Source organism: Stenotrophomonas sp. 01N47, assembly GCF_056399165.1.
Genome location: NZ_JBFTQU010000009.1, coordinates 169,651 through 331,504, shown reverse-complemented (window position 1 = coordinate 331,504; position 161,854 = coordinate 169,651). Strand labels below are relative to the sequence as shown.

Here is a 161,854-nt window from a genome sequence, read left to right as displayed (position 1 = left end):
GCGCGGGGGTGTCCGCGGCATGGATGCCGCGGCCAAGCCCCCAGGGATGGGTTTACGGCGTCCCCCGCGCACCCACCCCGCCCGGCCAAGCGCAGCTGTTACTTGCACGACCACACCAGCCACGAGGGGCTCCGCCGTTGGCCGTATCCCGCCGATAGGCGCGATAATGAAAGGATGGAAACCGTCCGCATTGCCACCCGCAAGAGCCCGCTCGCCCTCTGGCAGAGCGAACACGTCGCCGACCGTCTGCGCCAGGCACATCCCGATCTGCACGTGGAACTGGTGCCGATGAGCACCCGCGGCGATGAAGTGCTTGACCGCTCGCTGGCGGCCATCGGTGGCAAGGGCCTGTTCCTCAAGGAACTGGAACTGGCCATGCTGCGTGGCGAGGCCGACTGCGCGGTGCACTCGTTGAAGGATGTGCCGATGGAACTGGATGCGCCGTTCGCGCTGCCGGCAATGCTGACCCGCCACGATCCGGCCGATGGTTTCGTCTCCAACCTTTATGCCTCGCTGGATGCACTGCCGATCGGTGCGCGCGTCGGTACCTCGTCATTGCGCCGCCAGGCCCAGCTGCGTGCACTGCGCCCGGACCTGGAACTGCTGGACCTGCGCGGCAACGTCAACACCCGTCTGGCCAAGCTCGACAACGGCGGCTACGACGCCATCGTGCTGGCCGTGGCCGGGCTGGAACGGCTGGGCCTGGGCAATCGCATCGTCGCCCGCCTGCAGCCGCCGCAGTGGCTGCCGGCGCCGGCGCAGGGCGCGGTGGCGGTGGAGTGCGATGGCGGCAATGCCGCGCTGATGGCGCTGTTTGCAGGCCTGGATGACGCCGCCACGCGCGCCTGCGTGGAAGCGGAGCGGGCCATGAACCGCGCGTTGCATGGCAGCTGCCATGTGCCGGTGGCGGCGATCGCGCAGTGGCAGGGCCAGGACCTGCACCTGCAGGGGCTGGTCGGCAGCGCCAGTGACGGCCGCGCGGTGCGTGCCGACGCCGTGGGCCCGGCCAGCGACCCGGAAGCGCTGGGCCAGCGCGTGGCGAAGATGCTGCTGGATGCGGGTGCTGGCGAGCTGTTGAACGTCTGAGCCACCGCAGGTAGTGCCGGCCGCTGGCCGGCAACCTCATGATCCCGATGGAATGCAGTTGCCGGCCAGCGGCCGGCACTACCAAAAGCAGAACGGGCGCCAGGCGCCCGTTTCGCTTATTTGAACTTGTAGACCACGTTCATCGTGGTCAGCGTATCGGTCTTGCGCTTGTCCTCGGCGACGTCGCTGTTGTAACGCGCCTGCCAGCCGGCCTTCAGCGCCAGGTGCTCGTTCATGCTCACCGAGACACCGAAATCGTTCTGGCCGAAGGTGTTGTACGAACCCGATTCGACCAGCAGCGTGTTGATCAGGTCGGTGTTGTCGGTCAGCGAGTACTTCAGGTCGAACAGGCCGCGACCGATCAGGCCGGTGCGGGTGCGATCGTCCTCGGTGCTGTGGGTGCGGCGCACACCGGGGCCGATCTGCGCATCGAACGAGAAACGCTCGGTGTTCCACAGCCGGGTGCCGTAACCCAGACCGAACGAGCTCTGCCGGTCGTAGGTGGCGAAATCATCACGCTCGGTACGTACCGTGGCCGTCAGCTGGCGATGTTCGCCCAGCTGCAGCGCGCTGCCTGCACTGCCGGTGTAGCGGTTGGCGGTGGTGTTGTTGCGGCGCGTGGTGGTGCCGTCGTCGCTGGTTTCGGTCACCTTGGAGCTGGAGCGCAGGCCGAACAGGTCCATGCTGTGCACCCAGTCGCCATCGGTGTAGCGCAGGCGCAGTCGGCCGTTGAAGCTCTCGGTGCTGCTGTTGCCACGTGCCGACGCGAAGCCGAGTTCGCCACCACTGCCGCTCCACGGCGAGGACATCGCCGCCAGTTCGGAGGCATCCTGCGCATACGCCAGCGGGGCGCAGAGCAGCAAGGGGACCAGCAGGGACACGCGCAGGGACATCGAGGCTTCTCCGAAGCGGTTGGCAGCCGGTGATGATACTGGAAGCGTGATGACCGTCCGAATCGCCCGTCCCGACTGCTTCAGCAGGCGTTGTCGGGCCAAGCCCATTCAGGGCAGGTCGACCTGCAGGGCAGGATCGTTGAAGCGCGAGTACCGCAGCCGCAGCTGGAAGGGCTTGCCGTTGTTGTGGCCGCTGCGCACGATCTGCCGCGGCAGGCCCTGCGGATCCACCCAGTACTCCAGCCGCTCACCGGCCGTGGCGCCACGCAGGCGGTAGTGGCGGGTGCTGACGCCATCCAGCGTCTGCTCGCCCAGGTCTTCGGCCTGCAGGGCCTGTGCGGGGATATCGGCGGGCAGCGGGCTGCGCCATTGCTCCAGCAGCCCCGGCGGGGTCGGCACCTGGCGGATCGCATCGTCGGCCTGCAGGAACATGGTGTCGCCGATGATCACCTGCGGCCCGGCAGGGGTCTGCACCCGGAAGCGGTCCGGGGCGACGAAGTCCATCGCGGTACGCACCGGTTGCTGCGCGCCCAGCACCTCCAGCTCGGCATGGAAGCTGCGCAGGGCGGCAAATCGCTGGCTGGCAGACAGCACCGCCTGCGCCGGATCGGCAGCGGGGACGGGCGTCGCAGCGTCGGTGGGCGCCGGTGCGCGGTCGCAGGCGGCCAGCAGCAGGCAGGCCAGCAGGGGCAGGACAGACAACCGGCGCATCGGGCGCTCCACGGGGCAGGGGGCGCCCACGATAGCCCAATCGTCCGCCACAACGCCCGAGACTCGGACATAATCGGGGGCATGGACCGATACGAACGCATCACCGCCCTGCATCGTCTGCTCAAGTCCGCACGCTATCCGGTGACGGTGGCGACCCTGCAGGACAAGCTCGGTTGCTCCCGGGCCACCGTCTACCGCGACCTGGCGTTCCTGCGCGATGCGCTGATGGCGCCGATCGAGGGCGATGGCGAGGCCGGCTTCCGCTACCTGGCCGACGAGAGCGACCGCTTCGAGCTGCCCGGCCTGTGGCTGAGCTCGGAGGAGCTGCACGCCCTGCTGGCCTCGCAGCACCTGCTGGCCCGTACCGGCGGCGGGGTGCTGTCTTCGGTGCTGGCGCCGCTGCAGCAGCGCATTGAAAGCCTGCTGGCCGCCCAAGCCGGTGTTTCCAGCTGGCCGGTGGATCGGGTGCGGGTGATTCCGCACCGTGGCCGCAAGTTCGATGAAGCCAGCTTCCGTTCGGTGGCCTCGGCGGTGCTGGAGCGCAAGCAGCTGGGCTTTGAGTACCGCGCCCGCTCGACCGACGAAGCGACCAAGCGCACCGTATCGCCGCAACGGCTGACCCATTACCGCGACAACTGGTACCTGGACGGCTGGGACCATGATCGCGAGGCCCTGCGCAGCTTCGCGGTGGACCGCATCTACAAGGCACGGGTGATCGACAGCACCGCCCGCGATGTCGCCGACAGCGAGCTGGACGAGCAGCTGGGTGCCAGCTACGGCATCTTCTCCGGTGCGCCCAAGGGCTGGGCAACCATCCTGTTCAGTGCCAAGGCCGCGCGCTGGGTGGCCGACGAGCACTGGCACTCCAAGCAGCAGGGACGCTTCCTCGCTGATGGCCGCTACGAACTGAAAGTGCCCTACAGCGTGTCGCGCGAACTGTTGATGGACGTGTTGCATTACGGGTCCGATGCCGAGATCGTCGAGCCGATGATGCTGCGCGAGCAGGCCAAGGCACTGCTGGAACTGGCCCTGACCAACTACGAAAAATCCTGACACCTCCCCCGAGATCGATTGCGCCCATGAAGAAGACCCTGTTGCTGCCCCTGTTCGCCGCTGCGCTGGCCCTGACTGCCTGCGGCAAGTCCGGTGAGCCTTCGCAGAAGCTGGTGGTGGCCGCCACCGCCGTGCCGCACGCCGAGATCCTGGAAGTGGTCAAGCCGATCCTCAAGCAGGAGGGCGTGGAGCTGGACGTGCGCGTGTTCAACGACTACGTGCAGCCCAACGACCAGCTGGTGCAGAAGCAGGTGGATGCCAACTACTTCCAGACCGAGCCGTACCTGGACGCCTACAACCGCGATCGCAAGACCGACCTGACCAAGGTGGTGGGCGTGCACATCGAGCCGTTCGGCGCCTACTCGCGCAAGATCAAGTCGCTGGCCGAACTGCGTGAAGGGGCCGATGTGGTGATCCCCAACGACCCCAGCAACAACAGCCGCGCACTCATCCTGCTGCACAAGGCCGGCGTGATCGAGCTGAAGGATCCGACCAACGCACTGGCCACCCAGCGCGACATCGTCTCCAACCCGAAGAACCTGAAGTTCCGCGAGCTGGATTCGGCCATGCTGCCGCGCGTGCTCGACCAGGTCGATCTGGCCCTGATCAACACCAACTATGCGCTGGATGCCGGCCTCAACCCGACCAAGGACGCGCTGGCGATCGAGAGCAAGGACTCGCCGTACGTGAATTTCCTGGTCGCCCGCCCGGACAACAAGGACGACGCCCGCGTGCAGAAGCTCGCCAAGGCGCTGACCAGCCCGCAGGTGAAGACCTTCATCGAGACCAAGTACAAGGGCGCGGTGCTGCCGGCGTTCTGACTCTGGGGTAGTGCCGGCCGCTGGCCGGCAACCCAGAAGGTGTACCCGAAGATCACGGTGTTGCCGGCCAGCGGCCGGCACTACCGTCAGTCGACGTGGAAGGCGAGGGTGGCGGCCACGGCCTGCTGCCACCCTGCGTAAAGCTTCTCGCGTCGGGCCACCGCCATCTGCGGTTCGAAGCGGCGATCCAGCCCCCACTGTGCTGCGATCTGTTCGCGGCTTTCCCAGAAGCCGACCGCCAGCCCCGCCAGGTAGGCCGCACCCAGCGCGGTGGTCTCGGTCACCCGCGGTCGCAGCAGGGGGACGCCGAGGATGTCGGCCTGGAAGCTGGCAAGGAAGTCGTTGCCGATCGCGCCGCCATCGGCGCGCAGTTCACTGAGCGAGATGCCCGCATCGGACTGCATCGCATCCAGAACGTCGCGGGTCTGGTAGGCCATCGCCTCCAGCGCTGCGCGCACGAAGTGGGCCTTGCCGGTGCCACGGGTCAGGCCGAACATCGCACCGCGCACGTCGCTGCGCCAGTACGGTGCACCCAGGCCGACGAAAGCCGGCACCAGATATACCCCCGCGCTGTCCGGCACCTGTGCGGCCAAGGCTTGGCTGTCAGCGGCGCGATCGATCATGCGCAGCCCATCGCGCAGCCACTGCACCACCGAGCCGGCGATGAAGATCGACCCCTCCAGCGCGTACTCCACCTTTCCCTCCAGGCCCCAGGCAATGGTGGTCAGCAGGCCATTGCGCGAGCGCACGGCCTGCGTGCCGGTGTGCATCAGCATGAAGCAGCCAGTGCCATAGGTGTTCTTGACCATGCCTGGCTGGAAGCAGGCCTGGCCGAACAGCGCGGCCTGCTGGTCGCCGGCGATGCCGGCAATCGGGATCGGATGGTCGAAGAAGAACTGCGGGCGCGTGTGCGCGTATACCGAACTGGAATCGCGCACTTGCGGCAACATCGCACGCGGAATGTCCAGCAGGGCCAGCAGGTCCTCGTCCCATTCCAGGGTGTGGATGTTGAACAGCAGCGTGCGCGCGGCGTTGCTGTAGTCGGTCACGTGCGCCTGGCCGCCGCTGAGATTCCACACCAGCCAGCTGTCGATGGTGCCGAACAGCAGCTCGCCACGTTCGGCCCGCTGCTGCGCGCCTTCCACGTGATCGAGGATCCAGCGGATCTTGGTGGCCGAGAAATAGGCGTCGATCAGCAGGCCGGTGCGCTCGCGGATCAGCGCTTCGTGGCCGCCGGATTTCAGCCGCTCGCAGATCGCCTGGCTCTGCCGCGACTGCCAGACGATGGCGTTGTGGATCGGTTGTCCGCTGGCGCGGTCCCAGACCACGGTGGTTTCGCGCTGGTTGGTGATGCCCAGTGCGGCGATGTGGCGGGGATCGATCTGTTCACGGCTGAGCAGTTCGGTGATCGTGGCGTAGACGCTGGTCAGGATCTCGCGCGGGTCATGCTCGACCCAGCCCGGCTGTGGAAACACCTGGGTGAACTCGCGCTGTGCGCTGCCGACGATGTCGCCGGCGCGATCAAACAGGATCGCGCGCGAACTGGTGGTTCCCTGGTCGATGGCCAGCACGTAGCGGGGCGTCATGCAGCGTCTCCGGTGGCGATATTGGAATCGTAATTCATCGGCGGCGCTGGGCCGCGCGCGGCATTACCGGCGATGTGAATCCATCCAGGCCTGCAGCCGTACTGCCTGCGCCGCGTCCATCTGCAGCCCCAGCTTGCTCCGCCGCCACAGTACATCCTCGGCGCTACGGGCCCACTCGTGGTCGCACAGGAACGCCACCTCGCGTGCGTGCAGGCCCGCGCCAAAGTCTTCGCCCAGATCGAACAGGCTGCGTGCGCCGTGCAGCAGATCGATGCTGCGACTGCCATAGGCGCTGGCCCAGCGCCGCAGCGTGGCCTCCGGCAGCCAGGGGGCCTGGCGCCGAAGCTGTTCACATGCCTGCCCGGCATCGCCCCAGTCGCTGCCGGGCAGTGGCTCGCCTGCCGCCGTCCAGGCGGGGCCGGCGTGCGGCAGATAGGGGCGCAGCAGGTCCACTGCCTCCTCGGCCAGTACCCGGTACGTGGTCAGCTTGCCGCCCAGCACGTGCAGCGCAGGCGCACCTTCGGCGTCCAGTTGCAGGCGATAGTCACGGCTCAGTTTGGCCGCGCGCGGGTCCGGGTCGGCCAGCAGCGGGCGCACGCCGGCGAACTGCCAGACCACCTCGGCAGGTGCGACCGGATCGCGCAGGTAGCCGTTGGCAGCGCTGCACAGGTAGTCCACTTCCGCGGGCAGCACACTGCAGCGTGCGGGGTCGCCGCGATAGTCGGTGTCAGTGGTGCCGATGAGCAGATGGTCGTGGAAGGGCAGCAGGAACACCACACGGCCATCGGGCTGCTGCAGCAGGCAAGCGCGGTCGTTCGGCCAGACGCGGCGCAGCACGATGTGGCTGCCCTGGACCAAGCGCAGCGCAGGTCCGCCGCTGCGGGCGTGCATGCGCTCCAGCAGGCCGCCGGCCCAGGGGCCTGCGGCGTTGACCATCGCCTGTGCCTGGACGGTCTGCTGATGGCCTGCGACGTCTTCCAGTACGGCGTGCCAGCGTCCGTGCCCGCGTTGCAGGTCCACGCAGCGCGTGCCGGTCAGGATGCGTGCACCCCGCTGCGCAGCGTCGAGCGCGTTGAGGATGACCAGCCGCGCGTCATCCACCTGTGCGTCGGCGTAGCTGAAGGCGTGCTGCAGCTGTGGCGACAGCAGCACGCCGAGTGGATCGGCGTGCAGGTCCACGGCGCGCGACGCAGGGAAGGCGGGACTGCGCCGGCCCAGATGGTCATACAGCCAGAGCCCGAGCCGCAGCATCCAACGAGGACGCAGGTGCGGCTGCCACGGAAGCACGAAGCACAGTGGCCGCACCAGGAACGGCGCCTGCCGACGCACCACCTCTCGTTCGCCCAGTGCCTTGCGCACCAGACCGAACTCGCCCTGTTCCAGGTAGCGCAGGCCGCCATGGATCAGCTTGCTGCTGGCGCTGGAGGTGTGTGCTGCCAGGTCGTGCTGTTCGCACAGCAGCACCTTCAGGCCGCGGCCGCTGGCATCACGGGCGATACCGGCGCCGTTGATGCCACCGCCGATCACCAGCAGGTCGACCTCGTGCATCGCGCCTCCGCGTCCCGTCTGTGTAGATCCGACTGGAAGTCGACTCTACAGAACCCGGGTGACGGAAACGACGACGGGCCCGAAGGGCCCGTCGCGGTACAACGATGACGCAGAAGCGCTTAGAAGCGGGCGCCGATGCCGAAGCCGACGGTCCACGGATCCATCTTCGCTTCGCCGATCTTCTCGCCGCCGACCTTCACGTCCGGACGCGAGCGCATGTAGCGGGCGTCGGCACGGGCGAACCAGGTCGAGTTGATGTTCATGTCCACACCGACGGTGCCGATCACGCCCTTGGCGTCCTTCAGGCGGATGTCGGAGTCGCTGCCGTCGGCCAGGGTTTCATTGCTGAAGGCCGACTGGAAGTAGCCCACGCCCACGAACGGACGGAACACGTTGTCAGCCTGGCCGAAGTGGTACTGGCCGCTCAGCGCGACCGGCTGCTGCTCGACGCTGCCGAGGCGGGCATTGCCCGGGCCCTTCACCTTGTGGTCGAACTTGTCTGCAGCGCCCCACAGCTCAACGGCCCAGTTGTCGTTGATGTAGTAGCTGAAGCTGACGGTCGGTGCCGGGCCGCCATCGACCTTCTTGATGCCGTCGATCGGGTCATTCTTCGGCTGCAGCAGCGAGACGCCGCCAACCACGGCAAAATGCTTGCCCGAGGCGGTATCGGTGGTGCTGCTGTCCTGCGCGAAGGCAGCCGGTGCGAACGCGGCGGAGGTCAGCAGGGCGAGGCTCAGGATACGGATGGAGCGCATGGGGGAATCTCCTAATGTTTCTTGTTTTGGGCCCCCGGTTGCGGGGCGAGCACACCGTAGTCGCCCCAACATGAATCGAATCCGACGCGCGTTAAAAATTAGTTCGCACTGTTCAGCGAACAGCGCGAAATCCTTGTTTTCCTGTGGTTTCTGCCCTTCCGGAATATTCATGCAGTTGGAGAAGATGTGAGCGTCGCAACGTTGTGCATCGGCCTGCCTGCGCAGGTAAACACGGATTGCCGGGTGTTGCTGCTGGGTTCAATGCCCGGTATCGCTTCGTTGCAGGCACAGCATTACTACGCGCACCCGCGCAATCGTTTCTGGCCATTGCTCGGCGATCTGTGCGGCTTCGACCCGACAATGCCGTACGCGCAGCGACTGCAGGCGCTTGCAGCCAATGGTGTCGGCCTCTGGGATGTGATCGGCCGCTGCGAACGACGCGGAAGCCTGGATGCGGACATCGTGCGTGGCACGGAAGTGGCCAATGCACTTCCCGCACTGATCGCCGCATTGCCTGACCTGCAGCTGATCGGCTGCAACGGTGGCGCGGCGATGCAGGCCTTCCAGCGCTGGGTGCAACCGCAGCTGGCCACGTCGGCCAAGGTGCTGGCGCTGCCGTCCACCAGTCCGGCCAACGCAGCGTGGTCCTTGCCGCGCCTGCGCCAGGCCTGGCAGCCGGTGGCCGTCGCACTGGCGACATCAAGCGGACATCGGCAGGACAATACGCTACCGACTGGAAGCGCTGGCGGGCCATGAGCAACAGCGTGTCCCGGCTGCGTGCGTACTGAAAACACCTGTAACGGTTGGCGCTGGCTCCCGCTGGCCGCACAATAGACGTTTCCCTACACCAGATTGCCGGAGTTCTCCCCATGGCCGAAATCAAGGAAGCACGTGTCCCCGATATCGGTGACTACAGCGATATCCCGGTAATCGAGGTGCTTGTTGCCGTCGGCGATACGGTGAAGAAGGACCAGGGCCTGGTCACGCTGGAAAGCGATAAAGCGACCATGGAGGTGCCGTCCTCGGTGGCCGGCGTGGTCAAGGAAATCAAGGTCAAGCTGGGCGACAGCCTGTCCGAAGGCAAGGTCGTGGCACTGATCGAAGTGGCCGACGGCGAGGCTGCCCAGCCGGCCGCTGCTGCTGCACCCGCACCGGCCAAGGCCGCTGCTCCGGCCGCTGCCACCCAGGCCGCTCCCGCTCCGGCCGCTGCTGCTGCCGCCCCCGCTGCCAGTGGCGGCGCGGTGGAAGCCCTGGTGCCGGATATCGGCGATTACAGCGGCATTCCGGTCATCGAAGTGCTGGTCGCCGTGGGCGATACGGTGAAGAAGGACCAGGGCCTGGTCACGCTGGAAAGCGACAAGGCCACCATGGAAGTGCCGTCGTCGGTCGCCGGCGTCGTCAAGGAGATCAAGGTCAAGGTCGGCGACAACCTGTCGCAGGGTAACGTGGTCGCCATCATCGAAGCCGAAGGCACTGCCGCCCCGGCCCCGGGCAAGGCTGCCGCCGCTGCTGCCCCGGCCGCCGCCGAGACCGCCACCAAGGTCGAGCCGGTCGCCGTGCCGGCCCAGCCGGACAAGCTGGCCGCCCGCGAGATCGCCAGCGCCCCCTCGGCCGGCGCGCCGACCAGCCCGCCGGTACAGTTCAACGCCGATGGCGTGCTGCCGGCCAAGGTGCCCTACGCATCGCCGGTGGTGCGCGTGTTCGCCCGTGAGCTCGGTGTCGACCTGCTGCAGGTCAGTGGCAGCGAGAAGGGCGGCCGCATCACCAAGGCCGACGTGCAGAAGTTCGTCAAGGCCGCGCTCAGCGGCGGCGCTCCGGCAGCTGCCGGTGGCACCGTGGCCGCCGGCGGTGGCCTCAACCTGCTGCCGTGGCCGAAGGTTGATTTCAGCAAGTTCGGCGACGTTGAAGTGCAGCCGCTGTCGCGCATCAAGAAGATCTCCGGTGCGAATCTGGCCCGCAACTGGGCGATGATCCCGCACGTCACCCAGTTCGAGCAGGCCGACATCACCGACCTGGAAGGCCTGCGCGTGGCGCTGAACAAGGAGAACGAGAAGGCCGGCATCAAGCTGACCATGCTCGCCTTCCTGATCAAGGCCAGCGCTGCGGCGCTGAAGAAGTTCCCGGAGTTCAACGCCTCGCTCGATGCCAGCGGCGAGAACCTGACCCTGAAGAAGTACTTCAACATCGGTTTCGCTGCCGATACCCCGAACGGCCTGGTCGTTCCGGTCATCCGCGATGTCGACAAGAAGGGCGTGGTGCAGATCGCGCAGGAAACCGGCGAACTGGCCAAGAAGGCGCGCGACGGCAAGCTGGGCCCGGCCGACATGAGCGGCGGCTGCTTCTCGATCAGCTCGCTGGGCGGCATCGGCGGCACCGCGTTCACCCCGATCGTCAATGCACCGGAAGTGGCCATCCTCGGCGTCTCCAAGTCGTCTATCCAGCCGGTCTGGAATGGCAAGGAGTTCGCACCGAAGCTGATGCTGCCGCTGTCGCTGAGCTACGACCACCGCGTCATCGATGGCGCCCTGGCCGCACGCTTCACCACGTACCTCTCGCAGGTGCTGGCCGACATGCGCCGCGTGCTGCTGTAAGGCACCGCTTCGCCCCCACCGTGCGGCCGCTGCCCCTGGCGCGGCCGCCTGTCGAAACGCAGTGACAGCCCGCCGGCCACGCCGGTCGGGCACGAGGAAAACCCACCATGGCCACGATTGAAATCAAGGTTCCCGACATCGGCGATTACAGCGATGTGCCGGTAATCGAAGTGCTGGTCGCCGTTGGCGATACGGTGAAGAAAGACCAGGGTCTGGTGACCCTGGAGTCGGACAAGGCCACCCTGGAAGTGCCGTCCTCGGCAGCCGGCGTGGTCAAGGAAATCAAGGTCAAGCTGGGCGACACCCTGTCCGAGGGTGCCGTTGTCGTGCTGCTGGAGTCCGAAGGCGCTGCTGAAGCGCCGGCCAAGGCCGCGGCGCCGGCCCCGGCGGCCGCCGCCCCGGCCAGCAAGCCGCCGGTGACGCCGTCGCACCGCGCCCCCGCCGAGCCTGCAGCACCGAAGCCGGCGCTGTCCAGCGGCAAGCAGGCCGACATCGAATGCGAAATGGTCGTGCTGGGCTCGGGCCCGGGCGGCTACACCGCCGCCTTCCGCGCCGCCGACGTCGGCCTGGATACGGTGCTGGTCGAGCGCTACGCCAGCCTCGGCGGCGTCTGCCTCAACGTGGGCTGCATTCCGTCCAAGGCCCTGCTGCACGCCGCAGCGGTGATCGACGAAGTGGCCCATGCCGGTGATTTCGGCGTTGAGTTCGGCAAGCCGACCATCACCCTGGACAAGCTGCGCCAGTACAAGGAAAAGGTCGTCAACCAGCTGACCAAGGGCCTGGCTGGCATGGCCAAGCAGCGCAAGGTCCGCAGCGTGCAGGGCGTTGGCAAGTTTGTCTCGGCCAACGAACTGGAAATCACCGCGGCTGACGGCAGCACCCAGCTGCTGCGCTTCCAGAAGTGCATCATCGCTGCCGGTTCGCAGGCGGTGAAGCTGCCGAACTTCCCGTGGGACGACAAGCGGGTGATGGATTCCACCGACGCGCTGGAGCTGGCCGAAGTACCGGGCTCGCTGCTGGTCGTCGGCGGCGGCATCATCGGCCTGGAAATGGCCACCGTTTATGGTGCGCTGGGCAGCAAGGTCACCGTGGTCGAGTTCATGGACCAGCTGATGCCGGGCGCCGACAAGGACCTGGTCAAGCCGTTGGCCGACCGCCTGAAGAAGCAGGGCATCGAAGTGCACCTGAAGACCAAGGCCTCCGGCGTCACCGCCGATGCCAAGGGCATCACCGTGACCTTCGAAGCCGCCGAGGAAGGCCAGGCACCTGCGCTGGCGCAGGGCACCTTCGACCGCGTGCTGGTGGCCGTGGGTCGCTCGCCGAACGGCAAGAAAATCGATGCCGAGAAGGCCGGCGTGCAGGTCACCGACCGTGGCTTCATTCCGGTCGACCGGCAGATGCGCACCAACGTGCCGCACATCTTTGCCATCGGCGACATCGTCGGCAACCCGATGCTGGCCCACAAGGCCACGCACGAGGGCAAGCTGGCGGCCGAAGTGGCTGCCGGGCACAAGAAGGAGTGGGTGGCACGGGTGATTCCGTCGGTGGCCTACACCAACCCGGAAATCGCCTGGGTTGGCGTCACCGAGACCGAAGCCAAGGCCAAGGGCCTGAAGGTTGGCGTGGCCAAGTTCCCGTGGGCCGCCAGCGGCCGCGCGATCGGCATCGGTCGCACCGAGGGCTTCACCAAGCTGATCTTCGACGAGGACAGCCACCGCATCATCGGTGGTGCCATCGTCGGTGTGCATGCCGGTGATCTGCTGGCCGAGATCGGCCTGGCGATCGAGATGGGTGCCGAGGCCGAGGACATCGGCCACACCATCCATGCGCACCCGACGCTGAGCGAATCGGTGGCGATGGCCTCGGAAATTTACGACGGCACGATCACCGATCTGTACATGCCGAAGAAGAAATAAGGCGCCCGCGCCTTTGCGAACGAAAAACCCCGGCATCGCCGGGGTTTTTTTGTTTATGCGCTCCGGATTCTTGCGAGCTGTAGGGCCGCTGCGCGGGCGGCAGGCATTTCGACAAATGTCCCCCGTCGCCCGCCTTCGGCGGTCGCCTCCTCCTTTACTTTGTCGAAACGCCTGCCGCCCGCGCAGCGGCTCGGCTTGCGGAAGGTAGAGCCGCAGCCACTGCAACGGCCGCGTGGATGCCCGGCACGCGGAGGGAGAGGGGGCTGGGTGCGAAGTAAAGGAGGAGGCGACGGCCGCAGGCCGGCGCCGGGGGACATTCGCACGCAGCCCCCTCTCCCTGCAGCGCTCGACCAACCCGCTTCTGCTCGACGACGCAAAGAAAAAACGCGGCCCCCGATGTTCCGGAGGCCGCGCCAGGAGAGAACGTGCTGTGGAAGGGGAGCAGGGCTTAGAAGGTGACGCTGATACCCGCCACCGGGCCCTTGAATTCCTGCTTCAGGCCGATGGTGCCGTCGCTGCCCTTCTTGTCCGCATCCAGCTTGAACCAGTCGTAGCCGGCGAACACGCCGAAGTTCTGGGTGAAGCGGTAATCGACGATCGCGTTGGCGCGGCTGAGGTCACCCTTGTAGTCGTCGAAGCTGCCCCAGCGCGTGTTGAGGTACTGGCCCTGCAGGGTGATCATCCACTTTTCGGACGGGGTGAAGCTCAGGCGTGCACCGACCACCGGCGCCACACCGTCGGTCTTCTCGTCCAGGAACTGGCCTTCATACACCGTGCCCAGGTCGGCGTAGCCCTTGGTGCTGACCTTGGCGTATTCGGCACCCAGCTGCAGGCCGAGGTCGAACTTCTCGGTGTCCACCACCGAGTAGTCATACACCAGGCTGGCCACCTGGTACTTCAGCTCCGCCTTGACGAAGCTGTCGGCCGGCACGTTGACGTTGCCGAAGGAAATGTCCTGGCCAAGCGTCTCGCGGCGGTCCTTGTCGTACTTGAAGTAGTTGAACAGCAGGCGCTGGCGGTTGCTGATGCGGAACATGCCGTCGATGCGCGGCTCCCATTCCTTGCCACCCAGCTTGAAGTCCTCGGAGAAGCCGATGTCCTGGCCGGCGACATTGGTGTTGCCGCGCAGGGTGTTGTCCGAGTCGATGTTCATCGCACCCAGGCGCAGGGCGAAGCGGTCATCGCCTTCGGCGGCATGGGCGGAGGAGGCGAACGACGCGCCGGCGGCGAGAAGCGAGAGGGCGAGCAGGGTGGGGACGGAGCGCATCGAAAGAGTCCTTGCAGTGGTTCATCGGAATGAAGGCCACTTTGCCGGACGTCGCTGTCCACCATTCGTGAAGGTATGGTCCACGCGATGTGGACGGTTCAGCGCTGTCAGCGCCTTGCGAAAAGATGGCCCCGGAGCGGCGCTTCGGGGCCATCATGGGGACCTGCAGGCGAAGCGTCGACGAGGTAGCTGCAGGCAGGTCGGAAGATGGGACCACTGCCGTCGGCAGAAAGTTCCGCCGCCTGCGACCAAAGTTCAATGCGTTGCATCGCAACATCGCGCAGATGGCATTGTCCCCGTGGTGGGCTGCAAAACCGCAGCCCTTACCGCAACTTGCGCTGTTCCGATATGAACAGGCACCGGTTGTCTCGCAAATTGTCCCATTGCTATAATTTGGCGGCTCGATGAGGCCCCCCTGCTGTAGTCGCCTCAGCCATCCACTTGTAACCACGCGGGACGTCCTGTGCTGAACTCCGTAGAAACGGGTCGGCGACTGATGCTGCGCGCCGCGGTCTACCCGCTGGCCGCGGTGGCTGTCCTGGCTCTGGCCTTCCTGCTGGTGGGGCCGAAGTATGCCCTTGGTGCCCTGGCATCCGGTGTGGCGGTTTCGGCCGGTGGTTGGGTGGCGGCACGGATGGCGCTGGGTGGTGGTGCGCTGGGGGCCGGTTCGGCCATGGCACGCCTGATCGTTGCGATCGTGGCCAAGTGGGCGCTCGTTTTTGGTGTCCTGATGGTGGGGTTCCTGGTCTTCAAGCTGCCTGCACTGGCGCTGTTGGCTGGTATCGCCGTCGGGCTGATGTTCCAGGTCCTGGCCATGGCCAGGCGCTAATCGAATTCATTTAACTTAAGGTTCCGGACACATGGCAGGCGAGGCGCTTACACCCACCTCCTACATCCAGCATCACCTGCACAATCTGACTGCAGGTCATGGCACCCCGTGGGCGATCCACGTGGACACGCTGGTAACCTCGCTGCTGATGGGCCTGGTGATGGTCGTCGCCTTCTGGATGGCGACCCGCAAGGCCACCTCCGGCGTGCCGGGCAAGTGGCAGGCATTCGTCGAGATCTGCCTGGAGTTCGTTGACCGCCAGGCCAAGGACACCTATCACGGCACCAGCAAGCTGGTGACCCCGATCGCGATCACGATCTTCTTCTGGATCCTCCTGATGAACCTCATCAAGATGATCCCGGCCGACTTCATCGCCAAGCCGCTCGAACTGATGGGCGTGCCGTACTGGAAGCCGGTCCCCACCGCCGACGTCAATGCCACCCTGGGCATGTCGATCAGCGTGTTCTTCCTGATGCTGTTCTTCGCGTTGCGCGCCAAGGGTATTGGTGGTTTCACCAAGGAATTCCTGACCGCACCGTTCGGCAAGTGGATGATGCCGTTCAACCTGATCCTGAACATCGTCGAGTGGCTGAGCAAGCCGATTTCGCTGGCGATGCGACTGTTCGGCAACATGTTCGGCGGTGAAATCGTGTTCCTGCTGATCTGGGTGCTGGGCGGTGCAGGTATCGCCGGCATGTTTGCAGGCGCGTTCGCCGGCTTCGGCTGGATGCTGTTCCACCTTCTGGTGATTCCGCTGCAGGCCTTCATCTTCATGATGCTGTCCATCGTGTACCTGAGCCTGTCGGAAGACGCTCACTGAGTTTCGCTTCACCCTTCATCCGTTTGTTTCTAAACCCTTAGCAATCAAGTTCCTGGAGAAAACCATGTACTTCGCCGTCCTGACCAATCTCGCCCAAGTTCAGAGCTCCACCGTCCTCGCCGTCGGCATCATGATCGGCCTGGCCGCGCTGGGCGCCGGTCTGGGTCTGGCCATCATGGCCGGTAAGTTCCTGGAGTCGGCCGCGCGCCAGCCGGAACTGATCCCGGTCCTGCAGGTCCGCATGTTCATCACCGCCGGCCTGATCGACGCCGCCTTCATCATCTCGGTCGCCGTGGGCCTGCTGTTCGCCTTCGCCAACCCGCTGGTCGGCGAGTTCGTCTCGCGCCTGCCGGCAATCGCTGGCTGATCCAGCGAAAGCGAAACGACCGGGCGCCGCAGGCGCCTGGTCGCGGATGAAGGTTCGGAGGCGCCGCCCGTGTGGCGGCGCATCCATCCCGTCACAACCGACTGAGCGAACCCCATGGATATCGGTTTTACCCTCATCGCCCAGGCCCTGGCCTTTGCCGCCCTGATCTGGCTCATCGCGACCAAGATCTGGCCGCCGCTGATGAACGCGATCGAAGAGCGCCAGCAGAAGATCGCTGAAGGCCTCGCTGCTGCCGACCGCAGCCAGAAAGATCTGGCCCAGGCGCAGGACAAGGTCAATGAAGCGCTGAAGGAAGCCCGCACCAAGGCCAACGAGATCATCGACCAGGCCCACGCGCGTGCCAACCAGATCGTCGACGCGGCCCGCAACGAAGCTGTTGCCGAAGCCACCCGTCAGAAGGACCTGGCCCAGGCCGAAATCGACGCCGCCGCCAACCGTGCCCGTGAAGATCTGCGCAAGCAGGTGTCCGCGCTGGCCGTGACCGGTGCCGAAAAGCTGCTCAAGCGCGAAATCGACGCCAACGCCCACAAGGCGCTGCTCGACGAGCTGGCCTCGGAGATTTAAGGATGAGCCAGGCCCTCACGCTTGCCCGCCCGTACGCCCGCGCCGCCTTCGCGACCGCGCGTGACGAAGGCGCGTTCGCGCCGTGGTCGGACGCTTTGGCGTTCTCCGCCCACGTCGCCGCCGATCCGCGCGTGGCGGCCCTGCTCGCCAACCCGGAGCTGGGTCGCGATGACGCCGTCGCCCTGCTGGCGCCGGAGTCCCGCGGCGAGACCTACTCGCGCTTCCTGGCTGTGCTTGCCGAATCGCATCGTCTGCCGCTGCTGCCGGAAATCGCTGGCATGTTCGACGCGCTGCGCGCCGAGGCCGAGCACGTGGTCAAGGCCACGGTGACCTCCGCGGCCGAGCTGTCGGTTGCCGAGCTGGACGCGATCAAGGCCGCGCTGCGCAAGCGCTTCAACCGCGAGGTCGAAGTGGCCACCGCGGTCGACGCCTCGCTGATCGGCGGCGCTGTGATCGACGCCGGCGACGTGGTCATCGATGGTTCGCTGAAGGGCAAGCTGGCCCGTCTGCAGACCGCGCTCGCTAACTGAATTCATTTAACGTCCGGCCCCGCTGCCGGCACTAGGACTTGACGATGGCAACCACGCTCAACCCCTCCGAAATCAGCGAACTGATCAAGAACCGCATCGAGAAGGTCAAGCTGGCCGCGGAATCGCGCAACGAAGGCACCGTGACCAGCGTGTCCGACGGCATCGTGCGCATCTTCGGTCTGGCCGACGTGATGCAGGGCGAAATGATCGAACTGCCGAACAACACCTTTGCCCTGGCCCTGAACCTGGAGCGCGACTCGGTCGGCGCCGTGGTCCTGGGTGGCTACGAGAACGTGCGCGAAGGTGACGTCGCCAAGACCACCGGCCGCATCCTGGAAGTGCCGGTCGGTCCGGAACTGCTGGGCCGCGTCGTCAACGCGCTCGGCGAGCCGATCGACGGCAAGGGCCCGCTGGCCACCCAGCTGACCGCTCCGGTGGAGCGCGTTGCTCCGGGCGTGATCTGGCGCAAGTCGGTCGACCAGCCGGTGCAGACCGGTTACAAGTCGGTCGACTCGATGATCCCGATCGGCCGCGGCCAGCGCGAGCTGGTCATCGGTGACCGCCAGACCGGCAAGACCGCGCTGGCCATCGATGCGGTGATCAACCAGAAGGGCACCGGCATCAAGTGCGTGTACGTAGCGATCGGCCAGAAGGCTTCGACCGTTGCCAACATCGTGCGCAAGCTTGAAGAGAACGGCGCCCTGGCGCACACCATCGTGGTGGCTGCCACCGCATCCGAATCGGCCGCGATGCAGTACATCAGCGCCTACTCGGGCTGCACCATGGGCGAGTACTTCATGGACCGCGGCGAAGACGCGCTGATCGTGTACGACGATCTGTCCAAGCAGGCCGTGGCCTACCGCCAGATCTCGCTGCTGCTGAAGCGCCCGCCGGGCCGTGAAGCCTACCCGGGTGACGTGTTCTACCTGCACTCCCGTCTGCTCGAACGCGCTGCCCGCGTGTCCGAGGAATACGTCGAGAAGTTCACCGAAGGCAAGGTCACCGGCAAGACCGGTTCGCTGACCGCGCTGCCGATCATCGAAACCCAGGCCGGCGACGTCTCCGCGTTCGTTCCGACCAACGTGATCTCGATCACCGACGGCCAGATCTTCCTGGAAACCGATCTGTTCAACGCCGGCATCCGCCCGGCCGTGAACGCCGGTATCTCGGTGTCGCGCGTCGGTGGTTCGGCGCAGACCAAGATCATCAAGAAGCTGTCCGGCGGCATCCGTATCTCGCTGGCCCAGTACCGCGAGCTGGCTGCGTTCGCGCAGTTCGCCTCGGACCTGGACGAAGCCACCCGCAAGCAGCTTGAGCGTGGCCAGCGCGTCACCGAGCTGATGAAGCAGAAGCAGTACGCGCCGATGTCGATCGCCAACCAGGCGTTGTCGATCTACGCCGTCAACGAGGGTTACCTCGACGACGTGCCGGTCAGCAAGCTGCTGGCGTTCGAAGAAGGCCTGCACGCGCACTTCGCCAACACCCAGGGCGAGCTGATCGGCAAGGTCAACGCCACCGGCGGTTGGGACAACGACATCGAAGGTGCCTTCAAGAAGGGCATCGTCGAGTTCAAGACCACCGGCAGCTGGTAATCGAGGTCCTGTAGAGCGGAGCGATGCTCCGCTGGACCAGACGATCAAACGGTTGAACAACGCGGGGCCGAGGCCCCGCGCCACGGGAATAAAAGATGGCAAGCGGACGCGAAATCAAAACCAAGATCAAGAGCGTGCAGAACACCCGCAAGGTGACGCGCGCCCTGGAAATGGTCTCGGCCTCCAAGATCCGCAAGGCGCAGGATCGGATGAAGACCTCGCGTCCGTACGCGCAGGCGATGAAGCAGGTGATCGGCCACCTGGCGCAGGCCAGCACCGACTACCAGCATCCGTTCCTGGTCGAGCGTGAGCAGGTCAAGCGGGTCGGGTTCATCGTGATCTCTTCCGATCGCGGTCTGGCCGGCGGCCTCAACAACAACCTGTTCCGCAAGATGCTTGGCGAAGCCAAGGCCTGGCAGGACAAGGGCGCCGAAGTGGACCTGGTGACCATCGGCCAGAAGGCGTCGACCTTCTTCCGCCGGGTCAAGGTGAACATGGTCGGCACGGTGACCCACATCGGCGACACGCCGAAGCTGGAATCGCTGATCGGTGTGATCAAGGTCATGCTCGACGCCTTCACCGAAGGCAAGGTCGACCGCGTGTACCTGGTCTACAACCGCTTCGTCAACACCATGGTGCAGAAGGCCAGCTTCGATCAGCTGCTGCCGCTGCCGGCCGCCGAGAAGCAGGTTGCGCACCACGACTGGGACTACCTGTACGAACCCGATGCCGCGACCGTGCTCGAGCACGTGATGACGCGTTACATCGAGTCGCTGGTGTACCAGGCGCTGCTGGAAAACGTCGCTTCCGAGCATGCCGCGCGCATGGTGGCGATGAAGTCGGCCAGTGACAACGCCAACAAGCTGATCGGAACCCTGCAGCTGGTCTACAACAAGGCCCGCCAGGCAGCGATCACCCAGGAAATCTCCGAAATCGTCGGCGGCGCGGCAGCAGTCTGACCGCGTTCGTTAAAAGCACACATTTAGAGGATGCAGCAATGAGTCAGGGCAAGATCGTTCAGATCATCGGCGCCGTCGTCGACGTCGAATTCCCCCGCGAGTCGGTGCCGAAGGTGTACCACGCGCTGAAGGTGGACAACACCGAAATCACCCTGGAAGTGCAGCAGCAGCTCGGTGACGGCGTGGTCCGCTGCATCGCGCTGGGCTCCACCGATGGCCTGAAGCGCAACCTGGTGGCCACCAACACCGAGCGCGGCATTTCCGTGCCGGTCGGCGCTGGCACCCTGGGCCGCATCATGGACGTGCTCGGCCGCCCGATCGACGAAGCCGGTCCGGTCGCCTCCAGCGACACCTGGGAAATCCACCGCGCTGCTCCGTCGTATGAAGACCAGTCCCCGGCCACCGAGCTGCTGGAAACCGGCATCAAGGTCATCGACCTGATGTGCCCGTTCGCCAAGGGCGGCAAGGTCGGCCTGTTCGGCGGCGCCGGCGTCGGCAAGACCGTCAACATGATGGAGCTGATCAACAACATCGCCAAGGCGCACAGCGGTCTGTCCGTGTTCGCCGGCGTGGGTGAGCGTACCCGTGAGGGCAACGACTTCTACCACGAGATGAAGGACTCCAACGTCCTGGACAAGGTCGCGATGGTGTACGGCCAGATGAACGAGCCGCCGGGCAACCGTCTGCGCGTCGCCCTGACCGGCCTGACCATGGCCGAGTACTTCCGCGACGAGAAGGACGAGAACGGCAAGGGCAAGGACGTGCTGCTGTTCGTCGACAACATCTACCGCTACACCCTGGCCGGCACCGAAGTGTCGGCACTGCTGGGTCGTATGCCGTCGGCAGTGGGTTACCAGCCGACCCTGGCCGAGGAAATGGGCGTCCTGCAGGAGCGCATCACTTCGACCAAGAATGGTTCGATCACCTCCATCCAGGCCGTCTACGTGCCGGCCGATGACTTGACCGATCCGTCGCCGGCGACCACCTTCGCCCACCTTGACTCGACCGTGACCCTGTCGCGTTCGATCGCTTCGCTGGGTATCTACCCGGCGGTCGACCCGCTGGACTCCACCAGCCGCCAGATGGACCCGCTGGTCATCGGCCACGAGCATTACGACACCGCCCAGCGCGTCCAGCAGACCCTGCAGAAGTACAAGGAACTGAAGGACATCATCGCCATCCTGGGCATGGACGAACTGTCCGAAGAAGACAAGCAGGCCGTGTCGCGCGCCCGCAAGATCGAGCGCTTCTTCAGCCAGCCGTTCCACGTGGCCGAAGTGTTCACCGGCTCGCCGGGCAAGTACGTGTCGCTGAAGGACACCATCCGTGGCTTCAAGGCCATCGTCGATGGCGAGTACGACCACCTGCCGGAGCAGGCGTTCTACATGGTCGGCAGCATCGAAGAAGCGGTCGAGAAGGCCAAGAAGATGGCCGAGAAGGCCTGATGCGGCGGGGACGGGCACACGCCCGTCCCGACCGTGACACGGGGTGGGCCTGCGCCCACCGCTGCGGAATCCCTGCGGTGGGTTCGACCCGCCCCCTAGCGAAGAGAGTTACATGAGCACCATCCGTTGCGACATCGTCAGCGCCGAGCAGGAAATCTTCCGTGGCGAAGCGACCCTGGTCGTGGCCACCGGTGAGCTGGGCGAACTGGGCATCGCGCCCAAGCACGCACCGCTGATCACCCGCCTGAAGCCGGGCAAGGTGGTAGTGACCACGCCGAGCGGCGAGCAGCTGGATTTCGCCATTTCCGGCGGCATCCTGGAAGTGCAGCCGCAGGTGGTGACCGTGCTGGCCGACACCGCGATCCGCGCACAGGACATCGACGAAGCCTCGGTCCGCAAGGCCAAGGAAGAAGCCGAACGCATCCTGGCCAACCGCGGCGAAGCGATGGAAGTGGCCGAAGCCCAGCAGAAGCTGGCAGAGGCCGTTGTCCAGCTGCAGGCGCTTGAGCGCCTGCGCAAGACCCTCAAGCACTGAACCGTGCCGAGGTGACATCTGTGCCTGCAAGGCACGGGTGAATGCAGGAACGCCGGCTGCCATGCCGGCGTTTTTGTTTGTTTTCCACGGAGGCAGGGAATGCAGCAGTCATCGACAGCGACGCAGGACATGGGGGGCTGGCAGTGCCGCTGGCGCACACCGGAAGGCATGTTCCTGATTGCCTGGGTCGTGCTCTGCCTGCCGTGGCTGCTGGGCATCAAGACCATTCCGTTCGACGCCGTGCAGCAGTTCTTCCCGGCGGTCAGCTTCAGCGCTGAGCAACTGCGTCATCTGCAGGCGCCGTGGTGGAATCCGTATCTGTACGGGGGCTACCCGCAGCTGGCCGACCCGCAGATGATGACGTTGCAGCCGAGCATGCTGCTGCCGATGCTGTTGGCACCGACGTCGCTGCACCTGTTCAACGTGGTCGTGCTGCTGCACGTGCTGGCAGGTGGCTTCGGTGCCTTGCGGCTGGGCCGCGTGCAGGGAATGCCGCCACCGGCGCGGCTGCTGTTCGCGCTGGTGCTGATGTTCGGTGGGGTGGCCGCATCGCGGCTCCAGCACACGCCGATGATCGTCAGTTACAGCCTGCTGCCGTGGCTGTGGCTGGGCATGGAGCAGGTCCGCCGCCAGGGTCGGCTGCGTGACGTACTGCTGGCCGGCATCGCTGGAGGCTTGTGCGCGCTGCAGCTGACCCAGGTTACCTACTTCATCATCCTCGCCTGTGCGATCCATGCGGTGGGCGCGGTTCTGCTGGAGAAGGGCCCGCGCGTGCGGCTGCTGCTGCGATTTGGTCTTGTCGGCGTGCTTGCCGGCGCGATCAGCGCGCCACAGTGGTTGTCCACGCTGGCTTGGCTGGGCGAGACAAATCGGGATGGTTTCTCGTTGGAGGCTGCGTTGCCGGGGGCCATGCACTGGCAGACCCTGGCCACGCTGCTGTCAGGCAACGTGTTCTCGCAGGGGCGTGGCGACAGTTGGGCCTTTGGTGACATCAGCGCCGATTACCTTTATCTCGGCGCGGTGCCGCTGGCGCTCTGGCTGGGATGGGGCGGCGAAGTGCTGCGGCGCAAACCCGCTGCGGCGCGCATCGCGCTGGCCGTGGTGATTCTGACGATCCTGATCGCGCTGGGTGGGGCAACGCCACTGTTCCCGTGGTTGTTCACCTGGCTGCCAGGCCTGGATCTGTTCCGGCGTCCTGCTGATGCCTTGTTCCTCACCCTCCCAGCAGCAGCTTGGCTGGGTGCCAACGCCTTGCAGGCTGCATTGCAGCCAGGCCCGTTGCGGCCGCCGTGGATGTCCGTAGGTGCCGTCGTGCTGCTTGCCGTCTCCAGTGCCTGGATGGCGATCGACCGCGGTCATCTGGCGGCCTTTGCCTGGCTCGGCATCAGCGCAGCCGTGGGAATCGCCGCGGTGCTGCTGCTGCGTCGTCACCGGGCACCCGAGCGCTGGCTGTTTGTGCTGGTGCTGTTCGACCTGCTGCTGTTCAACGTGGGGACCAGCTTCAACGCAGGCAGTGGCACCAAGTCGGTGCTGACCGCCGACCGCGCCGGGCCGGCGCAGCGGGCCTACGCGCTGCTCGCAGCAGAGCGGCAACCCGGATTGCCCGAGCGCGCCGTGGTCTTCGGCATCGGTGGGCTCACCAACGGCGCCGCGGTCCATGCGATCGCGCTGGCAAACGGCTACAACCCGATGTTGGCCAGCGACTACCTGCAGATGACCGGCATGCCGGGTGAACCGGTGGATACGTTCCAACAGAAGCTGCCGACGGCCTGGGCAACGGACACAACAGCGCCTGTGTACGATCTGCTGGGCGTGCGCTGGCTGCTGGCCCAGGATCCGTTCCCGGGTTCAAGCGCGCAGGGTGACCAGGTCGAGCTCGCGCGACGCGACAGCGTGCTGCCGCGCGTGCTCAATCCTCGGAACGTCCGACGCCACGATGCGCGTCTCCCGCCTGCGGATGAATTCAACCAGACCGATTTCAGCCGGCAGCTCTGGCTGCCAGCCATGGCCCGCGCCGCATGCCCGGAGCATGATGCCGGTGAGGCCAACATCCAGGTGCAGCACTACCAGCCTGGCCGTATCGAGCTCACGGTGGAAGCCGACCGCCCCGCGTGGGTCGTGGTCAACGAGGTGACTGCCCGTGGCTGGCAGGCCCGCTTGCCCGATGGCACCGTACTGCCGCTGCTGCGTGGCAATGGCCTGTTCCATGCGCTGTGCGTGCCGGCAGGCCGCCATCAGGTGCAGTTGCGTTACAGCCCGCTGCAGTTGTGGCGCGAGGGATTGAGCGTGCGCCTGGCCGGCGACAGTGGCCTTCACTGAACGCAGGTCAGCGGTACACCACGTGCCGCAGCAGCATGAACGACACCAGCGCCAGACCACCTTCCACCAGCGGCTTGGCAAGCCACGCGTACTGCAGTCCCAATGCATGGTCGGCCGCAGTCACCAGCAGGGTGCTGGCCGCGGTCAGCAGCATCCAAAGCAGGAGGAAGCGCGCGAAGCGCTTCCAGCCCAGGCGCTGTTGGCCGGCGGCAGCAAAGGTATAGCGGCCGTTGAGCCAGAAGCCGAGCAGCATGCCGGCCAGACGGCCGACGACGTTGGCAGGGGCGACGGGCACCCCGAGTGCGGTGCTGCCCACGAACACCAGCCAGTCCAGCAGCAGCTGCACCAGCCCGATGACGATGTATGAGCTGCCCTGGCGGACGAGGGTCATGGCCGTGCCTTCCCGGTGCCGCCCGGCAACAGCGGGCCCATCCAGTACAGCAGATCGAGCAATCGTTCCTTCAGGCAGCGCACGGTTCACGTCAGGCAGGGAATGAGCTCGGCTATCCTATCAGCCAGTCCTCAGATCGCCGCCGCTGCGCGGCCCCCCTCCATGACCCAACCCCTGCACGTCATCATCCTCGCCGCTGGCGCCGGCAAGCGCATGAAATCGGTGCTGCCCAAGGTACTGCAGCCGATTGCCGGGCAGCCGATGCTGGCGCATGTGATCGCCACGGCGCGCGAACTGCAGCCGGCTGCCATCCACGTGGTGTACGGCCACGGCGGGGACCAGGTGCAGCACTACTTCGCTGACCAGCCGGACCTGTTGTGGGCGGAACAAGCGCAGCAGCTGGGTACCGGCCACGCCGTTGCCCAGGCCATGCCGGAGGTGCCCGACGCCGCACAGGTGCTGGTGTTGTACGGCGATGTGCCGTTGATCCGTGCGCAGACCCTGCGCGACCTGTTGGCCCAGCCGGGCCGGCTGGCCGTGCTGGTGGCCGATGTCGAGGATCCCACTGGCTATGGTCGCGTGCTGCGCGATGCCGAAGGCAAGGTCGGGGCGATCGTTGAGCAGAAGGACGCCGACGATGAACAGCGTCGGGTGCGCATCATCAACACCGGCATCATCACTGCCGAATCGACGGCGCTGCGCCGCTGGCTGTCGCAGCTGTCCAACAGCAACGCGCAGGGCGAGTACTACCTGACCGATGTATTCGCCTTTGCCGCCCGCGAGTTCACTCCGGCGGAGATGGCCCTGGTGGCCGATGCGCAGGACGCCGAAGGCGCGAATGATCCATGGCAGCTCTCGCAGCTGGAACGGGCCTGGCAGCGGCGCGCGGTCCGCGCGCTGTGCATCCAGGGCGCGCGCGTGCGCGATCCGGCGCGGGTCGATATCCGTGGTGAGGTGGTCGTCGGCAGCGATGTGATGATCGATGTCGATGTGATTCTTGAAGGCAAGGTGGTGCTCGGCGATGGCGTGACCATCGGCCCGTTCACCCGGCTGAAGGACGTCACACTCGGCGCGGGCACCGAAGTGCGTGCGCACTGCGATGTGGAAGGCGTAATCAGCGAGGGTGCGGCCCAGATCGGCCCGTTCGCGCGACTGCGCCCGGGCACCGTGCTGGCCGATGGCGTGCACGTGGGCAACTTCGTGGAAACCAAGAAGGTCACCCTGGGGGTGGGCAGCAAAGCCAACCATCTGACCTACCTGGGTGATGCGGTGATCGGCAGCAAGGTCAACATCGGTGCGGGCACCATCACCTGCAACTACGACGGCGTGAACAAGTCGACCACCACCATCGGCGACAACGCTTTCATCGGCTCCAACAGTTCGCTGGTGGCGCCGGTGCTGATCGGTGAAGGGGCGACGATTGCTGCAGGTTCGGTCATCACCCGCACTGCGCCGGACGGCAAGCTGACCGTGGCCCGTGCGCGTCAGGAAACGATCGATGGCTGGCAGCGACCCATCAAGAAAAGCTGAGCCGAGACCACCGCGCGCCGACGAACTCGACGCGTTGCCCCGCATCGAACAGCGCGCGGGTGAACTGCTGCGCGGGCACGAGGCGCACCCGGTGTTCGCCGGCCATGGGCTGGACCTCCCCACGTTGCAGGCTGGGCTGCAGCGTGGCCAGTTGTGGATCATCGAAGGCGCCGATGGCGGCATCGCCGGCTACCTGCTGGGCGGTGCGCTCGACGGCGATTTCCATGTGCTGCAGATGGATGTTGATCCCGGCCACGCGCGGCGTGGTTACGGCCGAGCGTTGCTGCAGCACGCACTCGCCGAGGCCAAGGCGCTTGGCTATCCGGCGGCGGTGCTGACCACGTTGTCCGATGTACCGTGGAATGCGGCTTTCTATACCAGCGAAGGATTCAACGTCCTGCCGGAGTCAGAGTGGGGCGCCGGCATGCAAGCGGTGATGGCCGAGGAAGCCGCCCTGGGATTCCCGATGCACCTGCGGGTGGCGATGCGACGAGTGCTTTAGAAGAAGGAAGAACAAACCTACCCCACCGGCAACAGGATCGACACGCACAGCCCGCCCACGGTGCGGTTCTGCAGTGACACGCGTCCACCGTGCGCCTCGACGATCTCGCGGGTGAGGGCCAACCCCAGCCCGGTGCCATTGCGCTTGGTCGAATAGAACGGCATCAGCGCATTCTGCAGCACCTGCTCGTTCATGCCCTTGCCACGGTCCAGCACATCCAGCCGCAGCCACTGCGGCAGCCGGGTCAGCTGCACCTGCACGTCGTCGTTGGGCGGATCGGCTTCGGCGCAGGCCTCGTGTGCATTCTTCAGCAGGTTGAGTAGGGCCTGGCCGAATTGGGCGATGTCGATCCGGCTGCTCAGTTCTTCGTCGGGTTCACGCTCCATCGTGAACGGAATCTGCTGGCACAGGCTGGACAGGAATGGCGCCCAGTGCACGGTCTGCAGCTGCGGTTGCGGCAGCTTGGCGAAACGCGCGTAGCCGCGGATGAAGCCTTCCAGGTGGCGTGCGCGGTCTTCGATGGTGGTGAAGATCTCCGGCAGCCGGTCGAAGCGTTCGCGCTTGACCAGCTCGCCACCGGAGTGCGCCAGTGAGGCGATCGGCGCCAGCGAGTTGTTGAGTTCGTGGCTGATCACCCGGATCACCTTCTTCCAGGTCTGTACTTCCTGCCGGCGCAGTTCGGCAGTGAGCTGGCGTACCAACAGCAGGTCATGCGGGCGGCCGTTGAGCTGGAACGCGCGCCGCGACAGGTGATAGACCTGTTCGTCATCCTCGTCGCCTTCCACGCCGTCTTCGCTTTCCGACTTCACCGCAAACAGGCTGTCGCCGCCGCGGCCGATGGCATCACGCAGTTCCACCGGCAGCTGCTCGAGCACGTCTTCCATGCGCTGGCCTTCCAGCTTCCAGCCGCTGTGCAGCAGCTTGCGCGCGGCCAGGTTGGAGAACACCACGCGGGAAATGCCATCGCCACCGGCGGCGATCAGCAGCATCGCTACCGGGGTGTTCTGCACCATGGTGTCCAGCAGCAGTTCGCGCTGGACCAGGCCCTGGCGCTGTGCACGCAGCACTTCGCCCAGCTCGCGGTGCGCCTGCACCAGGTCACCCAGTTCGTCATTGCCGGGCCAGTAGATGCCGAAGTTGTACTCACCGTCGCGGTAGCTGCTGGTGGTCCCGGACAGCGCCCGCATCAACGAGCGCACCGGTGCGGTGGCGCGGCGCAGCGTCCACCACATCAATGACAGCAGGATGATCGTGGAGACCGTGGTCACCACCCAGCCGTGGTCCATCCAGTAGGCCAGCAGCCACGGCAGCGCGGCAGCCAGCGCCAGCACCGGCAGCAGGCGCAGGAACAGGCGGAAGGTGAAGGAGCGTCGCTTCATTCGCGCGGAATGCCATGACGGTCCATGCGCCGGTACAGCGCCTGCCGGCTCAGTCCAAGCTCGGCGGCGGCCTGGGCGATGACCCCATGGTTGCGCGCCAGCACTTCTTCGATGCGTGCGCGGTCGGGATCATTGCCGGCGCTTGGCGCAGGGCGTGGCGCAGCCGGCGCACGCGGCAGGTTGAGATCGCCCACCTCGATGCGGTTGCCGGTAGCCAGCAGTTCGGCACGCTGGATCACGTTGCGCAGCTCGCGCACGTTGCCCGGCCACAGGTGCCGCTGCAGCGCAGTGGCAGCCGTGCTGGACAGCGGCTTGCCGATGCTGAGGAAATGCTCGGCCAACGGCACGATGTCGCCGGGACGGTCGGCCAACGGCGGCAGCGTCAGTTCCACCGTGTTGAGCCGGTAGTAGAGGTCTTCGCGGAACGTACCTTCGCGGATCATCGCCGGCAGATCGGCATTGGTTGCACTGACCACGCGCACCTTGACCTGGCGTTCGCGGTTGGAGCCCAGGCGCTCGAAACGTCCTGTCTCCAGCACGCGCAGCAGCTTCATCTGCCCGCCCAGCGACAGGTTGCCGATCTCATCCAGGAACAGCGTGCCGCCGTCGGCCGCCTCGAACTTGCCTTCGCGCGCCTTGTTGGCGCCGGTGTAGGCACCGGCCTCGGCACCGAACAGTTCGGCCTCGATCAGTTCGGAGGGCAGGGCGCCGCAGTTGACCGCCACGAACGGACCCTTGGCCACCAGCGAGTTGGCCTGGATGATCTGCGCGATCTTCTCCTTGCCCGCGCCGTTGGGGCCGGTGATCAGCACCGGCAGCTCCGAGCGCGCGACCTGGCAGGCCAGGGCGATCACCCGCTCGCTGGCGGGGTCGGCGAACACTGCGCCACACAACGCGTACTTGTCTTCCAGCGCATGCCGCTGGCGTTGTTCGCGCTGGCGTCGCTGGTCCAGTTCGCGCCGCGCTTCGGACAACTCCAGCAGGTTGTTGACCGTGGTCAGCAGCTTGCGGTCATCCCAGGGCTTGGCCAGGTAGTCGGCGGCACCGGCCTTGACCAGTTCCACCGCGCTGCTCAGGTGGGTCCAGGCCGTCAGCAGGATTACCGGCAGATCGGGGTGGCGTTCGCGGATCTGCGCGAACAGAGCCTCGCCTTCCTCACCGGAAGTGGTGTCCTCGCTGAAATTCATGTCCTGGATCACCAGGTCCACCGGCTGCGATTCCAGCAGCGCCAGCCCTTCGGCCGGGCTCTGCGCCTGCAGGGTGTCGATGTCGTGCAGGGAAAACAGCACATCCAGCGCAGTACCCACGCTGGCGTTGTCGTCGATGATCAGGATCGCAGGCATTCGGCGGCTTCTGGAAGGGCAGGGAAGCGCCGGAAAGCGTCGGCGCCGCGCACGGAAAAGGGTGGATGACGCCGGAGCTTTCGGCGCCACCCACCAAGCATAGCCAAACCCGTGGCAGGGCAGGGGCCGCCGGGTCTCAGCGTCGTGGCGGGGGCGGGGGCGGCGGCGGCGGAGCCGGAGCCGGAGGGGGTGGTGGTGGCGCCAGCGCGGGGCGCCACTGCGATACCTCCACCGGCACGGTCAGCATCCGGCCATCGCGGCGCAGCAGCAGGTAGACGGTGGGCGTCGATGCCGCCCGTACTGCGTCGGCGAGCTGTTCGATCTGCCGCACCGGCGAGTCGTCCACGCGCAGGATGCGGTCGCCATGGCGCACGCCAAAGCGCGCCTCCGGGCTGGCCGCATCAACCCTCACCACGCCCTCGGTCGAGCGCAGCGCCAGACGCGCATCGTCCTGGCGCCATTCCAGCGTCTGCGAGCTGCCGCTGCCGGCGAGTACCGGCAGCGGCAGGGCCAACAACAGCACCAGCAGGCTGGCACGCATCTCACGCCCCTCGGGTGGCGACGGCCGGTGGCACCGCAGCGGCGCGGCGGGCCGGGCCGAACACGGCGATCTGGCCCAGCATCCACAGCAGCACCGCGCCCAGCGGCAGGTACAGCAGCGGCATGCGCGGCAGCTCGTACATGTTCATCAGCGCCAGGTTGATGGCATAGGCCGCCAGCATGCCCAGCACGATGCCCAGCGTGGCCAGCAGGAAGTTCTCGGTCTGGAAGTAGCGCAGGATCTGCCCACGGGTGGCCCCCAATGCGCGGCGGATGCCGATCTGCTTGCTGCGCTGCTGCACCCAGAAGCTGGCCAGGCCGACGATGCCCAAGGCGGTGACCACCAGCAGCGCCACGCAGACCGTCACCAGCAGGCCGACCATCGAGCGGTCGTTCTTGAAGTAGTCGGCACGCTGTTCCTGGTAGGTCAGCTTCTCGCGCACCAGGCGGTTGGGGTCGTTGTGCTCCAGCGCGGCCAGCGCACCCTTCAACACTTCATCGCGGCGCTCCGGCGAAGTCCGCAGCATGTACGGGCCGCGGGTGAAGTCGGTACGCACCGGCAGCATCATGGACAAGGTGCTGTTATCGTTGTAGTCGGTGGGGGTGGCCAGATGGGCGACCACACCAACCACATGCAGGCCCTGGTTGCCCATGTAGAACGTCTTGCCCAGCGCGCTCTGGTCCGGATACATCTTGGCGGCGACCTGCTGGTTGATGATCACCGGCGCGGCGCGGTCAGGCTTGGGATTCTTCTGGGCTTCCTCATAGTCGATGTATTCACTGGGCAGGAAGTCGCGGCCGGCGACCAGCTGCAGGCCCAGTGTCGGCAACGCGTTCTCGCTGAACATGTACAACGACACGAACGCGGTCGGGCGTTCCTGGTCGCGTTCGCGCGAGATGCTGGTGTTGCTCGAGTTGCGGCGGAACGGCAGCTGGTTGACCTTGGTCACGTTGGTCACGCCGGGGATCGCGCGCAGCGACGCCAGGTCTTCGTTGGTACGGGCCATGGCGTTGGTCTGCTTGCCGATGCCGTTGACCCGGACCATGACCAGTTCGTTCTCGACCAGGCCGCTGGGCTGGCTGATCTTTTCCACGCGCTGGGTGACCAGGAACAGGGCATTGCAGACGATGGCGCAGGTCAAGGCGATTTCCAGCACGATCAATGCGGCTGCGGTCTTGTGCCGGCGCAGGGTGCTGAGGATGGGGCGGATGTCCATGGGAAGTCCTCGTTCTCGTGCTTACTGCGACTTGAGCTGGATGGCCGGGGTGACCTGCATTGCGCGCCAGGCGGGCAGGAAGCCGGCAGCAATGCTGGCGAGCAGGGTCAGACCGAGGGAGAGCAGCAGCATGCTGCCGTCCAGATGGGCCAGCTTGGCGTAATCCACTGGTTGCTGGCGCACCGCGTACAGGCCCAGCAGCGCCAGGCCGATGCCGAGCACGCCACCGACCACGCCTACCGCACCCGCTTCGACCAGACACTGCAGGAAGATCTGCCCGCGGCTGGCGCCCAGTGCGCGACGCACACCGATTTCACCGCTGCGGCGCAGGAACTTGGCCAGCAGCAGGCCGACGGTGTTGACCAGGCAGACACCGAGGAAACCCAGCGCCAGCCACATCTGCAGGCGCACGTCGCTGGGCACTGCGTTGTTGAAGGTCAGCCACTCCATCACGGTGCGCAGGCGCACGTTGGCCGGGCGCTCGAAACGGCCGGCAGCCCGCTGCTGGTCCGAGTAGTTCACCAGGTAGCGGCGGTAGTCCTCGGCCTTGGACGGGTCAAGCTCCACCCAGTACTGGATCCAGGTACACGGCGCGTTGATCGAATTGCTGTCGTCGCCGGGAGCGCCGTCGCGGAAGCAGTTCATGTTGCCGTTGCTGCCGAATTTCAGGTCCATCGCGGTGGACAGCGGCATCATCAGATCCTCTTCGCGGCCGTAGTTGCCCACGGTCAGGTCGAAGAAGTGGGGTTCCGGATTCCAGGTATCCATCACGCCGATCACGCGCAGCGAATGGCCATCGACACGGACCTGGCGACCGACACTGTCGGCCCCCTGGAACAGCTTGTCGTTGATCACCTTGGACAGCACCACCACGCGGGCACGACCGTCATCGTCGCTTGCCGTCCAGGCGCGGCCATACAGCATCGGCACGTTGAACATCGGGAAGAAATCGGCCGAGGTCCAGCGCGTATCGATGTTGAACGGCTTCAACGTGCTGCCTTCCGGCTCGACGGTCACATCGCCGGCGCTCATCATCGCCTGGCGCTCGCCACGCTTCTCGCGCAGCAGCGTTTCGGCATCGAAACGGGTCATCTGGGTCTCCGGCTCTTCGCCGGTCAGGTAACCCGAGCGCGGGCGCGGATCGACCTGCACGTAGAACAGGCGGTCGCTCTTGTCCGGGATAGGGTCGCCGGACAGCACGTGGAACACGGTCAGGGTGGTCATCGAAGCACCGATGCCCAGCGCGATGGCGACCACCATCAGCGCGGTCAGTACCTTGTTGCGGCGGAAGCTGCGCACCGCCAGTCGGGCGTAGTAGGCGAACATGGTCGTGCCCTCACTCGTTGACGGCGACGATGCGACGCGGGGTGGCCAGCACCGGCTCGCGCACCAGGTCGGTGACCTGGCCGTCGACGATGTGCACGTTGCGCTGCGCGCGTGCGGCCAGTTCCGGGTCGTGGGTGACCATCACGATGGTGGTGCCGGCGGCGTTGATCTCCTCCAGCAGTTCCATCACCCCGCGCGCCATCTGCGTGTCCAGGTTGCCGGTCGGTTCGTCGGCCAGCAGCAGGCGCGGGCTGCCAGCCAGGGCACGGGCGATCGCCGCGCGCTGCTGCTGGCCGCCGGAGAGTTCGTTCGGGTAGTGCTTCATGCGCGAACCCAGGCCAACCTGGCTCAGCGCCTTCTCGATGCGCTCGCGGCGCTCGCCGGCGCTCATCTTGCGGTAGCGCAGCGGCACGTCCACGTTGTCGAACAGGTTGAGGTCCGGAATCAGGTTGAAGCCCTGGAAGATGAAGCCGATCTTCTGGTTGCGCAGGCGGCTGCGGGCATCATCGCCGAGCTTGCTGACGTCCTGGCCATCAAGCATATAGGTGCCGCTGGTGAAGGTTTCCAGCAGGCCGGCGATGTTGAGGAAGGTGGTCTTGCCGGAGCCGGATGGACCGGTGACGGCGACGAACTCGCCTTCCTTGACCTGCAGTTCCAGTGAACGCAGTGCGTGGGTTTCCACCTGTTCGGTACGGAAGACCTTGGCGACCGAACGCATTTCGAGCATGTACATAGGGTGTCCTCTCTCCAGGATGAATAAGTTGTCAGTTGACGGAGACGCGTTCGGCGTCCTTGAACAGGTCGCTGCCCGAGACCACGATGCGGTCCCCCGGCTGCACACCCGACTTGATTTCCACTTCGCCCAGGCTGCTGACGCCCAGTTCGATCGGACGACGCACCGCAGTGCGGCCATCCATTACGTAAGCCACGCCGTTGCCCTGTTCCACGAACGGGCCGCGCTCGACCTTCATGACGTTCCTGCGGGTATCCAGCAGCACCCGCACCGACATCCGCTGGCTCTGGCGCAGGCCTTCCGGCTGGGCTGCGGCAAAGCGGACGCGTGCGTTGACTTCACCATTGACCACTTCCGGCGACACCGCACTGATCTCGCCCGGGAACGGCTGGCCATTGCCACCGGTCAGCTGCGCCGGCATGCCGATCGCCAGATCGCGTGCGAAGCTTTCCGGTACCTTGATCTCGACTTCGAACTTGGAGAGGTCGACCACGCCGAGCACCGGCGCGTTGGCGGCAAGGTTGGTGGCCTGGGTGGCCTGCACCTGGCCGACCTGGCCGTCGAACGGTGCGCGCAGGGTCAGTGCGTCGACCTGGCGCTGCACTTCGGCCACCACGGCCTTCTGGCGGTCGGCCAGCAGGCGCTTGTTGCGTGCGTCCAGATCCGCGCCCTGGCTCTGCAGGCGTGCATCGGTGGTGGCATTGGCCAGGCTGATGTCGGCCTTCTTCAGGGTATCCTGGGCTTTGGCCAGATCGATCTGCGGCACCGCACCGCCATCGAAGCCGCGCTGGTAGCGCTGCAGGTCGCGGTCGGCGGCCTGGCGCTCGATGCTGGCCTGATCGGTTTCCTTGCGTGACTTGGCCCGGGCCAGGGTGGCATCCAGGTTGGCGCGGCTGGCCTCTGCTTCCAGACCGGCCAGAGTGGCCTCCTCTTGGGCGAGCTTGCTGCGCAGCTCGGGGCTGTCGATGATCGCCAGCTCCTGGCCCTTCTTGACCACGTCGCCGGCCACGACCTTCAGGTCGACCGTGCCGGCGGAGATCGCATACAGCACTGGGCTGTTGGCGGCGATCACGCGGCCGTCCGCGGCGATGTCGCGCACCAGGTCGCCCCGCTGCACTTCAGCCACGCGTACTCGGCTGCTGTCGAACGAGCGGCTGGCGTTGGACCACGCATGCACGGCCCAGCCGATGCCGGCCAGCAGGGCGATGCCGGCCAGGGCCGGCCAGTGGTAGCGGTGCCATGCGGCCTTGGGGGCACTGGCCGAAGCGGAGGAAACGATCTGGTCCTGGGCGGAGGTGTCGCGGATCATCGGGTTCGTGCCTGTCGGTGGTGCCAGAGTGGTGCTATGGACAAAGCACACAGCGTGCCAACTTTATTTCCTTTTCCATCAATGATTTGCAGATGTGCCACTGCTGTCCGGGTGTCCGCGGACACCTTTCCGGACACTTTCATTAAGCGGACAGGAGGGGGGGCTGGCGGACACGCAGGCTAGAATGCGCCGACCGTCTTCAAGGAAATGCGTGACATGTGTGGAATCGTAGGTGCGATCGCCCAACGGGATGTGGTGCCGGTCCTGATCGAAGGACTGAAGCGACTGGAATACCGTGGTTACGATTCCTCCGGTATCGCCGTGATCGACCATGCCGAGCGCGCTGACGTGCGCCGCGTGCGCCGCACCGGACGTGTCTCTGAGATGGCCACCGCTGCCGAGGCCGAAGGCTTCACGGCCAGCCTGGGCATCGGCCACACGCGTTGGGCCACCCATGGCGGTGTCACCGAGGCGAACGCGCATCCGCACATCAGCCATGGCGTGGCGCTGGTGCACAACGGCATCATCGAGAACCATGAAGAACAGCGCGAGAAGCTGCGCGCGCTGGGCTATACCTTCGAGTCGCAGACCGACACCGAAGTGATCGCCCACCTGATTCATCACCATCTGAAGAATGGCGATGACCTGCTGGTCGCGTTGCAGCACACGGTCAAGGAACTGACCGGTGCCTATGCGCTGGCTGTGATCAGCCGTGCCGAGCCGGAACGTTTCGTCTGCGCCCGCATGGGCTGCCCGCTGCTGGTCGGTCTGGGCGAGGGCGAGAACTTCGTGGCGTCCGACGTATCGGCCGTGCTGTCGGCCACGCGCAAGGTGATCTTCCTGGAAGAGGGCGACACCGCCGAGATCCGCCGTGATGGTGTGAGCATCTTCGACGGTAACGATCAGCCGATCGAGCGCGATGTGCATCTCTCCGATGTCTCGCTGGCCTCGCTGGAGCTGGGCCCGTACCGGCACTTCATGCAGAAGGAAATCCACGAGCAGCCGCGTGCACTGGGCGACACCATCGAAGCGGCGATCGACGCTGGTGGCTTCCCGGCCGAGCTGTTCGGCAGGAATGCCGAAGCGGTGCTGTCGGGCATCGAGGGTGTGCAGATTCTGGCCTGTGGTACCAGTTACTACTCGGGCCTGACCGCGCGCTACTGGATCGAGGCCATCGCCGGCCTGCCGTGCAGCGTGGAGATCGCCAGCGAATACCGTTATCGCGCCGCCTATGCCAATCCCAAGCACCTGATCGTGACCATCTCCCAGTCCGGCGAAACGCTGGATACGATGGAAGCGTTGAAGTACGCCAAGTCGCTGGGACACACGCACACGCTGTCGATCTGCAACGTGCCGGAAAGCGCGATTCCGCGCGCCAGCGAACTGGTCTGCTACACCCGTGCCGGCGCCGAGATCGGCGTGGCCTCGACCAAGGCGTTCACCACCCAGCTGGCCGCGCTGTTCCAGCTGACCGTGGTGCTGGGCAAGCTGCATGGCCGCGTTGATGCCGCGCAGGAAGCGGAGTACCTGGAGCAGCTGCGTTTCCTGCCGGGCAGCGTGCAGCATGCGTTGAACATGGAACCGCAGATCGCCGCATGGGCCGAGCGCTTCGCACGCAAGAGCAGTGCGCTGTTCCTGGGCCGTGGCCTGCACTATCCGATCGCCCTGGAAGGCGCGCTCAAGCTGAAGGAAATCTCGTATATCCACGCCGAGGCCTACCCAGCCGGTGAGCTCAAGCACGGGCCGCTGGCGCTGGTGGACGAGGACATGCCGGTGGTGGTGATCGCTCCCAACGACAGCCTGCTGGAGAAGGTCAAATCCAACATGCAGGAAGTGCGTGCGCGTGGCGGTGAGCTGTTCGTGTTCGCCGACCAGGACAGCAACTTCAACGAGTCCGAAGGCGTGCACGTGATCCGCACCCCGCGCCATGCTGGCGTGCTCAGCCCGGTGGTGCACACCATCCCGGTGCAGCTGCTGGCGTACCACACCGCGCTGGCGCGTGGGACCGACGTGGACAAGCCGCGCAACCTGGCCAAGAGCGTTACGGTGGAGTAAGGGCGGACGTGGCTGGTTGAGAGCTGGTCAGATGGAATAATTAGTCCAACTGCGGAATAGTTGGTCCAACTGATGGCGGCCCGCAGATGCAAAGGACATAATAGTTAGTCCAACTCGGAAGTGGGGGCGAGGGCGGAAGCTCTCGCCCTCCCCGTCTATGGAGTTGCCATGCTGTTCGTGGGCAGCCTCCGCTGCAAGCTGGGGCCCTAGATGTGAGTCTGCTGACTCAATTGGGGGGGTAGTAGCCGAGACCATGAGTATGCCGTCTGCGATTAGTGATCCTCGGCAACATCAACGGACTACCAGCAGTTCCTGAGAGATCATCGCATTCTCAGCAGCACGAGCGCCACCGTGGTGCCAACTCGGCTGTGGAGAGCTTCTCTTCGACAAGCTCAAACGCGAGCGGGCCTCCGCGGCGCTATATGACTCTGGCAGAGACCAAGGGCGAAGTATTTGAGAGTGATTCCCCCCCCGATTTGCCAGCGAGGGCTTGATGCCAAGGATCAGCCCTTAGATGCCTAACCCAATCCCTCGTGAGGTAGAGCCCATCCTGAGCCTCAAGCTGTGCGGTAATCCCCCCGCAGGTTAGCCGCAGCCAGAAGTGGAATTTTCTCGTAACCTAACCCGAGGAGATCCCATGAAGAAATCACGATTCACCGACAGCCAGATCATCGCCGTACTCAAGCAGGCCGAGGCCGGCACGCCTGTCCCAAACCTTTGCCGACAGCATGGCATCAGCTCAGCGACGTTCTACAAGTGGCGCAGGGGTTCACCCCCGTTTTCACGGACACTTACAAGAAGGCCGATTCAGGCCATGAGGAGTGTTCATGTCGAAGCGAAGGAAGTTCAGCGCCGAGTTCAAGCGTGGTGCGGTTGAGCAGGCAAGCCAGTCGGGTGTGAGCTGTGCCCAAGTAGCCCGGGAGCTGGGAATCCGGGATACGTTGCTGACACGCTGGAAGCGTGAAGCGCAGGATCAGGGGCGAGTCGTCTTTGCTGGTGCCGGGACGCCCCGGGACGAGGACCTTGCGCAGTTGAAGCGCGAACTAGCCCGAGTGAAGAAGGAGCGGGATTTTTTGCGAGAAGCGGCGACGTTCTTTGCCAAGGGATCATCCTGAGGTATCAGGTGATCGAACGTTGTCGCGACGAGTTTCCGGTTCGACTGATGTGCCGCTGTCTGAAGGTGGCGGCCAGCGGCTATTACGATTGGAGCAAGCGCCTGCCCAGTGCTGGTCAGCTCGAAAATCAGCGTTTGCTCGACCAGATCCGCGCGTTGCATGAGGACAGTCGGGGCACACTTGGCGCAGGCGGATGCAGGAAGATCTGGCCGATGCCGGCCATAGCCTGAGTCTGAACCGAGTGGCGCGCCTGATGGCAGCTGACGGCTTGCAGGGCTGGCCACGACCGAAGCGCCGAGGCCAGCAAGGCAAGCCTGCGTTGACCCCGCCAGGCGTGCGTAACCGGCTGGAGCGGGACTTCGGCGCATTGGAGCCAGAGACCAAGTGGGTCACGGATATCACTGAGATCAAAACCCAGCAGAGCAAGCTGTATCTGTGCATTGTTCTGGATCTGTTTGACCAGCGAGTGGTGGGCTGGTCGATGCACCATCGCCAGGACCGTCAGATGGTGATTCGTGCGGTGCAGATGGCGGTCTGGCAGCGTCAAGAAAGTTATGAGGTGATCTTGCATTCGGATCGCGGCACCCAGTTCCGCAGCGGCGACTATCAGCGTTATCTAGCGGCCAACAGCCTGGTCTGCTCGATGAGCGCGGTGGGGCACTGCGGGGACAATGCTGCGTGCGAAGGCTTCTTTGGCCTGCTCAAACGCGAGCGGATCTATCGAACGAGCTACCCCACACTGGATGCAGCACGAGCGGATGTGCTTGACTACATCGAGCGACGCCACAATCCAAGGATGCGGCGAAGGGTCGCTAGGCAGGATCAGAAGGTTGCAGCTCTTTTAGAACCGTCCGTGATTTCGGGGTAGAACCCGTCAGACCTGCTGCCGCTATCAGGCCAAGGCCTGCCAAGAAAATGCGATCACCGCCGACCGGTTGCTCAGGCTGACCAGCGCCTACCGCGATTGGGGCTTTGGGCTGTGCTTCCTGCACCTGCGCAACGTGAAGGGCTTAAGCTTGGAACCACAAGCGCGTGTATCGGATCTATCGCGATTTGGAGCTGAATCTGCGCATCAAGCCGCGCAAGCGCATCGTCCGGGAAGTGCCGGAGCCTTTGGCGGTGCCTGAGGCGGTCAACCAGACCTGGTCGATGGATTTCATGCACGACCAGCTGGCCGATGGACGCAGCTTCCGGATGCTCAACGTACTGGATGACTTCAACCGCTAGGGACTGGCGATGGAGGTCGACATCTCCTTGCCTGCGGCGCGCGTCAACCGCAGCTTGGAACAGGTCATCCAATGGCGCGGAAAGCCCCGCGCTATACGCCGCGACAACGGGCCCGAGTACATCAGCGGAGCGCTGCAAGCGTGGGCCGAGCGGCAAGACATTGCGCTGCTCTACATCCAGCCAGGCAATCCTCAGCAGAACGCCTACATTGAGCGCTACAGCCGGACCGTGCGTTACGCTTGGCTTGCCAGCAATCTGTTCAATGACATCGAACAGGTCCAGGACATCGCCACTCGTTGGCTATGGACTTACAACTACGAGCGCCAAACATGGCGCTCGGCGGCATCACGCCAATGCAGGCTCTCAACAGACGAACGTCTGGTCAACCTGCACTGGCAGCGCAGCTCCACTTTTGGCGGCCGCTAAAAGCGGGGGATTACCGCGGCACCGATCTCGCGCGAGTCAGTGGGGGCCGAGCCAAAGAGACGTTCAATGCCACGATGGCTCCTTCTTCACGAATGAAATTAAGCGGAAGCACCAGATGTTATCCAACCCAGCTGCGATACGGCTGAGTGCGCTTGTCATGGTTTAATAATTCTTTCGAATGTTGACGGCCGTCTCCGTCGCCACATTCTCGTAGGCGATATAGTCACGCGTTGTGCCAGCTATGGCTGCACCCCTTTTATGCCCCGTTTGTTTCGCACGCGCAAGCTCGTAGATCCCTGTCGTTACTAAGAAAATTCTTGTTTTTCGTATTCATACTTGCATTTCGTAGATTGCATCTACATGGTTGGAGGGGCCATCAAAAAGTGGAATCGATGGAATTTCGCAATTCACTCGAATTCAAGGTCCGCAAGCATGCGATATGATCGTCAGATCCCCTCCTATGTAAAAGTTTTCGCCGTCTTTGTTGGCTTAATAGGGGTCAGCCCTGTAGAGGCCTGGCCTTCAGATGATGTATTTTCACCACGAAAGCGCCACGTTGAAATGACGGCCCAACAGCTGGCTCGATATTCGAGCCATGGCGTGATTAAGTTCGAACTCAATACAACGCTACCCAAGCGTCCGCTCACAGCTGTATCGGTCAGCATTGGCTATTTCGACACGGACTCGCGGTCACAATGGGGATGGCTGGATACCCAGGAAATTTCCCAAACGGGCAATGTCGTTTCTATTCGAGTTCCAAGGCTGGAAAGGTCGATTCCGCAGTCTGTCCAGGTTTCAATGAGGCATGGGAACGAGTACTTTGGTTCGGCGCGCGTGATTGTGTCTACGGCCTCCAATCCTTATAACGGAGAGCTGTCACTAAACGACGAGGTGATCGATATTTATGGTAAGGATGGCGTCTCGATTCGCGCGACGCCGCAGCTGTCCGACGGCGGGGAGTGGCGATTCAGTGGCGTATTTCTGGAAGACGGGGGCGGTAAGGCGAGGACGTTCTGACGATAGGGCTCCTAAGGTCCTGAACTGCGTTCAACACTACCAGCCTTCAGCGCTCCTAGCTCTCTCCCTGGCGAAACAAAATAGATATGAATGCTTTTCTAAGATTTTGCGAATCCTCAGCGCGACGGTCACTGGTGATCTCGCGCGCATCCTTGGTCCCAATTCGGCTTGGCGGAACATCCGCTCCCACAGTCAATCATCAATCGTGGGTCGCGGAAGCTGTTCTAAGCGCTCAATTTTTGACACTCCGTTCGCTCCTCCTTGCACTGCCGCTAGTTTCATCTCCAGCGTTCGCTATCAGTGAGGAATTTAGAGCCGAAGAATACATGCAGGACGCTGCCGCGAAACGCAGGTCGCAGCTCGATCAGTTGCATGCGCTCGTGGGCATGCGCGACAGTCAAGCCGCCCTTTGGAAAGAGGTCGAGCAACGCCTGGGAGATATAAGGAACCGAAGGGCAGAGCTCTACTTGGCTGCCAGGCTGTATCCGCCAACCCGCCAACTCGAAGAGTTAGAGTTGCGCGTCGCCGTCGGCGCAGCAGCAGCTCGCGATCAGCGCCTCATCCTGGACGCACTGCGCTGGCTCTATCCTCAACTTGACGCCTCGCAGCAGGAGCGAATAAATCGTATTTACACGGGGACCGAGAAGTGACAAGCATGATAGGGAGAGCTGTCCTACTTCTTATGTTGGTAACGCTCTCAGCCGCATCAGCATTGGCGGCGTCGCCACGTGTTCCAGCTTTGCTTGTTGATAACCCTATCGTGGCAGAGCAGGCCAACTGGCTGGAACAACGCGACGAACTAAAGCGCTTGCTCAGGTTGCAACCATCGCAACTCGCGAGCTGGGCGGCCTTTGAAGTGGAAACAGCACGGCCAATGCTGCGAACAATCACGATCTTGACCAGCGATCCTCCGCCCGAGTCCGATTCGCTCGGTTTTATGGATTACCTGGTTCGAGGCCAAGAGGCGCTGTACGAGGACATTGGGGATTGGCTTCAATCCCTGCGCACTCTGGATGAAATCTTAGATGTGGAGCAGAGGACTCGTTTGGATGAGTTCTTGCTAGAAGCCGATTCGCCGTTTGGGTGATGTGCAGCGGTTTTCGGATGCATCTGGATGTGCGGAAGATTTGGCAGACCCAGAATGTGCGGGCTGTCGGCATCATTCAGAGCAGGGGTTCGCCGAGCGCCTGTGCGCTGCCAGAATTTACCCGCATTTGACGCTAACAGACGGTCGACGCAGAACCCCGTGTTAATCAGAGAATAAGGAGCTTATGCAGGTTGTCGCCATAGACCAAGCCGGCGCCTGACAACACTGCAACACCTCATTTGAAGTGGGGAGAGTTGCCTCTCCAAGGCGTGTTTATTCCGTCAGGATCCGGAACGTGCGTAAGGCGCAACTCCGCCGCAATGCCGGTGCTGCTCCATGACTCAAATGTGACGTAGCTTTAGGAAAGTCAACGATGAAATCGATTGCCCATAACAGATCTCATGTGAATTGTCGATTCAGTACGCTGCGTCGGCCGTTCAAGCTCGTGATCGCATCAATAGCCAGCTGGTTGTACGTTGTTGGCGCGACTCAAGCTGCACCACCCCGGGATGCTGGGCAACAAATGGTGCTAGAGCTGGAGATTGCCGATGCCTTCCATGTCTACATGGAGGGCAATCAGGCCAAGGCCTGGAATGATGTTCTTAAAGGCGCTCAGGCTGTCGCCTATTACTTGCCAGACGAGCGCATTGAGGGCGAGACCCTGCGGACTCGCCGAAGGCTGCACCTCTTCGAGTGCATGGATGGCACCGCGTGTTTGCCATCGCCGCACATTGAGAAGCAAGTTGCGGCGATCGATCGACGGGTAATTGCACCTGCTAGGGTCGGTCCGCAGGCGCCAGGAGGGCCGCTGACGCTTCGATTTGAGCTGCCAGTATCGCCCGCCAAGAACTATTACTTCAGTTCTGTCGAAGTGCAGGTGCCTGCCGGAGAGCTATGGCGACGCGAACCGTTTGCATCGTGGGGAAAGAGCTTGCCGAAAAGGGGGCGCGAATTATATGCGAAGCAACGCAACGAGCCGTTGCGCATTAGCATGCAGGACGCAGGACAGGGATCCTATGATTACGCCTTGGCTGATCTCAAAGGCTTCACGCCGGGCCAGTTGCGGGAGAGCTCGTCTGAGGTGATCGGATCATTGCGAGCGCGCTTGCTCCTGCCGGATGGCTCCGAGCGCATACAGGCGTTCGCGGTCGGACGCCAGTTCAGTGACTGGACGAAGGAGAATCCAGGCGCACTCGAATCGGGCAAGATTCCGGAGGGCGTAAAGGCCATGCAGATGCCGCTGCGCCTCCAGTCCAGCTATGTATCCACCCGCTATAGCGTCATCGCAATGCCTGAGATTGCATCACGTTGGCATGGCCTGCATCACCACAATTTTCCGGCTGGAGTGAGAGTCTCGTTGGCAAAGAGTGGCCCCCTTTCCCAACTCGACATAGTGGCGGAAGCCGGTAATCATCGTAAGATCGACGGGCGCGCAGCTGTGAAGATTGAAAGATGGTTTTTCTATAACGACAAGTTGACCAGCTATCATGGCCAGATTCACTATGGCAACAATGCCGATGATAAGCCTGCGACGCAGTGGTATATCAGCTGGCATGATGGGCGACGATTGGATGCTTCCGCAGAACAGGTGTCTGCAGGAATTCAAGGCAGGTCTGTACCACATTGCCAAAATCAGGGGTGTCACGACAATCTTGCTGAGGCGCGCGGACAGCTCGCCAGGAGCGATGAATATCTGCAACGTGAGGCTAGCCTTTACCTCAATCTCGCCGAACGCTCTCGCTCAAAATAGTTGAATATATTCTGTTCTTTTGCATGAATGTGCCATGCCTTATGACTCAAAGAGTAGGTTGGAGCTTCTCTCTCCGAGTGCCGGGTTGTAGTCATTCGTGTCGCGTTCGAAGACTTGCGACCTTCCGTCCTGTACTGGCCGTTCTCTGGGCCATGGTGGAGTGGGTGAGGTTAAGAGATGAATTTACCAATCCGCGTACTGTCGATCATTCACTCATATTTCGTTGCGGAATGGACGCAGGTGCACAGGGTAGTCGGCATTATCGTAGGAAGTAGCGTGGGAAGTGAAGGAACAATGAAGTCTCTATATCGGAAGTGCAGTGGCGTGTTCATCTTAGTATTAGTATTTGCGACGCTCCACGCAGGCCTGGCCGTAGCATCGCCTTGGGGATGGCACGGAGATGGCGTGGTAAAAGTGACGGGAGGCCGTCCGGCAATCTGTATACCGGACGACGCGGAGAAGGATTTCTCTGTCGAGTCGGTATGGCTGATTCAAGAGCACAGCGGGCTGACCACACGACTTGCGTGGGACCTTAGGGCATTGCCAGGAGCCAAGCGTTTTGTCATGAAGCCCGGGCAGTGCCTGTCGTATGGCGCAAGTCTCGCTGGTTACACGCAGGTGGTTCCTCCGCGGCCACTGATCGAAGCCGGGCGCTACACATTCCGGCTCAACGGTGATGCTGTGAAGCGTACGGATGCGGTGGCCTACTGGGGAAGCTTTTGTCTGAAAGCAAGTGGCGGCGTTTGTTGAACGATCGCCAGCCTATACAGAGCGTGGGGGTATACGGGTCATGCCCTGATATGCAGTGGCCCGTATGATAGCGTCTCGACCACGTGAGATCTGGTGGTGCTAGTTGCGTTGCCCGCAACGGTGCGGAGGAGCCTGCAGCCCATGCTCCACGTCATCGGGTCCGCAGCTCTTAGGCGATTCAAGCTCGCAGGCTGTCAAGACCGGCGGAGTCGTTCAGTTTGTTTGGTCTTCGGTGTCGAATTGGTTGGCGTTTCGTAAGCAGACTGGATAATTAAATTAGGGGGCTACGAGGTGCCATTTGGTCGAAAAATTGGTAGGTTTCGGGCGATGCTTTCCAGGTGCCTGCACTTCTATTCTGAGCATGCCTTTGCGTGGGATGGGGCTATTGGCCAGAGTTTTCTCCGTTCTCTTCTCTGTCGAGTTTCATTTCCAAAGTTTGAATGACATCCAGGTATGAAAGATTCCCATGCGCGCATTTGCCGACTATTACTTGCAATCTCAGCGACACTACTACCTTTCTCCCAAGCGATTGCAGCACCTGCCAGGTCTCCGGCCTCTACCGTACCGGGCAGCAGTTACCAAGGAGGCGCGTCTCGCTGCCCACCGTGGATGCCCTCGGAGGCGGATGCGCGCAGCACCATCGCCGACTACTTCTGCGAGCTGGTCGACCAAGGTCGCGTCGAGCCGCAGGTAAAGCAGCTGATCCGTGCCGAATCCTCGCAATTGATCTGCGCCCCACTGGGCGAGCCCAACTTCGTTTGCGGCGGGGAAATGCGCTTCATCGGCACGCGCAACGACATCGACGCTGTCGCATTTAGCCCAACCATGCGCCGCGAAGAAGACGGTCGCTTCGCGATCTACGAGGGTGAAGGCGCGGAAGGTGAGGAAGTCTGGCGAGTTCCCGCCTCAAGGATCACTTCGAAAGCATGCACGTCGCGCTGAGCCCCTCTCCACGGTTGAGCTCGTTCCCAACCTTTGTCCATAACAGTTGAGCTGCATGAGACTATTTGGACTGTTTGGTTTGAGATGGCTCAAATTCGAGCTTGAATAGCGGGTGTTTGGCTCGGGCATACGGTGCTGTGCGCAGGTTCCGCTCATCGATGGTGGCGCGGTAGTGACGAACGCGCGGGGCATCAGAGCGGGTGGGTCAAAGCTCTTGTTGTCGCGTTGCAGGCCAAGGGGATGAGAACGCTCGGGAAGAGGCGCATCGTCAATAGCAAGGCAGCTACGGGGGGATTACGATAAAAAATAGCCCGCCGAATGGCGGGCTTCCCTCCGCAGACGAGTGCGCGCTTACCAGCTTAGCGTCATGCCGATCTGTGCGTTGGTATCGGAGTAGCCTTGGCTGCCGCTCTGGTGGCCGATCTGGCCCCAACCTCGCCAGCGGCCTGACAGGTTCACCTGTACACCTGCTTTGGCCTCGTAGATGTTCCGCGGAAGATCACGCTGCAAACGCTCGCCATTCAGTGCGAGCGCCGACGCGTTGCCGCCGGACCACCAGTTCATCGTCACGAACGGCTGCACCTGGTCCTGGCGCGCGTCCAGCGAGCGCGTGTACATGCGTGCACCCACGCGCGTGGTCGTGCCGCCGGCACGCGCGCTTTCCACCAACGTGCCGTTGGCCTCGGTCACGCGTTCGGCATCGTAGCGGCTGTGCAATAGCTGCAGCTGCGGCTCAAGATAGATCGCGCGAAGCTTGCCCTGATGGAGTGGCAGCACATAGCCGACCTCGGCCGAGCCGGTCCAACTGTGTGAACGGTAGTGCTCCTTCTGCAGCCCATCGCCCCGTACACTGTTGCGGAAGCGGCCGTACTGTAGCCAGCTATCCACATAGAAGCCGGCGCGCATAGCTGCATCCTGCAACCAAGTGCCGTACACGCCTAGAGTGGTGCCCGTGAGTTCACCGCGTGCACTGTAGCTGGTCATCCCTGAGGTGCTATCGCTGCGTGCACGCCCATGGCCGCCCATCACGCCGAGCTGCAGGCTGCCGCCGTGGTTGGACTCGAACGTTCGGCCAACGCCCAGCATCAGGCTGTCGAAATTGTTGTCGACGTTGATCTGGCTGCCGGTATTGCGGCTGTTCAGTTGGCTGCTGCGCAGGTAAACCCATGCGGCGGCGCCCGCGGCATCTGGTTCGTGCGGCAGGGTGCCCGGATCACCGGCACGGTCGTGCAGGCTGTGCTGGAACATGCGCAGTGCAGCGGCTTGGTTCGCCAGATAGGCAGCGGGTTCGGGACGTTCGATCCTCGACGGTACAACTGGCGGGGTGACGGGAGGCGTAACAGGTGGAGTGACAGGCGGCGTAACAGGTGGAGTGACAGGTGGAGTGACAGGTGGCGTAACAGGTGGAGTGACAGGTGGCGTAACAGGCGGAATGACCTCAGATCGCAAGTACCAGTCTCCATCCTCTGGCGTCGTGACCCCACCCTTGAACAGTCGATAGTCATAAGCGCCTGCGACCGCACGCCCCTGCAAGGTGAACTGGGCATCGGACTGACCAATGATGTTGATCAAACGGATGCCCTCGGTGGTTGCAGCGCCCATGCCGCCCGCATTGAGCACGCTGATGCTGGCCGTTCCGCTGCTATTGCCCTGAATCACCACCTGGTCGCCCAGCGACGCATCACCGCCCAGCTTGCGGTTCAAAATCCAGGAGGCATTGTTGCCGACGTAGTCTCCGCTGACGGTCAGTGTCTTGAAGTCGTCCTGGTTCGGTGCAACGAAGGCGATGGTGCCGGCATGATCCAGCATGCGCAACGCCGAATCGCCGCGAACGTTCCAGCGGCTGCTGGTATCGATGGATAGGCTGGAAACGCGGTTCGGTGCCAACGTGCTCAGTGCGCCGGTGAGTGTCGAACCGTTGGTCAGCTCGAGAGCGACCTTGGCCGTTGCACTGCCTACGAATACATCGCCCGTCAGTTGAGACCTATTGGCGGCCAGTCTCACATCGCCGGCGGAGTACAACGAGGGGGGGCTGCCATCGAGCGGGGCAATTATCACATCACGGACCGAGAGCAGCTCCCCTTTGTTCTCGTCTTCGCCAAGACGGGCGAGAACCGTACTGTCGATGAGCTGAATCGTGTGACTGCCCGCATTGATTGACATCGTGGTGCCGTCTGAGGTCTCTAAGGTACTTTTGATGAACTCAGCCGTACTTACCCGTGAAGAATTTTCATTGATGGAGGCCTGATAAGCCCCCGACCCTCGTCCCTCGGAGCGGATGCTTGCATCCACCATGGACAGCGCGCCGAAGTCATTCTGGGAAATGCCGTAGGAGCCATCCCCCACGGTATGGATGGCGCCCTTGACGAAGTCCAGACGTGAGGAACGCCCCACAAGCACGCCGCCCGAGTTACTGCCATTGGTATTGATGGCAAGACCTTCGGCGCTGATGCGGGCTATCCCGAGATTTTCGTGCCCGGCTAAAGTAAGTCCATATCCTCCGTTTCCAACTGTGATCGAGCCGTCTTTCATTTCGGCGCCACCACCAAACACCTGGATGCCGTTCCCGGCAAAGGTCCCGTCAGTACGGATGTTCACCCCGTTCAACTCGGCGAAGGTATCGGAATATCCAAGCTTGATGCCAGACCTGCCATCATGAGAGACGACAGTCGTACCAGTCGCCGTCAGACGGGCTGCGCCAGCTAATTCGATGACGTCGCCGCCAAAGCTCTCCATCGTACCTCCATTAATGATGGCCGAGGAGATTAGTCCGTCGTTGGCGCTTCCAAGCAATCTCATTGCACCACCTCTGGTGCTGACCGAGGTCTGACCAAGCTCCAAGCTCCCACCTACGAAACCCAGGATGATGCCGTTACTCATGGTGACTTCAGACATTGTGACTTTTGATCCGGCGCCCTCAGATGAAACACCAAAAAATGAGCCGTTGCTCAAGTTAAGGGCGAGCGCTTCCAGCGAAACATGCCCCCCACGATATGCATGAATATTGCTAACAACCCCGCCAACAAGCTCTGTTCCATTTACCTGTATAGAGCTGCCGCTGCCACCAGCCTGTAGTAGCGATCCCTTGCTCTCAAGGCGACCTCCGTCCATGCGAACAGTACCCCCGTCAATTGCATCTACGGTGCTTCTGCCAGATGCGTTGGCGTTGGCGATAATGTTTACGTTGGTTGCACTAATGGCGCTGTTCGGTCCATTGGCCTCCAGTGCGGAAAAGACAGTCCCATTCGCCGGGTTAATATTGATGGTGCTATTGCGGATGTCAGCAAATCCACCTTGCATGGCGGAAACGCCATACCCCTCTTCGCCTACGGTCAACGTAATTCCATTAGCGTCGACCAACGAATTCTGTCCCGAGGCGGTGATCGCAACGGCATTGGACACGGTTACCGTATCGCCAGGTTCGAGCGCTATGGTCCCACCTGCTGCTGCAATCACTGGAGTGGTATAGTCAACAGCGCCTGCATTGAGATGAAATGTGATGGCGGAACTTAATGCAAGTAGGCGTGGCCATGCCTTTACAATAACCCGAATATTGAATGAAGGAAATAATTCTAATTTCCCCGAATTATTTTCTGTGAGCTTAATTAGTTCTTGCGAACATTTCATTTGATAGGCCTTTGCTGATTAACCGTCGATCCTGATGCGGACTTGATTCTTGCGCGCCGACGGCGTTACGGCGCGTGAAAGTCTGGCGAACTGGCAACGTGAAGTGGAAGCAATGAGCTGGACGCCCTGAGGCAGTCCAACTTTCCCGGATCTGGGCTATGTCCCCAGCTGAAGGACATCTGCGGCTAGGACTGGCGCATCAACCGCGGTAGCTATCAATGCAACAGGCGGCTGTGGCGCAGGCGATGGCGGCCGGCGCGACGTGCGCGAGTTGGATTGGCCCGCGATGGCTGACGATTCGGGCAATCCTGCGGGCAGGAGGGTAGAGGGTGCTGCTGCCGGTAGCAGATCGGAGGCGATTGGCTCGGGCCCATTCAGGTGGCACTCCATTCTCTGAATGCTGATCGTATGCTGCAGCGTGAAGGATCGCATGGGCTGCGATAAATGGGGTGCGAAGGCGGTAAGGGCTACGCTTCTGAAAGGGCTGCGCTTCTGAGCGAGGCTGGCCTTCTTGTCGGCTCCGCTCGACCATTACCCTGCTTCTGCTTAAGGAAGGACGCAGGGAGCTCTTCAACTTCCGTTCTGACGAAATCTCATGCTAGCTCCCGGTCGGGGTGGGGGGGTATCAGACGATTCCGGAAGAAGTGACGGTAGGGTGCTATCCCCTCTGGGCGTTCTAGTGACATTGCAGCGCGGCGCATGGAGGCGACAGCTGCTGGCAGGTGCGTACGGTAGCAGCCGGAGAGCAAAGAATTTCCTCTGGAGAACGGAGTGCTCGGCAGGTGCGCCGCTATCTATAAGCCTGACGGTGTCGGATCAACGAATGCGCTTCCGTCGGTCAGTTCCGATTGCCTCTTCTGTGCACCGGTGGATCCAGTGGTACTTCGAGTGCGTGCTGTCGGTTCAGCGGAGACAAGGTCCGTAGGCGGCCAGTGCCGCAGTGCACGACGAAGAGCGCGGCGTTAAATGCTTTGTGCGTCCGATCTTCATACATCCGGCCAAGGATAGGGCTAGCCATCGATCAAATTTCAGAGAGCTTCCATGCTGCAACGAGTGTTAATCATCGATGACCAGCGACTGCAGCGTGAGCATATGCGCAGCTTGTTCCAGCAGGCTGGGTTCGCGGCCGTGGATACTGCTGAGAGCGGGGCGCAAGCCTTGGCAATGCTCGACCGCGAAGACTACAGCCTGGTCTTGAGCGACCTATTGATGCCCGGTCTGGACGGTGTGCAGTTCATACAGCAACTCTCGCTTCGCCCATCTCCTCCGTTACTGGCGGTAGTCAGTTCATCGTCCTCTCGGCTTCTCGCAGGCGCCGGACTGGTCGCCGATTCGCTAGGCGTGCTGGTCATCGATCAAATAGCCAAGCCGGCAACCCAGAAGTCGATTCTTGAGTTGATTGCCAAGCTGCGAGCCAGTGTCAGGACGCGACCCGCGCCGAGCTCTATCGAATCGTCATTTGAGCCGCAGGAATTGAGAGGCGCCGTTGCTTCGCGGCAAGTCCAGGCATGGTTCCAGCCAAAGATGCGGATATCCGACGGTGCGGTCGTGGCTGCAGAAGCCCTGGTTCGCTGGGTCCGGTCTGACGGAACTGTCATGCTTCCAGGCCAGTTCCTGCCGGCGTTGACTCAGCTGGGGCTGGAGGAGGAGTTGTTGACATCCATGCTTCAACAGACGATCGAAGCTCAGTCGCTCTGGAGGACAAACGGATATCGTGTGGAGGTTTCGGTGAATCTGCCGACCCACCTTCTCGACGACCAGTCGCTGCCCGACCGCCTGTATGCACATGTTATGCACTACGGGGGGCGCCCTGGTGCCATCAGCTTCGAGCTCACCGAGGGCACAACGACGTTGGCGATCAGCGACTTCTATGCTGGAGCCTGTCGACTGAGGATGAAGGGATTCGGCTTGGCGCAGGACGATTCCGGGCAGGGCTATAGCTCGTTGTTCAAGATTGCGTCCACGCCTTTTACCGAAATAAAAGTTGACCGTTCACTCATCAGTCGCTGTGCGGCCGAAGACGGCGCACGCGCAGCCGTGGAGAGCATTATATTCCTCGGGCGCAAGCTCGGGCTGAACGTGGTGGCGGAAGGCGTAGAGACGCAAGAGCAACTCGCGATCCTGAAAGGACTGAGGTGCAATTCCGTTCAGGGCTTCCTGATTTCGCACGCGCTTACGGAGGAGCTCTTCTGCTGCTTCCTAAAAAAGCAGAACGTGGTTGTGCGCTGATAATGTCGACAGTGATTGGTGAAACGACCTCAATCGGTGAGTTGGTAAGAGCCTCGTTGCGCATGCGAGCGATGTTCCTGCTTAGCCTCAGCACAATGGTAATTATGGTTGCGTTCTTCCTGTGGGCACTGCACAGCCTCATTCGGCAAGCAGAGGTTGACATAAGGTCGCAGTTTCAGAAGTCCGCCACCGACTTGATCGAGTTGGAGAGCTTTCTCGACGATCTTGTCGAGGCAGTGCGATCCAGTGATGCCCGGATCTACAGTGCCGACCGCAGGGCTATCAGGAAAGTTGGCAGCGGTTCGGGACTGGCCTATTACGAAGGCTGGAACGAAATCGGCGAGCTCCACTTTGGCATCCGGACCGCCGCAGGGCCGGCGGCGGCCGGGCAAATAGAGGCGGTAGAGCCGCTAGCAAGGCTAGTGGCTCGCCGGTACGCCTATGCACGGGGGGGGCGCACGATTCCTGGAGCGAGGGGATTTCTCATCGACCTCGCTGGAACCACCGATATCGTCCTGCCTTGCCCGGCATCGGCGAGCAGTGCCGCGTTCGATTCTGGTTGCGGCCGCTACCTGAATGGTATCCGGCAGCGGTTGATGGTCGGGAAAGACACCAAGAGCCCTTCCGGTGTGCATCTGACCAGAATCGATCTGCCGGGAAATTTGCTTCCGGAAGGCGCGGTCCTGCTGCACCGAGAGATCACGGTGGATGAGGCCTTCTGGGCTAGGGGATCGTCGCCACATCGGCTGGTCGCTGGAGCATATCTGGAGATATCGCCTGAGCATGGCAATACGCTCAATGCCGAGCGCGCGGTGTTGCGGTCGCTCACCAAGGGGGCCTCTGAACCCGTCGGCGGAGACGCAGTCGATTGGCTGGCCGGTGGGAATTCCGCCTTGGAGAGTTCATACGTATTTCGCCCCGATGGTCTTTACGTCAATGTATCCAACGAGCGCGGGTGGCGCGGCGTCTACTGCATCCCGTGGACGGAGTTCTTCAGCACGACAAGCTGGCAGATGATACTGCTCTTTCTCCTGATTGTGATCTGTTTCATCGGTAGTGTCGTGCTCTACGGGCGGCACCGATCGAGAGTCGTTCTTCCTGCGCAGGCGGCTCACGAATTGATTGCGGAGAGCGAGTACTTCGGGCGTGTTCTGATCGACATCTCTCAGGTCGCCGTTGCCGGCCTGAGCCTCGACGATGGCAATGTTGTCATTCGCAATCAACTGGCCGATCAATGGCTGGGAGACACGGCGAGCATGCAGCGCCTTTTGCAGGCGTATGCCGATGGAATGGAGGAGGGCGATGCTGGATTCCTAGACGACTGCGAACCGATGGTGATTGGAAGAAGGCATCTGAGCGTGCGCTGTGGGCGTACTCGCTACCAGGGGCGGGATGTGGTGCTGGCAGCCTTCAGCGATGTAACTGAGACTCATCAGGTGAAGGCGGCCATGGCCGCGGCAAAGCAGGCGGCAGATGATTCCAACGCCGGAAAGACTGTGTTTCTGGCCACGATGAGCCACGAGATACGCACGCCCCTTTATGGAATATTGGGAACTATCGAGCTGCTCGGCCTAACCCAGCTGACTGCGCAGCAGCGTGGCTACCTCGATACGGTACAAACATCATCAGCGGGACTGCTCAACATCATCAGCGACATTCTCGACGTTTCCAAGATCGAGTCGCGGCAGTTGTCATTGAAGGAGGCCGAGTTCGATCCGGTCCAGCTGACCGAAGAGGTTGTGCGCACCTACGCAGCCAATGCCGATGCGAAGGGTCTGCATCTCTATTCGGTCATAGATGTTGGAATTCCCCGCCAGGCTCTCGGCGATGAACTGCGGATCAAGCAAGTGCTCAATAATCTCCTGAGCAACGCGATCAAGTTCTCCGATGCAGGCTGGGTACGGGTCCTGCTGGCGTATGAACAAGGAAGCGATGGCGAACCTATGCTCAACTGGAAGGTCACCGATACCGGAGTTGGTGTTTCCGATGCTCATGCCCGTATTCTTTTCCAGCCGTTCTATCAGGTCCAAGGCGTTCACAACACAACGCCAGGTACCGGCTTAGGGCTGTACATCTGTCGCAGCCTCTGCCAACTGATGCAGGGCCAGATAGACGTGGAAAGCTCTCCGGGGCGGGGTAGCACCTTCAGCGTACTGCTGCCGATGGTTCCAGTTGCGCCGTCCGAAGCGGCCGCTATGCCGAGTTTGCAAGGGGATCAAGCAGTGTGGGTACGTGCACCCATAGGTGAATCGGCGCAGAACGTCGGTGGTTGGCTGAAGTTGGCCGGTGCAAAGGTACGCATTGTCAAAGGCTTTATCCCTGCCAGCGAGGAGGGTGCTGTGCTGGTGGAGCTCTTTCCGGATCGAATGCCTCCCATTGGTTGGAACGGGCCGCGGGTGTCAGGAACCCCAGCGGGGCCTGAGCTGCCGCAATGGGGGATCTCAGGAGTGCAGGTCAACGCCCACAGCATGCGGAGCATTTTGCGTGCGGTGGCGTTGGCACAGGGCGGGAGACCGAAGACGGATCTCGATGACGGTCGCGCCATGGACGGCGGCGGTGCACTGCGCGTTGGCGCACTGAATCTGCCGTTGGAGGGGAGATATCGGCCTGCTGTCGGCCTGGATCGCCTCGGTCTACGCGTCCTGGTAGTTGAAGACAATGTGGTCAATCGCACCCTCCTTGCCAAGCAGCTGGAGACGTTGGGATGTGCGGTGACCACATGTGCGGATGGTCTGGAAGCACTCGACCGCTGGAGCGTGGAGAACTTCGACGTCTTGCTGACCGATATGAACATGCCGAACATGGATGGCTACGAGCTGGTACGGATTCTGCGTAGCCAGGGAACCACCATTCCAATCATCGGTATCACCGCCAGCGTAATGCAGGCCGAGCGGGAACTTGGGATGGCATTTGGGCTGGATGCCTGGATCAACAAGCCCATCGATCTATCGACCCTTTACGACAGCTTGCGACGTGCCTGCGCTGGCGAGGTCGATTCGTCGACGCCGCCGGCAATCTCTTGGCCCGGCAGCATCTATTTGAACCAAGAACTGCTGGTGCTGTTCCGCGAGGCGATGTCATCGGATCTTCCGAAGGCGTGGGATGCGCTTTCCAACCGGGATTCGGAGGCACTGATCTCGGTCCTACATCGAATCCGCGGGGCGCTGGCGGTGATGAAGGTTGAAGAGATGGCCATTTTCAGCGAAATGCTTGAGTTAAAGGTATCGGCAGACGGGCTAACTCCAGCCCTCGAGAATGCAGCACGCAGCATGTTGCGTGAGCTGGAAACGCTACTTGGAGGCTTCATTTGAATAATTCCACCCAGAAAATTTGCCTTTTCGTTGAAGAGACTTTTAGATGAAGATTCTTCTGGCTGACGATCACCCTGTGGTTATGCTAGGCACCAGTAACGTGCTTGCCAGCAGTGGGGAGTACCACGTTGTTGGGCGCGCCACCAGTACAGGGGATCTGGTAGGGAAGGCGCGGGCGCTGTCGCCGGATGTGATAATCACGGATTACAACATGCCGGGCGATGAGCGATATGGGGACGGTTTGGAGCTGGTCTGTCTGCTCCGCCGCAATCACCCACGCGTGAAGATCCTGATCTACACCATGATCACCTCGCCGGTCATCGTCGCGAGCTTGTATGAGGCTGAAGTGGATGGCGTGCTTTTCAAGAGCGATGGCGAGTCTGAGCTGTTGCGTGCGCTTGCGTTAGTGAAAAATGGAGGGACCTACCGGCCCAGGGTGCAACGAACGGTGTCGAGCCGATTGCTCTCGCAGGAGGTCGCTGAGCGGGTTGACTCGCTTTCCGCACGGGAAATCGAGGTGCTGCGCTATTTTCTTTCTGGTATGACAGTCAGTGACATAGCGGGCATATTGAACAGAAGTGTAAAGACAATAAGCACACACAAGATCTCCGCAATGCGAAAGCTCGGCGTAGAAACGGATCATGCCTTGGTGATGTTCGGGTTGTGTCACGACCTGCTCGGATAAACGCTCTTGGTGCCGGCCGTATGCACCACTCTAGGTAAAACTTCCGTGTGAGGCCGTGGGCCGCCAGCCGGCCCCGTTGGTCGAACGGCAAAAAACAGGAATTGTCTGATCTCAGTCCGCAGGCGAATAAGTTATTTTGTGGGTCACTGAAGAATGCGGATGACGTTTGATGGCCTGGAGATTGCCCGGTAATGAGTTGGTTGGAATATTTCGTGGCGGTTTGCCCGTTGATATCGTTGACTTGAGCAGTGTGGGGAGTCATGAGGGTGCCACCGACAATCCAGGCGGTCGCCGGAAAATTAGGGGTGTTGAAGTGATAACGCCTTCGTCAATCATTGCTGCACGGCTTCGATGTGAATAGGGGGCGGGGTATGGATGACGTCGTGCCACCTCTATTCCTGGAGCTGATGCTCCGCTTTCGGGTCCCTACTCCCGGCGTCAGGATCAGCGAGATTAAGGTCCCAGGGTTTTCTGCCGGTGAAGTTAATGATTGCTTTCTGCGATTGAATGCCAATGGAATCATTTTTCGTGTGTCATGTTCGGACAGTAGCGGCGCGCGCTATCGCGGCCAGTTGGTCGGGTTGAGTCGTCTCGGTGAAGCGCTACTCTGCTCGCTGATGAGCGAGCGGCAACTGGGCGTAAGGCAGCTCGAGGTGGAAGATGATGCAGCCCCGGCTAATGGCGCGGGTACTCAGAATCGTCGTGTAACAGTTATGACGTAACGGCGGCCGATCGAGTCGTCATCGGCAAAGGTTTGACCGCTGAAATTCTCATCTGTGTTGATCGGCGAACGATCGAGAATATTTTCTATGCCTGCCGATATGGTCCAAGGGTCCAACTTTCGCGTCGCGATGGACGCGCCAATGGTGTAGAAGGCCGGGACTCTATCAATTTTGCCCCTGTACACTTCGAATTCATGGGTGGGTGCAAGGCGCAATGGCCGTATTCCAGTCCGATAGCGAAGGTGGACCGCACTCGACCAGTTGCTGCCTTCCCATTGGAATGTCCCGCTGACTCGAGTCTTTGGAAATGATGCGCCCGCTGCCTGTTCGTTCGGCATTTCGGGGCGGCTTGAAGTGCTGAGGCTGGCAAGGTGGTCGAAAAATAAGCGCGCCCGCAAGGAATTGCCGTTGGAGACACGTCGATTGTAATCCAGCTCGATTTGCCAACCTTGTAGATGGGTCGTGCCCATGTTGGTGATGTAGGTGTGCAGCTCGGTGAGAACGCCGCTTGGGTCCCGGTGTAAAACCTGCGGGTAGCTACGGAACAGCCGCCCGTTGAGCAGGGTGATTTCGTCGGATCGCTTGATGTTGTAGTGGCTTGCGGACAGATGGAAATGATCGCTTGCTGTCCATATGACGCCGAACAGTGAACTCGTAGAGGTCTCTGGTTCAAGGTTCGGATTGCGTACGGCGCGTAACCGTACTTCGCAGAAGTCCACGCCCGGAAAGTCGGCCGCTTTGCACGGCGCCAAACCGGGCGGGGCGTAGATGATCTCTTCAGGCGCTCGAGGCGTTCGCTGTTCGTACAGCGTTGGGGCGCGATAGCCCTCCGAATAGGATGCCCGCAGTGCCAATGTTGGATGCAGGGTCCATTTAGCTCCCAGTTTCGGACTGATCTGAGTCGAAAAGTTCTCGTTCCAGTCAAGTCGCCATGCCGCGTCGACGGTCAGCGAAGGGTGGATCGGAAAGGCGAGCTCTCCAAACTGAGCTGCACTCCTCGCGCGATCTGCGTCCAATGTCAGATCCTGGTCGTATCCTGCGGTATCGCCGACTTGCATGTTGTAGGGATGCAGCCTCAGCCTCTCTTCGCGCGCTTCAGCGCCCAGCACTGCGGACACGGGCCGGCTCGCGATGGAGAACAACGCAGGTAGGCTGACACTGGCAGTGGCGGAGGTCATGCTGTGATCACCGTGAATCCGGGCGTCTGGAGAGAGAGTGGCCGCCAGCCACCTTGGGTTGTAACGATCAGGTTCGAAGCTCGAGGCCGCGAAGGCCTCTCTGCTCAGTAGTCCGCCGATCCTTGCCTTGGTCCGGTTCCCGCTGTGACTCCCGGTCACCTCCCATGTTGACTCGCCCAACAGTCCGGTGAGTCTGAGCATAGCGTTCACACTCAGCGCATTCGTCCGGGAAGCAACCGGGCCGACCTCAATAAAGGCGCGCTCGAGGATGCGGCCGGCCGAGGTCGCGTCGCCATAGTAGGGCGGGTACTGCATCTGCAGGATCGTCCGCGAGATTAGTACGCTGGCTTGGAGGTCAGTGCGGGCGCCTACGGCTGTGCGATAGCTGAGGTTGAGCGCTGTGTTGGTTAGTTGAGGGGTCAGGCTGACGTATCTGGGGCGGTCCAAGCTGCAACGATCCGGGCCGGGGTAGTTGGGCAGGCAGAAGGCGGCTATTTGGGGTCCTTGTGGAACTTTGGGTGTGAAAATCGTGTATGGCAAGCGTGCATCACGACGTCCTGACGCGGACTGGTCAAGGGTGGCCCAGCTGCGTTGTGCCCCCGTTAGTCCTTCCTCCCAGCGATGCTCTACCCCCACGAAGAGGTCGCCGCCGGAGGGCAGATCGGTGCCGTGGCTGGCCGAAGTGGTTCGGGTGAGGGCGTCGCCTCGCTCTGAAATGGTGTAAGTCTGGCTGACCTCGTTTCCGACGTAGGCTTTCTTAAGGATGATGTTGACTACTCCTGCCATTGCGTCAGAGCCATAGATGGCCGAAGACGCGCCATTCGCGATTTCAATCCGCTCAACCATGCTCAATGGAATGCTGTTCAGGTCCACGATGGCCCCCAGCGATGAGGAGACGGATCCATAGCTTGCGATCCTCGCGCCGTCGAGCAGGTAGAGGGTTGCGCCGGGTCCCAGCGCGTACAGGCTGGCGCCGGCCGCCTGGGTTAGCGGAATCTGCACGGCGCCGCCGTCGGCGGCTACATCCCGCGGCTGATGGCCGTTCATGCCTGGCCATGATTGAAGGTAATCGATAACAGACTGCGCGCCACTTGCATGAATATCATCTTGGGTAATGATGGTTACCGGATATGAGGTCTGCAGGGATACTCGCGATATGCGCGAGCCGGTGACCTGCACCGGTGGCAAAGTGAGCTGTTGTGGTGTCGTCGTGGCCGCAAGCGTCACTGTGGCGGCTGGCTGTAAAACATAGGTGTTGGGGGCCACTTCGATGGCTGTCACGCCGCTGCCCTGCAGCACGTTCGCTAAAGCGGCCGCTGCCGGCATCGGGGCGCGTAACCCCTTCGTGGTGCGGCCAGCGACTAGTTCGGGGGAATACAGAAGCTGTGCGTCCCAGTCGGCAATCAGCATTCTGAGTGCCTGGCCCAGCGGACCCGGCGGAATAGGCGGTCTGGCGACAACCCGCGCTGCGCCTGATTCGCGTGCTTCGACGATAAGGGGGGCTAGGGTCAGTGCTATGCACGCGCATGCCGACCACTTCGCGATCACCAAGCCTGTAGCATGGCGCCGTGACAGAAAGGTGCGCAATGGAAGCGCGGATTGGTAGGTCACGGTAGTCACTGAATTCTGCGGAAAATGAAGTCTGTGCGGGCTGAGTGCAATGATCCTGTTGCAAACGGGGACTATTCAGGCCGGGCCGTGCGCTGTGGGAACCTACTGCTTGAGAACGACCTCGTTGGGAGAGGCGCTGACCGGTCGCAGTGACCAGCCGGCTTGCAGTGTTTTCAACAGCGCTTGTTGATCACCAACACGGTACTTGCCGCTGATCAGGATCGCACCGTCGGCAGGATCGGCGAGTCGAACCTGAAGGCTGGAATATCGGTTCATCTCCAGCAGAAGTTGATCCAGGCGTTGCTCATGGATGAGTAGACTGCCCTGCGTCCACGAACCTGCTTCATCGATGTCCACCGCCCCGACGATCTGCACACCATCCGGGCCCACCGTCAACTTCTGACCAGGCAGCAACTTCACTTTGGCAGAAGTTCTGTCCGGTCGAGCGCTGCGAACCTCCACCAAGCCGTCGATCAGCGTCACTGACAGTTTGTCATCGACGTTTCGTACTTGGAACGTGGTGCCGATATCGCGGATCTCACTACCGCCGGATACCACAACGAAGGGGCGATCATCGCCGTCGCTCACGGCAAATTCCGCTTGGCCCTTCTTCAGTTCGACTCGACGTTGCTTGTCATCGAACCGGGCGAGGGCCTCTGAGGCAGTATCTAGCATCATGCGGGAGCCGTCCGCCAGCAGGATGCTTCGCTGCTCTCCTATGCCCGCCGCGTAGTGCTGCATTTCCACATTACCGATGTCGGTGAGCAGGTTCCAGGCGGGGAGTGCTAGCGCTATTACCAAGACTGCAGCCAAGCCGACCGACGCCCAGCGCTTGGTCCTATAGGGATCAAGCGACGATGCACGTCGCGCACGCCGAAGGTCTGCCATGAGCAGTTCGTCCCCCGCAAGTTCACGAGTCAAGGTGTGCGTGCGCTGCGCACGTGCGTACGCCGTCGGGTTTTCTGGGGCATTGGCAAGCCACGATTCGAAGGCATCTCTTTCTGCGTCAGTGCACGAAGGAGAGGACAGCAGAATCGTCCACATTTCGGCATCCGGCACTTCGCTGTCGCGGACAATTGATCTGTTCATTGGGTTGCGTTCCTGCCCGCACCGTGGCTTGCCAAGTGGCGGTTGATCAAGGTCAAGGCTTTGCTCATCTGCTTCTCTATCGCTTTCACTGAGACGTTGTACTGCCTTGCGATCTGCGTATAGCTAAGGCCGTCCATACGATTGAGCAGATAAATCTGCTTGCAATGGCTGGGCAGCCGAAGGATGGCGGCCCTCGCCAACAGAAGTTCCTGATGATGTTGCGTATGGGCCTCTGGCGAGAGAACATCGGACTGGAGCTGTTCCACCAGGACGTCCATTTCATCAGTTTGTGAAATCGTCAACGCGCCGATGTTGCGGCGCCTGGAGTCACTGACCAGGTTCAGTGCGATGCGGAACATGAGCGGCTTGAGGACCTCGGGAGGGTGGTGCGAATACCGCATGAGACGGGTAGCGCTTTCCTGCGCAATGTCCTGAGCATCGTCCCAAGAACCTACCTTCTTATTCAGGTAGCCGACCAGCATCTGGTAGTTCTGCTCCAGAAAATGGCTGAAGGCCTTGGGGGGCGGGGCATGGCCAGCGCCCGAGATCATGCTTGACTCCTGAGTCATCGAGTGCCTTCCAGCAGGCGGGCCTATGCGAACTATAGAGCAATGTGCCCCCACTAGATCACAGGCTGACCTGAGCAACCGCAGGGGTCGAGGTCCGGCGCAGGGAGCCAACCGAGCCCTAGCTATCTGCCCTCTCTGGGACTGAGGATCGCGAGCAAGGGGCGGGAGGCACATCACCGGTAGGGTGGTCGATCAGAAACGCGTTCTAGGTTGCCATGAGCTGACGGACATCGTGCATCAATCAGGCGGGGACCGCAAAGGCACTCCGGTAGAGATGACGTTTGTGATGGCGATGTGAAAAACGCCACCAAGTCGCCATCTGCTGACGCGCGGCGTTGCGATTCGTGGCCCTGAATCGTGGGTCGCGGGAATCTCTGAATTACAGGAATGATCTGATACTCACGAGGCGCTCTTCAGTTCAAGCTAGGTGCCTTCTCGAAAAAACTCTATGAATCCGGCGAGTGCACGGGCGCAGGGCTGGGAGTTCTGGGTGTTTTCTATGAACGGAATATTATTGTGACGATGAAAGCCGCCACTAGCGGGATGTTCGGCACGTCCGTATGCGGGCTGCGTTGGGTTCGCCTGATGTTCGTGCCTCTATTCGGGATAGCCTCAAGCGCATCTGCGCAGGTAGCGAATCTGCAGGAAGAAATGCACGTCCTGCGCGTACAGCTTGAAGTGAAACGGGGCTGTCGCATGTCCAGCGGCACCGATATTCCTTCAGTCACATCCTTGGTCCGCTTTGATGCAGTTTTTGATGCAGTTGAAGATGCCGATCTTGGGACGTCGCCTATCTCACCGGCGATCACTGATGGGGCTCGTCCAGAGTGGCTGGATCTAGAATGTAACCCGGGTGTTTCATTTCTGGTTGAACTGGACGCGCCTTCGCTGGACAAAAAAGTACGGCAGTCGTTCCCTGGAAAATCACATACCTCATTAGCCGCCACTGACGAGCATGAAGCAACTGCATCGAACCGTGGTGCGCACGCGCTGGGACAGCCACACAGATACATGCTGCCGAGTACCAAACGAGACCTGCAGCAGTTTTCCCCAACGTTGGTGACCTTGGTGCTTTAGTCGAGGGCGTCTACCGCGTTGGCTGGCCGGCAATCGGCCTAATACAAGCCGCAACATGGATCTGCCTGGGCGCTACGGGTGTCGCCCGGGGGGAGTGCGGCCGCTACATCGAGAACCCGCATTCAATCAAGGAAAATGAACATGAAGTTGAACGTTATCACCTTGGCCGTTGGCCTCGGCATCGTGGCTGCATCGTCCTCGGCCCATGCGGCTATCGCCGGCAAGGTGGAAGTGGCACTGCAGGTTTCCTCGGGCTGTGAAGTCACCAGTGGAAGCTCTGCTTCGGCAGCTGGTGTCAATGATTTTGGTACTCTGAATTTTGGGCAGACCGGTCCAACCTGGCGCAATAATCTGAACGCGCAGAACGTGGGTTCCGGCACTGGTGCCGGTGCCATCGAGGTCACCTGCAGCGCCGACCAGAGCTCGTTCAGTGTGGCAATCGACGGTGGCGTCCGCGGCAATCGCAGCCTGCTGCGTACCGGCGGTGCGGTCGGTGCCGCTGCGGACGTGGTGTCTTACAACCTGTCGTCCGATGCGGCTGGTGCCAACCCGTTCGTTGTCGGCCAGAGCCAGTCCTATCCGGTAACCGCAGGCACGCCAGTCCCGGTGCGCATCTTCGGTTCGATCGCGCCGGTCGCGACCGGCAGTGCGAAGGCCGCTGGTGCCTATACCGACACCTTGCTGGTTACGGTCTCGCTCTGATTGGGGCCACGTGTCCGTGCAGCCATGCACGGACACGATTTTCGGGAGTTCCCATGAGAACCCAATCGACCGTTTTGCTTGCACTACTTGGCCTCTGGCCACAGTTTTCACACGCGCAGACATCGACGGTACAGGTAAGGGCGGTGATGCGGCTTACCAGCGGCTGTGTCATCAACGACGCCACACTTTCCGATGGGGCCACGGGCGTCGAATTTGGCCGCATCGATTTTGGTGAGGCGCCTGCCCAGTTCACACGCGTAGACGGCATTGTCGCTGGTGCGGCCGGTGGTATATCCGTGCGTTGTTCTCCGGGGACCGTCCCGGTGCTGACGGTCGGCCCAGGCTTGAATGATGGTCGGGGGCCGGGTGCCGGTATCCGCGCGATGAAGCTGGGAACAGGGGAGACGTACATCAGCTATGACCTGTTCTCCGATGTCGGCAGGGCGGCCGCGATCCCGATCGGCGGAAGAATCACGCTGGATAGTTCCGGCGGCGACCAACACGTGCAGATCTATGCACGTGCCTATGGAAATAATGGTGTTGTCTCCGGTCGTTACACCGATCAGATCATTGTGTCGATCGAGCTGTGATAACCCTTGGCTCGACGCAGTGCAGTCGCCTTGGATGATTCGTATGGTGATGAAATGAAGCTGGTTCCTTTATTGGCCCTTGCCGCATTGCTGCTGCCAGGTGCGGCCTTCGATGCGAGGGCACAGATGACTGCGACGATTGGTGTTAGCGCCAAGGTTGTGTCCGGTTGCTCGATCACAGACGTTGGCGGTGCGCCGGGAAGCCAGGTGGGAACCTTGGACTTCGGTAGCGATTCGGCAGTGTCGCAGGCAGTGCGGACGTCTGCACTTCAGGGCGATACGCAGCTGGTGCTCAACTGCCCAAGCGGCTTCCAGTTCAGCATGCGGATCGATGGCGGGACGGGGCTGAGCAACGGAAACAGGCAATTGTCGCTGATCGGCGGGGGCGATACCGACCGTTTGCCTTATGAGCTCTTCGAAGACAGCGGCATGACCCGCGCCATCGCCACCAACACGTCGGTAAGTGTGTTGGTTCCGCCCGGCGTGGATACACGACTGCCCATCCATGGCCGCCTGGTGCTTCCGGGAGACCGGCGTCCCGGCGAATACGTAGACACATTGCTCGTCACCTTGGAGTGGTGAGCGCAGGAGATTCCAATGTTTCATTATGCAACCGCAGTCCGCTGGATGGGTGCCGCAATCCTTGTCGCCGCATTGGCCATCGATAGCGCACACGCTGCAAGTTCCATTCTTATCTGGCCGGTCAATCCAGTGATCGCTGCCGAAGAAAAAGCGACAGCGTTGTGGCTCGAAAATCGTGGCGCGAGCGCTGTTCACTTGCAGGTGCGCGTGGTGGGCTGGAAGCAGACCGGCAACGAGAACGTCTACAGCGATCAGCGCGATGTTCTTGGCACCCCGCCGATCATGAAGATCGAGGCCGGCCAGCGGCAGCTGGTCAGGTTGACCAGGATGAGTGAGGTGGCGGCCGGATCGGAAAGTGCGTACCGGATTATTGTCGACGAAATTCCGACTGAAGAAAGCCTTGCCGAAGGGGCCTCTGGTCCTGCGGTGAACTTCCAAATGCGCTACTCGGTGCCGCTGTTCGTCGAAGGCGCTGGCTTTGCTTCAAAGAAGGCAGCTGGCGCCGCAAACCAAGCTGTTGCAGCGCCGGAGCTTGTCCTGCGTGTGGTGCGCAGTAGCGGAAAGGCTGCACTTGAAGTGCGCAACATCGGCGCGCTGCACGCTCGTTTGGCGGAGGTGGAATTCGTTGCCGCCGATGGGAAGAAAAGCGCGGTCAGTGATGGGTTGCTGGGCTATGTGCTGCCGGGCGCGACGATGGTGTGGCCACTGAAAGACGGGGTCAAGGCGAGCGCCACCCTGCGCGCCAAGCTCAATGAAATTCAGGAGCCGGTCCAACTTTCGGTGGCAGTGCCGTGATTTCCATGCAGTGCATGCGCGATGGCAGGCGAGCTGACCAGCGCCCCGGGCTGCGTACCATGAGACCGACTTCGGCTGAGAACCGCCCAAGTACTCGCTTGGCCATGCTGGCGGCGTTGGTTGCTGCCTATGTAGGCGCCGCCCATGCAGGCCCCGCGCCGTCGGAGGGTGCGCTGCCGGCCCCACCCAAGCGCGATACGCTGCTTGGTGGCAACGCTGACCTGCAGTTGGAACTGGTGATCAACGGGCGCAGCTCGGGCCGCATCATCGCGGTGCAGCGTGTCGATGGCGATTTTCGGGTTGCGCGATCGGATCTCCGCCTAGCCGGCTTGTCGCTGGACGAAGGCGTCGCTGATTGGGTGGCAGTGAACCGTGCCGAAGGGGTGGTCGTCGACTACGACGTTGCCCTCCAGCGGCTGGTGTTGACAGTGCCTGCCGCCTGGCTTCCGACGCAACACCTGCGGGGCTATGGTGCCCAAGAGCGTGTTGCTGCGCAGAGTTCGACAGGTGCTTTGCTGAACTACGATCTGTACGCAAGCCGCCCCGAGTCGGGCCGGGTTGCAGTATCCCTTGGGGCTGATTTCCGTGTGTTCGGCCGATTCGGCAGCATATCCAGTACCGGTGCATGGACCGACTCGTTCAACGGTGGTGAGCGCAACCGGCGCTACGTTCGCTATGACACGCGCTGGTCCTACTCCGACGAGGAGAACATGCGCACCTATGAAGCGGGCGACGTGGTCACTAAGGGAGTGAACTGGAGTAGTCCGGTTCGCCTGGGAGGCCTGCAGGTGTCACGCGACTTCTCGGTACGACCCGATGTGGTGACCTATCCGATTCCCCGGTTCTCGGGCGAAGCGGGTCTACCCTCCGCGCTGGACCTGTTCATCAATGGCTTCAAGGCCGACTCCCAGCAGGTGGCGCCCGGGCCCTTTACGCTGGATAGCGCGCCGTACGTGAATGGTGCGGGAGATGCGGTCGTGCTGACCACCGACGCATTTGGTCGGCAGACCTCCACCACCATTCCCTTCTACGTCAGCAGCGATCTGATAAAGCCCGGCTTGAGCGACTATTCCATAGCCGTGGGCAGCCTGAGGCGCAGCATCGGGCGCGACAATTTCGACTATGGTGCCAGTGCTCTTACCGCTGCGTATCGCACCGGTGTGACCGACTGGTTCACCGCCGAGGCGAGTGCCGAGGCCGCGCGAAGTTTCGGATTGGTGGGGCTGGGTGGGGTGCTGAAATTGCGCAACATGGGTGTTCTGAGCTCCTCGTTTACCCAAAGCCGGTATGAGGGTCGCGCAGGCAGCCGCTACAGCGTGGGCTATCAATACACGTCACGGCGGTTCAGCTTCAGCGCGCAGCAAAGCTACAGCAATGCCGGCTTCATGGAACTGTCCAATTACCAGCGGGGCGAGCTGGGTATGGGGCGTCGCGCCCTGTCTGCCAGTGGCAGCATATCCATGGGCCAGTACGGCGCGTTGGGCATGGGGTACTTCGATGTTGACGCGCGGGATGGATCGCGGACGCGTTTGGCCAACCTTTCCTATAGCCGCTCTGCTTGGGGCGGATCAAGTATCTATTTGTCGGGAACCCGCGAAATCGGCGGCGACAGCTGGACGGCCAATCTTCAGTGGATCATTCCGCTAGGGTCGCAACGGGGACTGGTGACCGCATCGATGGACCGAGATCAGACCGGTGGCAGCACTCGACGTCTGAACTACAGTCGTTCCACCCCGACCCAAGGCGGGATGGGCTGGAACCTGGGTTACAGCGATTCGGATCGCGGCGCGGACTATCGCCAGGCCGATGTCGCCTGGCAGGGACAGAGGATGACCGCCCGTGCAGGTACCTACGGTCAGCGTGGCGGCATGACCCAGTGGGGCAACGCGACCGGGTCGCTGGTGCTGATGGACCGGTCGGCATTCCTGACCAATCGCGTGGGCGAGAGCTTTGTGATGGTGCGCACTGGGCAGCAGGGCGTGCCCGTGCGCTATGAGAACCAGCTGATCGGCAGGACCGACCGGGCCGGCCGGTTGCTGGTTCCGTGGGCGAGCTCCTATTACCCGGCCAAGTACGAGATCGACACGCTGGGCCTGCCCGTAACAGCGATGGCGGACCAAGTCGAGCGCCGTATCGCGGTCAAGCGTGGTGCTGGCGCGATCGTGGACCTCCAGGTTCGTCAGGTCTCCACGTTGACAATGACGTTGAAGGATGAATTGGGTCAATTGATCCCGGTTGGTTCTCGGGTGACCACCGAAGGTGGTGCGGCTACCTACGTCGGGTGGAACGGATTGCTCTATCTGGAAAACGCGGGCATGAACCCGAAGCTCACGGTTGATATCGCCGACGGTCCACGCTGCAGGGTGGAAATTGATGGCACCGCGCATGAAGGAAAGACGGTGGACGTTGGAGTAGTTATCTGTACGAGGGTAGTTTCGCCATGAACAAGTCAAGGAAATCGATGCGAAGCGTGCGCCAAGGATTTGCCGTCCTAGTATTGGCCGGCGGCGTTCATGGATTGGCGATGGCGGACTGCAGTGTATCGTCCGCAAATGCTTCGCTGGGCTCGGTGAGTAGCCTCACGCTGGACACGACCGGGGTGCCATCGACGGAGGTCAGCACCGGGCTCGCTTGTGGTGGATTCATAACGGTTGCTGTCCAGAACACCTATGGGGTCCAGATTGAAAACAACCGGCTTGAACTGAAATCCGCAGATGGAGGGATCATTCCGTTCGATATCTTGCGAGGGAACGGGCAGACCGTGCCGCTCAACGCTATAGAGAATATGGGCAACTGGCAGTTCTTGGACTTTCTTGGGCTGTTCGGCGCGAGGCGTGGATTCCCGATGAGGATTGGGGTTCCGCAGCTGTCAGGCGTAGTTCCTGGAACATATACCGCCACTATCAATACCCGGTGGTACTACCACGTTTGCGAAGCTGGGCTGGTGGCTTGTCTCTACTATTCCGGAAGCCCGGGGATTGGCAATCAGGGCTTTCTGGGAATGGGAGGGTGGGGCTGGGGAACGGGTGTTCTTGCACCGGTGACCCTAACCTTGGTGGTTACCGCCGATTGCCAGATCACCACCCGGCCGATCAGCTTTGGTGCGGAGCCGTCGGTGGAGCAATTCACAACGCAGTCCGGGGCCATTGGCGTCAAGTGCAGCGCTGGCACGCCGTACACGGTCGGCATCAACAATGGCAACAATGCCGTTGGCGATAAACGCAACATGCGTGGCGGTGCCAGCCTGCTGGCCTACGAAATCTACAAGCCCGGTACCTCCAACGAGCGATGGGGAACGGGCAGTGCTGGAAGATCCAGCTTGAGCGCCGAGATCAATCCCGGGATCCATGATGGTGTCACGGCCCAGGAGTACCAGTTCCGCGCCGAGATCATGAAGAACCAAGCCACACCGCCACCGGGCGACTACAGCGATGTGCTGCAAGTACTGATCGAACTCTAGGGTCGATCAGTTGCCGGCCGCGGAATCGGCTTGGAAAGGAGGGCGTCCGGTGGGTGTTGCAGAGATGGCATCGTTTCCGGATTCAGCGCCGGAGGCGATCACTGGAAGTTCAATCAATGAGAACAGTCCATTTGCGAAGGTTGCGCCGTACTGCAATCTTGTGCTTGGCGTTGTTGGCCGCGGCATGTTCGGCGAAGAAAACGACCGCGCTGCGCGAGATATTCTTCGTCGACGAGTCTGCCGTAGACAGGCTGGGCCAAGTAACGCTCGATGTCACAGAGTTACCAGCACGTTCTCTGAGCGGGGCCAGCCACTTGAACGTCATGTATGTGGGTGATGGCAATAGGAGATACTTTCTGTCCAAGTCAAATATGGGCTTCGAGGCGGGCCGTGATAAGGTGACATTGCACTTGCCCGATGTGTCCGGAGCAACGCTTCATTCCATAATGCTGACTGTTGGAGTTCGTGGCGTCGATCCCGAGAACCAGTGGAGAGAAGTGGACCTTCGAGTGCACACGATGTGCCCTTCAGGCGGAGGTGCCGAAGGTCGAGTGGAGATTTCGTCGATATTCGTAAACGGCGATCGGGTTCCCGGCGTTGGTCGTGATAATAGTGGCATCTATGTGATCCCTGACATCGGAGGGATTGACTGCTATTCGAATGATCCTATTCATCAAGAGGGCTGAAGCCGTTGGCGGCCCATTGATGTCTGCGTCGCAGCGCTTACTGAAAACTCTTGAGAATTCATCTGCGGGTTGCCGATACTAGGTGCGCCTGTGGGACTAACTTGCGCGATACAAGCGCAATGGTTCAGATCCGAAAGGCCTGTCCCGCAAGGGGGCGGGTTGGACTAACTATTCCGTTTGACCAAGAGCGAAACATGGGGCGGTCCGGGAGGACCGCCCTTTTTCGTTCCCGCGTGGCACCATGCGTCCACTAGGTCTGCCGCATCACGGAGGATGCATGCGCCATCTCGATCCATTCGATGTGCTCGCCAACCTGCGCAATGGTCGCAGCGTTGAACAGTTGCTGCCAGCCGGCCAGGATGCCGACGGGCGGACCATCCGCTTTCTGGTCATCCATCTCGAACGGGAAGGGCAGTGGGCAGTGACCTTGCACGAGGTTGCCGACGTGGGCACTGCGGAGTATCTGGACATCTACAGCTTTCCCAGCGTCGCGCCCGATCCGGACGACGCACAGAGCGCATCATTCGCCAGCATCGAGGCCGCACTTGAGCACGCTCGGCGCGCACTGAGCGCGGATATGCGGCGCTTCGTCAACTCGGGTGTGACCGAATCCGAGTACAGGGATGCCTATCATCCGCAGTGGTGAAGCCTGCCGGGCAGTGGCGGGTCCGCGTGAGGCTGTGCGGGCCTCCATCGGCACGGTCCATGAAATATTCAATCCGCGCGCATCGACGCGCATAACAGGGGGCGGTAGATGAAGAAGTGGCAGGTGGTTGCACTGGCAACGTCAATTGCGATGTTGTCTGCGTGTGCGAGTGTCCCGACAGCGGACAAGGGGCAGATGGAACTGGCCAAGACCTTCCCGGTGCCGGAGGAAGGCAAGGCAGGCGTCTATGTCTATCGCAACAGTTTTGCTATCGCAACAGTTTTGTCGGCCAGGCACTGAAGAAGGATCTCTGGATCGATGGCGAATGCCTGGGTGAGACCGCGAACAAGGTGTTCTTCTACACCCTGTTGGCCGGCAACCAGGAACATGCGATCTCGACGGAATCTGAGTTCTCGCCCAATGACATCAAGCTGCTTGTCGAGGCGGGAAAGAACTACTTCATCGAGCAGACCATCAAGATGGGGGTGTTCGTTGGCGGTGCCAAACTCACTGTCGTTCCAGAGGCGGAGGGGCGGCGCCAGGTGGCGCAGTTGAAGCTGGCCCAGAAGGGTCAATGCTCCCGATAGCATCGGGCAGGATGCGCCGGTCGTGAACCGGCGCATCCGTACATACCGCAGCGCATGCTACGCACCGGTGTTGTCGGCACGCTACGGGTTCTGGTATCGGTACTTCCCGCGACGGACCGAGTCTGACCGCCTGACTTTGCAGGGTCGGGCGGTTGAACCGGCGTCGGCCATCCCCGTGCGAACTTGAGGGCGGGGCACCCACTGCATTCAGCGCCGGTTTCAGGCCGGGTGCGATTCTCGGAAGTGTCGAAGGTTCCTACGACGTACTGTCCCATCGATGCCGCTAGTGACCGATGGACGCAGTCGTAGAATCAAGTTGACCGAGATCCGGGTTGAGCCGTTGAACCCGCCTCGTTCGCGTTGCAGCACCTAGCCGCCTGCTGGCGAAATGCCAGATCCGGCAAAGTGCGCCAGACGTGCGCTGAAGGGTCTGTTCCCGGGGAGGGGGCGAATCGGCAGAGCACACTTTTTTGACTTGAGTGACCTGCACCAGGAAACAAGAATGAACGTCCGCGAGCTCCTGCAATCCAAGAAAGAAGCTGTCATCACCATCGACACGGAAGACACGATCGGTGCCGCCGCGCACAAGATGAGCGCGAACAGGATCGCTGCACTGGTAGTGATGAAGGATAATGCCCCGGTCGGCATCATTTCCGAGAAGGACATCGTCCGCAGCCTGGCCGATGATGGTCCGCAGGCCGGCCGACGGGTGATTTCCAGCCTGCCGTCTACCGGCCTGGAAGGCATTGCGCCGGACGCCACGTTGAAGCAGGCCATGTCCCTGATGACCTACTCGCGTCGTCGCCACCTGATGGTCACCGACGGTGCCGCGCTGGTCGGCATCCTCAGCCTGGGTGACATCGTGAAGAACCTGCTGGGCGAGCTGGAGCTGGAAAAGGCCGTGCTGCAGGACATCTACATGGCGGCCCACTGAGGCGCGTGGGATGCACGTCAGGGTGACGTGCCGGCATCGCGCCCGGCACGTGCCCGCTACAACTACAACAGCATGCTGATGTCCCGCGCGGTCGGCGCAGTGGGCAGCTTTCCCTGTGTCCAGAACTGCTCCAGCGTACCCCGCACGATGTCCAGCGCTGTCGAGGCGCCGTTGCGATCGCCGAACCTGCGCTTGTTGCGTGTCTGCAGCGCCAGTATGGCCATGTCCTGGTCATTCACTCGCTTCAGGAGCGGCCAGGCCAGCAGCCGCACCGCCCAAGTAGGCGCCCAGCGGCCCTCGACGTGCAGAGCGATGAACACATCGGTTTCCTCGGCGGTGCGCGGGGTGAAGTGCAGGTCGATCAGCACGCGGCTGCCGTTGGCATAGGTGTATTCGAGCCGGGCACTCCCCGGGGCGGCGAAGTGGGCACGTTCGGCCGTGCGTTCGGATTCGAACAGCCGGTACAGCAGCCCGGACTGCGCGGGCATGCCGCGATAGTCAACCGTGAAGCCCTCCTCGGTGGTGCTGAAGCTGACCGTGGCCTGCATGCGTTTGCCATCGCGCCGGACCAGTCCCGCGTGTATGAAGTGCGTGTGCAGCGGATCGAGGACGTTCTCCATTGCATCGACCACGCTCGCCGACCAGCGTGTGCGCCACAGGAAGCGACGGGTATCCGGGTCGGTGGCGCGGATCATGGCGTTGGGATGGTCGGCACCGGTGACGGCGGGGCGCAGCCAGATGAAACCGTCGAACTCGCAGGTGGCGAAACGACGGACCCGGACGGTTGGCAACGGTGCGTCCGCTGGCAGCCCGGGCACGTCGCACAGCCGCCCTTGGGCATCAAACGACCAGCCGTGGTACGGGCAGGCCAAGCGTTCACCGTTGACACAGCCGGCCGACAATGGAACATGGCGATGCGGGCAGCGGTCTTCCAGCGCAATCAGCGTGCCGCTTTCAGTGCGTGCCAGCGCCACGTGCGTATCCAGCAGGGTGACGGCCAGTGGTCTTGCGCGGACCTCATCGGCACGGGCTACGGCGTACCAGTGGGTAAACAATAGAGGATGCCAAGCGGTCATAGGCGGAATCTGCGCAGCAGGGGCGTGCCGAGCCGGCACGTCAGGGTGGACAGTGCGGTAACGGCCATGCGCGTGCGCGTGGGCAGGTGTCGCGCGTAGACGATGCTGTACTCGATGGCGGGTAGTCCGCCGCGCAACCGCTTGAAATCGGCGGCGCCGGCGCTGAAGTTCAGGCGCCAGCCGTTGGCCAGACAGGCGCGATAGGCGCATGCCGTGGCCAACCGGTACAGCGCCATCTTCTGTGGCTGTGCGGTGTCATAGCCGACTATGGGTGCGGTGGCGGTGCGTCCCTGCCGGAACAGGCCAACCACGCAGGCCAAGCGACCATCGTCGGTGCGGAAGCCCTCGAAGGTGAGCAGGCCGGCACGGTGCCACAGGCGAAGGAACTGCGCGTCGTACACGGGATTGAACCGCGAATGCTTGCCGATGTAGAGCAGTGCGTAGATCTCGGCGATACGCGCGTAGTCGGCCTCGGTCACATCCTGATCGCGGCAATGCTGCAGGGGTGTCTTCCGCAGCAGTGCCAGATCCGTCTTGAGGTTGCCGTGCCGGCGCAGCAGGGCATCGAAGTCGTCATAGAGGTAAACCTGGCGGCTGGTGACGCGCTGTCCGCCCGCTGCCTGCAGTGCGGCCAGCCAATCGGCATTGTCGTGCGCGTTGAGCGAGCGGAACCACAGAGTGTGCCCTGGCCAACGGGTGATAGCTTCCTGCAGCAGCGCGGCGGGATCGACCAAGGCCAGGGCGGGATACAGGTTGGTGGATAGCAGCCAGTTGTTGATCGAGACGGCTTGGTCGATACCGCTCCACTGCAGCGAGCGGCCGAGCGAGGCGATCACGCGCGACGATACGGGTGCCGCCCAGCCCGGCAGGTATCGCGCGCCCTCTTCGGCGGCATAATCGGCGTAAGTGGTGCGTGGGGAACACACCCAGGCATCGCCCGCGCGGCTGTCGTGCACGGTGACGGGCAGGTCACCGGCCGCAGTGGCCAGAGATTCGATGCGCGCATGCAGATTGGGTACCCGCGTGCCTGTGCCGGGCCCGGCGTGGAGGGTCGCGAAGGTGCGTGCGCTTGCCGCGAAACGTGTATCTGCGGTGTCTGCCACGTTCATTCCTGCACGGACCGCAGCGGCTCGCCATCCCACTCGATGTCACGCGTGGCCGCTTCGCGCAGGGTGCATCCCTGGCGCAGCGCCAACCGGCCGTAGGAGGCCAGATCGACAAGACTGCCGAGTGGGGGATGGCGGTCACCAGGGACGGAGATCACGTCATCGGCGCGTCGCCAGTCGGCGAGCCACTCACCAGGCTGCCGCCGTTTCAGCGCATCCTGCAGGCCTGCCGTGGCCATCAGCACGGCGATCATCCGGGCCTTGGGCGAGCCCGGCTCGCGCAGTCCGCCGGCGCCCAGCAGTGCACCTGGCAGGTCGACGTCGCTGGGGAAGATATGCAGGCCGCTGGTCGCGCGTGGATTGCACTCCAATGCGCAGGCGCTGCCGTCGACGGGCTCGATCCAGTCGAAGGAGATCTGGCCGCTGTAGTGCGTGCCGCGGATGAGCGCGGCGATCGCATCGCGCAGTGCAGGCCGGTGGACAGGTTCGAAGTAGTAGCTGGAGCTGCGGCCAAGCCGGTGTGTGGGGCGGTAGATCGCATGGGCCAGCAGCCGGCCTTGGTGGGCAATTGCATAACTGCACAGCTCATCACCCGCCAGGTACGCCTGCACCACCCAGTTCCCCAGCGTCGGCAGCTCGCCAGCATCCGCGGGAATGCCCTGCGGGTACAGGCGCAAATGCACGCCAAAGCGCGAGAACTCCGGCTTCAGTACCACCGCGCGCCCTTGCGCCCAGTCCCGCGCCTGCGCCAGCGTGCGCACCCGGCCGCTGTCCGGCACCGGTACGCCGTATCGCCGGGCGATGCTCAGGAACTCCCACTTACTGTGCAGGGCGGCCAGCATGTCGAAGTGGTCCACGGCCACGTGCAGCGAGCTGGGCAGTGCGGCGCGATGCCGTGCAAGGTGCAGCGCTTCCTCGCAGGTAGGCAGCACCAGGTCGATGCGCTGCACGCTGACGATGCGGTTGAGGTCGGCGGCGAAACCACGGGCATCGAAGCGCGCAGGGCGCAACATGTGGGTTGCGGTCACAGCCGATGACCATCCCGTGAGCCGACAGGGAATGCTGTCGGCAACCTGCACGTGCCAGCCGAGACGATGGAAGCGGCGCGCATGGTCCAGCGCCACTGGCGCACGCCCGCCGAGGATCAGAACCCGGCCGCTCATGCCTGCGGCTCCGGGCGCCACTCGGGGCAGTGCGAAGGCACCAGGCGAACCTGTGGCGCCGCGCGGTGTAGTGCATGCAGCTGTGCCAGCGTGTCGCGGTAGGCGCCGGTGCTGCCCAGCCATGCCGTGACCAGCGCCGGTGGCGGCGTGTTGTCGCGGATCGCCCGTGACGACCAGCTGGCATCGGCCACCAGGAATACCGGGCCTTGGCCGTCATCGAAGAGGGCGCCGTAGTGGCCGGCGGCGTGCCCGGGCAGCGGCACCAGCAGCAGGCTGCCATCGCCGAACAAGTCCCTGCCGGCGCCGAAGGCAGCGAGCGGCGTCGGCAGGGGGGCGGGCGCAAGGTCTTCGAACCACTGCGGCGATGCGACCTTCCACGGGTCCAGCAGCGCCGGCAGTAGGCCGATGCGCAGTGCGCCCAGGCGCGAGCGCGCCTGCAAGTCATCCCAGGCCTCACGCGAACAGGCCACGCGGGCCTGCGGGAAGTCCGCCAAGCCGCCGATATGATCGCCGTGCAGGTGCGACACCACGATCCAGGCGATGTCACTGGAGGCGATGCCATCGCGGCGCAACTGGGCGGCCAGCGATGCCTGAGGCGAGAGGTGGACCGGGGTCACCATGCGATACAGCCGCTCGGGAAACGTCGCGGTCGCCTGCAGGAAGTGCTCGGAATAGCCGGTGTCGAACAGGATCCAGCCGTTCGTCGGGTGCCGCAGCAGCGCCACCAGAGCTGGGAATTCGCAGGCCTGCGCGGACGCCCCTTGGCGAGTGGCCCGCTCGGGGTGCGTGCAGTACCCGGCCTCGTAGAGCCGCCAGTCAAGCTCGACCATGTGTTCTCCACCCTTCAGCATAGCGGGCAAGGCTCGCAGCGAGGTCGGTCTGCGGCTGGTACGCCAGTTCGCGCCGCGCACGGCCGATGTCCAACGTCTGCGAATAGCCGAGTACGCCCACACCGTAGCGGGTCAGGCGTGGCTCGGGCTGGCCCGGTCGGCCACGCGCCCACTGCTCGGAGAGCGCGGCCAACGCCAGGATCGGTACGCGCGGCAGCGGCACCAAGCGTACCGGTTGGGCCAATGCGGCAAACAGCGTTTCCAGCAGCATGCGCACATGCACGGGCACGCCGTTGCTTACGTTGTAGGCGCGCCCGTCACCGGGTACGTCGGCGTCCACGCAGTGCGCGATCAGTGCGACCAAGTTGTCGATATGGGTGACGTCGATCAGGGCGCGGCCGCCGTTGACCAGCGGGAACCAGCCGCGCGCGGCGACGGCCTGCAGCCGCGGCAGGATCGCGCGGTCGCCTTCGCCGTACACAGCACGCGGCCGCAGGATCAGCGCTTGCATGCCGTGGCTGGCAGCGGCGCGCACCCGGCATTCAGCGTCCCACTTGCTGCGCGCGTATTCGGTGATCCAGCGCGTCGGCGGTGCGAAGGTTTCGCCGAGGTCGTACTGGTCGCGGAACTGGAAATAGATGCTGGGCGAGCTGAGGTGGATGAAGCGATGCACGCGGTGGCGTCGCGCGGTGTCGAGCAAACGTTCGGTCACGATCACGTTCGCGCGCTGGAAGTCCTCGGCGCGGCCCCAGGGCGAGGACAGCGCGGCACAATGCACCACCACGTCACAGCCCTCCATCAAGGTCTCGAGTGCGTCGCAGGCCAAGTCGGCGGGTACAACGTGGATCGCGTCATTGCCCATGTGCAACCGCGACCGGTCACGCCCAGTGGCGATGACCCGGTGCCCCGCGGCAGCTAACCGCCGGGCGACATGGCGGCCGATGAAGCCGGATGCACCGGTGACCAGGATCTGCGTCATGCTCAGTACCTAAGCACTGCTCCGGCGAAGGAGAGGCCCGCGCCAGAACCAACCATCGCAAACAGCTGGCCACGACGCAGGTCGCCGGCCTGGATGGCATGGTGCAGTGCCAACGGAATGGATGCGGCCATCTGGTTGCCGTGGGTCTGCAGGATGCGCACCAGCGAGCCGTGCGGCAGCCGCAGGGCGCGTTGCAGGTGGTCCAGCGCCTTGGCACTGGCCTGATGCGGCACCAGCAGGGGCACTTGGTCCACCGTTACGCCCGCGCGCTGCAACAGCGTCTGCATGAAGCCAGGCAGTTTCTGCGCGGCCAAGCGGTAGGTGGAGCGCCCGGACATTTCGAAGTGCGACGCGGCGGCGAACGCCTCGGCGCCAGCGGCCAGGCGCACGCGCGTGCCGCCGGCGCGGACTTGGCAGAAGCCGGTCCCCTCGCTGAAGGTTTCCATGTGCGAGGCGAGCAGGCACGACGCACTGTCCTGCTCGGCCGCTTCGACGATCACCGCTGCGCCACCGTCGCCGAACAGCGCAGCCGTGTCGGTATCGTCCCAGTTGAGTCCGGCCGAGGCGACTTCGCCAGCGACCAGCAGTGCGCGCCGGAAGCGACGGGTTACCAGTGTCGATGCGATCAGGTCCAGCGCGACCAGGAAGCCCAGGCAGGTGGCATTGATGTCGAAGGCGGGAATGGCACTGTCGGCCAGCCCGAGGCGCCGTTGTACCAGAGCGGCGGTGCAGGGGATGGCCTGTTCCATGACCCCGCCGACACTGATGACCACATCAACCTCGTCAGCGCGCAGTCCCGCGCGCTGCAGCGCATCCTGCGCAGCATGCGCGGCCATCATCGAGGCGGGCTCGTCGGCGCCGGCGAAATGGCGATATTCGATGCCTACGTGACGTAAAGTCCAGCCGGCGGGCTTGCCCCAACGTTGGTCGAACTCACGCGAATGGACCCTGCGCGCAGGGATGTATTGCCCGGTTGCAAGGATGCGGAGCGGGATGGGACGGGGAACGCTGTGATCCATTCGGCAAGTCACCTCACGGGAATGTACGCCGGCACGTATCGCCTGACGTAACGATGCCGCGAGCTGGTTGCAGGACGCATCCAGCGCAGGGGAAGGGTAGCAAATTGCGAGGGATTGTCCTGCGGCAGCACCAGCATGCCGCAGTGCCAGCGTAGGCTCAGAAACTGACCTTCACCGAATCGGCGCTGTAGTTCGCCGGGCCGTGGTAGACGACCTCGATGTTGTTGCCATCTGGATCGAGCACGAAGGCGCCGTAGTAGCCGGGATGGTAATGGCGCTCGCCGGGCGCGCCGTTGTCCTTGCCGCCAGCAGCCAGCGCAGCGCTGTGGAAAGCATCGACGGTGGCGGTATCGCGGGCCTGGAACGCCAGGTGGTGGCGGCCGGTCAACTGGCCGGCGGCGGCCTCGCTGCTGGCGCTGGAAATGAACAGTTCGTCGGCCCAGAAGTAGTCATCGCCTTCACCGGCCACCGGGATGCCGATCGTGTCGAACACCGCCTGATAGAAGCGGCGGCTGGCGGCCAGATCGCGCACGACCAGCTGGATGTGGTCGATCAGGCGGCCACGGTGCAGTTCCATCGTTTCCATACGAACCTCGCTAAAAAGGGGGGCGGAGTCGGTAGCGCCGGGCCGTGCCCGGCGAGCGCGCAGCGCGGCCTGCTCAAGGCCGCCGGGCATGGCCCGGCGCTACCGGAATTGTGCCCCTTTCTGGGTCAGGCGTTGGAGATGATCTCGACCCAGTAGCCGTCCGGGTCCTTGATGAAGGCGAGGTTCTTCATGCGGCCGTCGGTCAGGCGCTTCTGGAAGGTGACGCCCAGGGCTTCGAAGCGCTGGCAGGCCGCTTCGATGTCCGGCACCGACACGCAGATGTGGCCGAAGCCGCGCGGGTCGCTGTTGCCGTCATGGTAGACCGCGCCGTCCTGGTTCTCGGTGCCATGGTTGTGGGTCAGTTCCAGCACGCCCGGCAGGCCGGCCATCCACAGGCGGCGGGTGTTGTCATCTTCCGGCACCGTGGCGCCGGCCGGAACGTAGGCCAGGAAGTACAGGCTGAACTGGGCTTCGGCGAAGTCGCGCTTGTCGATCAGCTGGTAGCCCAGCACGCGGGTGTAGAAGTCCAGCGAGGCGGTGGCGTCCTTGACCCGCAGCATGGTGTGGTTGAAGACGAAGCCGGTGGTCTCGGCCGGGGCCTGGGCGGCGACGCCGGGGACATCGCGCAGGGCGGGAATGGTCATGGGGGAGGTCCTTCAGACAGGGCCGTTGCCGGCCGGATGGGTGTCATTCTACGGGCCGGCAGCTGACGGCACCGCGACGTACAATGGCCGGATCGCACCGTTCCGTCCTGATGACCATTGCCCGCCATGTCGCAGCGTGAATGGGTGGCCGCCGCCATCCGCAAGATCGAAGCCGATTTCAACCGTTCCGCCGATACCCACCTGATCCCGCTGGCGCTGCCCGGGTTCGAGGGCATCGAGGTGTACCTGAAGGATGAATCGAGCCATCCCACCGGCAGCCTCAAGCACCGGCTGGCGCGTTCGCTGTTCCTGTATGCGCTGGCCAACGGCTGGCTGCGTGAAGGGCGGCCGGTGATCGAGGCCTCCAGCGGCTCCACCGCCGTTTCCGAGGCCTACTTCGCGCGCCTGCTCGGCCTGCCATTCATCGCAGTGATGCCGGCCACGACCTCGCCGGAGAAGATCGCGGCGATCGAGTTCCACGGTGGCCGCTGCCATCTGGTCGAGCGCGCCTGCGACCTCAACTGCGATTCGGAAAAGCTGGCCCGCGAAACCGGCGGCCACTTCATGGACCAGTTCACCTATGCCGAGCGCGCCACCGACTGGCGTGCCAACAACAACATCGCTGAATCGATCTTCAAGCAGATGGCCGAGGAGCCCAGCCCGATTCCGGACTGGATCGTGTGCAGCCCCGGCACCGGCGGTACCGCAGCAACGCTCGGGCGCTACGTCAGCTATCGTCGGCATGACACCCGCATCCTGTGCGCGGACCCGGAAGTCTCGGTGTTCTACGATGGATACCAGGCTGCCCTGGCCGGCGGCAACGAGTGGCGCGGCATGACCTGCAACGGCGGCTCGCGGGTGGAAGGCATCGGCCGGCCGCGGGTGGAGTCCAGCTTCATCCCGACCAGTGTCGATGCCATGGTGAAGGTACCCGACGCCTTGAGCCTGGCCGCGATGCGCCACGTCAGCCGCCAGCTGGGACGCCGCGTCGGTGGCTCCACCGGCACCAATTTCATCGGCGTGCTGCAGGCCGCGCAGTGGATGCGCGAGGCGGGCCGCCAGGGCAGCATCGTCAGCATCCTGTGCGACAGCGGCGATCGCTACGCGCACAGCTATTACGACCCGGCCTGGTATGTGCGGCAGGGAATCGATGTGGACGCTGCCGACGCGCAGGTAGCGGCGGCGGTGGCCGGGCAGGGCCTGCCTGGATTGCCGTGGTGCAGTCTGGAAGCGCTGTAAGCCGGGGCTCTGGCAGGGTCGAGCCATGCTCGCCCCGTGTTTCTCGCGTCGCTACGCAGGCTCAGTAACCTGCGGCCATGAAGGCCTCCAGTACCGCATCGCGCAGAGCGTCGGGCAGGGCCTCGATCTCCACGGCGCGGTCGTCCAGGTGCAGGCGCGGGTCCAGGCTGCTGGTCCGGCCCTGGGCCAGGGCCTGCAGCCACAGCAGCACGCAGATGACGAACTCGCGCTCGTGGCCCAGCCGCACCTGGCTGGCACCGCGCTCGATCACTTCGAACGGATACCATTCCTGCTCGTCGCTGAACCTGCCGCCCTGGCGCTGCAGTGCCTGCAACTGCTGGAGGTGGCGCGGCGCATCATCGCCCGCATCGCACAGCGCGGCGATCCAGGCCAGTTCAGTCGGGCTGGCCAACAGCGCCAGCGACGGTGAACGTACTGCGGATGGAGCTGGAGCCAGACCTTCCATGTGGGGCCTCCTCGATACGTTCCGCTGCGGTCTCCCCCGCGCCGCAAGCTTCAGCCGGCGGCCGTAAGGCCGACGTGAACAATGGCCCGCGGCCCCTTGTCTGCCGGCCCGGCCAACGCCATATCGATCTGGCTGCCCGCGCTGCCGGGCCCGTACCCTGGAGACCTGCCGTGACCGTTGCCAACCCCCTGCTCGATTTTTCCGGCCTGCCGCGCTTCGAGGCGATCCGCCCCGAGCATGTGGCGCCGGCGCTGGACGTGCTGCTGGCGCAGGCCGAAGCGGCGGTCAGCGCTGCCGAGCAGGTGCAGCCGGTAACCTGGCAGACCTTCGTCACCCCGCTGGACGATGCCACCGAACGCCTTTGGCGTGCCTGGGGCCTGGTGGGCCACCTGCAGGGCGTGGTCAACACGCCGGAGCTGCGTGAGGCCTACAACAGCAACCTGCCGCGGGTGACCCGCTTTGCCAGTGCGCTGGGCCAGAACCTGGCGCTGTACCGCCAGTACCAGGTCCTGGCGGCCAGCACCGAAGCGGCTGGTTTCGACGAGGCGCGCCGCAAAGTGCTGGACAACACCCTGCGTGATTTCCGCCTCGGCGGTGCCGAACTGGATGCGGACGCGCAGCAGCGTTTTTCCGCCATCAAGGAGGAGCTGTCGGCGCTGTCGGCGAAGTTCTCGCAGAACGTGCTCGACGCCACCGATGCGTGGTCGCTGATCGTCGAAGACCTGGCGCGCCTGGCCGGCGTGCCGGACGACGTGAAGGCTGCTGCACGCGCCGCTGCGGAAAAAGACGGCAAGGCGGGCTGGAAGCTGACCCTGCAGATGCCGTGCTACCTGCCGGTGCAGACCTGGGGCGAGGACCGCGACCTGCGCGAGATCCTGTACCGCGCCAGCGCGCAACGCGCTTCCGAGTTCGGCGACGATGCACTGGACAACGGCGGCAACATCGATCGCATCCTTGCACTGCGTGCCGAGTTGGCCGCGCTGCTGGGCTTTGATTCCTACGCCGACTATTCGGTGGCCACCAAGATGGCCAGCGACCCCGCCGAAGTGCTGGGCTTCCTGCGTGACCTGGCTGCGCGCGCCAAGCCGTTCGCCGCCAAGGACCGCGCCGAGCTGGAGCAGTTCGCCCGCGAGCATCTCGGTATCGACAGCCTGCAGGCCTGGGATCTGGCGTTCGCCGCCGACCGCCTGAAGCAGGCGCGTTACAGCTACTCCGAGCAGGAAGTGAAGCAGTACTTCACCGAACCGAAGGTACTCGGCGGCCTGTTCTCGGTGATCGAGCAGCTGTACGGCCTTCGGGTGCAGGAAGACAGTGCGCCGGTCTGGCATGAGGACGTGCGCTTCTTCCGCCTGGTGGATGCGCAGGGCGCCTTGGTGGGGCAGTTCTACCTGGACCTGTACGCCCGCGAGGGCAAACGCGGCGGCGCGTGGATGGATGACTGCCGCAACCGCCGAGAGCGCGCCGATGGCAGCGTACAGACGCCGCTGGTGTACCTGGTGTGCAACTTCGGCCGTGGTGCCGATGGCAAGCCGGCAACCTTCAGCCACAATGAAGTGACTACGCTGTTCCATGAAATGGGCCATGGCCTGCATCAGCTGCTGACCCGCATCGGCGAACTGGGCGTGGCCGGCATCAACGGCGTGGAGTGGGATGCGGTGGAGCTGCCCAGCCAGTTCATGGAGAACTTCTGCTGGGAATGGGAGCACTTGCAGGGCATGACCGCGCATGTGGAAACCGGCGAGCCGCTGCCGCGCGCGCTGTACGAGCGCATGCTGGCCGCACGCAACTTCCACAGCGGCATGGCCACCGTGCGCCAGTTGGAATTCGGTCTGTTCGACATGCTGCTGCACAGCCAGTTCGAGGCGGCGCAGGACAGCGTGCTGGCACTGCTTGAGCGCGTGCGTGCGGAAGTGGCGGTGAACCATCCGCCGAGCTGGAATCGCTTCCCGCACCAGTTCAGCCATATCTTCGCCGGTGGCTATGCCGCCGGTTACTACAGCTACAAGTGGGCCGAAGTATTGAGCGCCGATGCCTATGCCGCGTTCGAGGAAGCACCGCAGGCGCTGGCCGCGACCGGCGCGCGTTTCCGCGACGAGGTGCTGTCGCGCGGCGGCAGTCGCCCGGCCGCCGAGAACTTCAAGGCCTTCCGCGGCCGTGCGCCGCAGATCGACGCGCTGCTGCGCCATTCGGGCATGGCGTAAGCAGGTTGCCGCCATCCACGCATGGCGTGGATCTACCGGAATGCCGGCCAGCGGCCGGCACTACCGAAGGCGGTTCATTCGGCGTAGATCATCTTCCGGGTCATGCCGCCGTCGACGATGAAGTCCTGGCCGGTGCTGAAGCCGGACAACGAGGACAGCAGGTACACCGCCAGTGCGCCGATGTCCTCGGGTTCGCCGACGCGGCCAACCGGATGCTGGGCGCGGTCGGTGGTCGAGTACTGCGGCACGTGCCGGCGTGACGGCGCCTGCCAGGCATCGGTGCTGATCCAGCCGGGGCTGATGCTGTTCACCCGCACCGCCGGTCCCGCACTGATGGCCAGCGCATGGGTGAAAGCCACCAGCCCGCCCTTGGCCGCAGCGTAGGCTTCGCTGTGCGGCTCGGACTGCCAGGCGCGCGTCGACGCGATGTTGATGATCGCGCCTGCATCGGCCGACAGCGCCGGCAATGCGTGCTTGCTGCACAGGAACGCGCCATGCAGCGATGACAGCCGGCGCTGCCATTCTTCCCAGTCCATGTCCTGCAGCAGGGTGCCGTGCGGCCCGGCGATGCCGGCATTGTTGACCAGGCCATCGATGCGGCCGAAGCGTTGCAGGGCCATCGCGATGAAGTCGCGCACGCTGCTTTCGTCGGTGATGTCCAGCCGCTGGAACGAGGCATCATCGCCGCGCTGCCATTCGGCCAGGCAGGCCTGGCCCGCCTCTCCATCCAGATCGCCGATCAGCACACGGCCGCCGGCCCCGAGCACCGCCTGGGCGATGCCGCGGCCGATGCCGTTGGCACCGCCGGTGACCAGCACCACCCTGCCGTGCAGCGGCGCAGTCGGCCAGGTGGCAATCGGCGGCACCGTGCTCATGACAGGTCGTCACCGCGCAGGCGACGGTGCCAGCCCTCGACACCGATCCTGTCCAAGGTCTGGATGTTGCGCTCGACGATCACGTCCGGGTCCGGGTAGACATCCACCGCGCGTGCCACGCTGTCTTCGCGCAGCAGGTGCAGGGTGGGGTAGGGCGCGCGGTTGGTGTAGTTGCTGGCGTCATCGGCGGCGACGCCATCGAACTGGTAGTCCGGATGGAAGCTGGCCACCTGCAGGATGCCCTGCAGGTCCAGCGCCTCGATCGCCGCATCGGCGTTGTCGAGGAAGTCGTTGTAGTCGAGGAAGTCGGTCAGCACCTGCGGGTGCACGATCAGGGTGGTATCGATCTGCTCGGCCGGCGTGTCGCGCAGCAGCACCAGTTCTTCGGCCAGTTCTTCCACCAGGGCTTCGGGTGTGGTCGCGTCGCTCAGCACGATGCGGACCTGGTCCTTCACGTACACCGCCTTGGCGAACGGGCACAGGTTCAGGCCGATGACGATGCGCTCCAGCCACAGGCGGGTGGCGGCGATCGGGTCATCGGTGGGCAGGGGGGTGTCGGTCATGGCGGGCGCATCGGCTGGCGGGGGAGGTCATTGTAGGCGGGCTGCTGCAGGGGCGCCGTTCACTGTGCAGGAACTGGACAACGGTGATGCTGGAAATTCCCATCGATTCAATCCCTTGCCGATATCACGCCAATGGCCGATTGCCCACACTGCCGGCCCGGCGTGCAATGGCGGCACGACACAGGAGGACTTCACATGACTGCATCTTCCCCATGGTTGCCGGACGCACTCTGGTCAGGCGCCTTCTTCGATGGCCAATGGAGCGCTGCTGCACAGCGCCAGCCGGTGATCGAGCCCGCTACCGGGCACTCGCTTGGCGAGATCGGCCTGGCCGACGCGGCGCAGGTCGCGCGCTCTGCAGCCGCTGCGGCGCAGGCACAACAGGCATGGGCGGCAGCGCCGTACGAACAGCGCGCCGAGGTGCTGCGCAAGGCTGCACGCCTGGCCGAAGAAAACATAGACACGCTGGTCGACTGGCTGGTCCGCGAAAGTGGCTCCACCCGCCTGAAGGCCGGTTTCGAGGCCAAGGTGACCATCAAGGCGCTGCATGAGGCCGCCGCGCTGCCTTCGCGCAGCGTGGGTGAGATCCTGCCGTCCGAGCCCGGGCGGCTGAACCTGGCGCGGCGCCGTCCGCTGGGTGTGGTGGGGGTGATCTCACCGTTCAATTTCCCGCTGTACCTGGCGATGCGCGCGGTGGCGCCGGCCATCGCGCTCGGCAACGCCGTGGTGCTCAAGCCCGACCCGCGCACGGCGGTGTGCGGTGGTGTGGTGATCGCACGCCTGTTCGAGCAGGCTGGTCTTCCGCAGGGTGTGCTGCAGATGTTGCCCGGCGATGGCGCCGCCGGTGCCGCGCTGACCAGCGACCCGCATGTGGCGATGATCCAGTTCACCGGCTCGACGGCGGCCGGACGCAAGGTTGGCGAAGCCGCCGGCAAGCACCTGAAAAAGGTGTCGCTGGAACTGGGCGGCAAGAACGCGCTGATCATCCTTGACGATGCCGATCTCGACCTGGCCGTGGCCAACACCGCCTGGGGCGTGTACCTGCACCAGGGCCAGATCTGCATGGCCACCGGCCGTGTGCTGGTACAGCGCAGCATCCATCAGGCGTTCCTGCAGAAGCTGGTGGCCAAGGCGAAGTCGCTGAAGGTGGGTGATCCGGCACGTGAGGACGTTGCGCTGGGCCCACTGATCAATGCCGCGCAACGCGACCATGCGGCGCGCGTGGTCGACGACGCGGTGAAGGCAGGTGCCTCCCTCGAAACCGGCGGCACCCACCAGGACCTGTTCTTCGCACCGACCGTGCTCGGCAACGTCAGCGCCGACAATCCGGCGTTCAACGAAGAGATCTTCGCGCCGGTAGCGGTGGTGGTGCCGTTCGATGACGACGACGAAGCCGTGCGCCTGGCCAATGACAGCGAATACGGCCTTTCGATGGCGATCGTCTCCCGCAATGTCGGCCGCGCGCTGAATCTGGGCGAGCGCCTGCGTACAGGCCTGCTGCACATCAACGACCAGACCGTGAACGACGAGGTCATCAATCCCTTCGGTGGGGTAGGGGCGTCCGGCAACGGCACCAGCATCGGCGGCCCGTCCAACGTGGAGGAATTCACCCAGTGGCAATGGATGACGGTCAAGGGCGAAGCCCCGGCCTATCCCATCTGATCGAGGAGAACGCAACGATGAGCAGCAACAGTGGATCGCGTGACATCACCGCAGCGGTGGTGCGCGGCAAGGAACAGCCCTTTGTCATCGAGCAGGCGCGCCTGCGCGGCCCGCAGGACGACGAAGTGCTGGTGAAGATCGTGGCGACCGGCCTGTGCCATACCGATCTGATCGTGCGCGACCAGTACTATCCGGTGCCGCTGCCGGCGGTGCTGGGTCATGAAGGTGCGGGCATCGTCGAGGCGGTCGGCCCCAACGTGCGCGAACTGAAGGCCGGCGACCATGTCGTGCTGACCTACGGCCAATGCGGCCACTGCAATCCCTGTCGTGGTGGCCACGGTGCGTACTGTCGCGATTTCTTCGCGCTGAATTTCGGTGGTGATGATGGCCATGGCCATACCGCCATCACCGATGCACAGGGCCAACCGCTGCACGATCACTTCTTTGCACAGTCGTCGTTCGCCACGTTTGCGCTGGCGCGCGAGATCAATGCGATCAAGGTGCCTGACGATGCGCCGCTGGAGCTGCTCGGCCCGCTGGGCTGCGGCATCCAGACCGGTGCCGGTGCGGTGCTCAACTCGCTGCAGGTGCGATCGGGCAGCAGCTTCGCCAGCTATGGCGCCGGTGCGGTCGGTCTGAGCGCGGTGATGGCGGCCAAGGTAGCCGGGGCCACCACCATCATCGCCATCGACGTGGTGCCCTCGCGGTTGCAGCTGGCCATGGAGCTGGGCGCCACCCATGTGGTCAACAGTCGCGAGACCGATGTGATCGAGGCGGTGCGCGCGATCACCGGTGGTGGCGCCGATTTCGCGCTGGAATCGACCGGTCGTCCAGAAGTGCTGTCGGCCGGCATCGAAGCCTTGGCCGGGCTGGGCATGATGGGCGTGGTCGGTGCACCGAAGCTGGGCACCACCGCCAGTTTCGATGTGAACAACCTGCTGCTGGGTGGCCGCAGCATCCGTGGCATTGTCGAGGGCGACAGCGTGCCGCAGGTGTTCATTCCGCAGCTGGTGACGCTGTACCAGCAGGGGCGCTTCCCGTTCGACAGGCTGGTGAAGTTCTATCCGCTGGAGCAGATCAACCAGGCGGCCGAGGACAGTACGCGGGGAATCACCCTGAAGCCGATTCTGCGGATCGCGGCGTGAGGTGAGGATGGGGTCGGTTTGCAGGGCTGCGCCCTGCACCTGCCGAATCAACGCCAACGTCAACGTCAACGTCAACGTCAAAAGCGGGCATTCCGTGGGATGGCGGGGTGGGTCCGGTTGCGGGGGACGCTGCGAGTACGTCCATGTAAGCTCGGTCGCCGCATCCATGCGGCTCACGCCCCCGCAACCGGACCCACCCCGCCTTCGACAGGTTCCCGCTGCTGTTGGTGGGTGCTGACCGTTGGTCGACACGTGGATCCACGCGATGCGTGGATGAATGCCCGACGAAATGGAAACGCTCCGTTGTTGGCATGTAACGCGGGCATGGCGTGTGTGGGTGTACGCTGCATGCATGATGGCCACGACAGTCGGGCAACAGCAGCTGGTGGCGGCTCGGGCCGCCTTCGCCGAGGGCGACGTGCAGTCGCTGGCGATGCTGCCCCTGCCGTTGCAGCAGTCTTGGCAGCGCTCGCATGCGGCGGGTGTGCGCCCCGGGCAGGAGCCGTATTACCCGCCGTTGCAGGGCAACGGACACCGCTTGGAGTCCCGCGATGACCGCCGCCTGGTGCGTTGCGTGCAGCCGGAACTGGAGCAGTTGTGGGCCGCGTTCGGTGCGCGTGGGTGGACGATGTTCTGCGCCAACCGCGAGGGCATGGTGATCGTGCATCGCGCCCATGGCCTGGAAGATGCAGCGCTGCTGAGGCCGATCCAGGTGGGCCGGCGGCTGGGCGAGGCCGAGATCGGCACCACCGCGCCTGCGGTCAGCCTGGCCGACGACCTGCCCGCATTGGTACGCGGCAACGAACACTATCTGCAGCGGTTCGCCCCCGTGTTCTGCCTGAGTGAGCCGCTGCATGACCTGCAGGGGCAGGTCTGCGGTGCGATCGACATCACCGGGCTGGGGGAACGCGATCCGGCGTTGCTGCAGGGCTATTTCCGGCAGGCAGCGCTGGCCATCGAGAATCGCTTGATGCACACGCTCAGCGATGTGCATCTGTTGGCGGTGCAGCATGATCCGCGCTGGTTGGCATCACCGCTGCAGGGCTTGTTGGCGGTGCAGGAAGACGGCCAGCTACTTGCCGCCAACCGCGTCGCCCGGCGCCTGCTCGGCCTGCCGCGGCGTGGGCCGCTGCCGCTGCTTTCGCTGGACACGCTGTTTGCCGGCGCCAGCGCAGCACAGCGACGTCGACTGCTGCAGCCCGGCCCTGCGCATCGGGTGCGACTGGGCGAGGGCAGTGCGGTCCATCTGCAGCATCTGCAGGCACCGCGCGCCGCACGGACACGTTCACCGGCTACGGCCGCAGCGCCCGTTCAGGCGGCACCATTGCGTGACCAGCAGCGCGATGCGGCACGGCGAGCCGCCCATACCGCCGAAGGCAACCTCAGCCTCGCCGCACGCCAGCTCGGCATCTCGCGGACAACGCTGTACAAACTGCTGCGCGAGTGAGGCCGGCCACCGACGCCGGCGCTACATCGCGGTGTCGATCAATCGCGGAAGTTGTTGAACTGCAGCGGCAGTTCGAACTTGCCGGCCTTCAGCACGGCGATGGCGTCCTGCAGGTCGTCGCGCTTCTTGCCCATCACCCGCAGCTTGTCGCCGTTGATCTGGGTTTCCACCTTCAGCTTGGCTTCCTTCAGCGCCGCAGCGATCTTCTTGGCGATCTTCTGCTCGATTCCCTGCTTGACGGTGATCTTCTGCCGGGCCTGCGCAAGGTTGGTTTCCACGTCGCCATATTCCAGGCTGAGCACGTCGATGCTGCGGGCGGCCAGGCGAGCGCGCAGGATGTCGTTCATCTGCTTGAGCTGGAACTCGCTCGGCGCGGACTGGGTGATCACTTCGCCGTCTCGTTCGAACTTGGCGTCCACGCCCTTGAAGTCGAAACGGGTGGCAAGCTCGCGGTTGGCCTGGTCGAGCGCATTGGTCAGTTCGTGGGTGTCGACTTCGGACACAACGTCGAAGGAAGGCATGGGCGTTACTCCGCAGAAATCAGTGGCGGCCATTCTATCGCGGGGGCCCGTGTGCCTGCCCGTGCAGGGCCGAGCCTTGCCCGATGGAGTTGCCCGATAGGGTCGCTCTGCAGACCCAACAACACGGCGCGGTCGGCGATAATGCGCCATGAACCTGCATCGCTCCCCTTCGCGCGCCGTGGCCTGGATGGTCGCCGCCGTCGCCTGTTTCTCGCTGATGGACGCTGGCATGAAGCAGCTCTCGGCCAGCTATCCCTCGCTGGAGGTGACTTTCCTGCGGGGTGTGGCGTCGCTGCCCTTCGTGCTGGTCTGGGTGCTGGCCAGTGCCGGGCCACGCTCGCTCATTCCGCGACGCTGGGGCCTGCACCTGCTGCGCGGTGGGCTGGGCATGGCGATGATCGGCTGCTTCGTATTCGCCCTGCGCGACCTGCCGCTGTCCACCGCCTACACCATCTATTTCGTCGCGCCGCTGCTGATTGCTGCCTTGTCGGTGCCGCTGCTGGGCGAGCGGGTCGGGCCGCGGCGCTGGGTCGCCATCGGCATCGGCCTGGTCGGCGTGCTGGTGGTGCTGCGCCCGGGCGTGGGTGGTTTCATTTCGGTGCCGGGCCTGATGGTGCTGGCCGCTGCCACTGCCTATGCCATCGCCGCGATCACCGTCAGCCTGCTGACCCGTACCGATACCTCGCAGTCGATGGTGGTCTGGTTCCTGGTCATCATGGCGATCGGCGCCGGGCTGCTGGCGATTCCCGGATGGGTGCCGCTGCAGATGGCGCATGCGCCGTTGATCGCCGGCATGGGCCTGGCCGGCGCACTGGGCCAGATCGCACTGACCAAGGCCTTCCAGCTGGGTGAGGCCTCGATGATCGCGCCGCTGGAGTACAGCGGCCTGGTCTGGGTGATCGGCTGGGACCTGGCGTTCTGGGGGCAGCTGCCTGATGGCTACACCTGGGCGGGCGCGGCGATCATCGTCGCCTCGGGCCTGTACCTGCTGCACCGCGAACGGGTGAACCGGCAGGAGCCGCCGAAACCGTTGGACCATCCCTGAACCGGTTTGGCCGGGGAATGGGGTCAGAGCCCCTGCGGGGATCCGACCCCGGGGTCGGATCCCCGCAGGGGCTCTGACCCCGGCCAATGCGCCGGTGCGGGCGACTTAGAACCAAAAGGAATAACGTTCTGGCCCATGGCGCGGGCGCGCGAGCGCCGGCGCTGGTAGGCTGCACGCCCCCTTCCATCGCCCTCCTGGTGAGCTGATCCCGTGATCGAGTTCCAGCGCCTGCACAAATCCTATGCCGTTGCCGGCCGCGCAGTCAGCGCGCTGCAGCCGCTGGACCTGACCATCGAGGCCGGCGAGGTGTTCGGCATCATCGGCCATTCCGGTGCGGGCAAATCGACGCTGATCCGCATGATCAACCGCCTGGAGGAGCCCAGTGGTGGCCGCCTGTTGATCGCCGGCGAAGATGTCACCGCGTTGGATCCGGAAGGCCTGCGCGCGCTGCGCCGCCGGATCGGCATGATCTTCCAGCACTTCAACCTGCTGTCCTCGCGCACGGTGACGGGCAACGTCGCCTTCCCGCTGGAACTGGCCGGAACGCCGAAGGCCGAGATCGATGCACGCGTGGCCGAACTCCTGCAGACCGTGGGCCTGCAGGCGCATGCGGACAAGTATCCGGCGCAGTTGTCGGGCGGCCAGAAGCAACGTGTGGGCATCGCCCGCGCACTGGCCACCCGTCCGCAGATCCTGCTGTGCGACGAGGCCACCAGCGCGCTCGATCCGCAGACCACCGCCTCGGTGCTGGCGCTGCTGTCGAAGATCAACCGCGAACTGGGCCTGACCATCGTGCTGATCACCCACGAGATGGATGTGATCCGTCGTGTCTGCGATCGCGTGGCCGTGCTCGATGCCGGGCAGCTGGTCGAGACCGGCCCGGTAACGAAGGTGTTCCTGCACCCGCAGCACCCGACCACCCGCCGTTTCGTCAGCGAATCGGAGCAGGTGGACGAGGGGACGCTGCACCGCGATTTCGACGCGGTCGGTGGCCGTGTCGTGCGCCTGACCTTCCTCGGCGCCGACACCTACGAACCCCTGCTTGGCAGCGTCGCGCGGCAGACCGGGGTCGACTACAACATCCTGTCCGGCCGTATCGACCGGATCAAGGACACCCCGTATGGACAGCTGATCGTCGCCCTGGTGGGCGGTGATCAGTCCGCTGCGCAGGCCGCGTTCGTGGCCGCCGGCGTTCACGTTGAGGAACTGCGCCGATGATCATCGCCACCGCTGGCGGCTTTTTCCGTCACCTGGATGCAGGCAAGTGGGCCGACATCGGCCAAGCCACCATCGACACCCTGCTGATGCTGGCCGGTTCGCTGCCGCTGACCCTGGCCATCGGCCTGCCGCTGGGCGTGCTGCTGTACCTGTTCGGTGCGCCACAGCTGAAACGCCGGCCGGTTGCCTACGGCGTGCTTGCGCTGGTGGTGAACCTGCTGCGCTCGGTGCCCTTCATCATTCTCATGATCGTGCTGATCCCGGTGACCCTGTTCATGATGGGCACCTCGCTGGGCGTGCGTGGCGCGATCGTGCCGCTGGTCATCGGCGCTGCACCGTTCTATGCGCGGCTGGTGGAAACCGCCCTGCGTGAAGTGGACCGCGGGGTGATCGAGGCGACCCAGGCCATGGGCGCCACCACCTGGCAGCTGGTCACCCGCGTGCTGCTGCCCGAAGCACGGCCGGGCCTGATTGCCGGTGCGACGGTGACCACCGTGGCCCTGATCGGCTTCACTGCGATGGGCGGTGCGATCGGTTCCGGTGGCCTGGGCGACCTGGCCTTCCGCGACGGCTACCAGCGCTCGCACACCGACGTGGCGCTGGTCACGGTGGTCCTGCTGCTGGTGCTGGTGCAGCTGCTGCAGATGCTCGGCGACCGTCTGGTCGCGCATTACAGCCGCAGATAACAGAATGCCGGGCGGCGCCCGGCATCGTTCAGGGTGGTGCCGGCCGCTGGCCGGCAACCTCATGGACGCGGGAAACATCGTGCAGTTGCCGGCCAGCGGCCGGCCCTACCACCGTGTGCGGTCAACGCACGTTCGGTACTTCGTAGCCCAGCTTGCCCACCTGCTCGGCGTGCTGCGGCACGCGCTTGAGCTTATCGGTGTTCACCCCGTACTCGTCGCGCAGGCGTTCGGCCAGGTCCTTGTACAGCGCCTTGTCCATGTCAGGCGTGCGGGCGAAGATCCAGGCCATCTCGCGGCCCGGGTAGCCGATCAGCGCCCAGGAATAGTCCGGCGCCACTTCCAGCACCCGCGAATGGGTCGGCACGACCCGGTAGAACCAGGTGCGCCAGCCGTGGTTGCCACTGTCGGGATCGACGCTGGCGCGCGCACGGATTTCCTGCAGCGGTTCACCGAAACCATCGCGGTAGCGATAGGTGATGGCGACCTTGTGGTCCTCGCGCAGCTCGTACTGGTTGACGCTGGCGACGTGGCCGCGCTCGATGAAGTTCGGCACGCGGCCGATCACGTACCAGGTCCCCATGAAGCGCTGCAGGTCGATCACCCCATCTGCAGAGGCTTCCGCGGCGCTGTTGCGGGACGACGGTGGGGAATTGGCAGCCACTGCCGGACCGCCCAGGGACAGGGCCAGCAACACAGCGCAGAGCGGGCGGATCGAGGTCATGCGGGAGCGGGCTCCAGTGGGCTTGCCCGCGCATGGTCACTGTGTGCACGCCATCCGTCAATGGTGTCGCAGCCGGTGAGAAGCCCCGCAGCCAAGCTGACCGCCATCGACCACCGGAGAATCCGCATGCGCACACGTCCCCGCCACCGCCCGCCAACTGAACGCGTCAGCGAACGCGCCGATCCGCGCCTGTTGCGGGTGGTGCCGCAGCTCGCCCTTGCTGGCCTGGCCGTGGTGCTGGTGTGGCCGGCCGCGCGCGGCAGCAGTGCCTGGCTGGGCTGGCTGCCGCTGTGGCTGGTCGGCATGCCGTTGGCGGCCTGGTGGGCACTGCTGCGCTGCCCGTTGCCAACGCTGGCCGCGCTCCGCTCGCTGCGACGCGACCATGGGCAGGCCCGGCGGCGCTCCCCCACACGTACGCGCAAGGCGCACACCGCCACGGCCTGACCTTCGACACGGGGGCGGCCCCGGTGATCCATGCTAGCGTTCCACGGCTAATGACTGCCTGGAGCTGCAATGTCACGATTCGCTTCCGCCTGCCTGCTGGCCGGCATGATGACCGCTGCCTCGGTGGGTACCGCCGTGGCCGCTGAAGACACCGACCGTTACGCCTGGCTGGAGGACGTCACCGGCGACAAGCCGTTGTCCTGGGTCAAGGAACAGAACGCCAAGTCCGAGGCGCGCCTGGCGCAGACCCCGGCCTTCAAGCAGATGGAGAGCAGCATCCGCGAGGTGCTCGACTCGGACGCCAAGATTCCCGGCGTGCAGAAGATCGGCGATTACTACTACAACTTCTGGAAGGACAAGCAGCACGAGCGTGGCCTGTGGCGTCGCACCACCCTGGCCGAGTACCGCAAGGCCTCGCCGACCTGGGAAACCGTGCTCGACCTGGATGCGCTGAACAAGGCCGAAAACGAGAACTGGGTCTGGCACGGCGCTGACTGCCTGCGTCCGGATTACAGCCGCTGCCTGATCGCGCTGTCGCGCGGCGGTGCCGACGCCGATGTCACCCGCGAGTTCGACCTGGCCAGCAAGAGCTGGATCAAGGACGGCTTTTTCCGTCCCGAATCGAAGGGCGGCCTGAGCTGGATCGACCGCGACACCGTGTTCGTCTACACCGATTTCGGCAGCGGCTCGATGACCACCTCCGGTTACCCGCGCGTGGCCAAGCTGTGGAAGCGTGGCACGCCGATGTCCGCCGCCAGCCTGGTCTACGAAGGCAAGCCGGAAGACATGTACATCGCGGCGATGCACGATGACACCCCGGGCTTCGAGCGCAACCTGGTCAGCCGTACGCTGGCCTTCTACAACAACGAGATCTACCTGCGCGGCGACGATGGCAAGCTGACCAGGATCGATGCGCCGAACTCGGCCGAGAAGGGCCTGCACAAGCAGTGGCTGACCCTGGAACTGCGCGATCCGTGGACCGTGGGTGGCAAGACCTACGCCTCCGGCGCACTGCTGGTGACCAAGCTGGATGATTTCCTGGCCGGCAAGCGTGACTTCGAGGTGCTGTTCACCCCGACCGCGACCACCTCGCTGGCCAGTGCCTCGTGGACCAAGAACCACTTGGTGCTGAACGTGCTGGACGACGTCAAGAACCGCCTGTCGGTGCTGACCCCGACTGCCAAGGGCTGGCAGAAGAGCGATTTCGTCGGCGCACCAGCCTTCGGCACCCTGGGCGTCAGTGCGGTCGACAGCAATGACAGCGATGCGGTGTGGCTGACCGCCACCGATTACCTGACCCCGACCACCCTGGCCATTGCCGACATTGGCAAGGCACCGGAAGTGCTCAAGACCATGCCGGCGTTCTTCGATGCCGACGGCAAGGTGATCGAGCAGCACTTCGCTACCAGCAAGGACGGTACCCGCGTGCCGTACTTCGTGGTGCACGACAAGGCGATGAAGCTCGACGGTTCTAATCCGACCCTGCTGTACGGCTACGGTGGGTTCGAGATTTCGCTGACCCCGTCGTACTCGGGTGGCATGGGCCGCGCCTGGCTGGAAAAGGGCGGCGTGTACGTGGTTGCCAACATCCGTGGTGGTGGCGAGTACGGCCCGCGCTGGCACCAGGCGGCGCTGAAGCAGAACCGTCACAAGGCCTATGAAGACATGGCTGCGGTTGCCCAGGACCTTGTTACCCGCAAGATCACTTCTGCCAAGCACCTGGGCGTGCAGGGCGGCAGCAACGGTGGCCTGCTCACCGGCAACATGCTGACCCAGTACCCGGAGCTGTTCGGTGCGGTGGTGGTGCAGGTTCCGCTGCTGGACATGAAGCGTTACAGCCACCTGCTGGCCGGCGCGTCGTGGATGGCCGAGTACGGCAACCCGGATACCAGCGACTGGGAGTTCATCAAGACCTTCTCGCCGTACCACCTGTTCGACGCGAAGAAGAGCTACCCGCCGGTGCTGTTCACCACCTCCACCCGCGATGACCGCGTGCATCCGGGCCACGCCCGCAAGATGGCCGCGAAGATGATCGAGGCCGGCAAGGACGTGACCTACTACGAGAACATCGAAGGCGGTCATGGCGGTGCAGCCAACAACGCGCAGGCCGCGCACATGTCCGCACTGGCCTACAGCTTCCTGTGGGAGCGGTTGGGCGGTAAATGATGAAATGAAAAACGCCGCCCTCGGGCGGCGTTTTTCGTTGGGGTGTGCGAATCCACGCACGGCGTGCGCTGGGCCAGCAGATCCACGCCATGCGTGGATGCCTTGGACGTTACCGGGTCACCCGCCCCAGCTTTTCAACCCGCGCGCGATACGCTCCACCGCCTCCTGCAACCGTGGTACTTCCTGGGTGTAGGCCAGGCGTACGTGCTGGTTCGATCGATGGAAGCCGAAATCCAGGCCCGGGGTGAACGCCACATGTTCGGTTTCCAGGAAGTGCGCGCAGAACGCCTGCGCGTCGTCGGTGAACGCGCTGACGTCGGCGTACAGGTAGAACGCACCCTGCGGTTCCACTTCGATGCGGAAGCCCAGTTCGCGCAGGGCCGGCAGCAGGAAGTCGCGGCGCTGCTGGAAGGCCTGGCGGCGCTGCTCGAAGATCGCCATCGCCTCCTCGCTGAAACAGGCAAGGGCCGCGTGCTGGGCGATGCTCGAAGCGCTGATGTACAGGTTCTGCGCCAGCTTCTCCAGGTCGGGTACCGCCGCTGGCGGCGCCACCAGCCAACCCAGTCGCCAGCCGGTCATGCCGAAGTACTTGGAGAAGCTGTTCAGCACGAACGCGCTGTCATCCACCTGCAGCACGCTCGCAGCATCCAGGCCGTAGGTCAGGCCGTGATAGATCTCGTCGACCACCAGGTGGCCGCCGCGCGCATGCAGCGAAGCCGAGAGGGTCGCCAGTTCATCGGCTGACAGCACGGTGCCGGTGGGATTGGCCGGCGATGCCACCAGTGCACCAACGCTGTCGGCGTTCCAGTGCTGCTGCACCAGCGAAGGGGTCAGCTGGTAGGCCGTTTCGGGTCCCACCGGAACGAGCTGCGCGCCGCCTTCCACCAGCCGCAGGAAGTGGCGGTTGCACGGATACCCGGGATCGGCCAGCAGCCAGTGGCGGCCGGGGTCGACCAGCAGGCTGCTGGCCAGCAGCAGCGCGCCGGAGCCGCCGGGCGTGACCAGGATGCGTTCGGGGTCGATATCCAGGCCGTAGTGGCTGCGATAGAAACCGCTGATCGCCTGGCGCAGGGCCGGTAGGCCGCGTGCGGCGGTGTAGCGGGTGTGGCCGGCGGCCAGCGCCGCCTGGCCGGCCCGCACGACCGGCTCGGCGGTGGTGAAGTCCGGCTCGCCGATCTCCAGATGGATCACATCGTGACCGGCCTGTTCCAGCGCCTGCGCGCGGGCCAGCAGGGACATCACATGGAAGGGAGCGATTTCGTGGCTGCGCCGGCTGTAGCCCGGCGTGTGGGGCAGGGTACTCATGCCCCACATGGTACGCCGGGCGTCCCGGTAGTGCCGGCCGCTGGCCGGCAACCTCGGAATGAACAGTCTGTTGCGGTTGCCGGCCAGCGGCCGGCACTACCCCGCGCGTCCATGACGATCCGCAGGGTTGCCCGCAGCCCTCCTGCCACCCAGACTCAGGCGCAAGGACGCCATTGCATTGCCGATCAAGGAGCCTTATTTCATGAAATCCACTCTCTGCCTGTTGCTTGCGAGCCTGATGACCAGCACCGCTACCGCCGCCACCCCGCCCGTTCCGCCGGATGTTGAGAAGCGTCCGCACGTGGTCAAGGCGCCGTTCGGCGCGACCCGCAACGATGACTATTACTGGCTGCGCGACGACAAGCGTGAGGACAAGGCCATGCTGGCCTACCTGCAGGCCGAGAACGCCTACGCCGACCAGCTGCTGGCACCGCTGAAGCCGCTGGAGGATGCGCTGTACGGCGAGATCGTCGGCCGCATCAAGCAGGACGATGCCAGCGTTCCGGCGCGCGAGCGCGGCTACTGGTACTACAGCCGCTACGAGACCGGCCAGGACTATCCCATCCATGCGCGCCGCAAGGCCAGCATGGACGCGCCGGAAGAGGTCCTGCTCAACGTCAACACGATGGCTGCCGGCAAGGGCTATTTCAGCGTCGGCTCGATGGAGGTCAGCCAGGACAACCAGCTGCTGGCCTGGGCCGACGATGACGTGGGTCGCCGCCAGTACGTCATCCGCTTCAAGGACCTGCGTACCGGCGCGGTGCTGCCGGACACGATCACCGGCACCTCCGGTGACCTGGTCTGGGCCGACGACAACCGCACCGTGCTGTATGTCGAGAACGATCCGGAAACCCTGCTGACCGTGCGGGTGAAGAAGCACGTGCTGGGCACCCCGGCCAGCGCCGACACCGTCGTCTACGAAGAGAAGGACGACAGCTTCTACATGGGCATCGGCCGCACCCGCGACGATCGATTCATCACCATCGGCGTGCACAGCACCGTGTCCTCCGAAGAGCGCTACGCGCCGGCCAGCGACCCGACCACGTTCACCGTGCTCGCCCCGCGCCAGCGCGACGTGGAGTACGACGCCGACCACTACGACGGCCGCTGGGTGATCCGCACCAATGATGGTGCGAAGAACTTCAAGCTGGTGACCGCACCGACCGACGCCACCTCGCGCGCACAGTGGAAGGACTGGATCGCCCATGACGATGCAGTGTTCATCGAAGGCTTCGAACTGTTCGATACCTACACCGCCATCGCCGAACGTTCCGAAGGCCTGGAGCGCATCCGGCTGCTGTTCAAGGACGGCCGCAACGACTACGTAAAGGCCGACGAACCGGCCTATTCGATGGGCCTGGGCGACAACGCCGAGGCTGACACCACGTGGCTGCGCTACGTGTACACCTCGATGACCACGCCGACCACGGTGTACGAACTGAACACCGCCACCGGTGAGCGTCGCCAGCTGAAGCAGCAGCCGGTGATCGGCTATGACGCCTCGAAGTACGAGACCGACCGGGTGTGGATCACCGCGCGCGACGGGGTGAAGGTGCCGGTGTCGCTGGTCTATCGCAAGGGCTACAGGAAGGATGGCACCGGCGCGCTGTTCCAGTACGCCTACGGCAGCTACGGCATGTCGATGGACCCCTACTTCAACCAGACCGCGGTGAGCCTGCTCGACCGTGGCGTGGTGTACGCCATCGCCCACATCCGCGGTGGCCAGGAAATGGGCCGCGACTGGTACGAGAACGGCAAGCTGCTGCACAAGCAGAACACCTTCAACGACTTCATCGACGTCACCCGTGGCCTGGTGGCACAGGGCTGGGCGGCGAAGGACCGTGTTGCCGCGTCCGGTGGCAGCGCCGGTGGCCTGCTGATGGGCGCCATTGCCAACCAGGCGCCGCAGGACTACCGCGTGCTGGTGGCGCAGGTGCCGTTCGTGGACGTGGTCACCACCATGCTCGACCCGACCATCCCGCTGACCACCAACGAGTACGACGAGTGGGGCAACCCCGAGCAGAAGCCGTACTACGAGTACATGCTGTCCTACTCGCCCTACGACAACGTGAAAAAGCAGGGCTATCCGTCGCTGTTCGTGGGCACCGGCCTGTGGGATTCGCAGGTGCAGTACTGGGAGCCGGCCAAGTGGGTGGCCAAGCTGCGTGACGACAACACGGGCCACTTCCCGATCCTGTTCCGCACCAACATGGAAGCCGGCCACGGCGGCAAGTCCGGCCGCTTCCAGCGTTACCGCGAACTGTCCGAGTCGTATGCGTTCGTGCTGCAGCAGCTGGGCATCGAAGCGCCCGCTGCCGGCGCTGCGACGGAATGACGCAACGTGGCGGCGGTGATATCGCCGCCGCCACCTGCGCTCGGTATCCTTGCGCGATGAGCCTGCCCGAACCGCCCGCCACCAAGGACCTGCCAGCGCCCACCCGGCCGGTGCGGTTCCGTTGGGCGTGGTGGCTGCTGGCCTATGCCAGCCTGGGCACCGGCATCGTCGGCATTTTCGTGCCGGGGCTGCCCACCACCGTATTCATCCTGATCTCGGCCTGGGCCGCCTCGCGCGGCTCCGAGCGGCTGCACGGCTGGCTGCTGCAGCACCCGCGCTTCGGCCCGGCCATTGCCAACTGGCAGGCACATGGTGCGGTCAGCCGCTACGGCAAATGGATGGCCACGATCACCATGGCAGTGTGCGCCGGCATCATGCTGTGGTGCGTGCCGGTGGCCTGGGTGAAGTGGTTCTCCATCGGCAGCATGACCGTGGTCGCGATCTGGCTGTGGACCCGGCCGCTGCCGCCGGCAGATTGATCTCTCCCGCCGGGCACGGCCCAGCGCTGCCAAGGGTGCCGGGTTGCGGTAGCGCCGGGTCATGCCTGGCGGATGCGTGGCCCCGCATCCTGCACCAACCGCTCAGCCGCCAATGGCTATACTCGGGGCATGAACATCCCCCATCGCAATGTCATCCTGATTCCGCTGGCAGCGGCCTCGCTGCTGTTCCTCGCCGCATGCGGCAACAAGGGCCCGCTGGTGCTGCCGCAGAAGCCGGTGCCGGTGGAAGAAACCGTCGAACCGGCCACCGATGCCGACACCACGCCCGCTGCCACCCAGGATCCCCGCGACGGTAGTCCGTCGGTGACCCCGGACCCTGTCAAGAAGGTGGACGACGGGAATGAGTAAGGCGGTTTCCAACGGCCTGCGCTTCAGCAAGATGCACGGCGCGGGCAACGATTTCGTAGTGATCGACCTGCGCGACGGCACCCCGCCGCCCACCCCGGAACTGGCCGCGCGCCTGGCCGATCGCCATACCGGCGTCGGCTGCGACCAGATCCTGACCGTCGAGCCACCGCGCGCCGAAGGCTCCGTTGCCTCGTACCGCATCTGGAACGCCGATGGTTCCAATTCAGAGCAGTGTGGCAACGGCGCGCGCTGCATCGCTGCCTGGCTGGTGCGCGAGGGTAGTGCGCAGGGCGATCGCTTCGTGATCGACAGCCCGCTGGCCAGCCACGCCGTGGATGTCCTCGGCGATGGCCAGTACGCGGTGGCGATGGGCGTGCCGCTGTTCGATCCGGCGCAGGTGCCGCTGATCGGCTTCGCCCACCCGCGCGAGGAATACCTGCTGCCACTGCAGGGTGAGACCGTGCGCTTCGCGGCGGTGTCGATGGGCAATCCGCACGCGGTGATCGAAGTCGGCCTGGTCGACGCTGCACCGGTTGAGCGCGTGGGTGGACTGCTGCAGCAGCATGCCTCGTTCCCGAAGTCAGTGAACGTGGGCTTTGCCCAGGTGATGGGCCCGGAACATGCGCGCCTGCGCGTGTTCGAGCGCGGCGTGGGTGAAACCCTGGCCTGCGGCAGTGGCGCCTGCGCTGCCGCCGTGACCCTGATGCAGCGCGGCCGACTGCAGCGCGATGCTCGCATCAGCCTGCCTGGTGGCGACCTGCGCATCCAGTGGCCGGGCGATGGCCAGCCGGTGGTGATGGCGGGCCCCACCGCATTCGTCTTCGAAGGGGAGTGGATTGCATGACTGAGACCGTCGACAAGCTCGGTGCCCATGAAGTCGCGGCCTGGTTGCGGCGCCATCCGGGCTTCCTCAAGCAGTTCCCGGACCTGGCGCTGACCCTGGTGGTGCCACGCGATGACGGCCCGACCGCATCGCTGGCGAGCTACCAGCTGGAAGTGCTGCGCGAGAAGAACCGCGAGCTGGCGCGACGGTTGGCCGACCTGGGCGCGACCGCGCAGGTCAACGAGCGGCTGGCGGTGCGCACGCATCAGCTCACCCTGGCCCTGATGAAGCAGGACAACGCCGCCGATACGCTGCGCGCGATGGCGGCGTCGCTGCAGGAAGACTTCGCAGGCGATCTGGTGCGGCTGGTCGTGCATGCGCCGGTGGCCGGACTGGAGCAGGCCGAATGGCTGCAGGTGCTGGCTGCCGATGATGCGCAGCTGGGCCCGTTCCGCGACTGCCTGAAGGATGGTGAGCCGATCTGTGGCCGCCTGCAGAGCGACAAGAACGCCGTGCTGTACGGCGCGCGCAGCGAGGAAGTGCAGACCACCGCGCTGCTGCCGTTGCCGGGCATCGGCCTGATCGCGGTGGGCAGCCATGATCCGAACCGCTTCTATCCCGGCATGGGCACGCTGTTCCTGCGGATGATGGGCGAGGCCCTGGTGACCGGGCTCAAGCGCTTCGCGGATTGAGCGGGAAACGACGACGATGAGCGCGGTGCAGGCGTTCCTGCAGCACCTGCAGGTGGAGCGGCGGATGTCGGCGCATACGCTCGATGCCTATCGCCGCGACCTGGACGCGTTGTCGGTGTGGGCCGAACCCCGCGGGGTGGCCGTGGATGCACTGAATGCCGACGCGGTGCGCCAGTTCGTTGCCGATGAACACCGCCGCGGCCTGTCGGCCAAGAGCCTGCAGCGCCGGCTGTCGGCCTGCCGCAGCTTCTATGCCTGGCTGCTCAAGCATGGCCGTATCGAGGCCAGCCCGGCAGCGACGCTGAAGGCACCCCGTGCGCCACGACGGCTGCCGCAGGTACTCGATGCCGACGAGGCCGTGCAGCTGGTTGAACTGGAACCGGAAGGCGAGCTGGGTCGTCGTGACCGCGCGCTGCTGGAACTGTTCTATTCCTCCGGCCTGCGCTTGAGCGAAGTCTGCGCGCTGACCTGGCGCGATCTGGATTTCGCCAGTGGCCTGGTCAACGTGATGGGCAAGGGCAACCGGCAACGTCGCGTCCCGTTCGGAAAGCCGGCACGCGAAGCGCTTCTGACCTGGCGCAGCGAAAGCGGCGGTGGTGCCGCCACACCGGTTTTTCCTGGTCGCAACGGGCCGATCAGCCAGCGCGCGGTACAGATCCGCATCCGTCAGCTGGCCCAGCGCCAAGGCCTGTTCAAGCACGTGCACCCGCACATGCTGCGGCACAGTTTCGCCAGCCACATCCTGGAATCCTCTGGTGACCTGCGCGGTGTGCAGGAACTGCTCGGCCATGCCGACATCGCCACCACGCAGATCTACACCCACCTGGATTTCCAGCACCTGGCCAAGGTCTACGATGCGGCGCATCCGCGCGCGAAACGCCGCAGCGACAAGAGCGGAAAGCCTGAATAGCGCCGTCTTGATTTCAGTCAGGGCAGCATAGCTGCGACCGGTGCATCGTGGCCGCAGGCCACGAAGAGATGCCGACCATGGCAAAGCCCATTCCGCTGCGTCCCAAGCACCCCGAGCGCATCTGCTGGGGCTGCGACCGTTACTGCGCCGCCGACGCACTGGCCTGTGGCAACGGCTCGGGCCGCACCCAGCACCCGATCGAGACGCAAGGTGAGGACTGGTACGTGGCGTGGGGCATTGAACCCAATCCGGACCGGCCATCGCATGCCAAGCGCTGAACGGCAGCTATCGGTACGGGCTTGATCGCTTCGGCGGCTGTCCCCATGTCCCGTGAACAGCTATCGGAGGCCGCATGGACCCCAGTCAGAATCCCACCGTTTTCCACGCCACCACCATCGTCTGCGTTCGTCGCGGCGAGCACGTGGCCATTGCCGGTGACGGCCAGGTCACCCTCGGCCACACGGTGATGAAGGGCAACGCACGCAAGGTCCGCCGCCTTGGCCGCGATGGCCAGGTGCTGGCCGGCTTTGCCGGTGCCGCCGCCGATGCCTTCACCCTGTTCGAGCTGTTCGAAGCCAAGCTGGAGAAGCATGGCCAGCTGCAGCGAGCCGCAGTGGAACTGGCCAAGGATTGGCGCACCGAGCGCCGCCTCGGCAAGCTCGAAGCCCTGCTGGCGGTGGCCGACAAGGAAACCTCGCTGATCATCAGCGGCACCGGCGACGTGATCGAGCCGGAGGACGGCATCATCGCCATCGGTTCCGGTGGTTCGTATGCGCTGTCCGCTGCACGCGCGCTGATGGCGCACACCGAACTGGACGCACGCACCATCGCCAGCGAAGCGATCAACATCGCCGGTGACATCTGCATCTACACCAACCGCAACGTGGTGGTCGAAGAGCTGTGAGGGTAGTGCCGGCCGCTGGCCAGCAACCCGATCAGCCCAGACACGCGTGCCTGGTTGCCGGCCAGCGGCCGGCACTACCAACATTGAATCCGTGAGCACACCCATGCCGCACAAGATCGAAGTTTCCTCCGCCACCATGACCCCGCGCGAGATCGTGCAGGAGCTGGACCGGCACATCGTCGGCCAGCATGACGCCAAGCGCGCGGTCGCCATCGCCCTGCGCAACCGCTGGCGCCGCATGCAGCTGCAGCCCGAGCTGCGCAACGAGGTCATGCCCAAGAACATCCTGATGATCGGCCCGACCGGCGTCGGCAAGACCGAGATCGCGCGCCGCCTGGCCACGCTGGCCAACGCGCCGTTCGTGAAGGTCGAAGCGACCCGCTTCACCGAAGTCGGCTATGTCGGCAAGGATGTCGAGCAGATCATCCGTGACCTGGCCGATACCGCCGTCAAGCTGTACCGCGAGCAGGCCAAGGTGCGCGTGCGCACGCAGGCCGAAGAACGCGCCGAAGACCGCATCCTCGACGCGCTGCTGCCACGCCGCAGCGGTGGTATCGGCTTCGACCCGGAAGCGGCACGCAACGAACCGTCGGCGCAGGACAACGAGACCCGCATCAAGTTCCGCAAGATGCTGCGCAACGGCGAACTGGACGATCGCGAAATCGAGCTCGACCTGACCGCCAACGTCAGCATGGACATCATGACCCCCCCGGGCATGGAGGAAATGGGCCAGCAGCTGAAGTCGATGTTCGCCAACCTCGGTGGTGGCGCCAAGGCGCACAAGCGCACGCTGACCATCAAGGCTGCGCGCCCGCTGCTGCAGGAAGAAGAAGCCGGCAAGCTGGTCAACGAGGACGATATCCGCACTGCCGCGATCGAAGCCTGCGAGCAGCACGGCATCGTGTTCATCGACGAGATCGACAAGGTCGCCAAGCGAGGTGACAACGTGGGTGGCGGTGATGTCTCGCGCGAAGGCGTGCAGCGCGATCTGCTGCCGCTGGTGGAAGGTTCCAACGTGTCCACCAAGTACGGCACGATCAAGACCGACCACATCCTGTTCATCGCATCGGGCGCGTTCCACCTGGCCAAGCCAAGCGACCTGATCCCTGAGCTGCAGGGCCGCTTCCCGATCCGCGTGGAGCTGGGTGCGCTGAGCAAGGCTGATTTCGTGCGCATCCTGACCGAACCCAAGGCCGCGCTGACCAAGCAGTACGAAGCGCTGCTGGCTACCGAAGGCGTCAAGGTCAGCTTCACTACCGATGCCATCGACCGTTTGGCCGAGATCGCCTTCCAGGTGAACGAGCGCCAGGAGAACATCGGTGCGCGCCGCCTGCATACCGTGCTGGAGCGCCTGCTGGATTCGCTCAGCTATGAAGCACCGGACCGCGATGGTGAAACCCTGGCCATCGACAGTGCCTATGTCGATGCGCACCTGGGTGAACTGGTGCAGGACCCGGACCTGAGCCGTTACATCCTGTAACCGGGAATGCAAAAAGGCCGCCGAAAGGCGGCCTTTTTCGTTGCGGCGATCGCCTCCGGTAGGTGCCGACCTTGGTCGGCACGCGGACGCGCCCGTCGCGCCATGGTCGGCCCGCCGACCAGGGTCGGCGCCTACCGGTCCGGCAGCGGCTCCGGCACCGAACCCGGTACGAACACGCCTTCCTTCACGTAGGCGGCCAGGGTCATGTCCAGCGCCAGCATGCCGTCGCGCTTGAGGTCCATCAGGTCCGGTTCGACCATCGCCCCGTGCAGCACGCCGAGCACGGTGGCGTGCAGCATGCGCGCGGCGATCTTCGGGTCGGCGCCGTCACGCAGCTGGCCCAGGTCCTGGGCACGGCGCAGGGCGCGTTCCATGCGGTCCAGGGCATCGCGGAAGCCGCTCTGCTGCAGTTCGGTCAGCACCCTGGTGTCGGCCGAGGCATCGCTGCGCAGCATGATTTCCATGGTCTTGCGCAGGCGCTCGTCCTCGGACAGCTCGATGAACGAGTGGATCATCACCGCGCGCAGGTCATGTATCGGCGTGTCGCGCTGGTCGGTGGAGGTGCGCTCCAGCTCCTGCATGAAGGGCAGGTGCACCCGCTCGACGATCGCGGTCAGCACCTCGCCCTTGTTCTTGAAATGCCAGTACACAGCGCCGCGGGTGTAGCCGGCGCGGGCACCGATCATCTCCAGCGTGGTCCGGGCCACACCGTGTTCGTGGAAACAGGCTTCGGCGGCATCCAGGATGCCTTCACGGGTTGCCTGGGTGTCCTCTTTGGTCTTGCGGGCCATGAGCGGGTACGAGTGCAGGTGAAACGTGGCTGAATTGTACCGGTTTACAAACAAACACGCATGTATGTATATTTCCCTCCCATCATTCCCGTCGTGTGCGTGGCAGGCCGTCCTGGCTCCCACTCCACCCGGGTGGGCGCTGTCCGTGCGGCCTTCCCTCCAGCAAGGAGAGGGGGCGCCTTGTCAGCCCCTGCTGAGATCCCTCCCTTCAAGAGCCATTCCCATCATGTTGCTGAGCCGAATCCGACCCTTCGCGTTGTCGCTGGCGATCGCTGCCACCGTCGCTGCCTGCGGCGGCCAACCCCAGGCGCCCGAACAGGGACCGGGCCAGGTCAGCGTGGTCACGCTGAAGTCCGAGACCGTCGGGCTGACCCGTGAGCTGCCGGGCCGCACCAATGCCTTCCTGGTGGCCGAAGTGCGCCCGCAGGTCAATGGCATCGTCGCCAAGCGCCTGTTCACCGAGGGTGGGATGGTCAAGGCCGGCGAGCCGCTGTACCAGATCGAGGACGCCAGCTACCGCGCCCAGGCCAACAGTGCGCGTGCACAGCTGGCCCGCGCCGAAGCCACCGCCAATGCGGCGCGGTTGAGCGCCAAGCGCATCACCGAGCTGGCCAAGGTCGACGCGGTCAGCCAGCAGGATCTGGAAAACGCCGTGGCTGCGCAGAAGCAGGCAGAGGCCGATGTCGGCGCCGCCAAGGCCTCACTGGATGCCGCCAACGTGACCCTCGGCTATGCGCGCATCACCGCGCCGATCAGCGGCCGCATCGGCAAGTCCAGCGTCACCCAGGGCGCGCTGGTCAGCGCCGGCCAGGCCACGGCGCTGGCAACCGTGCAGCAGCTGGACCCGATCTACGTCGACCTGACCCAGTCCTCGGCCGAGCTGCTGCAGCTGCGCCGCGAACTGGCCGCCGGCCGCCTGCAGGACAACCAGCAGACGCCGGTCAGCATCCTGATGGAAGACGGCAGCACCTTCGAACACAAGGGCACGCTGGAGTTCTCCGAAGTCAGCGTCGATCCGGCCACCGGCAGCTTCGCGCTGCGGGTCAGGGTCGACAACCCCGACGGTCTGCTGATGCCGGGCATGTACGTGCGCGCGGTGATCGGCGGCGGTGTGCGCAGCGACGCAGTGCTGGTGCCGATGCAGGGCATCGCCCGTGATCCGAAGGGTGATACCAGCGCGATGGTGGTCGGCAAGGACAGCAAGGTCGAAGTGCGCCCGGTCAAGGTCAGCCGCACCGTCGGCGACAAGTGGCTGGTCGAGGACGGCCTGAAGGCCGGCGACAAGGTCATCGTCGAAGGCCTGCAGAAAATCGGCCCGGGCATGCCCGTGAATGCCACCGAACAGGGCGCCGCCCCGGCCAAGCCGGCCGCCGCCCAACCTGCAGCTGCGGCCGCAGGCGCGAAGTAAGCGGAGAACTCCATGGCACGTTTCTTCATCGATCGACCCATCTTCGCGTGGGTCATCGCGATCATCATCATGCTCGCCGGCGGCCTGGCCCTGTTCAAGCTGCCGATCTCAATGTACCCCAACGTCGCACCGCCGGCGGTGGAAATCAGCGCCAGCTACCCGGGTGCTTCGGCCAAGGTGGTCGAAGACTCGGTGACGCAGATCATCGAGCAGAACATGAAGGGCCTTGATGGCCTGATCTATTTCTCCTCCAACAGTTCGTCCAACGGCCAGGCCACCATCACCCTGACCTTCGAGAGCGGGACCAACCCCGACATCGCCCAGGTGCAGGTGCAGAACAAGCTGCAGCTGGCGATGCCACTGCTGCCGCAGGAAGTGCAGCGGCAGGGCATCAACGTGGCCAAGTCCAGCTCGGGCTTCCTGAACGTCATCGCGTTCGTGTCCGAAGACGGCAGCATGGATGCCAACGACATCGCCGACTACGTCGGTTCCAACGTCGTGGACCGTCTCAGCCGCGTTCCGGGCGTGGGCAACATCCAGGTGTTCGGTGGCAAGTACGCCATGCGCATCTGGCTGGACCCGAACAAGCTGCACACCTACGGCATGTCGGTGCCGGAAGTGGTCGCTGCGGTGAAGGCACAGAACGCGCAGGTGGCCATCGGCCAGCTGGGTGGTGCGCCGTCGGTGAAGGGCCAGCAGCTCAACGCCACCATCAACGCGCAGTCGCGCCTGCAGACCCCGGAACAGTTCCGCAACATCATCGTGCGCGGTGCGCAGGACGGTGCCGAACTGCGCCTGGGCGATGTAGCCCGCGTCGAGCTGGGCGCCGAGTCGTACGACTTCGTCACCCGCTACAATGGGCAGCCGGCCAGCGGCCTGGCGGTCACCCTGGCTACCGGCGCCAACGCGCTGGATACCGCTGCCGGTGTCGATGAAACGCTGAAGGAACTGGAAGGTTTCTTCCCGGCCGGCCTGAAGGCCGAGATCCCGTACGACACCACCCCGTTCGTGCGCGTGTCGATCAAGGGCGTGGTGCAGACCCTGCTCGAAGCGATCGTGCTGGTGTTCGTGGTGATGTACCTGTTCCTGCAGAACTTCCGCGCCACCCTGATCCCGACCATCGCCGTGCCGGTGGTGCTGCTGGGTACCTTCGGCGTGCTGTCGGTGCTGGGCTTCTCGGTGAACATGCTGACCATGTTCGCGATGGTGCTGGCCATCGGCCTGCTGGTGGACGATGCCATCGTGGTGGTGGAGAACGTCGAGCGCATCATGTCCGAAGAGGGCCTGTCGCCGCTGGAAGCCACCCGCAAGTCGATGAGCCAGATCACCGGCGCGCTGGTGGGCATCGGCCTGGTGCTGTCGGCGGTGTTCGTGCCGATGGCCTTCATGAGCGGCTCCACCGGCGTGATCTACCGGCAGTTCTCGGCGACGATCGTGTCGGCGATGGCGTTGTCGGTGCTGGTCGCGATCGTGCTGACGCCAGCGCTGTGCGCGACCATGCTCAAGCCGCTGAAGAAGGGTGAGCACCATGTCGCACACCGCGGTTTCGCCGGTCGCTTCTTCAACGGCTTCAACCGTGGCTTCGACCGCACCAGCGAGAGCTACCAGCGCGGCGTGCGCGGCATCCTGCATCGCCCGTGGCGGTTCATGGGCATCGTGGCCGCGCTGTTCCTGCTGATGGGCGTGCTGTTCGTGCGCCTGCCCAGCTCGTTCCTGCCCAACGAAGACCAGGGCGTGCTGATGGCGCTGGTGCAGGCACCGGTGGGCGCGACCCAGGAGCGCACGCTGGAATCGATCGCTGCGCTCGAAAAGCACTTCATGGAAAACGAGAAAGGTGCCGTCGAATCGGTGTTCTCGGTGCAGGGCTTCAGCTTCGCCGGCATGGGCCAGAACGCGGGCATGGCCTTCGTCAAGCTGAAGGACTGGAAGGATCGTGACGCCGACAACGGCGTGATGCCGATCACCGGACGTGCGATGGCCGCACTGGGGCAGATCAAGGATGCCTTCATCTTTGCCTTCCCGCCGCCGGCCATTCCGGAACTGGGTACGGCTTCCGGCTATACCTTCTTCCTGAAGGACAACAGCGGCCAGGGCCACGAGGCATTGTTGGCGGCGCGCAACCAGCTGCTGGGCCTGGCGGCCGGCAGCAAGAAGCTGGCCAACGTGCGACCGAACGGCCAGGAAGACACCCCGCAGTTCCGCATCGATATCGATGTGGCCAAGGCCAGCTCGCTGGGCCTGTCGATCGACCAGGTCAACACCACCCTGGCCACCGCGTGGGGCAGCTCGTACATCGATGACTTCATCGATCGCGGTCGCGTCAAGCGCGTGTTCGTGCAGGCTGACCAACCGTTCCGCATGGTGCCGGAGGACTTCGATCTCTGGTCGGTGAAGAACGACAAGGGCGAGATGGTTCCGTTCAGCGCCTTCGCCAGCAAGCACTGGGACTACGGCTCGCCGCGCCTGGAACGCTACAACGGCGTGTCGGCCACCGAAATCCAGGGTGAACCGGCCCCGGGCGTGGCATCCGGTGATGCCATGGCCGAGATCGAACAGCTGGCCAAGCAGTTGCCGGCGGGCTTCGGTGTCGAGTGGACGGCGATGTCCTATCAGGAACGCCAGGCGGGCTCGCAGACGCCGCTGCTGTACACGCTGTCGCTGATGATCGTGTTCCTGTGCCTTGCCGCCTTGTACGAAAGCTGGAGCGTGCCGACCTCGGTGCTGCTGGTGGCGCCGCTGGGCATTCTCGGTGCGGTGCTGGCCAACACCTTCCGTGGCATGGAGCGCGACATCTATTTCCAGGTGGCGATGCTGACCACGGTAGGCCTGACCAGCAAGAACGCGATCCTGATCGTCGAGTTCGCCAAGGAGCATCTGGAGAAGGGCGCGGGGCTGATCGAAGCGACGATGCACGCGGTCCGCGACCGTCTGCGCCCGATCATCATGACCTCGCTGGCCTTCGGCATGGGCGTGCTGCCGCTGGCGATCTCCAGCGGTGCCGGCTCCGGCGCCAAGCAGGCGATCGGCACCGGCGTGCTCGGTGGCATGGTGGTCGGCACTGTACTCGGCGTGTTCTTCGTGCCGCTGTTCTTCGTCGTGGTGCAGCGCGTGTTCAAGAAGCGCAACGCCACCAGCTGATTCGAAACGGTAGTGCCGGCCGCTGGCCGGCAGCTGCTGCTCGCTTGATGTGAATCCAATGAGGTTGCCGGCCAGCGGCCGGCACTACCTCCTGCCATCCGGCAGTACCGATGGAAGTCATTCCAATGAAAAGTGCATCTCTGTTCCTCTCCATCGCTGCGGCACTGGCGCTTGCCGGCTGCGGCACCCTGGCGCCGAAGAACACCGCAGTGGCCCCGGCCATTCCGTCGCAGTGGCCGGCGGAAGCCGCACAGGGCGAAGTGGCCGATGCGGCCGCGGTCGGCTGGCGCGACTTCTTCACCGATGAGCGCCTGCAGCAGGTGATCGGCCAGGCGCTGGACAACAACCGCGACCTGCGCGTGGCCGTGCTCAACGTCGAGAAGGCGCGCGGCCAGTACCGCGTGCAGCGCGCTGACCGGGTACCAGGCGTGGCCGTGACCGGGCAGATGGACCGCCGCGGTGGCGACGTGCCGGTGACCGAGCAGTTCAGCGCGGGCGTCGGCGCGGCCGAGTTCGAACTGGACCTGTTCGGCCGCGTGCGCAACCTGAGCGAAGCCGCGCTGCAGCAGTACTTCGCTGTAGCCGCCAACCGCCGCAACGCGCAGCTGAGCCTGGTGGCCGAGACCGCTACCGCCTGGTTGACCTACGGCGCCGACCAGCAGCGCCTGGCGATCGCCGAAGCGACGGTGAAGACCTATGAGGATTCGCTGCGTCTGGCCGAAGCACGCCATGAGCGTGGTGGCAGTTCCGCACTGGAACTGACCCAGACCCGCACCTTGGTCGAGACCGCGCGCACCGATGCCGCGCGTCTGCGTGGGCAGCTGGCCCAGGACCGCAACGCGCTGGCGCTGCTGGCCGGTGGCCAGTTGGATCCGTCGCTGCTGCCGGACAGCATCGCGCCCCAGGTGCTTGCGCTGGCACCGCCACCGGCCGGCCTGCCCAGCGACGTGCTGCTGCAGCGCCCGGACATCATGGCGGCGGAGCATCAGCTGCTGGCCGCCAATGCCAACATCGGTGCCGCACGCGCTGCGTTCTTCCCCAGCATCTCGCTGACCGGCAGCATCGGCAGTGGCTCTGGTGAATTGTCCGGCCTGTTCGACAGCGGTACGCGGATGTGGAGCTTCCTGCCGAAGATCACCTTGCCGATCTTCCAGGGCGGCAAGCTGCGCGCGAACCTGGCGGTGGCCAACGCCGACCGCGATATCGCGCTGGCGCAGTACGAAAAATCGATCCAGAGCGGATTCCGCGAAACCGCCGATGCGCTGGCGTTGAATGTCAGCCTGGATGAGCAGGCAGCCTCGCAGCAGCGTCTGGTGGAAGCGGCCGAGCAGGCCAACCGCTTGTCGCAGGCGCGCTATGACGCCGGCCTGGACAGCTTCGTCACCCTGCTGGATGCACGTCGTACCGCCTACAACGCGCAGCAGACCCAGCTGCAGACGCAGCTGGCGCAGCAGTCCAACCGCATCACGCTGTACAAGGTGCTGGGCGGCGGCYGGCACGAGCGCGGGTAAGCGCGCAGACCGGTAGTGCCGGCCGCTGGCCGGCAACGCGCGGGATCAATAGGGAACGTGCAGTTGCCGGCCAGCGGCCGGCACTACCGGTCAATGAGCAGGGCTACACCGCTTCGTCGTCGCGCCGCTCGGTGCGGCAGGCGCGTACCCGCGTCAGCGCGTCGCCCGCTTCGCGCGCCATTCTTTCGTACTCGGCGCGGATCTCTTCCAGGCGCTCTTCGTCCAGTTCTTCCAGGTCCAGCAGCTCGTTGTTGGCCTCGGCGGTGGCGCGGATCAGCTCGTCCAGCTTGATCTGCATCGCCGCGGTGTCCGAGTTCTGCGTGTGCTGGATCAGGAACACCATCAGGAAGGTGATGATGGTGGTGCCGGTGTTGATCACCAGCTGCCAGGTGTCGTTGAACTTGAATATCGGGCCACTGATGCCCCACAGCACGACGATCGATACTGCGGCCAGGAAGGTCCACGGCGAGCCGGTGTCGGCCGCGGCCTTCTTGGCGATCGTATTGAACAGGTTCCTTGCGCTCATCGTCATCGTTCCACGGGAATGGCGACGATCATCGGCACATGGCCGTGCAGGTGCCGTGCAGTCGAATGCGTGGCTCAGGCGCGCAGGCGCGGTGCTTCCTGGCTGCGTACCGGGCTGGCCAGGTAGACGTGCTGCCAGCAGCGTTCGACGAATTCGCGGGCCTGCGCTTCGGTCAGGCGCGGCATGATCTGCAGGGCGTACTGGGTCTGGAACAGCTCATCGCGCTGGGCATTGCTGGCGCGTGGTTGGGTGATCAGCGAATCACAGGCGAACTTGATCCACGGTACATAGGTGCCGAACGAGGTGTGCGCGAGTGCGCCATCGGCGTGCTGGCGGCGCCAGTAATCCAGCTCCGCATCGACATTGATGACAGGGGGAATGGCGGGAACTTCAGCGTGCATGACGATCCAATCGGTTGGAGGTGAAGGGAGTGGGGGCCCATTACAGTGTGGCCCGGGCGGCGGTGCATGCCGCGTCAGCGTGATGTGCAGCCAGCGTGGCGATGGCGCAGCAGCTGTGCGTGTTCAACCGCACCCAGGCGTTCGGCCATGGCGGCCATCGCATTGCACAGGCGCACCAGGTCGCGGGGATGGTCGTGCAGCAGATCCTGCTGCATGTCCTGGTAGGCGCTCCAGAACGGGGCACTGCGCTGGTGCAGTGCGTATTGCTGCTGCAGTCGGCTCCAGATCGCGGCCAGGGCCGGGTCACTGCGAGGACGTACGGCATGCGCTTGCATGATCGGCTCCAACCCGGGGCAGGGGGCCCGGTTGCGTTCCACCCTAGACGTGGCTGCGCAGCAGGATGTTAGTGGCGTGTGTTGACCGCACGCAGCTGACTGCGCAGCAGTTCACGTTGAAGCGGGAAGACGCTGCCGGCACAAGGCTGTGCCGGCACTGAAGCGTTCATCAAGGCGGACTCATCAGCAGTGGCGGATGCTCATTCGCCGATGTCTTCGTTCCAGATTTCCGGATGTTGCGCAATGAAACCGCCAAGCAGGTCCACGCATTCCTGGTTGTCCAGGTCGATTACGTTGACGCCGTTTTCGCGCAGCCAGTCGATGCCGCCCTGGAAGGTACGCGATTCGCCGACCACCACCGTGCCGATGTTGAACTGCCGCACCAGGCCCGAGCAGTACCAGCAGGGAGCCAGGGTCGTGACCATGATGGTGTCCTGGTAGCGGCGCTGGCGGCCGGCCTTGCGGAAGGCATCGGTTTCGCCATGCACGGACGGGTCACCTTCCTGCACGCGGCGGTTGTGGCCGCAGCCGAGCAGGCGGCCGTCGTTGTGGTACAGCGCCGCGCCGATCGGCACACCGCCCTCGGCCAGCCCCTGGCGGGCTTCGGCAATGGCGGTCTGCAGCAGGGCCTGGTAGTCGGGCGTGGTGATCATGCGGGGCTCCGGTAGGTCGTGGGGCGCCATGATACGGCCAGCGTTCCCCGCGGGGGCCCGGCGGTGCGATAATCGGGGGCATGAGCGAATCCCCCTACAAATCCGGTACCACCCATTTCGGGTTCCGCGACGTTGACGCCAAGGACAAGCAGAAGCTGGTCGGCCAGGTGTTCACGTCGGTCGCGCGCAACTACGACCTGATGAACGACCTGATGAGCATGGGCGTGCACCGGGCATGGAAGCGCTACTACGTCGCCACGGCGCAGGTGAAGCCGGGCGACCGCGTGCTCGACCTGGCTGGTGGCACCGGCGATATCGCCGCGCTGCTGAAGGAGCGCGTCGGTGCCGAGGGCTCGGTGGTGCTGGGCGACATCAACGCCGGCATGCTGTCGGTCGGCCGTGACCGCCTGACCAACCGCGGCCTGGTGCTGGGCCTGGACTATGTGCAGTGCAACGCCGAGGCCCTGCCGTTCCCGGACAACAGCTTCGACCTGGTGACCATCGCCTTTGGTCTGCGCAACGTGACCGACAAGGACGCTGGCCTGCGCGAGATGTTCCGCGTGCTGAAGGTGGGCGGCCAGGCCCGCGTGCTGGAGTTCTCCGAAGTCACCGCGGACTGGTTCAAGCCGATCTACGACTTCCACTCGTTCAAGATCCTGCCGAAGCTGGGCAAGCTGTTCGCCAACGATTCGGACAGCTACCAGTACCTGGCCGAGAGCATCCGCAAGCATCCGCCGCAGGAAGAGTTGAAGGCGATGATGGGGCAGGCCGGCTTCGAGCGCTGCCACTACAAGAACCTGACCGGCGGCATCGTCTCGATCCACTCCGGCTACAAGCTGTAAGTCGGGTTCCCAGGTAGTGCCGGCCGCTGGCCGGCATCTGCACGGCACGGTCCTGGTAGGTGCCAACCTTGGTTGGCACACGCCCGTCCGCGAGCGCTGACAGGTCCGTGCCAACCAAGGTTGGCACCTACCGGGCCGTCGCGGGGCCGGCCATTACCCCGCACCGCGCAACGCTTCCCGGCCGGGGGAGAGGTACCATTGGGGTTTGTTCCCCGTAACGGTCCCGATTCATGCGCAATCCGCTGATGCTCCTTCCGCTGGCCGTGGCCCTGGCCGCCGGCTGCTCCCAGGAGGCGGCCGCACCCGCCGCCGCCCCGACTGCCCAGAAGGCTCCCGCCGCCCCCGTGAACGCCGAAAACCGCAGCCACGATGAAAGCTCGTACGCCGAGCCGGACAAGGTCGTCGTCAAGGACATCGCGCTGGACCTGAAGCTGGACTTCGACCAGAAGCAGATCGGCGGCACCGCCACCTACACCCTGGAATGGAAGCAGAAGGACGCCAAGCAGCTGGTGCTGGATACCCGCGAGCTGAGCATCGCCAAGGTCGAAGCGATCGCCGCTGACGGCGCGCGCAGCCCGCTGCAGTTCGTGCTGGCCCCGGCCGACAAGGTGTTCGGCAGCAAGCTGACCATCCAAACCCCGCAACAGCCGGCCAAGGTCGAAGTGACCTACCACACCGCACCGACCGCTTCGGGCCTGCAGTGGCTGGCTCCGTCGATGACCGAGGGCAAGAAGCTGCCCTTCATGTTCAGCCAGTCGCAGGCGATCCACGCCCGTTCCTGGGTGCCGCTGCAGGACACCCCCAGCGTGCGCTTCACCTACAGCGCGCACGTGGTCTCGCGCCCGGACGTGATGGTGCTGATGAGCGCCGACAACGATCCCAAGGCCGCGCGTGACGGTGATTACACCTTCAAGATGCCGCAGCCGATTCCGTCCTACCTGCTGGCCATCGCAGCCGGCGACCTGGTGTTCGAGCCGATCTCCGGCCGCTCCGGCGTCTGGGCCGAGCCGACCATGGTCAATAAGGCCGCCAAGGAATTCGAAGACACCGAGAAGATGATCGGTGCTGCCGAAAAGCTGTACGGCGAATACCGCTGGGGCCGCTACGACATGCTGGTGCTGCCGCCGTCGTTCCCGTTCGGCGGCATGGAAAACCCGCGCCTGACCTTCGCCACTCCGACCGTGATCGTCGGCGACAAGTCGCTGGTCTCGCTGGTCGCCCATGAACTGGCGCACAGCTGGTCGGGCAACCTGGTGACCAACGCCAGCTGGAAGGACATCTGGCTCAACGAAGGCTTCACCACCTACGTCCAGGGCCGCATCACCGAAGCCCTGTACGGCAAGGAGATGGCCGAGATGGAAAAGCAGATCGACCAGACCGATCTGCTGGCCGAAGTGAAGGACATGAGCCCGGCCGACCAGGCACTGGCGTTGCCGCCGCTGAACGAGCGTGACCCGGACGAAGCCCTGAGCCAGGTGGCCTACGTCAAGGGTTCGTGGTTCCTGGAATTCCTGGAACAGCGCTTCGGCCGTGAAACCTTCGATCCGTTCCTGCGCGGCTGGTTCGATGACCACGCCTTCCAGAGCGCGAATACGGACCAGTTTGTCGAATACCTGAAGAAGAACCTGCTGCCGAAGAATCCGTCGGCGGTCACCGAGGCCGAACTGAAGGCGTGGCTGGACGAGCCGGGCATTCCGACGTTCGCGGCCAAGGCGCAGTCGCGCAACTTCAGCAGCGTGGACACCGCGCGCATCGCCTTCGCCAGCGCCGGCACCGTGCCGAGCAGCCAGGTGATTGCCGAGTGGAGCACCCAGGAGTGGGTCCGCTTCATCGACGGCCTGGGCGCCACCCAGCCGCTGGACAAGCTGGCCACGCTGGACAAGGCCTTCCACTTCACCGGTACCCCGAATGGCGAAATCGCCATGCGCTGGTATCCGCTGACCATCCGCAGCGGTTACGAGCAGGCCAATGAAGCGGCGGCTGCGTTCATCGAGCGTGTCGGTCGTCGCAAGCTGATCCTGCCGATCTACGCCGAACTGGTGAAGACCCCGAAGGGGCTGGAGCTGGCCAAGCAGGCGTTCGAGAAGGCCAAGCCGGGCTACCACCCGATCACCACCGCCTCGGTGCAGGACATGCTGGCCAAGGCTGAAGCCAAGTAAACGGGAGTGCCGGCCGCTGGCCGGCAACCCAGACACTGCTTCACCAGCAACGGCGGGGAAACCCGCCGTTGCTGTATCCGCTTTTCGCTGCCGATAGAATCGGGATGCACCCGTAAAGGACTCCGCCATGAAACGACTGATCCTGCTCACCGCCTGCACCCTGGCCCTGGCCGCCTGCAGCAACCCCGAGGAAGAACGCAAGGCGCAGGAGGCCGCCGCTGCCGCCGTGCAGGCGCAGAAGGAAGCCAAGGCCGAAGACGTTGCCAAACAGTACGACATGGCCGTGGCCGCGCAGGACTGGGAACGCGCGCGCCTGCATGGTGCCTCGCTGCTGGACCAGTACAAGGACACTGCCGCCGCCGAGCGCATCGCCGCCGGCTTCGACGAGGTCAAGGCCAAGGGCGATGCCGCGCGCGACCTGCGCCGCATGCAGGCGCTGTGGCAGTACAACCAGATTCCGGTCGGCAGCAAGGGCAACCAGGTGTCGGCACAGATCTTCAGCAAGGAGCGGGTGGATGTGGATGGCAGCGGCGCCAAGCCGGTGCAGCTGGTGTTCCGCGACCACCCCGAATGGAAGCGTCATGCCTACCTGGTGCTGCAGGCCGGCGATTTCCGCTGCCCGCAGTGCACGGTGAAGGTCACGGTGGACGGTGGCAAGCCGATCTCCATGGCGGCCTGGCGGCCGAAGACCGACGAGGCGATCGCCATGTTCATCACCGACCAGAAGGCGTTGTGGAAGCTGGCAGCCAAAGGCAAGTCGATCAGCATCGAGTTCCCGGTCAAGGCCGGTGGCACGCGCACGGCCGTGTTCGAGACCGGTGGCGTGGATGCCAGCCGCATGCCGGCGTGGTGGCATTGACCGTGCAGGAACCGGCGGCTGCGTCGTCGCTGTCGGCGATCCGCCACTGGGTGTTCGACATGGATGGCACGTTGACCGTGGCGGTGCATGATTTCGCGCGGATCAAGCGCGAACTGGCGATTCCGCAGGAGGATGACATCCTCACCCACCTGGCCGGGTTGCCGGCCGCAGAGGCCAGCGCCAAGCACGCTTGGCTGCTGGCGCACGAGCGTGCGCTGGCCGCTGCTTCCCAGCCGGCAACGGGAGCGGTGGCGCTGGTACGCGCGCTGCAGGGCGCCGGCTGCCGGCTGGGCATCCTGACCCGCAACGTGCGCAGCCTGGCGCAGGTCACCCTGCAGGCGATCGGGCTGGGCGACGTCTTTGCCGAAGACGACATCATCGGCCGCGACGAGGCCGAGCCGAAACCCTCACCGGCCGGGCTGCAGTACTTCCTGCGGCGTTGGCAGGTGGAACCTTCGCAGGTGGTGATGGTGGGCGACTACCGCTTCGATCTGGAATGCGGCCGGGCGGCGGGCAGCCGTACGCTTCTGGTCAATGCCCCGGACAACCCGTGGCCGGACATGGCCTGTTGGCACCTGGCCGATTGCGCGGCGGTACTGGGGCGCTGGCGAGGCTAGCGCGGCCCGCTGTACGCGCGGTGGCGGGAACCTGAGGGCCGCGCCGGCGGTCAACTCTCGACTGTCATCACAGTGTATTGTGCGGGGCCGGCTGGGCGTTCTTCGAATGCCCGGCGGGGGCTGAAGCGGAGGCGGTTGGGGAACCATCGCCGCTCACTGCCGCGGCCTGATCGAAGCCGCGGTGAGCGTTGAAGGTACCGGCGGGAGTTTCGCTCCGCTGGTGGTTGTGTCGGGTAACACGTTGTCCGGTGTGGCCCGCTGCCAAGGATGGGGCATGGGTGTCCTTTGCTCCATTTCTGGATTCCTTTCATGCTCCGAGCTGTGTGGGTGTCGCTGTACCGGCGTCTGTGTCCGATTGCCGCCTTCTTCCTGTTTGGCCTGGTAGCCCTGTCGTTGTCGCGACTGGGGTTGGCGCTGTGGCACGCCGCGCGGGTCAGTGCTGCTGACGGCTGGGCCACGGTGTTCCTGCAGGGGCTGCGGGTGGATGTATCGACCCTGTGCCTGCTGTACGGCATCCCGGCGGTGCTGGCGCTGCTGTTGCCGCTGGAAGGACGCGTGGGCCGCGCGTGGCGCCATCTGCTGAGGTGGTGGCTGATCCTGGCCAGCGTGCTGCTGGTGTTCATGGAGCTGGCCACACCAAGCTTCATGGCCGAGTACGGCCTGCGCCCCAATCGCCTGTTCCTCGAATATCTGATCTATCCCGAAGAAGTCGGGATGACGCTGCTGCGCGGCCATCTGCTGGCCGTGGTGATTGAAGTCACCGCGGTGATCGTGCTGTTCTGGGCGCTGCTGCGTGGGTCGCGGCGCTGGGTCGGGAGCAGCCCAACGGTCGCAGTCGAAGCCGGATGGCTGTGGCGGCTGCCGTTGGCGTTCCTGGTGCTGCTGCTGGCGGCGCTGGGCGTGCGTTCCAGCTTGGGTCATCGGCCCTTGAACCCGGCACTGGTGGCGTTCTCCACCGACCCGACCATCAACGCCTTGCCGCTGAATTCGCTGTACACCGTCGGCTACGCCGCGCGGCAACTGGCGACCCGCAGCGAAACCTCTCGCGTCTACGGTGACCTGCCGCTTGCCGAGGTGGTCAGCGAACTGCGCGCCAGCAGCGGCCTGCCGGCATCGGCGTACGTCTCCGACGCATTGCCGAGCCTGGCGCTGCGTCCGCCGCAGTACCAGGGCAAGCCGCGCAATCTGGTGATCGTGCTGGAAGAAAGCCTGGGCGCGCAGTTCATCGGCAGTCTCGGCGGACGCCCGTTGTCACCCAACTACGACCGCCTGAGCACACAGGGTTGGGCGTTCGAGCGGCTGTATGCCACCGGCACACGTTCGGTCCGCGGCATCGAGGCGGTACTGACCGGGTTCCCGCCGACCCCAGCCGAATCGGTGGTCAAGCTGCCCGCCAGCCGCCAGCGCTTTTTCACCCTGGCCGATGTGCTGGGGCGGCATGGCTACGACACCGGCTTCTACTACGGTGGCGAAAGCCACTTCGACAACATGCGCGAGTTCTTCCTCGCCAATGGCTTCAACCGCATCGTGGACCGCAAGGATTATCGCAAGCCTGCCTTCGTCGGCTCCTGGGGCGCGTCGGACGAGGATCTGTTCGCTCGCGCCGACCAGCAGTTCCGGCAGCTGAAAGCGCAGGGCACGCCGTTCTTCGGCTTGGTGTTCACCTCCAGCAACCACGATCCCTTCGAGTTCCCCGACGGCCGAATCGACCTGTACGAGCAACCGAAGCAGACCCGCGACAACGCCGCCAAGTACGCGGACTACGCGCTGGGCGAGTTCTTCCGCAAGGCGATGGCCTCACCGTACTGGGAGGACACCGTGTTCCTGGTGGTGGCCGACCATGATTCGCGGGTGTTCGGCAAGAACATGGTGCCGATCGGCAACTTCCATATCCCCGGGTTGATCCTCGGCGGTGGCATCGAGGCGCGCCGCGATACCCGCATCGTCAGCCAGATCGATCTGCCGCCGACGCTGCTGTCGCTGCTGGGCATTGCCGATGCCACCCCCACGGTTGGACAGGACCTGACCGACCTGCAGCGGCTGCAGCCCGGACGCGCGCTGATGCAGTACGACCGCAATCTGGCGTGGATGGAGGGCAACGATGTGGCCATCCTGCAGCCGGACAAGCCCGCGCAGGGCTTCCGCTACGACCCGGCCAGCGACCAGCTGCAGCCGCAGCCGCTGCGGCCGGAACTGGCACGGCGCGCACATGCCTACGCGATGTGGGGCACGCTGGCCTACGAAAAAGAGCTGTACCGCTTGCCGGAGAAGGCCAGGCCCTGAGCTGGAAGGGCAGGGCGGTGCGGTGCGGTGCCGGCCGCTGGCCGGCAGTGTCGACCAAGGTCGACACCTACCAGAGGCATTCCCGCCAGAAGCATTCCCGATAGCGCCTCGGGTGGAGAGCCCCCTTGTTGTTCAAGGGGGCGCGCCGAAGGCGCGGGGATAAGGAGAAATGCGCGGGCAGTTCGTTTACGCGTTCAACGCGTAACCGAACTGCTGCTTGAACTGCTCGTTGAACTCATCGAAGGTGAAGCGCTGGTTCTGGGTGCCCGGGTGCTCGACCTTCAGCGCGCCCATCAGGTTGCCCATGCGGCCGATGGTCAGCCAGTCGAAGCCCTTCTGGATGCCGTAGATCAGGCCGGCGCGGAAGGCGTCGCCACAGCCGGTCGGGTCGACCACGCGGCGCTCGTGCGCCGGCGGGATGTCGTAGGTCTTTTCCGGGGTGTGGATCACCGCGCCCTTCGGGCCGCGGGTGGTGATGTAGGCCTTGACCCGGCTGACGATCTCTTTTTCGTTCCAGCCGGTGCGTTCCTGCAGCAGGTTCGACTCATAGTCGTTGACCACCACGTAATCGGCCTGCTCGATGAACTCGCGGAGTTCCGGGCCGTTGAACAGCGGCATCGCCTGGCCCGGGTCGAAGATGAATGGCACGCCGTCTTCATGGAATTCCAGCGCGTTCTGGATCATGCCTTCGCGGCCGTCCGGGCCGACCAGGCCCAGGCTTACGCCCGGCACGTCGCGCACGTGGTTCTCGTAGGAACGCATCATCGCGCCCGGGTGGAAGGCGGTGATCTGGTTGTTGTCGTGGTCGGTGGTGATGAACGCCTGCGGGGTGAACAGCTCATCGATCACGCGCACGCGGGTGAGGTCGATGCCCAGGGCATCGAAGTGCTCGCGGTACGGGCCGAAGTCCGAACCCACCGTGCCCATCGGGATCGGATCGCCACCCAGCAGGTGCAGGTTGTAGGCGATGTTGCCGGCGCAGCCGCCGAACTCGCGGCGCATGCGCGGCACCAGGAACGACACGTTCAGGATGTGCACCTTGTCCGGCAGGATGTGATTCTTGAACTGGTCCGGGAACACCATGATGGTGTCGAAGGCAAGAGAACCACAGATCAGAGCGGACATCGATGTAAGCCTATGCGGTGAATTTTGGGGTGGGCCGGCCCACTTCGGCAGGCAAGCAAACGGCGCCCTTGGGCGCCCGACGGCGCAAAGGTTACCCGCTGGTGCCGCTCAGGGCCAGAACCGGGTGATGCCCGATCAGGCCGAAAGCCTGTGAAGGCGCGGGTTCAGCTAGTTTTCTCCTTGCTCGGCGGCAGGCAGGTTGCTAGGCTTGTCGACCTCGATTTCTGCCCATTTTTTCGCCATCCCGCGTTGGGCGCGACACCCCTCAGGATCAACTCCCAGATGTTCAAGAAACTGCGCGGCATGTTCTCCAATGACCTGTCCATCGACCTGGGCACGGCCAACACCCTCATCTATGTGCGTGGGCAGGGAATCGTGCTGAACGAGCCGTCCGTGGTCGCGGTGCGCCAGGATCGCGCCATTGGTGGTACCCGGTCGGTGGCAGCCGTTGGCGCCGAGGCCAAGCAGATGCTCGGCCGTACCCCGGGCCACATCACCACCATCCGCCCGATGAAGGACGGCGTCATCGCCGACTTCACCTACACCGAGGCGATGCTCAAGCACTTCATCAAGAAGGTGCACAAGTCGCGCTTCCTGCGCCCGAGCCCGCGCGTGCTGGTCTGCGTGCCGGCCGGCTCGACCCAGGTCGAGCGCCGCGCCATCAAGGAATCGGCCGAGGAGGCCGGTGCCCGTGACGTGTTCCTGATCGAAGAGCCGATGGCGGCCGCGATCGGTGCCGGCATGCCGGTCACCGAGGCCCGTGGCTCGATGGTCATCGATATCGGCGGCGGCACCACTGAAGTGGCGGTGATCTCGCTCAACGGCATCGTCTATTCCGCCTCGGTGCGCATCGGCGGCGACCGCTTCGACGAATCGATCACCAACTACGTGCGCCGCAACCACGGCATGCTGATCGGTGAAGCCACCGCCGAGCGCATCAAGGTCGAGCTGGGCTGTGCCTACCCGCAGGCGGAGGCGATCGAGATGGAAATCTCCGGCCGCAACCTCGCCGAGGGCGTGCCGAAGATGATCAAGATCAGCTCCAACGAAGTGCTTGAAGCGCTGCACGAGCCGCTGTCGGGCATTGTCAGTGCGGTCAAGCTGGCACTGGAACAGACCCCGCCGGAACTGTGCGCCGACGTCGCCGAGCGCGGCATCGTGCTGACCGGTGGTGGCGCCCTGCTGCGCGACATGGACCGCCTGATTTCCGAGGAGACCGGTCTGCACGTGCAGGTGGCTGACGACCCGCTGACCTGCGTGGCCCGCGGTGGCGGTCGTGCGCTGGAACTGGTCGACATGCACGGCAACGAGTTCTTTGCGCCGGAATAAGCCGTCCCGGCTGCCTGCGCCCGCAGCGCCCCTCCGGGGTGCGGCCCGCCACATCGGCAGGTCGGCACCGGCGGGGCGCCCGCGTGTTTCCCTTCCGCCTTCTGCCAGTTGAATCGCTGCCGTGCCGCCCTACGCCGGACCTCCCGTCGCTTCCCGATCCGGTGATGCCGCCAGCCCGCTGCGGCTGCTGGCCTATCTCGCACTGGCAATCACCCTGATCGTCCTCGACGACCAGGCTGGCTGGCTGGCGCGTCTGCGCGAGCAGGCCAACAGCCTGGTGCAGCCGGTGTGGGCCCTGGCCGGCCTGCCCGGCAAGCTCGGCGGGCAGGTGCGGGATACCGCCGCCAGCCACGGCCAGCTGGTGACCGAGAACCGCGAGCTGCGCAACCAGCTGCTGCTGGCCAACGCCCGCCTGACCCGTCTGCAGACGGCCGCGCTGGACAACGCCCAGCTGCGCGAACTGCTGAACGTGGCCGAGCGCAGTGGCCTGGACGTACAGCTGGCGCCGATCCTGGACATCGACCTGGACCCGGTCAAACAGCGCCTGGTACTGGACGCTGGCAGCCGCGAAGGCGTGCACGTCGGTCAGGCGGTGATCGATTCCGGCGGCCTGATGGGCCAGGTGATCAGCGTGACCACGGGCAGCTCCACGGTGCTGTTGCTGACCGATCCCGACCACGCGGTGCCGGTGACCGTGGCCCGCAATGGCGTGCGCCTGATCGTCTACGGCCGCGGCGACAAGCTGGAACTGCGCGACATCCCGCTCAGTGCCGGCGTGGAAGTGGGCGATGAGATCGTCACCTCCGGTCTCGGTGGCCGCTTCCCGGCCGGATTCCCGGTGGGCACCATCACCGGGCTGCGCCCGGACGATACCCATGCCTTCCTGGTGGGCGAACTGAAACCGGCCGCGCAGCTCGATCGTGGCCGCGACGTGCTGCTGCTGCGCCCTGGCGCTGCGATCCGCATTCCGCCGAACCTGCGCCTGCAGATGGAACAGGCCGCTCCCGGTGGCCCGGCCGATGCCACAGCGCTGCCGACCGGCACCGCGCCTGCAGCAACGCAGGCTACCCCGGTAGTGCCGGCCACTGGCCGGCAGCCGTCCTCGTCTGCGACGAACCCGGCTGCCCGCGCATCCTCCCTTACCCCCGCGCCTTCGGCGCGCCCCCTTGAACAACAAGGGGGCTCTCCCCCAGCCAGCTCCACGGTAGTGCCGGCCGCTGGCCGGCAGCCGTTCCCGTCTGCGACGAACCCGGCTGCCCGCGCATCCTCCCTTACCCCCGCGCCTTCGGCGCGCCCCCCTCAACAAGAGGGGGGCTCTCCCCCAGCCAGCTCCCCGGTAGTGCCGGCCGCTGGCCGGCAACCGCAGCAAACTCAACCACAGCCCACCCAACCGCAGCCGGAGGCGCAGCGATGAGCCGCCTTCGCGACAACCGCTGGGTGCTTCCCGCCAGCGTTGTGGTGGCCCTGTTGCTGGGCCTGCTGCCGTTGCCGGCGCTGCTGCAGCCGCTGCGTCCATATTGGCTGGCACTGGTTCTGGCCTACTGGGTGATCGAAGCGCCGGAGCGCGTCGGCCTCGGCATCGCCTTCGCCAGCGGCGTCGTCGCCGACCTGCTGTACGGCGGGGTGCTGGGCGAACAGGCGCTGCGCTTGGTGATGCTGGCCTTCATCCTGCAGCGCTTCCGCGCGCGCATCCGCTTCTTCCCGATGTCGCAGCAGATGCTGGCCATCGGCGGCCTGCTGTTCAACGACCGCATCGTCAGCGCGCTGGTACACATCCTGGTAGGCGAGCCGACCCTGCCGTGGTCGTACTGGTGGGCACCCCTGCTCGGCATGGGCCTGTGGCCGCTGGTGTTCGTGCTGCTGGACGCAGTGCGCTTCGGCAAGCGCGGGCGCTGAGCCATGTTGCCGCGTCGCCAGGTCAAGAATCCGCACGCCGAAGCCGAACAGTTCCGGCGTCGCGCGGCGCTGGGCTTCTTCGGGGTGCTGGTCTGCCTGCTGGGCCTGGGCGGCTGGTACTTCAAGCTGCAGGTGCTGGACCACGACATCTACGCCACCCGATCCGAAGCAAACCGCATCAAGCCGCGGCCGGTGGTGCCCGGGCGGGGCATGATCTATGACCGCAATGGTCGGTTGCTGGCCGAGAACGTGCCGGCGTTCCGCCTGGATGTGACCCCGGACAAGGTCAAGGACATGGATGCCACCCTGGAAGGGCTGGCGAAGATCATCCAGATCAGCCCGGAAGAACTGGAAGCGTTCAACAAGTCGCGCAAGGCGCGCCGCAAGTTCCTGCCGGTCACGCTGAAGCTGCGCATGAGCGATGAGGAAATGGCGCGCTTCGCGGTGGACCGCTGGCGCTTTCCCGGCGTCGAGCTGGAACCGTACCTGACCCGTCGCTATCCCTATGGCGACCTGTTCGCGCACATCATCGGCTACGTTGGCCGGGTCGACGACAAGGATCTGGAGATCCTCGGCGAGGGCAACGCCGCATTGACCCACATCGGCAAGTCCGGCCTGGAGCGCTATTACGAGCAGGAACTGCGCGGCAAGGTCGGCTACGAGCAGGTCGAGACCAACGTGCAGGGCCGCGCGATCCGCACCATCGGCCGTGTCGCTGCGCAATCCGGCGCCGACCTGCGGCTGTCGATCGACGCCGACCTGCAGCGGGCGATGGTGGCTGCCTTCGGTGATCAGGAAGGTTCGGCCGTGGCGATGGACCCGCGTACCGGTGAAGTGCTGGCGATGGTCAGCCTGCCGTCCTACGACCCGAACCTGTTCGTCAACGGCATCTCGCATGCCGATTTCAAGGCGCTGAACGACAACCCGTCGCGCCCGCAGTTCAATCGCCTGGTACTCGGCGGCGTTGCCCCCGGTTCGACCCTGAAGCCGCTGATCGGCCTGGCCGGCCTCGATTCGGGCGTTCGCCGTCCCGAGGACAAAGTGCTGTCGACCGGCATGTTCTACCTGCCCGGCACCTCGCGTGGCTGGGGCGACTCTCACCGTGGCGGTCACGGCTGGACCGATCTGCGCAAGTCCATCGCGCAGTCGGTCAATACGTATTACTACCGGCTGGCATTGGACCTGGGCATCGAGCGGTTCGACCATTACATGGAGTACTACGGCTTCGGCCAGCCGACCGGCATCGATCTGACCGGTGAGATCTCCGGCATCCTGCCGTCGCCAGCCTACAAGCGGAAGAGCCGCAAGGAAGCCTGGTATCCCGGCGATACGGTGAACATCAGCATCGGCCAAGGCGACTGGAAGGTCACCCCGCTGCAGCTGGCCCGTGGTGTCAGCGGCCTGGCCAATGGCCAGCTGCGCACGCCGCATCTGGTGATGCAGCAGCGTGCTGGTTTCGACAGCGACTGGGTGGCGACGGAGCCCGGCCAGAGCAAGCCGGTCAGTCCCAACCCGAACAACCTGCAGGCTGTGCGCGAAGGCATGATGGCGACCATGCTTCCCGGCGGCAGCGCAGCACGCATGGCAGCCGGTGCGCCGTACACGATGGCGGGCAAGACCGGCACGGCGCAGGTCGTCAGCCGCAAGGGCACGGCCGCGGTCAATCCCAGAAGCCTGCCGATGCACCTGCGCCACCGTGCGCTGTTCGTCGGCTTCGCGCCGGCCGAGCAGCCGGTGATTGCGCTGGCCATCGCCGTGGAAGGCGGCGGTTACGGCGGTGCGGCGGCTGCACCGATCGCGCGCAAGATTTTCGATGCTTGGTTGTTGGGCAAGATGCCTGAAGGCATGCAGCCGCTGGACAGCGAGCGTGGTACCACTGCGATCGGCGCCACTGCCTTCGACAACGAAGACGTGGGCGCACGCCAGGCCGGCGATATCGCTGCCGCACAGTTGGTCGAGCATCCGGTGCTGATCGGTGTTCCTGCGCCGGAGCCTCTGCCGGTACCTGCGCCAGGTGCGCCTTCTGCGGCAACCGTGCCGGCCGGCACGCGCCCGACCCCCGTAGCGGAGGCTGCGCGATGAAGGAGTTCCTGCGTTGGGCCGGCGAAATGCTGCAGCGGTTCTTCAGCAGCCTGGACTGGGTGCTGTGCCTGGCGCTGGGGGCGCTGATGGTGATCGGCCTGGCGACGTTGAAGAGTGCTGGTGGCGATGGCCTGGTGATGGCGCAGGGCGTGCGCTTTGCCGTGGGCCTGGCTGCGATGTGGGGCATTTCTCGGGCGCCGATCCTGCGCATCCGCTCGGCCACGCCACTGATCTACGCGATCTCGATGATTCCGCTGCTGGCGGTGTTCGCGCTGGGCACGGGCAAGTACGGCCGGCAGTGGCTGGACCTTAAGTTCTTCTACCTGCAGCCGGCCGAACTGCTGAAGGTCAGCCTGCCGATGATGGTGGCCTGGTACCTGCACAAGATGCCGCTGCCGCCGCGCTTCAACACGGTGCTGGTGGCGATGGTGATCATCGGCGTGCCGACCGGGCTGGTGATGCTGCAGCCGGACTTCGGTACCGGCGTGCTGATCGCCGCCAGTGGCGTGTTCGTGCTGCTGCTGGCCGGCCTGCCGTGGTGGTGGGTGGGGCTGGGCGTGGGCGGTGTGGCAGCGGTGGCGCCCGTCGCCTGGTTCTGGTTGCTGCGGCCGTACCAGAAGGACCGCATCATGATGTTCCTCGACCCGGAAATGGACGCGCTGGGCGCAGGCTGGAACATCATCCAGTCGAAGATCGCCATTGGTTCCGGTGGTTTCGATGGCAAGGGCTGGGGCGAAGGCTCGCAGTCGCACCTGAATTTCATTCCCGAACAGACCACGGACTTCGCCTTCTCGGTGCTGAGCGAGGAGTTCGGCTGGATCGGCGTGGCGCTGGTGCTGACGCTGTACCTGGTGGTGATCGGGCGCTGCCTGTGGATTGCCAGCCAGTCGCGCGATTCGTACTCGCGCCTGCTGGCCGGTGCCACGGGTCTGGCGTTCTTCGTCTATGTGCTGGTGAACGGCGGGATGATCTCGGGCCTGCTGCCGGTGGTGGGTGTGCCGATGCCGCTGATCAGTTACGGCGGTACGTCGGCGGTGTCGTTGCTGGCGGGGTTCGGGTTGGTGATGGCGGTGCGGCGGCACAATCCGGTGCATGGCGGTTACGGGTAGTTTCCAGCCATCGGCGCAGCCCCTCGTGGGTGGGCGCTGAAAGCAGCAGCCGTGGTTGGCCGGGCGGGGTGGACTGCGCAGGGGGCGCTGCAAGTACGTCCATGTAAGCTCGGTCGCCGCATCCATGCGGCTCACGCCCCTGCGCAGTCCACCCCGCCCGGCCTCTGACAGTTTCCTGCGGTGGCCACCCACGCAAAGAGAAAAACAGAGCAGAAGCGGGTCGCTTCGCTCTTTGACAGGCGCGTGCGCATTACGCGGCCTGTAGCTGCACGTCCACGTATTCCGACAGGCCTCGGCAGGCCAGCAGCAGACCTTCGCGGGCGTCGTCACCCAGTTGCTGCGCGTCGTCGCCGTCCACGCGTACGCGCTCGCTGGCGTGCAGCAGTTCCAACAGGAAGGTCAGCCCGGCATTGGCGCGGTCGATGCGTGCCATCGCCATACACTGCGCCTGCGTTCGCCCCTTGTGTGGCCACGGCTGACCATCTGCTGCTTCCACTTGGCGGATGCGCTGCAGGCAGTCCAGCAGGGTAGGGCCGTCGGGCGCGTTGGCGGCCTGCGTTGCGGTGAGCGTGGTTTCCAGCGCGCGGGCGATGTCGTCCGGCAGCTGGTGGGCGGCTTCGCCCAGCGTGGCGAACAGGTATGGGTAGGTGGAAGCAGACATGGCGGCATCCTTGTGCGCGGTAGGCAAGGGCCACCCCGCGTGGATGCGAGGGTGGCGGACGATGCGTGGCTCCAATACCGGGGACAGACAGTTCCGGCGGGCACATGGCCCTCCACGCACCGCCCGCCAAAGACGCACGGACGGATTGCCAGCCGACGCCACCCAACAAGGAAAGGGCGACGCCGGCCGGCAAGCGTAAACAACTGTCTGTCCTTCGGGATTGGAGTCCCGTGCCACCTGTTGTCGGTGGCGCTACATGATGTGCACGGGAACCCTCGCCGTTCCAATCAGAATTGTTTGAAACCCGGAAAATGCAGATGCCAAAGGCACTCATCACGCTAGGTGTCGATAGCGACAAACAGCGCTGACAGCTTCACGAAAGCGCCGGTTGCTACCGTGCCACGGGTGAAATGGAAACGAATGTTTGGCGGCTGCCTCGAGGCGGTGCGCACGATCGATCTGCCGTTACTGGTCGCGTTGTTTATCCTGATGGGCGCGGGCCTGGCGGTGCTGCACAGCGTGAACGGCCCGGTGGCGGGGCAGGCGATGCGCTTTGCGATGGGTCTGGTAGCGATGTGGCTGTTGTCGCGGGTCTCGCTGCTGCGCCTGCGCGCGTGGACGCCTGCCATCTATGCGCTGTCGATGCTGCCATTGATGGCGGTGTATGTGATCGGCACCGGTAAATACGGGCAACGCTGGCTCAATCTGGGCGTGTTCTATCTGCAGCCCTCGGAACTGCTCAAGCTCAGCCTGCCGTTGATGATGGCCTGGTATCTGCACCGTCAGCCGCTGCCGCCATCGCCGCGCACGGTGCTGACCGCCGCAGTACTGATCGGGGTGCCAGCGCTGCTGATCCTGATGCAGCCCAACCTGGGTACCGCCACGCTGGTGACGGCCAGTGGCGTGTTTGCGTTGCTGCTGGCTGGACTGCAGTGGCGCTGGGTGGTGGCCGGCTTGAGTGCGGTATCGGTGGCTGCGCCACTGGCGTGGTTCGGGCTGCTGCGGCAATACCAGAAGAATCGCGTGCTGACCTTCCTGGATCCGGCTGCCGATCCGTTGGGCACCGGCTGGAACATCCTGCAGTCGCGCATCGCCATCGGCTCGGGTGGCATGCAGGGGCGCGGCTGGGGCCATGGCACACAGGCCACGTTGGATTTCCTGCCCGAGTACACCACCGATTTCGCGTTCTCGGTATTGGCCGAGGAATTCGGTTGGATTGGCGTGGTGACAGTGTTCGCCTTGTATCTGTTCGTGGTCGGGCGCTGCCTGTCGATCGCGGTGCAGGCACGCGATACGCACGCGCGGTTGCTGGCCGGCAGTCTGGGCCTGGCGTTCTTCGTGTACGTGCTGGTCAACGGCGGGATGATTTCCGGCCTGCTGCCGGTGGTGGGCATTCCGATGCCGCTGATCAGCTACGGCGGCACTTCGGCGGTGTCGTTGCTGGCCGGCATCGGTCTGGTGATGGCGGTGCGCGGTCATCGGCCGGTACACGCGTAGGTTTCCAGCCAACGGCGCAGCCCCTCGTGGGTGGCCGCAAAGCAATTCATGAGGAGGCTCGGGTAGATGGGCTGCGCAGGGGCCGCTGCAAGTACGTCCCTGTAAGCTCGGTCGCCGCATCCATGCGGCTCACGCCCCTGCGCAGCCCATCTACCCGGCCACGGACACGTTCCTGGGGCGTCCACCCACGCAAGAAGAAAAAAGATCAAAAGCAAAAGCAGCATGGCCGGTTGCCCGCGCTTCCAGTAGAGCCGAGCCCGCGCTCGGCTCAGAGCGAAGCGACCCGCTGTTGCTCTTCTTTTTTCTTTTCCGTGGGTGGGCCGCGCGGAAATCTGTCAGCGGCCGGGCGGGGTGGGGCGGGCGGGGTATCCGCGCCATGGATGGCGCGGCTAAGCCCCCAGGGATGGGTTCACGGCGTCCCCGCCCGTCCTACCCCGCCCGGCCAGCCCTCCGGAAGCCAGCGCTTTACGCGACCAACCCAAACCCACGAGGGGCTGCGCCGTTCGCCGACCTTCGCCACCGATGCGCGCATGAATCTGCGCACGCGCATTTCTGTAATCGTTCCCACTCCACCGCACAGCAGCATGGCCGCTGACGAAGTTCCATTAAAAGTGGGCGCCAATTCACATTTTGACGCCGCGTTGATCCTGATCAATGGACTTGTCGCAATCGGCCTGCACAATGACGGCCCGTTCGGCATGGCGCGCCGTCTTTGATGCAGCGCGAGGGGCGTCGGATGGGAAAGCAGTACTGATCCAACAGGTACAAGGAGCGCGGAGCACTGCCACTGGGGAGCGGCAGCCGCGCAGGTACCGACCGGGTCCGGCGGCCGGTTGCGTCTGCGGGGATGGGGACGCAACCGGCAACCTCTGCCTGAATGGGGCAGGTCAATCACAACGCCTTCACATTTCGTGCTGAACGCGAGCAAATCGTTGTGATTCATGGTCTTAGGGGTTTTAATTCATCCATGACCTGCTAACCTGCGGTGATGATTCGACGTTCTCTGGCCTGCATGCTCACCCTCGGCCTGGTCGCCTGCGCGACCCAGCCGACGTCCCCACCGACTTCGCCACAGGCCAGCAGTACGCCGCGCCACCCGGCGGCCAAACCTCAGGGCCCGGCCGAAGCCGCGCCGGAAGCCGCAGCCGCTACGGCGGCGCCGGTCGATCTCACCCCGGTGCCGTTCGAAACCGCGCGCGCCAAGTTCATTGCCGATACCGCCAAGCGCTACGGCCTGAAGCCCGATGAGATCCGCAACGTGCTGGACCAGGCGCAGGTGCGCCAGCCGATCATCGCCGCCATGTCGCGGCCGGCCGAACGGGTCAAGCCGTGGAACGAATACCGGCCGATGTTCATCAGCAAGGCACGCATCGATGGCGGCAAGGCGTTTCTTGCCCAGCATCGCGCCGAACTGGACCGTGTGCAGGAGCGCACCGGTGTGCCGGCGGAAGTGATCGTGGCGATCATCGGCGTGGAAACCAGCTACGGCAAAAATGCCGGCAGCCATCGCGTGCTCGATGCGCTGTACACGCTGGCCTTCTATTACCCGCGCAGTGGCGACCCGGCCAAGCTGGAGCGCGAAGTGCGCCGCGAGCTGTTCTTCCGCGATGAACTGGCCAAGCTGTTCGAGCTGGGTCGCGAGGAAAAGCTGGACATCACCACGCTCAAGGGCAGCTATGCCGGTGCGATGGGCATGGGCCAGTTCATGCCCTCCAGCTACCTGGATTACGCCGTGGACGGCAATGGCGATGGTCGCCGTGACCTGTTCACCAGCTACGACGACGTGTTCTCGTCCATCGCCAACTACTTCGTGAAGAAGGGTGGCTGGGTGCGCGGCGGCCAGGTTGCCGTGCCGGCCACGCTCGCCGCCGGCCGCGAGGAGTTCAACCCGACCGAGTGGATGCCCACCTGGTCGCTGGCCGACCTGGCCCAGCGCGGCTACCAGCCCAGCGCGCCGGTGCAGCCGGGTGCCACCGCCACTCCGGTCACCCTTGAAGGCAGCACCGGCAAGCAGTACTGGCTGGGCTTCCAGAACTACTACGCAATCACCCGCTACAACCTCTCGAAGATGTACGCGATGGCCGTGTTCCAGTTGTCGCAGGCCATTGCCGGACAGGAGCTGCCCCCGGCATGAACATCAGATGGCTGGTCCCTGGATTGATCGTCCTCGCGCTGGCCGCCTGCAGCAGCGCGCCGAAAAAGCCGGCGACCGCCGGCCACGGTGGCAAGCCGTCCGGCACGGTGGTGCAGGGCAAGGGTGGGCGTCCGGCGCATTGTCCGGAGGGCTCGCCGTACGCGGCGGCCACCGAGGACCTGTCCACCCGTGGCAACTACACCGCCGGTGGCCTGTACAAGCCCGGCGTGAAAGACACTACGCCCAGCTATGTGCCCAACGTGGCCTGCATTCCCGAGCCGCTGGTGACCAATGAAGACCGCTCGGCGATCGGCAACAAGTCGCCCTACGTGGTGCTGGGCAAGCAGTACAAGGTGCTCGACGACACCCGCAACTACGTCGAGCGTGGCACTGCTTCGTACTACGGCGCCAAGTTCCACGGCCGCCTGACCTCCAACCGCGAGGTCTACGACATGTACCAGTTCACTGCCGCGCACAAGACCTTGCCGCTGCCCAGCTTCGCCCGCGTGACCAACCTGGACAACGGCGAATCGGTGATCGTACGTGTCAATGATCGTGGTCCGTTCCACGATGGTCGCGTGGTCGATCTCAGCTATGCCGCCGCTGTGCGCCTGGGCATCACCCAGCGCGGTACCGGCAATGTGGAAGTGCGCGCAGTGCAGCCGGGTGAAACCAACCTGATGGCGCAGAAGCCGTCGCGCCGCGAACGCCGTGCCGCCGAAGCAGCGGTCATTGCCAGCGCGCGTCCCGCGCCAGCGGCCCGTCCCGTTGCCGACAGCGACATCGATCGCCTGGTCAATCGCCTGCCGGCCGACAGCATGCCTGCACGTGGCCAACCGGCTACCACCCAGGCCGCCGCCAGTGCCCTGCCGGACGTAGCCGTCAGCAGCCTGCCGCCCAGCGCGCCGGTTGCACGTGCTCCGGCCGCAGCCGTTGCCACGGCAGCGCCGCGCAGCTCACCCAGCCTGTCGCAACAGGTGGTGGGCGCGGTGATGTTGCAGGTCGCCAGCTTCTCCAACCGCGACAACGCCAACCGGGCGATGGGCCAGCTCAACGCTGCCGGCATCGTCGGTGCCACCATCAGCGACATCGCTGCCGGTGGCCGTACCCTGTGGCGCCTGCGGGTACCCGCCAGCGACCATGCCAGCGCGGCGGAACTTGCCGGGCGCATCTCGGGTCTGGGCTTTGGCTCGCCACAGATCGTCAAGGACTGATTCCGCCCGGGCCGGTGCTGCCGGCCCTTGCCACCTCGGCCTTACAATGGCCACCTCGCCCCATCCTTCATTTTCCGGCCGTCCCCTGGAGCCTGCTGTCCCATGAATTTCCGTTCCGCCGCCACTGCCCTGGCCGCCACCCTGGTGGTGGGCCTGGCCTCCGCCCAGACGCCGCTGCCGACCCCGGCCACCCCGACGCCTGCCGCCGCCGCCGCCGCCGCTGCCCCCGCCACCGTGGCCACGCCGCCGGCGCCAGCACCCAGCGTGTCCAAGGCCTGGGTGCTGATGGACTACGCCACCGGCCAGGTGCTGGCAGGCGAGAACGTCAACGAACAGCTGGCCCCGGCCAGCATCACCAAGGTGATGACGTCGTACGTGATTGCCGCCGAGGTCAAGAACGGCAAGGTCCGTCCGGACGACCAGGTGATGATGAGCGAACGCGCCTGGCGCGAAGGTGGTGCCGGCACCGACGGCAGCTACAGCGGCTTCCCGGTCAACCAGACCGCGCGCCTGGAAGACATGGAAAAGGGCATGGCGATCCAGTCCGGCAATGACGCCGCGATCGCCCTGGCCGAGCACGTAGCCGGCAGCGAAGAAGCCTTCGCTTCGCTGATGAACAGCTACGCCGCCAAGATCGGCATGAAGAACTCGCACTTCGTGAACGCCCACGGCCTTACCGCCCCGGGCCATCACAGCAGCGCCTACGACCTGGCCCTGCTGGGCCGCGCGATGGTGCGCGACTACCCGGAAACCTACGCGTACAACAAGATCAAGGAATTCCAGGTCGGCACCATCAAGCAGCCCAACCGCAACCTGCTGTTGTGGCGCGATGGCAGCGTGGACGGCATCAAGACCGGCCACACCTCCGAGGCCGGCTACTGCCTGATGAGCTCGGCCCAGCGCGGTGACCAGCGCCTGGTCGCCGTGGTGCTGGGCGGCGCGTCGGAAAAGCAGCGCGCCGATGACAGCCTGGCCCTGTTGAACTGGGGCTTCCGCTTCTTCGAGACCCACCGCCTGTACGAGCCGGGCAAGGCCGTGGCCGAGCACAAGGTATGGAAGGGCACCACCGACAAGGTGCAGCTGGGCGTGGCGCAGCCGATGCTGGTCAGCGTGCCGCGCGGTCGCTACAACGACCTGAAGCCGAGCATCGACGTGCCCAAGACCCTGGAAGCGCCGTTCACCGCTGGCCAGCAGATCGGCACCGTCAAGGTCACCCTGGATGGCAAGCTGGTGGCCGAAGCGCCGCTGGTGGCTGTGGCCGCCGTCGAGCAGGCCGGCTTCTTCAAGCGGCTGTGGGACAGCTTCTGGATGTGGTGGGAATCGGAATGATCCGCAGCGTCTTGCGGTGAACAGAAAAGGCCGGCGAATGCCGGCCTTTTCTGTTTCGGTGTATCGGCATTCATGACCCCGCCCGGAGGTGGTAGTGCCGGCCGCTGGCCGGCTCCTCATGACATCGGCCGCGTGTGCAGCCAGCCGGCCAGCGGCCGGCACTACATGACCTCGTGCAGCCAGCCGCCGCCACGACCATCAGCGGATCGCTTACAGCGAGCGGCTGATGGTGAAGCTGCCGAACACCGGGGCTTCGCGCTGGCCATTGAACTCGCGGGTGCTGTGGTAGCGGGCTACCGCGAATTTCCAGCGGCCGCGCATCACTGCCACGCCGTAACCGCCGTAGGCGACCACGTGGCGCTTGTCCACGCTGTGGCTGTTGCGGAACGTGTTGCCGTCCAGGGTGATATCGCGGATCACCCACGCCGCATCGGTGGTGGCGAACATGTGCCACGACCAGCCACTGGGCTTGCCACCCCGGGTCGGCGCGGTGTTCTCGCCGGCCGGGCGCAGCGGGGTGCTGCCGAAATCGTCGGGCAGCTTCCAGCCGAAACGCACTTCGCCGCCGACGTTGGCCTTGGTTTCCAGGTTGCCGATCGAGCCGCCGTAGTGGCTGATCGCATCCCAGCCCCAGCCGTCGGCATTGATGCTGGCATCGCCCGGCCAGCGGCGCATGCGCTCGTGGGTCAGCATGAACACCGGTTCGTTGTGCAGCTGGTTGTCCCAGCCCTGGAATTTCTCATCACCCAGCACGTCGTGCACCGCGTTCTGCACCTGCCGGCCCTGCGCCCACGGGCCCACCACGCCCAGGGTCAGCTGGGTGGTCTGCAGGTGGTCGCCGCTGCGTGCGTTGTAGCCGAAGCTGGCCACCAGCACGCCCGCATACGGGCGGTCGTCTTCGATCAGGTCCTTCCGGGTGAAATCCGTGGGGGTGAAAATGCCCTGGGCCAGGCTGAAGATCATGTTCTGCTGTTCGAACCTGCCCGGGTGCAGTGCCTCCAGGTGGCTGTTCACCCAGCGCGCCAGGCGCGGCAGGCACGGGTCGTCGGTGTAATCGACCAGGTTGGGCGAGACCAGGGTCAGCTGGGCGCCGTTGGTATAGCCCTGGTCCTGGTGGCGGCCGCCGAACAGGTCGTTGTCGACGCGGAAATTGACCTGCGGCGGATGCTCGCGCATCGCGTCCGGGCCGCATTGCTCGGCTGCGTAGGCGGAAAGGGGGAGGGCGGTGGCCAGCAGGCCGGACAATCCAAAGGATGCGAGGTAGCGCATGGATGGGATGATCATCGGGAAGGGGGCTTTTGTCTGTCGTTTTATGCAACGACACGGTACTCCCGGCGCTGTGATGGAACGAGCGCGCTGGGATCACTTGTCTGTTCCGAAAACAACATTGTCTGATCGATACAATCGGTTACCGCAGGTGAAGCCGCAGCGATGGGGCAGGGGCCCTGGGAGGTGGGTCCCTGCCTGAATGGATGTTCAGCTGCAACGCAGCGGCCCGCCTGCAGTGCCGCCGGCTTACATGAATACTCTTGGGTTTGTTGCCCTGCGGCCCGATAATGGGCGCATGGAAATCAAGTCCGACAACCCCGAACACGGCTTCCAGTTCCCCGGTCAGTTCGAGCTCAGCGCGATGGGCCCGGCCAACCGCGGCCTGGAGCATGAACTCCCCCGCCTGCTGCTGGCTGCTGGCGTCGACGTGGTGAACGAGCGCATCAGCTGGAAGCATTCGTCCAACGGCAAGTACGTCTCGGTGCGCCTGGTCTTCCGGGCCGAGAACCGTGAACAGTACGACGTGGCCCACCAGGCCCTGCGCGACCACCCGGAAGTGAAGTGGACGGTGTAGCCGTCAGCTGCGCTGCCGAAGCGGCTGCCCCCGAGGCGCGCCCGCCGCGCCCGGCGGTGGTCCGTGACCTGGGGCGCCAGGCCTACGAGCCGGTCTGGCACGCCATGCAGCGTTTCACCGACCAGCGCGACGATGACACGCTGGACGAGCTGTGGGTGGTCGAGCACGAGCCGGTGTTCACCCTGGGCCAGGCCGGTAAGGTCGAACACGTGCTGGCGCCGGGTGAGATCCCGGTGGTCCACGTCGATCGCGGTGGCCAGGTGACCTACCACGGCCCCGGCCAGATCGTGATCTATCCGCTGCTGCGGCTGCCGCGGCTGGGCATCGGCGTGCGCGACTACGTGTGCCGCATCGAGCAGGCCATCATCGACACCCTGGCGGAATGGAACATCGGTGCCGAACGGCTCGATGGCGCCCCGGGCGTCTACGTCGGCGGCGCCAAGATCGCCGCGCTCGGCATCCGCGTGCGGCGCGGCTGCACCTTCCACGGCCTGGCCTTCAACGTGGCCATGGACCTCGACCCTTTCCACCGCATCAACCCCTGTGGTTACGAGGGGTTGCAGGTGACCACGGTGCTAGACTTGGGTGGTCCGTCCGGGATGGACGCCGTCAAGCCGGTGCTGCTGGACCACCTGGCCCGCCAGTTCGGCCTGCTGCTGCAGCCCGTGCCTGAACTGCCTGATCTCTCTGCGGCCGCCTGACCGCCCCCGGAAACGCCATGACTGAAACCACTGCCCGCACCATTCCCCTGCAGATCGTGCAGGCCGAGCTTCCGTCCACCGCGCCGTTGCAGGCCGGGGTCAAGCAGATGGGTGGGGACAAGATCAACCGTTCGCCGGTGCAGTTCGCCGACGTGCCGGTGCTGCGCAAGCCCTCCTGGATCCGCGTGCGCATTCCTTCGGGCAATGCCGTGCAGAACCTGAAAGCCAAGCTGCGCGAGAACCGCCTGGTGACCGTGTGCGAGGAAGCCAGCTGCCCGAACATCCACGAATGCTTCGGCCACGGCACCGCCACTTTCATGATCCTGGGCGAGGTCTGCACCCGCCGCTGCTCGTTCTGCGACGTGGCACACGGCCGGCCGAAGCCGCCCGATGCCAACGAGCCGGCCAGCCTGGGCCAGACCGTGGCCGACATGGGCCTGAAGTACGTGGTGGTGACCAGCGTCGACCGCGATGACCTGCGCGACGGCGGTGCCCAGCACTTCGTCGACTGCATCACCGCCATCCGCGAGAAATCGCCGGGCACCCGCATTGAAGTGCTGACCCCGGATTTCCGCGGCAAGGGCCGCATGGAGCGCGCGCTGGAGATCCTGGCGCAGAACCCGCCGGACGTGTTCAACCACAACATCGAAACCGTGCCGGACCTGTACCGCAACGTGCGCCCGGGTGCCGATTACCAGTGGTCGTTGAACCTGCTGAAGAACTTCAAGGCGCAGCACCCTGACGTACCGACCAAGTCGGGCATCATGCTGGGCCTGGGCGAAGACTTCGAACAGATCAAGGCCACCATGCGCGACCTGCGTGCGCACAATGTGGACATGATCACCATCGGCCAGTACCTGCAGCCGACCGCGCACCACCACCCGGTGCTGAAGTACTGGACCCCGGACGACTACAAGGCGCTGGAAGTCTACGGTTACGAGCTGGGCTTCAGCCACGTGGCCTCCGGCCCGATGGTGCGCTCGTCGTACCATGCCGACGTACAGGCCAAGGGCGCCGGCGTTTCCTGAGGCTCCGCCGGTGGGTGCGGACCGTTGGTCCGCACACCTCATCCCCGCTGGGCATGGCCCGGCGCTACCGATGGGTGTCACCACCCACGATGGGTGCCACCACCACCATGGTGGGTGCGGACCGTTGGTCCGCACGCCTTTGCCTGCATTCACAATTTGCTACACCGGCCCCGCTAGGCTGGTTTTCCACTGGAAGTGGACGGGTGACAAACCCGGCAACTTTCGGCACTGTCGTGGTGTCTGAACACCCTGCAGTCTCCCCCTTGGCAAGGCGCCTTCGAGCACGTCAATGAAATTCAAAGCCCCCGCATTCCTGATGGCCCTGGCGCTGGTCGCGCCGTTGGCGCTGGCGGCCAAGGCCGACTCGCCGGCGTTGCCGGCGGCGGCTACCGCCGATCAGGTGACCACCTCCAAGCTGGTATACGGCCTGTTGTCCGACAGCCGCTACGCCTATCGCCCGCGTGCGCTCGATGAAGCCACCTCCAAGGATGTGTTCAAGCGCTACCTGGAGACCCTGGACGGCGGCAAGCAGTACTTCACCCAGGCCGACATTACCCGCTTCGCACCGTTCCAGGCCGGCATTGCCAATGCCATCCGCGGCGGCGAGCTGGAGCCGGCCTTCCAGGTGTTCGCGGTCTACAAGCAGCGCGTCGGCGAGCGTGTGGCCTATGCGCGCAAGCTGCTGAAGCAGGAACCGGATTTCACCACCGACGAGCGCTTCGAGTACGACCGCAAGGACGTGCCGTGGGCAGCGTCCAACGCCGAACTCGACGAGCTGTGGCGCAAGTCGGTGAAGAATGACTGGCTGCGCCTGAAGCTGGCCGGCAAGAAGTCCGATGACATCCGCAAGACGCTGGACAAGCGTTACGCCACCCTGGAAAAGTCGGTCAACGAGCTGAAGGGCGAAGACACCTTCCAGTTCTTCATGAACGCCTACACCAGCGCGGTTGATCCGCACACCGATTACTTCACCCCGCGTACCGCCGAAAACTTCAACCAGGCAATGTCGCTGTCGCTGGAAGGCATCGGCGCGCAGCTGCAGCGCCAGGACGACGTGGTGGTGATCCGCGAGATCATCGCCGGTGGTCCGGCGGCCGTGGACGGCACGCTGAAGCCGGGTGACCGCATCGTCGGCGTCGGCCAGGGCAAGTCCGGGCTGGTGGAAGATGTGATCGGCTGGCGCATCGATGATGTCGTGGCCAAGATCCGTGGCGCCAAGGACACCCAGGTGAAGCTGGAGTTCATTCCGGCCGAAGCGGGCGTCGACGGCAAGCACCACACCCTGGTGCTGACCCGGCAGAAGGTGCGCCTGGCCGAACAGGCCGCCAAGGGCGAGACCATGACCATTCCGGCCGTCAATGGCGAGCCGGCACGCAAGGTCGGCGTGATCAAGCTGCCGACCTTCTACCAGGACTTCGAAGGCCGTCGTCGCAACGCCACCGATTACGCGTCGGCCACCCGCGACGTGGCCAAGCTGCTGGCCGGTTTCAAGACCGACAAGCTGGACGGCGTGGTGCTGGACCTGCGCAACAACGGTGGCGGTTCGCTGGATGAAGCCATCGAGCTGACCGGTCTGTTCATCGAGCAGGGCCCGGTGGTGCAGGTGCGCGAATCCGGTGGCCGTGTCACCGTCAACAGCGACCGCAACCAGGGCGTGGCATGGGACGGTCCGCTGGCCGTGCTGATCAACCGTGGTTCGGCGTCGGCGTCGGAAATCTTTGCCGGTGCCATCCAGGACTACGGCCGCGGTCTGGTCATCGGTGAAACCAGCTTCGGCAAGGGCACGGTGCAGAACATCGTCGACCTGGACCGTTGGCCGAGCGGCGAAGCCCAGCGCTTTGGCCAGGTCAAGCTGACCATCGCCCAGTTCTTCCGCATCAGCGGCAGCAGCACCCAGCACAAGGGTGTGGTACCGGACCTGGCGTTCCCGGCCAGCGTCGATGCCAGCGAGTTCGGCGAGAGCACCTACGACAACGCGCTGCCGTGGACCCGCATCGCCGCGGTGCCGCACACCCAGTACGGCAACTTCGCGCCGCTGCTGCCGAAGCTGGAAACGCGTCACGACTCGCGCATCGCCACAGACAAGGAATTCCAGTGGTGGAACGAGGACGTGGAACAGTTCCGTACTGAAGCGGCGAAGAAGTACGTTTCGCTGAATGAAGCGACCCGTCGTGCCGAGCGCGAGCGCCAGGACACCCAGCGCAAGCAGCGCCAGATCGTGCGCAAGGAACTGGGCCTGGCCCTGGACCCGCTGGCCGATGACAGCAGCGATGACGGCCTGACCGGCAACGAGCGCGACATCGTCAAGGATGCCGCCCGCGAGAAGGCCGCCGAGAAGCGTCCGGATCCGTTGCTGCGTGAATCGGCCTCGATCCTGGCCGACGCGGTGAACCTGCTCGAGGCCGACCGTCCGCTGTCGGCGCAGGTGCTGCCGCAGTCCACCGCCGCAGGCCGCTGGGCCGACTGATTGACTGAAAAAGGGGGACGGAGGGATCAAGTCGTTAGTGGCACAAACGACTTGATCCTTCCGTCCCCTTTTTGCATGAACCGGGTACAACGGTGGCGGACGGCACCGGTGTTTTCGACCCGGCGCACACGGGCAGGGGGCTACCCTCGGGGATAACGTCTTCGCAGGAGTACCCATGCGGGCCTCCCTTCTTTCTGCTTCCCTGCTGGCTGCCACCAGTGCCTTGGCATTGACCGCCTGTGGCGGTCGTGCCGCCGACAGCAGTCTGCTGCGGGAGTCCTTCGACTCCGGCGACACCTTCTCGCGCACCGTCGATGGCCGTCCGGTCGAAGCCTGCGAAGCAGCCCGGCGCACGCTGCTCAGCCAGGGCTATGCGATCGCACGCTCGGACGATGCGCAGGTGGAAGGCAACAAGAACTTCCAGCCGCGCGAGGACGACCATGAACAGCTGGTGCTGCGTATCTCGTGCGCGCCGCGTGGCAGCCAGGCGTTGGTGTTCGTCAGCGCCGTGCAGGACCGCTATGCACTGAAGAAGAGCCCGACCTCGGCCAGTGTGGGCGTGGGCGCGCTGGGTTCGGTGTCGCTGCCGTTCGGCAGCAATGACGACTCACTGGTGAAAGTGGCCAGCAGCACGATCACCGATGCCGAGTTCTATCGGCGCTTCTTCCAGCGCCTGCAGCAGTATCTGCCGGCGGCAGCAAAAGCAGAGCCGCAACCGCAGCCGGCCGCGTCGCCGCAGCCTCCTGCCGGGCCTGAGCCCGAACCAGCGCCGGCAGCAACGGACCAGGGCTGAGCGTGCGCGGCAGGGTGATGGCGTGGGCCCTGCTGCTGGGCTGGCCCCTGAGCACGCTGGCCGCTACGGCCGAGTGCAGCCAAGGCCTGCTGCAGCGGCTGGGATGGCGCTTTGAAACCGCAGCGATCACCACGCCACAGGTGCAGGGTGGGCCGGTGTGTGCGCGTGCCTCGCTGGCCGAAGCGCAGGCGGCCGGTGATCTACGCGTGCGTTGGCCGGGAACGCTGGCCGCGGCCGACCGGCAGGCCCTGTTGCAGCAGTTGCTGGATGACCCGGCCACGGTCTGCGCCTACGCCTTTGAACTGGGCGCTGCCGTGCAACGCGCTACGCAGGCACTGCAGGACAATGAATCCTTCCGCTTCACCGGTGTGCAGCTGGGCTGGATCGGCTTTGGCGCACGCGGCGCCCCGGCACAGGGTTGGCAGCGGGGGCGCAGCTTCGGCCGCGGCTATGTACCTGCCGCGAGCAACAGCCGCGCACTGGATGCGTTCTATACGGGCCACGTTCGCGCCGAGTGCGGCGTCGGCCGCCAGGTCGCGCAGCTGGCTACGCAGCGCGAGCTGTACGGCGATGCGGCCTTCGATGCGGAATTCGCGCCCGCCGAACTGTCCATCGGCACGTTCCTTGGCCTGCACGACACCGACAGCATCCTGCTGGGCGCGCAGGCCGGCCAGTTCATGGCCGACGGCAAGGCCGTGCGCACGTCGGCGATGGGGCGGCAGGCCTTTGTCGGGCTGCCGGGCTTCATCGAACACGTCTTCGACAAAGGCACCTTGGACGATCTGAGCAACCAGGCGGAGAACTTCGTCGTGGTGGAGGTGGGCGAAGGCGCGGCGCAGGCACTGGCGGAGCACGGTGGCCTGGCCTGGTATGACCAGCGCAACCGTGCCCTGTGGCAGCTGGCGCAGGGCATTCCGCGGGTCGGCCAACGCTATTTCGAGCGGTTGCTGTACGACCGCGATCCGGCGCTGCGTACGCAGTTGGCCCCGCGCTATCGTGACGTCGTGCAGCAGATGGACCAGTTGCTGGACGATGCGTTCTACCAGCAGTTCGTGATCTACGCGCACCCACGCGGTATACGTCCTGTCGGCTACCACATCATTCGCCTGCTCGATCGGAATCCGCGCACGCCGTTTTCCATCGACCTGGCGTTGCACAATCTGCATACCACGCTCTACCGGCGTTGGCGCGAGGCGCAGTTGCGCCACTGCGCAGCCACCGGCAGGCCAGGCAGCCTGACCCTAGACCCCAACTGAAGGTGAAACAATGGATATTGCAATGATCGGCCTCGGCCGGATGGGCGCCAACATGGCCCAGCGCCTGCACCGCGGTGGCCACCGCGTTGTCGGCTACGACCCGGGCGAGGGCGCCCGCCAGCGCGCCGCCGAGGCCGGCTTGGAGGTGGTCGATTCGCTGGCCGCCGCAGTGGCCGCGCTGCCGGTGCCGCGCGTGGTGTGGCTGATGGTGCCGGCCGGCGAAACCGTGGACCAGACGCTGGGCCAGTTGACCCCGCACCTGGCCGAAGGTGACGTCGTCATCGACGGTGGCAACTCCAACTACCAGGACTCGATCCGCCGCGCCAAAGCGCTGGCCGAAGATGACCTGGGCTACGTGGACTGCGGCACCAGCGGCGGCGTGTGGGGCCTGCAGGAAGGCTACAGCCTGATGGTGGGTGGCGATGCAGCGGTGGTCGAGCAGATCGCACCGCTGCTGCGCACGCTCGCGCCGGCCGAAGATCGTGGCTGGGCGCGCGTGGGCCCGTCCGGCGCAGGCCACTTCACCAAGATGGTCCACAACGGCATCGAGTACGGAATGATGCAGGCCTACGCCGAAGGCTTCGCACTGATGGAGCGCAAGCAGGAAATGGAACTGGACTTGGCCCAGGTGGCCGAGGTCTGGCGCCACGGCAGCGTGGTGCGTTCGTGGCTGCTGGACCTCAGTACCGAAGCACTCAAGCGCAATCCCTCGCTGGATGGCATCGCACCGTACGTGGAAGACTCCGGCGAAGGCCGCTGGACCGTCGCCGAAGCGATCGCGCTGGACGTACCTGCCCCGGTGATCACCCTTTCGCTGCTCGAACGCCTGCGTTCGCGCGAATCCAATTCGTTCACCGACCGCCTGCTGTCAGCGATGCGCAACGAATTCGGCGGCCACGCCATCAAGAAGTCGTAAGTACTGGCCGGGGTCGGATCCCTTTCCGCAGGAAAGGGCTCTGACCCCGCAATTGCGTGAGCGAAGCCAGTCGTGCATGGCTCGACTCTACAAAAAGCCTTCTTTGATCGTTTCGACGTCATCCACGCATGGCGTGGATCTACTGGCTCGACCAAGGTCGACACCCACCAAGAGCAGGCAATGCCGTGTCGCTCCGACAGATTGCGGACAACTGTCGAAGGCGGGGTGGGTCCGGTTGCGGGGGTGTCCGCGGCATGGATGCCGCGGCCAAGCCCCCATGGACGGGTTTACGGCGTCCCCCGCAACCGGACCCACCCCGCCATCCCACGGAATGCCCGCTTTTGACGTTGACGTTGACGTTGATTCGGCAGGTGCAGGGCGCAGCCCTGCCGATCACCCCACCTGCACCCGCCGCCCTTCGCGCGCGCTGTCCATCCCCGCCTGCAGCAACCGCATCACCTGCAGCGCCTGCTGCGCGCTGACCGTCGGCTCGCTCTCACCCTGCATCGCCGCCGCGAAGTCGGCATACAGGCGCCGGTAGTCGCCCGGCAGGTTGTCCACGGTGCTGCGCTGGACGTTGTCCTCCGCATCGCAGTGCAGCAGCTCGCCGTGGCGCGGATCGACGCCCCATCCCGGCGCACCTGGCGCGATGCCGCGACGCAGCTGCGCCTCCTGCACGTCCAGGCCATGCTTGATCCAGCTGGCCCGCGTGCCATGCACGGCGAAACGCGGTGCAGGCGCAGCGACCAGTGAACCGGCATGCACGATCGCGCGATGGCGCGGGTAGTGAAGCACCGCATGGAAATAGTCGATACCAGCGCCGCCTTCGCGCTGCACGGCGAGGTCCGCATCGATCGCCTGCGGACAGCCGAACAGCACCAGCATCTGGTCCAGCAGGTGCGGCCCCAGGTCGTACCACAGGCCGCTGCCCGGCCCGTCCTGCTCGCGCCAGCGTTCGCGCACCTGCGGACGATAGCGGTCGAAATGTGCGTGGCATTCGGCGATGTCACCGAGCGTGCCGTCGGCAAGCAGCGCCTGCAGGGTCAGGAAGTCCGCATCGAACCGCCGGTTCTGGAACACGGTAGCGATGCGTCCAGCGTCGCGCGCTGCGGCCAGCACCTGTTCGGCTTCGCGCACGCTCACGGCGAACGGTTTGTCCACCAGCACATGCTTGCCGGCGGCCAGCGCGGCGATGGCCAATGGCGCGTGCTGTTCGTTCGGCGTGGCGATGACCACCGCATCTACCGCAGGGTCATCGAAGACCTCCTGTGCGGTAGCGCGTACGTGGACGTCGCTGAAGGTGCGCAGCAGCGTATCGCGCTGCGAACTGACCACGCTGTGCAGGGCCAGCCCCGGCGTGTGCTGGATCAGCGGGGCGTGGAAGACGCGGCCGGCAAGGCCGTAGCCGATCAGGGCCAGTTGCAGCTCAGGGCGCATGGGAGGACTCCGCGCAGTTCGTGAAGTGCAGGACAGGAACCTCAGGGTAAACGAGATGACTACGCGCCCGGAAGCTGAACCATTCCCGCTGCGGGTGCGCCCATTCACGTGAGCGTGACCGCAGCGCCACGCCTGCACTACAAGCACTTGGCGACACTGGGCGCACCAACCAGTAGGAGAACCAAACGATGAGCACCACGACCCGTACGCTGTTGGCTTCCGCCCTCACCCTGGGCCTGGCGCTGTCCTCCTCGGCCGCATTCGCCCAGGACGCCGCAGCGAAGAGCCCGCCGAAAACCGATCATTCGGCGATGACCCATGCAGACCGCCATGATTCCAACGAGCCGGTCACCGACAGCTGGATCACCACCAAGGTCAAGGCCGATCTGCTCGCCAGCAGCAATGTGCCGGGTACCGAAGTAAAGGTGGAGACGGTCAATGGCGTGGTCAGCCTGAGTGGCACCGTTGCCACCAAGGCCGAGCATGACAAGGCCATCGCCACCGCCAAGGGCATCAAGGGCGTGACCCGCGTTGATGCCGCCGCACTGAAGGTCAGTGCCGCCAAGCGTTGATCGACGCCGCAGGTTATCGGCAGGGGCGCTCCCACGGGGGCGCCCCTGTTTTGTGCTGTGGCGCCTGCTCGATACGTGCTGGTGGGCGCCCCGCCGAATGACCCATTGCCCCAGAGATGTGACCGGCTGCGCTATATTGCCGGTTCCGCCGTGGCCGGTCCTGCCCGGATCGCACTCCCCGGCTGAGCTGACGAGGAACTATGGCGCTGGTTTTCAGTGATGACATCTGGGATCGCTGGCGACTGCCTGCTTTGGCACTGGCAGCGGCAGCCATCATCGTGGTCCCGTGGTTGACCCTGCGCAAACTGCAGCAGGACAACGAACTGGCCATGGGCTGGGTGACCCATACCCAGCAGGTGACCGTCGCCCTGCAGCAGCTGCAGACCGACGTGCGCGACATCGAGTCGGCGGCGTTGACGCTGTCCAAGGGCGTGGACGCGCCGGGCCTGCGCGAGCGCATGGGCAAGGCCAACGACATCCCCGAGCGTCTGGCCGAACTGGGCCGGATGACCCGCGACAATCCCGACCAGCTGATCCGCATCGGCCGCATCCAGTCGATGCTGGAAGGCCGGCTGGGGGTTGCGCGTGAACTGGCGAAGTCCGAGCCGAACAGCGACCAGCGCGAGCTGGTGCAGGACCTGAGCACGCGCTACCCGATCCGCGGCCTGGTAGAAGAGCTGCAGGCCAGCGAGGAAGCGCTGCTGGCCCAGCGCACCGCGCAGGCGGAGCGACAGAAGCGGCAGACCAACTTCGTGTCGTGGAGCTCGCTGCTGGTGCAGTTGGCACTGCTCGGCCTGGTGCTGTGGCTGCTGCAACGGCAGATCGGCCGCCGCCTGCAGGCAGAGCGGCAGTCGCAGCGCGCTGCGGCACGCGCGGCGTCGGTGCTGCAGACCGTGCGCGAACCGATCGTGCTGCTGGATCGCGAGCTGCGCGTGCAGCTGCACAATCCCGCGTTCTCCGAGTTGTACGGGCTGCAGGATGAGCGCGCCGACGGCCTGCTGCTGGAAGACGTAGGCGAGGGCGCGTGGCGTGACCCGGTGGTGCGCCAGCGTCTGGCCGATGTGTTGCTGCGCGGCCGCGAACTGTGGGATTTCGAACACGAACAACGCACCGTCGACGGCATGTCCCGTTACATGCTGCTCAACGCCCGGCGCATGCCGCTGCCTGACACCGACGATGAAGTGGTGCTGCTGACCGTCAGCGATGTGACCGTGCAGCGTGCGGTGCAGACACGTGTTGAAGAACTGAACCGGCAGCTGGAGGGCAAGGTTGCCCAGGTCTCGGAGGTCAACCGCGAACTGGAAGCGTTCAGCTACTCGGTGTCGCACGACCTGCGCGCGCCGCTACGCCATGTCGCCGGTTTCTCGGACAAGCTGTCGCGCCATCTGGGCGAGGCTGCCGACGAGAAGAGCCAGCACTACCTGGGGGTGATCTCCGGTTCAGCGCGGCGCATGGCCACGTTGATCGACGACCTGCTGGTCTATTCGCGCCTGGGCCGTGTGGCGATGCGCCAGCAGACCGTGGACATGCAGTCGCTGGTGGCCGATACGCGCGCGATGCTCGACGCGAACGTGCAGAGCGAAGCCGAGAGCAGTGGCCACGCCCATCAGGTGGAATGGAGCATCGCGCCGCTGCCGATCGTGGTGGGCGACGAAAACATGCTGCGCCAGGTCTGGCTGAACCTGCTGGGCAACGCGGTGAAGTATTCAGCCAACCGCGAGCCGGCCAAGGTCCGCGTGGACTACCAGCAGCAGCCCGATGGCGGTCATCAGTTCACGGTCAGCGACAATGGTGCAGGCTTTGACATGGCCTACGCCGGCAAGCTGTTCGGTGTATTCCAGCGCCTGCACAAGGCCAGCGACTATCCCGGCACCGGTATCGGCCTGGCCAGCGTTCGCAGGGTGCTGACCCGCCATGGCGGCCGCATCTGGGCCGAAGCCGCACCGGATGCCGGCGCCACCTTCCACTTCTATCTTCCCCCCGTGCTCGACACGGACAAACAGGGCCCCATCGCATGACGACGCTGCGCACCATCCTCCTGGCCGAAGACAGCCCGGCCGACGCCGAAATGGCGATCGATGCGCTGCAGGAAGCGCGCTTGGCCAATCCCATCGTGCACGTCGAAGACGGCGTGGAAGTGATGGATTATCTGCTGCGCCGTGGCGCCTTCGCCAGCCGCGAAGAGGGCCTGCCGGCGGTGCTGCTGCTGGATATCAAGATGCCGCGCATGGATGGCCTGGAAGTGCTGCGGCAGATCCGCGAACACGATGAGCTGAAGCGGTTGCCGGTGGTGATCCTGTCCTCCTCGCGCGAGGAAAGCGACCTGGCCCGCAGCTGGGACATGGGCGTGAACGCGTACGTGGTCAAGCCGGTGGACGTGGACCAGTTCTTCGGCGCAGTGCAGACCCTGGGCAAGTTCTGGGCACTGATCAACCAGGCTCCGGAGATCGAGTAGGCCCATGCCCCTGACCGGTCCCGCGCTCGGCGCATTGCGCATCCTGCTGGTGGAAGATTCCCCGGAGGATGCCGAGCTGATGTCCGAACAGATGCTCGATGCAGGCCTTGAGGCCACCTTCGAGCGTGTCGAGAGCGCGGACGACCTGCGCCATGCGCTGGCGCGCTTCCAGCCGGACATTGTCCTGTCCGACCTGAGCATGCCTGGCTTCTCCGGCGACGACGCGCTGCGCATCGTGCGCGATGCGTTGCCGGAGGTACCTTTCATCTTCGTCTCCGGCACCATGGGCGAGGAGAATGCGGTGGCGGCCCTGCAGAAGGGAGCCAACGACTACATCATCAAGCACCAGCCGGCGCGCCTGCCGTCGGCCGTGGCGCGCGCGGTGCGTGAGGCACGCAGCGCCATCGAGCGCTCGCGGGTGGAAACCGAGCTGATGCGCGCGCAACGGCTGGAAAGCCTGTCGTTGCTGGCCGCCGGGCTCAGCCACGATCTGCGCAACATCCTGCAGCCGCTGCTGATCATGCCGGACCTGCTGAAGGCGCGTACCGAAGATCCGCAGCTGCACCACCTGGCCGACGTGATCGCCGAGTGCGGTCGCCGTGGCCATGAGATGGCCGAATCGATGCTGTCGTTCGTGCGTGGCTCGCGCAAGGCCAGCGAACGCATCCACATCGATGACCTGTTCCAGGCCGTGGCGCTGCTGTTGCGCAGCAACGTGCCCGATGGCGTCCGCCTGGACCTGGTGGTCGAGGATGAGGGGCTGGTGGTCGATGCCAACTACACCGAGTTGCAGCAGGTGTTGTTGAACCTGGCGCTCAACGCGATCCAGGCGATGCCCCAGGGTGGCAACCTGAGCCTGACCGCCAGCCATGGTGGCCAGCGCGATGGCGAGGACTGGCTGCGCATCGCGGTGGTCGATGAAGGCACCGGCATGGATGCGGACACGTTGTCGCACCTGTTCAACCCGTTCTTCACCACCAAGGCCGATGGCACCGGGCTGGGCCTGATTTCCTGCAAGCGCATCGTTGAAGGTGCCGGTGGCAGCATCCACGTCGACAGCCAGCTGGGGCGGGGCACCTGCTTCGAGCTGCGCTTGCCGATGCATGCCAGCGCCGAGGGCGGCGAACCGATCGAACAGCTCGTGGCGCTGGGCAGCGGCCAGTCGATCCTGGTGGTCGATGGTGAAGCCACGCGCCTGTCGCTGTTGGGCAATGCGCTGTCCAGCCAGGGCTATCAGCTGCAGCTGGCCTCCGATGGCCCGGCTGCGCTGCGCTGGATGCAGCAGGAGGCGATGCCGGCGCTGGTGATTGCCGATGCCGGCTCCAAGCTGTTGTCGGCCAGCCAGCTGCTGGGCGAGATGGCCACGCTCGGTTATCGCGGCCCGGCGCTGGTGCTGGAAGATGCTGCCGGGGAAATGCCGGTTGATGTGTTCCCCGCTGGCATCGAGGTGCACCTGCTGCGCAAGCCGCTCCAGATGCAGCAGGTCTTCCGCGCGGTGGCCGACGCGCTGGGCTGAAATCAGGGGTAGTGCCGGCCGCTGGCCGGCATCCGCAATGATCCGACCACACGCAGATGCCGGCCAGCGGCCGGCACTACCGGTCCTGGGGTTCCCACGGGAACCGCGGCAGGCTTTCCACCGCCTGTTCCAGCCGTCGCGACCAGTTCTGGTGGATGTCGGCATACAGCGGCGAATCGGCGCCCAGCCGCAGCTGCTGGCTGATCCGCAGTTCGCCGGCGCGCAGCAGCGCCAGGTCGACCGGCAGGCCCACCGACAGGTTGGAACGGATGGTCGAATCCAGCGAGACGATCGCCGTGCGTGCGGCATCTTCCAGGCGCGTGGACGGGGTCAGGATGCGGTCCAGGATCGGCTTGCCGTACTTGGATTCACCGATCTGCAGATAGGGCGTCTCCGGCGAGGCGGCAATGGCGTTGCCCAGCGGATAGACCATGTACAGGCCGGGCTGTTCACCGGCAATCTGTCCACCGAAGATCAGCGTCGCCTGGGTGTTCACCCCGTCGTGGCCATGCTCGGTGTGCTGGCTCTGTACCTGGCTGTCCACCAGCAGGGAGCCGACGTAGGCCGCAGCCTCGAACAGATGGGCCATGTCGCGCAGGTTCGGTGTGCGCCGCTCCTCGGCATCGCGCTTCAGTCGCGACACCAGCAACTGGGTCGTGGCCAGGTTGCCAGCGGCCATCACCACATAGGCGGCCTGGCCGGGATATTCGAACACGTGCAGTTTGCGGTGCACGCGGACATCGTCCAGCGCGGCATTGGTGCGGGTGTCGGCGGCGAAGACCAGGCCCTCGTCCACCTCGATTCCAACGCAATAGGTCATGTCGGTGCCCTATCATATGCGTCCCGGATTGTAGGCAGGCCGTTGTGACGATGGCATGCCCGCGCTCCACCTGATTGCCGTCACCGGAACCGCATGACCACCGTGCTCCTGAGCCTGGGCAGCAACGTCCATCCCCGCCGCTACCTCCACGCTGCGGTGGCGGCCCTGCGCGAGCGCTTTGGCGCGCTGCAGGTGTCTGCCGCCTACCGCACCGCTGCCGTCGGTTTCGACGGCCCGGCCTTCCTCAACAACGGCGTTGCCCTCGAGACCGACCTGCCGCTGCAGGAACTGGATGACTGGCTGCATGCGCTGGAAGATGCGCATGGTCGTGACCGCAGTGGCCCGCGCTTCTCCGACCGGACCCTGGACGTCGATGTGGTGTTCTATGGCGACCTGGTGGTGGAGGGCCCCGGCCATCTGCGTATTCCGCGCCCGGAACTGAAGCATGCCTTCGTGCTGAAGCCGCTGGCTGACATCGCCCCGGACTTCGTCGATCCGGTCAGCCAGCGGCCGGCACTACCGGTAGTGCCGGCCGCTGGCCGGCAGCATTTCAGCTGACCGTACGCCCACCATCCACGCGCAACGTGTGGCCGGTGACGAAGCTGGCCTCGGCCGCCAGCCAGTACACCGCTTCAGCGATTTCCTCGACGGTGCCGATCCGCGCCAGCGGCGTGCGCGCCAGCAGCGCCTCGCGGGCGAAGTCGTCCTTGCCCTGTTCCGGCCACAGGATCGCACCGGGTGCCACCGCGTTCACCCGCACCTTCGGCGCCAGTTCCAGCGCCAGCGAGCGGGTCGCCATTTCCAGCGCCGCCTTGGCCATCGTGTAGGCAATGTGGTCGCGCATCGGGTCGGTGCCGTGCAGGTCGGTCAGGTTGACGATGCAGCCGTGCTGGCGGCGCAGGTAAGGCGCGGCGGCCTGGGCCAGCAGCAGCGGCGCGCGCGCGTTGACCGCGTACAGCTCGTCCATCGCCTCGGCGGTGACCTGGCCGAGCGGGGTGGGGAAGAAGTTGGAGGCGTTGTTGACCAGCGCATCCAGGCGGCCGAAGTGGGTGACCGCCTGCTCGACCAGATCGGCCAGGGCATCGGCGTCGCGCAGGTCGGCCTGCAACGCCAGCACGCTGCCGGGGCGCTCGTTGTCCAGGTTGAAGGCGGCCTGCTGCAGTTCGGCGCTGGAGGTATGCGCGTGCAGCACCACTGACCAGCCACAGGCGTGGAACTGGCGGGCGATGGCTGCGCCGATCCGGCGTGCGCTGCCGGTGATCAGGGCCACGGGGGCGGTGTCACTCATCGAGGGTCCTCCAAGGCTCGGCTATCCTGTGCACCATTGTCACCGCATTCGAAGACGCCATGCAGCCTACCTTCCCCCTGCCCGAAGCCGATGCCCAGGCCCACAGCGATCAACTGGCCGCCGCCCTGCGTGCCGAGATCCTCGCACAGGGTGGGGCGATGCCATTCTCCCGCTTCATGGAGCTGTGCCTGTACACGCCGGGCTGGGGCTACTACAGCGCCGGTGCCAGCAAATTCGGCGGCAGCGGCGATTTCACCACCGCACCAGAACTCGGCAGCCTGTTCGCCGGCAGCGTGGCCAATGCGCTGGCGCCGGTGTTCGGCCAGCTCGATGCGCACGCACGGATGCTGGAACTGGGCGGCGGCACCGGCGCCTTCGCAGAGGCGGTGCTGTTGCGCCTGGCCGAGCTGGAGGCGCTGCCGGCCCGTTACGCGATCCTTGAACCCAGTGCGGACCTGCGCCATCGCCAGCAGGAGCGCCTGCAGCAGAACCTGCCGCCCGAACTGGCCGGCCGGGTGGAATGGCTTGATCGTCCGTTCGAGGACGACTGGGACGGCGTGGTGTTCGCCAACGAGGTGATCGATGCGCTGCCGACACCGCGCTTCCTCATCAAGGACGGCGAGGTATACGAGGAAACCGTCGAACTGGACGCGCAGGGCAACTTCATCCGTGGCGCGCAGCCGGCCGACCTGCTGCTCAACGGCGCGGTGCGCCATCTCGAGCGCTACCTGGAAAAGCCCTTTGCCGACGGCTACCGTTCCGAAGTGCTGCCGCAGCTGCCGTACTGGCTGCAGGCGGTGGCCGGTGGCCTGCGGCGCGGCGCCATGCTGTTCGTGGATTACGGCTACAACCGGGGAGAGTTCTACCAGGAAGAACGCGATGACGGCACCGTGCGCGCGTTCTACCGCCACCACGTGCACAACGAGATCCATCGTTGGCCGGGCCTGCAGGACATCACCGCATCGGTCGATTTCACTGCCATGGCCGAGGCCGGCCTGCATGGCGGATTTGAATTGGCCGGGTACTGCAGCCAGGCCAGTTTCCTGCTCGGCAACGGCCTGGACCAGGTACTGACCCTGGCCGAGGAGCGCACCGATGAAGTGGGCCGCATCCAGCTGCGCGACCAGGTGAAGAAGCTGACCCTGCCGACGGAGATGGGCGAGCGTTTCCAGGCCATTGGCCTGCAGCGCGACGTTGATTTCGAACCGGCTTTCGAACTGGGCGACCTGAGCTGGCGCCTGTGAGTGCAGCGTCGCCGGTGATCAAGCCGCTGCGGCGGCCGCGCCTGTGGACCGCGCTATGGGTGTTGGCGGTGCTGACGGTGATCGTGGTCTGCCTGATTCCACCACCGCCGATCCCGCTGCCGGAAAACAGCGACAAGGGCGAGCATTTCCTGGCCTATTTCATCCTGGCTGGAAGCGCGGTGCAGTTGTTCCGACGAGGCCGCCCGCTGCTGTGGGTGGGTGCTGGCCTGGTGCTGATGGGCGTCGGCATCGAGTTCGCGCAGGGCGCGTTGACCAGCAACCGCATGGCCGATCCGATGGACGCGGTGGCCAACACCGTTGGCGTGTTGGCGGGGATGGCTACCGCATTGACCCCGCTGCGCGACATCCTGTTGCGCTGGCGGGGGTAAGGCGCGCCAACCAAGGTTGGCGACTACCAAAGGCAGCCAGGCATGGCCTGGCTCTACTGTAGATCCACGCCATGCGTGGATGAAACCCGCCACAGGCAGATCCGCTGTTATTTCCCCAGCGTCACCTCATCCAGCACCCACATCGCCGGGCGCGTGTCGCCGGTGAAGTTGATGCACAGATCACCCGTACCCGAAGTGCCCTTCGGCAATTCCGCACGCAGGGTCACGAAGCCATCGGCATCGGTCTGCGCCGGCAGCGGCACCTGTGCCAGCACCTTGCCCGTGCAGTCACCGCGACGGATCAGCATTTCGCCGTGCGCGCTCCGGGCCTTTTCGAAGCGACGCTTCGGCTCGTCGTGGGCCAGCTGGAAGTAGTACGGAATGCGGCCCGCGCGCACTTCCACGCTGCCGATGCCATCCAGCTGTGCCTGCGGCCAACGCCAGCACGGCTGGAAGATGTCGACGGTGAACACCGCACGTGCACCTTCGCGCGGACCATCATCTTCCAGGCGCAGTACCAAGCCCTTCTCGCCGACGCAGCTGCGCAGTGCTTCGCTGTGCCGCGACAGCAGCGACTGCGCGGTGTATGCCGCCACCGTCGGCTTCGCAGCCAGCGGCTGGCCCTGGTAGAAGGCGGCAGCCTGCACCGTCGCCGGCAGCGTGGACGTCAGTGGCTGCTGGTACAGCGGCGATTGCGCGGTCACCGGTTTGCCGTCGCTGCTGTAGCGCACTTCATAGCCCAGTGGATTGGCCAGCGACACGGTCACCGTGTTCGCCGCGTGGTCATCGGTGTAGGCAACGCCTACTTCGAACGGCGTCTGTGCATACGCCAGGCCCCAGGCGCGATAGCGCTGCAGCTGCGAGGGCAGGCGGGCCAGGAAGTCGCGGAAATCGCGATGCTCCGGCGTGCTCCAGCCGGTCTCGGCCACGGCGGCCAGGCGCGGGAACAGGTTGTGCTGCAGACGCGCGTAGGTGCGCGTGTGCTCGGTGAACATGTTCGCCTGCAGGCCGAGGATGTGCCCGCGCTTGTCGGCGGCCAGTTCGGCCGGCACCGGTTCGTAGTTGTAGAGCTTGGCCAGGTTCACCTGCGTCGGCCGGCCCGGCGGTTCGTTTGGCGAGGCCGTCTGCAGGTAATCCAAGTACAGGTGACTGACCGGCGACATCACCACATCGTGGCCGGCGCTGGCCGCAGCAAGGCCGCCTTCGGTGCCACGCCAGGACATTACCGTGGCCTGCGGCGGCAGGCCGCCCTCAAGGATTTCGTCCCAGCCGATCAGGCGGCGGTCGTGTTGTTCCAGGAAGGTTTCCAGGCGCTTGATGATGTGGCTCTGCATGGCCATCTCATCCTTGATGCCGAGCGCGCGCATGCGCTGCTGCACCTGTTTTGATGCCTCCCACTGGTCCTTCACTGCCTCGTCGCCACCCACATGCACGTACCTGGCCGGGAACAGCTGGATCACTTCTTCCAGCACGTTTTCCAGGAAGGTAACGGTGCCGTCCTCGACGTTGAACAGGTTCGGGAACACGCCCCATTCGCTCAACGGCTTCAGTGGCGTGTTGATCGTGCCAAGTTCCGGATAGGCAGCGATGGCAGCGGTGGCGTGGCCGGGGACATCGATCTCCGGAATCACCTGGATATGCAGCGCGGCCGCGTACGCGATCACTTCGCGGATCTGGTCCTGCGAATAGAAGCCGCAGTACGGATGCTCCTTGCCGCTGACCGGATCGATGCCGCCGTCACCGGCCGGCAGTCGGCAGCTGCCGACCTCGGTCAGCCTCGGGTAGCGCTTGATCTCCATGCGCCAGCCCTGGTCGTCGGTCAGGTGCCAATGGAAGGTGTTGAGCTTGTGCGCGGCCATCGCATCGAGCACGCGCTTGATCTCGTCCAGGCTCTGGAAGTGCCGCGCCGAGTCGAGCATGAAGCCGCGCCAGCTGAAACGCGGCGCATCCTGGATCTGCACGGCCGGCAGCACGCCGTTGCTGCCGCCGGTGGCGAGCTGGGCCAGCGTGGTGGCGCCGTAGAACAGGCCGGACTCGTTGCCGGCCTGCACCACCACGCCCTGCGCGGTGCTTTCCAGCGTGTAGCCCTCGCCACTGTCGCGGAAGGTCGGCACGATCTGGAAGCGGATGCTGCCGCCCTTGGTGACGGCCTTGCCGTTGGCCACTGCCAGGCGCGGCCCACCACTGCGCGCCAGCAGATCGGCGAACTGTGCAGCGACGCGCTGTGCGGCTTCGCCATCGGCATGCAACACGGTGCCCGCGCCGACAGTGATGCCCGCGCCGTTGCCGCGCTGCACGTTGGCCGGTGCGGGAATCAACATCAGGCTGCCGGCGCGCAACTGCGGTCCGGGGCCGGTATCGAGTGCCGGGGCATCGGCGGCCAGTGCCGGCAGCACGGGCAGGGCGGCCAGCAGGCTGCCCAGCAACAGAAGGCTGCGCATCCTGGCGCGGGTGGGCTTCGTCATCGGAAGGACTCCTTGAATCGGGTGCGATGTTCGCTATACATGAAAAACGCCGGGCCCGGAATGACCCAGGCCCGGCGTGCGTGCACGACTCGGCGATGAAGCTGCCGTTGGATCAGTACTTGAAGCGGAAGTTCAGGTAGTACTGGCGACCGTTGCTGTAGAACGAGGTCGGAATGGCCGCGGTCTGGTAGTACTTGTAGGTCGGGTTGTTGAGGTTCAGGCCATCCAGGCTGATGCTCAGCCAGTCGGTGGCCTTGAAGCTCAGCGACGCCGACAGCGTGCCGAAGTCATCCTGGTAGTACGGGTTGGTGCCCGACAGGCTGATCAGGAACGAGGAGCGGTGGGTGTAGCTGACCCGCGCGCCGAAGCGCTCGTTCTCGAAGTAGGCACCCACGTTGTAGGTGTTCTTCGAGGTGCCCAGCAGGTTGTGCGAGCCGTCCGACCAGGTGTGCGCGGTGCTGCCGTTGGCGTAGGTGTAGTTGGCATTGACGCCGAAGTACTCGCCGATCGGCTGCTCATAAGCCACTTCCACACCGGTGACCTTGCCGTCGGCATTGATCGGGGTGGAGATCTGGTAGGTCTCAAGCTGGTTGGTCAGTTCGCTGTACAGCTGGCGCGAAACCACGTCGAAGGCGATGTAGTCCTTCAGGTCCATGTGGTACGCACCAATCGACAGCAGGCCGCGCGGCATGAAGTACCACTCCAGATTGGCATCCAGGTTGGTGGACAGGGTCGGCTTCAGGTTCGGATTGCCGCCGCCGCCGGTCCGGTTCAGATCCGAACCGTACGACGATGCACCCAGTGCCGAGTAATCGGGCAGGGTCTGGGTCTGCGAGGCCGCTACGCGCAGCACCAGCTTGTCGTCCAGGTCGAACTTGATGTTGGCGCTGGGCAGCACGCGGTTGCGCTTGTTCTGGAAGGCCACGCGTTCCCACATGCCGAACAGGCTGCTGACGTCGGCATCGGCGGCATTGCTGACCGCGTTGTAGGTGTTGATGTCCTGCTTGATGTTGACGTAACGCAGGCCCACGTTGCCTGCCCACCAGTCACCACGGAAGTTGGCCTGCACGTAGCCGGCGAAGTTCTTTTCCTTCACCTGCCACTCGGCACCGTAGTTGTGGCGACCGGTCGGGCCGTCGTTGCCCGCCAGCCAGGTGGAGTTGTTGGTTACCGCGTCCTTCAACGCACCCGGGGTGAAGTACCAGATGTTGCGCGGGAAGGTGCCGCCGATATCACCAGCGAAGCCGTTCGGATAGTTGGAGGTGGCACCGTTCTTCAGCGCGCTCCAGATATCACCCGGCGTTGCACCTTCCGGCGACAGCGCTTCGCGCTTGTGGTCGGCAAAGCGCAGGCCGAAGTCGATGGAGCTCAGCACGCCGCCGTCGTTGAAGTACTGGTTGAAGTCGAGCGTGGCCCACTTCTCCTTGTCTTCGGCGGTGACCTGCTGGTTGCCCCAGGTGCCGAAGCTGGTCACGCCGTTGGGCGAAAGGTCGCCGCCGACGTTCCAGTCGATCGGCGAGCCGGCGCCATGGGTAGCCCAGCTGGCGCCACCGCCGCTTCCCACGGTGACCTCGGCGATGTACTGGCGCGGAGTCTCACCGGTGCCCTTGGTGCTGCCGGCCTGGAACTTGGCGGTCAGGCTGTCGCTGATCTGCCAGTCGGCATCGAAGGTGACGTAGCTCGACTTGGCCTTCGACTCACGGTAGATCATGTCGTACACCGCGTAGTTGGTGCCCGGCACGCCCGCATAGGTGGCGTTGGTCAGCACGCCATCCTTGACCACATAACCCGGGTTCGGCGCCTGCACCTTGGCGAAGCTGTTGCCGAACATCATGAAGTTGCGGTTGTAGTTGTTCGCCTTCAGCTCGGAGCTGAAACCGTTCAGGCCCAGGGTAAGGGTGTCGGTCGGCTTGAACTGCAGCGAGACCAGGCCACCCTTGCGCTCACGGGTCTGTTCGAACAGGGTTGAACCCAGCAGGCCGGGAACGTTGACGCCGATCAGGTCCGGATTGGTCTTGGCAACCGGATCACCGGCGCCGATCTTGAAGAAGCCGCCCGGAATTTCCTGTGCTTCACGGCGCAGTTCGCGCTTCTGGCTGAAGCCCTGCACCATCACGCCGAAGGTGTTTTCTTCGTTCTTGTAGTTGAACAATGCCGAGTACTGCGGGTCATTCGACTTGGCCTGGTCCGAACGCACCATGCCGATCGAGCCTTCAGCGGTGAACTGCTTGGAGAACTCCAGCGGCTTGCGGGTGATGATGTTGACGGTACCGGTGGTGCCGCCGTCCTGCAGCTTGGCCTGCGAGGACTTGTTCACTTCAACCGAGCTGACCAGTTCCGACGGCAGCAGCGAGTAGCTGACGCTGCGGCCGACGTTGTTGCCCTGGCTGAGCACGAACCAGTCGGCCGAACCGACGGTGTGGCCATTGATCAGGGTCTGGGTGAGGCTGGGGCTGGTGCCGCGCAGGCTGACACGGTCGGCTTCGTCGAAGCCGCCTTCATCGGCGCTGGACGAGCTGATATTGACGCCCGGCAGGCGCTGCAGGGTGTCGGCAACGTTGTGCGCCGGCAGCTTGCCCACGTCTTCGGCGGTGACCACTTCCACGCGCGCATTGGCGTCGCGCTTGGTGTCCAGCGACTTTTCCATCGAACCGCGGATACCGGTGACGGTGACGGTGTCCAGATCGGTGGCGGTCTGGGCGGCCTGCTGCGCGTGCGCACTGAAGGCGATGCAGCTGATGATGGCGGCCGAAAGCAAGGTCTTGCGGGTATTCATGATGTCTCTCCTCATCACTCGATTGGATGCCGGCGGCGATATGGGATTGCGGTTGCGATGACGTGCGCGGGGCGGCGGCGATGTCCCGGGCATTGGCGTGCCACGTACTGCGTGCTGCGATTGCGTTGAAGCCGTTTCAGGTTCAGGCGTCGGCGTGGAGCAGGTACCAGCTGGCAGCGCCGATCACGCCCAGCTGTCCGTGTTCGACCACCTTCACCGGGATGCGTGCCAGCGCCTCGCCCATCGGCCCCTTCTGCAGGTAGCGTTCGACGAAGGTGCTGGTGCGCAGGTACTCGCGGATCTGCGGCAGGATTCCACCGGCCAGGTAAACCCCGCCGTGGGCGCCATAGAACAGGGCCATGTCGCCGATGGTGCTGCCGAGCAGGCCGCAGAACACATCCAGCGCCTGTCGTGCCAGCGGATCGGTGTCTGCCATTGCTGCGGCGGTGACCGCATCGGGGCTGGCCAGCGCCGGCGCCTGGTCCTGCAGTGCGCAGATCGCGCGGTACAGGTTCATCAGGCCGGGGCCGGAGATGGCATGTTCGATCGACACATGCGCGCGGTCGCGCTGCATGTGGCGGACGATCGCCATTTCCAGTTCGGTGCTGGCGGCCAGGGTCGGCTGCCCGGCTTCGGTAGCCAGTACCACCGGGCCGTTGGCCGTGGGAATCCACAACGCTGCACCCAGACCGGTGCCGGGGCCGACCACCAGGGTCGGGCCGCGCGGTGCGCTGTCTGGGCCGCACAGGTGCAGCACGCCACTGGCATCGACCTGCGCGGCCGCATAGGCCACGGCTTCGAAGTCGTTGACGATGTGCACCCGCTGCAGGCCGACATCGGCCTCGATCTGCCGGGCCGACAACGGCCATGGCACGTTGGCGGTGATCACCGTACCGTCTTCGCGGGCATAGCCAGCGGTGGCGACCACGCAGTGCGACGGGCGCGGGCCTTCGGCCAGGAAGTCGGCGAGGATCGCGCTGAGCCCGGCATGGTCGGCGTTGCGGTACTTGCGGTAATCGAGCACCTGCACCGGATGGGCATCGTCACCACTGGCCTGGACCCGGGCAACACGCACATGGGTGCCGCCAACGTCGGCGGCCAGGAACGAGGGCGCGACGCGGGACAGGACATGGGCCGGGGCGGGATGGCTGGCGGTCACGCGGGCTCCTGCTGCAGGTGGGGCCGGCCCCGGAGAGGGCAACGATGGAGCCGGCGATTGGGGCGGAGTCTGTAACCGCGTTGACAACGATGTCAACGAGTTCGTGACACTTTCGTTGCTGCGCCGCAGCGAATGCAGATCGCCGTAAACGTTTACATGGCGTGAGTACGGCATCCATGGCAGAACCGTTGCAGCAAGGGGCTTCAAGGGCGAAGCGCATTCAGCGCATGGCCGTGCAAGCGCGTTGCGCAGTGCAGCATCGGGTGCGGTGGGCTGTGCATGGAAGTTGACAAACGGTCGTCGTCCACCGAAAGAATGTGACAACGTTGTTCCCAGCCACTCTCCGACGCCGTGTTCTGCGGCCGTCGCCGCAGGAGCCTTCCTGATGTCAGCCGTCCCCGCTGCAAGCGCACGCCCGAACGTGGCCTCGTCCATCGCCATCGTCGGCGTGCTGTTTTTCCTGATCGGCTTCTTCACCTGGCTCAACGGCCCGTTGATCACCTTCGTCAAACTCGCCTTCGAGCTCAGCGAGGTCGGCGCCTTCCTGGTGCTGATGGTGTTCTACCTGTCCTACTTCTTCCTGGCCCTGCCGGCCTCATGGATCCTGCGCCGCACCGGTATGAAGAAGGGCCTCAGCCTGAGCCTGCTGGTGATGGCCGGCGGCGCGGCGTTGTTCGGTGAATTCGCCACCCAGCGCTGGTATCCCGGCGCGCTCGGCGGTCTGTTCGTGATCGGTAGTGGACTTGCCTTGCTGCAGACCGCGATCAACCCGTACATCTCCATCCTCGGCCCGATCGAAACCGCCGCACGGCGCATCGCGATGATGGGCATCTGCAACAAGATTGCCGGCATCCTGGCGCCGATATTGATCGGCACTCTGGTGCTGCATGGCATCGGTGACCTCGACGCTCAGGTGCAGGCCGCCGATGCGGCCACCAAGACCACGCTGCTCAACCAGTTCGCGGCCAAGATCCACGCGCCATACCTGGCCATGGCCGGCCTGCTGGTGGTGCTGGCGGTCGCGGTATTGTTCTCGCCGCTGCCTGAAATCAAGGCCTCCGAGGCCAATGCCACCCCGGCCGGCGCACCGGGCAAGGCCGAGCGCAGCAGCATCTTCCAGTTCCCGCACCTGTGGCTGGGCGTGCTGTGCCTGTTCGTCTACGTCGGCGTGGAAGTGATGGCCGGTGATGCCATCGGTACCTACGGTCATGGCTTCGACCTGCCGCTGGACCAGACCAAGATGTTCACCGCGGTCACCCTGTTCGCCATGCTGATCGGCTACGTGGTCGGCCTGGCGTTGATCCCGCGAGTGGTCTCGCAGTCGCGCTACCTGACCGTCTCTGCGGTACTGGGCGTGGTGTTCTGCCTGGGCGCCTTCTTCACCCATGGCTATGTGTCGGTCGCCTTCGTGGCCCTGCTGGGCTTTGCCAACGCCATGATGTGGCCGGCGATCTTCCCGCTGGCGATCCGTGGCCTGGGCCGCTTCACCGAAACCGGTTCGGCGCTGCTGGTGATGGGCATCGCCGGCGGCGCGATCATTCCGCAGCTGTTTGCCGTGCTCAAGCAGCACATCGACTTCCAGCTGGTGTTCCTGCTGCTGATGGTGCCCTGCTACCTGTACATCCTGTTCTACTCGGTGGTCGGCCATCGCGTCGGCCTGCCGCAGGACAAGGTCTGATCGGCGATGATGGACGGCAGCCAACCCCAGGAAAAGCCGATGCGCAGAGCGACCATCAAGGACGTTGCCGAAAAGGCCAAGGTCTCGCTGAAGACGGTGTCGCGGGTGATCAACAACGAGCCCTCGGTGATGCAGGCCACCCGTGCGCGGGTGCTGCGTGCCATTGCCGAGCTCGACTACGAACCCGATCCGTCGGCGCGCAACCTGCGCAGCGGCACCACCTTCGTGATCGGGCTGGTGTACGACAACCCCAACCCGTACCACATCATCGGCGTGCAGAACGGCGTGCTCGCCGCCTGCCGCGAAACCGGCTTCGGCCTGCAGATCCATCCGTGCGATTCCAGTTCGCCGCTGCTGGCCGATGAACTGGCCGATTGGGTGCAGCGCTCGCGCCTGGCCGGGTTGGTGCTGACCGCACCGATGTCCGAACGTCGCGACCTGGTCCAGGCGCTCACCGCGCGCGGCATCAAGCTGGTGCGGATCATTGCCGCCACCGAAGATCCGGCCGATGGCGCCTGCGTGTTCGTCGACGACCGCGAAGCTGCCTATGAAATCACCGAGCACCTGATCCAGCTGGGCCACCAGCGCATCGGCTTCCTCTGGGGTGGCACCTCGCACCGTTCTTCGGGCGAACGCTACGCCGGTTACGAGGCCGCGCTGAAGGACTACGGCATGACCTTGGACAAGCATCTGGTGGTGCAGGGCGACTACACCTTCGACGATGGTTTCCGCGGTGCGCGGCGCCTGCTGGCACTGCGCGAACCGCCCACCGCCATCTTCGGTTCCAACGATGAAATCGCCGCCGGCGTGCTGGCCGCAGCGAAGTCGGCCGGCATGAACGTGCCCTACGACCTGTCCATTGCCGGCTTCGAGGACAGTCCGTTCTCGCGGCAGTCGTGGCCGCCGCTGACCACCGCCAAGCAGGCCACCGAAGACATCGCCCGCCATGCCGCGCGCCTGCTGATCGCACAGCTGCGCAGCGATGCCTACGACGATGCGCCGGCGCCGCTGCACAACCAGGGCTTCGTGCCGCAACTGGTGGTGCGCGGCTCGACCGCACCGATGCGTCCTGCCGCCGCGCGCCCCCTTCCTTCCGATCCTTCCTGAGCCTGCCATGTCGCTGTCCGATCCCACCGCCACCCTGATGTTCGCCGAGGCTGCCGAAGCGGCCGAGGTCGTTGCCCGCCAGTTCGCCCGCAACCACGCCGTGATGGAGACGCTGGCAGCCAGCCTGCGCGCTGCGCCGCCGCCGTTCGTGGTGACCTGCGCACGTGGCAGCTCCGACCATGCCGCCACCTACGGCAAGTACCTGCTGGAAACCCAGCTGGGCCTGGTCGTTGCCTCGGCCTCGCCATCGGTCGGTTCGGTCTACGCCGCACCGCTGCAACTGCGCGGTGCGTTGTTCATTGTCATCTCGCAGTCCGGCAAGAGCCCGGACCTGCTGCGCAATGCCGAGGCGGCCAAGGCCGCTGGCGCGCGCGTGGTGGCGCTGGTCAACGTCGAGGATTCACCGCTGGCACAACTGGCCGACACGGTCATTCCGCTGCATGCCGGCGTGGAGAAAAGCGTGGCCGCGACCAAGAGCTACCTCGCTTCGTTGTCCGCGCTGCTGCAACTGGCGGCGTACTGGAAGCAGGACAGCGCGCTGCGCAATGCACTGGACCTGCTGCCCGATGCGATGCGCGAGGCCTGGCAGTGCGACTGGAGCGCGGTGACCGATGGCCTGGTGGAGGCCAACAACCTGTTCGTGCTCGGCCGTGGCCTCGGCCTGGGTGCGGCGCAGGAAGCTGCGCTGAAGTTCAAGGAAACCTGCAGCCTGCATGCCGAGGCCTACAGCTCGGCCGAGGTAAAGCATGGTCCGATGGCGCTGGTCGATCGCGGCTTCCCGGTGCTGGCCTTCGCCCAGCCCGATGAAACCGGCGCCGGCACCCGTGCCGTGGCTGAAGAGTTCACCGCACGTGGTGCCCAGGTGTGGCTGGCCGGTGCCGGCGGCAATCTGCCGGTCGCTGCCGCGCCGCATCCGCTGTGCGCGCCGCTGCTGACGGTGCAGAGCTTCTACCGCGCGATCAATGCACTGGCGCTGCGCCGTGGCTTCAACCCGGATCTGCCGCCGCATCTGAACAAGG

At 64.7% G+C, this 161,854-nt stretch carries 139 protein-coding genes and 4 pseudogenes (1 of these 143 cut by a window edge); 97 read left to right on the top strand and 46 right to left on the bottom strand.

Translation table 11 applies throughout. From position 1 onward, the window contains the following. Nucleotides 1–174: 174 nt before the first annotated feature. Nucleotides 175–1,086 carry a hydroxymethylbilane synthase gene (gene hemC, locus AC1DKR_RS17535; RefSeq protein ID WP_033832280.1) on the top strand — a complete coding sequence of 304 codons (912 nt, stop codon included), beginning with the start codon at nucleotides 175–177 and terminating at the stop codon, nucleotides 1,084–1,086. Nucleotides 1,087–1,202: 116 nt separating this feature from the next. On the opposite strand, the gene AC1DKR_RS17530 is transcribed toward hemC, so the two are convergent. Together AC1DKR_RS17530 and AC1DKR_RS17525 are read right to left on the bottom strand one after the other, a co-directional pair. Next, nucleotides 1,203–1,979, bottom strand: coding sequence for a DUF481 domain-containing protein (locus AC1DKR_RS17530; protein ID WP_025877391.1), 777 nt, complete (start codon nucleotides 1,977–1,979; stop codon nucleotides 1,203–1,205). A gap of 108 nt (nucleotides 1,980–2,087) precedes the next feature. After that, complete coding sequence (locus AC1DKR_RS17525) at nucleotides 2,088–2,690, bottom strand: LolA family protein (RefSeq protein WP_336032378.1); 603 nt, start codon at nucleotides 2,688–2,690, stop codon at nucleotides 2,088–2,090. An 81-nt stretch (nucleotides 2,691–2,771) separates the two neighbouring features. On the opposite strand from AC1DKR_RS17525, the gene AC1DKR_RS17520 reads away from it, so the two are divergent. Next, nucleotides 2,772–3,743, top strand: a complete 972-nt coding sequence (locus AC1DKR_RS17520; RefSeq protein ID WP_025877388.1) for a helix-turn-helix transcriptional regulator — start codon at nucleotides 2,772–2,774, stop codon at nucleotides 3,741–3,743. A 26-nt stretch (nucleotides 3,744–3,769) separates the two neighbouring features. Then, nucleotides 3,770–4,564 (top strand): MetQ/NlpA family ABC transporter substrate-binding protein, encoded by a 795-nt coding sequence (locus AC1DKR_RS17515; RefSeq protein WP_025877387.1) that lies wholly within the window; start codon nucleotides 3,770–3,772, stop codon nucleotides 4,562–4,564. Between the two features lie 86 nt (nucleotides 4,565–4,650). Here the strand turns inward: AC1DKR_RS17515 and glpK are convergent, their stop codons facing one another. The 3 genes from glpK to AC1DKR_RS17500 all read right to left on the bottom strand — a co-directional run bounded on the left by glpK (nucleotide 4,651) and on the right by AC1DKR_RS17500 (nucleotide 8,453). Continuing rightward, nucleotides 4,651–6,150, bottom strand: a complete 1,500-nt coding sequence (gene glpK, locus AC1DKR_RS17510; protein WP_312787592.1) for a glycerol kinase GlpK — start codon at nucleotides 6,148–6,150, stop codon at nucleotides 4,651–4,653. Between the two features lie 63 nt (nucleotides 6,151–6,213). After that, on the bottom strand, nucleotides 6,214–7,698 hold the full coding sequence (glpD, locus tag AC1DKR_RS17505; protein ID WP_478034026.1) for a glycerol-3-phosphate dehydrogenase: 1,485 nt from the start codon (nucleotides 7,696–7,698) through the stop codon (nucleotides 6,214–6,216). Between the two features lie 119 nt (nucleotides 7,699–7,817). Beyond that, entirely contained in the window at nucleotides 7,818–8,453 is a 636-nt protein-coding gene (locus AC1DKR_RS17500; protein ID WP_049464294.1) for an OmpW/AlkL family protein, read from the bottom strand. Between the two features lie 186 nt (nucleotides 8,454–8,639). Here AC1DKR_RS17500 and AC1DKR_RS17495 point away from each other — a divergent pair, with 186 nt between their 5' ends. The 3 genes from AC1DKR_RS17495 to lpdA all read left to right on the top strand — a co-directional run bounded on the left by AC1DKR_RS17495 (nucleotide 8,640) and on the right by lpdA (nucleotide 12,960). After that, entirely contained in the window at nucleotides 8,640–9,209 is a 570-nt protein-coding gene (locus tag AC1DKR_RS17495) for a DNA-deoxyinosine glycosylase (protein WP_478034022.1), read from the top strand. 113 nt (nucleotides 9,210–9,322) lie between these two features. Beyond that, a complete protein-coding gene (gene aceF / locus AC1DKR_RS17490; RefSeq protein ID WP_478034020.1) occupies nucleotides 9,323–11,044 on the top strand; it encodes a dihydrolipoyllysine-residue acetyltransferase in 1,722 nt (573 codons plus the stop codon). A 107-nt stretch (nucleotides 11,045–11,151) separates the two neighbouring features. Next, complete coding sequence (gene lpdA / locus AC1DKR_RS17485; RefSeq protein ID WP_478034018.1) at nucleotides 11,152–12,960, top strand: dihydrolipoyl dehydrogenase; 1,809 nt, start codon at nucleotides 11,152–11,154, stop codon at nucleotides 12,958–12,960. 448 nt (nucleotides 12,961–13,408) lie between these two features. Here the strand turns inward: lpdA and AC1DKR_RS17480 are convergent, their stop codons facing one another. Next, nucleotides 13,409–14,227 carry a hypothetical protein gene (locus tag AC1DKR_RS17480; protein WP_025877373.1) on the bottom strand — a complete coding sequence of 273 codons (819 nt, stop codon included), beginning with the start codon at nucleotides 14,225–14,227 and terminating at the stop codon, nucleotides 13,409–13,411. A 496-nt stretch (nucleotides 14,228–14,723) separates the two neighbouring features. Here AC1DKR_RS17480 and AC1DKR_RS17475 point away from each other — a divergent pair, with 496 nt between their 5' ends. The 10 genes from AC1DKR_RS17475 (at nucleotide 14,724) to AC1DKR_RS17430 (ending at nucleotide 24,208) form a co-directional block, all read left to right on the top strand. Then, nucleotides 14,724–15,056: a hypothetical protein gene (locus AC1DKR_RS17475; protein ID WP_032952006.1), complete on the top strand. Its 333-nt coding sequence runs from the start codon at nucleotides 14,724–14,726 to the stop codon at nucleotides 15,054–15,056. Between the two features lie 31 nt (nucleotides 15,057–15,087). Further along, entirely contained in the window at nucleotides 15,088–15,876 is a 789-nt protein-coding gene (gene atpB, locus AC1DKR_RS17470) for a F0F1 ATP synthase subunit A (protein ID WP_025877369.1), read from the top strand. A 64-nt stretch (nucleotides 15,877–15,940) separates the two neighbouring features. After that, nucleotides 15,941–16,243, top strand: a complete 303-nt coding sequence (gene atpE, locus AC1DKR_RS17465) for a F0F1 ATP synthase subunit C (protein WP_025877367.1) — start codon at nucleotides 15,941–15,943, stop codon at nucleotides 16,241–16,243. 114 nt (nucleotides 16,244–16,357) lie between these two features. Continuing rightward, the gene (locus AC1DKR_RS17460) at nucleotides 16,358–16,828 is read left to right on the top strand and encodes a F0F1 ATP synthase subunit B (RefSeq protein WP_025877365.1); all 471 of its coding nucleotides are present in this window, start codon (nucleotides 16,358–16,360) and stop codon (nucleotides 16,826–16,828) included. A 2-nt stretch (nucleotides 16,829–16,830) separates the two neighbouring features. Continuing rightward, the gene (locus AC1DKR_RS17455; protein WP_089237051.1) at nucleotides 16,831–17,358 is read left to right on the top strand and encodes a F0F1 ATP synthase subunit delta; all 528 of its coding nucleotides are present in this window, start codon (nucleotides 16,831–16,833) and stop codon (nucleotides 17,356–17,358) included. A 44-nt stretch (nucleotides 17,359–17,402) separates the two neighbouring features. After that, nucleotides 17,403–18,950, top strand: coding sequence for a F0F1 ATP synthase subunit alpha (atpA, locus tag AC1DKR_RS17450; RefSeq protein WP_223496668.1), 1,548 nt, complete (start codon nucleotides 17,403–17,405; stop codon nucleotides 18,948–18,950). A 95-nt stretch (nucleotides 18,951–19,045) separates the two neighbouring features. Continuing rightward, nucleotides 19,046–19,909, top strand: coding sequence for a F0F1 ATP synthase subunit gamma (gene atpG, locus AC1DKR_RS17445; RefSeq protein ID WP_089237047.1), 864 nt, complete (start codon nucleotides 19,046–19,048; stop codon nucleotides 19,907–19,909). A 38-nt stretch (nucleotides 19,910–19,947) separates the two neighbouring features. After that, the gene (atpD, locus tag AC1DKR_RS17440) at nucleotides 19,948–21,354 is read left to right on the top strand and encodes a F0F1 ATP synthase subunit beta (RefSeq protein WP_223496664.1); all 1,407 of its coding nucleotides are present in this window, start codon (nucleotides 19,948–19,950) and stop codon (nucleotides 21,352–21,354) included. 112 nt (nucleotides 21,355–21,466) lie between these two features. Next, nucleotides 21,467–21,889, top strand: a complete 423-nt coding sequence (locus AC1DKR_RS17435) for a F0F1 ATP synthase subunit epsilon (RefSeq protein ID WP_025877355.1) — start codon at nucleotides 21,467–21,469, stop codon at nucleotides 21,887–21,889. Nucleotides 21,890–21,988: 99 nt separating this feature from the next. Further along, nucleotides 21,989–24,208 (top strand): hypothetical protein, encoded by a 2,220-nt coding sequence (locus AC1DKR_RS17430; RefSeq protein WP_478034011.1) that lies wholly within the window; start codon nucleotides 21,989–21,991, stop codon nucleotides 24,206–24,208. Nucleotides 24,209–24,215: 7 nt separating this feature from the next. Here AC1DKR_RS17430 and AC1DKR_RS17425 read toward each other — a convergent pair whose 3' ends face one another. Next, entirely contained in the window at nucleotides 24,216–24,599 is a 384-nt protein-coding gene (locus AC1DKR_RS17425; protein WP_312786483.1) for a GtrA family protein, read from the bottom strand. A 162-nt stretch (nucleotides 24,600–24,761) separates the two neighbouring features. Between AC1DKR_RS17425 and glmU the strand changes: the two genes are divergently transcribed. Together glmU and AC1DKR_RS17415 are read left to right on the top strand one after the other, a co-directional pair. Further along, nucleotides 24,762–26,129: a bifunctional UDP-N-acetylglucosamine diphosphorylase/glucosamine-1-phosphate N-acetyltransferase GlmU gene (glmU, locus tag AC1DKR_RS17420; protein WP_312786482.1), complete on the top strand. Its 1,368-nt coding sequence runs from the start codon at nucleotides 24,762–24,764 to the stop codon at nucleotides 26,127–26,129. Continuing rightward, on the top strand, nucleotides 26,098–26,631 hold the full coding sequence (locus AC1DKR_RS17415) for a GNAT family N-acetyltransferase (RefSeq protein ID WP_478034008.1): 534 nt from the start codon (nucleotides 26,098–26,100) through the stop codon (nucleotides 26,629–26,631). The genes glmU and AC1DKR_RS17415 overlap by 32 nt, the downstream gene beginning before the upstream one ends. Nucleotides 26,632–26,648: 17 nt before the next feature. On the opposite strand, the gene AC1DKR_RS17410 is transcribed toward AC1DKR_RS17415, so the two are convergent. From AC1DKR_RS17410 to AC1DKR_RS17380, 7 genes are all read right to left on the bottom strand, one after another. Beyond that, a complete protein-coding gene (locus AC1DKR_RS17410; protein WP_312786480.1) occupies nucleotides 26,649–28,010 on the bottom strand; it encodes a sensor histidine kinase in 1,362 nt (453 codons plus the stop codon). Then, nucleotides 28,007–29,353, bottom strand: a complete 1,347-nt coding sequence (locus AC1DKR_RS17405) for a sigma-54-dependent transcriptional regulator (protein ID WP_478034005.1) — start codon at nucleotides 29,351–29,353, stop codon at nucleotides 28,007–28,009. The genes AC1DKR_RS17410 and AC1DKR_RS17405 overlap by 4 nt, the downstream gene beginning before the upstream one ends. Nucleotides 29,354–29,489: 136 nt before the next feature. Continuing rightward, nucleotides 29,490–29,894 carry a PDZ domain-containing protein gene (locus AC1DKR_RS17400; protein WP_478034002.1) on the bottom strand — a complete coding sequence of 135 codons (405 nt, stop codon included), beginning with the start codon at nucleotides 29,892–29,894 and terminating at the stop codon, nucleotides 29,490–29,492. 1 nt (nucleotide 29,895) lies between these two features. After that, complete coding sequence (locus AC1DKR_RS17395) at nucleotides 29,896–31,110, bottom strand: ABC transporter permease (RefSeq protein WP_313249300.1); 1,215 nt, start codon at nucleotides 31,108–31,110, stop codon at nucleotides 29,896–29,898. A gap of 21 nt (nucleotides 31,111–31,131) precedes the next feature. Continuing rightward, nucleotides 31,132–32,436 (bottom strand): ABC transporter permease, encoded by a 1,305-nt coding sequence (locus tag AC1DKR_RS17390; protein WP_229979959.1) that lies wholly within the window; start codon nucleotides 32,434–32,436, stop codon nucleotides 31,132–31,134. A 10-nt stretch (nucleotides 32,437–32,446) separates the two neighbouring features. Next, complete coding sequence (locus tag AC1DKR_RS17385) at nucleotides 32,447–33,169, bottom strand: ABC transporter ATP-binding protein (protein WP_032976565.1); 723 nt, start codon at nucleotides 33,167–33,169, stop codon at nucleotides 32,447–32,449. A 31-nt stretch (nucleotides 33,170–33,200) separates the two neighbouring features. Then, a complete protein-coding gene (locus AC1DKR_RS17380) occupies nucleotides 33,201–34,478 on the bottom strand; it encodes an efflux RND transporter periplasmic adaptor subunit (RefSeq protein ID WP_478033998.1) in 1,278 nt (425 codons plus the stop codon). A 216-nt stretch (nucleotides 34,479–34,694) separates the two neighbouring features. On the opposite strand from AC1DKR_RS17380, the gene glmS reads away from it, so the two are divergent. The 10 genes and pseudogenes from glmS to AC1DKR_RS17330 all read left to right on the top strand — a co-directional run bounded on the left by glmS (nucleotide 34,695) and on the right by AC1DKR_RS17330 (nucleotide 44,847). Then, nucleotides 34,695–36,533, top strand: a complete 1,839-nt coding sequence (gene glmS, locus AC1DKR_RS17375) for a glutamine--fructose-6-phosphate transaminase (isomerizing) (protein WP_478033996.1) — start codon at nucleotides 34,695–34,697, stop codon at nucleotides 36,531–36,533. Between the two features lie 637 nt (nucleotides 36,534–37,170). Next, nucleotides 37,171–37,296 (top strand): annotated as a pseudogene (locus tag AC1DKR_RS17370) (transposase); the annotation flags it as partial. Nucleotides 37,297–37,360: 64 nt separating this feature from the next. Beyond that, nucleotides 37,361–38,516 (top strand): annotated as a pseudogene (locus tag AC1DKR_RS17365) (IS3 family transposase). Nucleotides 38,517–38,523: 7 nt separating this feature from the next. Then, nucleotides 38,524–39,240 (top strand): annotated as a pseudogene (locus AC1DKR_RS17360) (IS3 family transposase); the annotation flags it as partial. Between the two features lie 493 nt (nucleotides 39,241–39,733). After that, entirely contained in the window at nucleotides 39,734–40,318 is a 585-nt protein-coding gene (locus AC1DKR_RS17355; protein ID WP_478033994.1) for a hypothetical protein, read from the top strand. 326 nt (nucleotides 40,319–40,644) lie between these two features. Further along, entirely contained in the window at nucleotides 40,645–40,968 is a 324-nt protein-coding gene (locus tag AC1DKR_RS17350; protein WP_478033992.1) for a hypothetical protein, read from the top strand. Between the two features lie 32 nt (nucleotides 40,969–41,000). Further along, a complete protein-coding gene (locus AC1DKR_RS17345) occupies nucleotides 41,001–41,405 on the top strand; it encodes a hypothetical protein (RefSeq protein ID WP_478033990.1) in 405 nt (134 codons plus the stop codon). A gap of 373 nt (nucleotides 41,406–41,778) precedes the next feature. Beyond that, entirely contained in the window at nucleotides 41,779–43,155 is a 1,377-nt protein-coding gene (locus AC1DKR_RS17340; RefSeq protein ID WP_478033988.1) for a hypothetical protein, read from the top strand. Between the two features lie 177 nt (nucleotides 43,156–43,332). Further along, entirely contained in the window at nucleotides 43,333–43,905 is a 573-nt protein-coding gene (locus AC1DKR_RS17335; protein WP_478033985.1) for a hypothetical protein, read from the top strand. 609 nt (nucleotides 43,906–44,514) lie between these two features. Then, nucleotides 44,515–44,847 carry a hypothetical protein gene (locus tag AC1DKR_RS17330; protein ID WP_478033982.1) on the top strand — a complete coding sequence of 111 codons (333 nt, stop codon included), beginning with the start codon at nucleotides 44,515–44,517 and terminating at the stop codon, nucleotides 44,845–44,847. 351 nt (nucleotides 44,848–45,198) lie between these two features. On the opposite strand, the gene AC1DKR_RS17325 is transcribed toward AC1DKR_RS17330, so the two are convergent. Next, nucleotides 45,199–48,474 carry an autotransporter outer membrane beta-barrel domain-containing protein gene (locus AC1DKR_RS17325; RefSeq protein WP_478033978.1) on the bottom strand — a complete coding sequence of 1,092 codons (3,276 nt, stop codon included), beginning with the start codon at nucleotides 48,472–48,474 and terminating at the stop codon, nucleotides 45,199–45,201. A 1,041-nt stretch (nucleotides 48,475–49,515) separates the two neighbouring features. On the opposite strand from AC1DKR_RS17325, the gene AC1DKR_RS17320 reads away from it, so the two are divergent. From AC1DKR_RS17320 to AC1DKR_RS17310, 3 genes are read left to right on the top strand one after another with little or no spacing between them, the layout of a single operon-like run. Next, a complete protein-coding gene (locus AC1DKR_RS17320) occupies nucleotides 49,516–50,703 on the top strand; it encodes an EAL domain-containing protein (RefSeq protein WP_478033976.1) in 1,188 nt (395 codons plus the stop codon). Continuing rightward, on the top strand, nucleotides 50,610–54,014 hold the full coding sequence (locus AC1DKR_RS17315) for a hybrid sensor histidine kinase/response regulator (protein WP_478033973.1): 3,405 nt from the start codon (nucleotides 50,610–50,612) through the stop codon (nucleotides 54,012–54,014). The genes AC1DKR_RS17320 and AC1DKR_RS17315 overlap by 94 nt, the downstream gene beginning before the upstream one ends. A gap of 46 nt (nucleotides 54,015–54,060) precedes the next feature. Next, the gene (locus tag AC1DKR_RS17310) at nucleotides 54,061–54,699 is read left to right on the top strand and encodes a response regulator (RefSeq protein WP_478033971.1); all 639 of its coding nucleotides are present in this window, start codon (nucleotides 54,061–54,063) and stop codon (nucleotides 54,697–54,699) included. A 691-nt stretch (nucleotides 54,700–55,390) separates the two neighbouring features. On the opposite strand, the gene AC1DKR_RS17305 is transcribed toward AC1DKR_RS17310, so the two are convergent. From AC1DKR_RS17305 to AC1DKR_RS17295, 3 genes are all read right to left on the bottom strand, one after another. Continuing rightward, entirely contained in the window at nucleotides 55,391–58,009 is a 2,619-nt protein-coding gene (locus AC1DKR_RS17305) for a TonB-dependent receptor domain-containing protein (protein ID WP_478033968.1), read from the bottom strand. A gap of 303 nt (nucleotides 58,010–58,312) precedes the next feature. Further along, nucleotides 58,313–59,299 (bottom strand): FecR family protein, encoded by a 987-nt coding sequence (locus tag AC1DKR_RS17300; RefSeq protein ID WP_478033964.1) that lies wholly within the window; start codon nucleotides 59,297–59,299, stop codon nucleotides 58,313–58,315. Beyond that, nucleotides 59,296–59,850, bottom strand: coding sequence for an RNA polymerase sigma factor (locus tag AC1DKR_RS17295; RefSeq protein WP_478033962.1), 555 nt, complete (start codon nucleotides 59,848–59,850; stop codon nucleotides 59,296–59,298). Before AC1DKR_RS17295 ends, AC1DKR_RS17300 begins: the two co-directional genes overlap by 4 nt. 540 nt (nucleotides 59,851–60,390) lie before the next feature. Here AC1DKR_RS17295 and AC1DKR_RS17290 point away from each other — a divergent pair. From AC1DKR_RS17290 to AC1DKR_RS17235, 12 genes are all read left to right on the top strand, one after another. Beyond that, a complete protein-coding gene (locus AC1DKR_RS17290; RefSeq protein WP_478033960.1) occupies nucleotides 60,391–60,945 on the top strand; it encodes a hypothetical protein in 555 nt (184 codons plus the stop codon). Nucleotides 60,946–61,080: 135 nt separating this feature from the next. Beyond that, nucleotides 61,081–61,647 (top strand): spore coat protein U domain-containing protein, encoded by a 567-nt coding sequence (locus AC1DKR_RS17285; RefSeq protein ID WP_478033957.1) that lies wholly within the window; start codon nucleotides 61,081–61,083, stop codon nucleotides 61,645–61,647. A 53-nt stretch (nucleotides 61,648–61,700) separates the two neighbouring features. Continuing rightward, on the top strand, nucleotides 61,701–62,237 hold the full coding sequence (locus tag AC1DKR_RS17280; RefSeq protein ID WP_478033955.1) for a Csu type fimbrial protein: 537 nt from the start codon (nucleotides 61,701–61,703) through the stop codon (nucleotides 62,235–62,237). 30 nt (nucleotides 62,238–62,267) lie between these two features. Continuing rightward, complete coding sequence (locus AC1DKR_RS17275) at nucleotides 62,268–62,819, top strand: Csu type fimbrial protein (protein WP_478033951.1); 552 nt, start codon at nucleotides 62,268–62,270, stop codon at nucleotides 62,817–62,819. 15 nt (nucleotides 62,820–62,834) lie between these two features. Then, the gene (locus AC1DKR_RS17270; RefSeq protein WP_478033949.1) at nucleotides 62,835–63,614 is read left to right on the top strand and encodes a fimbrial biogenesis chaperone; all 780 of its coding nucleotides are present in this window, start codon (nucleotides 62,835–62,837) and stop codon (nucleotides 63,612–63,614) included. A gap of 104 nt (nucleotides 63,615–63,718) precedes the next feature. Then, nucleotides 63,719–66,058, top strand: coding sequence for a fimbria/pilus outer membrane usher protein (locus AC1DKR_RS17265; RefSeq protein WP_478034042.1), 2,340 nt, complete (start codon nucleotides 63,719–63,721; stop codon nucleotides 66,056–66,058). Next, the gene (locus tag AC1DKR_RS17260; RefSeq protein WP_478033946.1) at nucleotides 66,055–67,074 is read left to right on the top strand and encodes a Csu type fimbrial protein; all 1,020 of its coding nucleotides are present in this window, start codon (nucleotides 66,055–66,057) and stop codon (nucleotides 67,072–67,074) included. The genes AC1DKR_RS17265 and AC1DKR_RS17260 overlap by 4 nt, the downstream gene beginning before the upstream one ends. Nucleotides 67,075–67,238: 164 nt before the next feature. Beyond that, on the top strand, nucleotides 67,239–67,760 hold the full coding sequence (locus AC1DKR_RS17255) for a hypothetical protein (RefSeq protein WP_478033943.1): 522 nt from the start codon (nucleotides 67,239–67,241) through the stop codon (nucleotides 67,758–67,760). A gap of 277 nt (nucleotides 67,761–68,037) precedes the next feature. Next, nucleotides 68,038–68,406 carry a hypothetical protein gene (locus AC1DKR_RS17250; RefSeq protein WP_478033939.1) on the top strand — a complete coding sequence of 123 codons (369 nt, stop codon included), beginning with the start codon at nucleotides 68,038–68,040 and terminating at the stop codon, nucleotides 68,404–68,406. A 108-nt stretch (nucleotides 68,407–68,514) separates the two neighbouring features. Then, nucleotides 68,515–68,706 carry a hypothetical protein gene (locus AC1DKR_RS17245; protein WP_478034045.1) on the top strand — a complete coding sequence of 64 codons (192 nt, stop codon included), beginning with the start codon at nucleotides 68,515–68,517 and terminating at the stop codon, nucleotides 68,704–68,706. Continuing rightward, nucleotides 68,703–68,993: a DUF2846 domain-containing protein gene (locus AC1DKR_RS17240; protein ID WP_478034040.1), complete on the top strand. Its 291-nt coding sequence runs from the start codon at nucleotides 68,703–68,705 to the stop codon at nucleotides 68,991–68,993. The genes AC1DKR_RS17245 and AC1DKR_RS17240 overlap by 4 nt, the downstream gene beginning before the upstream one ends. A 502-nt stretch (nucleotides 68,994–69,495) precedes the next feature. Next, nucleotides 69,496–69,927: a CBS domain-containing protein gene (locus AC1DKR_RS17235; RefSeq protein WP_312787274.1), complete on the top strand. Its 432-nt coding sequence runs from the start codon at nucleotides 69,496–69,498 to the stop codon at nucleotides 69,925–69,927. Nucleotides 69,928–69,989: 62 nt separating this feature from the next. On the opposite strand, the gene AC1DKR_RS17230 is transcribed toward AC1DKR_RS17235, so the two are convergent. The 8 genes from AC1DKR_RS17230 to gloA form a co-directional block, all read right to left on the bottom strand. Continuing rightward, nucleotides 69,990–71,003, bottom strand: coding sequence for an aromatic ring-hydroxylating dioxygenase subunit alpha (locus AC1DKR_RS17230; protein ID WP_312787275.1), 1,014 nt, complete (start codon nucleotides 71,001–71,003; stop codon nucleotides 69,990–69,992). Then, nucleotides 71,000–72,112, bottom strand: coding sequence for a GNAT family N-acetyltransferase (locus AC1DKR_RS17225; RefSeq protein ID WP_312787276.1), 1,113 nt, complete (start codon nucleotides 72,110–72,112; stop codon nucleotides 71,000–71,002). Before AC1DKR_RS17225 ends, AC1DKR_RS17230 begins: the two co-directional genes overlap by 4 nt. Further along, nucleotides 72,109–73,272 (bottom strand): ATP-grasp domain-containing protein, encoded by a 1,164-nt coding sequence (locus AC1DKR_RS17220; RefSeq protein ID WP_312787277.1) that lies wholly within the window; start codon nucleotides 73,270–73,272, stop codon nucleotides 72,109–72,111. Before AC1DKR_RS17220 ends, AC1DKR_RS17225 begins: the two co-directional genes overlap by 4 nt. Next, entirely contained in the window at nucleotides 73,269–74,102 is an 834-nt protein-coding gene (locus AC1DKR_RS17215) for an MBL fold metallo-hydrolase (protein WP_478033930.1), read from the bottom strand. The genes AC1DKR_RS17220 and AC1DKR_RS17215 overlap by 4 nt, the downstream gene beginning before the upstream one ends. Next, complete coding sequence (locus AC1DKR_RS17210) at nucleotides 74,089–75,081, bottom strand: NAD-dependent epimerase/dehydratase family protein (protein ID WP_478033926.1); 993 nt, start codon at nucleotides 75,079–75,081, stop codon at nucleotides 74,089–74,091. Before AC1DKR_RS17210 ends, AC1DKR_RS17215 begins: the two co-directional genes overlap by 14 nt. 2 nt (nucleotides 75,082–75,083) lie before the next feature. Beyond that, entirely contained in the window at nucleotides 75,084–76,100 is a 1,017-nt protein-coding gene (locus AC1DKR_RS17205; protein ID WP_312786923.1) for a 3-oxoacyl-[acyl-carrier-protein] synthase III C-terminal domain-containing protein, read from the bottom strand. A gap of 157 nt (nucleotides 76,101–76,257) precedes the next feature. Then, nucleotides 76,258–76,686, bottom strand: a complete 429-nt coding sequence (locus AC1DKR_RS17200) for a VOC family protein (RefSeq protein WP_312786922.1) — start codon at nucleotides 76,684–76,686, stop codon at nucleotides 76,258–76,260. A 125-nt stretch (nucleotides 76,687–76,811) separates the two neighbouring features. Beyond that, a complete protein-coding gene (gloA, locus tag AC1DKR_RS17195; protein WP_180165550.1) occupies nucleotides 76,812–77,330 on the bottom strand; it encodes a lactoylglutathione lyase in 519 nt (172 codons plus the stop codon). 126 nt (nucleotides 77,331–77,456) lie between these two features. Here gloA and AC1DKR_RS17190 point away from each other — a divergent pair, with 126 nt between their 5' ends. Then, nucleotides 77,457–78,569, top strand: coding sequence for a PLP-dependent cysteine synthase family protein (locus AC1DKR_RS17190; protein ID WP_025877326.1), 1,113 nt, complete (start codon nucleotides 77,457–77,459; stop codon nucleotides 78,567–78,569). A gap of 61 nt (nucleotides 78,570–78,630) precedes the next feature. On the opposite strand, the gene AC1DKR_RS17185 is transcribed toward AC1DKR_RS17190, so the two are convergent. Beyond that, the gene (locus tag AC1DKR_RS17185; RefSeq protein WP_478033918.1) at nucleotides 78,631–79,035 is read right to left on the bottom strand and encodes a hypothetical protein; all 405 of its coding nucleotides are present in this window, start codon (nucleotides 79,033–79,035) and stop codon (nucleotides 78,631–78,633) included. A gap of 170 nt (nucleotides 79,036–79,205) precedes the next feature. Between AC1DKR_RS17185 and AC1DKR_RS17180 the strand changes: the two genes are divergently transcribed. Next, nucleotides 79,206–81,236, top strand: a complete 2,031-nt coding sequence (locus AC1DKR_RS17180) for a M3 family metallopeptidase (protein ID WP_478033915.1) — start codon at nucleotides 79,206–79,208, stop codon at nucleotides 81,234–81,236. Nucleotides 81,237–81,310: 74 nt separating this feature from the next. Here the strand turns inward: AC1DKR_RS17180 and AC1DKR_RS17175 are convergent, their stop codons facing one another. Beyond that, nucleotides 81,311–82,111 (bottom strand): SDR family oxidoreductase, encoded by an 801-nt coding sequence (locus AC1DKR_RS17175; protein WP_478033910.1) that lies wholly within the window; start codon nucleotides 82,109–82,111, stop codon nucleotides 81,311–81,313. Further along, on the bottom strand, nucleotides 82,108–82,674 hold the full coding sequence (locus tag AC1DKR_RS17170) for a DUF1415 domain-containing protein (protein WP_025877318.1): 567 nt from the start codon (nucleotides 82,672–82,674) through the stop codon (nucleotides 82,108–82,110). The genes AC1DKR_RS17175 and AC1DKR_RS17170 overlap by 4 nt, the downstream gene beginning before the upstream one ends. Before the next feature lie 195 nt (nucleotides 82,675–82,869). Between AC1DKR_RS17170 and AC1DKR_RS17165 the strand changes: the two genes are divergently transcribed. From AC1DKR_RS17165 to AC1DKR_RS17155, 3 genes are all read left to right on the top strand, one after another. Then, entirely contained in the window at nucleotides 82,870–84,336 is a 1,467-nt protein-coding gene (locus tag AC1DKR_RS17165; RefSeq protein ID WP_363731514.1) for a benzaldehyde dehydrogenase, read from the top strand. Nucleotides 84,337–84,353: 17 nt separating this feature from the next. Then, nucleotides 84,354–85,481 (top strand): NAD(P)-dependent alcohol dehydrogenase, encoded by a 1,128-nt coding sequence (locus AC1DKR_RS17160; protein ID WP_108266658.1) that lies wholly within the window; start codon nucleotides 84,354–84,356, stop codon nucleotides 85,479–85,481. 355 nt (nucleotides 85,482–85,836) lie between these two features. Further along, nucleotides 85,837–86,928 (top strand): helix-turn-helix domain-containing protein, encoded by a 1,092-nt coding sequence (locus tag AC1DKR_RS17155; protein WP_478033903.1) that lies wholly within the window; start codon nucleotides 85,837–85,839, stop codon nucleotides 86,926–86,928. A gap of 38 nt (nucleotides 86,929–86,966) precedes the next feature. On the opposite strand, the gene AC1DKR_RS17150 is transcribed toward AC1DKR_RS17155, so the two are convergent. Then, on the bottom strand, nucleotides 86,967–87,449 hold the full coding sequence (locus AC1DKR_RS17150) for a YajQ family cyclic di-GMP-binding protein (RefSeq protein ID WP_025877313.1): 483 nt from the start codon (nucleotides 87,447–87,449) through the stop codon (nucleotides 86,967–86,969). A 148-nt stretch (nucleotides 87,450–87,597) separates the two neighbouring features. Here AC1DKR_RS17150 and AC1DKR_RS17145 point away from each other — a divergent pair, with 148 nt between their 5' ends. From AC1DKR_RS17145 to AC1DKR_RS17135, 3 genes are all read left to right on the top strand, one after another. Beyond that, complete coding sequence (locus tag AC1DKR_RS17145; protein ID WP_223496627.1) at nucleotides 87,598–88,494, top strand: DMT family transporter; 897 nt, start codon at nucleotides 87,598–87,600, stop codon at nucleotides 88,492–88,494. Between the two features lie 210 nt (nucleotides 88,495–88,704). Beyond that, nucleotides 88,705–89,712 (top strand): methionine ABC transporter ATP-binding protein, encoded by a 1,008-nt coding sequence (locus AC1DKR_RS17140; RefSeq protein WP_230112552.1) that lies wholly within the window; start codon nucleotides 88,705–88,707, stop codon nucleotides 89,710–89,712. Next, entirely contained in the window at nucleotides 89,709–90,398 is a 690-nt protein-coding gene (locus AC1DKR_RS17135; protein WP_025877307.1) for a methionine ABC transporter permease, read from the top strand. The genes AC1DKR_RS17140 and AC1DKR_RS17135 overlap by 4 nt, the downstream gene beginning before the upstream one ends. 121 nt (nucleotides 90,399–90,519) lie before the next feature. Here the strand turns inward: AC1DKR_RS17135 and AC1DKR_RS17130 are convergent, their stop codons facing one another. Beyond that, entirely contained in the window at nucleotides 90,520–91,119 is a 600-nt protein-coding gene (locus tag AC1DKR_RS17130) for a lipocalin family protein (protein WP_025877305.1), read from the bottom strand. A gap of 126 nt (nucleotides 91,120–91,245) precedes the next feature. On the opposite strand from AC1DKR_RS17130, the gene AC1DKR_RS17125 reads away from it, so the two are divergent. Further along, nucleotides 91,246–91,563, top strand: coding sequence for a hypothetical protein (locus AC1DKR_RS17125; protein WP_032976554.1), 318 nt, complete (start codon nucleotides 91,246–91,248; stop codon nucleotides 91,561–91,563). Nucleotides 91,564–91,632: 69 nt separating this feature from the next. Next, nucleotides 91,633–93,729: a prolyl oligopeptidase family serine peptidase gene (locus AC1DKR_RS17120; RefSeq protein WP_223496624.1), complete on the top strand. Its 2,097-nt coding sequence runs from the start codon at nucleotides 91,633–91,635 to the stop codon at nucleotides 93,727–93,729. Nucleotides 93,730–93,846: 117 nt separating this feature from the next. On the opposite strand, the gene AC1DKR_RS17115 is transcribed toward AC1DKR_RS17120, so the two are convergent. Beyond that, complete coding sequence (locus AC1DKR_RS17115) at nucleotides 93,847–95,034, bottom strand: pyridoxal phosphate-dependent aminotransferase (RefSeq protein WP_312785880.1); 1,188 nt, start codon at nucleotides 95,032–95,034, stop codon at nucleotides 93,847–93,849. 202 nt (nucleotides 95,035–95,236) lie between these two features. Here AC1DKR_RS17115 and AC1DKR_RS17110 point away from each other — a divergent pair, with 202 nt between their 5' ends. From AC1DKR_RS17110 to hslU, 9 genes are all read left to right on the top strand, one after another. Next, nucleotides 95,237–97,369 (top strand): S9 family peptidase, encoded by a 2,133-nt coding sequence (locus AC1DKR_RS17110; protein ID WP_478033897.1) that lies wholly within the window; start codon nucleotides 95,237–95,239, stop codon nucleotides 97,367–97,369. Nucleotides 97,370–97,425: 56 nt separating this feature from the next. Then, nucleotides 97,426–97,848, top strand: coding sequence for a YbaN family protein (locus AC1DKR_RS17105; protein WP_165378132.1), 423 nt, complete (start codon nucleotides 97,426–97,428; stop codon nucleotides 97,846–97,848). Nucleotides 97,849–97,977: 129 nt separating this feature from the next. Further along, nucleotides 97,978–98,217 carry an LPS translocon maturation chaperone LptM gene (gene lptM, locus AC1DKR_RS17100; protein ID WP_312785878.1) on the top strand — a complete coding sequence of 80 codons (240 nt, stop codon included), beginning with the start codon at nucleotides 97,978–97,980 and terminating at the stop codon, nucleotides 98,215–98,217. Continuing rightward, a complete protein-coding gene (gene dapF, locus AC1DKR_RS17095; RefSeq protein ID WP_223496618.1) occupies nucleotides 98,210–99,061 on the top strand; it encodes a diaminopimelate epimerase in 852 nt (283 codons plus the stop codon). Before lptM ends, dapF begins: the two co-directional genes overlap by 8 nt. After that, entirely contained in the window at nucleotides 99,058–99,732 is a 675-nt protein-coding gene (locus AC1DKR_RS17090) for a DUF484 family protein (protein ID WP_312785877.1), read from the top strand. The genes dapF and AC1DKR_RS17090 overlap by 4 nt, the downstream gene beginning before the upstream one ends. Before the next feature lie 16 nt (nucleotides 99,733–99,748). Further along, the gene (gene xerC / locus AC1DKR_RS17085) at nucleotides 99,749–100,642 is read left to right on the top strand and encodes a tyrosine recombinase XerC (protein WP_447945593.1); all 894 of its coding nucleotides are present in this window, start codon (nucleotides 99,749–99,751) and stop codon (nucleotides 100,640–100,642) included. A 77-nt stretch (nucleotides 100,643–100,719) separates the two neighbouring features. Beyond that, nucleotides 100,720–100,920 (top strand): DUF3079 domain-containing protein, encoded by a 201-nt coding sequence (locus AC1DKR_RS17080; protein ID WP_025877286.1) that lies wholly within the window; start codon nucleotides 100,720–100,722, stop codon nucleotides 100,918–100,920. Between the two features lie 74 nt (nucleotides 100,921–100,994). After that, on the top strand, nucleotides 100,995–101,546 hold the full coding sequence (gene hslV, locus AC1DKR_RS17075) for an ATP-dependent protease subunit HslV (protein WP_025877284.1): 552 nt from the start codon (nucleotides 100,995–100,997) through the stop codon (nucleotides 101,544–101,546). 103 nt (nucleotides 101,547–101,649) lie between these two features. After that, a complete protein-coding gene (hslU, locus tag AC1DKR_RS17070; protein ID WP_025877282.1) occupies nucleotides 101,650–103,026 on the top strand; it encodes an ATP-dependent protease ATPase subunit HslU in 1,377 nt (458 codons plus the stop codon). A 131-nt stretch (nucleotides 103,027–103,157) separates the two neighbouring features. Here hslU and smeT read toward each other — a convergent pair whose 3' ends face one another. Then, entirely contained in the window at nucleotides 103,158–103,817 is a 660-nt protein-coding gene (smeT, locus tag AC1DKR_RS17065; RefSeq protein WP_312108198.1) for an efflux transporter SmeDEF transcriptional repressor SmeT, read from the bottom strand. A 226-nt stretch (nucleotides 103,818–104,043) separates the two neighbouring features. Here smeT and smeD point away from each other — a divergent pair, with 226 nt between their 5' ends. From smeD to smeF, 3 genes are all read left to right on the top strand, one after another. Beyond that, nucleotides 104,044–105,225 (top strand): multidrug efflux RND transporter periplasmic adaptor subunit SmeD, encoded by a 1,182-nt coding sequence (smeD, locus tag AC1DKR_RS17060; RefSeq protein ID WP_312108200.1) that lies wholly within the window; start codon nucleotides 104,044–104,046, stop codon nucleotides 105,223–105,225. Between the two features lie 12 nt (nucleotides 105,226–105,237). Next, nucleotides 105,238–108,363: a multidrug efflux RND transporter permease subunit SmeE gene (gene smeE / locus AC1DKR_RS17055; RefSeq protein ID WP_080149814.1), complete on the top strand. Its 3,126-nt coding sequence runs from the start codon at nucleotides 105,238–105,240 to the stop codon at nucleotides 108,361–108,363. Nucleotides 108,364–108,473: 110 nt separating this feature from the next. Then, nucleotides 108,474–109,874 (top strand): multidrug efflux RND transporter outer membrane subunit SmeF, encoded by a 1,401-nt coding sequence (smeF, locus tag AC1DKR_RS17050; protein WP_478033887.1) that lies wholly within the window; start codon nucleotides 108,474–108,476, stop codon nucleotides 109,872–109,874. 103 nt (nucleotides 109,875–109,977) lie between these two features. Here smeF and AC1DKR_RS17045 read toward each other — a convergent pair whose 3' ends face one another. From AC1DKR_RS17045 to AC1DKR_RS17030, 4 genes are all read right to left on the bottom strand, one after another. Next, entirely contained in the window at nucleotides 109,978–110,400 is a 423-nt protein-coding gene (locus tag AC1DKR_RS17045) for a low affinity iron permease family protein (protein WP_312785872.1), read from the bottom strand. A gap of 74 nt (nucleotides 110,401–110,474) precedes the next feature. Then, nucleotides 110,475–110,801, bottom strand: coding sequence for a hypothetical protein (locus AC1DKR_RS17040; protein WP_089236961.1), 327 nt, complete (start codon nucleotides 110,799–110,801; stop codon nucleotides 110,475–110,477). A gap of 74 nt (nucleotides 110,802–110,875) precedes the next feature. After that, nucleotides 110,876–111,136: a hypothetical protein gene (locus AC1DKR_RS17035; protein WP_025877271.1), complete on the bottom strand. Its 261-nt coding sequence runs from the start codon at nucleotides 111,134–111,136 to the stop codon at nucleotides 110,876–110,878. Between the two features lie 200 nt (nucleotides 111,137–111,336). Continuing rightward, complete coding sequence (locus tag AC1DKR_RS17030) at nucleotides 111,337–111,789, bottom strand: nucleoside deaminase (protein ID WP_049399252.1); 453 nt, start codon at nucleotides 111,787–111,789, stop codon at nucleotides 111,337–111,339. Nucleotides 111,790–111,869: 80 nt separating this feature from the next. On the opposite strand from AC1DKR_RS17030, the gene ubiE reads away from it, so the two are divergent. The 5 genes from ubiE to AC1DKR_RS17005 all read left to right on the top strand — a co-directional run bounded on the left by ubiE (nucleotide 111,870) and on the right by AC1DKR_RS17005 (nucleotide 118,549). Then, on the top strand, nucleotides 111,870–112,631 hold the full coding sequence (gene ubiE, locus AC1DKR_RS17025; protein ID WP_025877269.1) for a bifunctional demethylmenaquinone methyltransferase/2-methoxy-6-polyprenyl-1,4-benzoquinol methylase UbiE: 762 nt from the start codon (nucleotides 111,870–111,872) through the stop codon (nucleotides 112,629–112,631). A gap of 230 nt (nucleotides 112,632–112,861) precedes the next feature. Further along, nucleotides 112,862–114,790 (top strand): M1 family metallopeptidase, encoded by a 1,929-nt coding sequence (locus AC1DKR_RS17020; protein ID WP_363731549.1) that lies wholly within the window; start codon nucleotides 112,862–112,864, stop codon nucleotides 114,788–114,790. A 127-nt stretch (nucleotides 114,791–114,917) separates the two neighbouring features. Further along, on the top strand, nucleotides 114,918–115,649 hold the full coding sequence (locus AC1DKR_RS17015; protein WP_223496608.1) for a hypothetical protein: 732 nt from the start codon (nucleotides 114,918–114,920) through the stop codon (nucleotides 115,647–115,649). Next, a complete protein-coding gene (locus AC1DKR_RS17010) occupies nucleotides 115,637–116,266 on the top strand; it encodes an HAD family hydrolase (RefSeq protein ID WP_478033876.1) in 630 nt (209 codons plus the stop codon). Before AC1DKR_RS17015 ends, AC1DKR_RS17010 begins: the two co-directional genes overlap by 13 nt. A 309-nt stretch (nucleotides 116,267–116,575) precedes the next feature. Next, nucleotides 116,576–118,549, top strand: a complete 1,974-nt coding sequence (locus AC1DKR_RS17005) for an LTA synthase family protein (protein ID WP_478033871.1) — start codon at nucleotides 116,576–116,578, stop codon at nucleotides 118,547–118,549. 186 nt (nucleotides 118,550–118,735) lie between these two features. Here the strand turns inward: AC1DKR_RS17005 and AC1DKR_RS17000 are convergent, their stop codons facing one another. Beyond that, nucleotides 118,736–119,674 (bottom strand): carbohydrate kinase family protein, encoded by a 939-nt coding sequence (locus AC1DKR_RS17000; RefSeq protein ID WP_442244993.1) that lies wholly within the window; start codon nucleotides 119,672–119,674, stop codon nucleotides 118,736–118,738. A gap of 282 nt (nucleotides 119,675–119,956) precedes the next feature. Between AC1DKR_RS17000 and AC1DKR_RS16995 the strand changes: the two genes are divergently transcribed. The 5 genes from AC1DKR_RS16995 (at nucleotide 119,957) to rodA (AC1DKR_RS16975) (ending at nucleotide 126,090) form a co-directional block, all read left to right on the top strand. After that, nucleotides 119,957–121,003 (top strand): rod shape-determining protein, encoded by a 1,047-nt coding sequence (locus AC1DKR_RS16995; protein WP_025877255.1) that lies wholly within the window; start codon nucleotides 119,957–119,959, stop codon nucleotides 121,001–121,003. A 121-nt stretch (nucleotides 121,004–121,124) separates the two neighbouring features. Beyond that, a complete protein-coding gene (gene mreC, locus AC1DKR_RS16990) occupies nucleotides 121,125–122,417 on the top strand; it encodes a rod shape-determining protein MreC (RefSeq protein WP_478033867.1) in 1,293 nt (430 codons plus the stop codon). Continuing rightward, on the top strand, nucleotides 122,414–122,899 hold the full coding sequence (mreD, locus tag AC1DKR_RS16985) for a rod shape-determining protein MreD (RefSeq protein WP_089236951.1): 486 nt from the start codon (nucleotides 122,414–122,416) through the stop codon (nucleotides 122,897–122,899). The genes mreC and mreD overlap by 4 nt, the downstream gene beginning before the upstream one ends. A gap of 3 nt (nucleotides 122,900–122,902) precedes the next feature. Then, a complete protein-coding gene (mrdA, locus tag AC1DKR_RS16980; protein ID WP_312109883.1) occupies nucleotides 122,903–124,981 on the top strand; it encodes a penicillin-binding protein 2 in 2,079 nt (692 codons plus the stop codon). Then, a complete protein-coding gene (gene rodA / locus AC1DKR_RS16975) occupies nucleotides 124,978–126,090 on the top strand; it encodes a rod shape-determining protein RodA (RefSeq protein WP_312109885.1) in 1,113 nt (370 codons plus the stop codon). The genes mrdA and rodA (AC1DKR_RS16975) overlap by 4 nt, the downstream gene beginning before the upstream one ends. Before the next feature lie 250 nt (nucleotides 126,091–126,340). Here the strand turns inward: rodA (AC1DKR_RS16975) and AC1DKR_RS16970 are convergent, their stop codons facing one another. Then, a complete protein-coding gene (locus AC1DKR_RS16970; RefSeq protein WP_312787093.1) occupies nucleotides 126,341–126,751 on the bottom strand; it encodes a hypothetical protein in 411 nt (136 codons plus the stop codon). Nucleotides 126,752–127,171: 420 nt separating this feature from the next. On the opposite strand from AC1DKR_RS16970, the gene rodA (AC1DKR_RS16965) reads away from it, so the two are divergent. The 5 genes from rodA (AC1DKR_RS16965) (at nucleotide 127,172) to AC1DKR_RS16945 (ending at nucleotide 132,925) form a co-directional block, all read left to right on the top strand. Further along, on the top strand, nucleotides 127,172–128,248 hold the full coding sequence (gene rodA, locus AC1DKR_RS16965) for a rod shape-determining protein RodA (RefSeq protein WP_312787094.1): 1,077 nt from the start codon (nucleotides 127,172–127,174) through the stop codon (nucleotides 128,246–128,248). A 530-nt stretch (nucleotides 128,249–128,778) separates the two neighbouring features. Then, a complete protein-coding gene (locus tag AC1DKR_RS16960; RefSeq protein ID WP_312787095.1) occupies nucleotides 128,779–128,964 on the top strand; it encodes a hypothetical protein in 186 nt (61 codons plus the stop codon). 272 nt (nucleotides 128,965–129,236) lie between these two features. Beyond that, on the top strand, nucleotides 129,237–130,382 hold the full coding sequence (gene mltB, locus AC1DKR_RS16955; protein WP_478033857.1) for a lytic murein transglycosylase B: 1,146 nt from the start codon (nucleotides 129,237–129,239) through the stop codon (nucleotides 130,380–130,382). Beyond that, nucleotides 130,379–131,596 (top strand): septal ring lytic transglycosylase RlpA family protein, encoded by a 1,218-nt coding sequence (locus AC1DKR_RS16950; RefSeq protein WP_478033853.1) that lies wholly within the window; start codon nucleotides 130,379–130,381, stop codon nucleotides 131,594–131,596. Before mltB ends, AC1DKR_RS16950 begins: the two co-directional genes overlap by 4 nt. Before the next feature lie 102 nt (nucleotides 131,597–131,698). Beyond that, complete coding sequence (locus AC1DKR_RS16945) at nucleotides 131,699–132,925, top strand: D-alanyl-D-alanine carboxypeptidase family protein (protein ID WP_428703875.1); 1,227 nt, start codon at nucleotides 131,699–131,701, stop codon at nucleotides 132,923–132,925. A 210-nt stretch (nucleotides 132,926–133,135) separates the two neighbouring features. Here the strand turns inward: AC1DKR_RS16945 and AC1DKR_RS16940 are convergent, their stop codons facing one another. After that, nucleotides 133,136–134,194 carry a lipid A deacylase LpxR family protein gene (locus AC1DKR_RS16940; RefSeq protein WP_373695685.1) on the bottom strand — a complete coding sequence of 353 codons (1,059 nt, stop codon included), beginning with the start codon at nucleotides 134,192–134,194 and terminating at the stop codon, nucleotides 133,136–133,138. Between the two features lie 295 nt (nucleotides 134,195–134,489). Here AC1DKR_RS16940 and AC1DKR_RS16935 point away from each other — a divergent pair, with 295 nt between their 5' ends. The 7 genes from AC1DKR_RS16935 (at nucleotide 134,490) to gnd (ending at nucleotide 141,929) form a co-directional block, all read left to right on the top strand. After that, on the top strand, nucleotides 134,490–134,768 hold the full coding sequence (locus AC1DKR_RS16935; protein WP_032975372.1) for a YbeD family protein: 279 nt from the start codon (nucleotides 134,490–134,492) through the stop codon (nucleotides 134,766–134,768). Nucleotides 134,769–134,824: 56 nt separating this feature from the next. After that, complete coding sequence (gene lipB / locus AC1DKR_RS16930; protein WP_244439085.1) at nucleotides 134,825–135,469, top strand: lipoyl(octanoyl) transferase LipB; 645 nt, start codon at nucleotides 134,825–134,827, stop codon at nucleotides 135,467–135,469. A gap of 17 nt (nucleotides 135,470–135,486) precedes the next feature. After that, a complete protein-coding gene (gene lipA / locus AC1DKR_RS16925; protein ID WP_033832023.1) occupies nucleotides 135,487–136,497 on the top strand; it encodes a lipoyl synthase in 1,011 nt (336 codons plus the stop codon). A 289-nt stretch (nucleotides 136,498–136,786) separates the two neighbouring features. Then, nucleotides 136,787–138,964, top strand: coding sequence for a carboxy terminal-processing peptidase (locus AC1DKR_RS16920; protein WP_478033845.1), 2,178 nt, complete (start codon nucleotides 136,787–136,789; stop codon nucleotides 138,962–138,964). Nucleotides 138,965–139,139: 175 nt separating this feature from the next. Continuing rightward, entirely contained in the window at nucleotides 139,140–139,757 is a 618-nt protein-coding gene (locus tag AC1DKR_RS16915) for a DUF2242 domain-containing protein (RefSeq protein ID WP_478033840.1), read from the top strand. 17 nt (nucleotides 139,758–139,774) lie between these two features. Next, the gene (locus AC1DKR_RS16910) at nucleotides 139,775–141,013 is read left to right on the top strand and encodes a hypothetical protein (RefSeq protein ID WP_478033838.1); all 1,239 of its coding nucleotides are present in this window, start codon (nucleotides 139,775–139,777) and stop codon (nucleotides 141,011–141,013) included. Between the two features lie 10 nt (nucleotides 141,014–141,023). Further along, nucleotides 141,024–141,929: a phosphogluconate dehydrogenase (NAD(+)-dependent, decarboxylating) gene (gene gnd, locus AC1DKR_RS16905; RefSeq protein ID WP_176019582.1), complete on the top strand. Its 906-nt coding sequence runs from the start codon at nucleotides 141,024–141,026 to the stop codon at nucleotides 141,927–141,929. Nucleotides 141,930–142,322: 393 nt separating this feature from the next. On the opposite strand, the gene AC1DKR_RS16900 is transcribed toward gnd, so the two are convergent. After that, the gene (locus AC1DKR_RS16900) at nucleotides 142,323–143,366 is read right to left on the bottom strand and encodes an oxidoreductase (protein WP_363731582.1); all 1,044 of its coding nucleotides are present in this window, start codon (nucleotides 143,364–143,366) and stop codon (nucleotides 142,323–142,325) included. A gap of 335 nt (nucleotides 143,367–143,701) precedes the next feature. On the opposite strand from AC1DKR_RS16900, the pseudogene AC1DKR_RS16895 reads away from it, so the two are divergent. From AC1DKR_RS16895 to AC1DKR_RS16880, 4 genes and pseudogenes are all read left to right on the top strand, one after another. After that, a pseudogene (locus tag AC1DKR_RS16895) lies at nucleotides 143,702–143,938 on the top strand (BON domain-containing protein); the annotation flags it as partial. A 200-nt stretch (nucleotides 143,939–144,138) separates the two neighbouring features. Continuing rightward, nucleotides 144,139–145,956: a sensor histidine kinase gene (locus tag AC1DKR_RS16890; protein ID WP_025878696.1), complete on the top strand. Its 1,818-nt coding sequence runs from the start codon at nucleotides 144,139–144,141 to the stop codon at nucleotides 145,954–145,956. After that, on the top strand, nucleotides 145,953–146,393 hold the full coding sequence (locus tag AC1DKR_RS16885) for a response regulator (RefSeq protein ID WP_025878695.1): 441 nt from the start codon (nucleotides 145,953–145,955) through the stop codon (nucleotides 146,391–146,393). Before AC1DKR_RS16890 ends, AC1DKR_RS16885 begins: the two co-directional genes overlap by 4 nt. Before the next feature lie 4 nt (nucleotides 146,394–146,397). Beyond that, the gene (locus AC1DKR_RS16880) at nucleotides 146,398–147,909 is read left to right on the top strand and encodes an ATP-binding response regulator (RefSeq protein WP_312786956.1); all 1,512 of its coding nucleotides are present in this window, start codon (nucleotides 146,398–146,400) and stop codon (nucleotides 147,907–147,909) included. Between the two features lie 76 nt (nucleotides 147,910–147,985). On the opposite strand, the gene AC1DKR_RS16875 is transcribed toward AC1DKR_RS16880, so the two are convergent. Beyond that, nucleotides 147,986–148,729 carry a proteasome-type protease gene (locus AC1DKR_RS16875; RefSeq protein WP_025878693.1) on the bottom strand — a complete coding sequence of 248 codons (744 nt, stop codon included), beginning with the start codon at nucleotides 148,727–148,729 and terminating at the stop codon, nucleotides 147,986–147,988. Between the two features lie 93 nt (nucleotides 148,730–148,822). Between AC1DKR_RS16875 and folK the strand changes: the two genes are divergently transcribed. Continuing rightward, on the top strand, nucleotides 148,823–149,287 hold the full coding sequence (folK, locus tag AC1DKR_RS16870; RefSeq protein WP_478033829.1) for a 2-amino-4-hydroxy-6-hydroxymethyldihydropteridine diphosphokinase: 465 nt from the start codon (nucleotides 148,823–148,825) through the stop codon (nucleotides 149,285–149,287). On the opposite strand, the gene AC1DKR_RS16865 is transcribed toward folK, so the two are convergent. Next, nucleotides 149,280–150,017, bottom strand: a complete 738-nt coding sequence (locus AC1DKR_RS16865; RefSeq protein WP_025878691.1) for a pteridine reductase — start codon at nucleotides 150,015–150,017, stop codon at nucleotides 149,280–149,282. The genes folK and AC1DKR_RS16865 overlap by 8 nt on opposite strands. A 59-nt stretch (nucleotides 150,018–150,076) precedes the next feature. On the opposite strand from AC1DKR_RS16865, the gene AC1DKR_RS16860 reads away from it, so the two are divergent. Both AC1DKR_RS16860 and AC1DKR_RS16855 read left to right on the top strand, forming a co-directional pair. Beyond that, nucleotides 150,077–151,261 carry a class I SAM-dependent methyltransferase gene (locus AC1DKR_RS16860; protein ID WP_478033827.1) on the top strand — a complete coding sequence of 395 codons (1,185 nt, stop codon included), beginning with the start codon at nucleotides 150,077–150,079 and terminating at the stop codon, nucleotides 151,259–151,261. Then, entirely contained in the window at nucleotides 151,258–151,650 is a 393-nt protein-coding gene (locus AC1DKR_RS16855; RefSeq protein ID WP_312111673.1) for a VanZ family protein, read from the top strand. The genes AC1DKR_RS16860 and AC1DKR_RS16855 overlap by 4 nt, the downstream gene beginning before the upstream one ends. A 107-nt stretch (nucleotides 151,651–151,757) precedes the next feature. On the opposite strand, the gene AC1DKR_RS16850 is transcribed toward AC1DKR_RS16855, so the two are convergent. The 3 genes from AC1DKR_RS16850 to AC1DKR_RS16840 all read right to left on the bottom strand — a co-directional run bounded on the left by AC1DKR_RS16850 (nucleotide 151,758) and on the right by AC1DKR_RS16840 (nucleotide 158,050). After that, a complete protein-coding gene (locus AC1DKR_RS16850) occupies nucleotides 151,758–154,115 on the bottom strand; it encodes a beta-N-acetylhexosaminidase (RefSeq protein ID WP_478033824.1) in 2,358 nt (785 codons plus the stop codon). 112 nt (nucleotides 154,116–154,227) lie between these two features. Continuing rightward, the gene (locus tag AC1DKR_RS16845) at nucleotides 154,228–156,891 is read right to left on the bottom strand and encodes a TonB-dependent receptor (protein ID WP_363731596.1); all 2,664 of its coding nucleotides are present in this window, start codon (nucleotides 156,889–156,891) and stop codon (nucleotides 154,228–154,230) included. 142 nt (nucleotides 156,892–157,033) lie between these two features. After that, nucleotides 157,034–158,050, bottom strand: a complete 1,017-nt coding sequence (locus AC1DKR_RS16840) for a glucokinase family protein (protein ID WP_363731599.1) — start codon at nucleotides 158,048–158,050, stop codon at nucleotides 157,034–157,036. Nucleotides 158,051–158,435: 385 nt separating this feature from the next. Between AC1DKR_RS16840 and AC1DKR_RS16835 the strand changes: the two genes are divergently transcribed. The 3 genes in view from AC1DKR_RS16835 to AC1DKR_RS16825 are tightly spaced (at most 39 nt apart) and all read left to right on the top strand, a layout consistent with a single transcriptional unit that may run on beyond the window. Then, nucleotides 158,436–159,728 carry a sugar MFS transporter gene (locus tag AC1DKR_RS16835; RefSeq protein WP_478033816.1) on the top strand — a complete coding sequence of 431 codons (1,293 nt, stop codon included), beginning with the start codon at nucleotides 158,436–158,438 and terminating at the stop codon, nucleotides 159,726–159,728. Nucleotides 159,729–159,767: 39 nt separating this feature from the next. Then, nucleotides 159,768–160,835, top strand: coding sequence for a LacI family DNA-binding transcriptional regulator (locus AC1DKR_RS16830; RefSeq protein ID WP_478033814.1), 1,068 nt, complete (start codon nucleotides 159,768–159,770; stop codon nucleotides 160,833–160,835). A gap of 7 nt (nucleotides 160,836–160,842) precedes the next feature. Beyond that, nucleotides 160,843–161,854 carry the 5' portion of an SIS domain-containing protein gene (locus AC1DKR_RS16825; RefSeq protein WP_317220827.1) on the top strand. It continues 17 nt past the right edge of the window, so only the first 1,012 of its 1,029 coding nucleotides appear in the window; it begins with the start codon at nucleotides 160,843–160,845; its stop codon lies beyond the right edge, outside the window.

Coding starts and splice junctions, on each gene's coding strand:
- AC1DKR_RS17475 (WP_032952006.1), top strand. CDS start 14,724: ATGCTGCGCGCCGCGGTCTACCCGCTGGCCGCGGTGGCTGTCCTGGCT.
- lptM (WP_312785878.1), top strand. CDS start 97,978: ATGAACATCCCCCATCGCAATGTCATCCTGATTCCGCTGGCAGCGGCC.
- AC1DKR_RS16995 (WP_025877255.1), top strand. CDS start 119,957: ATGTTCAAGAAACTGCGCGGCATGTTCTCCAATGACCTGTCCATCGAC.
- atpG (WP_089237047.1), top strand. CDS start 19,046: ATGGCAAGCGGACGCGAAATCAAAACCAAGATCAAGAGCGTGCAGAAC.
- AC1DKR_RS17225 (WP_312787276.1), bottom strand. CDS start 72,112: ATGAACGTGGCAGACACCGCAGATACACGTTTCGCGGCAAGCGCACGC.
- gloA (WP_180165550.1), bottom strand. CDS start 77,330: ATGACCATTCCCGCCCTGCGCGATGTCCCCGGCGTCGCCGCCCAGGCC.
- smeT (WP_312108198.1), bottom strand. CDS start 103,817: ATGGCCCGCAAGACCAAAGAGGACACCCAGGCAACCCGTGAAGGCATC.
- AC1DKR_RS17170 (WP_025877318.1), bottom strand. CDS start 82,674: ATGACCGACACCCCCCTGCCCACCGATGACCCGATCGCCGCCACCCGC.
- AC1DKR_RS17355 (WP_478033994.1), top strand. CDS start 39,734: ATGCGATATGATCGTCAGATCCCCTCCTATGTAAAAGTTTTCGCCGTC.
- atpE (WP_025877367.1), top strand. CDS start 15,941: ATGTACTTCGCCGTCCTGACCAATCTCGCCCAAGTTCAGAGCTCCACC.
- dapF (WP_223496618.1), top strand. CDS start 98,210: ATGAGTAAGGCGGTTTCCAACGGCCTGCGCTTCAGCAAGATGCACGGC.
- AC1DKR_RS17005 (WP_478033871.1), top strand. CDS start 116,576: ATGCTCCGAGCTGTGTGGGTGTCGCTGTACCGGCGTCTGTGTCCGATT.
- AC1DKR_RS17105 (WP_165378132.1), top strand. CDS start 97,426: ATGAGCCTGCCCGAACCGCCCGCCACCAAGGACCTGCCAGCGCCCACC.
- smeE (WP_080149814.1), top strand. CDS start 105,238: ATGGCACGTTTCTTCATCGATCGACCCATCTTCGCGTGGGTCATCGCG.
- AC1DKR_RS17515 (WP_025877387.1), top strand. CDS start 3,770: ATGAAGAAGACCCTGTTGCTGCCCCTGTTCGCCGCTGCGCTGGCCCTG.
- AC1DKR_RS17265 (WP_478034042.1), top strand. CDS start 63,719: ATGCTGGCGGCGTTGGTTGCTGCCTATGTAGGCGCCGCCCATGCAGGC.
- AC1DKR_RS16845 (WP_363731596.1), bottom strand. CDS start 156,891: ATGAATACCCGCAAGACCTTGCTTTCGGCCGCCATCATCAGCTGCATC.
- AC1DKR_RS16900 (WP_363731582.1), bottom strand. CDS start 143,366: ATGCGCCCTGAGCTGCAACTGGCCCTGATCGGCTACGGCCTTGCCGGC.
- smeD (WP_312108200.1), top strand. CDS start 104,044: ATGTTGCTGAGCCGAATCCGACCCTTCGCGTTGTCGCTGGCGATCGCT.
- AC1DKR_RS17415 (WP_478034008.1), top strand. CDS start 26,098: ATGGCTGGCAGCGACCCATCAAGAAAAGCTGAGCCGAGACCACCGCGC.
- AC1DKR_RS16915 (WP_478033840.1), top strand. CDS start 139,140: ATGCGGGCCTCCCTTCTTTCTGCTTCCCTGCTGGCTGCCACCAGTGCC.
- AC1DKR_RS17080 (WP_025877286.1), top strand. CDS start 100,720: ATGGCAAAGCCCATTCCGCTGCGTCCCAAGCACCCCGAGCGCATCTGC.
- AC1DKR_RS17125 (WP_032976554.1), top strand. CDS start 91,246: ATGCGCACACGTCCCCGCCACCGCCCGCCAACTGAACGCGTCAGCGAA.
- AC1DKR_RS17430 (WP_478034011.1), top strand. CDS start 21,989: ATGCAGCAGTCATCGACAGCGACGCAGGACATGGGGGGCTGGCAGTGC.
- AC1DKR_RS17340 (WP_478033988.1), top strand. CDS start 41,779: ATGAAATCGATTGCCCATAACAGATCTCATGTGAATTGTCGATTCAGT.
- AC1DKR_RS17425 (WP_312786483.1), bottom strand. CDS start 24,599: ATGACCCTCGTCCGCCAGGGCAGCTCATACATCGTCATCGGGCTGGTG.
- AC1DKR_RS16950 (WP_478033853.1), top strand. CDS start 130,379: ATGAACATCAGATGGCTGGTCCCTGGATTGATCGTCCTCGCGCTGGCC.
- mreD (WP_089236951.1), top strand. CDS start 122,414: ATGAGCCGCCTTCGCGACAACCGCTGGGTGCTTCCCGCCAGCGTTGTG.
- AC1DKR_RS17350 (WP_478033992.1), top strand. CDS start 40,645: ATGCAGGACGCTGCCGCGAAACGCAGGTCGCAGCTCGATCAGTTGCAT.
- rodA (WP_312787094.1), top strand. CDS start 127,172: ATGTTTGGCGGCTGCCTCGAGGCGGTGCGCACGATCGATCTGCCGTTA.
- glpD (WP_478034026.1), bottom strand. CDS start 7,698: ATGCACGAGGTCGACCTGCTGGTGATCGGCGGTGGCATCAACGGCGCC.
- AC1DKR_RS16835 (WP_478033816.1), top strand. CDS start 158,436: ATGTCAGCCGTCCCCGCTGCAAGCGCACGCCCGAACGTGGCCTCGTCC.
- AC1DKR_RS16970 (WP_312787093.1), bottom strand. CDS start 126,751: ATGTCTGCTTCCACCTACCCATACCTGTTCGCCACGCTGGGCGAAGCC.
- AC1DKR_RS17305 (WP_478033968.1), bottom strand. CDS start 58,009: ATGCTGATTGCCGACTGGGACGCACAGCTTCTGTATTCCCCCGAACTA.
- rodA (WP_312109885.1), top strand. CDS start 124,978: ATGAAGGAGTTCCTGCGTTGGGCCGGCGAAATGCTGCAGCGGTTCTTC.
- AC1DKR_RS17380 (WP_478033998.1), bottom strand. CDS start 34,478: ATGATCCGCGACACCTCCGCCCAGGACCAGATCGTTTCCTCCGCTTCG.
- AC1DKR_RS17390 (WP_229979959.1), bottom strand. CDS start 32,436: ATGTTCGCCTACTACGCCCGACTGGCGGTGCGCAGCTTCCGCCGCAAC.
- AC1DKR_RS16865 (WP_025878691.1), bottom strand. CDS start 150,017: ATGAGTGACACCGCCCCCGTGGCCCTGATCACCGGCAGCGCACGCCGG.
- xerC (WP_447945593.1), top strand. CDS start 99,749: ATGAGCGCGGTGCAGGCGTTCCTGCAGCACCTGCAGGTGGAGCGGCGG.
- AC1DKR_RS17410 (WP_312786480.1), bottom strand. CDS start 28,010: ATGAAGCGACGCTCCTTCACCTTCCGCCTGTTCCTGCGCCTGCTGCCG.
- AC1DKR_RS16960 (WP_312787095.1), top strand. CDS start 128,779: ATGAATCTGCGCACGCGCATTTCTGTAATCGTTCCCACTCCACCGCAC.
- atpB (WP_025877369.1), top strand. CDS start 15,088: ATGGCAGGCGAGGCGCTTACACCCACCTCCTACATCCAGCATCACCTG.
- AC1DKR_RS16890 (WP_025878696.1), top strand. CDS start 144,139: ATGGCGCTGGTTTTCAGTGATGACATCTGGGATCGCTGGCGACTGCCT.
- AC1DKR_RS17200 (WP_312786922.1), bottom strand. CDS start 76,686: ATGGAAACGATGGAACTGCACCGTGGCCGCCTGATCGACCACATCCAG.
- AC1DKR_RS17115 (WP_312785880.1), bottom strand. CDS start 95,034: ATGAGTACCCTGCCCCACACGCCGGGCTACAGCCGGCGCAGCCACGAA.
- AC1DKR_RS16935 (WP_032975372.1), top strand. CDS start 134,490: ATGGAAATCAAGTCCGACAACCCCGAACACGGCTTCCAGTTCCCCGGT.
- AC1DKR_RS17160 (WP_108266658.1), top strand. CDS start 84,354: ATGAGCAGCAACAGTGGATCGCGTGACATCACCGCAGCGGTGGTGCGC.
- AC1DKR_RS17185 (WP_478033918.1), bottom strand. CDS start 79,035: ATGGAAGGTCTGGCTCCAGCTCCATCCGCAGTACGTTCACCGTCGCTG.
- hemC (WP_033832280.1), top strand. CDS start 175: ATGGAAACCGTCCGCATTGCCACCCGCAAGAGCCCGCTCGCCCTCTGG.
- glpK (WP_312787592.1), bottom strand. CDS start 6,150: ATGACGCCCCGCTACGTGCTGGCCATCGACCAGGGAACCACCAGTTCG.
- AC1DKR_RS17090 (WP_312785877.1), top strand. CDS start 99,058: ATGACTGAGACCGTCGACAAGCTCGGTGCCCATGAAGTCGCGGCCTGG.
- AC1DKR_RS17215 (WP_478033930.1), bottom strand. CDS start 74,102: ATGGTCGAGCTTGACTGGCGGCTCTACGAGGCCGGGTACTGCACGCAC.
- AC1DKR_RS17280 (WP_478033955.1), top strand. CDS start 61,701: ATGAGAACCCAATCGACCGTTTTGCTTGCACTACTTGGCCTCTGGCCA.
- AC1DKR_RS17035 (WP_025877271.1), bottom strand. CDS start 111,136: ATGCAAGCGCATGCCGTACGTCCTCGCAGTGACCCGGCCCTGGCCGCG.
- AC1DKR_RS17250 (WP_478033939.1), top strand. CDS start 68,038: ATGCGCCATCTCGATCCATTCGATGTGCTCGCCAACCTGCGCAATGGT.
- AC1DKR_RS17300 (WP_478033964.1), bottom strand. CDS start 59,299: ATGAACAGATCAATTGTCCGCGACAGCGAAGTGCCGGATGCCGAAATG.
- mrdA (WP_312109883.1), top strand. CDS start 122,903: ATGTTGCCGCGTCGCCAGGTCAAGAATCCGCACGCCGAAGCCGAACAG.
- AC1DKR_RS17260 (WP_478033946.1), top strand. CDS start 66,055: ATGAACAAGTCAAGGAAATCGATGCGAAGCGTGCGCCAAGGATTTGCC.
- AC1DKR_RS17030 (WP_049399252.1), bottom strand. CDS start 111,789: ATGATCACCACGCCCGACTACCAGGCCCTGCTGCAGACCGCCATTGCC.
- AC1DKR_RS16850 (WP_478033824.1), bottom strand. CDS start 154,115: ATGACGAAGCCCACCCGCGCCAGGATGCGCAGCCTTCTGTTGCTGGGC.
- AC1DKR_RS17040 (WP_089236961.1), bottom strand. CDS start 110,801: ATGCACGCTGAAGTTCCCGCCATTCCCCCTGTCATCAATGTCGATGCG.
- AC1DKR_RS17530 (WP_025877391.1), bottom strand. CDS start 1,979: ATGTCCCTGCGCGTGTCCCTGCTGGTCCCCTTGCTGCTCTGCGCCCCG.
- AC1DKR_RS17120 (WP_223496624.1), top strand. CDS start 91,633: ATGTCACGATTCGCTTCCGCCTGCCTGCTGGCCGGCATGATGACCGCT.
- AC1DKR_RS17135 (WP_025877307.1), top strand. CDS start 89,709: ATGATCATCGCCACCGCTGGCGGCTTTTTCCGTCACCTGGATGCAGGC.
- AC1DKR_RS17110 (WP_478033897.1), top strand. CDS start 95,237: ATGAAATCCACTCTCTGCCTGTTGCTTGCGAGCCTGATGACCAGCACC.
- AC1DKR_RS17325 (WP_478033978.1), bottom strand. CDS start 48,474: ATGAAATGTTCGCAAGAACTAATTAAGCTCACAGAAAATAATTCGGGG.
- AC1DKR_RS16875 (WP_025878693.1), bottom strand. CDS start 148,729: ATGACCTATTGCGTTGGAATCGAGGTGGACGAGGGCCTGGTCTTCGCC.
- AC1DKR_RS17000 (WP_442244993.1), bottom strand. CDS start 119,674: ATGTCCGCTCTGATCTGTGGTTCTCTTGCCTTCGACACCATCATGGTG.
- ubiE (WP_025877269.1), top strand. CDS start 111,870: ATGAGCGAATCCCCCTACAAATCCGGTACCACCCATTTCGGGTTCCGC.
- AC1DKR_RS17385 (WP_032976565.1), bottom strand. CDS start 33,169: ATGTACATGCTCGAAATGCGTTCGGTCGCCAAGGTCTTCCGTACCGAA.
- AC1DKR_RS17520 (WP_025877388.1), top strand. CDS start 2,772: ATGGACCGATACGAACGCATCACCGCCCTGCATCGTCTGCTCAAGTCC.
- glmU (WP_312786482.1), top strand. CDS start 24,762: ATGACCCAACCCCTGCACGTCATCATCCTCGCCGCTGGCGCCGGCAAG.
- mltB (WP_478033857.1), top strand. CDS start 129,237: ATGATTCGACGTTCTCTGGCCTGCATGCTCACCCTCGGCCTGGTCGCC.
- AC1DKR_RS16860 (WP_478033827.1), top strand. CDS start 150,077: ATGCAGCCTACCTTCCCCCTGCCCGAAGCCGATGCCCAGGCCCACAGC.
- AC1DKR_RS16945 (WP_428703875.1), top strand. CDS start 131,699: ATGAATTTCCGTTCCGCCGCCACTGCCCTGGCCGCCACCCTGGTGGTG.
- AC1DKR_RS16910 (WP_478033838.1), top strand. CDS start 139,775: ATGGCGTGGGCCCTGCTGCTGGGCTGGCCCCTGAGCACGCTGGCCGCT.
- AC1DKR_RS17230 (WP_312787275.1), bottom strand. CDS start 71,003: ATGACCGCTTGGCATCCTCTATTGTTTACCCACTGGTACGCCGTAGCC.
- AC1DKR_RS17405 (WP_478034005.1), bottom strand. CDS start 29,353: ATGCCTGCGATCCTGATCATCGACGACAACGCCAGCGTGGGTACTGCG.
- AC1DKR_RS17395 (WP_313249300.1), bottom strand. CDS start 31,110: ATGGACATCCGCCCCATCCTCAGCACCCTGCGCCGGCACAAGACCGCA.
- AC1DKR_RS17235 (WP_312787274.1), top strand. CDS start 69,496: ATGAACGTCCGCGAGCTCCTGCAATCCAAGAAAGAAGCTGTCATCACC.
- AC1DKR_RS17335 (WP_478033985.1), top strand. CDS start 43,333: ATGAATTTACCAATCCGCGTACTGTCGATCATTCACTCATATTTCGTT.
- AC1DKR_RS17400 (WP_478034002.1), bottom strand. CDS start 29,894: ATGCGTGCCAGCCTGCTGGTGCTGTTGTTGGCCCTGCCGCTGCCGGTA.
- atpA (WP_223496668.1), top strand. CDS start 17,403: ATGGCAACCACGCTCAACCCCTCCGAAATCAGCGAACTGATCAAGAAC.
- AC1DKR_RS17320 (WP_478033976.1), top strand. CDS start 49,516: ATGCTGCAACGAGTGTTAATCATCGATGACCAGCGACTGCAGCGTGAG.
- AC1DKR_RS16920 (WP_478033845.1), top strand. CDS start 136,787: ATGAAATTCAAAGCCCCCGCATTCCTGATGGCCCTGGCGCTGGTCGCG.
- lpdA (WP_478034018.1), top strand. CDS start 11,152: ATGGCCACGATTGAAATCAAGGTTCCCGACATCGGCGATTACAGCGAT.
- lipA (WP_033832023.1), top strand. CDS start 135,487: ATGACTGAAACCACTGCCCGCACCATTCCCCTGCAGATCGTGCAGGCC.
- AC1DKR_RS17455 (WP_089237051.1), top strand. CDS start 16,831: ATGAGCCAGGCCCTCACGCTTGCCCGCCCGTACGCCCGCGCCGCCTTC.
- AC1DKR_RS16885 (WP_025878695.1), top strand. CDS start 145,953: ATGACGACGCTGCGCACCATCCTCCTGGCCGAAGACAGCCCGGCCGAC.
- AC1DKR_RS17270 (WP_478033949.1), top strand. CDS start 62,835: ATGTTTCATTATGCAACCGCAGTCCGCTGGATGGGTGCCGCAATCCTT.
- hslU (WP_025877282.1), top strand. CDS start 101,650: ATGCCGCACAAGATCGAAGTTTCCTCCGCCACCATGACCCCGCGCGAG.
- AC1DKR_RS17310 (WP_478033971.1), top strand. CDS start 54,061: ATGAAGATTCTTCTGGCTGACGATCACCCTGTGGTTATGCTAGGCACC.
- AC1DKR_RS17145 (WP_223496627.1), top strand. CDS start 87,598: ATGAACCTGCATCGCTCCCCTTCGCGCGCCGTGGCCTGGATGGTCGCC.
- AC1DKR_RS17330 (WP_478033982.1), top strand. CDS start 44,515: ATGCCCTCGGAGGCGGATGCGCGCAGCACCATCGCCGACTACTTCTGC.
- AC1DKR_RS17345 (WP_478033990.1), top strand. CDS start 41,001: ATGTTGGTAACGCTCTCAGCCGCATCAGCATTGGCGGCGTCGCCACGT.
- gnd (WP_176019582.1), top strand. CDS start 141,024: ATGGATATTGCAATGATCGGCCTCGGCCGGATGGGCGCCAACATGGCC.
- AC1DKR_RS17045 (WP_312785872.1), bottom strand. CDS start 110,400: ATGAGCGCAAGGAACCTGTTCAATACGATCGCCAAGAAGGCCGCGGCC.
- AC1DKR_RS16880 (WP_312786956.1), top strand. CDS start 146,398: ATGCCCCTGACCGGTCCCGCGCTCGGCGCATTGCGCATCCTGCTGGTG.
- AC1DKR_RS17245 (WP_478034045.1), top strand. CDS start 68,515: ATGAAGAAGTGGCAGGTGGTTGCACTGGCAACGTCAATTGCGATGTTG.
- AC1DKR_RS17150 (WP_025877313.1), bottom strand. CDS start 87,449: ATGCCTTCCTTCGACGTTGTGTCCGAAGTCGACACCCACGAACTGACC.
- AC1DKR_RS17285 (WP_478033957.1), top strand. CDS start 61,081: ATGAACATGAAGTTGAACGTTATCACCTTGGCCGTTGGCCTCGGCATC.
- atpD (WP_223496664.1), top strand. CDS start 19,948: ATGAGTCAGGGCAAGATCGTTCAGATCATCGGCGCCGTCGTCGACGTC.
- AC1DKR_RS17500 (WP_049464294.1), bottom strand. CDS start 8,453: ATGCGCTCCATCCGTATCCTGAGCCTCGCCCTGCTGACCTCCGCCGCG.
- AC1DKR_RS17175 (WP_478033910.1), bottom strand. CDS start 82,111: ATGAGCACGGTGCCGCCGATTGCCACCTGGCCGACTGCGCCGCTGCAC.
- AC1DKR_RS17290 (WP_478033960.1), top strand. CDS start 60,391: ATGAAAGCCGCCACTAGCGGGATGTTCGGCACGTCCGTATGCGGGCTG.
- AC1DKR_RS17525 (WP_336032378.1), bottom strand. CDS start 2,690: ATGCGCCGGTTGTCTGTCCTGCCCCTGCTGGCCTGCCTGCTGCTGGCC.
- aceF (WP_478034020.1), top strand. CDS start 9,323: ATGGCCGAAATCAAGGAAGCACGTGTCCCCGATATCGGTGACTACAGC.
- AC1DKR_RS17295 (WP_478033962.1), bottom strand. CDS start 59,850: ATGATCTCGGGCGCTGGCCATGCCCCGCCCCCCAAGGCCTTCAGCCAT.
- AC1DKR_RS17435 (WP_025877355.1), top strand. CDS start 21,467: ATGAGCACCATCCGTTGCGACATCGTCAGCGCCGAGCAGGAAATCTTC.
- AC1DKR_RS17130 (WP_025877305.1), bottom strand. CDS start 91,119: ATGACCTCGATCCGCCCGCTCTGCGCTGTGTTGCTGGCCCTGTCCCTG.
- AC1DKR_RS17155 (WP_478033903.1), top strand. CDS start 85,837: ATGGCCACGACAGTCGGGCAACAGCAGCTGGTGGCGGCTCGGGCCGCC.
- AC1DKR_RS17165 (WP_363731514.1), top strand. CDS start 82,870: ATGACTGCATCTTCCCCATGGTTGCCGGACGCACTCTGGTCAGGCGCC.
- AC1DKR_RS17190 (WP_025877326.1), top strand. CDS start 77,457: ATGTCGCAGCGTGAATGGGTGGCCGCCGCCATCCGCAAGATCGAAGCC.
- AC1DKR_RS16940 (WP_373695685.1), bottom strand. CDS start 134,194: ATGCGCTACCTCGCATCCTTTGGATTGTCCGGCCTGCTGGCCACCGCC.
- AC1DKR_RS17020 (WP_363731549.1), top strand. CDS start 112,862: ATGCGCAATCCGCTGATGCTCCTTCCGCTGGCCGTGGCCCTGGCCGCC.
- AC1DKR_RS17015 (WP_223496608.1), top strand. CDS start 114,918: ATGAAACGACTGATCCTGCTCACCGCCTGCACCCTGGCCCTGGCCGCC.
- AC1DKR_RS16830 (WP_478033814.1), top strand. CDS start 159,768: ATGCGCAGAGCGACCATCAAGGACGTTGCCGAAAAGGCCAAGGTCTCG.
- AC1DKR_RS17205 (WP_312786923.1), bottom strand. CDS start 76,100: ATGGATCACAGCGTTCCCCGTCCCATCCCGCTCCGCATCCTTGCAACC.
- AC1DKR_RS17480 (WP_025877373.1), bottom strand. CDS start 14,227: ATGCGCTCCGTCCCCACCCTGCTCGCCCTCTCGCTTCTCGCCGCCGGC.
- AC1DKR_RS17220 (WP_312787277.1), bottom strand. CDS start 73,272: ATGAGCGGCCGGGTTCTGATCCTCGGCGGGCGTGCGCCAGTGGCGCTG.
- AC1DKR_RS17210 (WP_478033926.1), bottom strand. CDS start 75,081: ATGACGCAGATCCTGGTCACCGGTGCATCCGGCTTCATCGGCCGCCAT.
- hslV (WP_025877284.1), top strand. CDS start 100,995: ATGGACCCCAGTCAGAATCCCACCGTTTTCCACGCCACCACCATCGTC.
- AC1DKR_RS17460 (WP_025877365.1), top strand. CDS start 16,358: ATGGATATCGGTTTTACCCTCATCGCCCAGGCCCTGGCCTTTGCCGCC.
- folK (WP_478033829.1), top strand. CDS start 148,823: ATGACCACCGTGCTCCTGAGCCTGGGCAGCAACGTCCATCCCCGCCGC.
- glmS (WP_478033996.1), top strand. CDS start 34,695: ATGTGTGGAATCGTAGGTGCGATCGCCCAACGGGATGTGGTGCCGGTC.